At 56.7% G+C, this 230,686-nt stretch carries 189 protein-coding genes, 2 tRNA genes and 1 pseudogene (2 of these 192 only partly in view); 99 read left to right on the forward strand and 93 right to left on the reverse strand.

Annotated elements, in window-relative coordinates:
• On the forward strand, positions 1 to 314 hold the 3' portion of the coding sequence (locus AC5S26_RS09680; protein WP_494185398.1) for an SDR family NAD(P)-dependent oxidoreductase. Its footprint begins 124 nt before the window's first position; the window shows 314 of its 438 coding nt (coding positions 125-438); its start codon lies off the left edge, out of view; the stop codon is at positions 312 to 314.
• On the opposite strand, the gene AC5S26_RS09685 is transcribed toward AC5S26_RS09680, so the two are convergent.
• The 3 genes from AC5S26_RS09685 to AC5S26_RS09695 form a co-directional block, all read right to left on the reverse strand.
• Complete coding sequence (locus AC5S26_RS09685; RefSeq protein WP_494184690.1) at positions 311 to 760, reverse strand: MarR family winged helix-turn-helix transcriptional regulator; 450 nt, start codon at positions 758 to 760, stop codon at positions 311 to 313. The two genes, AC5S26_RS09680 and AC5S26_RS09685, sit on opposite strands and share 4 nt — an antisense overlap.
• Before the next feature lie 125 nt (positions 761 to 885).
• Positions 886 to 2,352 carry an amidase gene (locus AC5S26_RS09690; protein ID WP_494184691.1) on the reverse strand — a complete coding sequence of 489 codons (1,467 nt, stop codon included), beginning with the start codon at positions 2,350 to 2,352 and terminating at the stop codon, positions 886 to 888.
• A 504-nt stretch (positions 2,353 to 2,856) separates the two neighbouring features.
• Positions 2,857 to 3,774 (reverse strand): NAD(P)H-binding protein, encoded by a 918-nt coding sequence (locus AC5S26_RS09695; protein WP_494184692.1) that lies wholly within the window; start codon positions 3,772 to 3,774, stop codon positions 2,857 to 2,859.
• A gap of 537 nt (positions 3,775 to 4,311) precedes the next feature.
• Here AC5S26_RS09695 and AC5S26_RS09700 point away from each other — a divergent pair.
• Together AC5S26_RS09700 and AC5S26_RS09705 are read left to right on the forward strand one after the other, a co-directional pair.
• Entirely contained in the window at positions 4,312 to 5,523 is a 1,212-nt protein-coding gene (locus tag AC5S26_RS09700; protein WP_494184693.1) for a cytochrome P450, read from the forward strand.
• 502 nt (positions 5,524 to 6,025) lie between these two features.
• Positions 6,026 to 6,493, forward strand: a complete 468-nt coding sequence (locus AC5S26_RS09705; protein WP_494184694.1) for a hypothetical protein — start codon at positions 6,026 to 6,028, stop codon at positions 6,491 to 6,493.
• A gap of 382 nt (positions 6,494 to 6,875) precedes the next feature.
• Here AC5S26_RS09705 and AC5S26_RS09710 read toward each other — a convergent pair whose 3' ends face one another.
• The 8 genes from AC5S26_RS09710 to AC5S26_RS09745 form a co-directional block, all read right to left on the reverse strand.
• A complete protein-coding gene (locus AC5S26_RS09710) occupies positions 6,876 to 8,336 on the reverse strand; it encodes a flavin monoamine oxidase family protein (protein ID WP_494184695.1) in 1,461 nt (486 codons plus the stop codon).
• A gap of 486 nt (positions 8,337 to 8,822) precedes the next feature.
• Positions 8,823 to 9,335 carry a cysteine hydrolase family protein gene (locus AC5S26_RS09715; protein ID WP_494184696.1) on the reverse strand — a complete coding sequence of 171 codons (513 nt, stop codon included), beginning with the start codon at positions 9,333 to 9,335 and terminating at the stop codon, positions 8,823 to 8,825.
• Between the two features lie 44 nt (positions 9,336 to 9,379).
• Complete coding sequence (locus tag AC5S26_RS09720; RefSeq protein WP_494184697.1) at positions 9,380 to 9,706, reverse strand: DMT family transporter; 327 nt, start codon at positions 9,704 to 9,706, stop codon at positions 9,380 to 9,382.
• Positions 9,707 to 9,757: 51 nt separating this feature from the next.
• Positions 9,758 to 10,615, reverse strand: coding sequence for an NAD(P)H-binding protein (locus AC5S26_RS09725; RefSeq protein ID WP_494184698.1), 858 nt, complete (start codon positions 10,613 to 10,615; stop codon positions 9,758 to 9,760).
• Between the two features lie 184 nt (positions 10,616 to 10,799).
• Positions 10,800 to 11,705, reverse strand: coding sequence for an NAD-dependent epimerase/dehydratase family protein (locus AC5S26_RS09730; RefSeq protein WP_494184699.1), 906 nt, complete (start codon positions 11,703 to 11,705; stop codon positions 10,800 to 10,802).
• A gap of 147 nt (positions 11,706 to 11,852) precedes the next feature.
• Entirely contained in the window at positions 11,853 to 12,314 is a 462-nt protein-coding gene (locus tag AC5S26_RS09735; protein ID WP_494184700.1) for a carboxymuconolactone decarboxylase family protein, read from the reverse strand.
• 83 nt (positions 12,315 to 12,397) lie between these two features.
• Positions 12,398 to 12,883 carry a DoxX family protein gene (locus AC5S26_RS09740; RefSeq protein WP_494184701.1) on the reverse strand — a complete coding sequence of 162 codons (486 nt, stop codon included), beginning with the start codon at positions 12,881 to 12,883 and terminating at the stop codon, positions 12,398 to 12,400.
• Between the two features lie 53 nt (positions 12,884 to 12,936).
• Positions 12,937 to 13,395, reverse strand: coding sequence for a cupin domain-containing protein (locus tag AC5S26_RS09745; protein WP_494184702.1), 459 nt, complete (start codon positions 13,393 to 13,395; stop codon positions 12,937 to 12,939).
• Between the two features lie 112 nt (positions 13,396 to 13,507).
• Here AC5S26_RS09745 and pdxR point away from each other — a divergent pair, with 112 nt between their 5' ends.
• Positions 13,508 to 14,989, forward strand: coding sequence for a MocR-like pyridoxine biosynthesis transcription factor PdxR (gene pdxR / locus AC5S26_RS09750; RefSeq protein ID WP_494184703.1), 1,482 nt, complete (start codon positions 13,508 to 13,510; stop codon positions 14,987 to 14,989).
• Between the two features lie 726 nt (positions 14,990 to 15,715).
• On the opposite strand, the gene AC5S26_RS09755 is transcribed toward pdxR, so the two are convergent.
• Positions 15,716 to 17,407 (reverse strand): tetratricopeptide repeat protein, encoded by a 1,692-nt coding sequence (locus AC5S26_RS09755; protein ID WP_494184704.1) that lies wholly within the window; start codon positions 17,405 to 17,407, stop codon positions 15,716 to 15,718.
• Between the two features lie 1,331 nt (positions 17,408 to 18,738).
• Positions 18,739 to 18,972, reverse strand: a complete 234-nt coding sequence (locus tag AC5S26_RS09760) for a hypothetical protein (RefSeq protein WP_494184705.1) — start codon at positions 18,970 to 18,972, stop codon at positions 18,739 to 18,741.
• 308 nt (positions 18,973 to 19,280) lie between these two features.
• Between AC5S26_RS09760 and AC5S26_RS09765 the strand changes: the two genes are divergently transcribed.
• From AC5S26_RS09765 to AC5S26_RS09780, 4 genes are all read left to right on the forward strand, one after another.
• On the forward strand, positions 19,281 to 19,631 hold the full coding sequence (locus AC5S26_RS09765; RefSeq protein ID WP_494184706.1) for a helix-turn-helix domain-containing protein: 351 nt from the start codon (positions 19,281 to 19,283) through the stop codon (positions 19,629 to 19,631).
• Between the two features lie 156 nt (positions 19,632 to 19,787).
• Positions 19,788 to 21,545 (forward strand): site-specific integrase, encoded by a 1,758-nt coding sequence (locus tag AC5S26_RS09770; protein ID WP_494184707.1) that lies wholly within the window; start codon positions 19,788 to 19,790, stop codon positions 21,543 to 21,545.
• A gap of 751 nt (positions 21,546 to 22,296) precedes the next feature.
• The gene (locus AC5S26_RS09775; RefSeq protein WP_494184708.1) at positions 22,297 to 22,458 is read left to right on the forward strand and encodes a hypothetical protein; all 162 of its coding nucleotides are present in this window, start codon (positions 22,297 to 22,299) and stop codon (positions 22,456 to 22,458) included.
• Between the two features lie 67 nt (positions 22,459 to 22,525).
• Positions 22,526 to 22,669: a hypothetical protein gene (locus AC5S26_RS09780; RefSeq protein WP_494184709.1), complete on the forward strand. Its 144-nt coding sequence runs from the start codon at positions 22,526 to 22,528 to the stop codon at positions 22,667 to 22,669.
• 536 nt (positions 22,670 to 23,205) lie between these two features.
• Here AC5S26_RS09780 and AC5S26_RS09785 read toward each other — a convergent pair.
• The 4 genes from AC5S26_RS09785 to AC5S26_RS09800 form a co-directional block, all read right to left on the reverse strand.
• Entirely contained in the window at positions 23,206 to 24,267 is a 1,062-nt protein-coding gene (locus AC5S26_RS09785) for a hypothetical protein (protein ID WP_494184710.1), read from the reverse strand.
• A 154-nt stretch (positions 24,268 to 24,421) separates the two neighbouring features.
• Positions 24,422 to 25,033 (reverse strand): hypothetical protein, encoded by a 612-nt coding sequence (locus tag AC5S26_RS09790; protein ID WP_494184711.1) that lies wholly within the window; start codon positions 25,031 to 25,033, stop codon positions 24,422 to 24,424.
• Positions 25,034 to 26,031: 998 nt separating this feature from the next.
• Positions 26,032 to 26,571 carry a hypothetical protein gene (locus tag AC5S26_RS09795; RefSeq protein ID WP_494184712.1) on the reverse strand — a complete coding sequence of 180 codons (540 nt, stop codon included), beginning with the start codon at positions 26,569 to 26,571 and terminating at the stop codon, positions 26,032 to 26,034.
• Positions 26,559 to 26,954 carry a Rap1a/Tai family immunity protein gene (locus AC5S26_RS09800; RefSeq protein ID WP_494184713.1) on the reverse strand — a complete coding sequence of 132 codons (396 nt, stop codon included), beginning with the start codon at positions 26,952 to 26,954 and terminating at the stop codon, positions 26,559 to 26,561. The genes AC5S26_RS09795 and AC5S26_RS09800 overlap by 13 nt, the downstream gene beginning before the upstream one ends.
• 162 nt (positions 26,955 to 27,116) lie before the next feature.
• Between AC5S26_RS09800 and AC5S26_RS09805 the strand changes: the two genes are divergently transcribed.
• Complete coding sequence (locus AC5S26_RS09805; protein ID WP_494185399.1) at positions 27,117 to 27,287, forward strand: helix-turn-helix domain-containing protein; 171 nt, start codon at positions 27,117 to 27,119, stop codon at positions 27,285 to 27,287.
• Positions 27,288 to 27,339: 52 nt separating this feature from the next.
• On the opposite strand, the gene AC5S26_RS09810 is transcribed toward AC5S26_RS09805, so the two are convergent.
• Entirely contained in the window at positions 27,340 to 28,728 is a 1,389-nt protein-coding gene (locus AC5S26_RS09810; RefSeq protein WP_494184714.1) for a tyrosine-type recombinase/integrase, read from the reverse strand.
• 603 nt (positions 28,729 to 29,331) lie between these two features.
• Between AC5S26_RS09810 and AC5S26_RS09815 the strand changes: the two genes are divergently transcribed.
• The 6 genes and pseudogenes from AC5S26_RS09815 (at position 29,332) to AC5S26_RS09840 (ending at position 34,744) form a co-directional block, all read left to right on the forward strand.
• Positions 29,332 to 29,616, forward strand: coding sequence for a hypothetical protein (locus AC5S26_RS09815; protein WP_494184715.1), 285 nt, complete (start codon positions 29,332 to 29,334; stop codon positions 29,614 to 29,616).
• A gap of 90 nt (positions 29,617 to 29,706) precedes the next feature.
• On the forward strand, positions 29,707 to 30,171 hold the full coding sequence (locus AC5S26_RS09820; protein ID WP_494184716.1) for a cupin domain-containing protein: 465 nt from the start codon (positions 29,707 to 29,709) through the stop codon (positions 30,169 to 30,171).
• Between the two features lie 377 nt (positions 30,172 to 30,548).
• Positions 30,549 to 30,638 (forward strand): annotated as a pseudogene (locus AC5S26_RS09825) (hypothetical protein); the annotation flags it as partial.
• Positions 30,639 to 30,699: 61 nt separating this feature from the next.
• Entirely contained in the window at positions 30,700 to 30,930 is a 231-nt protein-coding gene (locus tag AC5S26_RS09830; protein ID WP_494184717.1) for an SOS response-associated peptidase family protein, read from the forward strand.
• A gap of 448 nt (positions 30,931 to 31,378) precedes the next feature.
• Positions 31,379 to 33,238, forward strand: a complete 1,860-nt coding sequence (locus tag AC5S26_RS09835; protein WP_494184718.1) for an FG-GAP repeat domain-containing protein — start codon at positions 31,379 to 31,381, stop codon at positions 33,236 to 33,238.
• 360 nt (positions 33,239 to 33,598) lie between these two features.
• On the forward strand, positions 33,599 to 34,744 hold the full coding sequence (locus tag AC5S26_RS09840) for an MBG domain-containing protein (RefSeq protein ID WP_494184719.1): 1,146 nt from the start codon (positions 33,599 to 33,601) through the stop codon (positions 34,742 to 34,744).
• Between the two features lie 154 nt (positions 34,745 to 34,898).
• Here AC5S26_RS09840 and AC5S26_RS09845 read toward each other — a convergent pair whose 3' ends face one another.
• Positions 34,899 to 35,714: a family 1 encapsulin nanocompartment shell protein gene (locus AC5S26_RS09845; RefSeq protein ID WP_494184720.1), complete on the reverse strand. Its 816-nt coding sequence runs from the start codon at positions 35,712 to 35,714 to the stop codon at positions 34,899 to 34,901.
• On the reverse strand, positions 35,707 to 36,780 hold the full coding sequence (locus AC5S26_RS09850; RefSeq protein WP_494184721.1) for a Dyp-type peroxidase: 1,074 nt from the start codon (positions 36,778 to 36,780) through the stop codon (positions 35,707 to 35,709). Before AC5S26_RS09850 ends, AC5S26_RS09845 begins: the two co-directional genes overlap by 8 nt.
• Before the next feature lie 850 nt (positions 36,781 to 37,630).
• Between AC5S26_RS09850 and AC5S26_RS09855 the strand changes: the two genes are divergently transcribed.
• The 3 genes from AC5S26_RS09855 to AC5S26_RS09865 all read left to right on the forward strand — a co-directional run bounded on the left by AC5S26_RS09855 (position 37,631) and on the right by AC5S26_RS09865 (position 44,448).
• A complete protein-coding gene (locus AC5S26_RS09855) occupies positions 37,631 to 41,158 on the forward strand; it encodes an outer membrane beta-barrel protein (protein WP_494184722.1) in 3,528 nt (1,175 codons plus the stop codon).
• Between the two features lie 134 nt (positions 41,159 to 41,292).
• Entirely contained in the window at positions 41,293 to 42,909 is a 1,617-nt protein-coding gene (locus tag AC5S26_RS09860) for a DUF5060 domain-containing protein (protein ID WP_494184723.1), read from the forward strand.
• 282 nt (positions 42,910 to 43,191) lie between these two features.
• Positions 43,192 to 44,448 (forward strand): MFS transporter, encoded by a 1,257-nt coding sequence (locus AC5S26_RS09865; RefSeq protein WP_494184724.1) that lies wholly within the window; start codon positions 43,192 to 43,194, stop codon positions 44,446 to 44,448.
• Here AC5S26_RS09865 and AC5S26_RS09870 read toward each other — a convergent pair.
• Both AC5S26_RS09870 and AC5S26_RS09875 read right to left on the reverse strand, forming a co-directional pair.
• Positions 44,426 to 45,277: an SDR family NAD(P)-dependent oxidoreductase gene (locus tag AC5S26_RS09870; RefSeq protein WP_494184725.1), complete on the reverse strand. Its 852-nt coding sequence runs from the start codon at positions 45,275 to 45,277 to the stop codon at positions 44,426 to 44,428. The genes AC5S26_RS09865 and AC5S26_RS09870 overlap by 23 nt on opposite strands.
• Before the next feature lie 11 nt (positions 45,278 to 45,288).
• Complete coding sequence (locus tag AC5S26_RS09875) at positions 45,289 to 46,338, reverse strand: zinc-dependent alcohol dehydrogenase (protein WP_494184726.1); 1,050 nt, start codon at positions 46,336 to 46,338, stop codon at positions 45,289 to 45,291.
• Between the two features lie 362 nt (positions 46,339 to 46,700).
• Between AC5S26_RS09875 and AC5S26_RS09880 the strand changes: the two genes are divergently transcribed.
• From AC5S26_RS09880 to AC5S26_RS09900, 5 genes are all read left to right on the forward strand, one after another.
• A complete protein-coding gene (locus AC5S26_RS09880; protein WP_494184727.1) occupies positions 46,701 to 47,717 on the forward strand; it encodes a hypothetical protein in 1,017 nt (338 codons plus the stop codon).
• A 337-nt stretch (positions 47,718 to 48,054) separates the two neighbouring features.
• A complete protein-coding gene (locus tag AC5S26_RS09885; protein ID WP_494184728.1) occupies positions 48,055 to 48,414 on the forward strand; it encodes a cupredoxin domain-containing protein in 360 nt (119 codons plus the stop codon).
• A gap of 85 nt (positions 48,415 to 48,499) precedes the next feature.
• On the forward strand, positions 48,500 to 48,907 hold the full coding sequence (locus AC5S26_RS09890) for a c-type cytochrome (protein ID WP_494184729.1): 408 nt from the start codon (positions 48,500 to 48,502) through the stop codon (positions 48,905 to 48,907).
• Positions 48,908 to 48,921: 14 nt separating this feature from the next.
• A complete protein-coding gene (locus AC5S26_RS09895; protein ID WP_494184730.1) occupies positions 48,922 to 49,929 on the forward strand; it encodes an HPr kinase/phosphorylase in 1,008 nt (335 codons plus the stop codon).
• A 2-nt stretch (positions 49,930 to 49,931) separates the two neighbouring features.
• Positions 49,932 to 51,260, forward strand: coding sequence for a nucleotidyltransferase family protein (locus AC5S26_RS09900; protein ID WP_494184731.1), 1,329 nt, complete (start codon positions 49,932 to 49,934; stop codon positions 51,258 to 51,260).
• A gap of 110 nt (positions 51,261 to 51,370) precedes the next feature.
• Here the strand turns inward: AC5S26_RS09900 and pnp are convergent, their stop codons facing one another.
• From pnp to AC5S26_RS09925, 5 genes are all read right to left on the reverse strand, one after another.
• Entirely contained in the window at positions 51,371 to 53,761 is a 2,391-nt protein-coding gene (gene pnp, locus AC5S26_RS09905; protein ID WP_494184732.1) for a polyribonucleotide nucleotidyltransferase, read from the reverse strand.
• A gap of 331 nt (positions 53,762 to 54,092) precedes the next feature.
• Positions 54,093 to 54,359, reverse strand: a complete 267-nt coding sequence (gene rpsO, locus AC5S26_RS09910) for a 30S ribosomal protein S15 (RefSeq protein ID WP_494184733.1) — start codon at positions 54,357 to 54,359, stop codon at positions 54,093 to 54,095.
• 139 nt (positions 54,360 to 54,498) lie between these two features.
• Positions 54,499 to 54,726, reverse strand: a complete 228-nt coding sequence (locus AC5S26_RS09915) for a hypothetical protein (protein WP_494184734.1) — start codon at positions 54,724 to 54,726, stop codon at positions 54,499 to 54,501.
• On the reverse strand, positions 54,720 to 54,896 hold the full coding sequence (locus AC5S26_RS09920) for a hypothetical protein (RefSeq protein WP_494184735.1): 177 nt from the start codon (positions 54,894 to 54,896) through the stop codon (positions 54,720 to 54,722). The genes AC5S26_RS09915 and AC5S26_RS09920 overlap by 7 nt, the downstream gene beginning before the upstream one ends.
• Positions 54,897 to 55,323: 427 nt before the next feature.
• Positions 55,324 to 55,740, reverse strand: a complete 417-nt coding sequence (locus AC5S26_RS09925; RefSeq protein WP_494184736.1) for a hypothetical protein — start codon at positions 55,738 to 55,740, stop codon at positions 55,324 to 55,326.
• A gap of 125 nt (positions 55,741 to 55,865) precedes the next feature.
• On the opposite strand from AC5S26_RS09925, the gene AC5S26_RS09930 reads away from it, so the two are divergent.
• The 8 genes from AC5S26_RS09930 to AC5S26_RS09965 all read left to right on the forward strand — a co-directional run bounded on the left by AC5S26_RS09930 (position 55,866) and on the right by AC5S26_RS09965 (position 63,770).
• The gene (locus tag AC5S26_RS09930) at positions 55,866 to 57,119 is read left to right on the forward strand and encodes a tetratricopeptide repeat protein (RefSeq protein ID WP_494184737.1); all 1,254 of its coding nucleotides are present in this window, start codon (positions 55,866 to 55,868) and stop codon (positions 57,117 to 57,119) included.
• Between the two features lie 155 nt (positions 57,120 to 57,274).
• Positions 57,275 to 57,592, forward strand: a complete 318-nt coding sequence (locus AC5S26_RS09935; RefSeq protein ID WP_494184738.1) for a PspC domain-containing protein — start codon at positions 57,275 to 57,277, stop codon at positions 57,590 to 57,592.
• A gap of 179 nt (positions 57,593 to 57,771) precedes the next feature.
• A complete protein-coding gene (gene lysA, locus AC5S26_RS09940) occupies positions 57,772 to 59,058 on the forward strand; it encodes a diaminopimelate decarboxylase (protein WP_494184739.1) in 1,287 nt (428 codons plus the stop codon).
• 43 nt (positions 59,059 to 59,101) lie between these two features.
• Positions 59,102 to 59,572, forward strand: a complete 471-nt coding sequence (locus AC5S26_RS09945) for a cupin domain-containing protein (RefSeq protein ID WP_494184740.1) — start codon at positions 59,102 to 59,104, stop codon at positions 59,570 to 59,572.
• Between the two features lie 245 nt (positions 59,573 to 59,817).
• Positions 59,818 to 60,171, forward strand: coding sequence for a YciI family protein (locus AC5S26_RS09950; RefSeq protein ID WP_494184741.1), 354 nt, complete (start codon positions 59,818 to 59,820; stop codon positions 60,169 to 60,171).
• Between the two features lie 45 nt (positions 60,172 to 60,216).
• Complete coding sequence (locus AC5S26_RS09955; RefSeq protein WP_494184742.1) at positions 60,217 to 61,488, forward strand: RNA polymerase sigma factor; 1,272 nt, start codon at positions 60,217 to 60,219, stop codon at positions 61,486 to 61,488.
• A 406-nt stretch (positions 61,489 to 61,894) separates the two neighbouring features.
• Entirely contained in the window at positions 61,895 to 62,560 is a 666-nt protein-coding gene (locus AC5S26_RS09960; RefSeq protein ID WP_494184743.1) for a hypothetical protein, read from the forward strand.
• Positions 62,561 to 63,011: 451 nt separating this feature from the next.
• The gene (locus tag AC5S26_RS09965) at positions 63,012 to 63,770 is read left to right on the forward strand and encodes a hypothetical protein (RefSeq protein ID WP_494184744.1); all 759 of its coding nucleotides are present in this window, start codon (positions 63,012 to 63,014) and stop codon (positions 63,768 to 63,770) included.
• 157 nt (positions 63,771 to 63,927) lie between these two features.
• Here the strand turns inward: AC5S26_RS09965 and AC5S26_RS09970 are convergent, their stop codons facing one another.
• A complete protein-coding gene (locus AC5S26_RS09970; protein ID WP_494184745.1) occupies positions 63,928 to 64,902 on the reverse strand; it encodes a gluzincin family metallopeptidase in 975 nt (324 codons plus the stop codon).
• Positions 64,903 to 65,285: 383 nt separating this feature from the next.
• Between AC5S26_RS09970 and AC5S26_RS09975 the strand changes: the two genes are divergently transcribed.
• The 3 genes from AC5S26_RS09975 (at position 65,286) to ftcD (ending at position 67,802) form a co-directional block, all read left to right on the forward strand.
• Positions 65,286 to 66,026, forward strand: coding sequence for a YebC/PmpR family DNA-binding transcriptional regulator (locus tag AC5S26_RS09975; RefSeq protein ID WP_494184746.1), 741 nt, complete (start codon positions 65,286 to 65,288; stop codon positions 66,024 to 66,026).
• Between the two features lie 88 nt (positions 66,027 to 66,114).
• Positions 66,115 to 66,846 (forward strand): acyloxyacyl hydrolase, encoded by a 732-nt coding sequence (locus AC5S26_RS09980; protein ID WP_494184747.1) that lies wholly within the window; start codon positions 66,115 to 66,117, stop codon positions 66,844 to 66,846.
• A gap of 35 nt (positions 66,847 to 66,881) precedes the next feature.
• Positions 66,882 to 67,802, forward strand: a complete 921-nt coding sequence (ftcD, locus tag AC5S26_RS09985) for a glutamate formimidoyltransferase (protein WP_494184748.1) — start codon at positions 66,882 to 66,884, stop codon at positions 67,800 to 67,802.
• Between the two features lie 33 nt (positions 67,803 to 67,835).
• Here the strand turns inward: ftcD and AC5S26_RS09990 are convergent, their stop codons facing one another.
• Positions 67,836 to 68,939, reverse strand: a complete 1,104-nt coding sequence (locus AC5S26_RS09990; protein WP_494184749.1) for an isoaspartyl peptidase/L-asparaginase family protein — start codon at positions 68,937 to 68,939, stop codon at positions 67,836 to 67,838.
• Between the two features lie 194 nt (positions 68,940 to 69,133).
• Here AC5S26_RS09990 and AC5S26_RS09995 point away from each other — a divergent pair.
• The 3 genes from AC5S26_RS09995 to AC5S26_RS10005 all read left to right on the forward strand — a co-directional run bounded on the left by AC5S26_RS09995 (position 69,134) and on the right by AC5S26_RS10005 (position 70,248).
• Positions 69,134 to 69,218, forward strand: a tRNA-Leu gene (locus AC5S26_RS09995).
• Between the two features lie 34 nt (positions 69,219 to 69,252).
• Entirely contained in the window at positions 69,253 to 69,552 is a 300-nt protein-coding gene (gene secG, locus AC5S26_RS10000) for a preprotein translocase subunit SecG (RefSeq protein WP_494184750.1), read from the forward strand.
• 72 nt (positions 69,553 to 69,624) lie between these two features.
• Positions 69,625 to 70,248 carry an MBL fold metallo-hydrolase gene (locus AC5S26_RS10005; RefSeq protein WP_494184751.1) on the forward strand — a complete coding sequence of 208 codons (624 nt, stop codon included), beginning with the start codon at positions 69,625 to 69,627 and terminating at the stop codon, positions 70,246 to 70,248.
• Positions 70,249 to 70,367: 119 nt separating this feature from the next.
• On the opposite strand, the gene AC5S26_RS10010 is transcribed toward AC5S26_RS10005, so the two are convergent.
• Both AC5S26_RS10010 and AC5S26_RS10015 read right to left on the reverse strand, forming a co-directional pair.
• Positions 70,368 to 71,954: a ribulokinase gene (locus tag AC5S26_RS10010; RefSeq protein ID WP_494184752.1), complete on the reverse strand. Its 1,587-nt coding sequence runs from the start codon at positions 71,952 to 71,954 to the stop codon at positions 70,368 to 70,370.
• A gap of 18 nt (positions 71,955 to 71,972) precedes the next feature.
• Positions 71,973 to 72,668, reverse strand: coding sequence for an L-ribulose-5-phosphate 4-epimerase (locus tag AC5S26_RS10015; protein WP_494184753.1), 696 nt, complete (start codon positions 72,666 to 72,668; stop codon positions 71,973 to 71,975).
• A gap of 201 nt (positions 72,669 to 72,869) precedes the next feature.
• On the opposite strand from AC5S26_RS10015, the gene AC5S26_RS10020 reads away from it, so the two are divergent.
• The 3 genes from AC5S26_RS10020 to AC5S26_RS10030 all read left to right on the forward strand — a co-directional run bounded on the left by AC5S26_RS10020 (position 72,870) and on the right by AC5S26_RS10030 (position 80,060).
• Positions 72,870 to 74,231, forward strand: coding sequence for an APC family permease (locus tag AC5S26_RS10020; RefSeq protein ID WP_494184754.1), 1,362 nt, complete (start codon positions 72,870 to 72,872; stop codon positions 74,229 to 74,231).
• A 253-nt stretch (positions 74,232 to 74,484) separates the two neighbouring features.
• Positions 74,485 to 76,035 (forward strand): FAD-binding oxidoreductase, encoded by a 1,551-nt coding sequence (locus AC5S26_RS10025; RefSeq protein WP_494184755.1) that lies wholly within the window; start codon positions 74,485 to 74,487, stop codon positions 76,033 to 76,035.
• A 545-nt stretch (positions 76,036 to 76,580) separates the two neighbouring features.
• Complete coding sequence (locus tag AC5S26_RS10030; RefSeq protein ID WP_494184756.1) at positions 76,581 to 80,060, forward strand: TonB-dependent receptor domain-containing protein; 3,480 nt, start codon at positions 76,581 to 76,583, stop codon at positions 80,058 to 80,060.
• Between the two features lie 561 nt (positions 80,061 to 80,621).
• Here AC5S26_RS10030 and AC5S26_RS10035 read toward each other — a convergent pair.
• Positions 80,622 to 82,643, reverse strand: coding sequence for an arginine--tRNA ligase (locus AC5S26_RS10035; protein ID WP_494184757.1), 2,022 nt, complete (start codon positions 82,641 to 82,643; stop codon positions 80,622 to 80,624).
• A gap of 156 nt (positions 82,644 to 82,799) precedes the next feature.
• Positions 82,800 to 83,804 (reverse strand): lysylphosphatidylglycerol synthase transmembrane domain-containing protein, encoded by a 1,005-nt coding sequence (locus tag AC5S26_RS10040; protein ID WP_494184758.1) that lies wholly within the window; start codon positions 83,802 to 83,804, stop codon positions 82,800 to 82,802.
• Positions 83,805 to 84,041: 237 nt separating this feature from the next.
• On the opposite strand from AC5S26_RS10040, the gene AC5S26_RS10045 reads away from it, so the two are divergent.
• A complete protein-coding gene (locus AC5S26_RS10045) occupies positions 84,042 to 85,679 on the forward strand; it encodes a hypothetical protein (protein WP_494184759.1) in 1,638 nt (545 codons plus the stop codon).
• Between the two features lie 61 nt (positions 85,680 to 85,740).
• Positions 85,741 to 85,816, forward strand: a tRNA-Lys gene (locus AC5S26_RS10050).
• A 37-nt stretch (positions 85,817 to 85,853) separates the two neighbouring features.
• Here AC5S26_RS10050 and rfaD read toward each other — a convergent pair.
• From rfaD to AC5S26_RS10065, 3 genes are all read right to left on the reverse strand, one after another.
• Positions 85,854 to 86,834: an ADP-glyceromanno-heptose 6-epimerase gene (gene rfaD / locus AC5S26_RS10055; protein ID WP_494184760.1), complete on the reverse strand. Its 981-nt coding sequence runs from the start codon at positions 86,832 to 86,834 to the stop codon at positions 85,854 to 85,856.
• On the reverse strand, positions 86,831 to 88,312 hold the full coding sequence (gene hldE / locus AC5S26_RS10060) for a bifunctional D-glycero-beta-D-manno-heptose-7-phosphate kinase/D-glycero-beta-D-manno-heptose 1-phosphate adenylyltransferase HldE (RefSeq protein WP_494184761.1): 1,482 nt from the start codon (positions 88,310 to 88,312) through the stop codon (positions 86,831 to 86,833). Before hldE ends, rfaD begins: the two co-directional genes overlap by 4 nt.
• Positions 88,313 to 88,396: 84 nt before the next feature.
• The gene (locus tag AC5S26_RS10065; RefSeq protein ID WP_494184762.1) at positions 88,397 to 89,404 is read right to left on the reverse strand and encodes a glycosyltransferase family 9 protein; all 1,008 of its coding nucleotides are present in this window, start codon (positions 89,402 to 89,404) and stop codon (positions 88,397 to 88,399) included.
• 178 nt (positions 89,405 to 89,582) lie between these two features.
• On the opposite strand from AC5S26_RS10065, the gene AC5S26_RS10070 reads away from it, so the two are divergent.
• The 4 genes from AC5S26_RS10070 (at position 89,583) to AC5S26_RS10085 (ending at position 92,691) form a co-directional block, all read left to right on the forward strand.
• Entirely contained in the window at positions 89,583 to 90,185 is a 603-nt protein-coding gene (locus AC5S26_RS10070; RefSeq protein WP_494184763.1) for a DUF4254 domain-containing protein, read from the forward strand.
• A gap of 169 nt (positions 90,186 to 90,354) precedes the next feature.
• Entirely contained in the window at positions 90,355 to 90,906 is a 552-nt protein-coding gene (locus AC5S26_RS10075; RefSeq protein WP_494184764.1) for a tetratricopeptide repeat protein, read from the forward strand.
• An 87-nt stretch (positions 90,907 to 90,993) separates the two neighbouring features.
• The gene (locus AC5S26_RS10080) at positions 90,994 to 92,076 is read left to right on the forward strand and encodes a gluconeogenesis factor YvcK family protein (RefSeq protein WP_494184765.1); all 1,083 of its coding nucleotides are present in this window, start codon (positions 90,994 to 90,996) and stop codon (positions 92,074 to 92,076) included.
• Positions 92,077 to 92,085: 9 nt separating this feature from the next.
• Positions 92,086 to 92,691, forward strand: coding sequence for a GNAT family N-acetyltransferase (locus AC5S26_RS10085; protein ID WP_494184766.1), 606 nt, complete (start codon positions 92,086 to 92,088; stop codon positions 92,689 to 92,691).
• On the opposite strand, the gene rlmN is transcribed toward AC5S26_RS10085, so the two are convergent.
• Positions 92,618 to 93,811, reverse strand: a complete 1,194-nt coding sequence (gene rlmN / locus AC5S26_RS10090) for a dual-specificity RNA methyltransferase RlmN (RefSeq protein ID WP_494185400.1) — start codon at positions 93,809 to 93,811, stop codon at positions 92,618 to 92,620. The genes AC5S26_RS10085 and rlmN overlap by 74 nt on opposite strands.
• Positions 93,812 to 93,978: 167 nt before the next feature.
• On the opposite strand from rlmN, the gene AC5S26_RS10095 reads away from it, so the two are divergent.
• From AC5S26_RS10095 to AC5S26_RS10115, 5 genes are all read left to right on the forward strand, one after another.
• The gene (locus AC5S26_RS10095; RefSeq protein WP_494184767.1) at positions 93,979 to 95,298 is read left to right on the forward strand and encodes a M16 family metallopeptidase; all 1,320 of its coding nucleotides are present in this window, start codon (positions 93,979 to 93,981) and stop codon (positions 95,296 to 95,298) included.
• Between the two features lie 51 nt (positions 95,299 to 95,349).
• Positions 95,350 to 95,889, forward strand: a complete 540-nt coding sequence (locus AC5S26_RS10100) for a type IV pilin protein (protein WP_494184768.1) — start codon at positions 95,350 to 95,352, stop codon at positions 95,887 to 95,889.
• Positions 95,889 to 96,527: a LolA family protein gene (locus tag AC5S26_RS10105; protein ID WP_494184769.1), complete on the forward strand. Its 639-nt coding sequence runs from the start codon at positions 95,889 to 95,891 to the stop codon at positions 96,525 to 96,527. The genes AC5S26_RS10100 and AC5S26_RS10105 overlap by 1 nt, the downstream gene beginning before the upstream one ends.
• Positions 96,528 to 96,671: 144 nt before the next feature.
• Complete coding sequence (locus AC5S26_RS10110; protein ID WP_494184770.1) at positions 96,672 to 97,391, forward strand: HAD family hydrolase; 720 nt, start codon at positions 96,672 to 96,674, stop codon at positions 97,389 to 97,391.
• 74 nt (positions 97,392 to 97,465) lie between these two features.
• Positions 97,466 to 97,909 carry a (deoxy)nucleoside triphosphate pyrophosphohydrolase gene (locus AC5S26_RS10115; protein WP_494184771.1) on the forward strand — a complete coding sequence of 148 codons (444 nt, stop codon included), beginning with the start codon at positions 97,466 to 97,468 and terminating at the stop codon, positions 97,907 to 97,909.
• On the opposite strand, the gene AC5S26_RS10120 is transcribed toward AC5S26_RS10115, so the two are convergent.
• From AC5S26_RS10120 to AC5S26_RS10130, 3 genes are all read right to left on the reverse strand, one after another.
• Positions 97,906 to 99,162, reverse strand: a complete 1,257-nt coding sequence (locus AC5S26_RS10120; protein ID WP_494184772.1) for an Nramp family divalent metal transporter — start codon at positions 99,160 to 99,162, stop codon at positions 97,906 to 97,908. The genes AC5S26_RS10115 and AC5S26_RS10120 overlap by 4 nt on opposite strands.
• A gap of 142 nt (positions 99,163 to 99,304) precedes the next feature.
• Positions 99,305 to 100,894 (reverse strand): UbiD family decarboxylase, encoded by a 1,590-nt coding sequence (locus AC5S26_RS10125; RefSeq protein ID WP_494184773.1) that lies wholly within the window; start codon positions 100,892 to 100,894, stop codon positions 99,305 to 99,307.
• 87 nt (positions 100,895 to 100,981) lie between these two features.
• Entirely contained in the window at positions 100,982 to 102,229 is a 1,248-nt protein-coding gene (locus AC5S26_RS10130) for an acyltransferase family protein (protein WP_494184774.1), read from the reverse strand.
• A gap of 140 nt (positions 102,230 to 102,369) precedes the next feature.
• Between AC5S26_RS10130 and AC5S26_RS10135 the strand changes: the two genes are divergently transcribed.
• Positions 102,370 to 103,098, forward strand: coding sequence for an energy transducer TonB (locus AC5S26_RS10135; RefSeq protein ID WP_494184775.1), 729 nt, complete (start codon positions 102,370 to 102,372; stop codon positions 103,096 to 103,098).
• Positions 103,099 to 103,103: 5 nt separating this feature from the next.
• Here AC5S26_RS10135 and AC5S26_RS10140 read toward each other — a convergent pair whose 3' ends face one another.
• From AC5S26_RS10140 to AC5S26_RS10155, 4 genes are all read right to left on the reverse strand, one after another.
• Positions 103,104 to 104,141, reverse strand: a complete 1,038-nt coding sequence (locus AC5S26_RS10140; RefSeq protein ID WP_494184776.1) for a VTT domain-containing protein — start codon at positions 104,139 to 104,141, stop codon at positions 103,104 to 103,106.
• 114 nt (positions 104,142 to 104,255) lie between these two features.
• Positions 104,256 to 104,855 carry a Dps family protein gene (locus AC5S26_RS10145; RefSeq protein ID WP_494184777.1) on the reverse strand — a complete coding sequence of 200 codons (600 nt, stop codon included), beginning with the start codon at positions 104,853 to 104,855 and terminating at the stop codon, positions 104,256 to 104,258.
• Between the two features lie 73 nt (positions 104,856 to 104,928).
• A complete protein-coding gene (locus AC5S26_RS10150) occupies positions 104,929 to 106,176 on the reverse strand; it encodes an HlyD family secretion protein (RefSeq protein WP_494184778.1) in 1,248 nt (415 codons plus the stop codon).
• A 2-nt stretch (positions 106,177 to 106,178) separates the two neighbouring features.
• A complete protein-coding gene (locus AC5S26_RS10155; protein ID WP_494184779.1) occupies positions 106,179 to 107,780 on the reverse strand; it encodes a TolC family protein in 1,602 nt (533 codons plus the stop codon).
• 198 nt (positions 107,781 to 107,978) lie between these two features.
• On the opposite strand from AC5S26_RS10155, the gene AC5S26_RS10160 reads away from it, so the two are divergent.
• On the forward strand, positions 107,979 to 109,052 hold the full coding sequence (locus tag AC5S26_RS10160; protein ID WP_494184780.1) for a Gfo/Idh/MocA family oxidoreductase: 1,074 nt from the start codon (positions 107,979 to 107,981) through the stop codon (positions 109,050 to 109,052).
• A 327-nt stretch (positions 109,053 to 109,379) separates the two neighbouring features.
• Complete coding sequence (gene argJ, locus AC5S26_RS10165) at positions 109,380 to 110,612, forward strand: bifunctional glutamate N-acetyltransferase/amino-acid acetyltransferase ArgJ (RefSeq protein ID WP_494184781.1); 1,233 nt, start codon at positions 109,380 to 109,382, stop codon at positions 110,610 to 110,612.
• Positions 110,613 to 110,742: 130 nt separating this feature from the next.
• Here the strand turns inward: argJ and AC5S26_RS10170 are convergent, their stop codons facing one another.
• Entirely contained in the window at positions 110,743 to 111,144 is a 402-nt protein-coding gene (locus AC5S26_RS10170; protein WP_494184782.1) for a hypothetical protein, read from the reverse strand.
• Positions 111,145 to 111,867: 723 nt separating this feature from the next.
• Between AC5S26_RS10170 and AC5S26_RS10175 the strand changes: the two genes are divergently transcribed.
• Positions 111,868 to 112,743 (forward strand): chemotaxis protein CheB, encoded by an 876-nt coding sequence (locus AC5S26_RS10175; protein WP_494184783.1) that lies wholly within the window; start codon positions 111,868 to 111,870, stop codon positions 112,741 to 112,743.
• Positions 112,643 to 116,029 (forward strand): CheR family methyltransferase, encoded by a 3,387-nt coding sequence (locus tag AC5S26_RS10180; protein WP_494184784.1) that lies wholly within the window; start codon positions 112,643 to 112,645, stop codon positions 116,027 to 116,029. The genes AC5S26_RS10175 and AC5S26_RS10180 overlap by 101 nt, the downstream gene beginning before the upstream one ends.
• Positions 116,030 to 116,141: 112 nt before the next feature.
• On the opposite strand, the gene AC5S26_RS10185 is transcribed toward AC5S26_RS10180, so the two are convergent.
• From AC5S26_RS10185 to AC5S26_RS10195, 3 genes are all read right to left on the reverse strand, one after another.
• On the reverse strand, positions 116,142 to 117,929 hold the full coding sequence (locus AC5S26_RS10185; protein WP_494184785.1) for an AMP-dependent synthetase/ligase: 1,788 nt from the start codon (positions 117,927 to 117,929) through the stop codon (positions 116,142 to 116,144).
• Between the two features lie 158 nt (positions 117,930 to 118,087).
• Complete coding sequence (locus AC5S26_RS10190) at positions 118,088 to 118,750, reverse strand: TetR/AcrR family transcriptional regulator (protein ID WP_494184786.1); 663 nt, start codon at positions 118,748 to 118,750, stop codon at positions 118,088 to 118,090.
• Positions 118,751 to 118,923: 173 nt separating this feature from the next.
• The gene (locus tag AC5S26_RS10195; RefSeq protein WP_494184787.1) at positions 118,924 to 123,468 is read right to left on the reverse strand and encodes a glutamate synthase-related protein; all 4,545 of its coding nucleotides are present in this window, start codon (positions 123,466 to 123,468) and stop codon (positions 118,924 to 118,926) included.
• Between the two features lie 172 nt (positions 123,469 to 123,640).
• Between AC5S26_RS10195 and AC5S26_RS10200 the strand changes: the two genes are divergently transcribed.
• The 7 genes from AC5S26_RS10200 to AC5S26_RS10230 all read left to right on the forward strand — a co-directional run bounded on the left by AC5S26_RS10200 (position 123,641) and on the right by AC5S26_RS10230 (position 130,509).
• Positions 123,641 to 124,081: an arginine repressor gene (locus AC5S26_RS10200; protein ID WP_494184788.1), complete on the forward strand. Its 441-nt coding sequence runs from the start codon at positions 123,641 to 123,643 to the stop codon at positions 124,079 to 124,081.
• A gap of 10 nt (positions 124,082 to 124,091) precedes the next feature.
• On the forward strand, positions 124,092 to 125,210 hold the full coding sequence (argC, locus tag AC5S26_RS10205) for an N-acetyl-gamma-glutamyl-phosphate reductase (protein WP_494185401.1): 1,119 nt from the start codon (positions 124,092 to 124,094) through the stop codon (positions 125,208 to 125,210).
• Positions 125,207 to 125,989 (forward strand): acetylglutamate kinase, encoded by a 783-nt coding sequence (gene argB / locus AC5S26_RS10210; protein WP_494184789.1) that lies wholly within the window; start codon positions 125,207 to 125,209, stop codon positions 125,987 to 125,989. The genes argC and argB overlap by 4 nt, the downstream gene beginning before the upstream one ends.
• Complete coding sequence (locus AC5S26_RS10215; protein ID WP_494184790.1) at positions 125,986 to 127,236, forward strand: aspartate aminotransferase family protein; 1,251 nt, start codon at positions 125,986 to 125,988, stop codon at positions 127,234 to 127,236. The genes argB and AC5S26_RS10215 overlap by 4 nt, the downstream gene beginning before the upstream one ends.
• A complete protein-coding gene (gene argF, locus AC5S26_RS10220) occupies positions 127,229 to 128,338 on the forward strand; it encodes an ornithine carbamoyltransferase (RefSeq protein ID WP_494184791.1) in 1,110 nt (369 codons plus the stop codon). The genes AC5S26_RS10215 and argF overlap by 8 nt, the downstream gene beginning before the upstream one ends.
• Positions 128,339 to 128,405: 67 nt before the next feature.
• Positions 128,406 to 129,896 (forward strand): argininosuccinate lyase, encoded by a 1,491-nt coding sequence (argH, locus tag AC5S26_RS10225; RefSeq protein WP_494185402.1) that lies wholly within the window; start codon positions 128,406 to 128,408, stop codon positions 129,894 to 129,896.
• Between the two features lie 7 nt (positions 129,897 to 129,903).
• Complete coding sequence (locus tag AC5S26_RS10230; protein WP_494185403.1) at positions 129,904 to 130,509, forward strand: GNAT family N-acetyltransferase; 606 nt, start codon at positions 129,904 to 129,906, stop codon at positions 130,507 to 130,509.
• A gap of 58 nt (positions 130,510 to 130,567) precedes the next feature.
• Here AC5S26_RS10230 and AC5S26_RS10235 read toward each other — a convergent pair whose 3' ends face one another.
• Positions 130,568 to 131,359, reverse strand: coding sequence for an ABC transporter ATP-binding protein (locus AC5S26_RS10235; RefSeq protein ID WP_494184792.1), 792 nt, complete (start codon positions 131,357 to 131,359; stop codon positions 130,568 to 130,570).
• 84 nt (positions 131,360 to 131,443) lie between these two features.
• Between AC5S26_RS10235 and AC5S26_RS10240 the strand changes: the two genes are divergently transcribed.
• Positions 131,444 to 131,866 carry a MauE/DoxX family redox-associated membrane protein gene (locus AC5S26_RS10240; protein WP_494184793.1) on the forward strand — a complete coding sequence of 141 codons (423 nt, stop codon included), beginning with the start codon at positions 131,444 to 131,446 and terminating at the stop codon, positions 131,864 to 131,866.
• A 202-nt stretch (positions 131,867 to 132,068) separates the two neighbouring features.
• Here the strand turns inward: AC5S26_RS10240 and AC5S26_RS10245 are convergent, their stop codons facing one another.
• A complete protein-coding gene (locus AC5S26_RS10245; RefSeq protein ID WP_494184794.1) occupies positions 132,069 to 132,824 on the reverse strand; it encodes a TIGR00266 family protein in 756 nt (251 codons plus the stop codon).
• A 560-nt stretch (positions 132,825 to 133,384) separates the two neighbouring features.
• On the opposite strand from AC5S26_RS10245, the gene AC5S26_RS10250 reads away from it, so the two are divergent.
• Both AC5S26_RS10250 and AC5S26_RS10255 read left to right on the forward strand, forming a co-directional pair.
• Positions 133,385 to 134,173 carry a protein-L-isoaspartate O-methyltransferase family protein gene (locus AC5S26_RS10250; RefSeq protein WP_494184795.1) on the forward strand — a complete coding sequence of 263 codons (789 nt, stop codon included), beginning with the start codon at positions 133,385 to 133,387 and terminating at the stop codon, positions 134,171 to 134,173.
• A 97-nt stretch (positions 134,174 to 134,270) separates the two neighbouring features.
• Positions 134,271 to 135,155 (forward strand): sugar phosphate isomerase/epimerase family protein, encoded by an 885-nt coding sequence (locus AC5S26_RS10255; RefSeq protein WP_494184796.1) that lies wholly within the window; start codon positions 134,271 to 134,273, stop codon positions 135,153 to 135,155.
• Between the two features lie 88 nt (positions 135,156 to 135,243).
• On the opposite strand, the gene tdh is transcribed toward AC5S26_RS10255, so the two are convergent.
• Positions 135,244 to 136,278: an L-threonine 3-dehydrogenase gene (gene tdh / locus AC5S26_RS10260; protein WP_494184797.1), complete on the reverse strand. Its 1,035-nt coding sequence runs from the start codon at positions 136,276 to 136,278 to the stop codon at positions 135,244 to 135,246.
• Between the two features lie 266 nt (positions 136,279 to 136,544).
• Here tdh and AC5S26_RS10265 point away from each other — a divergent pair, with 266 nt between their 5' ends.
• On the forward strand, positions 136,545 to 137,684 hold the full coding sequence (locus AC5S26_RS10265; protein ID WP_494184798.1) for a lactonase family protein: 1,140 nt from the start codon (positions 136,545 to 136,547) through the stop codon (positions 137,682 to 137,684).
• Between the two features lie 45 nt (positions 137,685 to 137,729).
• On the forward strand, positions 137,730 to 138,875 hold the full coding sequence (locus tag AC5S26_RS10270) for a lactonase family protein (protein ID WP_494184799.1): 1,146 nt from the start codon (positions 137,730 to 137,732) through the stop codon (positions 138,873 to 138,875).
• A 188-nt stretch (positions 138,876 to 139,063) separates the two neighbouring features.
• On the opposite strand, the gene AC5S26_RS10275 is transcribed toward AC5S26_RS10270, so the two are convergent.
• The 14 genes from AC5S26_RS10275 to AC5S26_RS10340 form a co-directional block, all read right to left on the reverse strand.
• Positions 139,064 to 140,443, reverse strand: a complete 1,380-nt coding sequence (locus AC5S26_RS10275) for an amidohydrolase/deacetylase family metallohydrolase (RefSeq protein WP_494184800.1) — start codon at positions 140,441 to 140,443, stop codon at positions 139,064 to 139,066.
• 112 nt (positions 140,444 to 140,555) lie between these two features.
• The gene (locus AC5S26_RS10280; protein WP_494184801.1) at positions 140,556 to 141,926 is read right to left on the reverse strand and encodes an aminotransferase class V-fold PLP-dependent enzyme; all 1,371 of its coding nucleotides are present in this window, start codon (positions 141,924 to 141,926) and stop codon (positions 140,556 to 140,558) included.
• 23 nt (positions 141,927 to 141,949) lie between these two features.
• On the reverse strand, positions 141,950 to 142,507 hold the full coding sequence (locus tag AC5S26_RS10285) for a RidA family protein (protein WP_494184802.1): 558 nt from the start codon (positions 142,505 to 142,507) through the stop codon (positions 141,950 to 141,952).
• A 268-nt stretch (positions 142,508 to 142,775) separates the two neighbouring features.
• A complete protein-coding gene (locus tag AC5S26_RS10290; protein WP_494184803.1) occupies positions 142,776 to 144,113 on the reverse strand; it encodes an MFS transporter in 1,338 nt (445 codons plus the stop codon).
• Positions 144,114 to 144,213: 100 nt separating this feature from the next.
• On the reverse strand, positions 144,214 to 145,533 hold the full coding sequence (locus AC5S26_RS10295; RefSeq protein ID WP_494184804.1) for an amidohydrolase/deacetylase family metallohydrolase: 1,320 nt from the start codon (positions 145,531 to 145,533) through the stop codon (positions 144,214 to 144,216).
• Between the two features lie 207 nt (positions 145,534 to 145,740).
• Entirely contained in the window at positions 145,741 to 147,360 is a 1,620-nt protein-coding gene (locus AC5S26_RS10300; protein ID WP_494184805.1) for a Cys/Met metabolism pyridoxal-phosphate-dependent protein, read from the reverse strand.
• Positions 147,361 to 147,470: 110 nt separating this feature from the next.
• A complete protein-coding gene (locus AC5S26_RS10305) occupies positions 147,471 to 147,956 on the reverse strand; it encodes a RidA family protein (protein ID WP_494184806.1) in 486 nt (161 codons plus the stop codon).
• Positions 147,957 to 148,006: 50 nt separating this feature from the next.
• Complete coding sequence (locus tag AC5S26_RS10310) at positions 148,007 to 149,293, reverse strand: selenocysteine synthase (RefSeq protein WP_494184807.1); 1,287 nt, start codon at positions 149,291 to 149,293, stop codon at positions 148,007 to 148,009.
• Between the two features lie 384 nt (positions 149,294 to 149,677).
• Positions 149,678 to 150,454: an RraA family protein gene (locus AC5S26_RS10315; protein ID WP_494184808.1), complete on the reverse strand. Its 777-nt coding sequence runs from the start codon at positions 150,452 to 150,454 to the stop codon at positions 149,678 to 149,680.
• Positions 150,455 to 150,557: 103 nt separating this feature from the next.
• Positions 150,558 to 153,863, reverse strand: a complete 3,306-nt coding sequence (locus tag AC5S26_RS10320; RefSeq protein ID WP_494184809.1) for a TonB-dependent receptor — start codon at positions 153,861 to 153,863, stop codon at positions 150,558 to 150,560.
• A gap of 242 nt (positions 153,864 to 154,105) precedes the next feature.
• On the reverse strand, positions 154,106 to 154,729 hold the full coding sequence (locus tag AC5S26_RS10325; protein ID WP_494184810.1) for a response regulator: 624 nt from the start codon (positions 154,727 to 154,729) through the stop codon (positions 154,106 to 154,108).
• Positions 154,726 to 155,799: an ATP-binding protein gene (locus tag AC5S26_RS10330; protein WP_494184811.1), complete on the reverse strand. Its 1,074-nt coding sequence runs from the start codon at positions 155,797 to 155,799 to the stop codon at positions 154,726 to 154,728. The genes AC5S26_RS10325 and AC5S26_RS10330 overlap by 4 nt, the downstream gene beginning before the upstream one ends.
• Positions 155,800 to 156,079: 280 nt before the next feature.
• Entirely contained in the window at positions 156,080 to 157,420 is a 1,341-nt protein-coding gene (locus AC5S26_RS10335; RefSeq protein WP_494184812.1) for an MFS transporter, read from the reverse strand.
• Positions 157,421 to 157,640: 220 nt separating this feature from the next.
• On the reverse strand, positions 157,641 to 158,801 hold the full coding sequence (locus AC5S26_RS10340) for a lactonase family protein (RefSeq protein WP_494184813.1): 1,161 nt from the start codon (positions 158,799 to 158,801) through the stop codon (positions 157,641 to 157,643).
• A gap of 510 nt (positions 158,802 to 159,311) precedes the next feature.
• Here AC5S26_RS10340 and AC5S26_RS10345 point away from each other — a divergent pair.
• From AC5S26_RS10345 to AC5S26_RS10355, 3 genes are all read left to right on the forward strand, one after another.
• A complete protein-coding gene (locus AC5S26_RS10345) occupies positions 159,312 to 163,301 on the forward strand; it encodes a carboxypeptidase-like regulatory domain-containing protein (RefSeq protein ID WP_494184814.1) in 3,990 nt (1,329 codons plus the stop codon).
• A 97-nt stretch (positions 163,302 to 163,398) separates the two neighbouring features.
• The gene (locus tag AC5S26_RS10350; RefSeq protein WP_494184815.1) at positions 163,399 to 164,697 is read left to right on the forward strand and encodes an oligogalacturonate lyase family protein; all 1,299 of its coding nucleotides are present in this window, start codon (positions 163,399 to 163,401) and stop codon (positions 164,695 to 164,697) included.
• Positions 164,698 to 164,940: 243 nt separating this feature from the next.
• On the forward strand, positions 164,941 to 165,270 hold the full coding sequence (locus AC5S26_RS10355) for an Hpt domain-containing protein (protein WP_494184816.1): 330 nt from the start codon (positions 164,941 to 164,943) through the stop codon (positions 165,268 to 165,270).
• Here the strand turns inward: AC5S26_RS10355 and AC5S26_RS10360 are convergent.
• Together AC5S26_RS10360 and AC5S26_RS10365 are read right to left on the reverse strand one after the other, a co-directional pair.
• Positions 165,267 to 167,210, reverse strand: a complete 1,944-nt coding sequence (locus tag AC5S26_RS10360; RefSeq protein ID WP_494184817.1) for a glycoside hydrolase family 88 protein — start codon at positions 167,208 to 167,210, stop codon at positions 165,267 to 165,269. The two genes, AC5S26_RS10355 and AC5S26_RS10360, sit on opposite strands and share 4 nt — an antisense overlap.
• 112 nt (positions 167,211 to 167,322) lie before the next feature.
• Positions 167,323 to 169,881 (reverse strand): DNRLRE domain-containing protein, encoded by a 2,559-nt coding sequence (locus tag AC5S26_RS10365; RefSeq protein ID WP_494184818.1) that lies wholly within the window; start codon positions 169,879 to 169,881, stop codon positions 167,323 to 167,325.
• A gap of 342 nt (positions 169,882 to 170,223) precedes the next feature.
• Between AC5S26_RS10365 and pgm the strand changes: the two genes are divergently transcribed.
• A complete protein-coding gene (gene pgm / locus AC5S26_RS10370) occupies positions 170,224 to 171,870 on the forward strand; it encodes a phosphoglucomutase (alpha-D-glucose-1,6-bisphosphate-dependent) (RefSeq protein WP_494184819.1) in 1,647 nt (548 codons plus the stop codon).
• A gap of 69 nt (positions 171,871 to 171,939) precedes the next feature.
• Here the strand turns inward: pgm and rpsD are convergent, their stop codons facing one another.
• The 4 genes from rpsD to AC5S26_RS10390 form a co-directional block, all read right to left on the reverse strand.
• The gene (rpsD, locus tag AC5S26_RS10375; RefSeq protein ID WP_494184820.1) at positions 171,940 to 172,563 is read right to left on the reverse strand and encodes a 30S ribosomal protein S4; all 624 of its coding nucleotides are present in this window, start codon (positions 172,561 to 172,563) and stop codon (positions 171,940 to 171,942) included.
• Positions 172,564 to 172,752: 189 nt separating this feature from the next.
• Positions 172,753 to 173,142: a DUF1634 domain-containing protein gene (locus AC5S26_RS10380; RefSeq protein ID WP_494184821.1), complete on the reverse strand. Its 390-nt coding sequence runs from the start codon at positions 173,140 to 173,142 to the stop codon at positions 172,753 to 172,755.
• Positions 173,143 to 173,144: 2 nt separating this feature from the next.
• Positions 173,145 to 173,981, reverse strand: coding sequence for a sulfite exporter TauE/SafE family protein (locus AC5S26_RS10385; RefSeq protein ID WP_494184822.1), 837 nt, complete (start codon positions 173,979 to 173,981; stop codon positions 173,145 to 173,147).
• Positions 173,982 to 174,022: 41 nt separating this feature from the next.
• On the reverse strand, positions 174,023 to 174,529 hold the full coding sequence (locus tag AC5S26_RS10390) for a cupin domain-containing protein (RefSeq protein ID WP_494184823.1): 507 nt from the start codon (positions 174,527 to 174,529) through the stop codon (positions 174,023 to 174,025).
• A gap of 68 nt (positions 174,530 to 174,597) precedes the next feature.
• Here AC5S26_RS10390 and AC5S26_RS10395 point away from each other — a divergent pair, with 68 nt between their 5' ends.
• From AC5S26_RS10395 to AC5S26_RS10410, 4 genes are all read left to right on the forward strand, one after another.
• Complete coding sequence (locus AC5S26_RS10395) at positions 174,598 to 175,905, forward strand: NCS2 family permease (protein WP_494184824.1); 1,308 nt, start codon at positions 174,598 to 174,600, stop codon at positions 175,903 to 175,905.
• 583 nt (positions 175,906 to 176,488) lie between these two features.
• Entirely contained in the window at positions 176,489 to 177,475 is a 987-nt protein-coding gene (locus AC5S26_RS10400) for a hypothetical protein (RefSeq protein WP_494184825.1), read from the forward strand.
• Positions 177,468 to 178,076, forward strand: a complete 609-nt coding sequence (locus tag AC5S26_RS10405) for a chromate transporter (protein ID WP_494184826.1) — start codon at positions 177,468 to 177,470, stop codon at positions 178,074 to 178,076. The genes AC5S26_RS10400 and AC5S26_RS10405 overlap by 8 nt, the downstream gene beginning before the upstream one ends.
• Complete coding sequence (locus AC5S26_RS10410) at positions 178,073 to 178,600, forward strand: chromate transporter (RefSeq protein ID WP_494184827.1); 528 nt, start codon at positions 178,073 to 178,075, stop codon at positions 178,598 to 178,600. Before AC5S26_RS10405 ends, AC5S26_RS10410 begins: the two co-directional genes overlap by 4 nt.
• Positions 178,601 to 178,686: 86 nt before the next feature.
• Here the strand turns inward: AC5S26_RS10410 and AC5S26_RS10415 are convergent, their stop codons facing one another.
• From AC5S26_RS10415 to AC5S26_RS10440, 6 genes are all read right to left on the reverse strand, one after another.
• Entirely contained in the window at positions 178,687 to 179,778 is a 1,092-nt protein-coding gene (locus AC5S26_RS10415) for a DsbA family protein (RefSeq protein WP_494184828.1), read from the reverse strand.
• A gap of 40 nt (positions 179,779 to 179,818) precedes the next feature.
• Positions 179,819 to 181,495, reverse strand: a complete 1,677-nt coding sequence (locus tag AC5S26_RS10420; protein ID WP_494184829.1) for an NAD+ synthase — start codon at positions 181,493 to 181,495, stop codon at positions 179,819 to 179,821.
• 56 nt (positions 181,496 to 181,551) lie between these two features.
• The gene (locus AC5S26_RS10425) at positions 181,552 to 183,066 is read right to left on the reverse strand and encodes a sugar transferase (protein WP_494184830.1); all 1,515 of its coding nucleotides are present in this window, start codon (positions 183,064 to 183,066) and stop codon (positions 181,552 to 181,554) included.
• Positions 183,067 to 183,412: 346 nt separating this feature from the next.
• The gene (locus AC5S26_RS10430) at positions 183,413 to 184,225 is read right to left on the reverse strand and encodes an ABC transporter ATP-binding protein (protein WP_494185404.1); all 813 of its coding nucleotides are present in this window, start codon (positions 184,223 to 184,225) and stop codon (positions 183,413 to 183,415) included.
• A gap of 223 nt (positions 184,226 to 184,448) precedes the next feature.
• Positions 184,449 to 185,201: a molybdenum cofactor guanylyltransferase gene (mobA, locus tag AC5S26_RS10435; protein WP_494184831.1), complete on the reverse strand. Its 753-nt coding sequence runs from the start codon at positions 185,199 to 185,201 to the stop codon at positions 184,449 to 184,451.
• Positions 185,201 to 186,619: a dipeptidase gene (locus tag AC5S26_RS10440; RefSeq protein ID WP_494184832.1), complete on the reverse strand. Its 1,419-nt coding sequence runs from the start codon at positions 186,617 to 186,619 to the stop codon at positions 185,201 to 185,203. The genes mobA and AC5S26_RS10440 overlap by 1 nt, the downstream gene beginning before the upstream one ends.
• Positions 186,620 to 186,773: 154 nt before the next feature.
• On the opposite strand from AC5S26_RS10440, the gene AC5S26_RS10445 reads away from it, so the two are divergent.
• Together AC5S26_RS10445 and AC5S26_RS10450 are read left to right on the forward strand one after the other, a co-directional pair.
• Positions 186,774 to 187,181 (forward strand): cupin domain-containing protein, encoded by a 408-nt coding sequence (locus AC5S26_RS10445; protein WP_494184833.1) that lies wholly within the window; start codon positions 186,774 to 186,776, stop codon positions 187,179 to 187,181.
• A gap of 75 nt (positions 187,182 to 187,256) precedes the next feature.
• A complete protein-coding gene (locus tag AC5S26_RS10450) occupies positions 187,257 to 188,015 on the forward strand; it encodes a class I SAM-dependent methyltransferase (RefSeq protein ID WP_494184834.1) in 759 nt (252 codons plus the stop codon).
• On the opposite strand, the gene AC5S26_RS10455 is transcribed toward AC5S26_RS10450, so the two are convergent.
• A complete protein-coding gene (locus AC5S26_RS10455; protein WP_494184835.1) occupies positions 188,012 to 188,509 on the reverse strand; it encodes a MarR family winged helix-turn-helix transcriptional regulator in 498 nt (165 codons plus the stop codon). The genes AC5S26_RS10450 and AC5S26_RS10455 overlap by 4 nt on opposite strands.
• A 38-nt stretch (positions 188,510 to 188,547) precedes the next feature.
• On the opposite strand from AC5S26_RS10455, the gene AC5S26_RS10460 reads away from it, so the two are divergent.
• Positions 188,548 to 190,155 carry a DHA2 family efflux MFS transporter permease subunit gene (locus AC5S26_RS10460; RefSeq protein ID WP_494184836.1) on the forward strand — a complete coding sequence of 536 codons (1,608 nt, stop codon included), beginning with the start codon at positions 188,548 to 188,550 and terminating at the stop codon, positions 190,153 to 190,155.
• On the opposite strand, the gene AC5S26_RS10465 is transcribed toward AC5S26_RS10460, so the two are convergent.
• The gene (locus AC5S26_RS10465; RefSeq protein ID WP_494184837.1) at positions 190,152 to 190,922 is read right to left on the reverse strand and encodes a bestrophin-like domain; all 771 of its coding nucleotides are present in this window, start codon (positions 190,920 to 190,922) and stop codon (positions 190,152 to 190,154) included. The genes AC5S26_RS10460 and AC5S26_RS10465 overlap by 4 nt on opposite strands.
• A 208-nt stretch (positions 190,923 to 191,130) precedes the next feature.
• Between AC5S26_RS10465 and secA the strand changes: the two genes are divergently transcribed.
• Positions 191,131 to 194,139: a preprotein translocase subunit SecA gene (gene secA / locus AC5S26_RS10470; RefSeq protein ID WP_494184838.1), complete on the forward strand. Its 3,009-nt coding sequence runs from the start codon at positions 191,131 to 191,133 to the stop codon at positions 194,137 to 194,139.
• A 59-nt stretch (positions 194,140 to 194,198) separates the two neighbouring features.
• Here the strand turns inward: secA and AC5S26_RS10475 are convergent, their stop codons facing one another.
• The 3 genes from AC5S26_RS10475 to AC5S26_RS10485 are packed head-to-tail and all read right to left on the reverse strand — an operon-like array spanning position 194,199 to position 198,196.
• A complete protein-coding gene (locus tag AC5S26_RS10475; RefSeq protein WP_494184839.1) occupies positions 194,199 to 194,765 on the reverse strand; it encodes a hypothetical protein in 567 nt (188 codons plus the stop codon).
• A gap of 26 nt (positions 194,766 to 194,791) precedes the next feature.
• Positions 194,792 to 196,726: a sensor histidine kinase gene (locus AC5S26_RS10480; RefSeq protein WP_494184840.1), complete on the reverse strand. Its 1,935-nt coding sequence runs from the start codon at positions 196,724 to 196,726 to the stop codon at positions 194,792 to 194,794.
• A gap of 3 nt (positions 196,727 to 196,729) precedes the next feature.
• A complete protein-coding gene (locus AC5S26_RS10485; RefSeq protein WP_494185405.1) occupies positions 196,730 to 198,196 on the reverse strand; it encodes a sigma-54-dependent transcriptional regulator in 1,467 nt (488 codons plus the stop codon).
• 216 nt (positions 198,197 to 198,412) lie between these two features.
• Here AC5S26_RS10485 and AC5S26_RS10490 point away from each other — a divergent pair, with 216 nt between their 5' ends.
• Entirely contained in the window at positions 198,413 to 198,739 is a 327-nt protein-coding gene (locus AC5S26_RS10490) for a rhodanese-like domain-containing protein (RefSeq protein ID WP_494184841.1), read from the forward strand.
• Between the two features lie 110 nt (positions 198,740 to 198,849).
• Positions 198,850 to 200,229: a two-component system sensor histidine kinase NtrB gene (locus AC5S26_RS10495; protein WP_494184842.1), complete on the forward strand. Its 1,380-nt coding sequence runs from the start codon at positions 198,850 to 198,852 to the stop codon at positions 200,227 to 200,229.
• Here AC5S26_RS10495 and AC5S26_RS10500 read toward each other — a convergent pair.
• Both AC5S26_RS10500 and AC5S26_RS10505 read right to left on the reverse strand, forming a co-directional pair.
• Positions 200,153 to 201,088, reverse strand: coding sequence for a tyrosine-type recombinase/integrase (locus AC5S26_RS10500; protein ID WP_494185406.1), 936 nt, complete (start codon positions 201,086 to 201,088; stop codon positions 200,153 to 200,155). The two genes, AC5S26_RS10495 and AC5S26_RS10500, sit on opposite strands and share 77 nt — an antisense overlap.
• 59 nt (positions 201,089 to 201,147) lie before the next feature.
• A complete protein-coding gene (locus AC5S26_RS10505) occupies positions 201,148 to 202,095 on the reverse strand; it encodes a site-specific tyrosine recombinase (protein WP_494184843.1) in 948 nt (315 codons plus the stop codon).
• 183 nt (positions 202,096 to 202,278) lie between these two features.
• Between AC5S26_RS10505 and AC5S26_RS10510 the strand changes: the two genes are divergently transcribed.
• The 4 genes from AC5S26_RS10510 (at position 202,279) to AC5S26_RS10525 (ending at position 206,701) form a co-directional block, all read left to right on the forward strand.
• On the forward strand, positions 202,279 to 202,560 hold the full coding sequence (locus tag AC5S26_RS10510) for a hypothetical protein (RefSeq protein ID WP_494184844.1): 282 nt from the start codon (positions 202,279 to 202,281) through the stop codon (positions 202,558 to 202,560).
• A gap of 70 nt (positions 202,561 to 202,630) precedes the next feature.
• Positions 202,631 to 203,950 carry a POTRA domain-containing protein gene (locus AC5S26_RS10515; protein ID WP_494184845.1) on the forward strand — a complete coding sequence of 440 codons (1,320 nt, stop codon included), beginning with the start codon at positions 202,631 to 202,633 and terminating at the stop codon, positions 203,948 to 203,950.
• A 32-nt stretch (positions 203,951 to 203,982) separates the two neighbouring features.
• On the forward strand, positions 203,983 to 205,368 hold the full coding sequence (gene ffh / locus AC5S26_RS10520; RefSeq protein ID WP_494184846.1) for a signal recognition particle protein: 1,386 nt from the start codon (positions 203,983 to 203,985) through the stop codon (positions 205,366 to 205,368).
• 61 nt (positions 205,369 to 205,429) lie between these two features.
• Positions 205,430 to 206,701: an NAD(P)/FAD-dependent oxidoreductase gene (locus AC5S26_RS10525; RefSeq protein WP_494184847.1), complete on the forward strand. Its 1,272-nt coding sequence runs from the start codon at positions 205,430 to 205,432 to the stop codon at positions 206,699 to 206,701.
• A 178-nt stretch (positions 206,702 to 206,879) separates the two neighbouring features.
• Here AC5S26_RS10525 and AC5S26_RS10530 read toward each other — a convergent pair whose 3' ends face one another.
• The 3 genes from AC5S26_RS10530 to AC5S26_RS10540 all read right to left on the reverse strand — a co-directional run bounded on the left by AC5S26_RS10530 (position 206,880) and on the right by AC5S26_RS10540 (position 209,866).
• Complete coding sequence (locus AC5S26_RS10530; protein ID WP_494184848.1) at positions 206,880 to 207,488, reverse strand: PEP-CTERM sorting domain-containing protein; 609 nt, start codon at positions 207,486 to 207,488, stop codon at positions 206,880 to 206,882.
• 147 nt (positions 207,489 to 207,635) lie between these two features.
• On the reverse strand, positions 207,636 to 208,397 hold the full coding sequence (locus AC5S26_RS10535; protein WP_494184849.1) for a DUF4386 domain-containing protein: 762 nt from the start codon (positions 208,395 to 208,397) through the stop codon (positions 207,636 to 207,638).
• A gap of 437 nt (positions 208,398 to 208,834) precedes the next feature.
• Positions 208,835 to 209,866, reverse strand: coding sequence for a hypothetical protein (locus AC5S26_RS10540; RefSeq protein ID WP_494184850.1), 1,032 nt, complete (start codon positions 209,864 to 209,866; stop codon positions 208,835 to 208,837).
• Positions 209,867 to 210,187: 321 nt separating this feature from the next.
• On the opposite strand from AC5S26_RS10540, the gene AC5S26_RS10545 reads away from it, so the two are divergent.
• The 3 genes from AC5S26_RS10545 to AC5S26_RS10555 all read left to right on the forward strand — a co-directional run bounded on the left by AC5S26_RS10545 (position 210,188) and on the right by AC5S26_RS10555 (position 212,304).
• The gene (locus AC5S26_RS10545) at positions 210,188 to 210,646 is read left to right on the forward strand and encodes a hypothetical protein (RefSeq protein WP_494184851.1); all 459 of its coding nucleotides are present in this window, start codon (positions 210,188 to 210,190) and stop codon (positions 210,644 to 210,646) included.
• Between the two features lie 146 nt (positions 210,647 to 210,792).
• Entirely contained in the window at positions 210,793 to 211,452 is a 660-nt protein-coding gene (locus AC5S26_RS10550; protein ID WP_494184852.1) for a uracil-DNA glycosylase, read from the forward strand.
• A 453-nt stretch (positions 211,453 to 211,905) separates the two neighbouring features.
• Positions 211,906 to 212,304, forward strand: coding sequence for a hypothetical protein (locus tag AC5S26_RS10555; protein WP_494184853.1), 399 nt, complete (start codon positions 211,906 to 211,908; stop codon positions 212,302 to 212,304).
• Between the two features lie 18 nt (positions 212,305 to 212,322).
• Here the strand turns inward: AC5S26_RS10555 and AC5S26_RS10560 are convergent, their stop codons facing one another.
• On the reverse strand, positions 212,323 to 212,859 hold the full coding sequence (locus AC5S26_RS10560; RefSeq protein WP_494184854.1) for a cytochrome P460 family protein: 537 nt from the start codon (positions 212,857 to 212,859) through the stop codon (positions 212,323 to 212,325).
• Positions 212,860 to 213,106: 247 nt separating this feature from the next.
• Between AC5S26_RS10560 and AC5S26_RS10565 the strand changes: the two genes are divergently transcribed.
• The 5 genes from AC5S26_RS10565 to AC5S26_RS10585 all read left to right on the forward strand — a co-directional run bounded on the left by AC5S26_RS10565 (position 213,107) and on the right by AC5S26_RS10585 (position 217,112).
• Complete coding sequence (locus AC5S26_RS10565) at positions 213,107 to 213,505, forward strand: hypothetical protein (protein WP_494184855.1); 399 nt, start codon at positions 213,107 to 213,109, stop codon at positions 213,503 to 213,505.
• Positions 213,506 to 213,594: 89 nt separating this feature from the next.
• On the forward strand, positions 213,595 to 213,975 hold the full coding sequence (locus AC5S26_RS10570; RefSeq protein WP_494184856.1) for a group III truncated hemoglobin: 381 nt from the start codon (positions 213,595 to 213,597) through the stop codon (positions 213,973 to 213,975).
• A 259-nt stretch (positions 213,976 to 214,234) separates the two neighbouring features.
• Positions 214,235 to 215,416, forward strand: a complete 1,182-nt coding sequence (locus tag AC5S26_RS10575; protein WP_494184857.1) for a GGDEF domain-containing protein — start codon at positions 214,235 to 214,237, stop codon at positions 215,414 to 215,416.
• A 56-nt stretch (positions 215,417 to 215,472) separates the two neighbouring features.
• Complete coding sequence (locus AC5S26_RS10580; protein ID WP_494184858.1) at positions 215,473 to 216,888, forward strand: alpha-L-fucosidase; 1,416 nt, start codon at positions 215,473 to 215,475, stop codon at positions 216,886 to 216,888.
• Positions 216,889 to 216,968: 80 nt separating this feature from the next.
• Entirely contained in the window at positions 216,969 to 217,112 is a 144-nt protein-coding gene (locus tag AC5S26_RS10585) for a DUF3309 family protein (protein ID WP_494184859.1), read from the forward strand.
• Positions 217,113 to 217,172: 60 nt separating this feature from the next.
• Here AC5S26_RS10585 and AC5S26_RS10590 read toward each other — a convergent pair whose 3' ends face one another.
• Positions 217,173 to 218,702 (reverse strand): helicase HerA-like C-terminal domain-containing protein, encoded by a 1,530-nt coding sequence (locus AC5S26_RS10590; protein ID WP_494184860.1) that lies wholly within the window; start codon positions 218,700 to 218,702, stop codon positions 217,173 to 217,175.
• A 119-nt stretch (positions 218,703 to 218,821) separates the two neighbouring features.
• On the opposite strand from AC5S26_RS10590, the gene AC5S26_RS10595 reads away from it, so the two are divergent.
• The gene (locus AC5S26_RS10595; RefSeq protein ID WP_494184861.1) at positions 218,822 to 220,393 is read left to right on the forward strand and encodes an alpha-L-fucosidase; all 1,572 of its coding nucleotides are present in this window, start codon (positions 218,822 to 218,824) and stop codon (positions 220,391 to 220,393) included.
• 9 nt (positions 220,394 to 220,402) lie between these two features.
• Here AC5S26_RS10595 and AC5S26_RS10600 read toward each other — a convergent pair whose 3' ends face one another.
• Entirely contained in the window at positions 220,403 to 221,044 is a 642-nt protein-coding gene (locus AC5S26_RS10600) for a GNAT family N-acetyltransferase (protein WP_494184862.1), read from the reverse strand.
• Positions 221,045 to 221,072: 28 nt separating this feature from the next.
• Here AC5S26_RS10600 and AC5S26_RS10605 point away from each other — a divergent pair, with 28 nt between their 5' ends.
• Genes AC5S26_RS10605 through AC5S26_RS10615 form a run of 3 tightly spaced genes read left to right on the forward strand, consistent with a single transcriptional unit; the run spans position 221,073 to position 224,326 of the window.
• The gene (locus AC5S26_RS10605) at positions 221,073 to 221,987 is read left to right on the forward strand and encodes a dienelactone hydrolase family protein (RefSeq protein WP_494184863.1); all 915 of its coding nucleotides are present in this window, start codon (positions 221,073 to 221,075) and stop codon (positions 221,985 to 221,987) included.
• A 59-nt stretch (positions 221,988 to 222,046) separates the two neighbouring features.
• The gene (locus AC5S26_RS10610; RefSeq protein ID WP_494184864.1) at positions 222,047 to 222,724 is read left to right on the forward strand and encodes a peroxiredoxin-like family protein; all 678 of its coding nucleotides are present in this window, start codon (positions 222,047 to 222,049) and stop codon (positions 222,722 to 222,724) included.
• A gap of 60 nt (positions 222,725 to 222,784) precedes the next feature.
• Positions 222,785 to 224,326, forward strand: coding sequence for a hypothetical protein (locus AC5S26_RS10615; RefSeq protein WP_494184865.1), 1,542 nt, complete (start codon positions 222,785 to 222,787; stop codon positions 224,324 to 224,326).
• Between the two features lie 38 nt (positions 224,327 to 224,364).
• Here AC5S26_RS10615 and AC5S26_RS10620 read toward each other — a convergent pair whose 3' ends face one another.
• The 3 genes from AC5S26_RS10620 to pgi form a co-directional block, all read right to left on the reverse strand.
• Entirely contained in the window at positions 224,365 to 227,061 is a 2,697-nt protein-coding gene (locus AC5S26_RS10620) for a protease pro-enzyme activation domain-containing protein (RefSeq protein ID WP_494184866.1), read from the reverse strand.
• Between the two features lie 669 nt (positions 227,062 to 227,730).
• Positions 227,731 to 228,462, reverse strand: coding sequence for a hypothetical protein (locus AC5S26_RS10625; RefSeq protein WP_494184867.1), 732 nt, complete (start codon positions 228,460 to 228,462; stop codon positions 227,731 to 227,733).
• 319 nt (positions 228,463 to 228,781) lie between these two features.
• Positions 228,782 to 230,419, reverse strand: a complete 1,638-nt coding sequence (pgi, locus tag AC5S26_RS10630) for a glucose-6-phosphate isomerase (RefSeq protein ID WP_494184868.1) — start codon at positions 230,417 to 230,419, stop codon at positions 228,782 to 228,784.
• A gap of 205 nt (positions 230,420 to 230,624) precedes the next feature.
• Between pgi and AC5S26_RS10635 the strand changes: the two genes are divergently transcribed.
• Positions 230,625 to 230,686, forward strand: the beginning of a protein-coding gene (locus tag AC5S26_RS10635; protein ID WP_494184869.1) for an IclR family transcriptional regulator domain-containing protein. The gene runs 805 nt beyond the window's last position; the window shows 62 of its 867 coding nt (coding positions 1-62); its start codon is at positions 230,625 to 230,627; its stop codon lies beyond the right edge, outside the window.

Below are 230,686 nucleotides of genomic sequence, written 5' to 3' on the forward strand. Positions count from 1 at the left end.
CGGTCATCCAAACGTTCCCGCCGCTTGTGCGGCGTGCCAAGGGACGGATCATTAAGATGGGCGCGGTCGGCGATCACATTACACCACCTTTAGCGGACGCTCTGCTGGTTCGAAAGCAGCATTCGTTTTCCATGACTGCTGCACTGCGTTTAGAGCTCCGTGCACAAGGTATCCACGTGTGTCTGGCTGAGGCCGACGCAATCATTACACCAATTCATGCTACCTCATCGTCTCGCATTTCGTTCTTCGAAAACAATGGCGTATACACTGCATCACGAAGCGTAAATGACTTATGTCTCGCGTTGTGCGCTTAAAGATCATCAGCTATGTTCGTGATCGCTGCAATGCCACCCTTCCCCAACACGGTCGCGGCCTGAGCTTGCGCCACTCTCCACGCAGGTGCAGCTTTATGCAACAGAGCCTTGCCGGACCTCGTGAGGACGATAGGTCTGCTTCGTCCATCTGCTTCTTGCTCCATTTCTTCAACCCAGCCTTCGGAGAGTAGGAGTTGGAGATTTCGACTTAGCGTCGATCGCTCCTGATAATTGTACCGCCCAATCTCCGCGCGGCTGGCGGATCTCAGTCTGCAGATAACTACAAGCAATGTGAACTGAGGGGAATTGATTCCAAAAGGTCGAAGCTCGTTATCGTAAATTCCAGTGATAACTCGAGAAATTCGGCGCGTTCGCGTAACTAGGCAGTTACTTGAAATCTCATGGATCACATCATCCTGGTGCTCCGAGCTCGTCTTTTTGGTCATACGGATTATGATGATGTAGATACAACATATTGTCAAACATCGCCTGCGCCAGATTCAAATCAAATAGCTTGTCGAAGATTCAACTACTTCTGATGCTCTGCAGGAGGCTTTCCCGTCGTGATCAATCAAGGAAGTAGAGGTGGTATGAATCCTCCAAATTCCCGTTCGATGATCTCGGCAAAACGGATTGGGGTAAGGTCCTCGTACATCGGGCCGAGAAACTGAGCACCAATCGGCAAACCTTCGTTAGAAAGACCGATGGGGGCCACTGTCGCCGGCAAGCCCGGAGTTGTCGCTAGGCCCGCCCAGACAAGTTGATCGGCATAGTTATAGCTCGCTCCATCGATTACGATTTGGCGGTTCCACAGATCCGGAGTCTGGTCATGAGGGAACGCGGGGGTGGGCATCACCGGACAAAGGACTATGTCGAACTCGGCGAATAGTTCTCGCCAGCGTTGACGGAGCTGCACGCGCTCATTATCCGCGACAAGCCAATCTCGGTGACTCAGCACGGAGCCGCGTGTGCGTTCGGCTGCAAGGCTCAGATCAGAGGCATCAAGCGCAGCGGCTTCTACACGCAGGCGCTCATATACCTCGGCCGGTAAACTTATTGACAGTGAGGACCTCAACAAGCGCATATAGAGCCGCGCCGCCTCAACCTGTTCAGGCAGTAGCGAACTCTTGCGTTGCACCTTGACGCCTGCCTTAGTCAGTATGTTGGCCAATCGGTCGATTGCAGTACGTACACTCGAAGCGGTTGGGATCAGTGGGTGCGTGTCCAAGACAAGAACACGATAGCTTGTCAGATTCTCATGCCGCGCCGGCAGTAGGGCAGTCCTGTAGGCAATCCCAAGGGTAGTCTCATCTGGATCGGTTAGCAGTTGAAGCATCAGGGAGAGGTCCATGGCGCTACGCGCCATAGGGCCGACAACGGCTAAATCGCGTTCATATGCCAGTGGCCGGGTTGACGGTGGCGTGTGGCCTCTTCCCGGCAAGAGTCCGAAGGTCGGCTTATGCGCGTAGATTCCACAATAGTGCGCCGGAGCCCGTAGCGAGCCTGCGATGTCGGAGCCAATGGACAAAGGTCCATAACCGGCGGCCAACGCCGCCGCCGATCCGCCAGAGGAACCGCCCGGCGTGCGGCTAAGATCCCATGGATTATTCGTCGATCCGTAGATGGAGTTGTAGCTTTGGAGGTCGCTCAATGCAAAGGGAACGTTAGTCTTACCAAGAACCACAGCACCGGCCGCCTTTACTCGGTCGACGACTACAGCATCTTCTGTGGCTGTGTGATCCTTGAACGGTGGAATACCCCATGTAGTGGGTAAGCCGGCGACATTGAACGATTCCTTAACTGTCATCGGGACGCCAAGAAGCGGCCGCAGGTCTCCGCGTCCACGTGCCACGTCTGCAGCACGCGCCGCAGCGAGCGCCCGCTCGAAATCAGGCACACAGATTGCATTGATATCTATGTCGTGACGTTCTATCCGCTCAATTGCGGTTTGTGTGAGTTCCACAGACGAAGCCTTTCGTGTTGCCATTGCCACTACCAGTTCGGTTGCTGTAGCGTACGACAAATCTGATGCGGTCACTGCGCGTCTCCTATCCATTGCCGTGCTGAACACACCCCCTTTTGTGCCCGGAAAAGCGACTCAGCGTTTTTTCGTTTTGCCTTTGGTCGACGCCTGGGTTAGATCAGCGTTTAGGTCAAATCGGCGACGACAATAGACTGAAAGCTGCCGCCTACTGTCGCTTGCGGCGGTCGTGCTCGCTATGGCGGTGTATTGGCACCTATTAGCGTAACGGCTCGAATCATTCGGAACACCCAGGCATAGCGTGGTTCATTTTCAAGCAAAACGGATGTCATGTTGGGCCTTTGTCAACAATCGACAATGCACATCGATAGTAAATACAAGTTGGACGCCGCCGAGTTGGTGCGTTGCGTTGGAGCGAAGACGCAGATACATATCCACTCCTACAATCGTCGCAATTCGGCGAAAAGGGATAACCGTCAAAATCCACGTGCGTAGCAAGCCGTTGGATGTGTTTTTGTGACGCTTCCCAACCGGAGCCCGTTGCGGATTCCTGGTGCGCCATCACCCGTTCTCACGTTCTAAGACTGATGCATGTTCATGGATGAAGTCCCGAAGACAGATCGGCCGTTTCCCAGTCAAACGGGCGAACTGGTCAGTCATTCGGTCATAGCGCCCTTCCCTATGCAGTTCTCCCATCGTGGATAGGTGATCGAGCACATGCTCGGACAAACCGCTTTTAACCATGTCTTCACGCCAAGGGCCCTGAGGCACATCAACATACTTAATTGTGCGCCCAAGCACATTACTAACTTCGTCTGCATAGAAGGTCATGTTTTCCGATTGTGGACCCGTCAACTCGATTGTGGTCCCTATATGGAGTTGGGGATCTTCCAAGATGACAGACAGCGCCAGCGCCACGTCTCGCGCTGCAATTGGAGATGTCTTTCCCAAACCAAATGGTACTCGAATCTCGTTAAAATTCTTTATGTTATGAGCTGAAAACTTTAGGAAGAATCCGTCCATAAACATCGTTGGTCTGACGTGAACAATCGGCAGCCCCGACCAATTCAACGTCTGTTCTGCCAACCAGTGAAGTTTGTGTTGAGGACTGCTTGTCGTTTCCGTGATACTCATCTGAGAAACAGTCAACTGCGACATATTCACGAATGCTTCAATGCCATGATGCTTGGCGACCGCTGCAACATTTACCGTTGCAGCCAGATATTCAGGCGACACAGTCATACTGAAATACAACGAGCCGCACCCCTCGATAGCGCGGTGCATGTCAGAGAGGCTAAGCAGATCGCCAACCACTATCTCTGCTCCCAGCAAACGGAGGGATTCAGATCGTTCATCTTCACGCCGAACCATCGCTCGTATTTGCTTTCCTCTCTTAAGCAACAATCGCGTTACGGTGTTACCAACTCCTCCGATATTCCCGCTTGCTCCTGTGATCAAGATGGGCTTCAAACCTGTCATACTAATATCCTTTCTTCCAAGCGATGTTGGACTCTATCTCCCGAAAGAGCAACCTCCTACACTCCGCCCTCACGGCCAAACTCTTATACGAACGTACAAACAACACAATGCTCTCTGGACACGATGTTGCATATACACCATAATACGCTTATGCTCATCAAACGCGGTACTTTCATTTCAGCGAAGTTCAGTTTTCCTTACTGCTTGCTTACTCTGACGCGACTAAAGGCTTTAGATACACCTATAAGTTCGTTACCGAGCTGAATGACTAGGACATCGATCATATCTTTGTCATTTATCGCCACCTAAGGAAGGCCGTTGATACACCTATTCGGGTGCTGGAGCTTCAACACTCACATCCGCGGCGCAAGCTTTTACCTTTGTTAACTCGTTGATGCTTCCTTGACCCATGGCCAAACTTAGATGTTGTGCCCACGACATAGTCGTGTAGGCAGGCAATCTCAAAAAACAGGGCGCATAAAGACGCTTTAACCTGTCACATAATCTCTTCGAATGTTCGAAGATGAGGAGCGAATTTTGACGATTGCAAAAACATTGTTTCATCCTGAGTTCATCCAGGATCCCTATCCCACCTACCGAGAGTTTCAGGCAGCAGGTAGTATTCATGAACTCGATTGGGGCAACCGGAAGCTATGGACGGTTTTCAACTATGAAGATTGTCTTTTGGCACTAAAGGATCAGAGGCTGTCTGCTAAACGTGTATCGGCCTTGCTCGCGGTCTTTTCGGAAGAAGATCGTGCACAGTTTTCCGAATTGACACGCATGTTGTCCCTTTGGCTCCTCTTCATGGATGCTCCAGAACATTCCCGCCTTCGTAAGCTGATGAACCAGGGTTTTTCTCCTGCGGCCATCGAGCTTTTACGTCCTCAGGTTAATGCTATTGTCGATCGCGTTATAGACTCCATCGGCAATGCTTCCGAAATTGATATCATGTCAGCGATTGCACACCCGTTGCCCGTAATCGTCATAGGGGAACTCTTGGGCGGGGCGGAGACAACCTACAGTCAACTTTGTGAGTGGTCGGATGCGATTGCCCAGTTTTTCGGAAACCCAAGACGCACGATAGGTCAGACTGCTGCCGCGCAAGATGCAGTTTTTAACCTTACCCAGCATTTTCGTCAGATTGTCGCGAAGAGGCGCCGGGACAAGGGAAGTGATCTGATCAGTTTTCTGCTCGACATCGAAGCGGATGGAGAGGTACTCAGTGAAGATGAACTTTACGCCCAGTGCATTATGCTTCTGTTCGCGGGACACGAAACCACTCGAAATCTAATAGGAAACGGAATCTATAGTCTGCTTCAGCATCCGTATCAGCGCGAAACACTCCGTCAGGATCTTGACCTGATCCGAAGCAGCGTGGAAGAACTGCTGCGCTATGAAAGCCCTGTGCAATATCTGGCTCGCACTGCCAAAGAGGAGATCGAGATTTGCGGTGTGCGTATAGAACCGGGAAACACGATTATGATCATGCTGGCAGCGGCGAATCGCGATCCAGATCGATTCGAAAATCCGGATCGTCTCGATTTGAAGCGCGTGAATAATCCGCATCTCGCGTTTGGCGGTGGACCGCACTTCTGTATCGGCAATCAGCTAGCTCGGCTTCAGGGCCAGACTTCTATTCTCAGAATGGTTCAGAAGTTTCCTGGAATGCAACTAACTAATCAGGCGCCTTCGCGGGTAGCAAATAACGCGTTTCGGGGGTTTAAGGCTCTTCCAATTTATCTCTGAATATTGCTTCTGATCGATGGCTTCCTCATCGACAATGCAATGTCACTCTTCTGGGCTTGCTGGGCGAACCCCGCACAGCAAGCCGTCTTGCCCAAACAGCTGATCCCCATTAAGACATCTTCGATCCGTATCGGATCACTGGCTGCGAAGGGATCATTCACGTGTGTTGACTTGTTAGTGCTCACACTACCTCTTGTAAGTATCTAGTACAAGATTGACGCGGGATACTGAGAAAGCCTTTCTCGAAGGACCGAATGGACTAGTCTTGATTTGGATTATGGACCTTTGTCGTCTTCTAAATACAGTTTAATGTCGTTCGTGGGGAGATGAGGGGCGAGATCAAATAGATACTATCAACTCAGAATTCGTTGGCGGTGCCGCCTCAGGGCGGCCAATACACAATGGCACCGATTCTTCCAACTCAGATTGAAGATAAGGCCTAACGTATATCGGAAGCCTGCGCTCATGCACGCTGCTTTCAGAGCTATCTTGGAGAAACACAATGCGTTTTTTTATTCCCATGCGTCGATCATTGGTCGTAGTGTCGCTTTTGAGCGCACTCATCTTCAACACGCCCGTAACAACTGCCCAGGCGGTAGGTCCTACTACTGATTCCTCATCAAAGGCGGAGACGATCGAATGGGTGTTCCGAGTTCGTTACGGTTTTCATGACGAGTGGTTTCGAATCTTCCGGAAATATCAGGTCGCTATACTCGAGCGACAGAAGCAGCTTGGCTACGTCAAGGATTACTCCATCTGGTCTCCTGGTTTGCACACAAGTGAAGACTCTCGGTGGGACTATCGTATCGTGGTCACACGCACATCACACGATGCTCCGTCCGGACAATCTGAATCTGATCTGGCCAAACAACTGTTTCCTGATCAACAAGCATTTCGTCGTGAGGAAGAACGCCGATGGAACCTAACCACTAATCACTGGGATCTACCAATCTACCAAGTTAGACCTTAATCGACTTTTATCGTGCTTCCGAGTCGAGTGGGCCTATCTCTTTGTATGCCTCACCGTCCCACTTGCGAACAGACAAGGTACCGCGTACCAGGTTTAGGATGGAGATGTTTGGTCACGGAGAACCCGACCCCTCCTCGTGCGAGAGGAGGGCGGCGGGACCTTGTCATTTCGCGAGGTGCATCTTGCACTTGGGCTCAACAACAAGCCGGACAGCCAGTACCGGCATGACAAATTGCAAGAAGCGATTGTCGGAAGAAAGTTACTGTCGTCGTGTTTGAGAGATTCATTGCGGACTGTCAGATGCCAATCCAATCTTTGAAGGAACTGGTACATTCTGTCGAAAGCTGGCGTTCCCTATCAGACGGAAACAGCCACAGCGCAATCACCTCAACCCGGCCGAAGCAAAATCCTGGTCCATGTCGTCCCAGATCTCCCCCACCACTCGCTGGGCTGATTCAAACGCGCCCTGCATCCAGCCATGCCAGCGTGACGTATGCTCTCCTGCAAATAGAATTCGACCCTCCCTGCGTGCTCCTGCAGCAATGAAGCTGAGCTGGCCAGGACCGAACAACGGTAGGGCGCCTTGCTGCCAAGGGTCGAGGCGCCAGCTCTTGGATCGCGCTGCCTCAAAGTGTTCTCGCGATCCGGGGAACAAAACTTCGGCCTCCGCAAGCGTCGTCTGCACCCGTGCCTCCTCGTCCATCTCGTCGAGCTTTACCGCATTGCGAAAGACCTCGCTCCGTATCAATCCACGTTCCTTGGCGGAGCCGAGTCCCAGCGCGGAGAAACGGTCCGACATCAAATCATCGGCCTGAGCGCTCCCACTCTGCCCTCGCGATCTCCAGAACTGCTCCCGCATCTGGAGAAAGACCTTATGCACGGGAGCATAATTCAGATTCCGGACCACATGTTGTTTTTCAGGTGAAAGGCGGGCCTCGACGAACAGGTTCCTCGAAACCGAAAACGGAAGAGCGGACACCACGTAGTCGCCTCGAACTGTCTCGCATTCGCCGCCACGCTCAATCACTGCCCAGGCACTCCGATCGTCCTGCCCGATGCTGAGAATGCGGCATCCAAAGCGAACGGTTCCTCCCAGCTTTTCAGCCAGCGCAGCCGGAAGCTGATCGTTGCCACCACGAATGTGGAAATAATTCTTCGATGCCTGGCCATTGAGCATAACCGTAAGCAGCAGAGCGTAACTGACGGATGTGTCCGTACTCGGCATCATGAGCTCAATGGCCTCGGAAGAGAGACCCTGTTTCGCCAAATACTCCTGAATTGTGAAGTGATCCAAAGCCAGAATTGATTCTGGAATCTGTCTTGCGTCTTCGCTCACCATCAACTGCGCCAGTGGGCCGGCCAGATATTGCTTCAACAAACCCGAGCGGCCGAGGCGGCGCTCCTCGGTGCGCAGTTTGAAGGGCCAATCCGGTTCCGAACCCTTCCCCACAACGTAGTTGTGCCCTCGCACGCGAACGACCTCCGCGAGGTCGCCGCCGGTGAGAACCTCCAGCTGCAGTCCGAACTCACGTACGTAGGATAGCGTCAACTCGTGAGTATCCGGAATGCGGGTCGCTCCGGTTTCAGCTGTGAGCCCCGAATATAGACCCTCGCGAAGAGTTTGAACTCTGCCTCCCACCCGTCCCTGGCCTTCAAGAACAACAACCTGAAAACCGCGCTTCTTCAACTCATAGGCGCAGGAGAGGCCTGCCAGCCCACCACCCGCGATAATCACCTTCTGCTGAGACGGCACAACTGGAGTGAGTGTGGCTGCAGAAAGAGAAGTAGCACGAGTTAGACCCGCGGCCGTTGCCGATGTTAAAAAACTCCGCCGATTCATCATCCCCTCACCCTCACTCTTTCGTCTAACATGCGAAACCGTGGCCCGACATCTCGTGAAGCAACACCGATGGATTGGAGGGATTTCGCTGACTGCGAGAATTTCGGGGTTCCGTGCCTTGTCGGGATCCACAAGATTTATCGATTTGAAGCGCTTTAGCAATCTCCCGCACCGTCGGCAGCGTGGCATCTTCCTGCGCCATCAATGAGCTTGCTGTGATCAGGGCGCTCACTATGAGAAATCTCAGTACCCTGATCGCTTTTGCGTTTTGTATGAGTTTGAATACCAGTTAGTTCTCATGTTTATTTCTCGTCACATCTCCAACTTTAGCCTGCTTTGAATTATCAAACTGGTCCATATTGCACAGGGTTAGTGGTCCACTCTTGGCAAAGAAAATAACAATCAAAAAATAGGGAGGCCACCTAGCTTACAATCCGGCTGCGTGAGACTACCATCGGAAGAAGAGCAGCATAGGGCGTTAGACTCAGCTCATTTACACCTAATACCCTCTCGGTGTGAATTACCAAACTCAGGAAGGCGGAGCTGATCGGAATGATCCAAAACGCTTCCAAAGTGGTGTTCCCACAAGCGTGCCCCGAGGTTACCAGAGCGATCCAAGGACGACCCGACCGTGAGCCATTTCAGAAGGGTCGGATGTAAACCAGCATCGAACAGTGCGAAGCCTGCGGCAAGAACGCAGGTGTCCGCTTGGACGCCGCAAACCAATATACGATCCATTCGCATACCTCGAAGATATTCGATAGCGGCCGGCGGCGGGAGATAGCCACGTTTTATGTAAACGCGGTTGGCGGGTATGAGAGTCTCGTCAGCTTTTCCGGGTTTCCATCGCAGCTGTCCTTCAAACGGCGTCACTGATTCATCATGCCTCTCGACGGTGGCCACGCTGGGGAGTAAGGCGCTTAATTCTCTGATCCCATGCAGAATTTCTATCGGTACAGGGAAGCTAGACTGAACATCGACGATGAGGAGGGCTTGTTTCATGATGCCTTCTGTGACTTTCACGTTTATCGCGGCAGGATGCCGCGCTAGTTGCCAATAAACTTCAGTCCGAGAATCCCCGTAACGATCAGCCCCAGGCAAGCTAGTCTGCTTAAAGCCGCCGACTCCCCAAACAGCACGATGCCCAGCCCTACTGTACCCACCGCGCCAATTCCGGTCCATACCGCGTACGCCGTACCCAGCGGCAGACTCCGCGTCGCAACCCCTACCAGGCCCAGGCTCAGCACAATCATGATCGCAGTCGCTACCGACGGCCACAGCCGAGTAAATCCTTCCGAGTATTTCAGCCCGACCGAAAATCCTGTCTCAAACACACCGGCAATCACAAGGATCGCCCACGCATACGGTTTCATTGCTTTCTCCTTGAACTTCGTCTTACAGACTTGCCTGTCTTCGGACTGCTTCTACTGCGTCCGCAAAACACTTCTTACTGCGTCGGAAAGCCTTGTCGTAGGCCTTCCTATGAGCCCGCTGAGATCACGAAACGTGCTGTCCAGGTCTCCCAGATTTGCCCTTGTATCCGCATCGATAATCACATCGACGGTCATCTGAGGCAGTCCGAAACCTAGCAGGATGGGCGCGTAATCCTCGGCGGATAGGTCTTGGTAGGGAATATCTCGACCAATTTGCTTCGATACCTCGGAAGCGAGCTCAGCCATCGAAAAGGATAGGTCTCCAGCTAACTCGTATGTCGTGCTTCTTGAAACGGGCTGCGTAAGGACGGCAACCGCAGCCGCGGCGTAGTCGGCGCGTGATGCCGATGCAAATCTTCCGTCGCCGGAGCTTCCGATGAGGGCACCGTGCTCTACAGCGTCTCCAAGTACCGATGTGTGATTCTCCAAATACCAGCCGTTTCGAAGAATCACGAACGGCAGACCGGAAATCCGGATATATTCCTCCGTCTGTTTATGTTCTCGAGCGAGAAAGAGCCCCGAAGTGTTAGCGCGAAGCAGACTGGTATAAACCAGCAACTCCGCTCCCGCTTCCTTCGCCGCGTCGATTACTACTCTGTGGAGCTTGAATCTCTGACTGACTTCGGCAACCGAAATGAGTAGGACTCTCTTAGCACCATGAAACGCGGTACCTATGGTTTCCGGGCGGGTGTAGTCAGCTTCACGCACCTGCACACCAAGTGTTGCAAAGTGGGAAGCTTTCTCGGGATTGCGCACGGCTGCAATGATCTGACTTGCAGGCACTCGCTCGATGAGTCCCTCAATTACGAGTTGACCTAAAAGTCCATTTGCTCCGGTGACTGCGATCATTGTGTCCTTTCAGACGATTAGGAAATTCCGTATCGTTTGGGATGCCGCATTTCGGTTAACAGTGCCGCGATCGACCGAATTATTCGAAAACGTTCTAAACGAACGAGCTGGACTAGCTCCGCGCCATGGATGTCGATTCAATGTCTACCTTGAGGAGGGGTGCGATGCTCGCACCCTTCTTGATTCACTTGATGAGCCATTCCAGTCTCCGGGGAGCAAAGTCAAGCTCTCGCCTCGCCTTCGCATTCGAAGCTGCGCTCAACCTCGTCTGGTAGTAAACCGCATCTTCTCCAGCAACCTCTTGCGCCAGCTCCGCAGTGATGAACGGCGGAGCCGGAGCACCAATGAAACTGGCAAACCTGGGCAGCCAAACACTCACGGTCGAGGGATCGTCGTCCACGACAACATATTTACCCGGATCCGCCGTGAGAGCCGCCACCGTTGCGTGCGCCGCATCTTCGATATGAACGAACGACCATTTCGCTTCGCCCCCTTCAATCAATGGAAACTGCTGCTGTCGAACCTGATCCGCCGTCCCGCCGTCCGGGGCATACCAGGTGTTCGGCCCATAAAAAAATCCGTATCGCAACGCGACGCCCTCAATCGACGATTCCAGCACTCTCTGCTCCAGATGTGCATACATTTGTGCATAGCCAGCGATGAGCGGGCTTGCATTCACAGCAAACGGCGAACTCTCATTTGCCAAGGCACCCTCGGCCTCAAGAAAGAATCCACTCGACTGCTGGATGTAACGGCGGACACCGCATGCGAGAGCAGCCCGGTGCAGAATGCCTCCGCCCTCTATGCGCAATTTTTTGTCACGTTCCGCATACGAAGGAAGCTCTGATGGAGCCTTCGGAATCAATGTCAGTTCATCGATTACCGCCTCCGCATTCGAGGCCCGCAGCGCCGCCTCCACAGCACCTTTATCAAACGCATTCGCTATCGCAACCTCCACGCCATACTCTCGAAGCCTCTTCGCCCCAGCCTCGGAGTGCGTCATTCCCGCCACCGTGTGGCCTTTGCGAATCAACTCCGCTATCAGCCGCTGACCGATCGCTCCACTCGCTCCTGCAACAAATACTTTCATCACTCTCTCCTCTTTATTTCGCCGGAACGTGAGACGGCACTCGTTGTTTTGCACAGTAATTTGTAGGCTTCGTTGGGCTCCCATTGCAACCCACGGCGTGCACATTTTCCGGACTCTTATAGAACCGTCCCATCTGGTCGAAGAGCGTTACTTCCTTCCAGGCCGATACTCACCCGGCACCATGCGGAATGTGATCGCAAGCCGGTTCCACCCATTGATCGTGATGATCGCCAGCGTAAGGTTCACCAACTCTTCCTCTGAAAAGTTCGATTTGGCTTTTTCATAGATAGCGTCGGGAACATGTCCTTCCCTGACTAAAGTGATGGCTTCTGTCAGCGCCAGCGCCACACGCTCGCGTTCGGTAAAGAACGGTGTCTCCTCCCATGCTGCGAGTGCATAGAGCCGCTGCTCTGTCTCACCGTCCGCACGCGCATCCTTCGAGTGCATGTCGAGGCAGTACGCGCATCCGTTGATCTGCGACGCCCGCATCTTCACCAGTTGAAGTAGAGCAGGCTCAAGTCTGGATTGCTTGCGAACAAACATCTCCAGCCCAAGCATGGCCTGATACGCGCTCGGGGATACCTTCTGTGCTTCTAATCGTGCTTGCATTGTTCTATCTCCTGAAATAAACACTCGGTGGCCCAACAGCTGCCAGATGGCGGATTCCGGCTGAGGCAGGTCATGACTTGCGATCAACGGTCGGTGAACGGAGGGATGGTTCGTCGAGACAGCAACTCATCCACACTGAATGGGAAGCTTTCGCGGCTTGCGAGAAGCAAGGCCCCTCCTATTCCCGTGAGGACCGCAAAATTCAGGGGTGCCTTGATCCCTAATGCAAGCGTCATTGACACTCCGAACGTAAATAAGAGAAGTCCACTTAGCAGAGCGGCAACGCGTGTGCGCCAGCCGACTAGGAGAAGAAGACCGAAAACAATTTCAGCGGCAGTGGCGATGATCCCCAACGGGAGGATCATTTTCGCCGGCAAATACCAGTTGAGGGTGTGGGTATAGTCCAAGAACCGTGAGAAATTTCCCCACTCGACATTGGGTTGCCCGACCGGCCCCCACAGACCCAATCGGTCCGCTACGGCTGATAAGAAACCAACGCCGAGCCCAATTCTTAGCAACAGGGTTGCGTAATCTGCGAATTTCGATTCGTTCGCTGTAATCGTGTTCATATGTTTCCTCCTGACTTGAATGTCTGTGGACAGAACCGCTCGCGATTGTAGGGTTACTTTGCGGGTATCACCAGCGGAGCGCCCTTCTTGTTGATTAGGAACACGAGGAATTTTGCTGGCTTCGTACTACTAGCGTTCCTGCTAACGATGTGAATGTCGCTGGGATCCTCATAAAAGCTCTGACCTGGCCCCAGAGTGAGCTCTTTTTGCCCTCTTACCTGCATCACGACGGAGCCCTCTAGCACGTAAACGGACACCTGGGCATCGTGGCGGTGGATGGGGCTCGAAAATCCAGGGGGAAAATCTACGGTGTACATGAGAACTTGCTCGCCAGGAAGTACTGCCAGATCTTTCGTTATGAGAGGTGTAATTGTCTCCTGCGCCGACGACGGCGTGGCTACCTTCTGCGCCATTAGCGTGCTCGTTGGGATCAGGGCGCCGGTTATGAGAGATGCCAGCAGTAATATTGGTTTTGAGCCTGTTTTGCGCCGCGTTTCCAGTGTTGTTCGCATCGGTTTATCTCCTTACAGCCAACACTAGACTTTATGTGGATTAGAGAGAAGGTCCATAATGAACAGAGGAACTGGTCCACTCCCCAATTTCAAGGATGTCCAGTGACAAGCGATGTCTAAAGAAGAAACATTTCAAGATCTCTCACTTGACCCGCCGTCTGGCGAGCAAGACCTCTGGCGTTGGCTCTACATAGAACTGCGCGGCGCCATTCTCGACGGACGTTTGAGGTCCGGCACTCGCATGCCTTCTACACGCAGCCTCGCGAAGCAGTACTCGCTCTCGCGAGGAACCGTCGTCGTGGCCTTCGACCAGCTACAGGCCGAGGGATATACGCGCACTGAAGTTGGGTCAGGAACCTATGTCGCCTCAGGCGTTCCTGATGTCTTGCTACCCACAGCTCGCAAACCTGCGGCTCTCGCTCTTCCAACATCGAGGGCTACACTCTCGAGAGGTGCGCAACAGTTTCTGAAGGATGTTGAAGTAATGCCGGTATCTCACTCCATCGGCAAGGCTTTTCGTTCCTACGAACCGGCTATAGATCTCTTCCCCGTAGACCTCTGGGCCCGCGTTGCCTCGCGTGTCTTACGCCGAGCTCCACGCTCCCTATATGGTCACGGCAATGCTGCAGGCTACCAACCACTCCGTCGCGCCATTGCAGAGTACGTCGGCGCGTCACGTGGAGTGCACTGCTCTCCTGAACAAATCATCATCACCTCAGGCGCGCAACAGGCCCTCGACTTCATAGGCCGTTTCCTCCTCTCCACCGGCGATCAGGTCTGGATGGAGGATCCTGGCTATTCCCGCGCTCTTCAAACACTCCGCGCTACAGGTGCGCGTATCGTGCCAGTACCGGTAGACGGAGATGGCCTCGTCGTAAAGGCAGGCCGCAAGCTTGCTCCCAATGCAAAGCTCGCATACGTCACGCCTGCAAATCAATTTCCGATGGGCGTCACAATGTCGGCCGACCGCCGCCTGGAACTTCTTCGCTGGGCCGCGAGCGCGAACGCGTGGATCATTGAAGACGAATACGACGCGGAGTATCGATACTCCGGCCGCCCTGTTGCTGCTTTGCAAACGCTCGACAGTTGCGGTTGCGTTATTTACGTTGGCACGTTTACGAAGATGCTCTTCAACGCCTTGCGTCTTGGCTTCATGATCTTGCCCGAACGCCTCGTAGATGCTTTCACATCAGCCCGCACTCTCGTCGACCTCCATCCTCCTACGCTCGATCAAGCCATCCTCGCGGAATTTATTACCGAAGGCCACTTCGGACATCATCTCCGACGTATGCGCCAGACCTACTCGGAACGAATCGACGTTCTCAAGATAGCCGCCGACAAGCATCTCGATGGCTTGCTCAACGTCGTGCACGCCGGCGCTGGCATACGCACACTCGGTTGGCTCAAAACATGGACGTCAGATCACGAAGCTGCCCAACAAGCGCAGAAGTTCAGTCTCGAAGTAACTCCGTTGTCGATGTTCACTACGAAATACGAACAGCCTCCGGCCCTCATGCTCGGATTCGCAAGCTGCAACCCAGCAGAGCTGCGACGTGGCGTCTCTGTCCTCGCGACTGCTTTACGTTCGCGCTAGACCATATAACTCAATTCGCATGTTGCGGTCCATTGGATGTCTCCTCAGTGTGCTTCTTTACCACTGCTTCTGGCTAGCCAAAGGCGACTGACTATCTCGTTAGTAGTGCGAGTGATTCTGACGAGTCCAATTCAGGGTCAACACCACGGCTGGGCACTTTAGACATCACTGGAGACTACACCCGATGCACCGATAAACGGGTAGCTAAGGGTGACTACGCGAGGGGAATCAGAGGCTCAGCGAAATGGGTGAGAAGCCCTCTCTCTAGTTCTAGCTTCGCAAAGGCACTGGATTTTTGAAGCCCGAGGACAGGTGGCATTTCTATGATGAGTTGGACGCTGAGCTCGCAACCTATCTGCACTCAGATTTTGTAAGCATCAGAGCTCGTCAGAGGCGACGATCGGTCGGATGTCAGAAAATCACAGTGAAGCACTCTAGCGCGTAGAAATAGAAGACAATGCCCGGTCCAGAGCGATCGCTAAAAGGCGTCTGCTCGCAACCGCAATGGGAAGATACGTAGTCACCAATCGCTTTGGCAAGGTGCTTGCGACAACTAGCGTCCGAAGAGCGCTAAGCCGTTCGAGCCAATTGTCCAATGAGCTGCTCCTGAATTTTGTCCAGCCTGGGACGGATGACAGAAGTCAGATTAATCGGTTAGCGTGGCGGTGCGCTCCTTGCACACTGCTTTTCTGCTAGAAGCGGGTATTGAATTCTTACTGAGTTGCATCAATTTCCCTTGCTAGCAACCAATGCAGAAGCAGGTGCAATCCACAAAGCGTTGGCGTGGCTCTTTTGAAGAAAGTTTAGGGCGTATGTTACCTGAAAACGTTGCGACTGGCGGCCACCGTTCGCGACCTTGATAAGTTGTTGGTAGTAGCCGATAGCCTCCCGAGATAGATCCGCTTGTTCTGCTGCTCGGCCTGCGTTATAAAGCGCATTTAATCGGTTCGGGCTGAGTTTCAGTGCCGTTTTATACTGCGCCAGAGCCTCCACGGGGCGATTGTCAGCAAGCAGCATGTCAGCGTACATCTCACGCGCTGGGATATCCACCTCGGCCTGACCGACACGGTCCTGCATATCCGCAGCAGCGCTTATCTCCTTGAGCGCCTCAGCGTCTTCATGCTGAGCAAAACTTTGCCACGCTTTGATACTGCCCTGTGTCACGGCGATCTCATTGCCAATCGGGCCGCCTTCTTTTGCCGTCGCATCGGCAAACTGTTGCGCAACGGCAAATGCTTGGTCTGCAGCTTGCGCATCCCGTAGATGTCCGGCGGCGATGGCCTGGATCCAGGCTCGCATGTATTTCGTGGAGACGATCGAGTTCTGCGGCTCGGGGATGGTGAGGGCAGCCCTCCAGTCGTTCGTTTCGAGATCGTAGATTCCGGGGACTTCAACTTCGATATATGTAATAAAAGGTGCCATACCATCGCTAACAACATCAGGAATGGAACGAAGGTGCGCAGCCATAGGCTCCATGTTGTCGACGATGCGCCTTGCATTTGCATCGTCAGCTTCCTGCAGGTATGCATAGAGCAAAAACTCGGCGGCATGGATCTCGTGGGTCACGCCGCTTTGATGATTCTTTTCAGCCAGCTCAGAAGCGCGCATCGAAGCTTCATTGGAGTCGATATCTTCCTGCCACATGCCGAGGCGAGCGAAGATGTGACCTGGCATATGAAGGGCGTGAGCAGACGAAGGCGCGATTGATGCATACTTCTCCGCAGCCGGTAAAGCTTCACGAGCGAGCTGTGGGGTATCGCAAGTATGAATGATGTAGTGGGCGAAACCAGGATGATCGGGATGTGCTTTAAAGGCGGGTTCCAGGACGACGAGAGCTTTGCGGGCATCGCCGACCGGGTCTTCTGTGCCGACACTAGCCGCAAGGGCTAAACCGTAAAACGCAGTGGCTTCGACATCCTCGGGATCAGCAGTATGCAAAGCGCTCATGGCTTCGTCGTAGGTGTGCAGTGCCTGTTGATTCTGTGCAGGTTCGGCATGGAGATAGCCACTGAGAGCTGCGATGTAACGCCGCTCGCGGCCGGTCTTTGCGTTGAGAGCAGTTGCTTTGTCGATCTCGACGATACCGGCTTTGCGGCGATCGTCGGGCATTCCATCCCAGAATGGACGCCACTCAGTCATCGCGAGAGCCCAATGAACCATGGCACATGTTGGATCATCGGCGGCGACTGTCTGAAACTGCTTCTGTGCCTCTTCGTACCAGAACGAGTGCATCAGGGCGATGCCCCTCTCGAAGGGAGCTTGTACTGCAGGGGCACACGATATTGGCATGTGTACCGCACCAAATTTCTCTATCGCGGCGTTGGCATCACCGCCTTCTGCGCCGTGGTGATGATGTTGTGCTCGAAGGGGCAATACAGACAGGGTGAGGACAAAAACTATCGCAGCTAGCTTCTTCATGGTTTCCAGATTCAAAACACAACTTAAGATGCGCGGAAACATCAAGCGCTTCTTTATTAAATTTATTGACTAAGTGGCTTTCTGGATGATGACGATTCTCTTCCAGATCATCGCGATAGCCGATGACCAGAGCGCATAATCGAAAACGATGAGCAAATTCGTGGGCGGAGGAAGAGGCCAGTTTTCGGCGAAAGTGAGTACAAGCTCGCCCTGACGGCATTCTTAAAAAATCGTCTGATCTCATAGAAAAGTAATGATTCGGGTTATCCGCTTCATCACTAATGCGCAACCTCTATACGAGACGCTAGGCTTTCAAAACCGCAATATAAGCGCAATCGATTAGCGAGGAATCGCCAATGCACTCTTCGAACAGTTGATGGCAAATTCTGGGATTCTGGACGGTCACTGAGCAAAACCGCAAATAATTCTCGACTGGTGCTAACAGGCCTTAGCAGGTAAACGCCTCAGTGAGGAACTTTCCTTGGAGAGTCTGCTGAAGAACCGCAGACTTCTTAGGATACTTATCCGCAGTACCGCTTAAAATCTTGGCCTTGTTTCACTGAAGCAGTGAACGTGCCGCCGCGTTCGATGGGGGCCGAGTGCGCCGCTTTTAGCTATGAGTTTCATGGCTTGCGGATGATTCTACGAGCATGCCTAAGCTTCCTGCTCCACTTTTGTTGGCACTCTACTGAGCAAAATACAGTCGGAGAACCAGTTCGTCTCGCCGCTTCGCGGCGGCTCTCATTGATCGGCTGCTTACAACGCGGACACGTCGTCGGAAGTGACGGTAGGTCTGGCAGCTCACGGATAATTTTTTGTGACTTGTCCGCATGGCCAATGTGAAACCATGAGCAGTCAAAACACTGATACGCAATAATCAGTTCGCCGGTCTTGTTGCTTTGCTTCTCCGCAATTTTTTCGGCTTGCCTCCATGTTCGATAGGCTTGCTTGCGATCGCACCGATCTGCAGCTGGGTTTTTCCACTTGCCGTTGATAAACATTAGTAGGTTTCTCCTTTGGGATCTCTGTCTCCCTCGGATACAACCTACAAAGCTGTCGGCCGAATGTTGAATTTCGCATTGATTTTTGCGTTTTGTCCTCTTTGGTGAGGCTGAGCGTGCTCGAACAGCTGGATCAAGATCAGTGGTCAGGACCTGTGTACGACGATGCACTTCAGTGCTGATCCCAACACCAGCGGAACGCCGCGACAGGAACGGTGGATTTTGCTGGGGTCACATACACGATCACAAACCCGATCCCATGAAGGATCAGTGGCCTGACCTATCCCCTTCTCTCGTTTTTTAGCCGAGCGATAAGCCAAACGACCGCGCCTAGGAAAGATCGCCATCCGAAACAGCCATGTCCTCAGTGACGGCAGCAGAGATTTGCTCTTCATGTTCCGCTTCCCGCTGCCCCTGGATTTCCCGGCATTTTATTTCCCACTTCGCCTGCTGGCGCTCCCAACGGGTAGGGTTCTTCGTTCCGGCGGCAAACAAAGATCCAACCTTGACAGAGGTAAAGTGGGTGGATGCCTGATTGGACTTGGCGGTCTTCTTGGCTAACATCCCAGGGGTAGGCTTACTGGCGGGGGCTGACTTCTACGGACATCTGTTACTCCAGTCCTCAATATATGTGCAAAGCGCGAACGCCCTCACGTCAAATACCGCTCCGTCCCTATAAATTCCCATTATGGCCAGCCAACTTTGACAGTTAAAGGATAGGACTCTGCGGTCCACATGATCCGGCGGGGTCATGTACAGCATCAGTCAAATTTTTTTCAAAAAAATGCAGCCATAATCACTCTCGGCTGCTTTGCCTGGGTATTGAGCTTATGTCGGGGGCGTTATAAGCCACCCGCAATAGGAGCAACACAATGTCCGAGGTTTCGTCCGCCAAAGCCCCGATCGCACATACATACCCTCAGCGGTTGCTCGACAACACCGCCAAAATCATAAGCACGCCTAATTACGAGACCGAGACCACCCAAAACCGCGACCACGCCCTCTATCCGCTTTTTGAAACCATGTTGCGGACGATGGGACTGGCGCTCAAGGCCTCCTACACATGCCAAGACGTCGCGACCCTGTTCGGAGTGACGGCCCGCACGGTCCAGAGCAGGGTGGCGGATGGCACGCTTCCCAGCAGGAAGCTTATTGGGCGCGGCCGGTTCCTCCCTAAGGATCTTGAAGATTATCTCCGCGACGCCGGACAGCCTTCCCAATAGCTTCGCTTGCCCGCGGAATTCTTCACTCTGCGACGAAGTATCACGCTGGCGAGCACCTCTTTACACAAATTTGCGCCGTCCTTCGGAAGGCATCAGATGGCTTCGCGTTAGTTCGCATTTTACCCACGTTTTCCAGCATTGGTATGTAGGTTATCAATGCCAAAGAAAGTAGACATTTTGAAGAAGATGCAAAAGATCGGTCTTTCAATTGCTCTCACTGAGATCGCGGTGAAGGGCTGCCTCAGCAGCTCGTCGACCGTTTTCGATCTGCTCGCTCTCATCGAAAAACCCACTTCTACAAAGGGACCGGCAGTGCGTTCGGCTGCCTCAGCCTTTCTTTCGTTCCTCAGTACTTCAGCGAGTGAAACTCCTGTGCATCGCTTGGAAACCGAGTTAGAAGGTTTCCGGACCTACCTTCACCAGACGCGCTATACGCGCAATACGGTTAAATCGTACATTCACTGCATCGGGATACTACTCAAGTTAGCGAGAGAGTATGGCTGGGACAATCCACCCGAAGTAATGCCACCTGACTGGACTCTTGTTTTATCAATGGAGAACGCGTCGGAAGTCAAGTCCATCGTTCGGTTTGCGGTGCGTCTTGGAGTGAAGCCGTCCACGTTCAGTGAAGAGCATCTCTCAACGTGGTGTCAGGAGTTCGTCCAAAAAGGGCGCACACTGGCTACTGCGAAGACCTATGCCTCTAAGTTTCGCAAGGTTATCTCCATGACTGAAGTTGCTCATCTGAAACCCTTAGTGAAGCTGCAGCCAAAGAATTATGGTGTGTCACTGTCGCAGATGCATCCGACTTTACGAGCAGAAGTTGAGAAACTCCTGGCATACCGGACCGACGAGTTCGAACTCGAGCGTCCTGGTCCGGCCATCCGGCATGTGACTGCTCAGAGGTTGTCGGGAAGCTTAGTCAGGTTGACTGGCTATGTGCAGAACATTCGAAGGGGGGCCGTAGTCGAAACATTGTCGAACCTCCTCACCCGCGATAACGTTGTCGGTTACGTCTCGTGGGCACACAAGGAGCGTAAAGTTCAGAGTGAGACCTTTATCGGTGCACTGTCCGAGATTCGAGCCTCCTTCAAGGATCACCCTGGCTATCCTGACCTCGACCTAAGTTGGATCGCAGGGATAATGGCCAGGCTTCCGAAGCAGGCACAATCCGAAGTTGATGGACGTAAAGAACGGAAGTACATTGCCTTCGAGGCGGCAGATGCCATCCCTGGGAAGATTCGGGATCATCAGAGTCGGGCCAAAAACTTGAATTGTTTGGATAACGCGATCGGCCTCCGCGACGAACTGTTGATGTCTTGGCTAGTAATTCTTCCTTGGCGCCAAAAAAACCTTCGTGAATGTAGGCTTACAGGTGGCACACATCCTAATCTTTTCTTGGCGCCGGTTCGCGGTCAATCTACTGCAACCCGCCCAGGCTGGCTTGTGAAACAAGAAGAGGTAGATCCCGGCAACCCGGTATGGCAAATTCGTTTTACTAAAGATGAAACCAAAGCCAAAAACGGGGTCACGGCATTCCTCCCAGCTGAGCTTGTAGCGAAGTTGGAGCAATATCTGGTCCACAGGCAAGATCTCATTCCTCCAGGCGAGCCAGACCCGGGAACGTTATTTCTGACTAGTAAAGGCAAACAGATGAACAAACATTATCTATATCTGCGGGTCCAGGAACTGACCTCACGCTTTAGCGGAAGAGCCGTCAACCCGCACCTCTTCCGCGACATCGTAGCTTTCGAGTGGCTCAAGAACCATCCCGAAGACTATCTAACTCTGTCGAAGCTGCTCTGGCATCGCAATATCGAGCATACGCTTAAGATTTACGGCAGCAGGTTTGATGAGTCCACCGGCATTGCTCGCATGGATGACTGGAGGGCGTCGCGTAAAAAGAAAAACTAAGCCGCGAAGCAAACCTATCGCCTCTGAATAAGATCATCCGATACGATCGACCTGTTCTCATCATGCGTCGAAGGAGTAAACCTCTCGCGCTAGGGATTGGCCAAGTCGGCAAAGGCGGAAAGCGAAGCGGTTTACGCTAGCACCAAGGTGGTTCCATACGCCCCTTCCCTTGCGAGATCGAAACGACGACCATCCAGATTGTTTATCTCCGAGCGAAATCAGCGTATGTCTGTTCGGATATTTGTGCGCAAAGACCGGAGTACCGCACACTCGCGTCCATAGACTGCTCTACATCGCGACCCGGTTGACTAGGCAGAAATCTGGATTGTGAATAATCCCATCCCGATAATTTCTTCGAGAAAATGTTTTTAATAATCGGGATACGGACCTTCGTTTGAGTATTGAGGAGTAAAGAGCGCCCGATAGGCGCCTTCTAACTCTGATAACTCAAAAAGGAAGACACATGCTCTACCACTACACGACATCCCTTATATACAAACAGATCAAAAACGAAGGACTGATCCGGCCGTCTATGGCTTTTGTCCCTGCCCATGAGAGGCCTATCGTCTGGTTTTCAGCCGATTGTCTTTGGGAGCCCACGGTTCAGATGTTCCTCTTGCGAAACATGGATCGCGCTGCCCGGCGCCACAAATTGCAATCGCTCCTCCAGATGATGATTCTGCCCGTGCGCTTCGGAGTAGATAATCAGGTTGCACCGCATAGCTGGAAAACTTTAAGGAAGCTGAGCGGAATGTCCAAGAAGACCGCACGTCGTTTGGAACAGAGCGGATTGACTGTGGACGCCTGTCCCGAAAACTGGCGTGGTACCTTCACGCCGGTGGGACGCGAAGAATGGGTCTCAGTCGAGTACTTTGATGGGGTTGACTGGATTCCGGTTGAGCCTATCTCTTAACGGAGAGCACCCCGCTGGTTATACCCTGGGCCATCCTTTTTCGACGATAGATAGTTCTGGAGAATTAATGAGTAGGACGAGACCTCATTTGAAAGGCTCGAAGCGCTGCCATTGCCGCAACGACAACGGCTCCCGCAATGGCGGCGGAACCTACCGCGATAGCGGCGATCTTGAACAACTCCAGACGATCTCCATGGGTATTCGATTATAGGCCTTCCGATTTGATGTCTGCCTCGGTCATGGCAGACGAGAGTCGACGGGTGATGCGCAGGTCCGCCGGTACCGCAAGCTTCAGACGATGTGGCTTGACGACTACGAGGCGGTCGGAGAGTACCTAGGCAGGCGGAGGCTCTTCTTATTGGCGAGGAAAGACAGTCGACCTGATGATGGCGGGGCTGAGGACGACGGGCGCTACAAGAGAATCCACCCGAGACAGGAAGACGAGTGCGACTTCCTCTGTGGTATTGACCCTGACGATGCATGGCCTAGCTGGCGGCCTCTTCCAACACCGGAAGAATCAGCGTACGACAACTGGATGTGTGGTGCCCCTGCCAAGCCTCAGGTTCCGTTGAAGCCTGCATCAGTGTCGGAAGACCTGTTCGACGAGATCCTTGGTGCGGCGCCTGCACTCGTAGACGCACACGGCCACTTGTAAAGAAGACAGCCCCGGAGATTCAGGGTCCGAGATGCCCGTTTTAGGGATAAGTGGATCACGGGATCACTTCCCACAAGCCGACTTATCGTTACCTACGCTACGCAGATCTCGAGAACTCCGGTTGCTAGCTCCCTGGAACGAAGTGACACTATGGAATGCTGGCCCTGGGTCCTGTCGATCGCCAAAATGAGCTGCGCAGTTGCCTTTGCGAGGCTCCGCAGTTGCGTAGGGCGAGCATCGAATCGATCTTCGATCTCGAGATTGAGATCATCAAAGACGTCAAGTAAACGTGTCAGAGATGCAGGCCACCTTTCACCGGTACCTAGAACGAGTTGCTCGAATTCACCAAATCCGATCACTTCAAACTTACGTTCCTGTCCTTCGCAGGGACGGATCATCAAATCACCGATAGCGCTTTGCCAGTCTCTGTAAATCCAGGCCTCTCGCATGCTCAGGATGGCGAAGGCGTCCGGCCATGATCGCTCCAGCGAATCCTCGGTAATCTCATTCGTTCGTAGATGTGAAGTTAGACGATTCGACACAGTTCTGCATAAAGTGCGACGTGCGGATTCTTCGAGCAGAGAGAGGTCTTCAAGGCGTTCTTTTTCAAGTTGATCCCATATCAAGTTGTCGAGTTGAATAGCAAGACCTTTCGTCGCCGGGGTCGCTTCGAGGGTCTCTAAGTCACACAAGCGCCACAAGTCACATAAACGGCGGACACGCTCCCATTCAACCCAGCTACCATCGGCAAGAGAATTTTCGAAATCATCGATTGCCTGCTGAATCTTGTCGGCCTGACCAATTTCAGCAACGCGAAGATAAGAGAACTCTCGGCGGCATGCTCGAATCCAACCCAACATCGCAGCTAGTCTATAAAGAACACTGATTTTCTTGTACGACCTATACGCACTGCCAGGGTTTGAGCCGGATGATATGCCCTTTCCCAAAAGGTATACGGGACGATGCTCCTGATAAAGAATTTCATGCAAGCGGTTCAGGAGCGAGATCGCGGAATTGACTAAGGGATGGGCATACCTCTCATAGATTGCGATCTGGCTCTTTTGCTCTGTCCGTTTTTCCTCAAGGATCTTGAGAACGTAATCCTTCAAAACAATTCCGCTGATAGTAAATATCGACGTTATGAATGCTGCCATTACGGCTGCACTCAACCAATTGGTGGTAGGCGGAAGTGTGGATGGTGGGGCGACTGCCTGAAATACTAAAGATAACGGCATACTTCCTCAGGTGCTGAAATGATTTTGGCCAGTGTAGGGCATATGTCGGACAAGTGGATTATCAGTCGAGCGGTCACATCCAAAAACCACGAAGCCTCTGGTCGGTGCGGTGTTCGATCAACACCCCCGCGAGTTTTTCCCCGACATATTCGAAATAGTTCTTATTACCACCGGAAAACTTCTCGTGAGCATACAAAAACTTCCGTGCCACGACGGCATGCAGTAGCGGCAGCACGTTCACCGCGTCCCCACGAACCGTAGATACCCTGTCGCTGAACTGTTCCGCCAACCTCTCAACCGTCCAATAGTCGAAATGATGCTCCTTTTCCTGCCGCGCCCGACGCGCAAACTCGAAAGCGAACTGGCCAAAGCACAGCACTAGAAGCGGTCGGTGCTCGTTCAGGAGACGGCGAAAAGCAGCGATCTCGTCGGCAAGCCGCTCCTTTTGTACTTTGTCGCAAGGGTTTTCTACCGCGTTTTGGATGTAAAACTGATCATCAAGTCGACTCCTAGATACTAAAAACAGATGGTGCTGAATCGCTTTTTCAATCGGCGTCCAGATGTTGTGGCGTGTCGGGAATCGTGGATCCAGCGGCCCGTCGAGGTCCTCTTGCCAATCTAAGGGATTCGAGTCCGCAAGTAGCCAAATGCCGGAATTGGGAGATCCGTTGGTGCGCTTCATCATTTTTGTTCTCCTATTATCCACCGACCATAAGGTCTTTAACACTTCGGGTTGCTGGTCCGCCCGAAGGACGGGAAGCTGGCGTCAACTCGGACCGGTAGGGCTTCGTCTAGGTCAACGTTGCAGCGGGTATGTTGGTCGGCGATGACAAGAATGACACCGCCATCATGATGACGGAGATGAAGAAGAAGGAGCCGGGCGTTTGGTTCCCGCACCTGAAGGCGAAGTAGCAAGAAATAAGGGAGCCACCGGTTGCACGGTGGCTCCCTCACGATGCGGTTAGTCCCGCGTCGCCCCAAAGATAGCCGCTCCGCCTCGAAGGCGACCCAGCCGTTGCCAGCTGACAGTGGCAGCGAACTACCGATCCCTGAACTAGTTTGCCATGCAATGACTAATGAGAGTTGGCGTTCTCATCCATGCCCCAGATCGCTAATGACTTTCCAAGTCGGTGCGTTTTTCACTCATCAGAACTGATTAGGTTGAACCCACCCTTTGCTGGGATTTTGAAGCTCTTCACGCATAAGACCCATCCACGCATTAGAGCGTACCGCCAAGTGCACCAGGGCGTACCGGGAAGTGCACAGGGAACGTCTACCAGCGATCTCAAGGGAACCAACCAGAAAAAGCGAAGACCACTTCAGACCACTAGACCACTTTATGGCAACTGGCAAGTTCAGCTGGCATTCGGTTGGTGCATAAGCGACATTTTACAGACAGATACGGAGGATTGTTTACGTCGCCGAAGGCCTTGGCCGATCCGGTGACGCTGATCTCCTGGAATCGTCGCGATACTCCTATGCATAATTGATGCACAAATATACATTCCCGACCCCAAAGATAATTAGGAGGGTAAACAACCTACTTACAATGAGATGCAGCGTGTTTTTCATCCACCCAACGCCGTCGCGCCGCCGACCGCACCGGCAGAAGTACTCCGACAACTCCGCTTCAAGGCTCTTCGATTCACAGCAGTCTCTTCGAGGGGTTGGTGCCCCCAAAAATCAACTGTCAGTCTGCCTTCTGCGCACAGAATCTGGGACCTGTTCACACCTTCCAAAGGTTGATGTTTCGTATTTCTTGATCGAGTGCGGACCCATCACCTCGACCGTCCGTTTATAGCGAAGAGTCTCAAAGGAGATCGACAGACGTAGACGTACCGGCGTCCCTCCTGCCAACCCCGTTTCAGTTAACCACGAGTCCCCGTCTTTGTCATACATCTCCTCATGCGAAAACGGTATGCCCTTCACATAGCCGCGAACGTTGATCCAACCCCTAGTCAAACTCGCCTTCGTGGCCGGTGACAACTTTGCGTAGCCACCGATGCTGATGAGAAATTGTTTGTACGTTTCGCTCCGACCAAAAATAAAGAAGTTATGACTGTTGGAATCTTCGTCGAAGCAGACATACTCGTCGGCCATCCGGTCCAGACCGCCCGCCTTGTAAAGCTCGTCATAATAATTTCTAGCTGTTTGGGCAGATGCGGCAACACTTACGACGAACAGCGTGGCCATGGAGACCCAGACTTTCATCATCCCCCGCATGGGAAGCTCCTCAGCATTGCCCCTTGCATACAGATCCAACCGTTCTCGCTGAGTTCCTTGGGATTAGCCTCTAGATACTTGACCAGAATTCTAATCACCTCCTCGAGGTTGGCGTTGTGCTCAATACAGTAATGCTTCATGGGGTTGTGATCTCGAATATCGATGGTATGCCAGAATTCGTTGGAGTCCATTACACCTTGGATGTACGAGATGCAGCGGTCACTTGCTCGATCTTCCTCAAGGGTGAGCTTGGGGGACACGTCGGTGCTTTTGATGGCAGCCCGGCAGTCGTGAAGGAGTCTTGTACCGGTGACTTTGGAGAGAGCGTGGGTGGGGGCGCAGCAAAGAAGGATAGCGACGGCCAGCAGCATACGAGATCGCATGTTCCGAACAATACTAAAATTTCGCCGCAACTATTTTTAAAGATATATGGGTCCGGGAGCCTTCTGTGGGTATTAGCGATCACCGGGTCGCTTATAGCCCACCAGGAGCAGGACGTGTACAGCATCATCGAAGATCTCGAAGGCCGGAAAAGTGTTCTCAAGGTGAAGGAGCTCGCTCAGATTCTCCGCGTGTCCGAAGACTGTGTTTATGACCTCGCCGCCCAAGGTGGAATCCCGTCCTTCACAATCGCCAAGCAGCGCAGATTCGACCCGAAAACCCTAGCATTCTGGCTTCGCAGGAAAGATCCGACCCTTGCCCAGGCCGTGAGATAAAGAAAAAGCCACCCAATCAGTGGGGTGTCTTCCCTACCCTACGTCATTAACTTCAGGAGGATGCCCGCTTACTTTCAGCGCTTCGCTTGCCTCCCTCGGACATCTTCCTTCGGGCCTCGTCGCTGATCACGTGCACCCTTTTATGCACCACCGGCTCGAACTTGTCGGGCAGGTACATTGTTCCGAGCCCGGTCTCGGCGATCTTCTCGTGAAGGTCGTCATTGATCAGCTCGTGCAGATAGATATGTGTTGTCGCAACATCCTTATGGCCAAGCTGCCGGGATATGTCGACGATATTTACGCCAGCTCTCAGATGGTTCGTCGCGAACGTGTGCCTGCAGATATGCAGACCCACCTTTCGGCACTGGGGTACATTGGCGCAGTTCGTGATCTTATCCTTCGTTTTAACTATGCAATCGCTACAGTTGAGTCCAGCGCGGAAGTAATCCAGCTTGAGGAGGTCGAGCATATTGGTCCTGTTCTTCCCACCTGGTTTCTTGAGACCTGCGATGCCTTTGGCGGGCTTCGTCGGAAACACGAGGGAGCTTCCTTTGGGGAGCGTCACGCGGTGTTCGCGCAACAACTCAAACAGCTCCGGTACTACGACCACGGTGCGCTCCTCGTGGGTCTTCGGTGTGAAGTCGAACCCGTGCTCCGCCATCGTCTTCTTCGTGACTGAGATTTCATTGCGCCGAAAATTCACGTCGGCCCAGGAGCAGAAAGCAACCTCCTGTTCTCGGAAACCGGTGTGCAGGAAGAAGGACCAGAGTATGAAGTGTTCACGGCTCACAGTGGAGAGCAGATGCTTCAAGGTGTCGATCGGGTAGGTGCGGCGGCTGGATTTCTTCGTAGCCTTCGGCCAGTCCCCTGCCTTCATCTCAATCTTGACTCCGAGCTGACGTAGAACCCCGTGAACGATCCGGGCTTTCACCCTAACCGTCTTACGCCCAAGTTTGTCAGACAGCTTCTTCATGAAGGCACGAAGGTCGTCGCGGTTGACATCGACAAGGAGCTTTTTGGGTATGAATTTATCGAAAGCCTCCAAGCACTCTTTGTACTTAGCGAAGCTCTTGGGCCGTAGACGTGCCCCCTCATCTGCCAGGTATCCTTTGATGGCTGTTTCCAGAAGCTCCCCCTCCACCTTGATCTGGGGCGCATCGTTTTCGACCTCTACACCATCTGCCCTTACAGAATGAATCTTCGACTGGATACGATGGGCGTCGATGGCCTCATGACCGTTCTCTCCCACCGGCCTCTGAATGCGCTTCCCGCCCTCACGCCACTCTATGTAGAAGGTGCCGCCGGACATCTTCGTTGCTACACCACCGATGATCACCTTGTCGGCGACGTAAACGCCGTTACGTTTAGCCACCGGTAGGAAGGTCCACCCATTTTCAAGTTTCACTCGTCGCTTCAGGTTCACCGACGTTGCTCTGCTCATCTAGACCCCTGTGTATCCATGGTTCGAATGAGCTTTTACCCTTCAAATGGATACACGATGGATACACGAGCATAGAGTTGGTGTCAATGTATTGAATACATTGAGGATCAAAGGGCACCTTACCTCGAATCCCTGTCTCTCCGCCATAAATCGAATCAATAAGTTAGGTCGAGCAACCAGTTCCCGACTAAATTCTAAAATATCCCAAAGCGTGCGCACTTGAGAACGTCGTTTTGTGTTCTCAACAGGTCAATAATTCACAGCTCTTATCTTCGCTTTTAATTCGCTATACTCTTCCATGTTCGACCCCGACGCAAACCTCGCAAGGCTCAACCGGAACATGGTCTACCTCGGTGCCTGCCTGATAGCCGGAATGCGTCTAGCGCGTCAGAAGCAGGTGAACGTTCGGGTGATTCCTACGATTCAAGCTATTGAGGAATTCCGTGGATCTCGCCCACGAGGTCTACAACCGCGTATCTCGGCGGGTACCCGAACGCTTCAATAAGACATGAGCACAAGGTGAATGGGAATAGATTGCGCCCCTGAAGGGTTATTCCTCAAGATGACAGTTGACCAATTGGAAATCTCCGGAGGAGATAACAGATGATGACAACCTACAAACTTGTTGCCGTGCCGTTCCTGCTTCCCGAGGGTGATTTCAAGGGTCACCTTGAGACCGTCACGTTTGTCGCCGCCAATGAAGAGCGGACCCACAAGTGGTGGGCAGTGAACGTGGGCACATTTGAGAGTGACTTCCGCAAGGTCGTGTCACCGGAGATGGCGCGGCACGTTGTGGAGAAGCTACGGGCAGGAAAAACGGTCGAGTTCCCCAACCGTTATGAACTGAGAGAAGTGCAAGGACGTTTCGGTGGTAATTGGAAGGACTGAGCGTACGACGTGCGCACCTTCTTCGCAGTTCCGCGTCAGTACTAACCACAAATTTATGCGCTGTGGTGCACTGTGAAAATGGAGTATACCGTGAACAATCAAACATCATCTTTGCTTGCTGACAACCAAAATGCGCTCGATAAGGTTCCCTGGTATGAAGGGACTACCGGGGAACGTATTGCTGTGCGGATTCCCAGCACAGAAACGAATGGGGCATATGCAATTGTGGAATCCGTTGCAACTCCTGATTGCAGCGTGCCATTGCACCTTCATCGCAACGAAGAGGAACATTTTGTGGTTGTCGATGGTCTCTATCGGATCCAGATCGAAGACAAAGTGTTCAACGCACCGGCCGGTACCAGCGTTACGGTTCCAAAAAACGCACGGCATAGTTGGCGGAATATATCCAATGAGCCTAGTCGTCTCCTGGTAGTTTTGACGCCTGGAGGCTTTGAGAAATGTATCCAGACCATACGCGACAGCCCCGCGGATAAGATCCTCGAGACAGCGGCAAGTTATGGCTGTTTCGTTGTGGGCCCACCGGTCAGCATGTAAATCTCTTTTGGCTAAGGAATTTCCAGGCAACACCCAAGAATCCCAAGGTGAGAGAGGTCCCCTTCGACCATTGCAGCTACATGGGCTGCGTAAACTGCCCTGAGGTCGTAAGCCAGGGCGTCGTGGTGTCGCACTGCACCTGCGCACACCATCGGCTCGTGCAGTAAATCTCTATCCAGGGTGTACGGGCCGTGACGAGGAAAAAGAAGCCCCAGGCAGGCCCACCCGAGGCTTTGCGAGGTACCGGAATGTGTGTTGCCTGATTAAATAACACGCGATGCGCGTATAAATTCCTCAATGGGTTTCCTGCGAGTGCGCCAATGTGTGGCCGCTACTACCGTAAATCAGACAAACATAAGATCGCCGATGCCTTCCACATGAAGCACGTCGGCGACTTTCCTTTGCCTTCGTGGGACTACAACGTAGCTCCCAGCACTATGCAGCCTGTCATCCGTGCCAACCGCGATACAGGTGAACGAGAACTAGTTAAGCTTCGTTGGGGTCTGGTTCCCTTCTCCCAAAAGAGCCTTGCTGACCTCAAGGGCAAAAAGCACCATCAATGCCAGGGCAGAAACCATCACCCGTGGTTGGTGGGCTCAACCGTTCAAGAAAGGTCGCTGTCTTGTTCCGGCATCAAGCTTCTACGAATGGACGCACGACAAAGACAACAAGCCTTTCGCGTTCGATCTCAGCAACGGTCACATGATGGCGTTCGCTGGCCTGTGGGACGCATGGAAAGACCCGGCCAATGGTCAGTGATCCCTGTCACTCCGCCATATCTTTGTCTAATTTCCCTCCCGCTAGACTGACTCAAACGTATCTCTTGACGAGCTTGCATTCCTCGGGCCGCGTCAGATCATATCGGGCCAGATTCTCAGACCAAACCACACGATTAAACGTATTCGATGAAGCCCCCCGGTTGGACGAGTCCACGTGATCCTCCGCGATGAGCATATCAGCACAAACTGCTGCTGTTTGTGCAGCCCCATCACCTTGTAAGCGCGCCGGTCTCTAAGCTCATCCCAGCAACCCGTACAGAACGGCACCAGAAGGCGCTTCCCGTTCAGTGAAGGAGCGTTGAGAAGCCTTATCGGCCCATCCACCGTCCAATCTCCTCTGGCTTCTTTCCTAAACACTCGATAAACTTAGGGCCGTTCCCCATACGTGCGTTCTTTGACGAACTCCCCCGAGTTTACTGAGAGGTTCTATGACTCGTTCGCCTCGCTTCTGCCTCGCGTTTGCAGTTTTTACTTTAATAACTGTCGCCTCTGTTCATGCGGTTCCTATCACAACAACGAATTTGGCAATCACAGCCAGCGGCAATACGGTAACGACTGTCAATCCATCCACGGTCATCACACTTACAGCAACTGTGACTACTGCGGGCGCTCCCGCAACCTCAGGTCAAGTCGCTTTTTGTGATGCCAACGCAGCCGCTTGTACTGACATTCACATTCTGGGAACTGCTCAGATACAACCGGATGGAACAGCGACTTTGAAATTGATTCCTTCTCGAGGATCTCACCTTTACAAGGCTGTAGCCACTCTTGACGGTGTAACGCATTCTTCCTCTTCTGTCCCTCTCGCGGTAGACCCTCCCTCTCCTCTTTATTCCGCGAGTCTAACTGTCACAGGATCCTCAGGCAGTCCGCTTCTTGCAACCGTCAGTGGCACCGGTCCGGCGGTTCCAACAGGCACGGTGACTCTCTCAAACTCGCTTAGCCCTTCTTTAGGTGGAAGCGTAACCTTGAACGGCGGCTCCCTGACTCAGCGAATAGACTCCTCTGAAAGAGACCTCTCCTCGTTGGATGTCCCAGTTCTCTTCAAAACGGCAGACTTTAATAACGACGGCGAAGCCGATCTGTTAGCTTCCTTTATTCCGAGCACCCTGAACACAGGAGCGTCTCCATCACGGGTGTATCTTAGTGGCTCTTCTTATTCATCTCTGACGGCAGGTATTCCAAATGGCTGTATCAGCGCTGCGACTGCCGATTTCAATAGCGATGGCAAGACCGATATTGCCGTTTTCGTCAACGGCGCTACCGGTCCCGGTTTACTCACCGGACACGGTGACGGGACCTTCTCCGGTCCAAGCTTTACTGCAGGGGCCGCCTGCAATCCTATCCTCACTAGCGACTTCAATATGGATGGCCAGCCAGACGTGGCTGTTTTGAATACGAACGAAGTCGATATCTGGTTTGGGGCCCCGAACGGTACCTTTGCCGCGGGTCCTGCACTATCCACTTCGGCAGCACAGTATATTCAAGTCGGCGACTTCGACGGAGATGGTATTCCTGACCTTGCCGTTGCGTCCGCTTCTACGGTGAATATCTTCTTGAATCAAGGAACTGGAACATTTGGCTCTCCCGGCGTGTCGACGCAGGGATCCTTTCAAACGATGCTCGCCGCGGATTTTAATAACGACGGCAAGTCCGATCTGGCTACGGGGACAAACATCGTTCTGCTCAGTAAAGGGGACGGGACTTTTAGCTCGCAGACAATAACGATTCCCAACGGCGGCACATCCACGTCCTATGTAGGGGACTTCAATGGAGACGGTAAAACGGATTTGGCATTCCTGTACGGAGGATTAAACACCAGCAATACTGTGTTATTCGGCACAGTGTGTCCCGGTCTTGGCGATGGAACGTTTGCATGTCCCGGATCGTACGACGTAGCGACTCTGGGTAATGCAATCCTTTTTCCGACTTATCAATATGGCGATTATGCTTTCAATTATGTGCCAAATGTAGCTACAACGATGGACATGAATGGAGATGGCATCGCGGACCTCTACATGGGCCTAAAGGTAAACGGCCTATCAAGATCGGGTGCGCCCGATCTCACCGCTGGATTGGAATATGAGTCTTTTGCAACTGTCACTAGCTCTTCCTCTTCAGCCATTCTCCCTGGAATCGTCTCAGTTCCGTCTTCTTCTGATCTATATGCAAAATATTCTGGCGATGCATTCTATGAACCAGGCAGCAATGTAAGCGTAGACTCATCAAGCTACCCCATTTCAACTCTCAATCTGACTGTCGATAATCCCAACCCCTTTCCCGGCTAGTCGATTACGCTTACAGCTACTCTGACACCCTACTCCGGCGCAGGGTTTTCAACCGATGGAGAGGCCGTCTCCTTCAATTGCGGTGAAGTTTTAACATCAACCGCTACTTTGCATTCAGGAGTTGCCGCCGTCACTACGTCTTCACTTCCTTCCGGAGGGATTAGTTGCCGAGCAAGTTTCGCTGGAGACACTCATTTCGCTTCAGCACTCTCCCCATCCACCGCCGTCACAGTACAATCAGGCCCTTCCCTGCTAGCGTTTTCCATCCCAAACCACAACTATGGAGATACATTTACTCTTTCAGCGACTTCGCCTTCGCCTGGTACGATCAGCTATTCCAATATCAGTGGTCCGGCTACATTGAACGGCACGACCGTTACTGCCACTGGTTTGGGGCAAGTCACGCTGCAGGCCTCGCTCGCAGCCTCAGGCCAATATCCTGCTGCTACGCAAGCGGCAACGTTTACGGTGGCCACGGCTAATCTCGCAATCACAGCGAACAACGCAGTGCGTGTCTATGGCGGAGCTAATCCTGTCTTTACCGGAACAATCAACGGTGCTCGCTTTAATGATGGCAGCATCTTGGCGGAAAGCTTCTCCACCACTGCAAACGCCGCGAGTCCCGTTGGTAGCTATTCCATTATTCCCTCGGTCACCGGCGCTGCGATTGGAAACTACTCTATAAATGCTGGAAACGGCACGCTCGTCGTCAGCCAGGCAGGGAGCGCAACTACCTTCTCGCTTTCCAACAACAACGCATCGCTCACCGCGAATGTCGTATCGCTCACCAGCGGTACTCCAACCGGCACGGTTACCTTCCTTGCAGGACAAACCACTCTTGGCAAGGCAGCCATCAGCAACGGAACCGCAACATTGAGCGGAGTCAACATTTTCTCACGGGATGCCGTCATCAGCGCGCAGTACAGCGGCGACGCTAACTTCACACAGTCCTCGGCCCCGCCTATCTTCCCATTTGCAGTGACACCCGCAAACGGGACGCTGACAACATCAACGTCGGGCACCGTCACCGATATGCTTGCTCTGGGAACCATTCCGGGATATAGCGGAGCTGTGCAACTCTCCTGTACCGGGCTTCCTGCAAATGCCACCTGCACCTTTAGCCCACCGAGTGTAACCTTCGGCTCAAGCGCACGAATGCAGTCGACTGTCACGATAACCACCGGTAGCACAGCAAATGCGGCCTTGGCCGGCAACCATGCACCGCAACTCGCCGCGGTGGTGGGTGCGCCCGCGTTGTTTTCGTTCTTGTACCTTCGTCGCCGTAGAACTCCGCTGCGTAACCTGATCCTGCCTGCGATGTTGCTGCTGGCCAGCGTTACCATGGTCAGTGCCTGTGGCGGAAGCAGCTCCACAACATCGACCTCGTCACCAACACCGCCCTCGTCACCAACAACAACACCTTCCGGTACCTACACCATCAATGTCGTGGCCACAGGAGCAGGCGGGCTCGCACTCACAACTCCCGTTGTTCTCACCGTCCATTGATACTTCCATGCTGGTGCAGAACATGCCCCAGCATCCCCAGGGAAGATTGAGTTCACGAGGTGACTAGCGAATTCGCTAATCACTCCCGCGATAGCTGTATAGGGCAGCGCCACCATCGCGGAGTGCGATTTTTCAGTCATCTCGAGAAAAGTGTTCAGGCGGACGTCTTCCCCGCCGCATTGAGAACAACGGATGCCTCGCTCGTCAGGGCTCGAAACGTAAACGTCTCCTGGAGATAAAGACGAACCACGGTGTCAGTATGGCTAAGATAGCCAAGGGAGACATCCTGCCCGATCGTGAGCTCGAAGTCACCGCCGCGCGTCGTGAGCACAAAGGCACCGTCGATTGCAGGGGCCCAAATGATATTGCCGTCAACTAGGCGTTTGACGTGTTCCAGCACAGGATACCCGTGGTCCCGCGTCTCCGCGAGTTCCGTATAGGCATTGGCTCCAAGCAGCACCGAATAGGGACCGTTCACACCAACCAGACGTAACTGGCTCAAAGCTTGAGCCACGGCATCAGGGTAGTCCTGCACGTTGGCAGGAAGAGCCATTGCGGGATTGCTGCTTGCTTCGCGGATGCCCTGGATGTTCGCTTCAGCGTAGCCATTGAAGATAGCTCGGTCTTCCGCGAACGCGATTTTCTTGGCAGCTTCCTTGGCGGGTTGCCAGTCCGAGTCGCCTGAGCCTCGTTCAACATCGTCGATTGCATCTCGCGTCAACTCGAAGGGCACTCTCAGTTCCACGAGAGCTTTTACCTCGCGTTGCCTCGAGATAATGTCCTCGGCTGGCGGGGCTATCGAGACTAGGTGACCGGTCCCCACTGCTGGCAAACCAACGCCTCCGGGAGTCGGCACATCAACAACACGCCGACCAGCCAGGTATCGCTTGAGCGTCCGAGTAGTCTCCTCTTCAATCTGATCCCATGCCGCCTCAGAGATGGGAGCTAGCTCACGGTGGAGGTTATTCATGTCGTTCTCCTCTTAGGGATCCTATCCCGAGTGATGTGTCGCGCGTGGACGACGACACGGAAGGTGCATCCGATGTAACGGCCGGAGTCGCGATTGCCGCGGCCGCAGGCTGCTCCTCACCTGCGCCTTCAAGGAATGTCAGCGATGGAGCGAAAAATAGACCCCCGGTAACCGCTCGACTAAAGTCCAGAAGGCGATCGTAGTTTCCAGGAGGACGGCCTATGAACATATTCTCCAGCATCAATTCGGTGACGCGCGGGGTCCGGCTGTAACCGATGAAATAGGTACCGAATTCGCCACGGCCCGGTTGCCCAAACGGCATATTATCGCGCAGGATCTTCAACTCCTTGCCGTCTTCCTCGATCACAGTGAGCGCGCTGTGAGCTGAGGTTGGCTTCGTTGTGTCGTCAAGCTCGATATCCGACAGCTTTTTGCGACCGATGATAAGCTCCTGCGCCTCGGTGGATAAGGCATTCCATCCTTTCATATCATGAAGGTACTTCTGAACCAGGACATAGCTGCCACCTGCGAAGTTCGCGTCTTCGTCGCCCACCAGCGCCGCCTGAAGCGCGAGGGAGCCCCGGGGATTCTCCGTGCCATCGACGAAACCGATGAGGTCGCGGTCCTCGAAGTAACGAAAGCCCTGGACCTCGTCAGCGATCGCAACCGCTCCTCGGATGCGATCCATGATCTGCGTAGCCAGCTCGAAACAGATGTCCATACGCCCGGCGCGAATATGGAACAACACGTCGCCCGGCGTGGCAACCGCATGTCTGTTGCCTGCATGGAACTCCCGGAATGGGTGGAGCTCTGCTGGTCGAGGATTGCCGAAGAGCTTGCCCCACGCATCCGAGCCGAAGCCCACTATGCAGGTGAGACCGGCGTCAATATCGCGGAACTCGACGGCGCGGATGAGCCCTGCCAGGTCGCCGCAAAAGGAGCGCATCGTCGCGTAGCTCTCTGCGTCGGGATTTACAGTGACAACCAGGAAGATCGCGGCACGCGTGAGCGGTCCGAGTACTGGCTGAGGTACTGGCAACGGGTCTGGCTCATTTGAAGTCGTCATCTGCGCTACTGCCACCAGTCTCTTCGAAGCTCCGTCATGCAATCATTCCTCGATCGTCTTTCTCGTGTGATAAGGCGACTATGAACCCGCTTAATCAAGGTTACCGCATCCCTTGGGGCATGACATAGGTCGGAGAGTTTGGACTTCCATATAAAGACCTCGGATCGACGCGCGGGGATCATTACTCGAGGCCCATATCGTTTCTCGAAGACGAATTCGACAACTCCAGCTTGCATGTGTCCACGGGCTGAGACATGCTTCGATCCCGAGCCCGTCTCTCCGCCCGCATTTTATTTCGGTCAACTCAACCACGCGAACGCGTATACAAGGCCCAGAAAAGAGAGTGCGATCCATAAAAGCCATCGCTCTGACTTGATTGTTATACGGTAACGTTCGGGAATTCCTCTAAACCATGCCACGATTTCTCGGCACATATCCCTGAAAGTATCGAGACCAAAGATATCGGTCATTGGCTACAGTCCCCTGCTCGCAAAATGGAGTTCTCTCGCGGTCCTCTCTTCCTGAGACCTGGATAGAACGACAACTGGGATCTGGCCAATGCGAGCAACAGTGCTGGTATAGCTCCCAATAAACGAAGATTACATGAACCTTCACTGACGGCACATCGAGATTTCTCGTCCTGTGAGGCGTCCACGCTTTCCGGCGCTTCATTACGGATGGCGACGATTGCATTCGACTATATATGGAAGTAAATCCAATATAACTTCCATAATTATTGACAACCATCATTTAGCTTCGATAGCTTTATCCGCGTTCCGTTTAAGGTTGCGTTCGCTTAATCACGCGAGGTTTGGAGATTGTCATGTCCGCTAGGAAGTTAATTTTCATTTTGCTTGTTTTTTGCCTTACAGGAGTACTCCAGGGACAGGAGGATCGTGGACGCATCAGTGGCCTTGTTACGGATCCCACGGATGCTATTGTGCCGAACGCAATCGTGATCTTGCGCAGCGAGGGGACTGGTGTCGCCCTGTCGACGAAGACAGGCGCCGCAGGAGGTTACCTGTTTGACCTCCTCAACCCCGGTTTGTACACCATTCAGGTGGAGTCGCCTGGGTTCAAGCAGTTTCGGGCGCAGCACGTTCGCGTAGAGGTTGCCAGCAGGGTCGGCGTAAATGCCAGGCTACAAGTGGGCGAGCAGACAGAGGTGGTAACGGTGACAGACTCCGGGGGCGCCCGGCTGCATACGGAAGATGCCACGCTGGGCTTTACCGTAGAAGCTCGTTCCGCCAATGATCTCCCGCTCCTCTATAGCAATCCCTTCGAGCTCCAGTTGCTTGCTCCAGGCGTCTCCAGTACCACTCTGAGCACAGGCGCTCACACCTACGAAGGCGGCCCCGAGAGTAGCACGGTGAACGGTTCGCAGAGTGGGCGCACGGAATTCACGCTCGACGGCGCGCCCGATACTCGGAATGGCGGCGCCGTCACAACCGCCTACGTCCCATCGCGAGATTTTATCGGCGAATTTCGCTTGATTACCTCGCCCTATGACGCTTCGCTCGCACATACCTCGGGTGGATCGATCGATACCAGCCTGAAGGCCGGTTCGAGCCAATACCACGGAGGCGCAGCAGTCTTCGCGCAAATACCGAACGTAAACGCTCCGCAGTTTTCTCAGACGCTTGCATCTCCCCCGGCTGCAAAGTTCAATCGCGAAAGCGCCGAAGTAGACGGACCGATTCTTCGAAAGAAACTGTTCTTCTTCGCCGGATATGAGAAGCAGTACAACAAGCAGGCGGCCAGCACGACTACACAGACGGTGCCTACGGTGGCGGAAAAAAATGGTGACTTCTCTGCCCTTCTTGGCCTAAGTAAACCGGTAACCTCTACCTACACTTGTCCAACCAACGGCGCGAAGCTAACCACCGCTCCCTACGATCCCTACCAGATATGGAATCCTTATTCGACGCACGTCGATCCAAACTGTCCGGCGCTCATGTTCCGTGACGCCGTGCCCGGCAACATCATTACAAGTGTGCGTCCGATCGATCCAGTCGCAAAGAACATCATGGCCTTTTATCCCGATCCGAATACTCCAGGCCAGGTTAACGGACAGAACAACTTCGCCTCTGCCGCAGCGAATGTAGATCATTATTGGAACGTAGCGACACGTATTGACTACAACCTCTCCGATCGCCAGAAGCTATTCGGCCACTACATCATCAGCGATCGCACGCAACCGGGTAAAAATCTCTTCTTCCCCGGCGCCAGCGGTAAGACAAACATCCTTCGTAACAAAGCCGGCGTGCTCGACTACACGAACACCCTCACCGACACTACGATTCTGAATGTTCGCTACTCGTTGACCCGCTTCACCACCTCCGCTGGGATCGACGCAAAGACGACGGCAACGGATCTCGGAATCAATCCGAATGCAATCGAAGGAACTCCTGCGACGGCACAGGGTTTCCCCTATGTCTCCCTTAATGGCTATGCCGAACTTGGCAATGCAGATCCAAGTTTTGAATATGACACGATCCATGATGCGCAGGTAAATCTGACCAAAGCGCTCAATCGGCACAGTCTGAAGTTTGGCGCGGAGTGGCGCATGTATCAGGCCAATCAGGCTGACCTTACCAATGAAAAGCTCTTCATCAACAGCAGTGGAACCTACACTGCCGGTCCTTCGAGCGCGCTATCGAACTCACCATTGGGACAGTCGCTCGCATCCCTACAATTCGGCATCGCAGAGGGCACGAACCAACGCCTGAATGCCGCCACCTCGAATAACACCACCTACTGGTCGAGCTACCTTCAGGACGACTGGAAGGTGCGTTCTAACCTCACGCTCAATCTTGGCCTGCGATATGAGTATGGCGGCCCGATCAGTGAACGAAACGGCAAGAGCATATCGTACTTCGACATGACCACACCGAATCCGATCGCTGGTCAGGCTCAGGCGAATTACGCAGCTCACTCCAATGCTGCGGAGCAGGCACTCGTTCCGGTAGGAAGCTTTAGCGTCAATGGCGGTGTGCGGTACGTCGAGAAGGGGAAGGATAACTGGGATGCGCAGACCACAAACTTCTCACCGCGTATCGGATTCTCCTACAGTCCTACTCCTAAACTCGTTGTGCGTGGCGGCTTTGGAATCTTCTACGAGCACTTTGCCGAGTATGTTCAATATGGAAATCCACTGGGGTTCACGCAGACGACGAATACGGTCGCGACAACGGACAATGGCATCACCTATTCCGCTAGCCTTCAAAATCCCTTTCCCAATGGCTTGGTTCAGCCATCCGGCAATGCAAATGGACTCCTGCAGAATGTCGGTCAAACCATCTCCCAGTTTTACATTCAGCATCCGAAGACACCCTATGGCGAGCGGTATTCGTTAGGCTTTCAATATGCACTTCCCGGCGACATTATCGTGGAGGCCAACTACGTTGGAAACCTTGGCCGCCATCTCATCGTTACCCGCGATTGGAATGCGATTCCGAACCGATATCTGAGCACATTGCCTACACGCGATAACGCCGCCAACGGTCGCCTGACCGCAAACTATCCAAACCCATTCCAGGGAATTGTGGTTCCCGGCACGACCCTGAACACCGCTAATATCAGCGGAAACCAGCTCGTTAAACCCTTTCCCCAGTTCACCGGTCTTACCAGCCGGGATACGGCAGGCTACAGCAACTACAACGGTCTGCAGATCTCGGCGCAGAAACGGTTCTCGCACGGATACAACATGAGCGTGTCCTACCAGCTGTCTCGTACTTTGGATGCACTCACGTTCCTCAATGGAGCAGATGCCAAGCCGTGGTATGGAGTCTCCAACACCGACTATCCGCAGATTCTCTCCGTCGCCGCAATCTACGAGCTGCCCTTTGGCCGGAACAAGGCTTTCCTGGCCGATACGCCAACCTGGGTAGATACAGTGATCAGAGGCTTTCAAGTTGAGGGCACCTACAGAATCAGCAGCGGTCAGCCTCTCACGTTCACCAGCCCAGGTACGATTCTCAAGCCGGGTGCCACTTACGCGGATATCGCAGGTCCATCACGCCACAACTATCTTCAGTGGTTCAATACGGATGCTTTCTATCATGCCAATAAGGATCTCGGCGGAGATCCGAGTTATGCCAGCACGGAAGCTTTAGCCTCCAACCTTCGTGTCTTTCCGCTGCGCTTCAATAACGTTCGTCAGGATTACCAGAATCTGCTGAACGTTGGCGCAATAAAGAAGTTCACCGTCTACAAAGATCGAGTCAACATGAACCTGAGAGCAGAAGCGATCAATGCGCTTAATCATCAGGTTTACACCAACCCCACAACAGATCCATCAAGCGGCAGCTTCGGCCGTATCAGCGGACCAGGAAATCAGGCCCGCATTCTGCAATTCGCGCTTGAAGCTCACTTCTAAATAAGGGGTAGCAAACTGCAGGCTCCTTCACCCTTATGTAGGGGTCTGCACCGCACTTCATAGAATGCACGCAATTTCCTTAAAATCGTCTTACTTCTATGGACTGATTTCGTTTGAAGAGAACCCTCACATAAATGACAGAGACCAATTGCTATACTCCATCGGTGAATAAAATAACTCGCCGTTCCATGCTGAAGCTGGCCTCCGCTGGAAGTCTTGCCAGCCTTATCGTCGATGGCCAGATGATCGCAGAGCCGCAGCACGAGGCAGTGGCTAAGTGGGAGATCTTCAAGATCTCGCTGGACGGCCCCTCGCAGGGAAATCCCTTTCGCGAGGTACAACTTTCCGCGATCTTTTCCTTGGGAAACCGGACGGTAGAAGTCGAAGGTTTTTACGATGGCGAGGGAAAATACAAGATCCACTTTATGCCCGACACTGAGGGTGAGTGGAGCTATCAGACAAAAGGCACCGCTGCCTCACTGAATGGAAAGCGCGGCCGTGTTCGCTGTACTGCTCCTCTCGAAAATTCGCATGGGCCGGTTTCCGTACGCAACACACTGCATTTCGCCCATGCCGATGGCACAGCCTTTTTCCCTTTTGGGACGACATGTTATGCATGGACGCACCAGCCAGAATCGTTGCAACAGCAGACGTTGGCGACACTAAAGACAGCGCCTTTCAATAAGCTCCGTATGTGCGTTTTTCCTAAGAGCTATGAGTACAACCACAACGAGCCGGAACTCTACCCCTTCGCGCGTGATAGTGCGGGAAAATCTGACTTCGATCGTCCGAATCCAGTGTTCTTCCGTCACCTGGAGGAGCGGATCGGCGATCTGCGTGCGCTCGGAATCGAAGCGGACCTTATTCTCTTCCATCCCTACGATCGATGGGGCTACGCGACGATGTCTGCCGAACAGGATGATCGCTATCTGCGCTACGTCCTTGCTCGACTCTCCGCACACCGAAACGTCTGGTGGTCGATGGCAAACGAGTTTGATTTGATGAAGGCGAAGACGGTTCAGGACTTCGACCGTCTGTTTCACATCATCGAGCAATATGATCCGGTCTCGCATCTTCGTTCTATTCACTACTCAAAGACGATGTACGACTACTCGCATCCATGGATCACCCATGCCAGTCTTCAGAGTTCTCAATTTGAAGCAGGAGCGGGGTATCTTCGATCATGGAAAAAACCGGTCCTCTTCGATGAGGTGATGTATGAAGGGAATCTGAATCGACGCTGGGGCAATATCTCCGGCGAAGAGATGGCACGGCGCTTTTGGCTGGGGATTATGGCAGGCGGATATGTCACTCATGGAGAGACATTATTGAAGCCTACCGAAGCAATGGACGAGAACACCACTCCTACGCTGTGGTGGGCGCATGGCGGCAAACTCAATGGAACCAGTCCGGAGAGAATCGGCTTTCTACGCCGGCTGGTCGAAGAATCGGTTCCAGCCTCTCACCCGACCTTCGCGCGCGCCGGGTTGGAGGCAACCGACTCACCCTACTACCTGAATGTCTCGGCGGTCGGTGATGACAGTAAATCTCCGGACTACATCCTCTATTACTTCGATTTCCATCAGCCCATCTGGTACGAATTCCCTTTGCCTGAGGCTGACTTCGATGCGGAGATCATCGATCCATGGGCGATGACGATCCATCCGGTTTCGGGTAAATTTCGAGGTAAGGCTAAACTTCGCCTTCCCGGAGTTCCCTACCAAGCTGTTCGATTTCGACGTTCAAGCTAGACGCGTTTTTGCAGTTAGCCATGCGATCGATAGAACAGACTTGTTCTCCGCCCAGAAAAGGTACTGGAGCTCGCAAAACGATTCTCCTTCACAACAGATCGGATGAGATCCTATCTACCAAACCCATCCCGTGAAACCAGGGATAAAACATTTGCATTTCGCTCTTCCGTCGCAGAAACTGCTTTGAATGGTTATAGCCTTCGATCGTCCGATCCATGCTACGTTCCCTATTGGAATGCAGTCAAAGTTTACCTCGCCTGCAGCAATTGAATCGAATTCCCAATGATGAACAAAAGCAAACGCGTAACGATCGCAGTGCTCCTCGGTCTTGGCATTCTTGTCAACTACTTCGATCGCGTTAATCTGTCCATCGCGCATGATGCTCTACAAAAAGCCTTCGGAATCTCCGATATCGTTTTTGGATATCTCTTGGGCGCGTATAGCTGGACCTACGCCGCGATGCAGCTGCCAAGTGGGACTCTACTCGATCGCTTCGGCGTACGCCGAGTCATGCTTGTGGCGATCCTTTTATGGGCGCTTGCCTCCGGTCTGGCGGCGGTAGCACCAACGATCCTTTTCCTGTTTGCGGCACGCTTCTTGTTAGGGATTGGCGAAGCGCCTACCTTCCCGGCCTGCGCCAAAGCCATCGGGCTGTGGTTTCCGCCAGCCGAGCGAGGAGTCCCGACGGCTACCTTTGATGCAGCCGCAAAGCTCGCGATAGGGCTTGGAACTCCCATTCTCGGGCTCATACTTCTGCATTTTGGAATGCGTGCCAACTTCGCTGCAACAGCCGTTCTCAGTGCCCTTTACGCATTGCTATTTGCGCTTATCTATCGAGATCCCGCAACCGGAGAAGTCTTTCATAGTGATTCTCCTCGCGCGGAGAAGGCCATCGGCCTTACTTTGTCCGACTTATTGCGGCAGCGCAAAGTTCTCGCTATTGCTATAGGGTCGGGTGCATACAACTATTGCTTTTATCTGCTCTTGACCTGGATGCCCTTCTATCTGCAGAAAGGTCTGAAGATGTCTAGTCGACAGGCTGTTCTTTGGTCTGCCGTTCCCTGGCTGGTTGCGGCGGTCGTTGGATTTGCCGTGGGGGGAATCCTGACGGATGCGCTCGTGAGTCGTGGCTACGATGCGAGCAAGGTGCGAAAGAGCATATTGGTCATCGGCACAGGAATGGGTTTATTTGTACTGGCGCCTGCATTCTTTCAACAGCCTCAAACCGTCCTGGTATGTCTCTCCCTGGCTCTCAGTGGTCTGGCAGCTGCATCGCCGGTTCTCTGGTCGCTTCCTTCCCTTTTGGCCCCGCCCGAAAGCACCGGGCGAGTGGGAGCCATCATGAACCAGTCGAATCAAATCGCAGCGATTGTCGCGCCCATCGCGACAGGCTATATCAGCACCTGGACTCATTCTTTTGCGGCGGCATTCCTTGTTGCAGGCGCCATCCTTTCGCTGGGAATTGCGAGTTACATATTTCTTCTTGGGAGAATCGAATCCATATCACCGGCACCCGTCAAAGACGGCCTGACGGCGTAGTCTTAGCGCCCCCAGCCGGAAGCGCCCGTGTTGCCCCGGTCGATATGCCACCGTCCACAAGCAGAGTTTGTCCGGTCACGTACCGGCTCTCTTCCGACGCAAGAAATACCACCGGACCATCGAGATCATCGGGGCTCCCCGGACGTTTCAAAGGAATACGGTCACAGAGATACTCAACCCATTCTTTGTTCTCATACATAATCTGATTCTGGGCTGTTTTGAACCAGCCTGGCGCAAGGCAGTTTACGGTAATGCCATGGGGTCCCCAGTCATCCGCAAGGCTCATCGTCAATTGGCGAATGCCTCCTCGACTGGCCCCATAAGGACCAAGACCCGCATAGCCAGCGACCGAAGTAACGGAACCAATATTGATAATGCGACCGTAACCGCGCTCGATCATTCCTCTTGCCACCGCTTGCGCAACGAAAAATGAACCGCGTAGATTCGTATCCAGAATACGGTTCCAATCATCCCAGGTCACATCTACGGCAGGCTTTCGGATATTCATGCCCGCATTGTTTACCAGAATGTCGATCGTGCCGAATGCCGAATAAGCCTCAGCGATCCCGGACTGTATGGACTGTTCGTCGCAGACGTCGAGCGATACGGAGGCACAACGACGGCCCAGCGCGGAGATCTCTTTTTCAAACTCCGCAAGCGACTCGCGGTTGCGACTAGTGAGAATCAGGTCTGCGCCAGCCCGTGCAAGAGCTCTGGCAAAATATTGGCCAAGTCCTCGGCTTGTACCGGTGACCAGAGCGACACGGCCAGTGAGATCAAAAAATGACGATTTTGCTGTGGGTGAGGAAGTGGGCAACGCTGAACTCATCGATCTCCCGTTTAAACCGTATTTGGCGCGAGAATAATTTTAATAATGTTGGGCTCTCTCTTGTAAAGGCGATCAAAGGCAGCCGCACCCTGCGACAGCGGTTCCACAGCCGAAATAAGAGAAGAGACATCAATCTGTTTCGTCGCCATTAGCTCGATCGCCTTCGGGTACTCTCCTGCCGATGCCGCTGAGCCTTGTAATCGGATCTGCCGCGTCACCACAGCCTGCAACGGCAGCTCAACCTTGGCATCGATGTTTCCCACCAGGGTCACTGTTCCTCCCTTGCGCACTGCATCGATTGCGGCCTGAACGGTCGCTCCAAAGCCCACGGCTTCGAAGACATGATCCACTCCGTCTGGGTAGCTCCGAAAGATAATTTCCTTGGAATCAGGCCCCTTACCCTTGGCAGGCAAATGGATTGCGGTATGTGCCCCAGAGCGTTTGGCCGCTTCCACCCTGCTTTCGTCCGGATCTGCGACGAAGATATGGGAGGCGCCTGCCACGCGGAGAGCCTGTACGATCAGCGTTCCAATCATCCCGGCGCCGAGCACGAGCGCAGTCTCTCCTGGCTGAAACTTCGAGACGGAAACTGCATGAAGCGCAACCGACACCGCCTCAATCATTGCGGCTTCGGTAAACGACAACTCGGCAGGGAGCCGATGGAGCACTCTGGTTGGAATCGCAAGATATTCGGCGAAAGCCCCATTTCTCCGATAATCCGTGCAGGAGACGCCAAAGACCTGTCGGTTGTCGCAGAGATTAATGTCTCCACGTATGCAATATTTGCATCTGCCGCAATAAAGGGTCGAATCGAAGGTAACTCGGTCGCCGACCTTCCAGTCTGTTACTCCTGAACCGACCTTGTCTATAACTCCTGCAGCCTCATGTCCCATAATTAGGGGCGGAATCCTTCGTCCCGACGAGCCATCATAGCCATGTACGTCGCTTCCGCAGATGCCGCACGCCTCCACTCGTAGCAGGATCTCGTCCGTTGCGAGATCGGGTAAAGGGGCATCCACCAATTCAAGTTGCCGGTACTCCGATAGCATGAGAGCTTTCATGGCATCAACTTTACACGAGGGAATGCTTCGGAGCCTAAACAGACGAATAGCCAGCCACTGGACTTCCTAAATGCTCCGTTGAATTCACTGAGTTGCCAAACGGGGATTCGTCTCTGAAATATCGCGGTTTGTCATCGAAATGTCAGCGCCATGCGCAATCTCTGTCTGCCAGAAGAGTTTGACATTACAAAGATACGAACATGACAATTGCCTTCCTTCAGCTTCCTATACTCGATTTTGTTCGAGGATGCGGCCGCTCACTCGCGCGCATTCAAGTCTGAAAAAATAGGAAGGGCCTTGTGCAACGGCGACATCGCAAACTATACCGATGGGCTATCGCAACCTGTGGAATTTTCTTCGCCTTGGAACATCGTGCACTCTCTCAGGACACACCTGCGATTCGTGCTATCGAGACGCACGCCGGACACATACCTACCATCTCTGGAGGCGCGGCTTATATTCACAATGTGAACGGCGGGGTCCCGTCACTCATACCTCAAATCAACCCTGTCCTTCTAGTGCCGTTTGGATCTCATGTTTTGCTGGAGTCCAGAACGGACTTTACCGGATTCTTTCAACGTGAAAATCAGACCGAGGGACCCTTCAAGGGAAAGGTCTTTAAGACCGTAGATTATGCGCAGATTGACTGGCTGGCGAACACGCATGTCATCGTTACCGCTGGAAAGTATCTGCTCCCCTTCGGTCTCTACAACGAGCGCCTCGTGCCCATATGGATTCGCAATCTCGCGGATTCACCGATTACTGCAGCAATAGGCACCCGAAACAGCGGAGCCGGCGACGGCATAATGCTTCGGGGAGTAGTCCTTCAGCGGCCGGCATACTCAGTGCAATACTCAAGCTACTTCTCTGCCCGCAGCGACATTAATCAACTTCAGGCGGCGAGAACTGCCGGGGGAGATACGAGCATCTATCTGACTCGCCTTCGCCTCGAAGCCGGGGTTTCTTATCAACGTTTTCTCCAACAGCAGAATATCAACAGCGTTGCCACTTACATATCCTGGCAGCCTCGTACCACACCGCTTGATTTAAAGGCGGAAGGAGATTTCAGTTATAACGGCCGAGGTTATTGGATTGAAGGCGCCTATCGCCTTCAGCAACTTGCAATACCCTCCTTCTTTCGCCGAGCCCAGGTCGTCACACGCATGCAACAGTTCTTCCCTTTGCATGGAGGCGGCAACAGTCTGCCTAGGGTCGATACCCATCGAATCGACTTCGGGATCAACTACTACCTTCGTGACGACATCCGCTTCGTTTCCAGCTATGCGCGCACCTTCTCCAGTCAGGGGAATGCCAACGTCTGGAACGTAGGTGCATCTTACAGATTTCTATTTCCGCTCTGGCCGGGGAGGAAAAAATGAACCGTCATCTGCTCAATGGAATCTTGCTCCTCTGGCTTGTGTCCTGCTCTGCAGGAGTTCTTGCAATACAGCAACAGAACACTGCGGCACCCAAAGTATCGTCTCAGCAAGCTAAGCCAGCCAGAACCGGTGAACAGGTCTTCAATGACAATTGTTCCCGTTGCCACACGCCTCCAATGGCGATCAGTCCGCGGATAACCGGCACAGTCATCATGCATATGCGAACACGCGCACGGCTATCCCAAAAGGATCAGGAACTGCTCCTCAAATACCTCGCACCTTGATCCAATCTCCCTTGAATGTTTTACATAACCCCTTATGAGAGGAATTCTACAAAGTGAAGCTGATTCCCTGCACATTATTTACTTTGCTGATGGTCGCGCCCGTCCAGCCGGGACCCACAATTCAAGCGCAGCAGACTGAGCACACGATCGAAATTCATGCGCACCGATTCAGTTTTGAACCCTCTGAGATAACCCTGAAGCGTAACGAAACTGTTCAGTTACGGCTCATCTCGGACGATGTCACACACGCCCTTCTTGTTCCCGATCTTGGAATCAATCAGGAGATTAAAAAAGGAAAACCGGTTGAGATTACAGTCACGCCCAGCACGGATGGTGACTTCCATGGTCAATGCGGACATTTTTGTGGGAGTGGTCATGGCTCGATGCTATTTGTCGTTCACGTAAAGGAGTAGCTATATGCGTGTATGGCTTTTCGTCCCAGCCTGTATGGCAATCGTAATAACACTAAGCGGGTGCAGAGCGGATCCCCCCGGTCACTTGGAAACTTCGACGATCAACTGGACGAAACACCATCTCACAGTGCAGGGACGGGATAACAGTAATCCCATCCCTGCGACGAAAGAAAATATAGAAGCTGGCAAACAGGCCTTCAGCTCTTATTGTGTCGTATGTCACGGTCGTGACGGCCAGAATACGGGCGTACCGTTTGCGGATAAGTTATCGCCTCCAGTACCCTCCCTTGCATCTTCCCATGTGCAGGACTATACCGATGGACAGCTCAAATGGATTATCGAAAACGGTATAGGGCCGTCAGGAATGCCGGGGTCGAAAGGAATCCTCAGCGATAGCGATATGTGGGCGATCGTCGTCTTCCTGCGTCATCTACCTCCTGCCGGCAGCCTCGGCGAGCCGCGGACCTACACCGGCGATGAATACGAAAAATGATGGGAACAAACGAGATGACATCCACATCCCACATGGAAACTGTTTACCTCACGCCTTCGCCCGACGATCAGCCTTTATTCGATGCGATCATGCCGTATCGTTCTATTTTTTTTCCGCTGGGTTTTCCCTTTGAAGTTGCGACCAATTCATCGGATGTCCTTGAAGCGGCGGCACAAAGTTGGGGCAAATTCCAACAACGATTCGATGCGGATCCCCTTCTTTTCAAACTTGGTGTTACTTCAAATCCGCAGGAGTCTCTATCTCTACCTCCAGCTCCCCTTTGCCGAATTCACGGACATCTGCTCTCACTCATCGCGAATCAATATAACTTCGTAAACTCTGATCTCAATACCGGTCTTACTTATGGATGGATAACGGACCAGACGGCCAAATCCACTTCATATCTGCGATATCACTTCCTCGAAGCAGGCGCTCTCACCATGCTGGCCACTGTCCGGGCGTCCGCGCTGCATGCAGCTTGTGTTAGCTCCCATGGATTCGGCATGCTGCTCTGCGGAGATTCCGGAGCAGGCAAATCTTCGCTTGCATTTGCAGGGGTTCGCTCTGGCTGGACCTACACCTGCGATGACGCAAGCTATCTTCTCCTCGATAGAGAGGAGCCGACAGTCGTAGGAAACTGTCATCAGTTCCGTTTGCGAGACTCCGGAGCGCAACTCTTCCCTGAACTCGAAGGTCGTCCCATTACTCCTCGCGCGGCGGGAAAACCTTCTCTTGAAATTCCTACCGCGGAATTGGCAGGCATTGCCATAGCGGAATCTACACGTGTACAAGCGATCATATTTCTCAACCGTCGCGAGATCACGGTCCCGGAATTAGTCCCTTTCTCAAAGGACCACGCCCGCCGTGGGTTTCAACAATCGCAATTTATCAAAACCACATCAGCAGCTAGACAGTCAGCCGCAATCGACAGACTGCTTCAGCTTCCTGTCTACGAACTGCGTTATACAGATCTCAATTGGGCCATCGAGCGACTAGATCGACTTGCCCAACAGGGGCTCTAAATATGGAGAAAGTTCGTAGGCTAAAGATTCCTTCGGAAATCGCGGCTCTGCTCTCTGCTCTCCAAGTGGGCAAGCGCAATATGGAGCCGCTGCGAGCACTCAAGGAGGATCAGTGGCGCAGCCTGCTCGAATTTTGCGACACCGCTCATCTCACGCTTGTCCTAGCACAGCTTCCCACGGAAAACTTCCCGGTATGGCTAGCGGATCGCCTTAAAAGGAATCTTGCCGACAATGCTCTGCGATACGAAAATATCCGATCCATCTACCAGGAAGCCGACACTGCTCTCGATCGCGCTGGAATTCCGCATATCATCATCAAGGGTTTCACCCAGGCTCCGGGATATGTTGCGCGCCCCGAACTCAGATCTCAGTCCGATCTAGATTTCGTCTGTCCGCCAAACCAGATCCCAGCAGCTCGAGCCGCCTTGGAAGAGATAGGTTATCGATCTCATAAAAGCACCAACACCGCATTGGCTGACCATGACGATGCGTTGACGCGCCTGGGAGACTGGCAGTGGAGAGGAAATCCCTACGATCCGGTCATGCCTCTCGGAATCGAGCTCCACTTTTGCCTCTGGAATTCGACCGTCTCCAGGTTTTCAATTCCTGAGATTGAATCTTTTTGGAATAGGAGAATTCGACGGAAGATCGATGAATTCTCCTTCTCCTGTCTCAGTCCGGTAGACCACCTGGGACATCTCGCGCTTCACATCCTTCGCAATCTACTTCTTTGTGACTGGATTATTCACCATGTCTATGAACTGGCAGTATTCCTTCACTCTCAGGCTGAAGAAGATGCGTTCTGGAGCGACTGGCTTGTCTCGCATTCGCCATCCCTCCGATCGCTCGAGGCACTTTCCTTTTACCATGCTCGCGCCTGGTTTGGCTGTCGCCTCCATTCCTACGTTGAACAAGAGATAGCACGTCTTCCCGCATCACAGCTCGGATGGCTTGAACGCTTCTCGGGTTCGTCCCTCGAAAATATGTTCCACCAGAATAAAGACGTTCTCTGGCTGCATCTCAGTCTTCTTTCATCAAGGGAAGACAAATGGAAGATATTTAGACGAATCCTGATTCCGCCCCGTATTGCATCTCTGGACTCCCCAATCGTTCGAGTTAGGAATAAAAGATCCCTGCAATCTAATGCGGGCCCCGTGCGCCAGTATCTTGCCTATCTCGTATCAAGATCCGGAACGCATAGCATTGCCACAATCGCTACGCTCTACCAAGGAGTCGTTTGGTGGATTTCACGATACCGTTTACCGCGCTCTAATCGCTCCGGCCTCCCGCCTTCTCTTCCTAGTAAAGAGCTCCAGAACGGACAGCCGTAATAATCAAATAACAGCCCATCGCACTCTGAACCGCCGTAAGTGTCGCGGACAAAAAACATCGGCTGCGCACACTTGCGCAGCCGATGTTTCATCTCTTTTATTTCATCTAGCTACTGATTGCCGCCTTGTGGCGATCCGCCGCCAGGACCGCCTCGACGTCCGCCTCGACGACGACGTCCACCCGGCCGACGTTGTCCAGCTGGAGCGCCGGGACCACTTGGACGGGATGCTCCTTGCGGTACCGCATCGGCGCGATTGAAGTTTGGTTCTTCCTCACCTTCCTCTTCGCCGCCGTCTTCGAAGTCGTCCTCATCTTCGAGTCCTTCGGGATCGGTGGCTGCCGCCTGCTGAGCGCGACCGCGTTCTTCACCGTCTCCACCCTGGGGAGCCGGATCCGGCAATCCCAGCTTGGCACGCTGTTCACGCAACACCGCCTTGCGGGAAAGCTTGATGCGATTTCCTTCAATTGCGAGAACCTTCACCAGGATCTGGTCGCCCTCGCGCAGTTCGTCCTTCACATCCTTTACGCGATGCTCCGCAATCTCCGAGACGTGCAGCAGGCCATCCGTTCCAGGGAAGATCTCGACAAACGCGCCGAACTCCGCAATTCGTACGACTTTGCCAAGATAGGTCTTCCCCACCTCAGGCACTGCCGTCAGATCGCTGATCATCTGGATCGCACGCTCCAGGCCATCCGCATCGCTCGAGGCTACGTTCACGCGGCCCGTGTCGTCGACATCGATCTTCACGCCGGTCGCGTCAATGATTCCGCGAATCACCTTGCCTCCCGGTCCAATCAGATCGCGAATCTTGTCTGTCGGAATCTGCATCGTGTGGATACGCGGTGCGAACTTCGACTTCTCCTGATTTGCGCCGGCAATCACTGCGTCCATCTTGTCTAGAAGGAAGAGTCTTCCATGACGAGCCTGCTCCAGGGCTTCACGCATAATCTGCGACGTGATTCCCATGATCTTGATATCCATCTGCAGTGCGGTAATACCATTGCGCGTTCCGGCTACCTTGAAGTCCATGTCGCCATAGTGGTCCTCGGCTCCGGCAATGTCGGTCAGGATGGCGTACTTATCGCCCTCCTTCACCAGGCCCATCGCCACACCGGCAACTGATCCCTTCAGCGAAATGCCAGCCTGCATCAGCGAAAGCGATGCGCCGCAGACCGTAGCCATGGACGACGAGCCGTTCGATTCCAGAATGTCCGACACCACGCGTAGCGTATAGGGCGATTCATCCTCGCCCGGCAACACGGCTTCAATCGCACGCGAAGCCAGGGCGCCGTGACCGATCTCTCGCCGGCCAACACCAGACATCCTCCCTACCTCTCCTACCGAGAACGGCGGGAAGTTGTAGTGCAGCATGAAGCGCCGCTTTTGCTCGCCTTCGTAGCTCTCCAGGCGCTGTGCATCGTCGGTCGTTCCCAATGTAGCCGAGACCAGTGCCTGCGTCTCACCGCGCGTAAACAGCGCCGAGCCGTGAACGCGGGGAAGAACGCCCACCTCAATCGTGATCTCCCGGATCTCATCGAAGGCCCGATGGTCTGGACGAATCCGGTCGTTCAGAACCTGCTCGCGGAAGATATTTTCGCGCAGCAGTTCATAGTACTTGCCAAGCTTCTTGGCGGCATCCGAATCTCCCTCGGGAAGCTCCTTCTTGAGCTCGTCCTTGATTGCTTTCACCAGAGCGTAGCTTTCGAACTTCGGGTGCTTCTTGGTGTCGAGCGCATCCGCCAGACGAGCGCCGATCTTTGCCTTCAGCGCATTCAGGTACTCGCTGTCGGTCTCCACAGCCGTCACCAGCCGCTTCTGCTTGCCCGCGCGCTTGACTAGATCTTCAATGGCCGCGCAGATCTTCTTGATCTCGCCGTGTGCAAACTCGATCGCGTCGACGACGCGCTCTTCCGGAATCTCCTTCGCGCCGGACTCGATCATCACGATGCCGTCCTTCGTGCCGACGACCATGATGTTCAGCTTGCTCTTCTCGCGCTCCGCATACGTCGGATTCACGATGAACTGATCCTCGACGATGCCGATGCGAACCGCGCCCACAGGACCGTGAAACGGAATATCGCTCAACGCCAGCGCGCAGCTGGCTCCGTTGATGCCAAGTACATCCGGATCATTCTCCTTATCCGCGGAGTAGACAAACGCGACCACCTGCGTCTCGTTGCGGAATGCCTCGGGAAACAGCGGGCGGATCGGACGGTCGATCTGGCGGCTGGTCAGAATCTCCTTCTCGCTCGGACGCCCCTCACGCTTGATGAATCCACCGGGAATGCGTCCACCGGCATAGGTAAACTCGCGATATTCCACCGTCAGCGGAAAGAAGTCGATGCCTTCCTTCGGGTCCGGCGAGGCGACCGCTGTCGCCAAGATCACATTGTCTCCGCTCGATGTCAGCGCGGCGCCTGAGGCCTGCTTGGCCATGCGGCCCGTCTCAAATTTGATCTGCTTGCCGCCGGCAAGCTCTACAATCACGTCCTGCTTCATATGTGTGCTCTCTTTTCTCTCGTCTCTATCGTTTATCTGGAACTTGGTCGCGTCTTCCGCCCGTGCGTTTGTGCAGACGCGAAAAAGCGCAGCGAGCCGCCGATCCTCTAGACCGTCAGCACGCTGCCCTGTGTCGAATGATTCATGGAATAGTTCCGCCCGGCCGGCTCAAAGCGTCCAGCGTTCATGGCAATCAGTGCGCTTGCCACGAGTGCCATCGTTATCGGCTCCCGCTGCAAGACCCTTTGCGGTCCTGCACAAGGTCTGCAGCCGGAATCGAACGGGCCGAGCATGCTTCCATGGTTTGAATGAAGGTGTCTCCGGGATGCGGTTACTTGCGGATGCCCAGTTTGCCAATCACATCGCGGTAACGGTCGGCGTCGCACTTCTTCAGGTAATCCAGCAGGCGACGGCGCTTGCTTACGAGCATCAATAGCCCGCGGCGCGATCCGTGATCCTTCTTGTGAGCCTTGAAGTGCTCGGTCAGATCTCCGATGCGCTCGCTCAGAATCGCGATCTGAACCTCGGGGCTTCCGGTATCGGAATCGTGGGTGCGAAACTTCGCAATAATATCTGTCTTCTTAGCAGGTGCTAGCACAGCTTTCGTATACTCCTGATTCTTCTAGTCCACTCTTAGTGTCCCCATAAGGATAGCATTGCCGTCCCGGAGGGGCAATTGAGGATCGCCTTCAGGCATCCGCAAGGTACATTTCCCGTTGCAATGGCTCCGGCTCGTTCTACTTCTCGCTTTCCTCTGCGTATCCGCGCATCTCGCCCAGCCAACGCGAAAATCGCAACACCTGGCTTCGCTCGTCCCACATCAGCGCCCAGAAGTCCTTTGCTTCCACCGCATCGGCCTTCTTCCCGGAATAGGTCTCCAGCCGCCACCGCAGGTAGGGACTACGCCACGGCCGCAGACGATACCCTCGAGTCGCATGCCATAAGAACCGTATCCCCTCTACCATGCCTCCAGTGTACCTTTGGGGGTGCCGTCAAAGAGTCCAACATGGATCCCGCCTTGCAACAACTCCAAAGCGAACTCTCCGGCTCCCTCCATGGCCTCAACGCTGTTCAGGCGCAACTCCACCCGAAACACGATCCGGATCGCTGGAATATCTGTCAGATCGCCCAGCACCTCTTGATGGCTTTCGCCTCCACGACTTCTTCCATCAAAGATCGCCTCGCAAAAGGAACTCCCACCCGCTCGCGTCCTACTCCATCCCAACTTCTCCCGCGGTTCTTTGTGATCCGGTTAGGCTTTATCCCTGTACGCCGCGAAGCTCCTGCCATCGTCACGCCGCCCGCCTGTTCGCCCGCTCCTCACCCCAGCGGAGACGACCTCACCTCTGCAATCATCGTCAGCCTTACCAGCATGGACTCCGTACTGACCCAGGCCGAGGGCCTCTTCAGCTCCACTCCCTGCCTCTCCCACTTCGTCCTCGGGCCGCTCAGCATCCCTCAATGGCGACGCTTTCATCTCGTGCATGGGCGACATCATATTCGTCAGATTGCCGCCATTCGCCGCGAATACAGGTTCTCAGCTCAGGCAAGAGCCACTACCTTCAGCTCGCCTCTTCTTCGTCCAGGTCATCCTCCACCCGCACAAAGCGCCGGATATACTTCAGCGGCTCCTCGGTCACAGCCATCTCGCGCAGATGATATCGCCACACATCTTCGCGCGCCGTGCGCCGCGTATATGCCTTCCGTGTGATCTCACGCACTGTGCCATCGGCCATGGCTCGTGAAAACGTCTGCGTCGGAACCTGAAACGTCATCAGTTCCCCTGCCTTCCAGAAGCTCGACGCGAACTCATGCGAGAACAACAACGCATAGTAGCGTCTCTCCTCCGCCAGCCTCTCGAGAGCTTCCTGCGTGCTCGTCCACGGCAAACCCATGCGCGATACATACCACTTCTTGAATGGGAATCCATTTACCCGCGCCTGGCCCACCAGCACTTGGAGCAGTTCAAACCGTGTCATATACGCCCTTCCATCTCAACGCAGACGTTTGGTCGCCACGGTCGTCCACGCGGCAGGGTTATAGTCTACGGTGATGTGCGTCTAATACCAGGATGCGTCTTTACAACGGCCCCAAAGAACCCGGAATGCACACTCGCCGCACCCCGCTTACGATGACCTCAAAACCATATCGCACTTCCCTGCTCGCCTGCATCTTCCTGTCGCTTGTGGCGCTCACGCTCTCTGCCGCCGCGCAACCCGCCAACCTGCATACCGATCCCATCAATCTTTCGCCCGAGGTCCGCGAAGCTCACGTCCACTTCTATAACCTCGACTACGACGGAGCCCTCTCCCGCTTCGAAGCCATTCAGCGCGCCAACCCGCAAAATCCCATGGCGACCAACTATATCCTGATGACTCTCATCTTCCGCGAGCTCTACCATCAGGACCTCCTCGACACCACCTACTACGCCCACGATTCTTTCCTCTCCTCCAAGCGCGACGTCCCCGTCCCCCAGGCCACCCGCGATCGCATCGAGCAGCTCACCAACTCCGTCATTGCAATCTGCGATCGACAGACCAAAGCCAATCCCAACGACGCCAATGCGTACTTCGCCCGCGGCTATGCCCGGGGCATGCACGCGGCCTTCATCACCCTCGTCGATCATAGCTACGTCGGCGCCGCTCGGCAGGGCCTCAACTCCCGCCAGGACAGCGAACAGGCCCTCCGCATCGATCCCAACTACGCCGACGCCAAGATGGCCGTCGGAATTCAGCAGTTCGCCGTCGCTTCTCTCCCCCGCATCCTCCGCATCATGATTGGAATCACCGGTGTCACCGGCAACAAGGAGAAAGGCCTCGATCTCCTCCGCCAGTGCGCTGCTCAGGGTGTCGTCAACCGCGTCGAGTGCCGCACCGCACTCTCTCTCTTTCTCCGCCACGACGCTCGATACCCTGAAGCTCTCGCCGTCCAGCGCGGCCTCGCCCAGGAGTTTCCTCGCGACTATCTCTTCCGCCTCGAAGAGGCCAACCTTACCAAGGACAAAGGGGACGGCCCCGGTGCTATCGCCGCCTACAAGCGCCTTCTCGAGGACGCCCGCAAGCCTGACTTCTTCATCGATCCCCGCCTGCAGATGACCTACTTTGGCCTCGCCGACACCCAGCGCGGACAGAACCAGATCGCCGCCGCCGCCCAGAACTACATCAATGCCGCCTCTCAGCCCAAATGCACCGATTGGCTCCGCCGCCGCGCCCAGCTCAATGCCGGCCAGATGTTCGACCTCCTCCATCAACGCGACAAAGCCATCGAGCAATATAAGGAAGCATCTGCCGGCGGAGGCGATCAGTCCCAGGCCGATACCGCCCGCAAGTATCTCAAGACTCCCTACATGGGAACCTGACCCCGAACTGCGGAGGATTCCGCTTTTCTGCCCCTAAACATCCCCCGGGAATCCCAAAAGGAACCATCTCACCCATCTCTCCGTATCCAAAGAGAAACCGGCTGCCAAAAACACCAGACCGGTTATGTAAAATTATCTTCTTCGGAGAATCTCCCATGTTCTGTACTCGCTGTGGATCGAAGCTGGAATCATCCTCTCGTTTCTGCCCCTCCTGCGGAGTCGCAACCGGCGTAGGCGCGCCGCCCCCTTACACCTCGCCCTTTACCATCGGCGATCATCTCTTCCGCCCCCGCAACAACCGCATGATCGCCGGCGTCTGTGCCGCCTTTGCCCAGCGCTACAACTGGGACGTCACCGTCGTCCGCATCATCACCGCCCTCATCTGCCTCAGCGGAGCCGGTGCCCTCGCCTACCTCATCGCCTGGATCATCATCCCCGAAGAGCCCTACGCCATGCCGACCAATATTGTTTAGCCGTAGGCACACCGCAAATATCGTCTCCAATTCACCCGCTGCGCGGTCCCCTCAAACTGTGTCATCCTGAGCGAAGCGCAGCGAAGTCGAAGAGCCTACCCTGAGCGAAGTCGAAGGGACCTGCGTTCATCCCGGACGCCACGAGTCAAACAGCCGCACCAAGGAGAGAGCCCCTCGTTTTGAAGAAGACCGCCGCACCGCCAGCCCCTGCCCGTCCCTTCGTCTACCGCAACCGCACCCTCTTCTGCGACGGCGTCAGCCTGGTCTCTCTCGCTGAAGATCACGGCACCCCTCTCTACGTCTACTCCGCTACTCAGATCTCCCAACGCTTCCAGCTCTTTCAGCAAGCCTTCAAGGATCGTGCCCACACCGTCTGCTACGCGGTCAAGGCCAACTCCTCGCTGGCCATCCTTCGCCTCCTCGCCCGCCAGGGGGCAGGCTTCGACATCGTCTCCGGTGGCGAACTCGAACGCGTCCGCAAGGCTCACAAACCCGCCCTCAAAAAAGTCGTCTTCTCTGGCGTAGGCAAGCAGGTCTGGGAGATTGACGCCGCCCTCAAAGCCAACATCCTCCAGTTCAACGTCGAGTCCGAGCAGGAGCTCGACCTCCTCGCCGCTCGAGCGCAGGCCCTCGGCATCCGCGCCCGCTTCGCCCTCCGCGTAAATCCCGACGTCTTCGCCGAGACACACCCCTACATCTCCACCGGGCTCAGCGAACATAAATTCGGCATCGACATCAAAGCCGCCCGTGCCATCTACCGCCGCGCTGCCAAATCCAAATGGCTAGAGCCCTACGGTGTCAGCGTCCACATCGGCTCGCAGATCCGCAAGGTCGACCCCTTCGCCGCCGCACTCGCACGCGTCACTTCGCTTGTCGCGCAGCTTCGCCACGACGGCCACGACATCCGCACCATCGACGCCGGAGGAGGTCTCGGCATCGACTACAGCGACGCGCCCTTCGACGCCGCTCATCAGGTCGACCGCTACGCCGCCGCCCTGAACAAGGGCCTCGCCGACGACCGCGCCCATCTCCTCCTCGAGCCTGGACGCTTCATCGTCGCTCAGGCCGGTGCCCTGCTCACCCGCGTCCTCGTAGTCAAGAAGAACGGCAGCAAGACCTTCGTCATCACCGACGCCGCCATGAACGATCTCATCCGCCCGGCGCTCTATCACGCCCATCACGAGATCGTCCCCGTCCGGCAGCCCAAGAACTCAACCACAGTCACAGCCGACATCGTCGGTCCCGTCTGCGAATCCGGTGACTTTTTCGCCCGCGACCGCGTACTCCCCCCCGTCGAGCCCGGCGACCTCGTAGCCCTCCTCGACGCAGGAGCCTACGGCATGACCCAGGCCTCGAACTACAACTCCCGCCCACGTCCAGCCGAAGTCCTCATCGAAGGCACCACAGTCACCCTTGCCCGTCGTCGCGAAACCATGCTCGACCTCCTCGCCCCCGAAGTCCTGTAACCGCAACTCACATGCCCTATACACTTGCTGCGGAGAGTGAACGATGAATCGAAGAAGATTTCTGACGTCCGTCACGAGCCTGTCAGGTGCGGCTCTGCTACCAGAAGCGCTCGCTCAATCGGGGCAGCAGGTTACGCATGTGGACACGAAAACCGATGGCGCTCAGCTTCAGAGCAGTGTCGTAAAGGCGGAGACCCTCAAGCCAGAAGGCGCCGCTCCTGGAGCAAAAGCCTACGTACACTTCAATGGGCCAACCCAGCAACTTGCTGCGCTTGCCTCTGGCTTTGTGACGCTGGAACCGGGAGCGAAGCCCCATCCGCCGCATCGTCATCCCGAAGAAGAAATCATGATCGTGGGAGAAGGAACTGGGGAGTTTTCCATCAACAATGTCGCAACTCCGGTAAAGGAAGGCGACATGGTGTTTGCCGAATCGAATGTGCTGCACGGAGTGCTGAACACCGGCAAGACGCGAATGACTTTCTACTTCATTAAGATGATGGGCAAGAACGCTTGATGACTGCGTTCGTTTAAGATCGCTCGTCATAAGTCGACTCATCATGACCGATTCGACTTCCGCGTAAGCCAAATTTAGGACCGGCATTGCGGCTGGTAATAGAGAGGTGAGGAGTGCAACTCCTCCCTCCGAACAAAGAAACCTAAAATTTTCTCGATGGCTTGTCGAAATCCGCTCCGGCCGTTCGTCGTTATAGTGAAGGGCGAGACAATCGGCCCGCCGACACACCATTACAGGAGAAGACAATGCCGCAATATTTGGTTGCAGGATACCTCCCCGACGACTTTGACCCGTCCCAAATGGACGAATCGATTGGCCAAGCCATCCACGCGCTTAACGAAGAGATGGATGCCGCCGGTGTCACGAAGTTCGCTTGCGGCCTCGGGGCCACGAAGTCGCTGCGGTCGCAGACCAATGGCGAAGTCCTCATCACTGACGGGCCGTACCTTGAGACCAAGGAACACATCGGCGGTTTTTGGATATTGGAATGCGCTGACATGGACGAGGCGGTGGCATGGGCACGCAAAAGCGTCGTCGCTACTCGAGGGCAGGGCGAGGTACGCGAGATCTTCTACAATCCGGCACCGGCCAGCAACTGATCATCGGACTTCAACGACCACTGGTGTAATCGCCATCAAAGGCTCATGAGTGATGTCCCCAACACGATTGAGACCGTGTGGAAGATCGAATCCACACGCCTCATCGCCGCGATTGCACGCGTCACCCGCGATATCGGCATTGCAGAAGAACTCGCCCAGGACGCACTCGTCTCGGCCCTTGAGCGATGGCCCGAAGAAGGTATCCCGGAAAATCCCGGGGCGTGGCTGATGACGGCGGCAAAGAACCGCGCGCTTGATTCGTTGCGTCGTGGGCAGATGCTCGTACAAAAGCACGAACAACTTGCTCGGGAACTTGAATGGCAACAGCAGCAACTCGCAGAGGCTATGGACCAGGCACTGGATCAGGTAATAGACGATGACGTCCTGCGGCTTATCTTTACCGCGTGCCATCCGGTCCTCGCGGTGGAAGGACGCATCGCGCTTACGTTGCGTCTCATCTGCGGCCTCACTACCGTGGAGATCGCACGCGCCTTCCTTGTGCCTGAAAAGACGCTGGGACAGCGAATCTTTCGCGCCAAGAAGACTCTCTCTGAGGCGCATATTCCCTTTGAGACGCCACGCGGAGATGAGTTGCGCCGCAGAATGGAATCCGTGCTTTCGGTCGTCTACCTGATCTTCAATGAGGGATATACCGCGACTTCGGGAGAGGAATGGATGCGGGCTGCGCTCTGCGACGAGGCACTCCGCCTTGGACGCATGCTGGTGCAGCTTCTTTCCGGCGAGTCTGAAGTTCAGGCCCTTCTGGCTCTGATGGAACTCAATGCATCGCGCACTGCGGCTCGCCGCGGAAACAACGGTGAGGCGGTTTTGCTGCCGGATCAGGATCGCACTTTGTGGGACGGCGCGCAGATCCAGCGAGGGATGTCCGCGCTCGAACAAGCGCAAAGACTCGGTGGTGGCGCAGGAAACTATGCCTTGCAGGCAGCGATTGCCGCCTGTCACATGCGGGCTCGAACAGCCAAAGAGACCGACTGGGAGCGAATCGTTCTTCTCTACGACGCTCTGCTGCAGATCAGCCCGTCTCCCATAGTGGCATTGAATCGAGCCGTCGCCGTTGGTATGGCGCAAGGTCCTGCCGCTGGACTCGATGAGGTCGATAAGCTCACCGCTGACCCAGCCCTGACTGGCTACCATCTACTCCCCAGCGTTCGCGGAGACCTGCTCATGAAGATGGGAAGGTTCACTGAGGCGCGTGAGGAAATCCAGCGCGCCATCACAATGACGCAGAATCTGCGGGAACAGGAATTGCTGACGGAAAGGCTGAAGCAGATTGAGAAGGCCGCCTCGTCATCGTAGCTCCGGTTCAGTCCTGTGAACGCGGTTCTCGTCAGTGAAGTCAATCAATTCCGAGTAGCCGACTTATCGACACGGATCAGTGCTCGACGAGTGCATCGGTCAACCTGGTTCGATGAACTGGATGAACCAACATAGCGCCGATGTCCGTATTCGGAGCAACCCTGTCCGTATCCGAACATCCGTGCGCATATCCCAGGCGGGTGTCTCGGCCGACTCGAGGCAGAGGTTTGTGCACGTTCAGCGTAACCTGCACCATAGCAATAGATTGGTGTTATCACATGGCTGGTACTGAAAATCTCAGAATTGGCTACCGGCATGCTGTCTATGAGACAGAGTATGGGCCACCTGCGCAGAACCCTGCGCCAAATGCTCCAGTTTGCTGGCCACCTGCTTAAGGAGTACTACGATGAACAAACACTTTTTTTCAGCGCCGACTTTGATCATTGTCTCTCTTTTCGTTTGTTTTGATCTGCCACTCAGGGGCCAAAGTACCAATCAGCTCGTAGGCAAAAATGTGTCGATTCGACAGACCGACTATAAAGGTCGCAGTGCCATTCAGGTAATAGCAACGCCCGGTGCCGTAGACGCGACCTCGTATGCGGTGATCAAGGACGCAACGTTTCGAGATGGAACAATTGAAGTAGATCTGGCTGGCAAGCCCGCCGCAGGGGCTACGGGTGACGCACGTGGATTCATTGGCATCGCCTTCCGTGTCCAGGCTGATGGAAGCTACGAGTACATCTATCTCCGACCCACGAATGGCCGAGCCGACGACCAGCGCAGACGCAATCACTCAACGCAATACGCATCCTACCCGGATTTTGACTGGGCGCGATTGCGGAAGGAGGCCCCTGGACAATACGAATCGTACGTCGACCTTGAGCCCGGTGTCTGGACAAAGTACAAGATTGAAGTGGAAGGTCACAAGGCGAGGCTTTACGTGAACGGAGCGGATCAACCTTCTCTCATCGTCAACGATCTTAAGCTCAAGCCGCAGCAAGGCGGAGTTGCATTATGGATAGAGCCTTCCTCTGAGGGTTATTTCGCTAACCTAAAGATCACAGCGAAGTAGGCTGGCTGAGCGTCTGTTCGGTCTGGCGGCGGAATAGTTTTGTGAGACCGATGAATTCACGGGAATACGCTCATTGAGTTGCAATTCAGGCGCAATTCCCGGGATTACTCCTGACAAAACGCGCTTATCGGATGCCAGACTCGAGCAACATGATCGATCCATCACTCCTACTGTCCCTTAAGAATTCCCTGCCGCACAGCTGCTAGTGGAGCCCCAGCCACCATCGCCGCCGATATCGTAGGTTCCGTCTTCGCCCTCTGCTGCGAGGCCATGTGCGACATCCTCGCTTCAGAATTTTCTCTAAAACGGAAAGATGGGTGGATTGCAGGAGTAGTATTAGGCGGCCAACGATTCGCGGCGGAACGGGTCTCAAACAAGACACGCGGTACTTCAGATGGATGGGCCTTGGGCCTAGATGTGAATACATCCCTATCGAACACCTGGAGGCCGCATGAATGTCACTGCGACACGGGCTACGGGACGTTGGACCGATACGTCCGTCGGGCGCTGGTTTTATGCGGCCATGGGAGCCGCCTGCATTCTCGTTGCAATCGCGTCGTTCACACCTTCCATCTTGAATCCTGCGAATCGCCTGGGGTCGTTCACTTGGATTGTAGCGGCACACGGCATCGTCTTCTTCGCGTGGCTTCTGGTGTTTTTAATGCAGACACTCCTGGTGCAAACAGGAAGAACAGCCACCCACCGAAGCCTTGGAACAGCATCCATGCTTCTTGCTGCCGGTATGGTCGTGTTGGGTTATGTGACCACCATCGAGATGACGCGTAGAGGATTTGATCTCAGTGGCGACCTCGGACTGAAGTCTGACCCGCTGGGTCCTGTCGCCCAGATGATCTTTCCGCTTCTGGATGTCTTCGAATTTGGAATTCTCGTGGCCGCGGGATACTGGTATCGGCGCCGCGCAGACATTCACAAGAGGCTGATGCTATTTGCCGTAGTTGTCATGTTGCCGGCACCCTTCGCCCACTTCATCGGCCATAGCCCCTTGCTCCGCACTCATGGCGTGATCGTCATCCTTCCAATCGCAATCTCACTTGCGGCGAGCGCTATCTACGATCGCATCCGGTTTCGCCGGATTCATCCTGTTTCTCTTTGGCTTGGGATCGTGCTCTTTGTAATCGACAATCTCTGTGCGGTTGTCATCGGCCCAAGCGCAGCATGGCGTCGCTTTGCAGGATGGCTCATCAGCTGAGAAAGTTCCTCCAGCTTCGCCACAGAGCTCGATGCTTCTATAGTGAAGCGGCTGTCTCGTGACTTGGGAGCGCCGGATGCCCCATTCATGCAGTCTGATCGCATGAGTCGGACATAGAGCGAAGCTCGGGCGTCTTCCTGGCCTCCACAAATCTCACCTACCTCACGGTTGTAATCGCTTCCCGAACCGAAACCAGCGGCGCCCGCGAATCCAGTTCAAACCCCGCAGCCCCTTGCCTGACCCCCAGCTCCTTCCACAACGCCGGCAGATCCACCTCCACCGGCGTACTCCCCCACTTCGCGTACATCTCCGTCAGCACACGGGTCCCGGTCGCCTTATCTCCAATCGAAAACGCTCGTTCAATCGGCCAGTTCTCATCGATATTCCCGCCTGCGGCGACGATCGCCCGCAGTGCATCCTGCAGTCCCTTGCGACTCTTCGTCTCCTTGCGAATCTCCACATCCGCCATCAGGCAGAACAAGGCCCCACCCCAATAGGTACGGCCCCAGGTATGCGTTCTGTTCAACCCCTGGTCGCCTTCGCCCGGCTCGCCCTTCGGCATTCCCTCCGCCATGTCCTGCCATATCCTCTTCGCCGCAAGCTGCCCCGCCTGTACCCGTGCGATGGGCTCGACGTAGGTTGCGAGACCCTCTTCCATCCAGTGCTGATCATCCGGAAGGCCCGGGAACGCCATGTGCGAAAGCTCATGCGTCATGGTCCAGTCGTCCGTCAACTCACTCTGGGTCGTATGCTCGCCCAGCCGCATTCGGGTGAATCCTGGATTCCCGCCCATATTCCCCCAGGTCGTCCCCTGCAACACCCCGTGACGTCCCGGTACTGGGACTACCCGCACCTTCGCTCTCGCCACCGGAAATCGGCCGTAGTAAACAGTCACAGCCCGTGCCGCATTCTCGACCCATCCCATTACGGCAGCCGTCTCAAGGTCCAGGCTTCCGGGAGCGAAGTCTACCTCGATCGTCGCTCCGCCCGTGGTGAAGCTCTCGGAATGGGCGACCTCCCCACCTCCCGGCCCCCTCGAAAATGACCCTCTCTCCTGGCAGCCCATGGCCACAGACTGACAGAACAACCCCGACACCAGAAACAGGAATCCACTCCATCGTCCGATTCGCAACTGTCACCGCCCGCGCCGTCAACTGTTTGTCGTTGGACGGCACATCATGGCAAACCGGTACAGATCTTTCTCTCTTTTTCGCAAGGCGCGGGACGCCCCAGGAACGTGTCAAGCCCGGGACCGTCTATCTCACTCTTGTTCCATCAGTTCTATCTGCCGATTCCCTTGCCCCGGACCGCTATAATGAAAGAGAGCAGGAAAGTGCCCTCCCTTCCGAAGCCCTCCTTTGGGGCTCCGAAAACGAGGTCCAGACCTAACTCTTTTATATCGAAGACTTTGCACAAAAACAGACGGGGGCGGGTCCCACCGTCAGTGTGCTAAAATCTCGAAGTCGTATCACCCCTGCCAACCCGCAGGCGAAACAAATCAAACTGAGGTTGTACATGTCCGGCCACTCAAAATGGGCGACAATCAAGCACAAGAAGGGCGCCCTCGACGCCAAGCGCGGAAAGATCTTCACCCGCCTGATCAAGGAAATCACCATCGCCGCCAAGCTCGGCGGAGGCGACGCTGACGGAAACCCCCGCCTGCGCGGAGCTATCGCTGCGGCCAAGGCTGAAAACATGCCGTCGGAAAATATCAAGCGCGCCATCCAGCGCGGAACCGGCGAGCTCGAAGGCGTCTCCTACGAGGAGATCACCTACGAGGGCTACGGCCCCGGTGGCGTCGCCGTCATCGTCGACGTTCTCACCGACAACAAGAATCGCGCTGTCAGCGAGATTCGCCATGCCTTCTCGAAGAATGGCGGCAATCTCGGAGCCGATGGCGCCGTCTCTTGGATGTTCACCACCAAGGGAGTCATCTCCATCGCCAAATCGGCAGCCGGCGAAGAGAAGCTTACCGAGATCGTTCTCGAGGCCGGAGCCGAAGACCTCTCCGATGAAGGCGAGAACTGGGAGATCCTCACCGACCCCAAGGACTTCGAGGCAGTCACCACTGCCCTCAAAGCCGCCGCGATCACTCCGGAGCATGCCGAGGTCACCAAGATCGCCTCGACCTATACCAAGCTCGAAGGCTCTCAGGCCAACGCCATGATCCGGCTCCTCGAAACTCTCGAAGACCTCGACGACACCCAAAACGTCTACTCGAACTTTGATATGGACGAGGCTCCCGTCGCCAGCTAACTCACGCGGTCTACCTGTTTCCAAGGCCGCCATCCGATGGCGGCCTTTCTTCTGTATTCGCAACATCAACTTGAACGGAGCCTCCGGAGTGACCAGGATCATTCGCCGCATTTCAGCCCTCTGCACACTGCCTCTCGCCGCCCTGCTCTCCACATCTCCGGCTCACGCGCAGGCAGCGCCTGCCTCGCCGACCCCGTTCACCGCGACACATCGCCCACTGGAACTCGGCGTAATCGCTCAGGGCGGCCTGGGCGTCACGGATGATCGCAGCGACTACAAGTTCTTCATGCTCGGCGGCCACGCAGGAAAGGTTCTCACTCCCAATATCGGCCCCGGCCTTGTTCACGGCAACTTCGAATACGCCATCGAGGTCTTCCCTTTCTGGCAGTCCTACACTCCGGAGTTTGAGCGCCGCACCTGCACCGCCCCGGGAGTCTGCTCCGCTCCGTATATGACCGGGGGAACCTATACGGGTATCTCCATCACGCCAATCCTTCTTCGCTGGAACTTCACCGGCTCCGGGCACCGCAAAATCACTCCTTGGGCTCAGGGTGGCGGAGGAATGATCTGGACCAACCACAAGTACCCCGGCGTCGGCGGCCCGCCCTACAACGAGTTCAATGACGGGTACGCCGCCAACACCAGCGTTTGGAACTTCACCCCCCAGTTTGGCGTAGGCATGCACTACTTCATCACGCCGCGCCGCTCCATCGACTTTGGAGCCAACGCCGTCCACATCTCCTCGGCCTCGCTTGGAGATAAAAACCCCGGCGTCAACGCGAGCATACAATTCTCCGCGGGCTATACCTGGTGGAAGTAACAACAGCGAGTCTTTAGGCTCCAGGTCTTCAAATCATGAACTCTGAAGCAATCATCGAATGCGTTCCAAACTTCTCCGAAGGGACCGACCTCTCCAAGGTCAGCCGCATCGTCCTGGCTATGCAGGTCCCGGGCGTCAGTCTCCTCGACTGGTCGCTCGACCTCGCTCACAATCGCTCCGTCGTTACCATCGCCGGGCCGGCGGAGGCCGTCGTTGAATCGGCCATTCGCGGCGCAGGCAAGGCCGCGGAGATCATCGACCTCACTCGGCAGAACGGTGTCCATCCGCGCATCGGCGCTGCCGATGTAATTCCATTTATTCCCGTCCGTGGAGCGTCGCTGGCAGAATGCGCCATGCTTGCCCGCCAGGCAGGCCTCAATCTGTGGCGCCGTCATGGTGTGCCGGTTTATTTCTACGGAGCCTCTGCCGCCCGGCCCGATCGCGTCCATCTGGAAGATGTTCGCCGCGGTCAGTTCGAAGGCCTTCGCGATGCGGTTCGGCGGGAAACCGCTCGCCGGCCCGACATAGGCGGACCGGATCTGCACCCGACCGCAGGAGCCTCAGTCGTCGGCGCCCGCAGCTTTTTGATCGCCTACAACGTTCATCTGCGTCAACCCGATGTCACCTCCGCTCGAGCCATCGCACGCGACATTCGCGCTTCCAACGGAGGTCTGCACGGCGTCAAGGCTCTGGGAGTGCTCGCCAATGACCGCGCCCAGGTCAGCATGAACATCACCGACCATATCGTGACCCCTATGCCCAAGCTCTATGCGCGTCTCAAGGAGCTTGCCATCCGCTACGGAGCCGAACTGGATGACAGCGAGCTCATCGGACTCATCCCCGAAGCCGCATTCGAAGACGGCGCCGAGTGGATCGCAAAGATCCCGGACTTCGATCCCGCGCTCAAGGTGGTCGAACGGCGTCTTGTAAATCCGCTTGAATGGCCCGCCGCCTGAATTGCTGCCAATCGTTATCGTCGCGCCGACGATCTATCTCTCGTCGGCGTAGATCTTCACCTCAATCGCTCCGCCCTGAACGACGCGTCCGCGATACATCCCGGGAGTATTGAAGCTCCATGCCAGCTGCCCATCGGGAGTAATCGCGATCACGCCTCCGTCTCCGTGGATCGCTCCGAGCTCCTTCTGGATCACCTCATCGGCAGCGTCCTGAAGCTTCATGCCCTTGTACTGAACCAGCGAGCAGATCGTGCGAGCCACCGTGAGCCGGATGAAGTACTCTCCCGTTCCCGTCGCCGATACGGCGCAGGACTGGTTCGACGCATAAGTCCCGGCTCCGATGATCGGCGAATCCCCTACTCTTCCCCAACGCTTGGCCTGGGTTCCACCTGTCGATGTCCCCGCGGCAATATTGCCGTTCTGGTCGAGCGCAACGACTCCCACCGTCCCGTACTTATGCGCGTCCGGCGGCTCAATCTCCGCAAGCCCTCCAGCTGGAGCCGCTGGCGCTCCCTTCGGCCTCGGCGGGATCGGAGCATTTTCTTTCTTCAATTGACGGACCAGACTCTGCCATCTCCGCTCGGTAAAAAAGTAGCTCGGGTCCACCTGCTCCAACCCCACACTGGCGGCAAACTGGTCCGCGCCCGTGCCAATCAACATCACGTGCGGAGACTTTTCCATCACAGCGCGCGCCAGCGAAATCGGATGTCGTGTTCTCGTGACCCCGGCGACTGCTCCCGCGTTCATCGTCGCCCCATCCATCACGGCTGAGTCCAGCTCATTCCTGCCCTCGGCAGTAAAGACGGCGCCCCTGCCGGCGTTGAACAGTGGATTGTCTTCCATTAGCTTGATCGCAGCTTCGACCGCATCCATGGAGGTGCCACCCTTCTCCAGAACATCGGCTGCTGCCTGTATCGCTGTCTTCAGTGCTGCGCGGTACGCGGCGTCCGTCTCCGCACTCATGGATCTCCGTTCGATCACGCCCGCCCCGCCGTGCAGAACGATCGCCCATCTATGCTTCGCCGCCGTTGCCTGCGCACCCACAGGAGCCGCTATTCCATCTTCACTTCGCAGGCCAGTTGAACCGCCTGCAACAATCAACGACGCGATGACACCCATTCGAAGCGCTGCAAGCATACGCATCCCTCTGTCGACCACAAGTTCTAAGAAATTTTGAGAAGTATGATTCTACCGTTACACATACATATAGGGTGGATTGTTGGTGAACCAACACCCATGGACACTTACCTACAAAAACTGCCCATGGGATGCTATACTACGTTTCGGATTGCTCACCGCTATATTTCTGGCACCTGCAGTGCAGAGCCAATGCGGAGGTGGCGAAATTGGCAGACGCACAAGCTTGAGGTGCTTGCGCCGCAAGGCATAGGGGTTCAAGTCCCCTCCTCCGCACCAATCCAAAACATTCTCTGGAAGGCAGTCTTCTCCGATGATTATTGCTCTCGTTGTTCTGCACGTCCTGGTCTCCCTCTTCATCGTTGGAGTCATTCTGGTTCAGCAGGGAAAATCCGCTGATCTCGCCGCAGCTTTCGGCGGCCAGGGTTCACAGACCGCCTTCGGTCCTCGCGGCGCGGCCAATCTCTTGACTCGCATGACCACCTACTCGGCGATTGTCTTCATGCTGACCTCGATCGGGCTTACGATCCTGCTCTCGCGTTCCTCCGATCACTCTGTGCTTTCAGGACACCCGACCACGCAGCAGCAACAGCAGAACACGCCGAAGAAGTAGCTCGGTTCCTATCTTTTAAAAGCGCAGGCCTCGTGCCTGCGTTTTTACTTTTGCGCCATGTACTCTTAATCCATGATCCACGAGATTCTCCCCGTCGGCCTTCTCCAATGCAACTGCTCCATCCTCGGCGATGAGGCCTCGCGTGAAGCCATCGTGATCGATCCGGGCGACGACATCCCCGCGATTCAGGCTCTTCTCGACCGACATGGCCTTACGGTGAAAACCATCGTCATCACGCACGCCCATATCGATCACATCGCCGGAGCCCAGAAACTCAAGCAGCTTACCGGAGCCCCGATCTTCTACAACGAGAACGACCTGCCTCTGGTGAAGATGATGGACGTCCAGGCATCGTGGCTGCGCATGCCCGTTCCCCAGGTAGCCCCTCCCGACGCTCCGCTCACCGATGGCCAGAACGTCTCCGTTGCCGGCATCTCAGGTACGGTCCTTCACACTCCAGGACACACCCAGGGAAGCATCTGCCTTTATCTTCCCGAACATTCCCTTCTCCTTGCCGGAGACACCCTGTTCGCCGGGTCGGTCGGGAGAACTGATCTCCCGGGGGGAGACTCTCGCCAGCTCATCCGCTCCATCCACGATCACCTGCTCACCCTGGCGGACGAGGTCAAGGTCGTACCCGGACATGGGCCGAACACGACTATTGGTGAAGAGCGCGAAGGAAACCCCTTCCTGTAACCATCGTAAAAACAATCGTTTATCTCAAAAATATAAAGCTTAGCTCTACTGGAACCAAAAGGATAACTGCGCGAAGATGAATCACTTTTAGCGAAATCCTCTTTGGTCCCCACGCAGGCTCATGCCTCTTCCCTTGCCTCCTGAGCAATCGCGCGCAGCTGCGGTAAGACGTCGCCCAAGGGCACGGCTTGCGCCTCCCGAGATCCCAGCGCGAAATAAAGCTTGCGATAGAGCTGGTAGAGTTCCTCGTACCGCTCGACCGCTTTCGGATCGGGGAGAAATGTCCGAAACGGCAGGCACAGTTTTTGCTGAGCGGCTTCGATCGAAGGGAAAGTTCCCGCAGCCACAAAGGCAACGATTGCAGAGCCCAGGCTCGTAGGCGTTCCGTCCGGCACGAGGACGGGCTTGTTCAGAACGTTGGCGTAGACCTGGTTCAGCACCGCATTATTCTGTGGAATGCCGCCACCATTGATCACGCGTTCGACGGGCACGGCATGTTCCGCCATGCGTTCCAGGATGATGCGCGTATGAAAAGCCGTCCCTTCAATGGCTGCAAACAACTCGTCCTGGGCCGTGTGCAACAGGTTCCATCCAAGGGTTACACCGCCGAGTTCGGGGTTCACCAAGACCGTGCGATCCCCGTTGTCCCAGCTCATGCGCAATAAACCGGTCTGGCCGGCCCGATAGGAGTCCAGGCCCCCGGCAAGCTCCTTTACGGTCGTGCCTGCCCGGCGGGCGATGCCTTCGAAGATATCTCCAACCGCCGACAGGCCTGCTTCAATGCCAGTCAGCTCTGGATTGACGCTGCCGGGAACAACGCCACACACACCTGGAACAAGTTCCGTCTTCTGCGCGATGGCGATGATGCAGGTCGACGTGCCCACTACATTGACGACATCTCCCTCCTTGCATCCGGCTCCAAGGGCATCCCAATGAGCATCGAACGCGCCGACCGGGATCGGAATTCCCGGTTTCAGTCCCATCTTTGCCGCCCACCCCTCGCTCAATCCGCCGTAGATGTGATCGGACGTGAGGTACTCCCCTCCGATCTTGTCTCGAACGCCTTGAAGTAAAGGATCGACCGCTACCAGAAACTCTTCGGAGGGCAGACCTCCCCACTTGGGGTTCCACATCCACTTGTGCCCCATGGCGCAGACGCTGCGCTTCAGGTCTGCCGGATGCCGCACGCCAGTGAGCGTCGCCGCCACCATATCGCAATGCTCCAGCGCCGTGGCGAATTTGGAACGCTTCGCATCGTCCGCATGACGCAGCCAGTGCAGCAGCTTGGCCCATCCCCACTCGTGGGAATACACTCCACCGCACCAGTCGATAGCCTCAAGCTTCTGCTCGTGAGCCTTCGTGGTGATCTCGTGCGCTTCGCGATGGGCACGATGATCGCACCACAGGTAATACTCATCCAGTGGCTGGAGAGCCTCATCCACCATCACCACGCTGGAACCGGTCGTATCCAGCGCCATGGCTAAAACATCTTCGCCGTGTACAACGGTCTGTTCGAGCACGCCCTTTGTCGCTTTCACCAGAGCATTCATCTGGTCGGTGTGCGATTGAGTCGCGAAGTCAGGATCTTCGCGACGGCGATGAAGGGGATACTCCGCGACGGCCGTTCCAAGGCGGCCACGTTCCGAGTCCAGCAGCGTCACACGAACGCTCAACGTTCCAAAGTCTGCACCAGCTACAACTGCCATTGTCTCCACCCACTGTCGTTAAACTAGACTGCTCTGTCCATACGTCGCCTTCGCGCCATGCTTGCGGAAGTAGTGACGGTCAAGCAACGTCTGCGATACCCCACATTGCGAGTTCAGCAGAACCGTCATAAACGCCATCTTCGCCACAGCCTCTAATACCACTGCGTTGTGTGCCGCATGGTGCGGATCCTTGCCCCAGGCAAACGGCGCATGTCCCGCGACCAGCACGGCCGGAACTGCGAGCGGATCGATCCCGGCAAATCGCTCGATGATCGCCTTGCCCGTATTCAGCACATAGTCTCCGTTGATCTCCTCGTCGGTAAGCTCGCGCGTGCACGGCACCGGACCATGAAAGTAGTCCGCATGCGTGGTGCCGAGGGCAGGAATCTCGCGTCCCGCCTGCGCCCAGGCGGTTGCGTTTTCGCTGTGTGTATGAACGACCGCACCGATAGCAGGAAAGGCTTTATAGAGTTCCAGGTGGGTCTTGAGATCGCTCGAGGGATTCAGTGTGCCCTCCACGATCTTTCCGGAGAGATCGGTTACCACCATATGCTTGGGCTTGAGCGCATCGTAATCCACGCCACTTGGCTTGATCACCACCAGCCCTTCGTCGCGGTTTATTCCACTGGCGTTGCCAAAGGTATATAGAACCAGGCCGCGGCGAACCAGCTCCAGGTTGGCCTCCAGTGTGGCTTCTTTCAATTGCTCGAGCATGCTTTGTCCTTTTGCAAATCTTACCGCGGAAACGTTTTCTCCAGGATGCTCCACTTATCCCTGTAAGCGGAGATGCCCCTTCAATTTTTCCACTGAAATCAACCGACGACAAATTATAGAGATCAAGATCGTCACTGCGAATCACTTGGGTGGACGAAATCTTCGGGAACAGACCCGTTTAGGATAGATTCCAAACTATCTATGCCCAGCACAAAGTCAGTGACAGGCGTATCGGGCGCCAGCGTACGAAAGCTTCGTCTGCTCCCCCTGCTCGCCGCGACCTACTTCATGGTCTCCGGCGGACCCTATGACATCGAAGACATCATCGGCTTTGGCGGATACGGGCACGCTCTGCTTCTGCTCTTCCTGCTTCCCTTCTTCTGGAGCTTTCCGACGGCACTGATGCTCGGCGAATTGGCCTCGGCTGTGCCAGACGAGGGAGGTTTCTATGCCTGGGTGCGGCGAGCAATGGGCCCCTTCTGGGGATTTCAAGAGGCATGGCTCTCCCTTGCGGCATCGGTCTTCGACATGGCCATCTACCCCACAACGTTTGTCTTGTATCTCGAGCACATCGCCCCCGCACTGACTCGCGGGCATCGAGCGATTGCTTTGGAACTCGCCGTCGTAACCGCAGCGGTTTTATGGAATCTGCGCGGAGCCGCCGCGGTAGGCGAAAGCTCTGTGCGGCTTTGGCTCTTGTCGATCTCTCCGTTTCTGATTCTTGTCGGAGCCGCAATCTTTGCCGGGTTTCAGATAGCAAACCACCCCTTTGGAGGACACGCTTCTCTTGCAGCTCCAGCCAACAAAGGCATCTCAACGGCGATTCTGGTGGCGATGTGGAACTATATGGGCTGGGACAATGCCACAACGATCGCGAACGAGGTAGAAAATCCCCAGCGCAATTATCCGCGTGTCATTCTGATGGCCGTGATTATGGTGATGCTGACCTATATCATCCCGATTGCGGCGGTGGCGTGGGCTGGAATTCCCGCGGAAAGATTCTCAACCGGAGCCTGGGTCGATGCAGCTCATATTCTCGGTGGCCCGGCATTGGCGATCGCTGTGGTGCTCGCTGGTTCGATGGATGACTTCGGCACCTTCAGCAATCTCACGCTTTCCTACACTCGGCTGCCGCATGCACTGGCGGAGGACGGCTTTCTTCCATCCGTATTTACCCGGAAACTGAAAAACGGATCTCCCTGGGTCTCGGTGATTGCCTGCGGCATCTGCTGGGCACTCGCGCTCGGCTTCTCCTTCGAACGCCTGATCACTATAGACCTGGTCCTCTGGGGCCTATCGATGATCCTCGAGTTTGTCGCTCTGATTCTGCTCCGAAGAAATGAGCCGCATCTGCCCCGCCCTTTTCGAATTCCGGGCCCCGACTGGGTTCCAATTGTCCTGGGGATCAGTCCCGCTGCGCTCATCTTCTACGCGCTGTATGTATCGCGCTCGGAGACCGTTGTCGGAATGCCTGCGCTGACATTCGCGCTGATCATTGCTGCTGCGGGCCTGCCTCTTTATGTCATCGCAAAGATCTCTCGAAAACGACGACTGTCTGCTTAGACAACCGGTTGTCCTTTTGGCATGGATTGCGTCTCTCAATCATAAGATAGGACATATGACCGATTGACATCTTTATGACACTGTAATGAAATCAATCCACTCAAGAACTTGTAACGTAGCTGGAACAATTGTTTTTCTTCGCTGCGATTCACTCTGGAACTCTGCATTCATTCACCTTTTCTTTCTTACAGGGACAGCGGCTCCGGTCTATGCCGGTATTGTTACGTAAACCCGAACCTATGCAAGGAGCAGTATGTTGGCCACCGTTTCACGACAGGATCCCCGTTTTCAGACTCTGAGGAAGAGCCACAATCTGCGTTGGCCAGCCTCCGAAGCGGATTCCGTCGGGCGCATCGAGATCTGTCAAACTCCAGATGATGTTGCCGAAGCGCTTCAGAAGACCGTGAGCGCCGGCCTTCGTCCCACAATTCGCTCTGGTGGTCACTGCTACGAAGACTTCGTCTGCAACAACCCTGGCGGAGTTCTCCTCGACGTAAGCCTGCTCAATGGCATGGATGCCTCCGGCAGCGGCCACACCTACAAAATTGGCCCCGGGACGCGTCTCGGCGACGCATACACCCGCCTCTACAAGGAATACGGCGTCACCCTGCCGGGAGGATCCTGTTATGGCGTCGGTGCCGGTGGACACATCTCCGGTGGTGGCTACGGCGTCCTTAGCCGTCTTCATGGTCTGACCATCGACTGGCTGTCCGCTGTCGATATCCTCACTGTCGATGCCTCCGGCAAAGTCGTTCCCCGGCGAGTCGATCGCGACCATGAGCCGGATCTCTTCCGTGCCTGTCGCGGAGCCGGCGGCAACAACTTCGGAGTCATCACCGCCTACTACTTCGACAAGATGCCGCAGGCCCCGAAGGAAGTCGCCAACGTCAGCATGTCCTTTCCCTGGGAGGACATGACGCCCGAGCGCTTCGAGGCCATCCTGACAACCTACAGCCACTATCATGAGACCCGCGGCAAAGATCCCGACACCTGGGGTCTATTTACCTTCCTCGGTCTGCCTCACCGTTCTTCCGGCCGTGTCGGTATCTCCGCCCAGTTCTGCAATCCCGACGGAACCTGCGACGACCTCACCGTTCTCAACGAGTTCATCGACCTCTTCCAGCCCTGCAAGCCCGTCGCTGCCGAACCCCAGACCATGGACTCTCGCCACACCGCCAAGGCAGGCAAGGCGGTCATCCTGACAAAGCCTGACGGCACACCGCTCCCCTGCTCCGGGCCGCACAATATCGAACGCGCCTCCTGGTACGACGTCACCGTGCACGGTGGCGTAGGCGGTGGCACGCGCGCAAAGTACAAATCCAGCTACATGAAGCGCACATTCACCTCGGCAGAAGCCCGCACTATTTACAAGCATCTTCATCGCGAGATTCCCGGCGTCAAGTTGAGCGGCATCCTTGCCGTCGACTCCTACGGCGGAGCCATCAACCGCCCCGAGCTCGCCAACGAGACCTCAATTCCGCAGCGTGCCTCCGTGATGAAGCTGCAGTTCCAGACCTACTGGGAGAATCCGGCAGACGACGCCGGACGGCTGCGCTGGATGCATGATTTCTTCACCGATCTCTACTCTGGTCCCGACGTCGAGGCACCGTACAAAGGGACTCCTTATCCCAACCAGCAATACGAAGGCTGCTACATCAACTACCCGGATGTAGACATGCTCGCCTATCCTTTCTGGCCCCAGCTCTACTACGGCGACCAGGGACTTTATCCGTTCCTCCAGAAGGTCAAGCACCAATACGATCCAAACAATATCTTTCACCATTCCATGTCGGTCCGCGCTTAGCGGATCGGCACGGGTTTGATTCAAGGAACTGGCAACACGGTCTTAGATTCAGACGTTCAGCGCGGAGGCTTCTTTGGTCACACCTTTGAATGCAGCGTTGTACAGACAACTACACGACCTGCCAGTCGCTGCGTTCATACCGCAGCATCGAATCCCTCCGGCCTCGGTGAAGTGGTCACCCAACTCCCCTCTTGCTTCTCCGACGCTGACAAACCCGGGTAACCGCCCCCGCTACCCCCTCTCGGAGGGCATACGTTTTCGATGGACATCCCATCGCCACAGGGCTCACAATTCGTCTTCGCTTAAATCAGCCGGAGATCCTCCTCGACAAACGCCGTCGAGGGTCCTTGGCACATCGCCACTTGTAAAGGAGGACCTTTCACCAAGTCAGACTGTCACTGGAGCGATACAGACTACGTCTCCAGAGCCGGTAATCAGGATCTCACGGTCGAAGACACACAAATAAAAAGTCAGGGAGCCAAAGCCCCGACGCGCAGCCGTAGAGCAAACACCACGAAGCACGAAAATTTTCCGAGGAGACACAGATGCAACGAAAACCCATCATCCTACATATCCTGTCCGTCATTCTCCTGGTTGTATGTTGCGTAGTATCCAGAGCCCAGACCATCACAGGAAGCGTCAACGGAACGGTCACCGATCCCTCAGGCGCCGTAATTCCCAATGCAAAGGTCACAGCAACCAACACCGAAACCGGCATTGCCACTGAAACCACGACTAACAGCGACGGCGTCTATAACATCCGATTCCTGCAGATCGGTACCTATAAGGTCACCATCGATACACCAGGATTCGCGACCTCGACCTATGGCCCTTTTGCCCTCGAAACCGGCCAGAACGCGAAAATCGATGCCAAACTCAGTCTCGCCGGGGAGCAGCAGAAGGTCTCGGTAAACGCCGAAATCGCTCCGTTGATCAATACAGAGAACGGAGAACTTGGCCTTACTCTTGACTCGACCGCTATCAATAATGTGCCGATGGTTGGAAGAAATTTTTCCAGTCTAACGGTCTTCACACCTGGTGCGGTAGTGACAAACCCTACAGCCTTCACGGATGCGAATGCTCTGGAGCGCAACATTAGTGGAGGCGGACAAGTTTCAGTCAACGGCAATCGCCAGCAGTCAAATAATTTCCTCCTCGATGGCATTGAAATCAATGAAACCATCAACAACACGGTCGGGTACAACCCCAGCCCGGACGCCCTTGCCCAGGTTCGTGTGATCTCAGCCAATGCGCAAGCTGAATATGGGAATGTCAATGGCGGTGATGTCATCGCGCTGACCAAAAGCGGCACAAACACTTTCCATGGCAGCGCCTTCTACTATGTCTCGAACTACAACCTCAATGCGAATACCTGGGCGAACAATCGCAACCGTGTGCCAAAGCAAAGTTCCACCAGCAACATCTTCGGGGGGTCGTTCGGGGGGCCGCTCCTCCACGACAAGCTGTTCTTCTTCGTCGACTACTCAGGCAACCGTTATCACCAGGGCGGCTCAGCGACTGCATCTGTACTGACGCAAAAGATGCGGGCCGGAGATTTCTCTGAGCTTCTTGATACCAACATCATGGCTGGCAAGCCGGTTCAACTTTACGATTCGCTCACCGCGGGTTCACCAGCGTATGCCGGGAACAGGCTTCCTGCAACCGCAGTCAACCCCGTGGCACGCTACCTCTTTCAACATCCTGAGTTATATCCTCTACCCACAAAATCACCCACTGCCGGCTCTCCCATCGCAAACAACTACCTCGGGGTTTCGAAGAAGCGCATCTTTAACGACCAGTTCGACGTCAAGGTCGACTACCACCTGGGTACGAAGGACATGATGTTCGTTCGCTACAGTCAGAGCACGGCGGGCGACACAAACACCAACCCTCTCGCAATTACCTTCCCCATTGCGTCAACCTATCCCACTAAGGGCGTGGCATACCAACTCGTTCACACCTTTTCGCCTAACATTCAGAATGAATTCCGTCTGGGCTTCTTCCGTACGGTCTGGCACCAGGGAAATCCCAGCGACACAACTGGCGTATTCGGAGCCAACGGTAACGATACGGTTGGGATCGGCGGCGGTACCATCACGCAAGGATTCACAACCCAGGCTTTCGCATTAGGAACCGGAGTAGACGGCGGTGCCACAGCCGCAAATGCGAACATCGGAACCCAGGCCCTCTACTCCGATAACATCATGAACAACTACACCTACGCTGACAACCTCACAATGCAGAAGGGCCGGCACGTTATCAAGATGGGTGCACAGTTTATCCGCTACCAGCAAAATAGCATCTACACCGGTAACGACGGCGCGCAAGGACAGTTGCAATACAACGGCAACTTTACCGCGGCAACCGCAGGTGCCATTAGCAGCGCTGCTGCAACCGGCTATAACCTGGCGGACTTCTATCTTGATCGTGTCTCCTATGCCGGTCGCGGTACTTTGGTTGGTCATACCGGACAACGCCAGTGGCGTGATGCGCTCTTTGTCCAGGACGACTGGAAGATTCTTCCGAACCTGACACTCAATCTCGGCCTGCGTTGGGAGTGGGATCAGCCGATCTATGAAGTCAACAACAAACAGGCAAACCTCAACCTCCAGACAGGAGCGACGCAGATCGCCGGACAAAACGGCAACAGCCGTGCGCTTTACAACAATGTGTGGACGAACCTTATGCCACGCATCGGCTTCGCATACAGCCCAACACCACGGTTGGTCGTTCGTGGCGGCTTTGGTATGACAACCTATCTGGAAGGTACCGGAGCGAATCTGCGACTGACGATCAACCCGCCATTCCAGACCTCGCTGAGCTACACGTCATCGGCGCCTTCAGCCGGAAATGCTGGAACGAGCGTGACTGCCGAAACAGCATTTCTTGGCAACAGTACGACTTGCGCCTACACAACGACTCCATCCTGTGGCCAGATCTATCGTGCATGGGTGCCTAATCTGAAGCCTTCTACGGTACAGGAAGAAAGCCTGACGCTCGAATATCAGGTGAGCAATACCGCCTCATTCCAGGTTGGATATGTTGGTGAGTATGCGTATCACCTGATCCAGGCACGCTGGGACAACCAACTCTTCGGTCCTTGCTTCAACGGCACAGGCGGAGTCTTTGCCTACAACAGCGCACAATGCTTTGCCATCAACAAGGCACCGTACTACCAGGTAGTGGGTCAAAGCGGATCGGTACGCACCACCGCTTCCAGTGGCATGATGAATTACAACGCGATGCAGGCTACCTTCCGGCAACGCCTCAACCACGGTCTGCAGTTCACCGCAAACTACACCCTTAGCAAGTCGATGACGAACAGCATTGGCTTCTTCGGTGTAAACACCGTCAGCAACAACAGTGCCTATGCGGCAAATCCACGGAACAACTCTCTGGAGTATGGCCCGGCTGGTACCGATGCTCGACACAACCTCAACTTCAATATGACTTACGAGCTGCCTTTCGGACGCGGAAAGCAGTTTGGCAATCAGATGAACCGTTTTGTGGATGAAATCGCGGGCGGCTGGAAAGTAGCTGTTACCGGCTTCGCCTACACTGGGTTCCCAACCACCATCGTCAGCAACAACAATAACTCCGGTGTTGGATCGCAGCAGCAACGCATGATCAAAGCACGTCCGCTCTCCCTCAAGGGACGTAACGTACAGCACTGGTTTGGAACCGATGCGTCCGCTACGCCCTGCTCAACCTTTATTCCAGGTACAGTCAACGTAGTGGACAACGGAAGCTGCGCTTACATTCAACCGGCAAATGGCACGATCAGCCCTCAGCATCCTGGAACGGAACGGGTACCCGGATTCCGTCAGTTCGACGCTTCCGCGTTCAAGGATTTCTCCATCACTGAGACGCAGAAGATCAGCTTCCATGTGGATGCTTCCAATGTATTCAACATCGCAAGCTACGGTAATCCGGACCGAACGGCACAGAACGCCACCTTCGGTCAAATTACCACCGCTCGCTCAGGACCGCGCCTGCTGCAGCTATCGGCTCAATACACGTTCTAGTCTCAACCGTAATCCGGCCCGGACTAAAATCCGGGCCGGATTTTTTTTGCACATCAATCTACAAAATTGCAGTATCGTGGCTTGCCGCTACGAGCGGATTCCATCCATTCCATTTGCAGTCTCGAAATCCGATACCTTGTATCGCGGCTCCCCAAATCGCCCCTTCGACCGAGACGGCGCGGGTGCCCCATTCATTGACCCAGCTCATCGCAGCATGTGTAAGCAATCGGGTATAGCGTTTCAGACTTGTCAAGACCGGAAACCCGTAAACTGAAGAAAACAAAACGCATCTAAGTGCCGACCAGTTTCATCCGTTTCGTTAAAATAGAAACAGGAAAACTCTCCTAAAAATATTAGGAACCTCAGTTTGAAAACTTGCCCCGCAGAGCGTGTCTTGAGCGCATTCGAACTGCTGCAAAACACGGCTTTGATAGACGGAGAGAGAAAACCTGTCTCGGGAACGGAAGAAACAGGAAGTCCACCCCTATCTCCTGCTTTTCCAAGATTTTGCACAAAATAGTACGGGGGGAGGGGCCGCGAGTCCACTCTCCTCCCCGGCTCTTACATCCGCTCCGGTGCCTCGATGCCGAGATATCCAAGCGCCCGAACCATCTCCCGTTGTGCCACCGCGGCGGTTGCCAGATACAAGCCGCGCTTGACCGGGTCCGTCTCGTTCAGGATGTGGTGACGGTGATAGAAGTTGTTGAACTGCTGGGCGAGCTGAAAGGCATATCGTGCGAGGTAAGCAGGCTCCGAGGTCGCGATGCACTGCTCGATCATCAGCGTGAGCTTCGAGGCCAGCAGCCACGTCTCCCAGACCGTCGTTCCCTCCTCGCTATCGAGCAGGCCACCCAGGTCGAGCGAGGCAAACTCCGCCAGCGCGGCCTCAGCCGTCGTCCCGGCCTTGCGAAAGATATTCGCTGCCCGAACGATGGCGTACTGAACGTAAGGCCCGGTCTCGCCTTCGAAGCTGAGCGCATCCTTGAAGTCGAACGCGATCACGGTATTGCGTGTGTACCGCAGCATGAAAAACCGCAGCGCTCCCACACCAATCTGGCGTGCGATCGTGTCGCGTTCTGTCTCCGGAAGATCAGGATGACGCGCATCGACCTCGGCACGAGCCGCTGTGATGAGCTGATCGAGAAGATCATCGGCCTTCACGCCGAAGCCCTTGCGTCCGCTGACCTCGATGTAAGCGCGCTTCTGATCTTCCTCGCTGACGGTATAGCCGAGGTCAAGAGCGCAGCGCGGTGTCAACGCTACCATTTCGTAAGAGAAGTGCGTGTACCGATCGGCCTCCTCGGTGAAGCCCATACCGCGCAACGCCTGCACCACCTGCGTCTGAGGATCGTTCTGCCGCGAATCGATGACGTTGTAGATGGCATCAGCGCGGCCGAAGGCCGGATGATCCCCCTCGCTCTCGCCGTCGGTCGAAATCCAGCAGGTATGCGTCGGATATTCGTGAAATCTTCTGTAGCCGAAGTCCTTGCCCGGCAAGAGACCAAATTTCCACAAATGATAAGCGATGTCCTTGCCGACGTAAGTGACCGTTCCATTGGAACGCACGATCACCTTGGCATCCTCATCCGGACCGTCGCTTCCCTCCTCCTGAGCGGTCTCAGCGGCTCCGTTGACAGGAGCGCGACGCATGACCCAGCAGCCCTTATTCTTTCCTCCGGTCTCGAAGTAAAGAACGCCCTTGTCAATCATGAGCTGTCGAGCAGCATCCCAGAAATGAAGATGGAGAATCTCGCTCTCTCGCGGGAGGAAGTCGTATTCGATAGACAGTCGCTCCATCGTCTCGAGATGACGGCGAAGGACGGCAGTTGCGATAAGGTCAGCCACCTCGGCAATCTCATTGCCGCCATGCTCGATCGCATGGAGCGTCTCGAGACGCAGCTGTTTGCGCGCAGCGGCCTGATCCGCATCGGCGGTGTACCACTGGGAGACGCGGGCATAGAGGTCCCAGCAATAAAAATCGATGCGCTCATTTCTTGTGGCGAGATCAGACAGCAGGTTGCGAGTAGCCGCAAGATCCAGACGCTCAAGGTGCATAAGACCGACCACTACGTCCGCAACCTGGACGCCCGTGTTATCGATATAGTTTTGAACGCCTACTTCGTATCCACTCTTATAGCTATCCGAACGGAGAAGGCGCTGAAACGTATCTCCAAGAATGGCATTGCGGAGGTGGCCGATGTGCGCTGCCTTGTTCGGATTGATGCTGGTGTGTTCGATCAGGCGGAAACCGGGGCCCCCGATGTCTGCATGTTGATCCCGGGCGATATCACGAGCAACACTGGCACGGCCAAGGCGAACATTGAGGTAACCTGCGCCTGCAACCTCAATCGAGCTGACGCCTTCAGGAAGCGAGGCTGAGAGTTCCGCAGCCAGTTCCGTGGCGATCGCACGCGGGGCCTTGCGGAGACGCTTGGCGAGTTCGAATGCCACCGGAAGCGCCAATTCGCCAAAGGCAATCGAGGGAGGCTGTTCAACCACCAGATTCGTAAGGGTAATATCGTACTTCTGAGCCAGGATGGCCTGAATGCGGGCCAACAGAGATTGTTGAACGATGCGATACATGCTTTTGGAACCGCCACTGTAGTTGACTTTGCTTCAGTTTACGTTACGCGATGGCCTGAAACCGATGTTGTCGCTGGATGCGCCAAAAGCCGAAGTACGAGAAAAGTTACAATTTACTGATTCTCAGCGCGACAAAGCGAAGATACCCGGGTTCTGCTAAGGAAGTTCCGTAGGAAGAGTTTCGATCTCTTCAAGCAGTGGCGTGTGTTTATGCATGCGGATGCGATGAAGAAGAAAGATCAATCCACCGGCCCCAGTCACGGAGACGAGCATCCAGACGTGAATAGCAAGTCCGAAGACGGCGGATAGAGCCTGCGGAGCTCTATGACTGACGAGGGAGGTTTTGACAGCCCACTCAAAGGGTCCGATCGCACCAGGAGAACTAGGCAGCATATAAGAGAGATTCGCAAAGGAAACTGCTTCCCATGGCGCCAGGCGATCTATTTTGAGGCCGACAAGATGGAGCGCGGAGACAAAAATCATACCCTCGCAGAACCAGATAGCAATACTCTGCAGGAGGAGAACGATATTTCCAGTGATGCCCATCTGCCGCAGTGTGCCGATGGCCAGAAGCAGCCAATGTTCGATCTTCTGGACAAGCTTATTTTGTGGAAGCCTTGAGAAGAGCTTGCGCACCGGAGCCTCAAGCTTGCCCGCTCCAAAGACGAGCACAAGAAGTCCGACTGTTGAAATGATGACTGCGGCGTCGGCGCCGTGGCGAATTTTAACTGGAAGATCAGCACCCATGGTTCGAACAAAGATCAGTCCCACGACGAAGACATCCAGCAATTTTTCCAGGATGACGGTACTGAAGATGGCCGAGGGTGCAGCGCGTAAATCGGGTGCGTAGGTGAAGATACGCATAATGTCGCCGATGCGTAATGGCATGATGTTGTTGGCAGCAAGCGAGGTCATGAGAACTCGCGCACAGGTACCAAAGCTGGCGCCCGTGGATTGCATCATGCGGGTCCAGCGGACACACCGCAAGGTGTAACCAGCCAAAGTAAACCCCAGAACGCCCAATATCCACATTGGGTAAGCAAAACTAAGAGCACGAAATTCAGACGGATGAATTCCGCGAAAGGTATACCAGAGGAAAAAAGCGCTGACGAGAAAGCCGGGGATTGTTTTGAAGAGGTTACGAGAGCGCGTCTGAGTCATCGAGGTTTGCAAAGTAAACGAATTGTCTCCTCGGCTCCTGCAGAATGAAAATAGAAACTTTCTTATTGTAACGTCACTATTCTTTCCAATCGAGTAGACCAGAACGATGATAAATACGTCTTATCAGCATTGCGCTTAACAACAGTGCTCTAAAGACGAAGTCAGATTTTTGTAGGCAGGCGAGAGTCCCTGCAATGGACCTCAGCAAAGAAGATCAAGGCCTGGAGTATTCAATACTTGGCAACTTCGGTGGTTTCGCTTCTCAATCCTGCTCGCACTGAGGCCCATGGTACTGGTCCACAGGTGCGGCGGCAGGAACGCAGATCTGCGTTTTATGGGGTGACGGCGCTAACACTGCTCGCACTTCTCGTGCACGGATATCATCCCTTTGCCGAAGACGGTGGGCTCTATCTAGCGGGCATTAAACGGGTGTTAGAGCCAGCGATGTATCCGCGCGAATCAGGATTTGTCCTGGGACATCTTCGCTTTTCTATCTTCGCTCCCGCTGTGGCATCCGTGATACGGATAACCGGCGTAAGGCTGGAAATCGTACTGTTGCTGATCTATGTTGCCAGCATCTGGATGACATTGTGGGCGGGGTGGTTACTGGCGGAGCGATGCTTTCAAGGCAAAGCACGCCTGGGCGCTGTTGCCCTGCTGGCGACCTGGTTCACCATGCCGATCGCCGGAACATCTCTGATGCTGATGGATCCTTATGTAACGGCACGAAGCATTTCGACGCCCTGCATTATGCTGGCTCTCGTTTTTGCACTCGATTTTCTTTTGCACTGGCAGCGGATGGGCGAGCCGGACCGATGGGCTCTGGTAAAGATGAGCCTCATATTATTTCTTGCGGGCTTAATGCACCCGTTGATGGCTGCGTATGGCTTCGGCTACATCGTGGCTATGGGGACTGCCATGACGAGCCGCCGAAGAAACTGGCTCATTGCAGCAATGGCGCTCTGCATCTCTGCAATTACAGTCGCTGCGATCCTACAGAAGGTGGGGCAGCCAGAGAGCAGCGACTATAGACAGGTCGCCATGTCGCGCTACTACTGGTTTCTTAGCCGGTGGCACTGGTATGAATGGATGGGTTTGGCAGGACCCCTGGGGATTCTAGTCTTCGCCGCCTTCACCCGTCAGAGATGGAAGAACGGGAGTGCGAAAGTTGTTTTAGCTCGAATGTGCATCGCAGCCGGTACCGCAGCGGTGTGTGTAGCGCTCATCTTTGCAAGGCCAGGAGCAACGAATCTGCTTGTAGCGCGCCTGCAGCCGTTGCGGGTCTTTCAGACAATCTACATCGTTATGATCCTGTTCGTCGGAGCACAACTCGCCACATGGCTGGGAAGCCGGAAGGTGTGGTGGGGCGCAACGTTTGCGGTACTGGCGACAATCATGTTCATGGCCGAACGCAAGACGTTTCCCGATTCTGCCCATATTGAATTGCCTTCAGAACGGCAGAGCAACTCATGGGTTCAGGCTTTCGAGTGGATACGCGCCAACACTCCCAAAGACGCCTTGTTTGCCCTTGATGCAGATTACATTACCAAGCCAGGCGAAGATGCGCAGTGCTTCCGTGCAATCGCTGAGCGCAGCGCCCTGCCAGATTATTCAAAAGATGGAGGCGAAGCAGCTATTACGCCCTCACTCACGGAAGACTGGAAGATTGGGCAGGCACTCCAAACAAAACTAAGCGAACGCAGCGACAGGGAAAGGATTGCTTCCCTACGACCGGCAGGGGTGAATTGGATGGTGCTCGCACGAGGCGCGGTTACATCGTTTCCATGTGACTACGCAAATAGCGCAGTGAAGGTATGCCATTTGCCGACGGGAAATTCTCACACTTCGTCGCCGTATCTTGAAGCAAGTCGGTAAATCCTGCCTCCGGCATCAAGCCATTTGCACGGATAAATGTGCTAACTTGAATATGTGGTTTGAGAGCGTAGCTCAGTTGGTAGAGCATCGCCCTTTTAAGGCGTTGGTCCTGGGTTCGAGCCCCAGCGCTCTCACCATTTCCTCCATCAAGCTGCTATTTAGAATTTCTCATCGTCACGATTGAGAAGACGCAAACGTCTGCTCAACTCCCTGCTCGAGCGTAGTGAAGGGATCGCTGTAGCCCGCCGCCCGGAGCCCCAGAACGTCGGCCTCGGTAAAGTGCTGGTACCGATTCTTCAGATCCCCTGGAAATGGGATGTATTCGATCTTGGCTGGTCCGTGGACGCGCATAAGAGCTTCTGCAACCGCCTTGAAGGTGCGGGCTTCGCCAGTACCGGCATTTACGACTGCCCGCACGTCTACAGGGGTACTCCCGTCTGGCAAAAGACCCGAAAAAAACATATTGATGCGCGCAAGGTCGGCTACAAAGACAAAGTCGCGACGCTGCTCTCCATCGACATACCCCCCAGAGCCTTCGAACATGCGAATGGTGCCGGTGTCTTTGAGCTGCTTCGTAAAGTGATGCATCACGCTTGCCATACGGCCCTTGTGCTGTTCGCGTTGGCCATAAACGTTGAAGTATCGAAGTCCAACCACGGTACTCTTGATCTCGGGCATAAGCCGGCGAACGTAATTGTCAAAGACCAGCTTGGAGTAACCGTACACATTCAGAGGTCTCTCATTCGCAGGAATCTCGGTAAAGCTGGTGCTGGCTCCATAGACGGCGGCAGTCGAAGCATAGACAAAGGGAATCTTGTGCTCGAGTGCAAAGTGAAGAAGCTCCTTCGAGTATGTGAAGTTGTTGTCCATCATGTAATGGCCATCGTCTTCAAGCGTATTCGAGCAGGCGCCCTGATGGAGAATCGCGCGAACCTTCGCACCGTCGATCGCCCCTGACTTTACGGCTTCACGAAACTCCCTCTTATCCATGAAATCGGCGAACTCTGCGCCTTCAAGGTTGAGGAATTTCGGGCCACTCAGATTTGGGGCAGGGGCTAGGTTGTCGACGACAAGAATGTCCTTATGGCCGGCCCGATTGAGCTCGTGGACAAGATTGCTTCCGATAAACCCTGCGCCGCCGGTGACGATAATCAATTTTCCTTCTCCTGTGTTGCGATCAATTTTCTGACAATGTTCGTAGTTGAGAACCCTTCGACCGTGGGGACGATCTCCACCCGCCCCCCGAAGGCAAGAACCTCTTCGTGGCCCACGACAGTTTCAATCGTATAATCGCCTCCCTTGACCAGCACATTGGGCTGAAGGGCACGAATGAGCTCGAGGGGAGTGTCCTCCTCAAAAAGGACTACAGCATCGACTGATGCGAGAGCTGCCATAACTCTCGCGCGCTCCCGTTCACCTACGATAGGACGTGTAGGGCCCTTGAGGCGGCAGACGGAGGCATCCGCATTGAGCCCGAGCACCAGCTTCGTGCCGAAACGGCGGCAGTCTTCAAGCAGGGTTATATGGCCGACGTGAAGCAGATCGAAACAGCCATTGGTGAAGACGATCGTCTCACCTGAGGCGCGCCATTCCGCAACACGCCTGGACACACGGTCGCGATCCAGAATCTTGTCGCCAGCGGTAAGATTCGTGCTCGGCGTCAGTGCCGCAATCAGTTCATGTTGCGCAATCGGAACCGTACCCATTTTGCCGACGACAATTCCCGCGGCCAGGTTGGCAAGGTCGATGGCGGTCTCGACCTTGAGGCCACCAGCAAGACTTGCAGCGATCGTGGCGATCACGGTGTCGCCTGCGCCTGAGACATCGAAGACCTCTCGCGCACGCGCCGGAGAGTGATACCGACGCTCCGGCCATAACACGCCGATTCCCTTCTCGCTCATCGTCACGGTGAGGAATTGAAGATCATGCTGGGCAACCTGCTGCTGTCCTGCATTCAGCAAAGCATCGGTCTGATGCCAGGGAATCCCCGTTGCCAGCGAGAGTTCGCCCAGGTTAGGACAGACCGACGTTGCCCCTGAATATTTGCTGAGATCGGGTGTCTTGGGATCCGCAAGCACGGGAACGCCTTTCTCGCGTGCGGCACGGATCACGGATTCACAGAGCTCGCGTGAAAGTGCTCCCTTGGCGTAGTCCGACAGCACCACAGCGTGGACCTTGTCGACCAGCGATGTTGCGCGCTCGATAAGGCGATCCATCTCCACCGCGGGCGGAGTATCACGGCTTTCTATGTCCAACCGCAGAAGCTGCTGAGTTCTTCCGACGATCCGAGTCTTCGAGATAGTTGGCAGCGAGCTTGAAACGACTCCTACCGTGTCCACACCTACACGTTCAAGTATGGTCTGCAATTCGCCCTGCTCGGTATCGGATCCCCAGAAGCCGGAAAGAACTGCCTGACAACCAAGACCTGCGAGATTCATGGCTACGTTGGCGGCACCTCCCGCGCGTTCGTAACGCTGGGCGTGGCGAAGCACCGGTACGGGAGCCTCGGGAGAGATACGCTCCACTTCTCCATGGATATACCGATCGAGCATAATATCGCCCACGACCAAGATTTTGAGCTGAGAAAACCCACCTTCGAGGAGGTTCAGAATGGAATGAAGTTCCGGCAACATGCTGTAAGTGTCGACTCCTTCTTGTCCATCATCGCATCTCTGTACGAGAGATGCGTGAATACAACGATTGAGGTAAACGTTCGTTCAACCTAGAATGGAGCGCACCTGCTCGACTACTTCGTCAACCGTAATCGACGTAAGGCAACGCTTCTTCTCGATAACGCACGTCTCCAAACCACACCCCCAACATTCGACCTTGTGATAAATCACACGATGCTGGCGGCCATAGGGAAACCATACATAGGGCTTATTGCGTGCCCCGAAGATTCCAACGCAGGGCGTCTGCACTGCAGCGGCGAGATGCATCGGGCCGCTGTCATGGCCGATAAAGACCCGGGCCCGTCGAAAAACCGCCCCACTTTCGCGAGGATTCAAGCGACCGCAGAGATTCACAACCGATCCGCCCCCTGCCTGACGCCATCCTTCCGCGATGAACTCGCTGGTCTCGCTCTCGACAGGGGCACCATTGAGAACGAGGGAATAATCGGGATAGAGCGTCGCCAACCTGCCAAGAAGTGCGCGCCAGTTCTCGCGGCCCCAATCATTGGCTTGTATCTTCGTCCCAACGCTTACCGCGACAAATGGTCTGGAAGCGAGCGGCCCAAGAGCCTCGTCAGCATGAGACTGCTCCTCGGCCGTGAGATGCAGGTCCCAGCTCGCGGGGTCTTCCAGATGGGCATCGCCCAATGAGGCGATATTGCGGGTCAAACGGGCTGCTTCAGCCTCAAAGGATTGAGTTGAATCATTCCATAGCTGCTGCTGCATCGCTTCGGTAACAGGGATGCCTACAATCTGGCGAATTCCACACAATCGAAAAAACTTCTGGTCTCGTTGCGCGGAGACCGCGCCGCGAGCTGAGCCGAGGTAGACAAGAACATCGGGGCGCCAGCGGAAGAGCGTCCACCACAGGCGAACGAGACTTCCCAGACTGCGTGTTCCCACTCCATAGCTGAAATAACCGTCGACTAGTCCTGTGTGCTCGAGAACGGCTGCGACAGGCGCAGCTTTGGCATTCACGGGCAGATTCGTCAACATACGCCGCTCAGCTTTAGGAAACTTCCGCGCAACCAGATGCAGCGCGGGGAGTGCCACCAAGGTGTCTCCAAGACTGCCAAGTCGGTAAATAAGCACGCGGCGGGCGGAACTCTGATTTTCGCTCGTCAAGTCTGGGGTCATGTTTCATTACTAGTCTGCGGGTTCTCGTCATTCCCTGCAAGAGCCAGGAGCTGCGAACTGGTAAAGTCTATCCGTGGAACTTCCGGATTATCAGATGCTTAATGCTTTCTTCATCCCTCAGATACACGACGAGACCACGCAATTCTGGCATGGGTCGGGCCCTGGACAGAATCCTGATCCTGACCTTAAGGACATCGATTCCCTAATCCGTGCGCAACACCGAGCCAACTTCGATCTCTGGCATCAGGAAGACAAAGCCCGCGATCCCCAGGCAACGGATCATGAAATCGCAGACGTAAAGCGCTCTATCGATCGCCTGAACCAACGCCGCAACGATCTCGTGGAGCAGATCGACGTAAAGCTTCTCGCAAGCTACGAAGGCGCTGTAAGGTCACATCCTGATGCCCCGCTTCACTCCGAAACGCCGGGAATGATGATCGACCGTCTTTCTATTCTTGCTCTCAAGATCTTTCATACCCGCGAAGAATCCATCCGAGAATCCGCGACAGAGGAGCATCGGGATCGTAATCGCGAACGACTCGCTTTTCTCGAGGAACAGCGGGACGACTTGTCCCGAGCCCTGGACGCTCTTTTCAAAGACTTGGCCGAAGGTCGCCGACGTTTTAAACTTTATCGGCAGATGAAGATGTATAACGACCCGGACCTGAATCCGGCAATTTATAAACGCAAGGTATGAGAGATTCTGCCAGTTGCAAGCAGTCCTTCTCACGGCATGGTAACCCGATCAGGTAGTTGACCTCGAGGCTGTGGCTGCGTATAAATCCGAGACTGGAATAAATAGAAATCAGTTAGCCGCTACAATAGCAGACTGAGGAGTGCGCCCCACAGGCAAGACGAACAAAACCATGGCAAAGACCGCAATTGCTTCCAAGCGCTCTACCCGCACCCTTGCTGGTGCGGTCTCTCCGGCAGACGATCCAGCGCAGGCGCAAGTTCTCGCAAACTACGAGGTTGCCGTCCGGCTGATGCAGGAAGGCAAATTCGAAAAAGCCCGCTCATCGTTTGAGAAACTCCTTGCAGCAGGAGCCGGAAATCTTTCCGACCGCATCCGGATGTACATCAGTGCATCGACGACACAGCTCTCCCGAGAAAAAGCCAGCTTCACGAACCATGAGGAGCATTACGATTACGCTGTCTCCCTGCTCAATGACGGTCACTATGAGGACGCGAAAGAACAGTTCCAGGAGATCCTGAAGCAGAAGGCGGATGCAGATTACGCCTTTTACGGACTCGCCGTGCTCGCTTCGATGACCGGCGATTCGCACACGTGTCTCGAACACCTGACGGAGGCGATTCGCCGGAATCCACGCAACCGCATTCAGGCGCGCGCAGACTCTGACTTTCAGGACATGGCTGACGATCCTCGATTTACAGAACTTCTCTATCCCGAGATCTAGCCGTCTCTGATCTGCCAACACCCCTGCGCTTGGCACGCTGCTTCCTCCGGTACCATGGAAGCAGCGCAATGCAGCGACGAGGTGTTCGTGAGTTTGCTTAAACCAAATAGTCCCATCGAACGACCGCTTCGCGTGGTCGCCATCGGTGGCGGGACGGGGCTGTCGACGCTCTTGCGTGGGCTGAAACAGTACGTTCCCGTCCAGGACAGGCGCAGACGCTCACGCATGGAGACAGCCGTTACTGCCCCACCTGGAACCTCTTCTCACCTGATTGGCGAATTGACCGCAGTGGTCACAGTTACAGATGATGGCGGTTCCTCCGGACGCCTCCGGGAAGATCTCAATATGCTACCCCCCGGTGATATTCGAAACTGCATGGTGGCGCTTTCCGAGGACGAGTACCTGCTTTCGCGCTTGTTCAAATATCGCTTCAACCAGGGGGAACTGGACGGCCACAACTTCGGCAACCTCTTCCTGGCGGCACTTAGTCATGTGACCGGAGACTTCGCCCAGGCTGTCCAAACCTCATCCCAGATTCTTGCCATACGCGGCCGCATATTCCCCGCCACCACTGAAAATGTAACTCTCGCTGCCCAGATGGACGACGGCTCTACAGTGAGCGGTGAGACGAACATCACGCGAAGCAAAAAAAATATCGTAGAGCTGAACCTCATTCCGGCCGAAGTCCATCCCTTGCCCGAGACCCTGGAGGCAATCGCAAACGCCGACCTCATCACCCTTGGTCCCGGTTCGCTCTATACCTCCCTGATCACGAACCTGTTGGTTCAAGGCATACCGGAAGCCATTGCCGCCTCCAAAGCAACGCGCGTTCTTCTCTGCAATCTCATGACACAGGCAAATGAATCCCTGGGACTTACGGCATCGCAACACATCGAAAAGATTCTGAGTCACGCAGGCAATGCCGAAAAACTCTTCGATTATGCGCTGATCAATACCGCCCCCATATCACCCAATACCCTGGAGAAATATGCGAGAGAGGGACAGGAGCCTATTGTGAGCGATCTGGATCGCATCCGGCAGCTTGGGGTCGAACCGGTGACCGGTAATTTTCTCCACGAAGGCGAGGTCCTACGCCACGATTATGACCTCGTAACGAAAACCCTGCTGGAGCTATGCCTCACCCGGTCTGCAGCAGCGCAGCATGCATGATCGGAGCGTATGCAGACCACGGTAGTGGATACTCCCATTCTCGACGGCAAGTGGGTCCGACTGGAACCGCTCTCGCGCAATCATTTCTCCGGCCTCGAAGAGATTGCCTTCGAGGAGAAAATCTGGCGGTACATGCTTACCCGAGTCAGCAATCGAAGCGAGCTTGAGGGGTGGATGGAATCCGCCCTTGCAGCAAATGGTAACGGCCACATTGTCTGGGCAACCATTTTGAAAGCTGAAAACGGCATCGTGGGATCGACCCGGTTGATCGAGCTTGACATGCGTCACCGCACGGCAGAGATCGGCCACACATGGATCTCGCCTCGCTGGCACGGCGCAAGCGTAAATCCTGAGGCCAAGCAACTGCAGCTTCGCTATGCCTTCGAAGAGCTGGGCTTAAATCGCGTCGCCTTCAAGACCCACCATGAAAACCTCCAATCGCAGGCAGCGATCCGCAAACTCGGCGCAGTCTACGAGGGAACATTCCGCAATCACAATGTCATGCCGGATGGGTCGTTACGTCACAGTGTCTGGTTTTCGATTACGCGGGAAGAATGGCCGCAGGTGCGATCTCGACTAGAGGAGCGTCTGCGGGTAGATCAACCGTCCTCTTAAGCTGGCCGCATGCGGCATAGATATCTCGTCCACGTGGGCGACGAATGTAAGCAGGCATTCCTGCATCGATCAGCATCTTCTGGAAGACCGCGACGTCCTCCGGCTTCGGCTGCGTATAAGCGATCCCGGGGCCGGGATTCCAGACGATCAGGTTCACCTTCGCCCTCATGCTCTTCAGTAGCTCTAATACCTCGCGGGCGTGTTCAGGCTGATCGTTAACGCCGCCCAGCAGAACGTACTCAAATGTGACCCACTCGCGCTTCCCCAGAGGAATCGTCTTCACCGCCTCAAGAAGCTGCCCAATATTCCATTTGCGCGTAATCGGCATCACCTGCTCCCTCACCTCGTCGTTGGAGGCATTGAGACTGAGAGCTAGCTTGGGTCTGAGCGGCTCTTGCGCAAATTTCCTTATAGCGGGCTCAATCCCACTGGTCGAAACCGTCATCCGCGATTCAGGGATGCCGATCTGCTTCACAAGCAGTTCGACGCTACGAATGAACTCGTCATAGTTCAGAAAGGGCTCCCCCATCCCCATGAAGACGAGGTTGATCCTATCCTTGCCCATCTTGATGCCATGTCGGTTCAGTACCGCCACAACCTGGCCAGCGATCTCTCCCGCAGTCAGGTTCCGCTTGATTCCCAGCTTTGCTGTCAGGCAGAACTGGCAGTTCACCGCGCATCCCACCTGGCTCGAGATGCAGATCGTTGCCCGCCTATAACCGCTCTCCGCCAGCGCACCCATGTTGCGGCGATCTTGTCTGTGCAACTGTTGACTGGACAGCGCAGAAAACTCCGAGAGGTTGCCCTCCAGGCCATCGGCGGCTTCTTCCTCAAGCGAGGCATCGCTTCCATCTCCGCGCTCTCCACCATCGCCATCCGGCATCCAGACTGTCTCTACGGTTTCTCCGTCCGCCAGGCGCATCAGGTAACGCTCCGTGCCGTCCACAGACCTCGCGGTCTGGACGATCTCAGGCAGGCCTACCGCGTAGCCCGCCTGCGTTAACCCATCTCTCAATTCGTGCGGCAGAACCGTAATCTCGTCGATAGAGCTAACTCGTTGACGATAAATAGCTTCCGAGATCTGCTTCGCGCGGTAGTTTTTATGGCCGAAGCCTTCCATCAGGACAGCGAGCTCCTCCGGGAGGTGGCCGAAAAGCGGTCCTCCCGTGGCCTTTACACCCAGCGGCAATGCCTTTGTTTTGTTCAATATAGGGGTCACAACTTCAAGCAATCTCCTTGCCTTTCTATAGTTTACGCCCAATCCTTCTGCTATGAAACAATAGAGACATGGCAGCAACCACTCTGATTGAAGATATCCGCCTTACTCCACGTGTCCCCCGCAGCATTCGCAAGACAGTCCTCTCCAATGGCCTCATCGTCCTGACAGAGAGCATGCCGCACCTCCGCAGTGTCTCCATGGGGGCATGGATCGGCTCAGGCTCACGTGACGAAGCTCCCGAGATCAACGGACTCTCCCATTTTCTGGAGCACATGGTCTTCAAGGGAACCACCACGCGCTCAGCTCGGCAAATCGCACGCGAGGTAGACACGATCGGCGGCAATCTTGACGCCTTTACCGGCAAGGAGACCGTCTGCTTCAACATCAAGGTACTCGACGAGCATGTAGGCCCGGCTCTCGACGTGCTCTCAGATCTGGTACTGCATCCTACCTTCACCCCAGAGGACCTGGACCGCGAAAAGGGCGTCATTCTCGAAGAGATCAAAATCGACGAGGACAATCCTGACTACCTCGTCAACGAGATGTTTACCCAGAACTTCTGGAAGGGAGATGCTCTTGGTCGGCCGATCCTCGGAACCAAGAAGACCGTCTCCAGCTTCGATCAGACGACCCTGTTTGACTTCTATCGCGATCGCTTCACTCCGCGAAACATCGTCTTTTCGGCAGCGGGAAATCTGGAGCATGAGAGCTTCGTCGCCGAGGTCGAGCGGCGTTTCGGCTCGCTGGCTCCAGGAGCAAGCCACACCTTTCCCCATCGCGAAACACCATCATCGAACCCGCACATCACCTTGAAGAACAAAAAGTCGCTTGAGCAGGTGCAATTGTGCCTCGGAGTCCCTGCTCCGGCCGTAAGCCACCCCGATCGCTACGGCATTTATCTTTTGAACAGCATCCTTGGAGGCGGGATGAGCTCTCGGCTCTTCCAGACCATTCGTGAGGACCGCGGCCTGGCTTACTCCATCTTCTCGGAGATGAGCCCTTTCCGTGATACCGGATCGCTTTGCATCTACGCCGGAGTTGCCGTCGATAAGACCATGCAAACCATTGAGCTCACAATGCGTGAATTGAGCCGTCTGAAGCAGGAGGCAGTGAGTGAAGCCGAGCTTGGTCGCGCCAGAGATCAATTGAAGAGCAACATGGTGATGGGATTAGAAAGTGGCTCCAGCCGGATGGCTAACCTTGCACGGCAGCAGATGTATTTCGGTCGCTTTTTTGGAGTGGAAGAGATCACTCGTGAGATCGAAGCTGTCACGCCAGACGACATTCAGCGGCTCGCCCGGGAGCTCTTCCGGCCCGAGGCTATGGCCATCGCCCTGCTTGGGAACCTTGGCGAGATGAAGGTTGAGCGCGGTGACCTCGTATGCTGATAGAGTTTTGAGGTTGGCATTACCATGGCATACGACGCAGCGAGGAACAGGATGAAGGCAGAGCACCGGCTACGCATTGAGCAGTACCAAGAGGAAGTCATTCAGGAGAAAGAAGAGGGTTTTACCCTGATCGAACTCCTCATCGTCATGTCGGTCATGCTGATCCTGATGACGCTGGCGGTTCCCCAGATGTTGAAACTGACCAAGCAGGCCCACGAGACCTCGGCCATTCAGTCGGTTCGAACCATCGTACAAGCGCAACTACAGTACAACTCGATGTATCCAGGCAATGGATTCTCATGCTCGCTGCCTCAGTTGGGTGGCGACCCGAAATCCGGTGCTCCATCGGCTCAAGCGGCACAACTGATTGATGTAGGTCTTGCCACTGGCAACAAAGCTGGTTACACGTTCTCTATCACCAACTGCAACAAGGTGACAGTGAATAATCAGGACATGTACACCTCCTACCAGGTAACGGCTGTCCCCAACTCAGTGGGCAAATCGGGCGATCGCGGTTTCTGCTCCGACGAGAACAACCGCATCACCTTCGATCCAGCGGGCGGAACGAACTGCACACAGCCCATCCAGTAATGCTGAAACAAATTCTGATCCTGGCCATGGTGTTTGCAGCGCCCGGAATCGCCGTTGCGGCGGATACGGATGCGCTGCTCAATCGCGTGGACCAGCACTATAACCGTCTCACCTCCCTGCGAGCGCGCTATACCGAGCATTACGCAGGCATGGGGCTCGACCGCACTGAGTCCGGGACCCTGTTGCTGAAGAAGCCTGGCCGCATGCGCTGGAGCTACGACCAGCCCGAGGGCAAGCTCTTTGTCCTCGACGGCAAATTCGCCTGGTTCTATAACCCGGGAGACGCTCAGGTACAGCGTCTCCCTGCAAAGCAGCTTGACGATCTTCGCAGTCCACTGCGTTTTCTCCTTGGCCATACCCAGCTAAAGAAAGAGCTTGTCAAGCTGACCGTAACCGGAGATACGCATGGCATTCATATCTCGGGAATTCCGAGAGGGATGGAGCAGCGTATCCAACGCCTTACGCTGGACGTTACTCCTGATGGGGAGATCCAGCACATGAAGCTTGAAGAGATCGACGGCGCAATCACCGAGTTTGCTTTCACTCAAGTGGAGGAGAATGTGCCAACGCGCGAAGCCGACTTCGTCTTCTCTCCTCCCGACGGTGTAACCGTCGTAGATGCTCTTCCTCCGGTCTAATTCCAGCAGTTTCATCTGATTGTCATGGGGAACCCTGACCATAAACTTATGCACTTTTTCCTGTGCATTTAGAGAGTAGACTTTAAGAACCGAAGAAGATAACGTCGCGCGTGACCGCAGGCCGCGCAGAAATGCAGATTTCCAATGTCGACAATCATTTCGAATACGCTTTCTACCGAAGATTTCTTCACCGCTGTTCACTCCCTCCATCCTAAAGTTGCAGTATTTGATTGCGATGGAACCCTCTGGTCCGGCGATGCCGGCTCCTCGTTCATGAAATGGTCTATCGAAACTGGACTGGTCTCACGTGAGGCCGCGGACTGGATCGATTCGCGATATCGCGCCTACTACCGCAATGAGGTCTCCGAGCTGGCGATGTGCGGCGAAATGGTTCAGCTCTATCAGGGCCTGCGTGAAGACGAGCTTCGTCGTGCAGCCCGCGAGTTTTTCGCGACTCGCATCGAACGCAACATCTTTCCCGAGATGCTCGACCTGGTAAACGAACTGCGTTCCAACGGGACCGAGATTTGGGCTGTAAGCTCCACGAATGACTGGGTCATTGAAGAAGGTGTACAGCGCTTCGCCATTCCTGCGGAACGTGTGCTGTCTGCGCGGGTAGAGGTAAGAAACGGAATCATCTCCGACACTCTGCTTGATATCCCCACAGATGCGGGCAAGGTCGCTTCCCTCAATCGGATGGGCATCACAGCACCGGATGCGGTCTTCGGAAACTCCGTCCACGATGCCGCCATGCTCGCAATCGCACGTCGGGCATTTCCCGTCAATCCAACCACAGGCCTCCTTGAGCGCAGCACCCAGGAGGGATGGCCTGTTTACTATCCCGCGTCTGTGGCGGCCAGCTAAGGATTATTCGGGCGCATTCATGCGCGAGTTGGCGTCTAATACTAAGAAGACAGGTGAGAGAGCCGATTCGCAAATTGAGAGAACAGATTGACAACGCCGCTGCACAAAGACCGGTACGGTTTGTGGTGGCTGCGCTGATTCTCCGCGATACCGACTCAGGGGTTGAAGTACTGATTTGCCAGCGCAAGCCCGATCAGCCGATGAGCCTCAAATGGGAGTTCCCCGGAGGCAAGATTGAGCTTGGCGAGACCGCTGAAGGCGCTCTGGAGCGCGAACTCAACGAAGAGCTAGGGATTACCGCCACAATCGGCAAACGCATTGCCGGTGTTCGCCACAAATACCGCAACGGTGGAACGATCGATCTTCAGTTCTTTGTCGTGCGCGAATTCACCGGAATCCTCGAAAACCGCATATTCAATGATATGCGCTGGTCTCCGCTTGAGCGACTACCCGAATTCGACTTCCTTGCCGCCGACCTTGGTCTGATCCGCGATCTCTCCGAAGGCAAGCTTCTCTAGCTTCCTCCACGAATTCCATTCCACATCAGCACCAGTGACAAGCACGTCACGATGATCGCCGTAAGCCAGGCCACGATGTTGAACCAGCGTGAGTTCGTGTACTTTCCCATCAGCTCATGCTTATTGATCAGTCGCAGCATGAAAATCAGTACCACTGGCAACAGGATGCCATTGAGCACCTGGGAGCCGATGATGACCTGGATCAAAGGAAAGTTTGGAATCAACACGACCGCTGCGCCAAGCGCCAGCAACAGCGTGTAGAACCAATAGAAAAATCGCGCTTCTTTGAATCCCTTATCGAGGCCGCTCTCCAACCCCAACCCTTCACATACGGTATAAGCCGTAGAGAGTGGCAGGATGCAGGCTGCGAAGAGTGAAGCATTGAAGAGCCCCGCCGCGAACAGAATGAAAGCATACTGCCCCGCCAGCGGTTTCATAGCATCGGCCGCGTCGGAAGCCTCGGTGATATTACGCATTCCGTGGGTATAGAGCGTGGCTGCACAGGCTACGATGATGAACCATGCCACAACATCCGTGAAAATAGAGCCCACAATGACGTCGAGACGCGAGTCTTTATACTGGCGAACCTCGATTCCCTTCTCCACGATCGAAGACTGTAGATAAAACTGCATCCAGGGAGTGATCGTCGTGCCGATAATGCCGATCGTCATATAGACGTAGTTTCGGTCGTGCCAGACATTCCGGCTCGGAAATTTCACCGTTTGCACCAGGGCTTCGTGCCAGTTCGGGCTGCTGAGCACACCAGTGAAGATATACGCGATATAGACCACACTGGCGACAAGAAAGACCTTCTCGACGCTTTTGTAATCGCCTTTGACGATCAGAATCCATACGATAAAGGCGCAGACAGGCACACTGACGTATTTGCTGACGTGGAAGAGCTGCATGCTTCCCGCAATGCCGGAAAACTCCGCCATAACATTGCCGAAATTCACGATCACCAGCAGGATCATGACAAAAAATGTGACCCGCAGGCCAAATTCCTCACGGATCAGGTCGCTCAACCCTTTTCCGGTAACAACCCCCATTCTGGCGCACATCTCCTGGACAACGATCAGAGCCAGCGTGATCGGGATCATTGTCCACAGCAGCTTATAGCCGTACTGTGCACCAGCTTGCGAATACGTCAGGATTCCGCCGGAATCGTTGTCTACATTGGCAGTGATGAAGCCGGGGCCGAGAACGGCGAACAGCAACATCAGCCGGTTTCTCCATCTACGCCACAGTGTCATCGAAGCCCCTTAAGTCACGAGAGAGGACAGTATTTGGATGACCTACTTTTTAGGCCAGCCTTGAATTGTGTAGTGAACCGGGTGAGCACCCGTCTACCTTTTAGAGTATCCCGTTAACCGTTGAAGAACGCGAACGCCTCAATTATTCAATGCCCAGGTGCCTCCAGATCGAATCGACCCGCGCCCTCACCTCCGGGTCCATCTCCAGCATCGGCGGCCAGGGGCGATCAAAGCCCTCCGCCTTCCACTTCCGCGTAGCATCGATCCCCATCTTGCTGCCATAGTTTGGCAGACGGCTGGCATGGTCCAGGGAATCAACCGGCCCCAGCGTGAATTGGATGTCTCTTTCAGGATCGATATTGTTGGTCGTCCGCAGCACAACCTCGGGGATATCGTGCACGTCGCAGTCTTCATCGACGACAATGATGCACTTGGTAAACATCGCCTGCCCCATCGCCCAGATGCCGTTCATCACCTTGCGCGCATGCCCGGCATAGGACTTGCGGATCGAAACGATCATCAGGTTGTGAAAGACACCCTCCGGAGGCAGATTCACGTCGCGGATCTCCGGCAGCGTAAGCTGCATCAGCGGCAGGAAGATTCTCTCCACCGCCTTCCCCATCCAGGCGTCTTCCATCGGGGGCTTGCCGACAATGGTCGCCGCGTAGACCGGATCTCGACGATGCGTAATGCAGGTGATGTGAAATACCGGGTAGTCATCCTGCATGGTGTAAAAACCTGTGTGGTCGCCGAAAGGGCCCTCTGTCCGGAGCTCGCCAAGTTCAACATAGCCCTCGAGGATGTACTCCGCATTCGCAGGCACCTCGAGATCGACGGTCTCAGCCTTGACCAGTTCAACAGGCTTCTGCCGCAAAAATCCCGAGATGATGTACTCCTCCACGTCGGGCGGCGCAGGAACGATTGCACTGAAAGTCGTCGCCGGGTCGGTTCCTATGGCGACCGCAACTTCCATGCGTTCGTTGCGAATCTTCCCCAAAGCGACATGAGGGATCGTTTCCAGGGACGACGCCATGGCCGTTCCCCCTGCGGTCAGAGCCATCAGGTCAACGCCGGTGGCAACATCTCCGGACGCCGCACGCAGACGCTCGCGCATGTGCTCTGCCGCTACCTTTTGACGCTGCCAGTGCATACCGGTGGTGCGGCTGTCATAAACCTGCATGCGGTACATCCCTACGTTGCGTTTCCCTGTTTTGGGATCACGTGTAATTACACAGGGCAAGGTAATGAAGCGGCCTCCATCGTGAGGCCACGTCTTTAGCACCGGGATCCGATTGAGATCGACATCGGCCCCACGCAGAATCACCTGCTTGCAAGCCGCGTCCTTGGCGGAGACAAGCTTCGGGAAAAAAGCGCCAACCTCGGCCAGCTTTGGCAGCATCTTCAGTTTGTCAACAAATCCAACCGGCGTCTCAGGCTTCAGCAGGATTCGGATGCGGTCGGCAATGGCGTCCAGCGACTCCGTCTCGAGCGCCAGCTTCATCCGGCGCTCACTTCCGAACTGGTTCATCAGCACGCGAGCGCCGGGATAGCCCTTAACATTCTCAAACAGCAGCGCTGGCCCTCCGGCCTTTGCAGTGCCGCGCCCCATCTTGGCGGCACGATCCGCGATTTCGGCCATCTCCAGAAGAGGATCAACTTCTACCGTAATTCGTTTCAGCTCTCCTGCTTTATGCAGCGTGTTGATCCATTCGCGCAGATCGTTGTAAGCCAATTCCCTCTCCTGCCGCATCCCGATGCGGTCCGCTGTCTATGGTAACGGGTCGTGAGTCGAGGGGAAAACCCTGCACCGGTATGGGAGTCAGAGCTTCACAAAGATCTTCTTTTGCCACAGAATCCAATTCGGAATAAAACACACCAGAACGAACGCAATGGCAAAGGCCACAGACGTATTGTTCGTGGAGCCGTGGCTCGCGAAGATATTCCAGTACACCCAGCCCCATCCCGTGAGTGGCTTGCCGTCGGGAGTCACCCCGGCCATGTGAATCAGGGAGAGCGTCTTCTCTACGATTGCCGCCACCACGTATGCAACGATCGCATTCGAGCCGAAGACCAGCCACGGCCATGTAAGCCGCTTGCCAGCCTTCGTCTCGTGGAACCGGCGGATATCTATCAGCCAATAACAAACGGCCAGGCCCACCAATGCACAGCCCGCGGCAAACAGGACATAGGAACTCGTCCAAAGTTTCTTGTTGATTGGAAACCAGATGTTCCACATCAGGCCCGAAGCAATTCCCACGAATCCCGCAAGCAGCAGACCCAAAGCACACTGGGCGCTGGTAATTGAGGGCGACTTCCCCCCTGCGCGGCGAAGCCACAAGGCGGAAACTGCGCCCAGCAGCGTCGTTCCAATCGCTGGGATCGTGCTTAGCAGCCCCTCCGGGTCCCGAGTTCCTTCATAAAGTCTGCCGGTGTGGAACGCGCTTTGCGTAAATGCCATGGTGCCACGGTCAATCCAGGCTGCCAGGTTGCGGTCCGGATCGAGCAAGGGAATCTCATGCGTCGGAACTCCGAATCCCGGAACCGGTACAAAGCGCATCAACAGCCAATAACTCACAAGCAACGCCGCCGTAATCGCCAGTAGATTCCGGGCCTTCTGTGTCATCAAACAGATGAGCGCAGCAATCAGATAGCACAGTGCGATTCTCGGAAGCACACCATAAATACGCAAATGCGAAAACCGGAAGTACGGCACCAGATTGATGAGCATGGCGACGACAAAGATCGTCGCTGCCCGCCGCAGCGTATGCAGCGCGAGCTCTCGCCGGCTGGCCCCCCGTTGTAGTCGCGCATGGATCGACAAGATGATGGCAATGCCGACGATGAAGAGGAATGTCGGGAAGACCAGATCCGTAAGAGTCCAGCCATTCCATGCGGCATGTTCCAACTGCGTGTAGACGTGTTTGCCGTCGCCTGCATCGTTGACGAGGATCATGAAGGCTATGGTGATGCCTCGCAGGACATCGACGGAGAGCACGCGCGAAGAAGGCGCAACGACGGTCTTGGACACTCTTGCCGGATCGGCTAGGGTTGCGGAAAGTTCAGCCATGGTGATCCATGATCGCTCACAAGCGGCCCTCTTGTGCAGTTTTTTTACCGGGAACAAATCCCACCCCACAGGGGTCTAACCTTTTACGGACTCATTCCTCGCAAGTGCGCCCCTGAATCCAAGGCGGTTCGGAGGTGTCCATGTTCGAGGAAAATATGATCGAGTCGCAGATTGCGCAACTCCCGGCAACAAAACAATGGACGATGGCGGGATCCATTGCGCTTCAAACTGCGCTGGCGGCAACTCTGGTTGTCCTTCCCCTGATCCATCCGGAAGGCCTAGCCTTTCATAGAGAAACAGCACTGGTTTTTACGCCTCCGCTACCACCCCACTCACCGATCCCGGTAGCGCAATCACAACGGGCATCCCCCCAGATGTCGACCGCATTCTCGCCCCCGGCTGCAATGCACCCCCTCATACACACTTTGATCCCCACCCCTGAACCAGACAATATGAGACCTTCGATGACAGGGCCATCAAGCTCCGCTTTCGGCATGGGAGAGGCGCTCTCCAACGCTCTGACAAACCCTAGCGGTCATGGAACCACGGTCACTGTAGCTTCGCCACCTGCTCAAACGAGGCCTCTGCGAATCTCAGGGGGAATCTCCGCCGGAATGTTGGTCGCGCCGATCCATCCCATATATCCTCCGATCGCGCTTGCGGCAGGAGTCTCCGGAACGGTTGTTGTAGAAGCCATCATCTCCAAGGCCGGAATGATCGAAAGTCTTCATGTCATCAGCGGACCTGAGATGTTGAGAACCTCAGCGATGAATGCAATTCGGGCGGCACGCTATCAACCCTTCCGGTTGAATGGCGAACCTACCGAGGTCCAGACCACGATTACAGTGAACTTCACCTTGGGAGGGTGATTGGCTTAAAGGGCTGGCTGGACTGTCTTCGATTCGGGTCCAGACGGCGCAGGCGCAATCTCTTCAGGGAGTACCGCGGAAGCGGGCTTATCTACGATGTAGTCGACAAGCGGATAGCCCGCTTCTTTCCATCCGTCAAAGCCGCCACGCAGGGGTCGCACCCGGTACACTCCCATCTTGTGAAGTTGCAGCGCAAGTTTGGCGCTGGTCTCCTCGCTGGGGCACGTGCAGTAAAGAACGACATCGCGATCGCGCGGGATGATCTCGCTGTGTTGCCGGATCTCGTTGGGGCCAATTCGCAGCGCTCCCGGAAGCACACGGGGATCCGGAAGATAGTCCAATGGGTGCCGCAGATCAACGATGAACGGCGGCGTATTTCCCTGCAGCGTTGCCTGATCGATCATGGCTTTCAGCTCTGCCGGCTCCAAGCGCAGTTCCCGAACCTGTTGCAGAAACTTCCTCTGCTTCAGGAAGCGATACGCCATTATGCCGATCACCATCAGGACAAAGATGGCAAAGGCAAAGTGGCCAAGCCAGTGGAAGAACCGCCCGCTCTTCTGCGCAAGGTCGCCGAAGAACCGCCCGGCCAGCAGAAAGGTCTCAGCCCACACGATAGAACCCGCGAGATCCCACAGAAAGAATCGTACGTACGGCATTCCGATCTGTCCCGCGATCGGAGGGGCTACTGTGCTCAGGCCAGGCACAAATTTGGAAAACAGCAGCGTCGCAGGCCCGCGCCGTGAAAAGTAGCCTTCCGTCTTGCTCACGCAGGTGGATGCCTCGAACGACAGCTGGCATAGCAGTTTCAGAACGCTGTTGCCGTATCTCCGTCCGAGCGCAAACCACATGGAGTCCGAGAGCATGCAGGCCGCCAGGACTGCCAGCAGTGCGTAAGAATGATGAATCTTATGCGTCGCCGAAAGAGTACCCGCCGTCAGCAACACCGGGATGCTGGGCACGGGAACGCCAATCTGTTCCACGAGCACCCAGAGGAACAGAATCAGGTAGGCGTAATGAATGAAAAAGGCGAGTGCAATCGGCATAACAAACGGTCCAATTATTTATACGTATGCGGATTGGATGTCCACACGTATCTTAAAGATACACAGCCCGGCGACCTGAAAGTTGCCGGGCTGTGAAGTTATTAAGGTCAGAGGTTATTTGTCAAGGATCAGCGGCATCTCCACCAGATGCTCACTCAGAAACCAAGACTGCAGCTCGTTCGGACGCAGGACATCGCTCACAACCAGGTCATTGGTCCCTTGATCGCCCGCTTTATCGGCGGCTTCGGAGATATCGAGGCAACTCTGAATAATGAGTTTATGCGCCTCGAGCAGACGCGAAATCTGCACCGGGACCTGCTCTTTGCCGCGCGGCGGTTTCGCAATCTTTGTCATCTCAGCCGCGTCGCCTCCCATGGCGACCGTCACGCCGCCCCGCAGCTGAACCCGCTCTGCAATCGTATCGACAATCTCGACCTGCTCGTTGAAGTGCTTATCGAACAGAAGATGCAGCTGATAGAACGTGGGTCCGGAGACCTGCCAGTGATGTTTCTTGTACATATCGCGGAGCGTGATCGAATCCGCCAGCAACTGGTTCAGCTGGGCTACCATCTCCGCTCTTACCTTCGCATCCAGAGCATGCGGCAGATCCTCGATGACCGTGCCGAACTTCTGTATCTCACGCGCATGCGCGTGCCAATGGGGCGCTGCCGAAGGATCGGCCACGCCAGCTTTCTTTATTGCAACAGCCATCATCCACCTCGTTTGAATACATCTTTTCTTATCAGATGCCGAGGTGGATGAGGTGGTTACTCGTTTGTGAATTGCGCTATTTTACCGATACAACCGGCGTGACCGAGTACCCCGGACGGAGTTTGTGGTCGTTGTTCTCCTGGTCCAAGTTGGTGAAATCGATTCGCACTGGAATGCGCTGAACTACTTTGACATAATTGCCGGTCGCATTTTCCGGTGGGAATAACGAGAGCCGTGAACCCGTCGCTCCACCAATCTGGCGGATCGTGCCGTGGAACTTCTTTCCGCCCAGCGCGTCGACCTTGATTACTACCTTTTGACCATCCCGCATATGCTCGAGCTGGGTTTCCTTGAAGTTGGCTGTTACCCACAGGTTCGTCAACGGGATGATGGTCAGAAGATCTTGCCCGACTGACAGGTTGGCGCCGACGTTGACGTTCTTCTTGTTCACGATTCCGGTGGTCGGGGCCGTGATCTTGGTGTAGCCCAGGTTAAGCTTTGCCTGATCGACCTTTGCCTGTGCCTGCTTGACATCGGCAACAGCAGCATTTGCCTTCGCCTGCTGCGCGCGAATCTGGCTGGGGCCATTCTTGGTGGCTTCCATCGCCGTCGAGCGGGACTGCGCCAGCTTCTGCTGCGCCTGCCGCACCGCCTCCTGCTGCCCGATCAGAGTGGACTCAGCCTCGAGTACCCCGGCGCGATTTGCGGCAGCCGCGGCAACCGCCCCGTCAAACTGCTGCTTGGAGATAACGTCCTTCTCAACCAGCGGCTTGTACCGCTCCACATCGAGATTGGTTTTGATCTCATTCGCCTTTGCCTGGTCGACCCGAGCCTGCGCCGCGGCAACCTGCTTTTGCGCCTGGGCCACTGCAGCAACACCTCCCTGCACGTCAAAGCCAGTGGTATTGATGCTGGTGTTCGACGTGATGGTGGTGATCGGAACGTTCACGTTCGCCTGAATTGCGGCAGCCTCAGCGCTGGCAAGGTTTGCCTGTGCCTGCTCGAGCGCGACCTGGAAGTCTTTCGGGTCGATCTCGGCCAGCAGATCTCCGGCTTTGACTTCCTGATTGTCCTCGACATAGACCTTGATGACCTGGCCCGCGATGCGTGAACTTACCTGGTACAGATCGCCATCGACCTGGGCATCGTCCGTGTCCTCTGTGAAGGTCGAGTGCCAATAGAAGAGGGCAGCGCCGATCACCAGCAGTGTCACCACCGCGATAACGATCAGCTTGCGGCGGGACTTCTTCTCTGGAGATTCGTCTTCCGGCTCCGGGGCGTGGTCCTTATTCGCTTCGTACTTCTTCTCTGCTTGCTCTGGCAAGGTTACTTTCCTCCGAGATAATCTTTGTAGTTTGTCTGCGCCGAGCCCAGGGCACGTGCCAGCGAAAGCTTGGCAATGTTGTGCTGGTAAAGCGCACTGATGTACTGATCGTTCGCCTGCTCGGTCTGCGATTGCGCCTGCGAGACCGGCAGATTGTCCGAAACGCCCGCTTTGAACCTCTGCTGTGCTTCGCTAAGAGCTTCATTTGCCAGCTCGACGTTGGAATGCGTTGCATCCACCAGCTTCGCCGCTGCCTGGATATCCAGGATGGCATCGCGGACATCCTGGTTGACCTGTTGCGCCTGGTCTCCCAGCCGTGCCCGGGCCTGCTCAAAACTTGCCGCGGCGACCTCGTTCTGTCCACGCGTCTTGGCAATCTGAAGAACCGGCACCGTGATCTGTCCTGTCGCCGTATAGCTGGAATGCGAATGACCCGGCGTCTGGCCAAGGTCACCGAAATCTCCGACGAAACTGGCAACCGGCAGCTGATAGGCCCACGCCGACTTCTTCTGCGCGGCGGCCGCCTTCACCTGTTCATCCGATGCTGCGAGATCCTTGCGGGTCTTGAGAGCCTGATCCACACTCGCCTGGGGATCGACATCGTTGAAGACCGCATACGGCACCAAGTCGGTCAGACGGTACTCCTGGTCAAGCGGAAGACCGATGACTCGAGCCAGGGCGAGCTTGTCTTTCGCGAGCTCATTTTTGGCCGAGATCAGCGTCTGCTGCTCGTTCTGATAATCAACTTGGGCCCTGAGAGCATCGAGCTTAGGGCTGGTGCCGGCCTCGTGCGCCGCTACCGCCTGATCCAGCGAAACCTTCGAAGTTGCCAGCTCCGCCGTAACTGCTTCCACGCGGGCGTTGTCCGCGATGCAGAGCAGGTAGGAATTTCCGACCGTCAGCACCACCAGGTCGCGGGCATCCGCGGCGGTAAGCTTTGCGGCGGCGAAGTTATGCTTGGCCGAAATGTAATTCTGCAGCGCGGAAAGGTTGAACAGGTTCTGCGTAAGGTAGGCGCGAAAGTCAACAACCTGAAAAGGCCCGATGATCGGATTCAAGCCTGGGAACTTCAAACCGTAGGCCGCCAGGTTGACCTGCTGGACGTTGATGCTGGCCGCACCCGTCACTGTAGGAAGAAGCGCCTGCAGCTCTTCAAGTCGCTGCCCGTTCGCGTTTCTCTGCGCCGCGCCCTGGAGGATGATTCCAAGGTTATTCCGCAGGCCGCGCTGAATCGCATCGTCCAGCGACAGATCCATTAGAGTACCGGTAGATTTTCCCTCGACAAGGCTGCCTTTGAAGGAGTCCTGTGAGACCTGGGCTCCATTCTGTCCAGAAGCGGTGTAGAGCTGCTGCTGGGCACCGGCGACCGGCGAGCTCTCATACCCGCTGCTGGGTCCCGTTTGCGTCGGTCTCGGCTGGTTGCCCGAGGGTGCTGTCTGCGTCTGCGCCAGCGCGGGCAAGCCGGCGAGCGTCAGTCCGGCGATGACGACGGCGCCGCGGAGAAGGCGCGCTACTTCGGTATCGATCGCCACGCTAGCTGCGACCTTCCTTTTGGATTGAACCATAGCTTCGATGTTAATCGTATCTCCGTCTTTTCCAGCCACACTCTTCTATCCAAGTATTCAAGAAGAAGGGTAGCGCCTGGGCCTAGGATTTCTATAGGAATTCTGATGCTTGGCATCGTTTTGGCGGCTCAAAAAAGTTTCGCAGGCGATTGAGCGGCATGGAGTTCGGCCCTTAACCGCATAGAATGGACTTCTTTCCGGAAAAGATTCCGTGAACAAGAGATTTCAGGAGGATCGATGGCAGAGATTGGAGTTGCAGTAATCGGTTTTGGGCTGGCTGGGCGTGTCTTTCACACCTCTTTCGTAAGCGCGGTACCTGGGTTGAAGCTCGAAGCGATCGTGCAACGGCGCGGCGATGAGGCCGCCAAGGCGTATCCGAAGGCGCGTATCCTGCGCTCCGTAGACGAGGCGTTCGGCGATCCGGCAGTCTCCCTGATCGTCGTGGGCACCCCTAACGAGACTCACTACGACTTGGCAAAGCGGGCGCTGCTGGCCGGGAAGCATGTCGTGATCGACAAACCCTTCGCGGCGACGAGCGGCCAGGCCAAGGAACTGGCAGAGATTGCTGAAGAGCGCAAGCTGGTGCTGGCTCCTTTCCACAATCGCCGTTGGGACGGCGATTTTCTGACGGTCCGCAAAGTGCTGGAGTCGGGGGAGTTGGGCCGCGTGGCCACGTTTGAATCTCACTTCGACCGCTTTCGTCCCCTGCCCCGTGAGGCGACCTGGAAAGAGGAGGGGAACGACGCCAACGGGATGCTGTTCGACCTGGGACCGCATCTGGTGGATCAGGTTCTGACGCTCTTCGGCGTTCCGCAGGCGATTACGGCGAGCGTTCGGCGCGACCGTGACACGACCGCCATCGAAGATGCCTTCGACATCATGCTGCACTATCCGAAGCTGCAGGCCTTCTGCCGGGCGACCATGCTGGCCGCCGAGCCGGCTCCGCGCTTCCTGATCCACGGAACCAATGGAAGTTTCCGCAAGTACGGCCTCGATCCGCAGGAGCCCGCGCTGGTAGGGGGCGCCACGGTTCCGCCCATGGGCGATGCCCGTGTCTGGCTGGCTGAGCCGGAATCGGCCTGGGGGACGCTCACTATCGCGCCTGACCCTGCCGAACCGGGCGAGCTGAATCGCACCACGGTGAAGACGGAGCTGGGAGACTATCGCGGCTACTATGCAAACGTTCGGGATGCGATTCTTGGCGTCTCGCCCCTCAAGGTCACGCCGGAGGACGCTTATCGTGTGATTCGCCTGCTCGAGATGGCGCGGCAGAGCAGCGCGGAAGGGCGCAGCTTGCCAGTTTCTTTCTGACGCCCCACTCCCTCTAAATTGTGCAAAGTATTCTTTTTATTGCATTTAGCTGTGGACTTAAAGTGCAAAGTCTTGATTCCAGATACCTTACTTGTAAGGTATCTGGAATCATTTACTTACAGCTTATACCTTGATTGTTTGAGGATAGCCGCGGATTGTTCGCGATCCGTTTTAAGCGTAGCAGAGAAGATCGAACTTATCGGCACTGTTCATCTTCTGATAATTCAGTAACTTGTGCCCTGTAGGGACTTGACACGGCTCTCTAGAGCAGAAGTGCCATGCCATGGGCGAGAACCGCCTGGAAATCTGCTTGATAGATTGGAATCTATGAACGATGTGGTTAAGGTAACGGAGGATCTTCCTGGAGGCTTTCTCTGGGGAGCGGTAAGGGCGGGTATCAAGGCGAGCGGAAACCCTGATCTTGCGGGTGCAGTGGTGGAGGGTGTGGGGCAGGCGACGGCGATGTATACCTCCAACCAGGTGGTTGCGGCTCCCGTCACGGTTGGCCGCGAACACCTGGCTACGACCAGAGGCCGGGTTGGGGTGGTTCTGGTGAACGCCGGGAACGCCAATTGCGCTACGGGACAGGTAGGGATCGATGCCTGCAAGAGCACCTGCGTGGCGGCAGCCGAGACCTTCGGATGCATCTTCGACGAGGTCTTCCCTTCTTCTACCGGCATCATCGGCGTTCCCTTTCCCGGCGACAAGGTGATCGCCGCCCTGCCTGCACTGAAGTCATCCTTTGGGAACATGCCGGAGCATGCGGAGAGCTTCGCGCGAGCCATCATGACCACCGACACCCGCATGAAGGTGGCCCAGGCCAAGATCGAGGTCGATGGCAAAGAGGTGCGGATCTTCGGCGCGGCGAAGGGTGCAGGAATGATTCATCCCCGGCTGGGAGCTCCGGTAGCTCCTCACGCGACGATGCTGGTGTACCTGTTCACCGACATCGTAGCGGATGGCTCGCAGCTGCGTGAACTTCTGCCGCATGCGGTGGAGCGAAGTTTCAACTCGATCTCCATCGATGGAGATACTTCGACGAACGATACGGTGCTTCTGCTGGCCAGCGGAGCGAGCGGCGTTCGCCTGAACGAAAAGACGGAGCAGAGTTTTGCCGAGGCGCTCGCCGAGGTGTGCGGCAGGTTGGCCTATGCCATCGTCGATGACGGCGAAGGCGTGACTCACGTGGTGACGCTGCATATTACCGGAGCCCGGAGCGAGTACGAGGCCAAGCAGGTGGCGAAGTCGATTGCCCACTCCCCGCTGTGCAAGACAGCGTGGTCGAGCGCGGACCCAAACTGGGGACGGTTGATGGCGGCGGCTGGTTACAGCGGAGTGGAGTTCGACCCGGCACGGGTGACAGTACGGATCGGCGAGGAACCGGTGTATGAAAACGGTATGCGTTCCTCGGCGTTCGACGAGGCTGCGGCGCATCGGGTGATGCTCCAGAGGGATTACACGATTGCGATGGATATGGGAGAGGGCGAGGCGGAGTGCAGGTTTGTGACTTGCGATCTGACGGAGCAGTACGTGCGGATCAATGCGGATTATTCGACGTAAAGCCATCATGGCGCATAACGCCAACGAATGCCGCATTTCAGTGAATGCAGTTCGTTCCCGGAAGCGGCATAGCTCCATCTCACGGGGTTAGGTTGCGGATGGCAGGATTGCAGGCCCTTTCGATGCAGGTTCAGTCAGTATCTGTGACCGCGAGGATGGAAAGTGCGCGAGCGCGCCGATCGAACAAAATCGCTGTCCAATCCCAAGCGATCCCCCCAAACCATCGTGTCCAGGCGTTGTGGGTTGAGTAGTAGCTCACTTCAGAGAGCCTGAGGCCGAAGAGTGCCTCACAGAATGCAAGTGAGGTTTCCTTTTCTGTTCTCCCGTCACCTCTGGCACTAGCACTGGTATAAGCACCGCCAGCGTAGAGCTTTCGCGCCAACTCCCCATCAAAGAGGAACGAACTTGTCAGTCGAAAGTTTCCATCATATTCAGCATCTCCAATTTCATACTCCTCATCGACTCCGTAACGTCGAAGTTCATTTCCAGGAATCTCCAAGTTCATGATCTCCGCGAGCTGCTCCGAGCTCACGACCTCTCCCAGTCTGCGAACTACAAACGCAGGATCGTCGGGCTTTGACGGTTCAATTTCCAAATCTGGCAGGGCGTGATTGACTTCGACCCGATCGAGAAGCTGCCTAAGAATGCCGAATTCGAGTAACCGGTCCCTCGATGCAAACCAGTCGAAAGCCCTGCTGGGGCCCACACGGAACGAAGCGAAGAGAGCTCCACCATTGACGTGGGTTGCACATATTTGGCTCAGCACGGAGTCCAACCGGGGATCAATAAGCGGTCTGATCTCTAAAGAAACCTGTTGACACATTGTGCGTGCCAGAGCAAAAGTCGGTCTCTCATGATTTGCATCCGGGGTCAGCAATTCCATAGACACAGATCTTAAATGTATCTCGCAGAGCAGATCGTTTTCGGGGGCCGGGACAACATAAGTACCAGTACGGGGAAACGCGCGCATAGCGGAGGTATTCGGGATTGCTCAACACAAGCCGACTTGCGAGGACTTATTGGCTTCTCAATGAGTGACCAGGCGACTTACCGTAAATCGACGTTCCAGACTATGTTTGGAGTGCAATATCGGCACGCCTGACGGCTAAGACATTCGATCGGAGGAACCAAACTCTGTAATTTGATGACGTTGCCTTTCTGTACGATAGTCTGTGAGTTCCTGGTTTCCTATGCCAGGGGATTCTGAGCTTCGCCTGGTGCGAGTCGCAGCGAGAGCAACAGGAGCAAAGCGAAGATGAAATCCCGGAGTTCCAAACCCGCAGCCGCTTCGAAAAAACCTCCTGAGCAGAGACATGCCGCTCTCGTGAACGATTCTTTTCCTGTGGTCGCCATTGGAGCCTCCGCTGGTGGCCTCGAAGCCTATAAGGAATTCTTTCTTGCGCTGCCGGTGGACACCGGAATGGCGTTCGTGCTGATCCAACATCTGGACCCAAGCCACGAAAGCATGTTGACGGAAATCATCGCCAAGACGACAAGGATGCCCGTCGAAGAAGTTAAATCTGACGTCACGATCCGGCCAAACCGCGTCTATGTAATTCCTCCAAATGCGCTGATGGCCCTGACCGGCGGCGTTTTTCAATTGTCACCTCGCGACAAAACGCCAGGCCAGCATCTGGTGGTGAATTTCTTCATGCACTCTCTTGCCCAAGAGCGTAAAAGCAGCGCAATTGCCATCGTCCTTTCCGGCACGGGAGCGGATGGCACGGCCGGCATGGAGGCCGTCAAGGCAGAAGGCGGAATTACTTTCGCCCAGGATCCCGCCACAGCCAAATACGACGGAATGCCGCGTAGCGTCATCGATTCGGGGTGCGCGGACTTCATCCTTGCGCCGAAGGATATGGCAAAGGAGTTGCAGCGCATCCAGCATCATCCCTATGTGCACCTGGAAAAATCAGAGGAAGAGGATTCGAGCGCGGAGAAGCCGGGCGCCGGAGGAGTCTGGTGCCGAGCCTCAAGACCTGGGACTGGCGAATGCCGAATCTGCCGCGTCCCATGCAAGAGATTTCAGCGTGGTCCTTGCTCAACTTCGCAAGGCCAGCGGCGTCGATTTCAGCCAATACAAACCGAACACCATTCATCGCCGAGCATTGCGGCGAATGTTGCTGCTTAGAGTAGATTCGTTGCGTGACTATGCGACCTACTTGAAGGAACACCCCGAAGAGGGAGAGAAGTTATTTGAGGATGTTCTCATTCCCGTGACCAGCTTCTTCCGAGACTTCGAAGCTTTCGAGGCGCTGAAAACCCAGGTTTATCCCGCCATCGTGAAGGAGAAGGACAACAAAGGCATCATCAGAATGTGGGCGCCAGGCTGCTCGACCGGTGAGGAGACCTACTCGCTGGCCATGACTTTACTGGAGTTCCTGGGCGACCGGGCTTCCAGTTTCCAGGTGCAGATCTTCGGAACCGACCTGAACGAGAAGGGCATCCAAAAGGCGCGTGCCGGGATCTACCGGGAAAGCATCGCGGAGGAGATCTCGGCGGAGCGCATGGCTCGCTTCTTCGTCAAGGTGGATGAAGGCTATCGGGTCAACAAGGCGGTGCGCGACATGTGCGTCTTTGCCCAGCAGGACCTGGCGAGCGATCCGCCTTTTTCGCAGATGAATGTCGTTGCCTGCCGCAACCTGCTCATCTACATCCAGCCCGTGCTGCAAAAGAAGATCATTCCCATCCTGCACTATGCGTTGAAGCCCACCGGCTTTATGGTTTTGGGCAGTTCAGAGAGCGTCTCCGCTTTTCCCGAACTGTTCTCAACGGTGGACAAGAAGCACAAGATTTATAGCAAGAAAGCCATCCTGTCACGCCTGCACTACGACTTTGCGCAGAGCTATTACCCCCCGCAGAGCACGCTCAGGGTCTCCGGCAACTCGCTGAGATCCCTCTCCGCGGACAAGGATGAGCTGGATGTGCAGGCTGAGGCTGACCGCGTGGTGCTGCGGGAACACGCTCCGGTCGGAGTGGTGATCAACAGTGAAATGGAGGTGGTTCAGTTCCGGGGACAGACGACGCCCTATCTCGCGCCTCCACCGGGCAAACCCAGCCTGAATGTGTTGAAACTCGCGCGAAACGGCCTGGCTATCGAACTGCGTTCGCTGATCACCGCCGCGACGAAAAAGGGCGCGACCGCCCGAAAAGACGGTATTCCGTTTGACGAGAACGGGTACAAGCGGATGCTGAACCTGTCCGTGGCGCCGCTGGGAGACAAGGAGCCTGCAGAGAAGGGGGAGCGGAACAGACAGTTTTTCTTGATCCTCTTCGATGAGATCACGCCGCCGGTAGCCCCTGCTGTCGAAGCTATTTCGGTACACAAATCAAAAGGTCGCAATCAAAACGATCAGGAAACCGGACGGCTGAAGCAGGAACTTACCAGTACGCGCGATGCCCTGCGTTCCGCTATCGAATCGGAAGACTCGCTCAAAGAAGAATTTCAGTCGGCCAACGAGGAAATACTTTCCGCGAATGAAGAGCTGCAGAGCACGAACGAAGAACTGGAGACTTCGAAGGAAGAGCTGCAATCGGCCAATGAGGAACTGAATACGCTGAATGCCGAGTTGCGCAACAAGAACAACGAACTCCATGACCTGAGCAACGATATTCTGAATTTGCTGAACAGTACGCGAATTCCTGTTGTCATGCTGGACCGACGGCTCTACATACGGCGCATCACACCAGCGGCAACCAAACTGTTCAAGGTAGTCCCCGCAGACGTTGGGCGACCATTTGCCGATATCAAGCTCAATATCGAAGAGTCGGACCTAACACCTCACGATCTCGAGTCGGAGATCGCAAAGGTCCTCGACAGCCTGCTGCCGGTCGAGTGCGAGGTGCGAGACCTGGAAGGCTGCTGGCATGAATTGAGCGTGTTGCCATACCGTACTCAGGACAACAAGATCGATGGCGTGGTACTGGCTCTGCAGGACATCGACACGGTGAAGCGCAGCCAACAGTATCTGCAGAGGATTATCGAAAACGTCCCGACTCCGCTGCTGGTGTTGGACGCCGACCTGAGAGTCCGGTTTGCGAACGAGACCTTTTGCGCCACATTTCAAGTCACCCGCGAGGAGACGGTCGGGCAGTTTCTGTACCTCCTCGGAAATGAGCAGTGGAAGGTTCCAGCGCTGACCGAATCGCTGAAAAAAGTGCTGCCGGAGCACAAGCTGGTGCAGAACTTCTCTGTCACGCATGAATTTCCGAGGATCGGACGGAAGACAATGCTGGTCAGCGCCCGGAAAATTGAAGACATCGTCGAGCAACGTGCTCCGCTGATGCTACTGACCATCGAAGACTTCACCGAGCGCAAGGACGCAGAGATTGCCCTCGCAAGGCTGGCCGCAATCGTCGAGTGCTCAGACGACGCTATCATCGCCAAGAACCTCGATGGAATTATCGAGAGCTGGAATCGCGGCGCACAGAAGCTTTTTGGGTATACGGCGGAGGAAACAGTCGGACAGTCCATAACAATGCTAATGCCTCCGGACCGGGTCGAAGAGGAAGCAGTCATTCTGGGCCGCCTCCGCCGTGGGGAGCATATCGATCATTACGAAGCCGTCCGTCGGCGCAAGGACGGGCGGTTGCTCAATATCGCCTTAACTATTTCACCCATTGTCGATGAACACGGTCAGATTGTGGGCGCATCGAAGATCGCACGTGATATCGGCGACCGAAAACTCACGGAAGCCGTATTGATCAAATCGGAAAAGATGGCAGCCTCGGGACGCCTGGCGGCGACACTGGCTCATGAAATCAATAATCCATTGCAAGCTGTAGCGAACCTGGTAACCATCTGGGCACGATCTCCTGGGCTGGATGAAGAAGGCCGGGCATATGCGGCGATGGCGGAAACCGAGCTACGCCGTTTAAGCCATCTCACGCAACAGTCCCTCAGCTTTTACAGGGAATCCATTGTCCCCATACCTGTCAACGTAGAAGAGACGATGGACGGCGTCCTGAGCATTTATGGGAAACGCATCGAAGCTAACGGGATTCGTGTAACAAGGCGGTATCGATCAGGTGGTGCGACGATCCAAACCTATCCCGGCGAGATTCGCCAGGTCTTCTCCACTCTGCTTCTGAATGCGATGGAGGCCATCAACGTGGGCGGGACTATCGAAGTCCGGGTTCGGAAGGCCTTTCGCTGGCACAATCCGGAGATCCAAGGCCTGCGGATAACCGTCTCTGACAACGGAATGGGCATTTCTGCGGCCAACATCCCTCGTATCGTTGAGCCATTCTTCACCACCAAGGGAGAGAAAGGAACCGGGCTAGGTCTCTGGGTTGCGAGCGGAATCGTAGACCGCTCCGGCGGTTCCATTCTGACTCGAAGCAACGCAAGTCCAAGCAGGCATGGAACCTGCTTTTCGATCTTTCTACCCGCCCAAATCTTAAACAAACCGTTGTAGCTTGTTACACCAACCCACCACAAAGACGGCATTGCCAAAATGCTGTTGCAAGTGCTGCCTGAATGGCGAAGCTGTCAGGTCGCTTGGAGAACATTTGTGAAGATCCAGGAAGCTAGCCCTTCGAGGTAGCCTCGTCCGTGTAGAAATCTGCGATCTGGCTGGCGTACTTCTTCTCAACGATGCGGCGCTTCAACTTCAAGCTCGGAGTCAGCTCTTCGGTCTCCACGCTCCACTCCTCGGGAACGACACAGATTCGCTTGATGCTCTCGAAGTTCGCCAATTGCTGGTTCACTCGATCCACGATCTCCTGATATGCCTTGATGACCTTGGCATGCTTCACAAGCAAGGCAGCGTCTTCGGTCTGCACGCCCTGCCCCTTGGCCCATCCCTTCAATGCAGCCAGATTCGGCGAGATGAGCACGCAGACGAACTTATGTTTGTCTCCCACCATCGCCGCGTGACCTACCAGGGTATTGGCTTTGAGCTTGTTTTCGATCGGCTGCGGTGCAATGAACTTTCCTCCGCTGGTCTTCAGAAGCTCTTTCTTGCGATCGGTGATGGAGAGAAAGCCATCGTCATCGAGATTCCCGATATCCCCCGTTTTGAACCAGCCATCCTCGGTGAACGTCTCCTCGGTCTCCTTGTTTTTCTTCCAGTAGCCTACGAAGATGGAGGGCCCCTTCACCTCCAGCTCGCCATCGGACGCGAAGCGGCACTCCACGTTCGGCATCGGTTGGCCCACGGTGCCAATTCTGTTTGCTCCCGGATAGTTCAGGGCGATTACAGGCGAGGTCTCGGTGAGACCATACCCTTCGAGGATCAGAATTCCAGCATCGGCAAACCATCCGGCCGTGTCCATTCCAAGCGGGGCTCCACCGGAGATAAAGATCCGTACATGTCCGCCGAAGGCCTCCGCAATCTTCCCGAAGACGAGCTTATTCGCCAGCTTCCAGCTCAGCCCAGCCGGCTTTCTGCTTGTGAGAATCTCTTCCCTATGGGATTTGCCGACGCTGAGCGCCCATTCCAGAATTCTGTGCTTCAACGGCGATGCGGCGGACTTGCCCTCCACAGCTTGTCGAATCTTCTCGTAGACCCTGGGCACGGCCACGACGATCGTGGGCTGAACTGTCTTCATCGCCACAGGCAGTTGATCGAACTTCCCGCAGTAGGCCAGCTTCGTTCCGTGACACAGCAAGGCATAGTCCAGGTGTCTCGCGGTGACATGGGAAAGAGGAAGAAATGAGATGCCGGTGTCCTGGTCGCCCAGGCCGAGCGGGCCGGTGGAGTAGTTCAGATTGCTGGCGAGATTGCCGTGCGTCAACATCACGCCCTTGGGCTCGCCGGTGGTGCCCGAGGTATAGATGATGGTTGCCAGATCCTCGGGCCGTGCTGTCTTCAGCATGACGTCGAATCCGGCGTCGCGCTGCTGCCTGGCCTCTGCACCCTTCATCAAGGCCGTGAAGCTTTCCGCTCCTTCGTGTTGGCCCTGCTCCATGACGACGACAGACTTCAGCTCCGGAAGCTCGCCTGCCTGACGGATCTTCTCGTACTGCTCCGCTGTCGAGACGACGGCTACCTTTGCTCCGGAGTCCCGGAGCATATAGCCGACCTGTTCGGAGGTCAGGGTTGGATAAAGCGGGACGTCGACACCCCCGATTGCGAGGACGGCAAAGTCGGTCACCGGCCATTCCCACCGGTTCTCCGACAGGAGCGCCACTCGATCCCCTTTGCCGACTCCCCATTCGCGCAACACGTCAGCGAGAGCTCGCACCCGGCCATACAGCTCTACCGACGAGATGGGGGACCATGACGTCGCAGTGTCCTGCGCCATCATCACAGTGCGATCGCCTCGCCCTGTCGCCCGCACCAGAACATCATTCACCGTTCTCAGATCAAACATGCCTGTCCCACCATCCTGTACCGTTTAGTGCTTCGAACCAACCTAAGCCAATAGGTTTCAAAACGCCAACCGGAATAAAGTTGCCGATTTCAATTGAAGACGACGAATCATCCTCACGGATATCTTCCCCGAGCCAGACTGCATTTTCGAACGTGGGTCTAGACCGCCGTCCCTGCTTTCCCTCTTGTTCCAATTCCGTTCAAAAGCACGTCCATCACCTGGCGGGCCGTCGTTTTGGCATCATACGCACGTCCGGTAAACACAGCCGAGCTCAACAGCTCGTCGATCGCGCCGAACATGCAGTGCGCCACTACGCCATCGGAGACATCCGCTCTAAAGATTCCTTGTTGTTGTCCACGTCTTACCACCTCGCGCACCATCTGGATGTATTTGACAAGATGATGGTGTGAGAACTCGGCAATAAATTTTGCGCTCTGGCGCATCTCCGTTTGCATTAGGATCGCCATGCTGCGATTCACCTGGTGGCTTTGAAGATGGACTTCGGCAATATACTCCAGCTGTTCCCGCGGGCCCTCCAGCGTATGGAATCTCTCCTCGACCTGCCGGTAGAACCTTCCGAAGGTCGTATCGATCGCCGTCCGCAGAACTTCATCCTTGTTTTTGAAGTAGAGATAAATCGTGCCATCCGCAACACCCGCTCGTTTGGCGATCGCGCTGACCGGCGAGTTGAAGTAGCCCCGCTCGGCGATCACCTCTACGGCGGCGTCCAGGATTCTCTGATACTTGTCGCTGCCCGGTCCAGAGGACGGTATCGTTCTTTCCACCTCGGTCACTCCAGCTCCCTCTTGAACGTGCTTCACGCGCTCCAATCCGGTCCTCGAACGAAGTATCCAGTCTTCGCCACTCTAAAGAAAGCCGTTCCTCTTGCCAAGAATGAATTTGGATTCATACCCCAAAAGAAAGCCCTCGGACGAGCCGAGGGCTGGAATCTTTACGAAGGGAATGCGTGGATTATGCGCTGGCCCTTGTGGTGTCAGGCTTGCGGTTTTGGGGTCAGCCGGACAAACGAGGTTGCTTTCGCCGCCCAATCCGCCAACAGGGCTTTGGCAAGGCCGCTGTCCGAGAGAGCGACGTGTTCCTCAATCAACGCTTTCAATTCTTCCTGCGAAGAGGCATCCGTTTCACTAAATGGCTGCGGATCAATGAATTCAGGATGAAACTTCGAGTTTGAGATGAAGCTTCTATCCTCATCGTAGATCCAGGCGAGGCCTCCGGTCATCCCAGCACCGAAGTTCATGCCGGTCTTGCCGAGAACAACGATGGTTCCGCCGGTCATGTACTCGCAGCCGTGATCGCCCACACCTTCGACGACGGCGATCGCACCCGAGTTTCGAACTGCGAAACGCTCGCCCGCCCGGCCTGCAGCGAAGAGCTTGCCTGATGTCGCACCGTAGAGGGCCACGTTGCCAAGGATGACGTGTTGTCCGCTGTCTTTGGCGGCAAGCCCGAGAGGACGGATGACGATCTCGCCACCGGAGAGACCCTTGCCAACGAAGTCGTTCGCTTGACCGTCGAGGATCAGCTTCATCCCTTCAACGGCAAAGGCGCCAAAGGACTGCCCCGCGGTTCCGTGCAGGTCGAAGGTCACGTCGGCATGCAGATCTCCCTGCGCGCGACGCAGAGCCAATTCTCCAGCCAGGCGCGAACCCACGGCACGATCGCTGTTGGTGATCTCAGTCCCGACCAGGTAGGACTTCCCTGCCTCAATCGCTTTGAGGGCGGGCGCCACCCACTGCTCGTCGATCGGAGGCTTCGGAAGCGGCTGATCGTTCCTTCCGCCCATCCAGCGGCGGGGACCGTCAGTTACCTGCGCCAGCATCGGCGCGAGGTCGAGATTGCCGTCGAAGCGGACCTGCTCCAGCAAGTCGGAGCGTCCGACCGCAGCTTCGAGCGAAGGCAGGCCATAACGCGCCAGCAGGTGCTGCAGGTCGGATGAAAGCTCTTCGAAGAACCGAACCACGTGCTCCGGCTTGCCGCGGAACTTGGCCCGCAGCTCCGGCTTCTGGGTTGCAATGCCGGTGGGACAGGTGTTGAGGTGACATTGCCGGGCCATGTCGCAGCCCAGGACTACGAGCACGGCGGTTCCGAAGGCGTACTCGTCCGCTCCAAGGAGCGCAGCGACGAGAACATCACGTGCGGTGGCAAGACCGCCATCGGTGCGCAGGCGAACCCGTCCGCGCATTCCGTTCTGCATCAGGACCTGCTGGGCCTCGGCGAGGCCGAGCTCCCATGGATTGCCGGCATACTTGATGCTGGACAGAGCCGCGGCTCCGGTTCCACCAGTGTTTCCGGCGATCACGACGTAGTCCGCATAGGCCTTGGCGACTCCGGCGGCGACGGTTCCGACGCCGCAGCCCGAGACCAGCTTGACTCCGACTGCCGCCTTCGGGTTTACGCGCTTCAGATCGTAGATCAGCTGCGCCAGGTCCTCGATCGAGTAAATATCGTGGTGGGGCGGCGGCGAGATCAATGAGACGCCGGGCTGTGCGTGCCGCAGCCGGGCGATCAGGCCGCTGACCTTGTGTCCGGGAAGCTGTCCGCCCTCGCCGGGCTTGGCTCCCTGCGCAACCTTGATCTCGATCTCCTCGGCGTGAGCGAGATACTCGGCCGTAACTCCGAAGCGTCCAGAGGCGATCTGCTTGATTTTGTTGTTAAGGGAGACATGAACCGCAGGAGCCTCAATCACAGGTTCAGCGACGGCAATTCCGCCTTGCGCGTGCATGGACGCGCTTGCTCCGCCTGAGCCAGGCTGCGACTCCGAGCCGACCGGATGCTGGCGATAGACGGTGGAATCTTCGCCGCCCTCACCGGTGTTCGATCGCGCACCGAGCATGTTCATGGCGGCAGTGATGGTCTGGTGCGCCTCGGGGCTCAAGGAGCCGAGCGACATGGCGCTAGCGACGAAACGCTTTGTGATGCTCGACGGGCTCTCGACTTCGGCGAGAGGAAGCTCCCCTCCGGCTGGCCGAATCTCCAGCAGATCACGCAGCACGGCTGGATCGCGGGCGATGACGTCTTTGGTAAATATGGCAAAGGCGGCGGTTGGATCGGTGGGCTGGGGCACATTGCGCGCACTTCCCACGACCGACTGAAGCGCCTTCACCGTAGGTGGCTGCCAGGCGTGAGGCTCTGCGACCTCGGCCTTGCGGAACCGGACCCAGCCGTAGTCGGGCAGATCCGCAGACGCCGCAGCGCCTTCAGCAGGCTGCCAGGTCTGGCGAAGCTGGCGGTCGACTTCCACGAATCCGATGCCGGAGAGAGGCGCCGGCGTGTTCGGGAAACATCGATCCACAACACTCGAATGAAGCCCGAGAATGTCGAACTGACGGGCGCTGCGATAGCTGTCGACGACGGAGATTCCCATCTTCGACATGACTTTCGCCAACCCGGCGTCGAGGGCCTTGAGCATCTTCTTCTCTGCCGCCTCAGGCTCCGTTCCGGCAGGAGCAAGGGCGCGGCCGCTCTCAAGCGCGAGCCAGGGACATACCGCTCCGGCGCCGTAGCCGATCAGGACGGCGGCGTGGTGAATGTCGCGACAGTCTCCCGCTTCCACCGCGATGCCTGTGAGGGTTCGGAGACCTGCGGCAACCAGGGCCTGGTGGACTGCGCCTGTGGCCATCGCCATTGGGACCGGGATGGAGTCAGAACTGGCAGCACGATCGCTCAGCAGAAGGATGCGCGCGCCGTTGCGAACCAGCTCAATCGCCTGGTTACTGAGGTCGTCGAGCGCCTGCACCAGCGTGACATCGGGGGCAAAGACGCAGGCCAACTCGGCGAAGCGAAGCTCGCCAGCGTGCGGGTAATTGCCTGCGCGAAGGGCGTTGACCTGTCCTAGCGAGAGAAACGGTGAAGTCAGCGATATGCCCGGGAGCGGAGCGTTCTTGTCGAGTAGGTGGGGCCAGGGGCCGAGACGGGTATGCAGCGAGACGACGCAGGCCTCGCGCAAGGGGTCGATCGCCGGATTCGTTACCTGGGCGAAGCGCTGGCGGAAGTAGGCATACACCGGCCGCGGCGTGCGGGCCAGGAAGGCCAGTGGCGTATCGTCGCCCATCGACCAGACTGCGTCCTTGCCGTCGGCAGCCATGGGCTGCAGGATCATCCGAACATCTTCGCGGGTGTAACCGAAGCCCTTCTGCAGTGCGGTCAACGTCGCTGTTTCGAACGGGGCGACCGGCGCAGGAATGAGAGGAGCATTCTCGAGCAGCTTTGCATAGATCGGGTCAGAGTCCAGGAGCGCGAGCAGTTCCTCGTCCTCGTAGACCTTGTGCCTCTCGAGATCGACAACCAGCATCTGGCCGGGGCCGAGGCGGCCGCTGTGGGTTACCTCGTTCGGGTCCAGATCGACCAGGCCGATCTCCGATCCGGCAACAACCAGCCCGGTCGTTGTGATGGCAAAGCGGCAGGGCCGGAGGCCGTTGCGGTCGAGCACAGCTCCCACCAGACGACCATTGGCAAAGGCGATGGCCGCAGGTCCATCCCACGGCTCGGTGCAGTCGGAGTGGTAGTCAAGAAAAGAAGAAGTGAAACCCGAGGCGGCAGCGGGAGGCATCAGCATCCGCATGGCCTCGGCCAGGGTGCGGCCATTCTGCGAGATCAGCTCAACGGCCTCGTCGAGACTGGTGGAGTCGGTGCCTCCCTGGGTCAGGACAGGCTTGCACTCAACCGGAAGCGTGGAATCGCGCGCGGCCATGCGGGCGCGGTTGCCCCACACGGTGTTGATCTCGCCATTGTGTCCGAGGGTGCGGCCGGGCTGGGCGCGGTGCCAGGTGGGAAGAGTGTTGGTGGCGTAACGCTGGTGGAAGATGGCGAAGGAGGTGACGAAGTCATGACAGGCCAGGTCGGGATAGAAGAGAGCCAGGTCCTGGCCAGTACACATGGCCTTGTAGACGATGGTCTGGGTGGACATCGAACAGATGTAGCCGTCGACTTCGCCCTGCTCATGGGAGCGCTCGAATTGCTTGCGGGCCAGGTAAAGGCGTCGCTCCATCGTGGACGACTCAGCATGGTCTGCATCGATTACGAGCACCTGCCGGATCTTCGGCATGGTGGCAAGAGCCATCTCGCCAAGGTATTCCGTACGAATCGGGACGTTGCGCCAACAAAGCACCTTAAAGTCGTGCGAGAGCAAAGCCCGCTCGATAAGGGCCTCCGCACGGGTCTCATCTTTGGGGATAAAGACCATGCCCACGCCAAGGGTCTTGTCCGGCGCAAACGAAAGGTTTTCGGATTTAATCAGAAAATCCCGCGGAATCGCGGCGAGTACGCCCACTCCGTCACTGCTTTTTCCATCGGCGGCAGTCGCACCACGGTGTGCAAGCCGTCCAAGAGCCGTAAGCGCCTGAGCAAGAATCTGATTCGATGCCTTGTCCTCGACCGAGGCCACAAAGCCGACCCCGCAGGAGTCATGGTCGAAACGTTCATCGATCAGGGAGGGAACCTGAGATGGCCTGGAGCTCACACGGTCGAACGAGGACACGGGTGCAACAACAGCAGGGGCGAGTGCGGGAAACCTTTCCATGATTCACTATACGTCCAATGAACGGCAAATTCACTGGAATAACCTTTCCGTCAAGGTATGGGCGACGCTCCACGGGGAACGCCATTGTATAAATATACACGATGAATGTATATTTATACACAGCCCGGAAGTTCTCGTTTGATACCGTGGCAGAAACGGCAATGAAACACAGATGAAACAACAACGTCATACCGTAATTCGTGAGGTGCTGGCCAAGGGACCAATTCCCAGCCAGGATGACTTACGGCGAAAACTTGCAGGGCGTGGTTTCCATGTTACACAAGCAACGCTCTCTCGTGACATTCATGAGCTGAGATTGTCAAAAGGACCGGACGGCTATTCGCTTTCCAATGGCGGTGATGCTGAGGAGGACTCTCTTCCCGGGATTCGTGAGGTGCTTGGAGGCTTTGGTCTGGAGGTACGGCAGGCGGCGAATTTGCTGGTTGTTATCACGACGACCGGCGGTGCGCAGCCGATCGCAGCAGGCATGGACTATGAGGACTGGCCCGAGGTGGTCGGGACGATCGCAGGCGACGACACGGTTTTGATCATCTGCCCCGACGTGGAGCAGGCAACACAACTGAAGAAGCGGATTGAAGGACACATTGGCTAACCTGGAGACGATCGAGAAGACGACAGAGACTGGTTCCGGCGGAGCGAAGACTCGCGCTCCCCGGATTGCGGTGGCAGGCGTGAGCGGATATGCGGGTGGAGAGCTTGCCCGCCTGCTGCTGCGTCATCCCGGGATGGAAGGAGCAGCTCCGCTGTTTCTTGGACGCGCAATCGAGGGTGGAGCCGCAGAGGCGGCAGCTACCGGCGCAACGACGATTGAAGCGATCCATCCTCAGCTGGCGATGATCGGCGCAAAGGCCTCGCACCCGGTTGAGCCGTTTCACTGGGATCGTCTTGCCGAGGCCGGGATCGAGATCATGTTTCTCGCACTTCCGCACGAGCAATCTCGCGAGTGGGCTCCGGAGGCCATCGAGCGCGGGATTCGCGTGATCGATCTGAGCGGTGCATGGAGACTGCAGGAAGGCAGCAACCGTGCCGTGTACAAGCTGCACGATAAGAATCCGGCGCTGGCCGCAGAGCTGCAAGCCGAGGCCGTTTATGGCTGCCCCGAGCTGCATCGCGATGCAATTCGCACGGCCCGGCTGGTTGCGAATCCGGGCTGTTACTCGACGTCGATCATTCTTGCGCTTTCTCCACTGGTAAGAGCCGGGGTTGTCGATCTCGACACCGGAATCATCTGCGATGCGAAGTCAGGCGTCAGCGGAGCGGGCAAGGCTCCCACCTCGAAGACGCACTTCATGTACGCGGCCGATAACCTCTCCGCCTACTCCGTCTTCGGGCATCGGCACACGGGGGAGATGCTGGAACAGCTCTGCCTGGGTGCGGACCAGATCCAGTTCACGCCTCACCTGTTGCCGATTCCCCGCGGGATTTTGTCGACGATCTATCTCCGGCTGAGGCAGCCGATGAAGCCGGATGAGATCGCGCATCTGTTCAACAGCTTCTATGAAGGGAGCCCGCTGGTTCGGCTACACGCGACGCCGCAGCTTCCGCAGATTCAGCATGTCGTCCGCACGAACTTCTGCGATGTGGGGTTCGCGCTTGCAGAGGATGGCAAACGGCTGATTGTCGTCTCGTGCCTGGACAACCTGCTAAAGGGTGCCGCGGGGCAGGCGGTACAGAACATGAACGTGATGTGTGGATGGAAGGAAGAGGAGGGCTTGCTGTGAGATTCGTCGTAAAACTTGGCGGTGCGGGCCTCGAAAACCCGGCGCTGTTGTTCGCCTGTGGCAAGGCAATCGCCGACCTGGTCAATGACGGGAACCAGGTGGCTGTGGTCCATGGCGGGGGCGTGCAGCTGACGCGCACGCTGGCGCTGATGGGCAAGAAGAGCGAATTTATCTCGGGCCTGCGCGTTACCGATGCCGAAACACGGGACGCTGCGCTGATGGTCCTGGCGGGCCGGGTTAATAAATCGCTGGTTGCATCGCTTGGAACCCACGGACAGTCAGCAGTTGGACTCTCCGGAGGCGACGGCCATGTCTTTCGCGCGCGCAAGAAGAAGACGACTCCCGATCTGGGCTTTGTCGGGGAGATTGCGTCCACCGACCCGCGCTGGCTCGAGGCCATCTGGACCATGGGAGCCGTTCCCGTGATCTCTTCGATCGCGCTTGGCTTCGATGGGGAGTACTACAATATTAATGCGGATGAGATGGCAGCTGCTTGCGCAGTTTCGACCAAGGCGGACGCTCTGGTCTTTCTGACCGATGTACCGGGAGTGAAGGGTGCCGATGGCAGCGTAATGCGCTGGCTGACGCTTGGAGAGATTCCCGCGCTTGAGAAGCAGCAGGTGATCTCCGGCGGCATGCTTCCCAAATTGAATGCCTGCCGCGAGGCGCTGTTGCACGGCGTCAAGCGCGTACGCATTCTGCCTGCGGAGTCCGCGGCGCTTCTGCCGGATCTCTGCTCAACTCGAGTCAACGACGGAACGGAGGTCATGGTCGCATGAACCTGGCATCGATTCAGGCTGCGGAGAGCAAGCTGCTGCTGAATACCTATGAGCGGAACCCCTATCTCTTTGTCAGCGGCAAAGGCGTGTTTCTACAGGACGATAACGGAACCCACTTCCTCGATCTGCTGAGTGGCATCGGCGTCTCTGCGCTTGGATACGGCCATCCGGCCATCGCGCAGGCGATCGCACACCAAAGCGCGCGTCTGCTGCACACCTCGAACCTCTTCTTCCATGAAGGCGCGGCAAACCTCGCTCTGCGCCTGACGGAGATCAGCGGAATGGATCGCGTCTTCTTCTGCAATAGCGGAACCGAGGCGTGGGAGGCTGCGCTGAAGCTGGCTCGCGCCTATGCGACGAAGGAACGCGAGAATGGCAAGAAGACCGGCACAAAATTTCTTGCTCTCGAACACAGTTTTCACGGCCGGACGATGGGATCGGTCGCCACGACGCATAAGGACAAATACCGTCTTCCCTTCGCACCCGTCATGGGCGATGTGGAGTTCGTGCGCTTTAACGATGTGGCCGATCTGCGCGCAAAGTTCTCTGACGAGGTCTGCGGCATCTGCATTGAACCTATCCAGGGTGAAGGCGGCATCCATCCGGTCTCGAAGGAGTTCTTCGCCGCTGCGCGCGAGCTTTGCGACTCGACCGGAGCGCTGCTGCTTGCTGACGAGATCCAGAGCGGCCTGGGACGCACTGGAAAGTGGTTTGCGTATCAGCACTACGGAATTCAGCCTGATATCACCACACTGGCCAAGCCGATCGCCGGAGGCATTCCTATGGGCGCGATGCTCTGCACGGAGCGCGCGGCCTCTGCGTTTACTCCCGGGATGCATGGAACGACTTTTGGTGGCGGTCCACTGGCCTGCGCGGTTGCGATTGCCGTAATCGACACGATGCGGAATGAAGATATGCTTGCGCACATCGAAGAGGTCGGTGGATATTTCAAATCCGAGCTCGAAGCGCTTAAGCAGCGCCATGACTGCATCACCGAGGTGCGTGGCATGGGACTGATGCTGGGAATCGAGCTGAACTCGGCTGAGCTTGCGAAACAGGTAGCCGCGCAAATGATGGAGCGGCACATCATCATCAACCGGACAAGCGAAACGGTGCTTCGCTTTCTTCCACCTTTCATCCTCGAAAAGAAGCACGTCGAGATGGCCATAGACGCGCTAAGCGAGATTTTGAAGGCGAACACGGAATTTGCCGGCGCAACGCCGGCTGGAGAAAAAGTTCATGGGTAGCAAAACAGTGATTATGAACACTAAGCCAGATATGCCAGGAGAAGAGATTACGCCGCGCAAGGCTACGGCGACGCTTGGCATCCAGTCCGATACCGCATTTAATGAAGCGGCCAAGCGCCTGTGCGGCCGCGACCTCTGTTCGATCGGCGACCTCACCGTCGAGGAGATGGCCGCCATCATGGAGCTGGCCCACGCGGTGAAGAATCACCCCGAGGATTTTCGCCACGCACTCGACGCCAAGCAGATGGTGATGTTCTTCGAGAAGGCATCCCTGCGTACGCGGCTTACCTTCGAGACGGCGATCAACACGCTCGGAGGCAACGCGATCTTCGTCGACCAGACTCAGTCTCCGCTGGGCGAGCGTGAATCCCTTGGGGATATGGCACGCAACCTGGAGCGCTGGATGAACGTGATCGTTCTGCGCACGTACTCGCACGAGACTATTACCGAGATGGCAGCCTTCTCGAAGGTTCCCGTGATCAATGCTCTGTCGGATCTCGAGCATCCCTGTCAGGCCATTGCCGACTTTCTCACGCTGGAAGAGCGCTTCGGGTCGGCGGAGGGACTTCGGTTTGCTTATGTCGGAGACGGCAACAATGTCTGCCATTCTTTAATGCTGACCGCGGCGCAGCTCGGAGCGCATTGCAGCATCGCGACGCCGAAGGGCTTTGCGCCGAAGCTGGAGATCATTCACAAGGCGATTGAGATCGCCGAGTCGACCGGCGGCAGCATCACGCTGCTGCACGATCCAGTGAAAGCCGCCACCGGCGCCGACGCTATCTACACCGATGTCTGCACCAGCATGGGCTTCGAACATGAGGCGACCAAGCGCGCTCCCATCTTCAAGCCCTACCAGGTAAACGAGAGCCTGATGGCAAATGCGCAACCGGACGCAGTCTTCATGCACTGCCTTCCTGCGCACAGAAACGCCGAGGTTACCGACGCCGTGCTCGACGGGCCACAGTCGATCGTCTTCGATCAGGCCGAAAATCGGAAGCACGCGCAGAAGGCGCTTCTGCTGATGTTGCTCGGCGGAGCGAAGCGTATCTCGAGCGCACGCGGCCGCGGAACCCAGGCCCGCAAACGGCCCTCGTTGGTCTAACCGCACAACGTCATTCGAGAAGTTCAAATTTACTGTAGAGAGAAGAAGGAGTCAGTCAGTGAGCAAGATGTGGTCAGGTCGATTCCGCGAACCGCTCGATCCCGGATTCGAGTCCTGGCAGCGTTCGTTTCCCTTCGATGTGCGGCTGCTTCCCCAGGAAGTAGCCGCCTCGAAGGCGCACGCACGCGCCGTCGCAGCCGCAGGCATTCTTACGGATGCAGAGCTTTCGAAGATGCTCGATGGACTGGATCGTGTGATTCCACTCTCCGTGGAGGAGGTCTCGAGCCATCGCGGCGCCCAGACTGCGAACGTCGCAGTGCAGGATCACTTCGCTGAGATCGTCGCGCTGAGCCCGCATGCGGAAGACATCCACCATTTTGTCGAGCTGCAATTGACTAAACTGATCGGCGATCTCGCGTTGAAGCTGCATACTGGGCGCAGCCGCAACGAGCAGATCGCGACCGATATGCGCCTCTTCGTCCGCGATGCCATCGATCAGGCGCTCGAGGGCTTGCTGACATGGCGCGAGGCCCTGGTCGAACAGGCAGTCTCCGCAGCCGATGCGGTCATGCCCTCCTACACGCATCTGCAGCGAGCTGAGCCCGTTCTGATCGCACACTGGCTGCTGGCTTACGTGGCGATGCTCGAGCGCGACTTTACCCGCCTGACGGACTGCCGCAACCGCCTCAATCTCTGTCCGCTGGGCTCGGGAGCAATCGCTGGCGCGACGCTGGCGCTGGACCGCAATATCGCTGCCGAAGCTCTTGGCTTCGACGGCCCAACGCCGAACAGCATGGACGCGACCAGCGACCGCGACTTTGCGCTCGAGTTCACGCAAGCGCTCTCGACGTTGGGACTGCACATCTCGCGGTTCGCCGAAGAGCTGACCCTGCACTCGACCGCCGAGTTCGGATTTCTCGATCTGCCGGAACGCTTCTCCACCGGATCAAGCGCGATGCCGCAGAAGAAGAACCCTGACCTGACTGAGCTGATCCGTGGCAAGGCAGGACGTCTACAGGGAGCGGCGCTGACGCTATCCACCATCATCAAAGGGCTGCCACTCGCCTACAACAAAGATCTGCAAGAAGGCCAGGAGCCGGTCTTCGACGCTGCCGATACCATCCAAGGAATCCTCGCCCTGCTGCCTGGCTTCACGCGCGCTCTGCGCTTCCGAACCCATGCCATGCAGACAGCCGCCGAGAAGGGTTATTTGAATGCGATGGCCGCGGCGACTTACCTCACGCACAAGGGAGTTCCCTTCCGCAAGGCGCACGAGAAGATCGGTCAGGCGGTTCGGCTTGGGCTCGAGACCGGACGCGAGCTCCAGGAGCTGACGCTGGAGGAGCTGCGCGGCTTCGGCGAGGAGTTCGGTACAGACTTCTTTGAAGCCGTCTCCCTGGAGGCTACGCTTGACTGCCACGATGTGGTCGGGGGGACCGCACGGAGCCGCGTAAGGGATGCCGTCGAAGATGCCTCCCACAGGATTGCGTCCGATATGGCCTCGCTTGCATCAAAAAAGTCTGCGAAACTTGGCTTGGAGTCCGCCACACTTGTCTAACTCGTCTCTGCTTTCGGTAAGCGAATCGACCTCCTCCTCGCGTCCGCGCGTGGGCGGTGCTGTGGTGCGCAAGGCAAAGCTTCCAGACGCGGTAAACATCTTTGAGCTGGTCAACTCGCTTTCGGGCGACGGAACCCTGCTGCGGCGAAGCTATGCGGAGATCTGCGAGAATGTGCGCGACTTCACCATAGCCGAGAGCGAGAGCGGCATTTTCCTGGGCTGCGGGGCGCTCCATCTCTATGGGCCGCATCTCGCCGAAGTACGCTCTATCGTGGTCAAACCTGAGGCCAAAGGACAGGGAGCGGGGGGCAAGCTTCTTCGCGCTCTCCTCGAAGAGGCTGAGGACCAGAGCGTCACCTGCGTGAGCCTGTTTACACGCATTCCCGACTTCTTCTTTCACTTCGGCTTCCGCATCGTCGATCGCACGGTTCTGCCGGACAAGATCTACAAAGACTGCCAGACCTGCCCACGTCTATATGCTTGCGATGAGGTTGCAATGGCGCGCGGACCGATCCCAAAGATCGCGGTCCTCGGACCCAGCAAGTTTCCTCAACCTGAGCTGGTCAAGCTGCAGGCAGGATCGCTGACGAATCCAGGAAACGACTCCCGCTGACCGGTGCTCGCTTCGTAAAGTTCCAGAATACGCCGGGGGATGCGGTCACTGAAGGAAATTACCAGGCGTGCTGGAAGCCATCCTTTTCGGTAAGGCGGACCTCGATATGGAAGAGATCGCTTAAGGATTGCTCTGTGAGCAGGGCCTTGCGGGAACCGTCAGCCAAAATACTGCCGTCCTTCATCATCAGGATGCGATCGATCTCGGGAATGATGTCGGAGACCTGGTGTGTGATAAGCAGGATTCCAGTTCCCTGCTGCGCGAGCCTGCGCATCAGGTTGCGGAGTTCCTGCTGGGCCGCGAGGTCGAGCGCGTTGGATGGCTCATCGAGCAGAAGCATCTGCGAGGAGGCGACTAACGCTCGACCGATCATGATGCGTCTCTGCTGTCCGGCGGACATGTGGCCGACGAGCTTGTCGCGGAGGGGTTCGGCGTCGATCAGGGCCAGGATTTCGTCGGCGCGCGCGCGCATCGCGTCGGTCACCGTGAGGTTAGGCCAGAGGGTCGAGCTCGAGAAGAAGCCGGTGAGGACGGCGTCGCGGCCCGTGGTCGTCAGGGTCTGCTTTCCGGGCAGCTCGGCGGAGACGACGCCGAGGCGCTTCTTGAGCTCGGTGAGATCCCAGCGCTCGCGGCCGAAGATGCTGACCTGCGTTTCGGGCCGAACGATGGGATAGCACTCGCAGGTAATGGTCTTGATGAGAGTCGATTTGCCGCAGCCGTTGGGGCCGAGGATGGCGATGTGTTCTCCAGCGTTGACGGAGAGATTGATATCGTGAAGGACGACGTTTTCACCGCGGGCTACGTTTACGTGCGACAGCTTCAGGAAGGGCTCGGATGCTTGCGACTCCATCTCCCAAGAATAGCGCGTTCGCGTAACCTGTCTGGTTGTTATACGTCGAATGAATGACGGTATCAGTTCGACTGCGGAGGACAAATGATCTTCGATCGATCGAACAGCGATGAGAAGATTGCCTACGCGCTGCTGCGTGCAGTTGCAGGAGTCAACCTGCTGATGCATGGCGTCAGCCGCCTGCTTGCGGGTCCGCAGGGATTCGCGATGCATCTCACGACGCAGTTCGCCCGCTCGCCTTTGCCTGAGTGGATGGTGCGCGGGTTTGGAACAGTGCTGCCTTCGATCGAAGGCGTGATCGGTTTGCTTCTGCTGATCGGCCTGAAGACTCGATGGGCTTTGATCGCGGCTTCTCTGCTAATGCTGGTGCTAACCGTCGGGACCGCGCTGGTGCAGGACTGGGCGGTTACGGGAACCCAGTTGATGTACGCGCTGGTGTTCTCGGTGCTGCTGTTTTTGCGTCGGTATAACTCGTGGTCGTTGGACGGATGCATGAACAAGGCTTGAGCGTTTATTTTGCCTCCGGCTCTGCTTACATGCATTGGAAAAGCGTTCGAGCTTCGCTCGAAGGATTCCACGTTAGCGACGATGAGACTGTTATTCTCTCCGTCCGAGGAAACTCTGCGGCGCACAGGGCGAAATACAGGGATTCCTCGGCTCGCTGCGCTCGCTCGGAATGACGGTTGAAGGCTAATGAGCTTTGCCTCAGCTACAGTCCTTTGAGGACGGAGCCGATGACGCCTCCTATGACGCCGGATTCGGTGTTCTGCTCGACGCGTTCGACCTTCATGTATTCCTGAAGCTGGTGGGCGAGGCGCTGGATGGGCAGGGTCTGGAGCCAGACGCGGCCGGGACCGGTGAGCGCGGCGAGGAAGATTCCATCGCCCCCGAAGATCAGGTTGCGGATGCCGGGAACGCGCTGGATCTGGAAAGAGACATTGGCGTGGAAGGCTCCGACGTGCCCGGGATGGACGCGCAGGACTTCGCCCGGAGCGAGGTCTTTCACAATGACTTCTCCGGAGAGTTCTAGCCAGACGAGCCCCTGCCCGGAGACCTTCTGGAGGAGGAAGCCATCGCCGCCGAAGATTCCGGCGCCGAGAGATTGCTGGAACCCGACCCCAAGGGCGATACCTGCGGTAGCGCAGAGGAAGCCGTGCCGGTGCACCATGTATTCGTGCCCGGGCGCCACCTCTACCGGCACGATGTGACCGGGGACGCGGGTGGCGAAGGCCACGGTTCCGGGAGCTCCATAGGCACGGTACTCGGTCATGAAGAGGGTGCCCCCGCCGGCGACGCGCTTGAGTACACCGAGGAGGCCACCGCCGCCGGCGTGCTGGGTGTGGGTGGTCATCTGGATGGATTGGCTCATCCAGGAGAGCTCGCCCGCCTCGGAGATGACGGCGTCGTTGTGGTCGAGCGCGAATTCCAGGACAGGCATGGTGGTGCCGACGATTCGATGCTGCATGATTTCTCCCGTGCTTTTCGGTGAGGGTTCCGGGGTACCCCTACCAAAAGCGTGCAAAATCTTCTATCAACACATCTTAGGTCCGGACCACCTTCAATGGATGGTCCCTTTCTTTCTCGCCTGTAGCTCAGAGATGGCGGCACGTCTGATGTTAAGCGAGAAAGCCCGGCTCATGGCCGGGCTTTATTCTTCTGATTTAAGGGTATCAGGGGTGTCAAGAAAATCTGTGGAAATCGCTGGTTACAGCCACGGAAGCGGCCGTTTTTGACCTGACTAGCTGATTTGCGCGCATGGGTAGCTATCGACACATTCTGTGGCGGGGCCCAGGTGCAAAACCGCAGGTCCTTCGACTTCGCCTCTCGCGATGAGGCTGCGAGAGGCTCCGCTCAGGATGGCAGTCTTTTTTCATCCATGATGACGGTTTTGTTTCATCCAGTAAGTTACTTACGCTCCATCCACATTACTTACACTCCACCCACATGGAGATACCGTAGAAAGCGTCTCAGTAAAGGGAGACCACGATGGATCTTGTGGAGTCCAGGACAAGATTTGGCAGGAAGATGGCTAACAGTGCCGGGCTTGCGGAAGACAGCGTGATTGCCAGGGTGTTTGCCACGACCCCACGCGAAGCGTATTTGGGAGCGCCACCGTGGCGGATCTTTGGCCGCGACGGCGAAGGCACGCTGATCGACGATCCGGCACTGTTGTACCAGGATGTGCTGGTTCAGATAAAGAGCGAGGCAGCGATCAACAATGGCCAGCCAAGCCTGCACGCGTTGTGCCTTGCCGCGTTGCGCGTGAAGCCCTGTGAGGTGGTGGTGCATGTTGGAGCCGGGATGGGCTACTACACCTCGATGCTGGCGCAGTTAACCGGAGATGAGGGCCGGGTGGAGGCCTACGAGATCGAGGACGATCTTGCCGCCAGCGCGACCACGAACCTGAGCGGGATGCCGTGGGTGGAGATGCATTCGGGTTCGGGAACGATAGGCCCACTGCCGATGTGCGATGCGCTCTATGTGAATGCAGGAGCCACGCACCCGCTGGATCTTTGGCTGGACGCGCTATGTCCTGGCGGCAGGCTGCTGTTTCCCCTGACTCCCGATGAAGGGTATGGAGGGATGCTTCTCGTTACACGGCTGCGCGAGGGATACGCCGCGAGATTTTTATGCGGAGCCAGGTTCGTAGGATGCGTTGGCGCGAGGGATGAAGCGATGGCGCAGAAGCTGGCTTTCTGCTTCGGCAGAGGCCATGCGGGAGAGGTACGGTCGCTGCGCCGGAATGATTCGCCGGATTCGAGCGCATGGTGTGCCGGGACGAGGTGGTGGTTATCGAGGAGGGACGCTCCATAAGCAGAAACGCTAAGACATTGCCACGGGTTTTGTGGCTGGAGGACATCGGGCGTTTTTTCGAAGATAATTCCCTTGCACGCAAAAAGGAGCTTTTTGGATGATCTCGCGAAGAAAATTTCTTGGCAGCGCTTCCGCCGCCGCAGCTTATGCAGCCTGGGGAGGTACCGCCTCGTATGCCACACCACTTAACCTTCCGCTGGGCATTCAGCTCTATTCGGTCCGGGAACAGCTGGCAAAGAACTATGAGGCAACGCTTGTGGAGGTAGCCAGCGCCGGTTTTACCGAGGTGGAGGCTGCAGGCTTCTATAAGAAGAGCGCGGCAGAGGTAAAGCAGGCGATGCAGAAGGCGAAGCTGCACTGCGTAAGCTCGCACCATCCGTTTGGCGACCTTCGCAAGAACTTTGACGAGATTCTTGCCTTCAACAAGGAGCTGGGCGTTAGCTACATGATCTGCTCAAGCCCTGGTCCTAAAGACCCTACGCCGGGACCGAACGGCAAGCAGAAGGCGATGACTCTGGACGACTGGAAGTGGATTTCGGGTCAGTTCAATGAACTGGGCGAAAAGACCAAGGCCGCGGGAATCATCTTTGGTTATCACAACCACGTTCACGAGTTCGACAAGCTGGACGGCGGGGTTCCCTATGCTGAGCTGCTGAAGCTTACCGACCCCGCGAAGGTGACACTGGAGCTGGATTGCGGCTGGGCGGTGGTCGCGGGCCATAACCCCGTCGATCTGATGCGCGATCATCCAAATCGTTTTTCGCTGCTGCATGTGAAGGACTTCAAGCTGAAGCAGGTGGAAGCAGGCGAGCCGAAGGTAACGGAGCTGGGGATGGGCGATATCGACTACCGTCCCATCTTTGCCCAGGCGGCGAAGACGCAGAAGATCCGGCACATCTTCGTCGAGCAGGAGGCCTTCGATATGCCTTACATGGAATCGTTGAAGACCGACGCGAATTACATCAAGAACCTGAAGGTGTAAGGCGGGTCCTTCGACCACTTTCTTTGACTCCGCTCAGGATGACACTTCCTGAGCGGAGCCCAAGGTTTTGCGGATAGAATATGGCCGCTTAGGCGACGTCGCGCCAGTCGAGGATGACCTTGCCGGAGTTTCCGGAACGCATGGCGTCGAAGCCCTGCTCGTAGTCGCGCCAGTTGAGGCGGTGGGTTATGACGCCGGAGATATCGAGGCCGCTCTGGAGCATGACGGTCATCTTGTACCAGGTCTCGTACATCTCGCGCCCGTAGATACCGCGGATGGTGAGTTGGTTGAAGACAACCTGATTCCAGTCGATGGAGATGTCTTCGGACGGGATGCCGAGCATGGCGATCTTCGCACCGTGGCTCATGTTGGTGAGCATCTCGCGGAAGGCGGCGGGGTTGCCAGACATCTCGAGGCCGACGTCGAAGCCTTCGTGCATGTGGAGCTTCTGCTGAATCTCTTTTAGCGGCGTGGCTCGGGGATCCACGGCTAATGTGACGCCGACTTTGGTGGCCAGGTCGCGGCGGTATTGGTTCGGATCGGAGATGACAACGTAGCGGGCTCCGGCGTGACGGGCTACAGCAGCGGCCATGATGCCGATAGGACCGGCTCCAGTAACAAGGACGTCTTCGCCCAGGACAGGAAAGGCGAGCGCGGTGTGGACGGCGTTGCCGAGAGGGTCGAAGATGGCGGCGATCTCATGCTTGATGCCGGGGGCGTGCTGCCAGATGTTGGACATGGGCACAACGACGTATTCGGCGAAGGCTCCGTCGCGATTGACGCCCACGCCGAGGGTGTGGGCGCAGAGATGGCGGCGACCGGCGAGGCAGTTGCGGCAACGGCCACAGACGACGTGTCCTTCGCCGCTGACGAGCTGGCCTATCGCAAGATCGGTGACGTTGGAGCCGAACGCGACGACTTCGCCGACGAACTCATGGCCGATGACGAGACCTTCGCGGATGGTTGAGCGAGCCCAGGCGTCCCAGTCGTAGATGTGGAGGTCGGTTCCGCAGATTCCGGTGTAGAGGACACGAATTTTGACATCGTTGATACCGATTTCGGGTTCAGGGACGTCTTCAAGCCAGAGGCCGCGTTCACTGCGGCTTTTTACGAGTGCCTTCACGAGAGAGTGCCTTTCCGGGTGCGCACACAGACGCGTGGACTCGCGGACAGCTTAGAGCTGCGGCGCAACCGATTGCGAGGCCACGGCTTTATTCTAAATGTCGTGTTGGTCTGACCGGGCCCTGGATCCGTATAGAGCATTTGACATAGGTGCGATTCGGGCGGGGCGGTATACGATTGTCGCAACGCTGCACAGCCTGGAACCATTGCTTGAGGAGTTGTCGACAGCGATGATCTGAGGGGCCTGGAACGAGGAGGACGACGACGATGAGTATGCGCTGGAGCCGAAGAGAGTTTGTGCAGTGGGTGGGATATTCTTCGTTGAGTTCAGCCGCGATGGGTTCTTCCCTGCTTTCGTCCGAGGGCGATCGCAGCGCAGCCGCGTTTGCGTATGTTGCCTCCAGGGACGGTGAGGACGAGGGAGTTCACGCCTATGCCATGCGAGGGCGCCGCTGGGAGAGGCTGCAAACAGTCAAGAGCAACAAGCCAGTCGCGCTGGCGCTGGCACCGAATCAGCGTTTTCTATACGCCGTAAATGAAGTGGATTCTCATAGGAGCCTGCCTGCAGGAACGATTGAAGCGTTTGCGGTTGGACACGATGGGAGGCTTACTTCCCTGAACCGGCGTGAGCTTGCGCTTTCGGCCACGATGCCCCGGCACGCGGCAGTGACTCCTGACGGGCGACACCTCGTGGTTGCGGTGCGCGGCGGCGGAGCTTACAACGTACTACCCATCGGCGAAGACGGAAGCCTGGGAAGGGTTTCGGGAATGCTGAAGGAGGTTGGTGTCGAGCATCGCGGCCCGACTGGAAGAGCGCAGCCCCAGATGATCGCCTTCGACAAGATGGGTCAGGTTGTAAGCGTGGACGGAGGAGCCGATCGATTGAATGTGCTCTCCGCTGGCGAGGACGGAATCTCTGCGCGCGCGAGAACAGGACTTCGTGCGGGGTGTAATCCCTCACAGGTGACGGTGCACCCTGCGGGAGGAAGGCTTTTCGTGATGCAGGACGAGGCCATCTCGTGTCACAGGTACGATGCGGCCTCGGGATCTGTGTCGGAGCCGCTGCAGCACATCCCCATCGCCAGAGTCGCCGAAGGACCGGCAACGATGGCGATCCATCCTGCTGGACGATTTCTTTATGCCTGCCAGCTTGGCAACGGAGTAGCGGCCTGGAATCTCTCTTCCGGGTTGGTTGAATCTTATCGTCCCTTAGGTACGCAGGTTGAAGAGATGGGTGAACTGCATATGATTGAGATAGCACCCGACGGCAGAAGCCTTATGGGAATGAACCCCAGCCGTGGGTTGATTCAAGTCGCAGAGCTTGATCCTGCTACCGGCAGACTGCGTGCGGGGAAGATTGTTGCGCGTCTGGATTCGCCAAGCGGCTTCGCCGTGCTCTACAGTTAGCCTGGTTCTTTTTGAGATGAGGAGACGGAAAAGAGAATGTTGAGGATGTCAAGACGTGGGTTCCTTCAGAGTTCTTCGGCAGCGGTTCTCGCAACACATCCATTGGCTTCGTTTTCGCAATCGGCGAAGGAAAACCATTTGTTTATAGGAACCCAGACAACAAACGGCAGCAAAGGAATCTACGCCTACAGCTTCAACTCCGCTACCGGTGAGCTGACCCAGACGGGACTTGCGGTCGAGGCGGACAGTCCTACCTACCTTGCACTGTCGCCGAATAAGAAGATCTTGTTCGCCGCGAATGAACTGGATGAGTATGAAGGGAAAAAGAGCGGTGCGGTTTCGAGCTTCGCGGTGGACCGCGGCGCCGCAAAGCTGACTAAGATTAGCGAAGTGTCCGCGGGTGGTCCAGGAACCTGCCATGTGAGCGTGGATCATACGGGACGGTGCGCGTTTGTGGCGAACTACGGAGGCGGCAGCGCAGCTTCCTTCGCCGTGAATGAGGCGGGCAAGCTGAGCAACGCTGTCTCCTTCTTCCAGTACAGCGGACACGGACCCAAGCCGCAACAGGTCGGGCCCAGGGGACATCGCGTCACCGTATCGCCAGACAATAAATTTCTATTCGTAAACGATCTTGGCTTGGATGAGATTCACGTCTACCATCTGGATGCTTCGACGGCAAAGCTGACGGCACAGGATCCTCCAGCTTGGAAGGCGCTGCCAGGATCGGGACCGCGTGCCTTGCAGTTTCACCCGAACGGCAAGTGGGCTTACTGCGTCAACGAGGTGGGCTCCTCTGTGAATGTACTGGACTGGAACGCGCAGAAGGGCGTATTCACGACCGCGCAACTCATCTCGACGTTGCCGGAGGGCCACACGGGGCCGTCGGCTCCTTCGGAGATTGCGATCGATAAAGCGGGGCGCTTTGTGTATGTCGCCAACCGGCTCGACGATTTCATGGTTTCATTTTCAATCTCTCCGAGCGACGGAAAGTTGACGCTGATGGAGAGAACGTCGTGCGGAGGCAAAACACCTCGGCATATCGCACTGGATCCTACCGAGAAGTGGCTGTTGGTAGCGAACCAGGAGACGGATAATATTTCGGTCTTCGCGCGGGATGTGAAGACGGGAAAGCTTGCCAATGAGGGCAAGAGCTTCCCAATATCGCGTCCGCAGTGCGTTTTGTTTGTCTGAGAGCTTGTCCGATCTAAGGTGATTTGTAGCGAGAACAGACAACGGCAAGAACAAAGTCTAATACAGGGATCTCTCCACTCCGCCACGCGATGAAACTGCGCGGCTCCGGTCGAGATGACGAGGGAATTGAAGGTAAGACAAAGGGCGCTCAGAATATCTGAGCGCCCTTTATTTATGAGTTATGCGAATTAGTGGCGATTGTTGTCGGCAGGAGTGGGCTTTGTGCCGTGCATGTCCGGTCCCCTGGGGGCAAAGGTCGTCCAGCGTGAATCATACTTTTCGTACTTGCCGGGAGCGTCACCGTATTTGCGGGCTTCGATGCCGTTGAGGTCATAGACGATTTTGCCGTCTTTGATGGTCAGCTCGTCAACGAGCTTTTTGGTTCCATCGACGCGGACGTTGTCCATGTCAGTGAAACCGAAGTGACCTTCCTCGAGACGAAGTACGGCGACATCGGCCACAGAGCCTACGGAGAGGTTCCCGAGCCCTTCGCGCTTGATTTCGTGAGCGGGGTGAGAGGTCATCTCAGCGACAACCTGCTGGAGAGAAAGGCCGATCGCCATCATCTTGCTGGCGACGTTGAGCTCATCCTTGGTGGCGCTGTTCATGCTGCCGATGTGGAGATCGGTCGAGAGAGAGTCAGGAATGAACCCGTCTTTGACCATGGGAACGGCAAGCGAGAACCTGAAGCTGCCGCCGCCGGTACCGGCGTCGAAGAAGATGCCGCGCCTACGGCCATCGATGAAGGCCTTGCTGGGGCCCTTGGTAGTGGCATCCTGCTCATGGCGCAGGCCGGAGTACATGTGGGTATAGATGTCGCCGGGACGCAGTTTCTTGTTGAGCAGGTCGTAGAGCGGGCGGCTCTCAGGATGATCGACACCGAAGTCAACCATGACGAAGATGTTGGCCTTCGTGCCTGCAATGACAGCCTGCTCGACCGGCTTCCACTCGGGACCGGCAAAGTGTGCTGTTTTGATTCCAACGATGGTGTCAGGATGTTTGAGGGCCATCTCTGCGGTGGCCTCGCCGTCCATGTCGTTGAGGTTCTGCTCGTACTTGTCACCGCGCATGCCTGAGCCGACGATATTGAGCATGGCGAGCACGCGGGTCTTCGAACGATCGATGATGCGCTGCTTGAAGTCCTCGAAGTTCTTATAGCCGGAGCAGCCTGCATCGACGACGGTGGTGACTCCATTACGGAAGGTAAAGCCATCGGGCGGGAGGCTGTTGTCACCAGCATAGGAACCACGCTCGCCGGTTCCGGCATAGACGTGAACGTGAATGTCGATGAGGCCAGGGGTTACATAGAGCCCATGGACATCGATTGCCTTGAGAGCATCGGAGGCCGCGATGTGGGGAGCGACTTTTGCGATCTTGCCGTCCTTGATGGCGACGTCCATCACCGAGTCGACGTGGTTCTTGTCGTCGATGACGTGGCCATTCTGAAGGATGAGATCGTAGGCGAGGCTTGGTGCCTGAGCGAATGCATGGACGGAGGCAGCTGCGAGCGACAGCCCCGCACAACAGGAGGCGATGGATCGCGTAACTCTGGAAAGCGAATGATTCATGAATCTCCTCGATTTTCGAACAGTGTTGCTTCGGGTTCGACGGGATCTTCCACTTCCAACAAGAAAGAGAAGGTCCCAATTATGCCGCATGTTTGTAACTCTCGGAAAGAAGTCAGGCCTTCGGCGCCGCACTGAAGATCTCTACCAGGCGGTCGGCGATGTACTTGTCTTCTCCGTCCTTGAGCTGCCATACCGCAAAGCCGAATGTCGTCGGGTCCTGTTGACGATGGTGGTGCTCCGGCGGATTCGCAGGTGCGTCAGGATTGCGTCCGCGCATACCGGCCGCGTCGGCGTTCAGGCTGCCGATACCGACGGGCTTGGTCTCCGCCAGCTGGTGCATGACTTCCTGCGAGGTGATGTTCACCTTGGACGGATCGATCTTCCAGCTGTAGTGCGGCGTCACGTTGCCCAGCGCCTGCGGGTTAAACTCACGCGGCTGGGCGGCTACGCCGAACTTCGCGATGGCCTTGGAGATTACGGCAGCGCGCTCGTCGTAGCTCTTGACCACGGCTTCGTAGTCCTGCTCGACGAACATCTCAAGGGCCTTCAGCGCGGCGAAGATCTGTTCTTTGCCTACCTTGCTGGAGCGGCCGATGCGATCTTCCTGTGGGCTCATATTCATTTGCGCCCAGCGAATCAGCTTCTCCTTCCCAATCAGGAAGCCGGTCGACTGCGGACCGCAGATGTCCTTGCCGCCGGAGAAGGCGACGAAGTCCCATCCCTGCGCGGGATACTCCCACAGGCGCTCCTTCGGAGGAACGTCGGCCGAGGCGTCGTTGAAGGTGTAGATGTTGGCCTTGGTAGCGATCTCAATCATCTCCGGTCCGCTCACCTTGCCCATGTCGGACTGGATGTTGATGTAGTGCATCGCCAGCGTCTTTGGGTTGATGGCGTTGATCATCTGATCCTTCGTTTCCACCTCGATGAGCTTAACGCCCGTCTGCCGAACCTGGTGGTCGAAGTTATTGCGATGCGCTTTCTGGATGATGACCTCGGTCTTAGGGAAGCCGGTGAGGTCGGGGCAGGCCTTCATACGCGGCTCGAGGTCCTCCGTGAGCATGCCTGCGTAGGCGACGACCGTGCCAGCAGCCACGCCGCCGGTCACCAGACCGGTGTAGCCGGGAGGCGTCTTGCAGAGCTTCTCGATGTATTTGCCCGCCGCTACTTCGAGGTCGTTGATCATCACGAAGTGCTGGTTGCCCTGGCGCATGAGTTCCATCACTTCGGGCTTCATGACAGAGCCGCCGATGACTGTGACGGTACCGACGATGTTGACCAGGGGCGTCACGCCAAGTTCCTTATAGACATCGCCCGTCGATCCCAGGCCGCTCTTAATCGGAACGATCGCGTGACCGTCGACGCCGTGTTTTTCGTCTTTTTCCTTCTTCTCGGCAACAGCCGCGCGCGGTGCAAACAGGCTGCCCGTTGCAGCACCAAGTACAGACAAGAAAGAGCGACGATTCCAACCGGACTTCAAGATCATGTGTAACTCCTATCCATTTACTACTAGTTCGACGAAGGTGATGGCGGATTGACAACCATGGCGCTGCCGACAACCTCGATCAGAGAGTCACCGGGGATCCATTCGAGAGCCATGCAGGAACGCGATGGCGCTTTTCCGGGACTGAAGTATGTTCCATATATTTTATTCAACGCCTGATAGCGGGCCTGATAGGCGTCGAACTTCGCCTTTCCGGTGGGCATGGGAACTCCATCTGCGAGAGGAAGGCAGAAGAAGACCTGCATATTCATAATGCTATCCATCGTGCAGCCGGCGCTCTCGACCGATTTTTTGAGCGCATCCATGGTGCGGGTGACGTGCTTTTCGAAGGGGTCCGTCACGGTGACGTGGTCGTCTTTGGGATAGCCGTCGTTGGATCCAGTGCCGGAGAAGTAGTAGATACCGTTGTGCGTGTGGTTTCCACGAGGGCGGGGCCCTGCTGGCGGTACGGCAGGGGCAGTCACAGCAGGAGTCTGCTGGGCCAGGAGTTTTGGCGCACCGGTAACGATTGCCGCCAGGGCTGTTATCTTTCCAAAGAAGGTGCGTCGAGAGCTGATCTCCATTACGTTTTCTCCTGAGCGTTCTTTGTAGAGCCTGTTACTACTGGCGCTTTACTTCAGCCTTCCGAGAACTGACCCGTCGGGAAGGCCGCCTTCCTCATTTAGAGAGTTATCGCATTGAGCGATCCTCTCCGCACCCAGGAGAATATGGGATTGCCAAATACGATGACAATCCGTGTAAGTCTTGTTCTGAGATGTGGTCGAATCATAAGTTCCGCCGAATAGGGTTGACTACAGGCAAATGACATATTTTCTTTCTAGGACTTATGACCTATTTGACGAGAAGCTGCTCCTCCAGGGAGGGTTCGGTGAGAAGCGGGCGTTCCGGGTGAACGGTCAACCAGCAGATCGCTCCAATGACGGCAAGAACGGAAGCGATTGCAAACGAGGTTGTCCAGCCATAGCGTTGCGCGACCCATGGAGTGAGCGACGCGGTGACTGCGCCGCCGAGCTGGCCCCCGGTGTTTACCATGCTCGAGAAGACACCTGAGCTTCCTCCTGCGATATCGACGGAGACCGACCAGAAGGAGCTCTGCGAAAGATAGAGGGCTCCGGCGCCACCTGCGAGAATCAGTCCGGCGAGCTGTGGGCTGTGGACCTGGGAACCAAGCACAAGAAAGACCGCAGTGAGAATGAGAGCTACTGAAGCCAGCCAGCATCGACCGACGCGGAGTCCATACCTGGCTGTGAGGCGATCGCTCAGAACGCCTCCAAGCAGACAGAAGATTGTCATGGAGAGGAATGGCAGCATGGCATAACGGGCACTCGATTTCAGGTCAAAGCCGCGAACCTGGGCCATGTAGAGAAAGAACCAGCTGAAGAAGATCCACGCCACATATCCGAAGCTGAAGTATCCGACCATCAGCGCGGGAAGATCTTTGCGATGGAAGATTGCTCGCCATGAGATCTTCGTTCCCGAGGATTTATCTGCTACCGGTGGTTGAGGAGGAGCCGCGGGGGATCCGAAAGACAGGCCATCGCGAATCTCAACCAGCTCCTGTGCCGTCATGCCCGGGTATTCTTCGGGAGTGTCACGCGAGAAGCGCCACCAAATTGCACCCACGATGAAGCCGACCACAGCACTGAACCAGAAAGCTGCACGCCATCCATGATGGGTGATGAGCCACGTGAGCATGGGAGGGGTAAGACCGCTTCCCGCTCCGACCCCGGCGAAGATCAGGCCATTGATGAAGCCTCTCTCCTGCAATGGCACCCAGCGCGCGACGAACTGGTTTGCCGCGGGATAGATTACCGACTCCCCAGCGCCGAGGATGAAGCGAATTCCGATCAGGAGGACAACCGCATAAGGAATTCCCGTGGGCAGAAGCGCGGTGAGTACCGTCGCTACTCCCCAGGACATGACTCCTAACGTGAGCACGCGGCGTGGTCCAAAGCGCGCCGACAACCAGCCAGCAGGAAGTTGAAAGCCTGCGTAGCCGATCAGAAATGCGCTGAAGATCCAGCCCAGGCGCTGATTTCCAAGACCATATTCCGTACTGATCTGGAGGCCTGCAATGGAGATGTTTGTGCGGTCAAGAAAAGCAACTCCGCTTAACACAAACAGCCAAAAAGCCAGAAAATACCGCACTCGCATCCAACGTTCCAACATCCTTTACCTCTCGCGACAGTTCAATTTGCCGCGTTCTGCTTCCTAAAATTGTTGTGCATGTGGTCACGCACATCCATCTTGTCTCGTCCTTTTCAGAGTTCTAATGGCCGGCCGCGACTAAGCCTGCAGGGCTGCGGAGGCGGAAGTTCGTCCAATGGGACGAGAGCTTTGGGTCACTTGAAGCGGGCTCATTCCACATATCCATGGAGATACCGTTCAGGTCATAGACAATCTTTCCCGACCGAACGGTGAGCTGGCAGACGAGCTTGGTATCTCCCATCAGCTTGGTGTTCACCATGTCGGTGAAGCCGAACTTGCCGTGATCTTCGCTCAACACCGCGACATCTGCAGGCGAACCTACGGAGAGGTTTCCAAGCTGCGGCTGCCGAATCTCCTGCGCCGGGTTCCAGGTGACTTCCTGAATGACGGTCTGAAGGCTCTGTCCCATCGCGAGAAACTTGTCGGCAACATTGAGAAGATCCTTTGTCGCTGAGTTCATGCTGTCGATGTGAAGGTCGGTCGAGAGAGAGTCTGGAGGGAATCCATCCTTCAACAAAGGAATCGCCACCGACCAGCCAAAGCTTGCGCCGCCTGTGCCAGCGTCGAAGTAGATTCCGCGCTTACGGCCGATCAGCATCGCTGCGCTGGCTTTGAGGGTTGTGGGATCCTGCTCTCCGCGATGGCCCGAAAAGGCATGGGTATAGATATCGCCCTTGCGAAGGTGAGTCGCCAAAAGGTCATAGAGAGGTCGTTCGGGGCGGCGGGAGCCGTAGTCGATCATGACCGGGATATTGGCGATATTGCCTGCCTTTACCGCCTGATCGTAGGGCTTCCATTCTGGTCCTGTGAAATGTGCGCTCTTTACTCCCACAACGATGCCTGGATACTTGAGGGCCATCTGACCGGTGGCCTCGCCATCCATGTCGTTAAGGTTCTGCTCGATTCCATTGGGACGCATGCCCCCGCCTACGATATTCAACATGGCGAGCACGCGGGTCTCGGAGCGGTCGATAACATGCTCTTTGAAGTCCGGGAAGTTTCTCCATCCGGAGCTTCCTGCATCTACGGCGGTGGTGACACCATTGCGAAACGTGAAGCCATCAGGCCAGATGGAGTTGTCGCCCGCGTAGGAGTTCTTCTCTCCTGTCGTAGCGTACATGTGCATGTGGATGTCGATGAGCCCAGGCGTTACATAGTACCCGGTAGCATCGATGGTCTTGGCGGCATCTTTCGGGTTGAGATTGTCACCAACCGCAGCGATCTTGCCGTCTTTGATCGCAACATCGGTGACCCTGTCGATGTGATTCTTCGCGTCGATCACGTGCCCTTTGGTCAGAAGGAGGTCATACGGCAGAGGATTTGGGGCATCCACGATGCCCCGGCGTGGAGCCGCCGGCTGCCCCTGTGAAGTTGAAGACATCTCGTGTTGCGCCTGAGAGATTCCTGTGAAAACTACGAAGTTGCACAGGACCGAATAGAGCAACAGAGAGCGCTTCCCAAACCTCATCATCTACCTCGCAATATTTCCCGGCTGGAAAATCGATTGATCTTCATTATTTTCGAACTAAAAGCCGGGGACGTCATCGGTCCTGTGGTTCAGCATCAAAGTAGGCCAAATAGCCTATGTTCACGCGCGGACAGCGTTCCACTTCGCCTCGCCGTACTCGCCCATGTTGACCGTGCCGGACATATTGCCTCCGCTCACCGTTCCCTTGAAGTTGCAATGCAGTGGGTTTCCGGCAACGGGCATAATGCTGTGGAGTTCGATCTGATCGCCTTGAACCGCGCCTGTGAAGGTCGCGTTGTAGATCTCGCCGTGATGCTCGCCGGTGACGTCAGTTCCCTTTTGCTCGAGAAGGAACTTCTGTTCGCCCGTACCGCGAAGGTACTGGATGGTTACAGCCCAGCTTCCCTGCACGGCGGCCGTAGATGCTGTGGATACAGGCGGGTTCTGATAAGTGCCGGGCTTGGTAAGCGCCTCATAGAGGGCGTCGGCGATGATTTTTTCCTCACCCGCTTCGAGCATGTAGGAGGTAACGCTGATGGAGCTCTGCATCATGTCAGGGCGTCGGCCCTGAGGTCCTGCAAGAACGATGCGAGGGGTTCCGGCATCGAGATGAGCCGCCAACTCCGTGCCGGTGATGCCTACCTTTTCAGCATCCCAATGAATACGAACGTTGGGGCATCGATTGGAGAGATCTTCAGGGGCGGGAATGATCTCGGCCGTCAGAGAAGGGATACCCTTGAGACGGTTTGCGATGTACTGCATCCAGCTGGTCCACTGTGCCTGCTCTGCTGCGTGATCGCGCTTATACCACTGACGAACCGCCGCCAGCAGTCCCATGGCCTCTTCCTTGCTGCACTTGAGCGCGCGACCGTAACAATGGTGTGGTGCCGCCTGATAGTAGGCCGTTTTGCAAAGATCCTTTTTACCGATCATCATGCCGGCAGATTGCGGTCCGCGCATGCACTTACCGCCGGAGTATCCTACAAGCGAAGCGCCCGCAGCGATATGGATATTGGGGTTATTGGGCTCTTCAGCGGCGGCATCCACGAAGATAGGGATGTTCTTTTCATTCGCCATGGCACAAAGAACGCTAATGCTCATTGGGCCGGAGGTGGATTCGGGGCCGGAGAGGATGTATACCATTGCGGTCCGATCGGAGAGCTTGGAACGAAACTCTTCCGGCGAGTCAACTTCAACGATCTCGGCTCCGCACATGCGGACTCCGATGTCGTATGGGTTGCGTGAGTGCTTGGGGATGATGACCTGATTTTTTCTTTTGGTGTAAGGAAGGGCCTGACAAAGCTCAACATCTGTTCCAGCGATACAGGCAATGGTGGCGAGACAGATCGCAGCGGCGCAGCCTGTGGTCGCAATGCCCCACTCCGCTCCCGTCAACTGACCGAGCTGGGCTCCGATTCCATTCATCATCTCGTCGAGATGCACAAAGTAGAAGGAGGCATCGTACATGGCCTGCTTTACTTCGGGCAGTGAACATGAGCCGCTGATGATGGTGAAGGTGCCGCGCCCGTTGATCATGGGCCGGACCCCGATACGGGTAAACAGGTTGTCGCGGAGGTCGCCGTCTTTTACAAGCGTCGGCTTCGAATGAGGATGATCCGCAAGCCCCGCAGCACCGGCGGCAAGAGGAGAGGCCGCAGAAGCGGCTCCGAGCGCGGAAAGGATTCCTGACTGCTTGAGAATCTCTCGGCGAGACCATTGACCGTTGCGAAGTGGCGACATGATTCAACTCTCCTTGAGCCTGGAGTTATAGAACGAGAATGATGATGAAGGGGGATTGCGATGGGCGACGCGGAAGAGGCATCGAACCCATCGCAATTGACAACGCTGGCCTAGATATAGGCGATCATGTCAATCTCGACCAGGGAATTGCCGGGAATTCCCGCTGCCGGCGACACGGTGGTTCTGACCGGAGGTATACTTCCCCACTTTGCGGTGGCGTAGACCTTGTTCATCGCGTCGTAGTCCTTGAGGTCATTGAGATAGACATTGACCTTCAGCACTTTTTCCATCGAAGAACCGGCGCTCTCCAGCTTCTTGGACAACTCATCCAAAACATGCTGAGTATGCTGCTCGATGGTGCCCTCGAAGTGGGCTCCAACCCCGGCAAGAAACAGCATGTTGCCGTAGGAGACTGCTCCTGAAAACAAGGGTGCCTTACCGTTTGCAGGCTTCGCTGGCTGGGCGGGGTACGACTTCTTCTCAAGCTTTCCGGTAACCTGCGCCGAGGCGTTCTTCGTTACCATCGCTCCGCCGGTGGCTACGACTGCGGCCTTTGCCGCGTTCTTCAGAAGACCCCTTCTTGACTGTTGCTCCATGATTGTTACTCCTCCTGTGCTTGAAACTCACTGTTTGGTTTATGGAAAGACTAAGCCTTGCCTTGCTTGAGAACTGCGCGGATCTGACGGCCGACGATCTCCGGCTCACCGGGCAGAAGCATCCAGGTTCCGACTACAAGTGCGTTAGGGCATGCGGGCATGCCGTTATTTGCCTTGGCGTTTCCGGTTGCGGGGTTGAGTTCGATGGTAGGGTCCAGCGAACGGAGACGCTGTTGCACCTCTGCCGGAGTAACGCCGACAACCGAGGGATCATACGTCAGAATCAGATGAGGAACATGATTGGCAACGTCCGGCGTAAAGAGACTTGTCTTCATCGTGGGGACATCTTTCACGATTTGTCTGATGATGTCGGCGCGGCGGGTGAACTCTTTTTCCATGTTCGCGTCTGACTGTTCAAGAAGCCAATCTACCGCGGCAACCATGCCTACGATCTGTTCCTTCGCGACCTTCATTCCGCGGCCGACGCCTTCGTTGGGATTGTTGTTCTCATGCGCGAGATCGGTGAGATGTTTCTTTCCTAAGAGCAAGCCAGCATTTTGAGGTCCGCGGATTCCTTTGCCTCCGGAGAAGCAGACCAGATCGAATCCCATGCCGGTGTACTTCCACAGATTGGAGATAGGCGGCATATCGGCTGCGGCATCGATGTGGCAGGGAACGTTATGCTCGTGCGCCACCTGCAGCCACTGCTCGTGACCGATCTCTCCTTTCTCGGCTGCGTTGAAGAAGTTGGTCATGATCGTCTTTTCATTGAAGGCACGCTTGTAATCTTCAAGCGTCTCTACCTCCACGATCTTTGCGCCGCAGAGGAAGATGGCATGATCGTAGCCATAACGATGCGCCTTCTGGACGATGACTTCGTTCTTCATGGAATCGACATTCTGGGGGATGTCTTCCGGCTTCGCGTTGCTATTCGCTGAAACGATGCAAGCGGCGGTAGCCAGGGTGAGGGCGGAGGACGCGCCACAGGTGACCACGGCTCCTTCGCAGCGCAGCTTCTGCGCCACGTACTCGCCTGCACGAACCTGCAGCTCCTTCAGATGTACAGGATGCTTTGCAGCTTCAGCGACGGCACTTTGCACCTGAGGAGGCATGACAGCGGCTGTATACATGGTGTAAGTACCTGCCGCGTTGATCATCTTTTTCACGCCCAGCTTGGAGTAGTAATCCGTCGAAGCAGGAGCGTGAGACGATGACGGTGAGGCCAATGCTTCGGCGGAGCCGACCAGCGGCGCTACGCCAAGCATCCCCAACATTGACTGTGACCATTGCAGAAAATTACGTCGCGTAAGAACGCCGGAATCAGGCCCGGTGGGCATCAAGAACCTTCCTTTCCTTTACGGCTCCAGATGGAGATTTAATGATAAATAGAAGCGATCACCATCTGACTCTAATAGAAGCCGGTTGTCATAGGGCAAGAGACGAAGAGGAAGCTATGGCAAATGCCATAGGAACCTCTTTCACTTCCCTTTTAGCGATAAACCTATTTGAACAAGTACTTTACTCCAAGTTGCAACTCGCAGCTGGTGTGCTTTTCGAAAGTACTGGATTCATGGCTGATGCAGCGATTCGCGAGCCTTCCTGCTTGCCGGTACAGAAATAAAACCAGCGATACAGAAACAATGATTCGATTGCCTCTGCATCGCTGCGCGTTTGGAAAGACCTACATGTTTGATTCTGGCTGAAACTTGGTAAATCACTGCTCAGATTCTTCCGAATTGCTTGACTGCTTCTACGATTGAGTGAAACTTCTCGATATAGGGATACATCGAGTGCTCACTGTTATCCAGCTTCTGAGCTAGAACAAGGATCTCTGCGGCGTGCTCGCGAGGAACTACGACGACGCCATCCTGATCCGCCACGATAATGTCTTTGGGATTGACCTTGACGCCATCGCAGTCAATTGGGATATTCACGCCGCCAAATTTGTAATGTCCTACTGAAGTGGAGGGGACCGGACCAAGAGCATAGACGGGGAAACCTATCTTCTTCAACTGCGGAAGATCGCGGACGCCTCCATCCACGACTGCGCCAACGAAGCCACGAGAAAACATCGCCGTTCCCATGAGTCCGCCCATGCCGGCGATATCGGCCCCGTCATCCACCTTCATCACGTAGACAGAGCCGGGACCACCGGAATCAATCGCGCTCAACATTCCCGAGAGCGCGTTGGGATCATGATTCTCTTCTTTGACGAGCTTGACTGTCAGAGCTGTACCCGCAAATTTTGCGGGAAAGATGGACTGCATGCGGTGTGACATATAGGTCTTCACGTGAAGGCTCTGCTCAATCGCATCCGAGACGGAGGCTGCTTCGACGTGCCGATAGGCTTCCAGCATTCCTGCAGGATCAGCCGCATAGTCCGCGGCGGTCTTGGCAGCGTCCGCGCGCACGATATGGGTAACGGTAAGGACGGCTGTGCAGACGACTACGACAGTGGCGGCAGTACGAAAGCGGCGAAACAAAGAAGATGAAGGCATGGAACTCATTTTCACTCCCCGGAGACCAAAGACATACTACTTGAAGTTTATAAGACGAGAAAAAGCCGCCGGATCGAGATCCGGCGGCTTTGGTTTTGAAGAGCTAGAAGTTGATCTTGCCAACGAGCTGCAGGACGCGTGGATCGGTCTGCGTACTGGTAATAGTGCCAAAGGCACTTGTTCCGAGTTGTGGGTTACCCGTGTTGTTCGGGTTGCTCGGATTCGCATGGTTGAAGAGGTTGAAGACTTCTGCACGTAACTGGAAAGTCAGGCGCTCGTAGATGGGGAAGTTCTTGAACATCGAGAAGTTCACCAACTCGCGTCCAGCCCCATACTGGTCGTTGCGATGAAGATTACCAAAAGTAAACTGAGCCGGAATTGCAAAAGCCGACGCATCGATACAACTTGCGCCAGTACCATTGCGAACAACAAAACCAGCTGAGCAGGTGTTCGTTCCGGTTTTGACAAAGTTCGGACGCTGCACACCTCTGGGACCGACGTTAGCGTTATCCCCTGCAAGGGCGACGTTGAAGGGCATGCCCGTCTGCAGGAACACGATGGCGTTAGCCTGCCATCCACCAGCAATAGCACGGAAGGCATAGCCACGATTCGCGAAAGTGGGCAGTTCATAGAGGATGGTTCCTACGAAACGGTGACGGATGTCCCAGTTTGAGTTTCCGTAATCTGCCCTCAGGTTGTTCTGAATCATGGGTGTACCGCCGCCATTTGCATCGTTGGAGGTATCCATGTTGTGCGACCAGGTGTACGACAGGTTCATGCTGAGGCCATGGCTCGTGCGTTGACGAAGGATCGCCGTCAGACCGTTATAGGTGGAGAAACCGCCGTTGGCTATTTGACGAATCTCGCCAAAGCGTTGGTTGGGACGCCGTGAATTTACGTCGCTTCCCGGTCCAGGCAAGGGCTGGTTGGGGTAGAGGGAGTAGTCGAGATGAACTGACTTCGAACCGAGGTACTGTAATTCGAAGGCTGCGTCTCTCCACAGCTCAACGCCGGTGCCAACATTCCACTGGTACATTCGAGGCGTTGGTAGCTTGACCGGATCTGTAAAGACGGATGTATAGCACCCGATCGTTCCTGGTATACAGGAAACAGGAGCACTGCTGCCACCGCTGGGATTGGTAAAGGTATTAGTGGAGAAAAATGGATCTGCACTATAGGCAGTAGAGTTTGCGAGCGGATAGTTTCCGCTTGCCAGAGTGAAGGCATTGAGGTGGTTCGGGTTGTAATAGATTCCGCCGCCTCCGCGAACGACGATCTTGTCCGTCGCGCGGTACGCAAAGCCAAGACGTGGCGCCCACAGATTATTGTTCGGGCCCGTGAACTTGAAGCCCGGTGTTGGTGTAAATGTGGCACCGTTTGTAGCATTGGTGGATGGAATCAGCGCCGTGAAATCGGAATTCAGAATACGGGCATATCCGTTGAGCGAGTAGGGGATGGTCGGCTGTTCGTAGCGGATTCCATAGAGAAGCGTCAGCTTCTGAGATACCTGCCAGTTATCTTGAACAAAGTAGCCATTACGCCAGCTTCCGACAGAACCTTTAACCTGGAAGGTTGGCGTTGCGACGCTTGAGGCACGACCAACAACGAAGTCGGCAAAGGCGTTCTGGGGTGTGGTATTGGTGCAGGGAGGAAGCGGTTTGCCCGGATTAGGATTCGTAGTAGGAACAACACATTGGCTCGTATACTCGCCGTTGAAGGTAAAGTTTCCGCGAGGATCGTTCTGCGCTGCGCGACCGATGGTCATGCGGCGGATGTCCGCTCCGGCCATGATGTTGTGCTTGCCTTTGGTCCAGGAGATCTGATCGTACCCGTGCAAGGTGCGGTCGTCCTGCTTCCAATTGGTACCGGCGGAACCAAGACCGGCATAACCCGGAATAACAACCGTCGGAATACCGGGATTGTTGTTGTCCACGTCTGCCGTAAATCCAGGAATTCCAAGCTGGGATCCTGCGTCTGTGAGACCGTTCTGGGCAAACTGGTTATTGACATCGCTTGTGAGGACGTTGAATCCGAAGCGGAAGTCATTGATGAAGTTCGGCGTGATGATGTGGGTGTAACCGACAACGCCATTGCGATCCATCGTTGGGGAATAGGTGCTGGAAGTCGGAACGGGGCTTCCGCTTTCGAATGTCAGCTTCTGCCAGAGGAAGCGGCCGAAGAGACGTACATTCTGGCCTATGTTGTGATCAACGCGGTCCAAAGTCTGGTTTTGTACTAAGTTCAATGGAAGGGCTTGATTGAAGTTATTTGTAATCCCTGGGCCAGTCGGCAATGGGTAATACTGCATCAACTTACCGGCGATCGAAGACACCGGCAGCTGGTTGTTCACATAGGGCGTGGTGCGGTTGGTCGGATCGTAGAGCTGGGTGGCTGGCAGCAGCTCCGAGAAATCTCCATTGCGCATCCGCAGTGTCGGAACCGTCGTGATGTTATTGGTGAGGGTAGTCGTATACGACCTGAGCCCCTCGTACGACCCCATGAAGAATGTCTTGTCGCGGCCATTGTAGAGAAACGGAATTACAACCGGGCCACTGAGAACACCGCCAAACTGGTTGAAGCGCATCTTGGGAGTACGGGAGCCTACAGTAGCAAGCCATGGCTTCGCATTGAAGAAGTCGTTCTGAATGTAGTCATAGGCGGTGCCGTGCAGCAGGTTTGTTCCAGACTTGGTATCTGAGTTGATGTGGATGCCCATATAAGCACCGTACTGAGCGGTGTAGTTACCGCTTTGCACCTGAACCGCCGAGATGGCGTCCGGGTTCGGCGTCACCGGGGAATTCGAGATCAACGAGTTCATGATCGTGATTCCGTCCAGTGTCAGCGAGTTAGTGACCTCACGGGTACCCGCGCCGATGTAGTTTGCCCCTGGCGGCACGCCACTGAAAGAGGTCTTCGGCCCCTGGATAACGTTCGACGAGGTTGTCGCCAGATCCATGACGCGGCGTGTGTTGATAGGAAGATTTGTTACCTGAGGTGTGCTGAGTGTATCGCCGATCAGCGCATCGTCAGTGGAGAGTGCCGGGGTTGCGGCCGAGACCGTAATCTCCGATGCTTCGGAGCCTACGCTGAGAGAAAAGTCGGTTCGGGCCGCCATGTTGAGCTGCACAACCACGCCTGAGGCAGTGGTCTTCCGAAAACCAGTCTTTTCAACGGTGATATCGTAAGTACCCGGCGCGACAAACGGGATGGAGTAATACCCCTCGCCGTTGGTATCGCCTGTATAGGAGACCTTTGTATCGCGGTTCAAGCCCACTACGTGAGCACCTGCGATGACTCCGGAGGTTGGGTCGGCAACTGTTCCCACCAACGTTGTATTATTTGCGACCTGGGCCATGAGGGCCAATGGAGCGGCCAATAGAGCGAAACAACAGAATAATGCTCTCTTCACAATGAACTCCTATTATCCGGATAACGGTTGTACCGTTGATATCTGCGAACAGTCCGGCATCGATGTTTGTGCCGGATCTTAATGATCGAGTGAAATCATTCCACTCTGGTTCCGGAAAGCTGTCATCAGGCAGTTGACGTGTCCGTCATTAAGGCGAATGACCTATGCATTAATAGATGCTGTTTCTTCGGAGCATGGAATTCCTACCGATCGCTGAACGGCTATCCTGTTGCAGATCAGAATTAATCCAGATGAATCAGGCCGCGCTGCAAGGCATAGATGGTCGCCTGCGTGCGGTCACGGGCTCCCATCTTGTCGAGTACGGAGCTGACGTGGATCCTTACCGTCTTCTCGGCGATACGAAGCTCTTCAGCGATCTCGCGATTGCTGCGGCCCTGGGTGATGCAGGCAAGCACCTCCGATTCTCTGGGGGTAAGCTCAACCGATGGCATGCGTTCCGCCAGGCGATCCAAGGCGACGTGCGGGAGATAGCGTAGTCCCCGATCCACATTCTGGATAGCGTTCAACAGTTCTTCCCCGCTGGCATCCTTGGTGAGATAGGCCATCGCTCCGCTTCGGACCGCGCGATAGATATCTTCGCTTCCCCTGTAGTTGGAGAGCACGACGATGCGAGCGGTGGGAAACTCCTTGCGCAATTGGATGATGACCTCAAAACCGCTGACGCGTGGCAGACGAAGATCGAGTACAACGACATCAGGCCGGTGTTGGCGGTACATCACGATTCCCGCTTCTCCATCGCTGGCTTCCCCGATGATTCGGATCTGCGAATGGCCAGAGAGGACAGAATGAAGGGCCATGCGAGCGAGGAAATGGTCCTCAATGAGAAGAACGCGTATCTGTTTCATATGCCGATCCACCGTATAACGTGATGTTCCTGATTGATAGGAAGCTGCATTGCGTTGAAAGGAACCCTGACACTTACCTCGGTGCCGCTGCCGACCATGGTCTGCAGGCGAAATGTACCTCCGAGTTTGCGAGTGCGTTCTTCCATGACAGGAATACCAAAGTGTCCGTGCCGCGAGGCAGATTGACCAGTGGACTGGAAACCGCGGCCATTGTCATGAATCGACAGGCTGAGAGCATCAGCCTCATACTTCAGATGAACGGTGATATCGGTCGGGTTGGCGTGGCGAATCGCGTTCGTTATCGCCTCCTGGCCGATGCAGACGAGATGATGCACGCATCCGGGTGGCAGCGGCAACTCGTCTCCTTCCACGTCGAGCACGGTCGCGATCGACTCGCGCAGATGGTTCGCTGAAAGCGTCCTCGCGAGCGCCTGGGAGAGGACGTTGGTCATCTCATCGCTGTCGCGCAGATCCCAGATGATGCGCCGTGCTTCTGCCTGGCAGTGAGAAACCATACTGCGAGCAAGCTCACAGGACTTTGCCGCAGGAGTGGAAGCAAGATCCCCATCGTGAAAGAGCTTTGCCGTCGCCTCAAGCTGCCATGAGATCGCAGCAAAGCCCGCCATCAGCGTGTCATGGCATTCCCTGGCGATCCGGTTACGCTCTTCAAGAACGATGCCAATGTGTCCCTTGATCATCTGCACGCGTCGGCGATAAAGATACGCAGGAAGCACAATAGCTAACAACAGCAATGCCAGATAGAAATACCAGGTCTGGTAGATCTCGGTGTGCTCGCCTACAGAGAGGGCTACAGTGTGGGAGAGCCACTCGTCGCTTCCGTCTTTACGCTCCTGCACTTCAAAGCGATACCGACCAGGGGTTAGCTGGCTGTAATGTGCTGCGCGAGATCGGGTATTTCTCCATTCTGAATCGTACCCGACTAAGCGGTATCGCACTTCGCTTTGTGTCGACTCATCCGTATTGTCCTGGCCGAAGAGGATGATGATGTCGCGCTGGCCTCCCTCAACCTTGATATGAGGAAGTTCAGAGGAGCCAGCGGAAGCTGACATCCATGAGGGAATGTCACTAAGCGGATCGGAGGAAGTTTTTGCTGCGAGATAGGTTGGGTGAGAGCTGGGGGACGCTTGTGGTTCTTTCTGAGCGATGGCACTACAACAAGAGAGCAGAAGAGATAGGCCCAGACAGCCCCTCAGAGCGCGCGAACATGAAAGCCGCGAGGAAGCAGGATGCTTCGCCGTTGACTTTATGCGTGCTTTTACGGGATGGAAGCGGTTTAACACAAGTCGTGTTATTACAGCATCACAGCACCATCATAACCGCAACAAAAGCTTATGCGGAGGTTAGATCTTCGTCGAGCGGATGCTCCGGATGGACCGTCATCCAGCAGATGGCCCCGATAACCGCCAGTACGGCAGAAAACGAGAACGAGGTCGTCCAGCCATAACGCTGCGCGATCCAGGGCGTGAGAGAGGCGGTCACGGCACCGCCGATCTGACCTCCCATGTTCACCATGCTCGAGAACACGCCCGAGCTGCGACCCGCAATATCCACGGAGACCGACCAGAAGGAACTCTGCGACAGGTACAGGGCACCGGCCCCTGCGGCCAGAACGACTCCGGCGAGCCGTGGATTATGAATCTGCGAGCCCAACACAAGGCATATCGCCGTAAGAATCAATGCCACAGCGGCCAGGCCGCAACGGCCAACCCGCAGTCCATACTTCCCTGTCAGTCGATCGCTCAGCGCTCCTCCGACCAGGCAACACACCGTCATCGACAGGAAGGGAAACATCGCAAACTGGGCGCTCGATTTCAGATCGAAGCCGCGAACCTGCGCCATGTATAAAAAAAACCAGCTGAAGAAGATCCAGGCGACATATCCAAAGCTGAAATACCCGAGCATCAAGGCAGGAAGGTCACGGCGGTGGAAGATTGCTCGCCAGGAGATGGGTGTTTCGGAAGATGAGGCTTCTGTTGAGGATGAGGCAGGCGCAGCTGTCACTCCGAACGATAGGCCGTCGCGAATCTCTTTCAACTCTTTTGGGGTCATCCCGGGATGCTCTTCCGGGGTATCCCGGGCCAGCAGCCACCAAACCGCTCCTACAGCAAATCCGACCAGTGCGCTGAACCAGAATGCTGCCCGCCAGCCATGATGGGTAATCAACCAGGTAAGCATTGGAGGCGTAAGCCCGCTGCCGGCCCCTACACCCGCGAAGATGAGGCCGTTGATAAACCCTCTCTCCTGCAGGGGAACCCAACGAGCCACAAATTGATTCGCCGCCGGATAGATCACGCTTTCGCCAGCGCCCAACGCAAAGCGAATCCCGATCAAAAGCGCTACCGCATAACGAACGTTGCTCGGAAGTATCGCAGTCATAACAGTCGCGACCCCCCAGGACATGACTCCAATGGTCAGAACGCGCCGCGGCCCGAAACGTGCCGATAACCACCCCGCCGGAAGCTGAAACCCTGCATATCCGATCAGAAACGCGCTAAAGATCCAGCCCAGACGCTGATTCCCCAGGCCATATTCCGTGCTGATTTGGAGACCCGCGATCGAGATGTTTGTCCGATCAAGGAAAGCGACCCCACTCAACACAAACAGCCAGAAGGCCAAAAAATACCGAACTCGCATCCGACGTCCCAACGTCCCCTCACTCCCCACGGCCATTCGGCTCCCCGTTCCAGCCAACCCGTTACAGGTGGAAACAAATACATGGCTGAACCACGAAGACCTTCAGCAAAAGGCACCCCTGGGACAAACCGAGACCAAACCTGTATGTCTGACTGGAGTTGCCATTACTATACAAAATTCCATAGAGAATCGGCCCTATTTAATTGAAAAGGGAGGGATAAAGCACTTACTTGCCAACACCGGGTGGCGGCGGAAGCTAAATAAAGATCAGACACATCGGTTTTGCTAGGGGAAAGTCTTTCCCGACGCCTGACAGTCGACCCGTGCTTTTGTCTCTTGCAAACACGGAGATATTGTTCGAATCCTGATTGGCGACCAGCAGCCAGCCATCCGTAGGATCAAGCGCAAGATGACGCGGCCTCTGCCCTCCGCAGGAGGACTTTTCCATGAATGTCAGCCTGCCGCTCTCCGGAGAGACGGTAAACGTAGCCATGAAATCATCCAGACGGCTGGTTACATAAGCAAAGCGGGCACGCTTATCAAAGACAATATCTCCGGGCGCCGCTTTGCCCTGATAACCGTCAGGCACAAGAGAGATGTCCTGCAGCGTTTTAAGTGTGCCCCTGCCGCTGTCCCATTCAAGAACATTGACCGTCGGCTTCAGCTCGTTGACGCAGTAGACCCATCTTCCGTTGGGATGAAAATGAAGCGCCCTCGGACCATATCCGGTCGTTGCCCTCCAGAGCGGCGGATCGTGCGGCGTGAGCTTTGCAGTCGCTGCATCCAGACGATAGACATGGATCACATCGAGGCCCAGATCGTTCACCAGCAGAAATCGGTTGTCTGGCGAGACCGTGACGCGATGAGCATGGGGCTTCCGTTCATGCTGTTCTGCATCGGCGGCGTATTGGAAAAAAGAGACAGGTTCGCTGAGCTGTCCGGCGCCATCCACTCGAAAAGATACGACGCTGCCGCCGCCATAGTTCGCAGCGAAGACACAGCGTCCGGTGTGGTCCACCGTGATATGGGTAGGACCGCCTCCCATCGTGGTCACTCGATTCACCAGCGCCAGCTGAGCGCTTTTTTTGTTCAGCGTAAAACTCGACACAAATCCCGTCGGCTTCCCTTCGAACTGCCGGGTCTCATTGACCGAATAGAGAAATTTTTCGCCGGGAGACAGCGCTAGAAAAGTGGGGCTCTCCGACTCGATGGCAAGGGCTATCTGCTTCAACTCACCCGTCGCAGGATTGAAGTCGTACGCATAGATGCCCTGACTGGTGCTCTGCTCCCCGGTCTGAGTACCTACCAGCAATAACCTGCCCCTGGCAGATCCCTTCGCAAATGCAGACCATGGGTGTGCCGCGAGGGCAAAGGCGGAAGAACTCTGTACAAAATTACGTCGGGAAATCTTTGGCATCTTTCTCTTTCTTCTCGCTGGACGTTGCCAGAAGTTACGTAGGTAAAGCGGTGAACTGATTGGGACATTCAGGTGAATCTTACCTTCGGGCAGATCGTTATTCGAGTCGACCAGAAATAGAGCCGTGACAGGGGAGCGTCTGATTGGACTTCCACAGGCAAAGGCCCACCCTTTTTGCAGGGCTTATGGCCTACGGACGGTTCCGCGTGTGAAGCGAGCAGCCTGGAAATTGGTTAGGCCAGAACACAGCGACACGATGCTTCGTCCGGCGGACATTTCCTTGCAAGCAATGGCCGTGTCATCCAAGTGAGATGAGGTCTGTTCCTTTCAAACATTCCATGGAATGGAGTTGCGGCCGGATCGCACACTGTCTCGCTCTATGGAATCAATCTTCAATTGATCCGTCCACTTTTTACTATTGGAGAATATTTTCCTATTGACACTCGTCTTTTACACCCCATAGAGTTCTTTCCGGAAACAATTCCTGCGATACCGGCTTTTGGAGGATCCATGCGACACCCGATGAGCGCTCTCAAGAAGCGCGAAACGATGCCTCAACATCTCAACGACAGAAGAATCCGAAGATTCTTTGTCTTTCTCCTCGCGCTTGTTGCTCTCACCTCATGGAATCTGCAAGCCCAGACCGGCGGTGAAGCTGGGATCCAGGGCACGGTAACCGACGCTGAAGGAGCTGCCATTCCCAATGCGACCGTGACCGTTACGAATGATGCGACGGGAGTTGCTCTCACGCGTCAGACCACGGGCGATGGCCTCTATACCGTGTCACCGATTCTTCCGGGCAGCTACACGGTGCGGGTCAAGATGTCAGGGTTCAGTGACTACGTTCAGAAGAATCTCACGGCAAACGCCCTGGTGATGACCGCTCTCAATATCTCGATGAAGGTTGGAGCCGCGGACACGACTGTGGAAGTAACGGATGCTCCGCCGCAGCTGGTAACCACCAATGCCACGATCGGACTCACGATCGAGAACACGACGTACGCGAACCTTCCTCTCGCGATGAACGGCTCGCAGCGTGACCCCACCTACGTCGCGCAGCTTTCACCCGGCGCGACCGCAGGCGCACGTCTTCCGATCATCGGCGGCACCGGCAACTATCTCGGCCAGCTTTATCTCGACGGCCTCCCGGCACAGACTGTCAGCCAGCAGGGCGACAACCGCCTCGTATCGCAGGCCGTCACTGTCGATGCCATCGACCAGATTCAGGTCGTCACCAGCACACCTCCCGTGGAGTACGCCGGCGCAGGCGCTTCGAACTTCACCATGAAGTCCGGTGGTCTCGGTTATCACGGCTCGGTGAAGGACTTCATCCGCAACACCTCACTTGACGCGTGGCCCTTCAGCGGCAAAACCCTCAACGCCGCTGGCCAGCTCGCCTCGGCCAAGCCTGTCGATCATCAGAACGAGCTCTCCGTGACGGCCGGCGGCCATGTTCCCGGAACCAAGCGAGTCTTCTTCTTCTTCGCCTACGACCGCTATCACAACCGAACGCAGAAGCCCCCGACTTCTTTCACGATTCCCAGTGTGCTTGAGAGAAACGGCGACTTCACCGAATTGAATGGCGGAGCAGGGAGCGGCGGCCAGACTGGAACGGATCCAAAAACGAATCCGGCATTTCTCTACGATCCCACTTCTACCACCTGCAGCAACGGCAACTGCACCCGCAGGCCCTTCCAGGCCATGAAAAATGGCGTGCTTACCAACAACGTTATCCCGGATAGCTACATCTCTCAGATCGCCAAGGCGCAGCAGCAGTTCCTGCCCGATCCGACGAATCCCGCCACGCTGACCAACAACTACACGGCGGCGTTGGCGCAAGGCTTCGACAACCAGGTCTTCAACTACCGCGTCGACTTCCAGATGACCCCGAACCATCGCATCTCCACAGTAGGCGCGTTGGGTTCCGTGAAATACCTCAACAACTACAGCCTGCCCTATCTGCCGCAGCCCTACACTGGCGGCGACCTGGCCAGCATCTTCCCCAAGGTGTTCGATGTTCAGGACGCCTACACCATCAGCAACACCATGGTGAACCAGCTGAAGTTTGGCTTTGTTCGTTTCTTCCAGAACATCGAGAGCTCGACCCAGAACGATCCCACCTACCAGATCGGCGGCCTCGGGATCACCAATCTTCCCGCAGGTCAGGCTGGCCAGAACTTCCCTGCCTCCACCTTCGCGGCCACCGGTCTATTCGGCAATGCGATCCAGACCTGGCAGGCAGCAGCAGGCACGAATCCTTCTAGTGCGACCGCGACCCAACAGACGACGCCGAACAACTATGCTCTCGTCGACAACCTGCAGTGGGTGAAGGGCTCCCACACTCTGACCTTTGGAATCTCCATCCAGTGGCAGCAGATCAATAACGCCAACCCTGCTACCTATACGGGACTTCTCTTGTTGCCCTATAACGCGAACTCTACGGCAAATTTTGAAGACAAGAACGGAAATCCGGGCGGAGCATCTCTGAGTCCCAACACGAGCGGTTATGCCTATGCGAGTTTCCTGCTCGGCGCAGTAGGCGGTGTCACCGTGAATGGCGCTCCTCCTTCGTTAGGGTTGCAGCCTGTAAGCGAGGTCGGAGGCCGTTATCGCCCGATCGCTCCTTACGTGGGTGACACCTGGAAGGTGAACTCTAAATTGACCGTCGATGCCGGCCTGCGCTGGGACTACCTTCCGCCGTATCACGAGGTGAAGGATCGCTGGAGCTTCCTGAACCCGAACCTCACCAATCCTGCCACCGGAACGCCGGGAGCGATTCAGTTCGCGGGCAACTATGGCGGTGTGGGTGCAAGCTGCAACTGCCGCACACCGGTACAGACCTACTGGAAGAACTGGGGTCCACGCGTCGGCGTGACCTTTGCTCCGGATGATAAGACCGTCTTCCGCGCCGGAATCGGCCGTGTCTTTTCCCAGGGTGGCGGCGTAGGTGGTCGCGGCGGCGCCTTTGGCGGCACCGGTCAACTCGGCTTCAATACCACAGCGACCGGGCCCGCAGAAGTAACCAGCGGCGCAGGAGCAGGCCCCTCGTTCTACCTGAACAACAGCCCCTACTTCCAGTCCATCGGCCTCGCGAACACCTCGCTCTTTGGCCCTGGCTATGCCTATCCTGCGCCGCCTACACCCGGGATCGCGACGCAGATGCTGAACGCGGGCAACTATGTCGGCAGCAACGGTAAGGCGGTGACAGCAGCCGGAGTCTCTTACGCCGATCCTTACTTCTCCAGCCGTGCTCCAGACTTCATGTTTTACAACGTGGGCATGCAACGCGCACTTACGAACAATATGACGCTGGGAATCAACTACGTCGGCAACCAGAGCCATCACCTGATCAACTCCACGAATACCGGCCAGGGATCGGCTCGCGGTTACTGGTCCAATCAGCTCAATCCCATCTACCTCGCCGGCCTGGGCAACCAGGTAGGCACCAGCCTCAGTGGCGGCTCTGTTCCGCTGCTGCAGGCTCCTGCAACTTCAGCAAACGTCAACAAAGCCCTGGCAGCAATGCCCGGCATCAAAATTCCTGACTACTTTCAGGCAGCGGCAGCGGCAGGCTCCGGATCCGCAACCATCGCACAAGGCCTCACCGCATTCCCTCAGTACAGCGGTGTAACCGATACCTGGGGCAACGTCGGCAACTTCAGCTATAACTCTCTCCAGGTCACCGTGGAGCAACGTCTGTCGCGCGGCCTGACTTTCCAGGTCAATTACACCTGGTCCCGCAACATTGGTGATGATGGAACCTTCCGCAGCGGTTTCGATATTCCCTCTGCAGCTATTTCAGGGGGAGGCCAGAGCTACAAGCAGAACCGCATCGATCGGTCGCAGACCGTCGTCAACAGTCCGCACATCATCAATGGATTCGGTGTGTGGAGTCTGCCGTTCGGTAAGGACCATATCGGCGGAAGCAACATGATCACCCGTGCGCTGGCAAGCGGTTGGCAGCTCTCCGGCATCTACACCTACCAGTCAGGCACCCCGGTCGCCATCACCTACGGTGGCTGCAACACTCCCGGACAGGGCCAGTGCATGCCTGATCTCAATCCAAACTTCGCCGGCAATGCGCGCATCAACGGCGGATACGGTACGGGCCCTGGCGGACGCTCCGCCTGCAACCTTGGCCAGGGCATCGGCTGCAAGGCTATCTCCTACTTCGACACCAACGGATTCAAGGCTCCGTCCACAATCTCGCCCTCCAACGTTACTGCCATCAACCTGATCGGCAATGCACCGCGCACCGGAGCCCTGCACCTTACAAACCCCGGCGCTCAGAATATCGATACTGCGCTCAAGCGGTCTTTTGCGCTACCACGCGAAGGAATGGCCTTCGCAGTTGAGGTTGACTGCTTCAACACCCTGAATCACACCATCTTTGGTAGCCCAAACGCCGTCTGGGGATCATCGGCGTTCGGCACCATCTCCTCCGTAAAGAGCAATACGAATCCGCGTGCATTCGAGCTTGCGGGACACTTCACCTTCTAAACTCTGCCCGATGGGAAGCTATCCCATCGGGCATCTTCTTTTCAGTTGCGTCGTACGCGAAAGGATTTTCATGTCGTTCTCGCTGTCGAGAAATGTCTTGTTCACAGCTTCACTTGCCACTCTGCTCTGCCCTGTTGCGATTGCACAGGCCCGTCCGGACACTCGCACCCCGGACAAGATGCCGACGCAGGATGAGATCAAGAATCCTCCCAAGACATGGATCGACAAGGACACCGGCCATCGCATCACCCGTCTGACCGATGAACCCGGCTCCGCGAGCTTCTACTTCAACGTCAACGGCTACACGCCTGACGGTACCGAAATGGTTTACACAACTCCTGACGGCATCAACGTGCTGAACCTCAAAACACACGCCACGCGAAATGTTGTGAAAGGCAAAGTCCGTACGATGGAGGTCGGGCATAAAACGCCGACCATCTTCTACATCAAGACGGACGAAGACGCGATCTACAAGACGAATCTGGACACGCGTGAGACGAAGATGCTGGCGAAGGTTCCTCCTCGTGGCCGCGTCATCACGGTGAACGCCGACGAGACCCTAGCAGCCGGAACCTACGACGAAGTTGACAAGCCCAACGAGCAGTTCGGAGCCAACGGCGGCAAGCAGGCCGCGCCCGGCAGCAACCAGACCAGCCCGCTCGAACAGGCGGCGAACAAGGGCGAGATGATGGAGAGAAGGCTTGCGGCACGAATTCCGCTGGTGCTCTTCACCATCGATCTGACCGGCAACGGAAAGATCACTCCCCTGCTCCACAGCACCGACTGGGTGAATCACCTACTCTTCTCACCCACCGATCCAACGTTGCTGATGTACTGCCACGAAGGCCCATGGCAGAAGGTCGATCGCATCTGGACGATCCGTACGGATGGCACGCAGAACCAGTTGATGCATCAGCGCACTATGCCGGGCGAGATTGCCGGCCACGAGTTCTGGGGCAAGGACGGCGAGACGCTCTGGTATGACCTGCAAACTCCCAAGGGCGAAGACTTCTGGCTCGCCTCACTCAACGTGAAGACAAAGGACCGGCTGTGGTATCACCTTCAGCGCGACGAGTGGTCGATTCACTTCAACGTGAACAAGGGCGCAACCCTTTTCACCGGGGACGGTGGAGACTCACGCCAGGTGGCGAAGGCGAAGAATGGGGAGTGGATTTACCTGTTCCACCCGGAGATCCTGAAGACCAATGGCCTTACGAACAAGGATTGGCCAACGCCAGGCGTGTTTCATGCTGAGCGACTGGTCAACATGTCGAAGCACAACTACACGCTCGAGCCGAACGTAAGCTTTACTCCCGATAGCAAGATGGTGATCTTCCGTTCGAATATGTTCGGACCAACCTACGTCTTCGGCGTAGACGTGGAAAAGGCGCAATAAGTACCTTTACGCAACACGAAGCCAGCGGCGACTCCATGGACGCAGTAACAGTACTCTGTCCCATGGAGTCGTCGCTGGCCTCGGCTGACTCTTCCCATTCTGCGCCACCGTTTGCCACTTTAGCGAAAAGGTTTACGGACGGTCCCGCTGTCACCAGTACACTACTGGTGGAGATGTGATATACGTCTGTGAGTTGAAGACTGCGCTGCAACCACGCACGATTCGCGTTCATGGCGAAACTTCATGAATCAAAGCACCCATTCCGATCCTGAGATTCACGCGCTTCTCGAAGACCTGTGGGAGCGACATCTTCCAGCGACTCGCGAACGTCTGGACCTTCTGGAGAACGCCGTTCGGATGGCATTTGCAGGTCAGCTCAACGCGACGAACCGAGCCGAGGCCCAGTCCGTCGCGCACAAGCTCTCCGGCAATCTCGGAATGTTTGGGCACAAAGAGGCAGGCCTGATCGCCAGCGAGATCGAATATATCCTCAAGACGCTGACGCCGGATGCGGTAGCCGAACTGGGCGAAAATATGCAGAGGCTTCGCCATTCGCTGAAAACATACCTCTAACGCATCTTCGCCTGTCGGACTGCCCATCCTGCAAGATCAACCGCTGCATCGTATCCGTCGAACTCCAGCGGAAGCTTATTTCGCCGGTCAACGTATTCGTTGTAAATCCATGGATCCACAACCGCGAAGACAGTTCCCTTCCCAACTTTCGAAACGGCCATCAGGACATCGCCCTTGTCCGTAAGGATGGACTTGGCAGGAGCTGAGATCGTAATGGTCGAGATCTCTTTCAGGTAGGCCTGGTGCGGATACTCGAAGACACCGGTTCCCTTCGGAACCATGATCGTTCCTTGCGGCCAGTTATTGTTGTCGACTGTATTGCGCAGCACGGCGTTGAAGTGAAGCCCAAAGCGCTCCGTCAATGTGTTGAAGTGGTCAAACTCGGAGTTCGTCTTATCGTTCTGCATCACGATCAGAATGCCGCCCGCTTTGACCCAGGCTTCGATCGCGTCTCCGCTGGCTTTATCCATGTAGTGCGGGTTCGGATTCTTTGCCGGGATATCGGGCGAGGCCATTACAAAGATCTGCGCCTTGCGCAGGTCTTCCAAGGTGGGGGCTGTTTTCAGGGTCGCGAGCTTGACGCCATATCGCTGAAACGCGCGGCCGAAGAAGGCAAAGCCGGGGTTGGCATCGTCGTCCCACTTGTAGTGGAACAGCTCCGTCTGGCCAGCGGCATTCTTTCTGGTCTGCGAGTTGAACCAGGCATCCACCATCACAGTTTTGCCCTGCCCGAGCGCCTCTGTCTCAGCCTGAGCCAGCTCCGAGCCCGCAAGCAGAAAAGCGCCTACTCCCTTGGCATCGTTCACTCGCGTCTTCTCGCCGATGTAATAGTCGAAGGTTCCCGAACGATAGGGAGAGCCTCCGAGTCCGCCAACTTTGACGGTACCTTTCAGCGAGGTCATGCCGTCGGGCCCGGCTTCGACAAATGTCGCCTGGATCGCCTTCCAGCCTCGGCGGGCCGCAGCCTCATCCGTCTGCGGGAGATAACCCATGCGTACACCCTTTGCCAGCGAATAGACAAACATGCAGCTCGCTGAGGCTTCGGTAAAGTTACCCTTCTGCGATCCCTTGTCGAGCACCTGCCACCACATGCCCGACTTCTTGTCCTGGTAAGCCACGATCGCCTTTGCCGTGCGATTTAGCGCGCGAACTAGCTCAGGCCGATCCGGATGATCCGCGGGAAACCAGTCCAGCACATCGACCAGGGCCATCGCATACCATCCCATCGCGCGGCCCCACGCCTCCGGGGAGAGGCCCGTCTTCGGATCTGCCCACTTCATCTGCTTCGACTCATCCCATCCATGCAGTAGCAACCCGGTTCGCGCATCGCGCATGTGCTGGTCCATCAACAGCAGCTGCTTGGCGATGTCGGTGAAGTCGTCAGGCTGCTGAAAGGTAGCAGCATACTCGGCGCGAAACGGCTCGGCCATGTAGGCTCCATCCAGCCACATCTGGTTGGGATAGATCTGCTTGTGCCAGTAGCCTCCACTGGCCGTCCTGGGCTGCAGGGCCAGCTGATCGTGAATATACTTTGCGGCCTTGTAGTACTTCGGCTGCTGGGTTACGCGATAAACCAGGAGAACGGACCTCCCCAGCTCGATCTCATCCAGGCTGTGCGCGCTGGCGTGATAACTGTCGATGCTTCCGTCGTCCTTTACATATTTGTCGACCGCAGCTTTGATATAGCGAAACTCGTCCCCATTGCCGGTCGTATGCCACTGCGCGGCGATGCCGTCCAGCAGAACTCCTTCTTCGTAGCCCCAGTTGTTCGGGCGATTTTCCGTTGCCACAGAACCCTTCGGCCATTGCTTCATGATCGACTCGGCCATCTTTGCGGATGCCTCATCGATCTTCAGTGCGCCTTCGGCCCTCGCGCCGACTCCCCACATTGCCTGAACCGCAACAACACCTCCGAGAGCCGCAGCACGAACCAACCTCATCCTTCTCTACCTCGCGATACACCAGAAATTTAGTAAGACAAACAGCATACCTGCTCAGAGCTTTGTTCTGCGACAAGGCCGATCCAGATCGAGCACACAATAGGTTCGCCTACTAATTGCAGGCAACCGCAGTCCACACTCCTGCCGCTTTTCCATTCGCGCTTGCAATCTGGAGATCGACGAAGCTTCCTGCCGGAACATTCACGCTTCCCGTCGATGTGCAACTTGAGCCGGTTGATACCGAACACGATAGTTCCGTATCTGCCATCGCTGTCGGCGAACCGAGCCGCATCGTTACCTTGATGGTATTGGCCTGTTGCGAATACACCGCCAGCGTCGTCGCCGTGCACCCAAGAGGGACCCATGTCAGAACAGTCTCGTTCTCCGCCACATTCGCGTTTGGGTTGCTGACTGAATAGAAGTTCGTGTTGAACGAGACAGAATGGTACATCGAGCCGAAGGAACTCCAGCCATTTCCCGAACCACCTCCACCGCCCGTCCCCGCAGCTCCTTGCGGGATGGAGAAGTTGAACACCGCTGCCGCGGCATTGCCGGAGTTCGTCACCGTGGCCGGGGTTCCCGGCGCCGTTGTCGTCACCGTGCCGATGCTCACCGTAGCAGCCATTCCCGCTGGGCCGGTAGCTCCGGCAGAACCTTCCTGGGCCAGCAACGCCCAGGCTGAAGGGACAGTATCGGGCCGCGCCCCCAGGCTCGTCTGCAAAGCAAGATAGGTGCTGCCGTCGAAAGACACCGCGTCATTGGCCAGATAACCGGTTTCACTCGACCAGGCGCCTTTGAAGCTCACACCCGTTGGCCCCTGCGGTCCCTGAGCTCCCGCAGGACCGGGAGCCCCGGTGATGCCCTGCAGGCCTTGCGGACCCACCGAACCAGTCGCTCCGGTTGCACCGGGAGCTCCGGCCGGCCCTGCAGGCCCCTGCAATCCGATAGGACCTTGCGGACCAACGGGACCAGTCGCGCCGGTAAGTCCGGGAGATCCCATCGCGCCTGGAGAGCCCGAAAGGCCTTGTGCCCCTTGCGGTCCAGCTGGACCCTGGGTTCCAGCCGCGAACTTTCCCCATACCGCTGGAGACTGATCGGGAACATTACCGAGATTGCTGCTCACGAGCGAGACATACCCGGCGCCGTCATAGCTCACGCCATCCCCCACAACATAGTTCGTCGAAGGAGAGAAGACCCCGCGAAAGCTCATCCCGACAGCGCCCGCTGGCCCTTGAAACCCTTGCGGTCCCGCAGGTCCGATAGCCCCCATTGCGCCAGAAGGCCCCGCGGGACCTTGCAACCCGATAGGCCCTTGTGTTCCTGTAGCACCAACAGGCCCCTGGCTTCCTGCCGCGAACTTCCCCCACATCGCAGGAGACTCATCGGGAGCATTCCCGAGATTGCCGCTTACAAGCGAGACATACCCGGCGCCGTCATAGCTCACGCCATCCCCTGCAGCATAGTTCGTCGATGCGGAGAATGTTCCGCGAAAGGTCATCCCCACAGGACCTGCCGCTCCTTGAGAACCTTGCGGTCCAGCAGGACCGGTCGCGCCTGTGGCTCCGGGAGGCCCCGCAAGGCCCTGTAGTCCGATAGGTCCCTGTGGACCTGTCGCACCGGTCATTCCAGTTGAGCCCTGAGGGCCAGTTGCTCCCTGAGCACCGGGCAATCCCTGCATTCCTGCTACTCCCGGAGGTCCAACCGGCCCCATAACTCCGGACGAACCCTGCACTCCAGCTGGCCCTTGTGGACCCGCCCCGCCCTCGGCAGCAAGCACCTGCCACCAGGGCGCGCCGGACTCGGGCGCGATTCCGTAATTCCCATCTGCCAGGGAGATAAAGCTGGTGCCTCCCGAAAGCACAACGTCACCCCGAGCATAGGCTGTCGTCGGCGTATATGGTCCCCGATAAACCAGGCCCGGCGATCCTGCAGGCCCCTGCGGTCCCGTCAATCCATCCGATCCCGGCTCTCCTTTAGGGCCTTGTAAACCCGTGGCACCAATCGGTCCTGCCGGACCTTGAACTCCCTGGACTCCCGCAGGACCCGCAATCCCCTGTGGGCCGATTGGCCCAGGTACGCCTTGCACTCCCACGGCGCCCGAATCGCCCTTCGGTCCCATCGGCCCTTGCGAGACCAGCACTACATCCAGCGCTGGTGCATGCCCGGTCAGATCGTTCTCCTTGCTGTCGAATTGCACCGCCGCGACATCCGAGGCCAAGGCAATCCCATTGTTGCTGGAAGGGGTCGTAATCCAACCCTGCACCAGCGCCGTAACATCAATGGAAAGAAAAACTCCTTCGCGGCTGACGGTGAAGTTCTGTGAAGCTGTGGCGATTGCCGGAAGGCTTGCAAAGGTGACGCTGTATTCCCCCCACGCGGAGTTGACTGCCTGTAAAGTTACTGGACCCGGTGTATCGGCGCGATTGCAGTACAAGCGAAGCACCGCACGCGAGATCTGCGCCGCCGTCGTTCCCGAAGGCAGGCTTCCGAGGTCGAACTGTACCAGCGTCGTGTAGCCTGCGCCGACATTCAGATTTGAGATGGCTCCGCTATTTGCGTCCGGCCTTGCTGAATTTACATGAGTATCGCTTACCAGGGTTGCCCCAACCGCCAGGGCCCGAGTTGCCGTCGCTACCAGAATTACTGCCAGCCCCACCCACCGAGGGAACATCCGCGTGCAATACTCCTTGAGATCCCAAAAGCCGGAGCCTCCCGTTGGTTGGCCCGCCGAACGGAAGACTCGACTTATCCTGCGCAACGAGAGAACTCTGCGATACACGTTGCCGCATGTTCATGGACGACCATGCGTCTCTCTATCTGAGAACAGAGACTGGGAGTAAGTTCAGTTTTAGGCAATGACTGTCCAAAATACAACTGGCAGAGCCTACAACTTCTGTAGCATCATCGATATCCGTGCACCATCTTCGTCACGAGAATGGTTTTCCTCAAGCTGCCTGCATCTCATAGAGAAGACGGATAAAAGTTAACGTAAGAAAGAGGATATCCATCACCTATGCGTTCCAATGAGACCAATCAGCCCGGCCATCTTCCCTCCCTCGACTCCCTGGTCGACACTCCACGTCTCATCACCGCTTACTATGCTCTTCACCCCGACCCTGCGATTCCCGCGCAGCGTGTCGCCTTTGGGACCTCCGGACATCGCGGATCGTCCTTTGCCGCTTCCTTCAACGACGATCACATCGCCGCGATCAGCCAGGCTATCGTGGAATATCGCACCGGCGAGCGTACATTGGGTCCGCTCTTCCTCGCCCGCGACACCCACGCTCTCTCCGAGCCTGCATTCACCACCGCTCTCGAGGTACTTGCAGCCAACGATGTCGAAGTGATGATCGATGAACATCTCGGCTACACGCCCACGCCGGTGCTCTCGCATGCCATCCTGACCCGCAACGCGAATCTGAAGCTGCATCGCGCCGACGGAATCGTGATTACGCCCTCGCACAATCCTCCTGAAGATGGAGGCTTCAAGTACAACCCTCCCAACGGAGGACCGGCAGACACCGCCGCCACCAAGTGGATTGAGAATCGCGCCAACGAGATCATCGCCGGCGGCCTGAAGGATGTAAAACGCATCTCCTACGCCCGCGCCCTCGCCGCCGACAAGACCTACCGGCACGACTACATCACCGCCTACGTCAACGATCTCTCCAATGTCATCGACTTCGACGTGCTTCGTGGAACCGCTCTGAAGCTTGCCGTCGATCCCCTGGGCGGGGCCGGGGTTCACTACTGGCCGCGGATCGCAGAGAAGTATGGCCTTCCGATCGAGATTCTCAACACACATGTCGATCCAACCTTCCGCTTCATGACGCTGGACTGGGACGGGCGCATCCGCATGGACTGCTCCAGCCCTTACGCGATGGCCAGCATGATCGCCAACAAGGACAAATACGACGTCGCCTGGGCCTGCGACACCGACCACGATCGTCATGGCGTCGTGACCCGTTCTGCCGGGCTGCTCAATCCCAATCACTATCTGGCCGTGATGATCCAGTACCTGTTCACCAACCGTCCTGAATGGGGCGAAACAACTGCCATCGGCAAGACACTGGTCTCCTCCAGCATCATCGATAGGGTTGCGAAGGGCCTTAGCCGTCCCCTGCTCGAGGTCCCTGTCGGCTTCAAATGGTTCGTCGACGGTCTTATCGACGGCTCGCTTGGCTTCGGTGGCGAAGAGTCGGCGGGAGCCAGCTTCCTCCGCCGCAACGGCAAGGTCTGGACCACCGATAAGGACGGATTCATCCCCGGCCTGCTCTCCGCCGAGATGACAGCGCGCATTGGACGCGATCCCGGCGAACTCTATCGCGAGCTGACTGCGAAGTATGGCGATCCTGTCTACCAGCGCATCGATGCCGCGGCGAGCAAGGAACAAAAGGCCAAGCTCGGGAAGCTCTCGCCCTCGCAGGTCAAGGCAAAGGAGCTTGCAGGAGAACCGATCACCGCGATCCTCACCGAAGCTCCGGGAAACCACGCCCCAATTGGAGGCTTGAAGGTCACCACGGAGAATGGCTGGTTCGCAGCTCGCCCCTCCGGCACCGAAGACGTCTATAAAATCTACGCGGAGAGCTTCAAAGGCGCCGATCATCTCAAGCAGATTCAGAGTGAGGCTCAGGCATTGGTCAACGCCGCAATCGCCTAGCAAATTACGATCCCTTAAGTAGCGATGGGCTGCCGATCTGGCAGCCCATTTTTCTTTTAATCTCTCGCGTCAGACGCCTCGTTTGGCGTAATACTCGGCGACCTGGGTCTTGTTGAACTCGAAGGGGATGTGCTCCGGACCGGGAACCGAGAGAACCTTGCCGAACTCCTTCGCCTCCTCGGCTTCGAATTGCAGATAGGACGGCAGCCCAAGCCGCGGACTCTGGCGGGATGCTTGAATCGCTGCGATCACAAGAGCCTTCTCTGCCAGGTGCACCCGCTCTCCGACGCGCAGGACCATCGAACCGATGGTCTGACGACGGCCATCGACCAGGATGTGTCCGTGGGAGACGAGCTGCCGCGCCGCCGCAATGCTGCGTGCGAATCCCAAACGAAAGACGATGTTGTCGAGCCGGCGCTCCAGCAACCCGATCAGGCTGTCGATCCAGTTCGACGGACTTGCGCTTCTGGCCTTGCGGACGAAGCGGCGTAGCTGCTCTTCGCGAATGCCGTAGTGGAAGAGGAGCTTCTGCTTCTCCTTCAGCTGCACGGCATACTCTGAAGGCTTCGACCGGCGCGATTTCCCGTGCTGCCCCGGCGGATAGTTGCGCTTCTCAAGGGCTCCCGGCTTTCCAAGGCCGGGCAACTCCACACCCAGCGAACGCTGGATCTTGAACTTTCTACGTTGACTCATTGCAGTCGTCTCCTAGGCCGCGGAGTATCCTGCACCCCCGCGTTCCCGATCTCCGATTACCGTGGCGCTTCGCCAAAAGACTCCACGGCAATCTGTCTCATTTTGATTACGGACCTATTTAGTCCTAAATCTAGATTCAACATTACATGGATTTGCGGCGGCAAATCAAGTGCAGAAAAGCTGCTTTCTTCAATGCAACAGGAGACTGCACGTCAGAGTCGCCAGGACGATCGCCGTAATCGCAACGTAGATTCCGTCGTGCTCCATCGCAAAGCCGACGATCGACAGCGCAACCCGAATGATCGGCGTCAGCAGAAGACAGATGATGCCAATCTGAGCGATCGCAAGACCTCGGTTCTCTTTGTCCTCAATCTGCGGAAGAAGTGCCTGCCGAGCCGTTCGCAGAGGAGAAGCATAAAGGGACTGGCTTCCGGCGAAGACCTGAAACGTCACAGGATCGTGGCGATGCGAATGAAGAAAGATGGTTCCGCCAAAGACTCCGATCAACACCGCGACGAGAACGCCGCTGCGAAGCGTCAGGCCGATCATGCGCTGGAGCTGCTTGTCCTGGATGTCCATGCTTACAGTCTCCCTCTCAGCCCTTCGATGATCATCTGAATTGCAATCACGGCGACGATTACAGCGAACATGCGTCTCAGAAACGGAACCGGCAGCCGTGGAAGCAGGCGCGCTCCGACCATCGATCCTCCGAGGACGCCGAGCATGACCGGCAGCGCGATAACTGGATGAATGTATCCGCGCTTAAGGTAAATGGCCGCGCTGGCAACTCCGGTCACGCCGATCATGAAGCTGCTGGTCGCGGTGGAGACCTTGAAGGGGATTCCCATGATGCGGTCCATTGCGATGACTTTCAGCGCTCCCGAGCCGATGCCGAGAAGGCCGGAGAGCAAGCCCGCCACGTACATCAGGCTGAATCCGGCTCCGGGATGCGAGACAGAGTATGGAATTGTCTCCGTGCGCGACCGGTAGATGCCATTCAGTTTCAATCGGTCCGCGAAAGGAGTTCCACCGGCGGCGACGACGACCTCGCGCCGCATCTGGCTGGTCTGCCAGGCGGAGTGGAGAAGGACGAGACCGAAGATGACGGCGAGCACCGTGGTTGGGATCTTGCTGGCGAGAAGAGCTCCGCAGATCGCGCCAACCGTCGTGGCGAGCTCAAGGAACATTCCGATTCGAATATTCGAGAGTCCGTCCCTGACGTAGGCCGCCGCCGCACCCGAGGAGGTAGCGATGACGGATACGAGGCTTGCGCCGATCGCATAGCGGATGTCCACGCCAAGGAGCAGCGTAAGAGCGGGGGTGACGATGACTCCGCCGCCGAGGCCGGTCAGAGAGCCCACCAGACCGGCGGTGATCGAGATGAAGAAGACGATGAGCGTGAACTCGTAAGCGGGCATCCGCCTCCATTTTTATCCCGATCAGTCTCTCATCCCTTGCATCAGGAATGCGTAAGCGCGACGATCTTCTCTTCGAAGGCAGGCCAATTCGCGGTGAGCTCTGCACGTTTCCCGGTGTCGTAATCTTCGTATTCGAAGCCCGGGCTGACAGTGCATCCAAGCAGAGCCCAGCTTCCGCCCTCGATGAGGCGCGCGCCTTGCCAGACTTCCCTTTTCACGACGACCTGAGGTGTATGACCTGCGGCCAGGTCATTGCCGATCACGATTGTCCGCCCGTCGCCATCGGGAGAGAGCTGCAGCATCTCGATCGGATCGCCGGCGTAGAAGTGGAAGACTTCATCGGAACGGAGACGGTGCATCTCGCTGAAGGTCTCGGGCTCAAGCAGGTAATAGATTGCGGTGGACGTTCGGCGCGTGCCTGGATAACGTGCGTCGGAGAAGGCAGACGGAGAGATGACTTCGTCGGCGGCATAGGTCTGGATGAACCAGCCACCTTCTCGAGGATGGGGCGTGAGCCCGAGGAGGCGTTTTACTTCATCTGCCGTCAAGATCTTTTTCCCTCACGTATTCTGAAACTGGGTCCGTCCCATTTTATTCACCGGCAGACGAGAGGTGCATGCGCTCACGACTTGAACATTACTTCGGCTTCGCGACGCGCGGCACCGACTGGCGCACGGAGATCCTGGCAGGGTTCACCACCTTCATTACGATGGCGTACATCATCTTCGTCAATCCCGCGATTCTTCACGAGACCGGGATGCCCATCGCGGCGGTGACCGCCGCCACCTGCCTATGCGCCGCCTTTGGCAGCCTGCTGATGGGAGCGCTTGCCAACTATCCGCTGGCCCTGGCCCCGGGGATGGGCTTGAATGCCTACTTCACCTATACGGTCGTCAAGGCGATGCACGTTCCGTGGCAGACGGCCCTGGGGGCGGTCTTTCTCTCGGGTGTGATCTTTCTTGTGCTCACCTTTACAGGAATCCGGCAGCTGCTGGTGAGCGCGATCCCGCATCAGCTTCATGCCGCGGTGGCGGGCGGAATCGGCCTGTTTATCGCCTTCATCGGATTTCGCAACGCTGGCATCATCGTTCCGAACGCGGCCACTACGGTTGCGCTTGGCAATCTGCACACCCCCTCGACGGCGCTGGCGCTCTTCGGTCTGGTGTTGATTGCAACGATGCAGGTGCTGCGGGTGCGAGCAGCGATGCTGATTGGTGTGCTGGGAACGATGGCAGCCGGGCTCGCCTTCGGGCAAGTCCACTGGACGCCGGTTCCCTACAGCCTCGCTTCGCTGGGCGAGACGGCCTTCCGGCTCGATGTTCCCGGAGCGCTCCGGATCGGCGCGGCGGAGATCGTCTTCGTCTTCCTCTTTGTCGACCTGTTCGACAACATCGGGACGCTGGTCGCGGTCTCGGACCGCGCCGGGCTGATGACTCCGGACCACCGGATTCCCAGGCTAAACCGGATCTTCTTCGCGGATGCGACCGCTACCATCGTCGGCTCACTGACCGGAACCAGCACGGTCACCAGCTATATCGAGTCCTCGGCGGGCGTAGCCGCGGGGGGACGAACGGGGGTGACCGCGATTGTGACCGGGCTTCTGTTTCTGGTCTCGCTGTTCATCGCTCCATTGGTGGGTGCGATTCCCAGCTTCGCCACCGCTCCGGCGCTGATCCTGGTGGGCGGCCTGATGGTCACGGGCCTCGGACAGATTGAGTGGACCGAGCCGGCAATTGCGATTCCGGCATTCCTGACGGTGACGACGATCCCACTGACCTGGTCGATCGCCGATGGGCTGAGCTTCGGACTCACCAGCTATGCGGCGCTTGAGATCCTGACCGGGCGGGCCAAGCGGTCAAGCTGGATGCTCTATGTCCTGGCCATCCTGTTCCTGATGCGGTTCTTCTTCCTGCATCGCGGGTGACCACCCCCTGCTACCAATTGCGTCAAAATCCTCAATCCATTGAACTTAGCCCCGGACTTGTGTCGCAAAGTATCCCTTATCAAGGAGCTTAAAGGCAAGCATTGATAAAGAAGGACTTGAAGATAAAGGCCTGAAGATTGGGAGTCCTTTGGGCTTGGAAGAACTACCGTGTCTTCCGTCCTTATTTTACCGGAGCAGCAGAAACTCATCGGCATCAATATCTTGCTTATTTTGTTTGCCTTATGAAGCTGCAAGCTTGACAGATTCGAGGGTTAGGCGCGCGCTAGCGCTAGAACGCGCGAGCCTACAGAAGTGCAGGTGACACCTGGATCGTAGGGGACGCTTTGAGGCCTGGACGTCACTGAGTGACAGGGCAATCCTAGTCAGTCGCCATCGAATCGCAGCCACCGTGCGCGGCTCCGATTTCGGGAGACCTCTACCCGCAAAATCCTAAATCGCTAACTTGCTCACTGCCCCACTGGCGGATCTGACAGTAGCCAAGTCGACAAAATGGGGATTAGTGTTACACGCACAATTAACCGCACTGCGTCTGCAAAAAGAAGAGAGCTTGGAGAAAACTTATATGGCGAAAGGCAAAGAAAACCAAAAGCAAAAGCCAAAGGGGAAGAACGGCAAGAAGGCGAAAGCCAGCAAAACTGCCGTCGGCGTCCAGCCAACTCAGTCCGCCGCCATCGAGATGGCGAGATATGCGGATGGAGCGCCCCTCGACCGGGTGCAATATCTCGAAGCCAAACTCATCTTGAAACCCGACCGCTTCAATTCGGTCCAGAGCTTCCGCGACTTCGGCAAGATCGTGCAGAGTACGGCGAAGAAGGTTGGTGTGGGCTTCATTGAAGACCGTGAGACTGGCTTAAGACCAGAAGTTCGCGAGATCATTTTTGGCGACACTCCCGACTTCCGCCTTTACAACAACGCGTTCATCCTGCGCAGGCGGATCTCCTATGTGGATGGCTTTCCCGTAGGCGATCCCGAAATCGTCTTCAAATTCCGTCACCCCGATGAGCAGCAAGCGACGGCTATGGATGTGCGGCCCAAGATCGCAGGAAAATACCGGATCAAGTTCAAAGCCGAGGCCCTCCCTCTAAAGGATCAGGTCGGCGGATATCGCATCCTCTATTCGCACAATTGCCAATTCGGATTGAGCCAGATGCACGACACAGACAAGACCGCGATGGCCACTCTCGTGAAAGTGTTTCCGGCGCTGGCCTCCCTCAAGAAATCCGACGGGGAAAAGATAAGCCTGGTGAACGAAGGCATTGTAGAAGAGGTGCTGCTTCCCCTTGGTCAACTCGACTTCGGCAAGGGCGTGGTCGCCAAGTGCGACATCGGGTTATGGCGCACCCGCGGCGAGCATAAGTCTCTGGTGGGAGAGTTCGCATTTCAGGTCAAGTTCGATCGCAAAGAGGATGTAGCCGAAAAGCAGAAGAAGCTGGTCGCGCAGTTCTACATCACGCTGCAACAGGACGTACAGGATTGGCTTGCGCTCGGCGTTACCAAAACCGGCATGGTTTATCCCCTCAAGGGGAACGAGCCCCAATGCCATGAGTGACGCCGCTCTCAATCCCTCTTTCGAATCCGTGCCCGCCGCTGCTCCGGTAGCTCAAGCCTCCATTGGCCAGATTTTCGTCGAGTTCCTGATCATCGGAGCCACCAGCTTCGGCGGTGTGGTGCCTTACCTTCGCGGCAGCCTCGTTACGAAACGCGGATGGATCGATGACAAGGAATTCGTCGAGATGCTCTCCATCAGCCAGAGTCTTCCCGGCTTGAACGCGACCAATATGGCCATTCTGGTAGGGGAAAAGTTGCGCGGCGCGCTCGGCGCCATAGCCGCGATCCTTGGCATCTGCCTGCCGGGTGCTGTGCTCATGTACATCGTGGGCATCTTCTACCATACCCACGGTGATCACGTCTGGGCCACGGCCGCGCTGAAAGGAGTGGCCGCTGCAGCAGTCGGCCTGATCCTGTCGACGGTTGTAAGCATGAGCAAGAAGTCGCTCTCCTGCAAATTTGACTTTGTCTTTATGGCGTTGACCGTGATTGCCGTCAACCGCCTGAACCTGGGAGTTCCACGTACGCTCGTAGTGGTCGGCCTCCTCGCAATCCTCTTCCATCGGCCAAGAAAACAGCAGAAGGAGAGTAGAACCCAATGAACCAGACTCCAGCTCTCATTCGCGTTTTTGCGTACCTTTCGATCCTCACGGTTGGCGGCGGAATGGCCGCGTTTCCTGAGTTGAAAAACCTGACTGTCGATGTCCACAAGTGGCTTAACTTCCCGCAGTTGATCCACCTCTACAGCGTGGGGCAGATGGCTCCCGGCCCCAACATGATGATGATCGTGGCCATCGGACAGTGGGCGGGTGGATTTCTCGGCGCTCTGATCGTTTTGCTCGCCTTCTTCGGGCCGACTGCGCTGCTTGCGTTCGTTGTCGCTCGTGGATGGAAGAAGCTGGAAAAGTGGTCGTGGCGGACTTCGATTCAAAAAGGCCTCGCGCCCGTCTCCATCGGTCTTTTGCTGGCTGGCTGTTTCACCATGGCAAAGGGCGCAATCTTCGGAGTCGAAACCGCTGCGATTGCCGTCGGCGTCCTTCTTATCCTGCTGCAGTACAAGATCAACCCTGCCCTACTAGTGCTTGCCGGAGCCGTGCTCGGAGTATTCTCGTTTATGCCCAAATGACGGCGGTTTTTGAGTAATTGGATAACTTCTTAAAGTGAAAGCCGTCCGAAATCCTATGCAGATTCCGGACGGCAGCTGGGATCAGATTATTTGTTCAGGCTGGGCGCAGTCAGGCGCGGTGGAGCAGAGAAAGCTGCCCCGGTGCTGACGCCGTCCTGTGACGCCTGATACGAGATGATGGTCTTCAGGGTCTCGTAGGGCAGGTTCGCGGTGAGAGGGATGAGGCGGCCATTGATGGCCAGCATCGGAGTCTGATCGATGCCGATGTCCTGAGCGAGCTTGGCGGAAGCCTCGACGGCTTTCTTGGTGTCGTCGGTGGCGGCGCAGGTGTCGATGGCTGCGGGATCGAGACCGGCCTTGGTGACGGCATCCTTCAGAGTCTGATCACCAGTGGCGGGAGTGAGGGCGGCCTGCTTCTCAAAGACATCGGCGGCGAAGGGAAAGAAGGCTTCGTTCTTCTGCTTCTGGATGCAGTAGCCGTAGGCAGCCGCCTTGAAGGCGAAGGGATGGATCTCGGAGAGGGGAAAGCTCTGAAAGACGACGCGCGCGTTCGGGAAGTCCTGGACGAGGCGGTCCATGGTGGGCTGGGCTTCTTTGCAGTGTGGGCATTGAAGGTCAGCGAATTCGACCAGCAGCAGGTCCTTCCCCGCGGCTCCGCGGTAGGCTCCGTCCGCATGATCCTGAAGGGTCTTGCGGGTGTCTGCGTACGGAGTGGCTCCGAAGGGGATGATGCCCGAGGCGTCCGCGAGGGCATGCTTGCCATCGGGCATGACGAAGAAGGCGGCGGAGGCGACCTTGGCGTTGGGCTTTTTATCGGTGACGAAGACGACGACTTTGCTGACGCCTGGAGCCTGGGTGGTCTGGATGGCCTCGACACGCCAGATGCGGTCGGGATCGTAGCCCCAGAGAGCCTTGAGGAAGGCATCCACGGTTGCGACCGTCGGGGTGTTCGCGGTAAAGAACTTGGGATTGATCGGCGGGAAGGGGTCGGGGCGGCTGGAGGGATCGAGCGACTGCAACTGCAGCGGCTGGCGAGGAGCTGGGCCAGCCTGCGAAGGACTGGCTGGCGTTGCCGGCTTGGGTTGCTGCTGCGCCGGAGCGGGCGCCTGGGCGAGAGTGACTACGCCGAGAAACGGCGCCAATGCGATCGACAGGATGTAAGCTCTCTTCAAAATCAAAACCCTTCCTTATTGCGGCCGTAGGCGACCGTAGCTGCTATTAAACCTGAACCTTGACGGCAATGGGAAACCTGCGCCCGGTACCGAACGATTTCTGCGTAACTTTGAGGACCGGAGCGGCCTGTTGCCGCTTGTATTCGCTCTGTTCGACGAGCTTGAGGACGGAGCGGACGAGAGCCGGATCGAGATTCTGCTCGCGGGCGATCTGCTCGGCGGAGAGGAAGTGCTCGACGTAGGCCATGAGGATGGGGTCGAGGACTTCGTAGGGCGGGAGCGAATCGGTATCGCGCTGATCGGGACGAAGCTCCGCTGATGGCGGCTTCTCGATGGTGTTCTGCGGGATTATTTCGCGGGAACGATTGGCATAGTGGGCGAGCTCGTAGACCCGGGTCTTGTAGACATCGCCGATGACGGCCAACGCGCCTACCATGTCTCCATAGAGGGTGCAGTAGCCGACCGCCATCTCGCTCTTGTTGCCGGTGGTGAGGACGAGGGGGCTGAACTTGTTCGATATGGCCATCAGCAGCGTGCCGCGAATGCGCGATTGCAGGTTCTCTTCCGCGAGGCCGAACTTCGTTCCGGTAAACAGAGGCTCGAGGACCTTCTGGAACTGCGCGAAGACATCGTGGATAGGAAGAAGCTCGAAGCGGATCCCGAGATTCTTCGCAAGCTTGCGGGCATCGTCGATGGAGCCAAGCGAGGAGTACTCGCTGGGCATTCCGATGCCGACGACGTTTTCTGCCCCCAGGGCTTCCACCGCAATCGCTGCGACGAGGGCGGAGTCGATGCCTCCACTGACGGCAATGACAGCTTTGCTGAAGCCGCATTTGCGCACGTAATCACGAGTGCCCAGAACAAGGGCCTGCCAGACTTCGCCGACCTCGTCGCAGGGCGCAGGGGCGGCCTCGGATGTGCTCACGAGGTCGAAGACGACGAGGTCTTCGACGAAACAACCAGCGCGCGCGACCACGGTTCCCGTGGGATCGAGCAGAATCGAAGAGCCATCGAAGACCAGACCGTCGTTGCCTCCCACCTGATTGACCAGAAGCACGAAGGCATTGTGACGCTCGGCGATGGCGGCCAGCATGCGCTGACGAACGGAGGGCTTGCCCTGGCAGAACGGTGAGGCGGAGATGTTGACGATCAGGCGCGGGTACTTGTCGAGGGAGGCGGCTTCGGCCTGCCATTGCTGCATGAGCGCGTTGACGGGATCGACAGGATAGAGCTGCCGCGGCCAGAAGTCCTTGTCGTTCCAGGCGTCCTCGCAGATGGTGATGGCGACGGGTTGATCGCCGACGAAGGTCAGGGACTGTGAAACAGCGGGCTCGAAGTAGCGCTGCTCGTCGAAGACATCGTAGAAGGGCAGAAGCATCTTCTGCTGCACAAAGGCTCGTTTGCCTTCGGCGAGAAGGATCGCGGCGTTGGAGACACGCTTACCGACCTGCGAGGCGGCGGCCATGACCGAACCGACAAGAAGAGCAGGACGGCCGGGAGTGCCTGTCCACGCGGCGATCTCATCGACGGCCTGAACGGAGCGTTCGACGAAGGCGGACTTTTCGAGAAAGTCGGCGGGAGGATAACCGCAGACGCAAAGCTCGGGAAAGACGACGAGCCCTACTCCCTGCTCTGCGGCGCGAGCAGCAAATTCGAGAATCTTTTTCGTGTTTCCGGTGAAGTCTCCCACCGTTGGATTGATCTGAGCCAGAGCTATCTTCACAGCTCCAGTCTAACGCCTCCTTCGCCCATGCGGAGCGAAGGAGGGCTGGATCGCGACTAGCTTCCAGTACCGGCGAAGACGACGCCGAGGGTGCGGGCGAGGATCTTCATATCGAGCCAGAGGCTCCAGTTCTCGACGTAGGCAGTATCGAGCGAGATGTAGCTGTCGAAGGAGGGATCCTGGCGAGCCTCGACCTGCCAGAGGCCGGTGATGCCGGGCAGAACGTCGAGACGACGGAGATGCTCGATGTCGTACTGCTCAACCTCGCGGGCGATAGGAGGACGCGGACCGACGAGACTCATATCTCCGCGGAGGACGTTGTAGAACTGCGGAAGCTCGTCGAGGGAGTATTTGCGAAGATGACGCCCGACGCGGGTGATGCGAGGATCGTTGGCGATCTTGAAGAGCACGCTGTCGCGCTCGTTCATGTGGGCCAGCTTCTCCTTCAGCTTGTCGGCGTCGTTCACCATGGTGCGGAATTTATAGCAGGCGAAGGTGCGACCCTTGCGGCCGATGCGATGAGCCTGATAGAAGATGGAGCCCTTCGAATCCATGCGAACCGCAATGGCGATTGCCAGCATGATGGGAGAGAACACGGCCAATGCAATCGAGGAGAGCGTGATGTCGAGAACGCGCTTGAGCAGGAAAGCCCCGATGGGAAAGTCGCGGCGGTGAAGCGGGATGGTCGGGAACTGGCCGACGTATTCCACCGGCGCGTTCCAGGCGAGGCCATCGTAGAGATCGGGTACGACGCGAACGTCGATTCCCGCCAGGCGTGCCTCTTCGACGGTATTGATGACCAGCTTCTTGTCTCCAGGCACGGAGAAGAAGATCTCATCGACAAAGAGAGAGCGAGCGAGGGAGAGGCAGTTGCGAACGTCGCCGACGACATCTGTATCGCTCATCTCGGCCTCGCGCTCGGTGAGAGCGACGAAACCTTTGAAGCGATATCCGAGGTGCTGCAGGGAGTCGAGATGATTGCGCAGGGCGTAGCCGACGCGTCCTGCTCCCACGATGAGAACGTTGCGGACCTCAATGCCCGCGAGGCTGCGCCGGTAAAAGCTGCGGCGCTGTACCGCGCGACGAGCGCAGAGCAGCATCGTCGAGAAGACGACAGTCAGCATGACGACCATGCGGGAGATCGCATTGCCGTTAGAGAGATACAAGGTTCCGCAGAGGACGAGGCCAGCGGTAAGCGAAGCCTGAATTGTCATGCGCTGTTCATGCAAACCGCTACGGCTTTGAATCGGTCCGTAGAGCCCGTATGAACGGGAGAATAAAATGATGCACACCGCATACCAGACGACATACAGCAGCAATGTGTGAGGCGAAGAGTGGAGCAGGCTTGGAACAACATCGTAGGTCGGGACCTGCGATGGGATTGCGATGTGAACCCGCAACGCGACGACACCCGCCAACAGCACCGTTACAAGATCGAGAGTGGCCCAGATGAGACTTGTTACCGAAGGTCGGCGAAAGACGCCGATGGAGGCCGATTGATCTCGGTTGCCCTGAGCTGCGGACTTTCGTCCCGAGACAATTACTTGCTGCAAATAGTCTGGAGTCGCCATAAAATCTCACGCCCTTAGCAACCAGATTTCAAGGCTTTTTTTAGGTTGGCGAGACAATCCAGGCATACAAGGATGACCGTACCAACAAGAAAATTTCAATTAGTCAGTTTGACACAAGGCTGAAACAGAAAGTTGCCCTACAAAAAAATCCACCTACCATCGTTGGGCAGCTAAATCCCCATCTAACATAGGATACTGGTTACGATGGGCCCACGCAACTAAGGTCCACCTATGTTTTAGAACAACAACTTAACTCATGCGATTCCCCGAAGGTGGGATAGCACCGCGAGTGATTTCGATGTCAAATTTGATTTGATGCACGATATGGCCAAAGGTAAATTTTTTATTAATTTGGCATGACAAGTTCATCGAGTTGAAGAAACTCGCGCAGGATGGGATCGTCACTCTTTTCCATCTCTTCCATCGTCCCAAAAAAAAGAGCTTTCCCTGCGTGCAGGAAGACGACGCGATCCGCAAGCTTCTTTGCGAAGCGCATGTCGTGGGTCACCACGATGCTCGTGAGATGAAGTTGCTGCTTGAGTCTTTCGATGAGATCGCCGAGGAGATGCGCCATCAGTGGATCGACCATCGTAGTCGGTTCGTCGTAGAGGACGGCCTCAGGCTGCGAGGCCAGGGCGCGCGCGATCGCGACAGAACGCTTCATGCCGGTCGAGAGATCAGACGGCAGAAGATCTTCCATGCCGGCGACACCGACCATTTCAAGCAAGCCCTTGACGATCTGCAGAATCTGTTCCTCAGAAAGCTCACCACGCTCGCGCAGCGGAAAGGCAACGTTTTCGCCTACCGTAATGGAGTCGAAGAGAGCGCCGTTCTGAAAGACCATGGTGACCTTGCGCCGTATGAGCTGCATCTGACGCTCGTTGAGGCGGGTGATATCGTCTCCGGCCACGTAGATGGTTCCGCTGTCAGGCTTGAGGAAGCCCATCAGCATCTGGAGTGAGACGGATTTCCCGACACCGCTGCGGCCGAGGATGCAGAGCGTCTCTCCGGGAAGGACGCAGAAGCTGACATCTTCAAGCACCACCAGACTGCCAAAAGATTTCGAGACGTGCTCGAAGGAGATATAGGAGCCGGGCTTGTTGCGCGTATCGGGAACTGCGTCGGCGGCAGCCTCATTCTGCTGGGCTGCCTGGTCCATAAACTCTTCCACAGCAGGAGCAACGTCGGCGGAGACATCTGCGATCAGTGGAGCTTCAGCTTCTGAGCGCGGCTCCAGACGATCGTCTGAGATGTGAGAAGAACCGTCGGAGTCATCTTTTTCAACAGCGTTACGCTTGTCGCGCCCGTTGGTCTGGTTGGGCTCCGGGGAATGACGCCACAGATCGTCCGATGGTTCACCAGCCATTCGATTCTCCTCTTCCCTATTGTTGCACTGGACGGCTGCTCGATGGAGACGATTCGGCCCATGCGTCCAAAGCGTCAAGATGCAGTTGGGCTTCTCGAAATTCTTCCGGAGTATTCAGATTTGCGAACCACAAATGCTTTGCCGACTGTTGCGCCTGCGTCAGCTCCTCAAGATGCTTCCCTTCTTCTCTGTCCATAAAAGAGGACGATGGCGCTGACTCGCTCCATGGATGGAGCAAAAGGACTTCGGAGGGAGAAGCGCTGTGTTGATGCGCGAGTGCCCTCGCGGCCTCCTCGATCACTGGATAAAGCTTGAATCTTCCCTGCAGAACGGCAGCAGCGATGAACGGCAACATCTCCCGATGCAGAAGGCAGAGCGCCGGTTGAGGAACCTCGTCGATCACAAACAAAGCCGCCCTCACCTTGCGTCTATCCAGAACAGAGTGGACCCAGCTTTGAAGCAGAGCTGCCGGCACAAAGGGCATGTCCACAGGAAGGATAAGCACCCATTCGCGCCGAGTGTGGCTCAGAGCAGTCTCAAAGCCTCCGAGAGGGCCGCAGCCCTGGCGAAGATCGGGCACGATCGGAGCAAAGGCCGCGAGCTCCCGCCGGTCAGCGAGGATATAAACCTCGTCGGTCAGTTGCCTGAGTTTCGAGACCGCATGCTCAACGAGAGGCCTTCCCGCCAACGGAAGCAGCGCCTTGTCCTGCCCCATGCGCGTACTGCGGCCTCCCGCTAAAACATAGGCTCCAAGTGGAAGCGAATGCATCAGCCACCAACCCTCGAGGGAATTGTGGAGAGGAAGCGCACAATCGATTCGATGCCGCGATGGAAGTTCGCGAGGTGGAATTTCTCATTGGGCGCATGGAGATTGTCGTCGGGCAGACCAAAGCCCATCAGCAGTGTAGGCAGCTTTAGCTCGCGCACAAAATCTCCGACTACGGGGATAGAGCCTCCGCCGCGAACGAAGACCGTGTCCGTCGCGAAGACTTCGCGCATGGCAGAGGTCGCTGCCTGCACATAGGGATTGTCGGTAGAGACGACGATGGGGTCGGCGGCGTGAATGATGCGGACCACGACCTCGGCCCCACGAGGCACAATGGATTCGACATAGGCTTTGTACTGGCCAAACACTTCTGCCGGTGATTGGTCAGGAACCAGACGCATGCTGATCTTGGCGACAGCCTTGGCAGGGATTACGGTCTTGGCTCCGGCTCCGGTAAAGCCTCCGGGCATTCCATGCACGTCCAGTGTAGGGCGGGACCATGTGCGTTCCAACACGCTATAGCCGGGCTCGCCGGTCAGCTCCGAAGAGCCAACCTTTGTGTGCCGGTAGTGCTCCTCGTCGAAAGGAAGATCCTTCCAGGTTTTGAGCTCGTCAGGAGTCGGCGCTGCGACTCTATCGTAGAACCCGGGAATGAGGATACGGCCGTCCTCGTCTTTAAGCTTCGCAATGATGTGGGCGAGCGCGATGAAGGGGTTGGGTGCTGCCCCACCGAACATGCCCGAGTGCAGGTCGGAGCGGGAACCTCGAACTTCAAGCTCGGTATAGATCATGCCCCGCAGGCCGACGCAGAGCGTGGGGAGATCGGGAGCGAACATCTCAGTATCGCTGACGAGTGCTACATCGGCGCGAAGCTGATCGCCGTGTTCGCGCACAAACCATGCGATGCCCTCGCCGCCGACCTCTTCTTCGCCCTCAACAATGATCCGGATGTTAACGGGCAGCTTGCCCTGGTTTGCGGCAAACAGCGATTCGAGAGCCTTGACGTGCATCCACATCTGGCCTTTGTCATCGACTGCGCCGCGAGCATAGAGGTTGCCGTTGCGTTCGGCCGGCTCAAAAGGAGGCGTCGTCCACTCGTCCAGCGGCTCGGCGGGCTGAACGTCGTAGTGGCCATAGCAGAGGACCGTGGGAGCTCCATCTCCGGCCTGGAGCCAGTCAGCATAGACGAGCGGATGGCCGCTGGGATGATCGGCGGTCACGGTCTCGATGAGTTTGACGTTTTCCATCCCGATGCGGCGGAGTTCCGCGGCGACGAACTCGGCGGCCTTGCGAACATCCGGGGCATGCTCCGGAAGCGTGGAGATGGATGGAATGCGCAGGAGCGCCTTCAGCTCGTCGACAAAACGCTGCTGGTTTCCGCGCGCAAACTCGATTGCCGCCGTGATTGTGTTCTCTGCCATGAATACTCCTCGTGAATCTTTTTTCCAGGTACGCCCTGAAGACGTACAAATGACAAGTATGCAACGGAGCGCATGACGAAGCCAGCCTGAGGCAGCTTCCCTGCATCCAATGAAGAAAAGGCCCGAGTATGAAGTCCCTGTTGGAGGGAGATTCATGACAACTTCAAAAGCTGATGGAAACATGGTGGACGATCTCGCCCACTTCGACCTGACACAGGAGATCGCCGATTCCGAGAGCAAAAAGCCATGGCAAGCCGGCCATTATGCAAAGACGCTCTTCAAGAAGGATGATTTCAGGAGCGTGCTGATCACGATGGAGGCCGGCTCGCGGATGAATGAGCATCATGCCGACGGCACGATCTCGGTGCAGGTTCTGCGAGGAGATATTCACCTTACCGCACGAGGAAAGGTTCACGATCTGCCGGAGGGAAGCCTGCTGACCCTGGGCGCCTCTATCCCGCACGAGATCGAATCGACGAAGGACTCGGCCCTTCTGTTGACGATCTCCTGGCCAAGCAATCAGGAGCTGCTGGCGATGAAGCATCGCGGCTACGGCACCTAGCGACCGAGCTTATGCCACGCCAAGAAGTTCTAATGTTGCTCGCACGAAAGACCGGGAGCAGCAAGAATATCTCTCATGGAGACCATCGGACAGAGTTGGAATACAGAGGCCTACGCGGCCAACGGACGCTTCGTAGCAACCCTTGCTTCAGGAGTGGTGGATCTGCTGGCTCAGCAGCCGGGAGAACGCATCCTTGACGTCGGTTGCGGGGATGGAGCCCTGACGGAGCAGATCGCCGCCAGTGGCGCGACGGTAAAGGGCATCGATTTCTCACTCAGCATGCTTGAGGCTGCAACGAAGCGCGGGCTCGACGTGGAGCATCACAGCGCCGATGCGCTTCCCTACCGCGAAGAGTTCGATGCGGTCTTCTCGAACGCGGCGCTGCATTGGCTCTCCAGAGACCGGCACCCTGCCCTGCTGGCTTCGATTCGCCGTTGCCTGAAGCCGGGTGGAAGGTTTGTGGCCGAGATGGGGGGCCAGGGAAATATTGCGGCCATCCGGACTGCCTTGTCTTCCGTGCTCGGGCCCTACGGCATCGACACCGAAGAAGCTGCAGCATCTTTTTACCCGGCTCCGGCGGTCTATCGCCGCCTGATGGAGTCGGCCGGGTTCACGGTGGATTCGATCGAGCTGATTCCGCGGCCGACTCCGCTGCCCGGGGGCATGGAGGCATGGCTGGAGACCTTTCGCAATGGCGTGCTGGACAGACTTTCGCCTGTAGACCGGGCGACTGCCCTCGGCAAAACGGTGCAGTTGCTGGATCCGGTTCTTCGGGACGACGATGGGAACTGGGTTGCGGATTACGTACGGCTAAGGTTCCGTGCCCACGTCTAACGGCAGTTGATCGTGGGATCGTCCGCGATATCCAGATTGCTGATGCAACGCTCCAGAAGGATGTTGAGCTTCACGAGCTCGCGGTCGGAGATGCCACTCCACAATTGCTCCTGCAGGACCTGGCTGGTCTTCTCGACGGACTGGGCCAGCCGCTCTCCTGCGGCGGTGATGCTGGCGGTGACGATGCGGTTGTTGACGGGGTCTTTGCCGCGAACGATGAAGCCGCCGTCTTCCAGGTGCTTCAGCAGCATCTGCGTGGTCTGCGGAGTGATATAGCAGGAGCGGGCCAGCTGCGCGCCTGAACTGCCGGGCGTTCCGCGGACGGCGAAGAGTACCTGCATCTGCGCCGTCGTGACACCCTGAGGCCGGAGCTGCTCGTCCATCTGGCCGCGAAACTGTACGAGGATGCGCTTGATGGTTCGCAGCGCCTGCCTACTCTGCTGGTAACGCTCGTCCTTCGCGAGCGGCTTCGAAATGTTCTCTCGTTTGGCCACTTAATCTCAGTTCCCTGATATTATATCAGCAACCTGATATGTCAACCGCTGTCGCCCCCCTGAGTCCAGCCATCTGGAAGCCGCGCCATAACCCCTGGGCCGTGGCCCTGACGGTGACGCTTGCGACCTTTATGGAGGTTCTCGACACCTCGATCGCGAACGTCGCGCTTCCGCATATGGCCGGAACGCTGGGCGCGAGCCAGGAAGAGGCGACCTGGGTGCTGACCAGCTATCTGGTTTCGAGCGCGATCGTGCTCCCCATCTCGGGCTGGCTTTCCAATCGCTTCGGACGCAAGCGCTTTTACATGACGTGCGTGGCGCTGTTCACGATCTGCTCGCTGCTGTGCGGACTGGCACAGACGCTCCCGATGCTGATCATTGCCCGCATCCTTCAGGGCGCGGGCGGCGGCGGCCTCGCCCCGAGCGAGCAGGCGATTCTTGCCGATACCTTCTCCATCGAAAAACGCGGGCAAGCCTTTGCAGTCTACGGCATGGCGGTGGTGGTCGCACCCGCGATCGGACCCACGCTGGGCGGCTGGATCACGGACAACTTCAGCTGGCACTGGATCTTCTTCATCAACCTTCCTGTCGGTTTGCTCTCTCTCTATCTCAGCAACCGCATGGTGGAAGACCCGCCGGAGATGAAGGTCCGCCAAAAACAGGCACACAAAGAAAAAGTGGACTTCTTCGGCCTCGGCCTGGTGGCCCTGGGAGTGGGTTTCCTCGAGTTCGCGCTGGACAAGGGGCAGGAGAAGGACTGGTTCGGCTCGCAGATGATCGTCACCTGCGCGATCCTCGCAGCCGTCACCCTCATCACCTTCGTGATCTGGGAGTGGAACCATTCGCACCCCATCGTCGACCTGAAGCTGCTGAAGAACAGAAACTTCGGCACGGCTGTCTTTTTGCAGCTCATCCTGGGCATGGTGCTGTTTGGGAGCACGGTTCTGATTCCGCAATACCTGCAGGTTCTGCTGGGATATACCGCAGAGCGTGCAGGCATGGTGCTCTCGCCCGCGGGTTTCGTGATGATGCTGATGATGGCGGTCGCAGGCCGGACCCTGGGCAAGTTCGATCCGCGCCTGATGGTGGCGATGGGCTATGCCGCGACAGCGGCTGGCATCTACAACCTGACGCGACTGGATTTGAATACGGCCTTCAGTACGGTGACGCTCTGGCGCATGATCCAGGTCATAGGCCTGCCGTTTGTCTTCATCCCGATCAGCACACTGAACTATGTCGGGGTTCCGGCGGATAAGACCAACCAGATTGCGAGCCTCTCGAACTTTGCCCGCAACCTTGGGGGAAGCATGGGGACTGCCCTGCTGACGACGTTCATCTCCCGCAGCGCGCAGGTACACCAGGTAGCGCTGGCGGCCCATGTGATTCCCGGAAGCGTTCCTTATCGGCAGTACATGAGCCGTATGACCTCTATGCTGATCGCGCAAGGCGTTTCGGCGGGCACGGCGACACAGATGGCGATCGGGCAGGCTTACCAGGACATGCTGCGGCAGTCCTCGATGCTGAGCTACAAGAATGCCTTCTTCATTCTGTCGGTCGTAATCTGCTCCCTGATTCCGCTGCCTTTCGTGATGCGGCTGCCCGATAAGAGGGTCAAGCCCGACCCCGAGGCGATGGGCGGGCACTAATGGTGTTGGAGCGACTTCATCGCCTCAAGGGCCTGCACAAACGCCGAAGGCTGCACTTCGACTGAGCCTTCATACGGCCTTGCCAGATCGGCAATGGCAGTCAGCGTGGTCACCACGACAAAGGTAAGCGCACCCACCTGGCAGTAATGAAGCCATTTTTTGTCGTTTCCCAGCAGGCAGGACGAAACGATGGTCGCTCCTCCTCCAAGAACGAGCAACACCCATAGCAGGGAAGGCATCTGGTTGCTGCGCTGATGATCCCGCATATTCCGCCGTTCCGCCAGGTTGCTCATGGCGTACTGGATGTGATCGATACTATTGGTTGCACTAGGGGTCTCGGGCTTTGCCGTCTCCAGGACCAGCCACATCTCGTTCAGGACGACCGCCGCCGCGCGATCTTCCTTCTGACGCTGCATGGCGGGCCACTCCTCGTTGACGACGACGAACTCGTAGCGCCGCGCCAGCTCACGGATCTCCTCCTTCTGGGGAGAGGGCAGTCCTCCGGCAATGCGGTAGACGTTCAGCATGGAGGTGGCTTCCAGATCGGCGTCGATCTGGGCTGCGCGAAAGCCCTGCCACACGCTGTAGAGCATGAATCCGAGGATGACCCCGTAGGTTGTTCCAAGAACTCCCAGCTGCCATCCGGTCACGTCGTTGAGCAGCTTTCGGTTCTGGATGGGCCAGAAGCGGTTGAGCAGCTTGACCAGCAGAAGGGAGCATAGGACGGAGAGGCTAATCAGAAGAGAGCTCTGCGTATAATTGAGCATCACGACATCACCCCTATTGGTTCAAATGGTTCGTGAGCCAGAGTACGCCATCCACGCATACACGCCCCAGCGATCGGCGCAGGGTAAAGGTTTCGGATCCTCCTTTGTTGCCAGAAGGTTACGAAACGCGCTCCACTCCGCCCACTGGCCCCGGAACCATTTACACTGGTAGTGGGTTGCATTCCGCCCCGACGAAGGACACCAGGTTTTGTTCAACTCAGTCATAGCAAAAGTCTTTGGAACCAGTAACGAGCGCGCCGTTAAGCGCCTGATGCCGACGATTGCCCAGATCAATTCTCTCGAGCCGTCGATCCAGGCACTCAGCGACGAGGAGCTGCGCAACAAGACGGTTGAGTTCCGCCAGCGGATCGCCGACGCTCTCTCGGGAATCGAAGACGCCGAAGAGCGCCGCACCGCCGAAAAAGCAGCCCTTGATGCCATTCTCCCCGAAGCCTTTGCCGTCGTCCGCGAGGCCGGCCGCCGCGTGGTGCATATGCGGCACTTCGACGTACAGCTGATCGGCGGCATGGTGCTGCACTTGGGCCAGATCTCCGAGATGAAGACCGGCGAAGGCAAGACGCTGGTCGCTACCCTTCCCTGCTACCTGAATGCTCTCGCCGGACACGGCGTCCATGTGGTCACGGTCAACGACTACCTGGCCAAGCGCGATGCCGAGTGGATGGGCAAGATCTATGGCTTCCTCGGGCTTTCGGTCGGCGTCATCGTGCACGACCTGGACGACGCGCAGCGGCGCGCGGCCTACGGATCCGATATCACCTACGGGACCAACAACGAGTTCGGCTTCGACTACTTGCGCGACAACATGAAGTTCGAGATCGCCGACCAGGTCCAGCGCGGCCAGTACTACTGCATCGTCGACGAGGTGGACTCGATCCTCATCGACGAGGCCCGCACCCCGCTGATCATCTCCGGCCCGACCGATCAGACGACCGACAAGTACGCTCGCGTCAACATCATCATTCCGCAGCTGGAGCTGGGCGAGCTGATCGAGACCCTCGAGACCAAGACCTGGAGCGGCGACTACGTAGTCGATGAGAAGACCCGCGCCATCACGGTGACCGACGAGGGCTGGGAGAAGATTGAAAAGTTGCTTGGCATCGGCAACATCGCCGATCCGGAGAACTGGGACTTGAAGCATCACGTCGAGGTCGCCATCAAGGCGCACTCCCTCTACAAGAGGGACGTGGAGTACGTGGTGAAGGAAGGCGAGGTCATCATCGTCGACGAGTTTACCGGGCGTCTGATGCCGGGTCGCCGATGGTCCGACGGCCTGCACCAGGCTGTGGAAGCCAAGGAAGGCGTAGCCATCCGGAAGGAAGACCAGACGCTGGCGACGATCACATTCCAGAACTACTTCCGCATGTACAAGAAGCTCTCGGGCATGACCGGTACCGCCGAGACGGAAGCCGCCGAGTTCGACAAGATTTACAAGCTCGACATCGTTGTCATCCCGACGAACCGGCCCATGCTCCGCATCGAGAATGCCGACGTGGTCTACCGTACCGCCAAGGAAAAGTACTTTGCCGTGGCCGACGAGATCGCCCGTCTGCATGAGCTGCGCCAGCCTGTCCTGGTGGGCACGACCAGCATCGAGAAGTCCGAGCTGCTGTCGGAGATCCTGAAGCGCAAGGGCGTCCGGCACGTCGTGTTGAACGCGAAGTTTCACGAAAAAGAAGCCGAGATCGTGGCGCAGGCCGGACGTCTGGGTATGGTTACCATCGCCACCAACATGGCCGGCCGCGGAACCGACATTCTTCTTGGCGGCAACTCGGATTTCATGGCTCGCCAGGATCTGGTGCGCAAGTCTCAGGCCCGCGCCGTATCCGCCGCTGAGGGAGCGATCTCGCCCGTGGCAGGTCCGGGAATGTTCCGCTTCTATTACCAGTCGCAGGAGTTCGAGACGACCCAGGAGGCTTGGGAGGCCGCGGTCGCAGCTCACTCCAGCGCCGCCCAGAAGGAACACGACGCCGTGATCGCCGCCGGCGGCCTGCACATTATCGGCACCGAGCGCCATGAGAGCCGGCGCGTCGACAACCAGCTTCGCGGACGCGCCGGACGCCAGGGTGATCCGGGCGCCAGCCGTTTCTACCTCTCGCTCGAAGACGACCTGATGCGCATCTTCGCACGCGAGTGGGTTTCGACGCTGCTGCAACGGCTCGGCATGGAAGAGGGTATGCCGATCGAAAGCGGTATGATCTCCCGCCGCATCGAGGCCGCGCAAAAGGCGGTCGAGACGCAGAACTTCGAATCGCGCAAGCACATCCTCGAATATGACGATGTGATGAACAAGCAACGCGAGGCGGTCTATGGCCTGCGCAAGCAGCTGATGGAGGGCGTCGACCAGAAGCAGCTCATCACGGACGACTACCTTTCGACGATCCTCTCGAGCTTCCTCGACGAGAGTGCTCCGGAGAAGGCGCACCCCGAGGAATGGAAGAGCGAGGCACTGTTCTCCGCGCTTTACGACCAGTTTGGCGTGCATCTTGAGAACGTAGTGGACATTACCAGCCTGAGCCGCCACGAGCTTGGAGAGGCCATCTTTGAAAAGCTCGGCGCACACTATGAGGTGAAGGAGCGCATTCTGGGCGCACAGGCGATGCGCTACCACGAGCGCGTCGTCATGCTTAGCGTACTCGATGGCCTGTGGAAGGATCATCTGCTTCAGATGGACCACCTGAAGGAAGGCATTGGCCTGCGCGGCTATGCCCAGCAGGATCCACTGGTCGCCTATAAGAAGGAATCCTTCGAGATGTTCGAGGCCATGATGCTGCGCTTCCAGGAGGACACCCTTCGACACCTGTTCCGAATGCAGATCATCGGCCCGGACGGAACTCCGATCGAAAGCCTCGATCAGCTTCCCCCAGGATTTGGCGGCTTCGCTCCGCCAGCCTCCGAGCCTGCAAATGTGATCGAGGCGTCCGCGCAGGGTTCCATTGCGACGGCACCCGCGGCAACGGCGGCGGAGCATACGCCGGTTCCCATCCAGACGCGCGCCCCCTCGACCACCATCGACGCGCTGGAACGCGAGTTCCAGAAGAAAAAGCAACGCGAGCTGGACCAGGCGCGGGCTGTAGGAACTGCTACCGCGACCAATGGCAACGCTCCGCGAGTAACCGGGGACAAGGTGGGACGCAACGATCCCTGCCCGTGCGGATCCGGTAAGAAGTTCAAGAAGTGCCACGGCACGGAGGCCTAGCACTCCGTTCACCTATGGAAAACACGGCGGACCTTCTGGTCCGCCGAATTGTTTTGCTGCTATTTTTCCAGATCGTCGAGCAGAAGCTTCGCTTTGGTCGCGAGCGTCTTTGCGCCTTCTGCGTCTCCGGAGTCCAGCGCCGCCTGGGCCTGCCGCTGAAAGTTTATGATCCGGCTGACTTGCGACTTCTCAGCCTTGGCTTTGGAGGTCGGCAGACCGCTCAACCGTCGTTCGACCGAGGAAAGCAGCTCGGCGGCTTCCTGTTGGGAGCGGGGATTCGCTTCACCTCCCAGGGAGAGCGCTCCAATCGCAGTTTCTTCCGGCGACATCGTGGCAGCCGGAGCTTCTCCAGATGCTGGTTGCGTCGAAGCGGGAGTATTGGGCTGGGTGCTGGGCCTGCGCCGCCGCTCCCGGCGTGGAGATGCTCCGCTGGCTACGGGAACCGGCGGAAGCTCGATCTGAGGCGCCTCAATCATGGGAGGATGATCCAGAGGAGGAGAGCTGATCAGCGCCATGGGCTGCGTAATGGCCGGGAGAGGAGGAAGCACGGCCTTATGCCTGCATCCGCTTAGCCCACAGCTCAAGGCCCAGGCAATGCCCACCTGCAGCACCGCTGTCCTTTTCATCGCCACGATCTTGCTGTGGTACCACATCAAACGTGCTCTCCCAATGCCTTGCGGGCGGCTCCAGCCGCCGTGGCCTTTCTTGTCTCTGCTCCCGAACCTGTCGTCGGCAGCCGCAGCGTAAACGTCGTTCCGCGGTCGAGCGCGCGCGGATTGGCATTTGACCGCACATCCAATGCTCCACCATGCATCTGCAGGATGCGATAGGTCATCGCCAGGCCGATTCCGCTTCCCCTCGGTTTTGTGGTGAAGTACAGCTCAAAGATACGCGGAAGAACCTCAGGCGCGATACCTTCTCCTTCATCGATCACTTCCACCACGGCAAACTGATGATCGCGATGAAGTATAAGACGCAACTTTCCTCCGTGCGGCATTGCCTGCATGCTGTTCAGCAGCAAATTCAGGAGCGCCTGTCGGACCAATTCTGCATCGACGCGCACCATGAGGGGTTCTTTCGGAGAAGAGACAGAGACAAGCACGCCATTTTCGCGCATCTCGGCCGCGGTCAACTCTACAACGGCGTCGACTACCTGGCGCAGATCATGTTCACGCAGCTTGAGGTCCATGGGTCGCGAGAAATCGGCCAGCGTTTGCACAACACGATCCAGCCGCTGCATCTCGCCGGTAAGGATGTCTACGTGGCGCTGTGCATTTCCAAAGGCCTCCGGACCCGCTCCCGCCAGCTTGCTTCGCAAGAGCTCCAGGTGGACAACCATGGCATTGATCGGGTTCTTGACCTCGTGTCCCACTCCGGCGGTAAGGCGTCCGATCGCTGCCAGGCGGCGCGAGATTTCGAGCTCCTGTCCGAGCTGCATCATCGATTCCAGGTCGCGCAGGGTCACCAGCGTTCCCATGCTCTCTCCCAGCCCATCACCGAAGCGATCGAGTGCGATCTGCACCTGGCGGCCATCTTCGAGGGTCACGCTCTCTGCGCTGACAGATTCGCCATCGGCAAAGGCGGCAAGCACCGCGGCGCCCAAGGCCGTCTCCGGCTCAAAGATCTCCTCCAGCTGCCTTCCGACCAGATCGCCCTGAAGGTGATTCAAAAAATTGGCCACGGCATCGGAGACCATAACGGCGCGACGATCCGCGGTGAACAGCAGCACGCCGTCGCGCAGAGTATCAAGCATCTGGTTCAGATTGGCCTGCAGCGCCGTATAGCCTGCTTCCTTGGATCGCATCTGTTCGCCGAGGCGATTGATGGTCTGCGAGACTCGCAGCACTGCATCGCTATCGGATTTGTCCGTCGAGATACGATCCGGTGGCTCCCCTGCCTGCTGCGTCAGCTTCTCGAGCTGACGGCTGATCTGCTCGATCGGCTGGAGCGCCGCGTTGGCAAGAACGGCAGCGGCAAGCATAGCAGCCAGGGCGGAGAGCAGGGCAAACAGACCCGCAGCCCGCAACCAGGGCTCGTAGGAGTTTCGCAGGAAGGTTGAGCGCACGCCGACGTGCACGGCAAGAAATGGCTGGCCGTTTCGGTCGAGCGGCTGCACCGTGTCGAAGACCTGAGGCAAGCCGAAGACCTGCTTGCGCTGATAGGCGATACTGCCGTTCTGGACGCTCTCCAGACTGTTGCGGTGGGCAGCGGGCTGGTTCACCGCATCCGGGTCCGTACTCACGATAGCGATACCGCGGGCATCGGTGACACTGACATCCTGCACCGTCGGCGAGTACCGGATGATGGAGTTCATCACATCGGCCAGCGGCTGGTAGTTGCGCAGAGCGTCTGCGACGGAGGCGGAAAGAGCCTCGTCACTCAGGTCGGAGGGCGGATTTGCGCGCAGGCCGGTCTCGACCGCCTGCCGGGTCATCAGGGTGACCTCGTTGGCGAGAACATTGTTCGCCGCCGCCGTCTGCTCAATTCTTTGCCGCAGAAGCTCGCCGACGAACAGGACCGACAACACCACAACAATCGCAAACGTCAGTCCGGTAGCCGATACGACCAGCTTCGTCTTCAGCCGCATTGCCTAATCCACCAGGGCAGGGTTATTTGAATATTCCTTCAGCTTGTTCTGGAGCGTCTTTGAACTGATGCCTAAAATCTCTGCGGCTTTCGTTTTGTTGTTGTGGGTCGACATCAGTGTCTTCAGAATAAGCTGACGCTCGGCCTCATCGACGGTGGTGCCCACTTCCACCCGGACCGTGTTCTGGTCTTCCAGGTAACGTTCTACCTCGCTAGAGCGCGAATTTTCCTGACCGTTCTCCACAGTGGCCAAGGTAGCGAAACGGCCGCTCTTGATGGTCGAGGGTGCAAAGCCCGGCTCGCCAAAGTTCTGAGGCAAATGTTCTACGCCCAGCATTCCGGCACCTGCCATAATCGTGGCTCGCTCAATGGTGTTCCTCAGTTCGCGCACGTTTCCAGGCCATGAATAGGCCATCAGGCGCTTCAGAAAGCCCTCTTTGAGGCCCGTTACCGCGCAGCTGTGCCGCTCATTCATGTCCGCGATCATCTTCTCCGCAATCGGGGCAATATCCTCCATGTGCTCGCGCAGAGGAGGCATCTGGATATTAAAGACATTCAGCCGGTAGTAGAGATCTCCACGCAACTCGCCTGCGGCCACGGCCTCCTCGGGATCCTTATTGGTCGCGGCCACAACCCGGACATCCACCGGAGTCTCCGCCTTGCTCCCCAGTCGTCGCAGCTTTCGGTCTTCGAGTACCCGAAGCAGCTTGGCCTGGGTGGCCGCGGGCATCTCCCCAATCTCATCCAGCAGCAGGGTTCCCTCTTCCGCCAGCTCGAAACACCCGGCCCTTCGCTCGAGCGCCCCTGTGAAGGCCCCTTTCTCGTGGCCGAAGATCTCGCTTTCAATCAGGGTTTCGGGGATGGCTGCGCAGTTGACCGCGACGAATGGCTTGTTGCGCCTTGAGCTAAATTCGTGCAGCGCACGAGCCACAAGCTCCTTGCCGGTGCCGCTCTCGCCCGTGACCAGGACGCTGACGTTCGAAGGAGCCACACGCTCGATCAGCGAAAAGATCGTCTTCATCCGGTGCGAGCTGCCAACCAGAGGGCCCAGCATGCCGGTATCGCGCTGGCGGCGGAGAGTGTCTTCAAGTTCCCCGTCGAGGTCCAGGTGCTGGCGGCTGGCGTTCTGCAGGATCGTGCGCAGCCGCAGGGGATCAACCGGCTTGGGAACGTAGTCGTAGGCTCCCTTCCGCATGGCCTCCACGGCCGACTCAATCGAGCCCTGAGCGGTCATCATCACCACGGCTACGTGATTGGGCAGATCCGCGAGACGATTCAACAGCTCCATACCATCCATCCGCGGCATCTTCAGATCGGTCACCACGATCGCGGGATTCCACGAAATCGTCTTTTCCAGGCCCTCCACGCCGTCGGCGGCGCCTTCGGTCATATAGCCCCAGCTTTCGATCAGCTCGGTCAAACCGGTACGCGCGTGGACTTCATCTTCGACGATTAAAACTCGTTCCAAAATCTTCCCTGCTTTCCTAACCAGAGTTTATGGGCAGATGCTCTGCTTAGATGCCTCTAAACCCTTAAGTGTACCGTCTGGAGGACATTGTTGGGCACCCCATCGATCCGTAGTCCACCAGATTATCTAACCTCTTGCGATTGCATTGCTTAGTCAAGCTAATTTCCTGCTTCCGGCCCTGTTGGCCCGGTACGACCAGGCGCGATATGCTTGAGTTCTATGCTTCCCCCTGAGATCACCGTCGAAGACTTTGCCCGGCAACGCGACCAGGCCAGTGCGCCTCTCCTATTGGACGTCCGCGAGCCATGGGAGTTTAACACTGCAAACCTTCCGGGATCGACCCTGATGCCCATGGGAGAGGTTCCCTCCCGCGCGCACCAGGAGCTCGATCCTGACCAGTCGATCGTCGTTCTCTGCCACCATGGAGCGCGATCGCTCTCCGTGACGATGTGGCTCCGCGAACAGGGCTTCGAGCAGGCCCAGTCCCTCGCGGGCGGTATCGATCGCTGGTCGCAAGTCATCGATCCCCACGTACCCCGTTACTAAAGTCCGGCAGGTCCTACAGCCTCTGGCAGCCCTTTGGGTGGTATTTCGCATCTTATCGGACGGCAGAGAGGAAAAAAGACGATGGGCTTGCCTTCTCTGCGGGGAGCAGCATGGGACTGTATAAGCCGGATTTTTTGACGAGCACAGACGGCAAGAAAAAGAACCTGAAAGATACCTCGCCTTCAAAAGGGGCTTTTATACATCGCCAGCTACCCCGGCAGGCGGAAGCCGCTGCCACCACTCCCGAAATGGAGTTCAGGCAACAGGCGGAGCGAAGCCTTGCGCTCCTTGCCGCAATCGTAGAATCCTCCGACGACGCCATCCTCAGCAGCGATCTGAACGGCATCATCACCAGCTGGAACAGAGGAGCGGAGCGGATCTTTGGCTACACGGCGGCCGAAATGGTGGGCACCCCAACCTCAGTGCTCTCCTCCCCAAACCGCGAAGAAGATACCGAGCACGTTCTTGAGCGGATCCGTTGCGGCGAGACCGTCGATCATTATGAGACGTTGCGCCGGCACAAGGACGGCACCGACATCATCGTGTCGATGACGGTCTCCCCTATCCACGACTCCTCGGGAAACCTTATGGGCGCCTCCAAGGTCTCGCGCGACATTACCGCAACCCGTCGCGCCGAACAGTCCCTGCGCAACACCGACAAGCTGGCTCTCGCCGGACGCATGGCGGCAAGTATCGCTCACGAGATCAACAATCCTCTCGAATCCATCACCAATCTGCTCTATCTCCTCGAGCACGAAACCCTCTCTGCCGACGCCCGCAGTTACCTGACAATGGCCCAGCATGAGCTGTCGCGGGTCTCACACATCGCTTCGCAGACTCTTGGGTTCCTCCGCAGTCACCCTGGATCGGCTTCCACATCACTGCCGGAGATTGTGGACAGCGCGCTCTCGCTTCATCTTGGCCGCCTGTCCACTTCCAACGTTACCGTCCACAAAGAATACGCGTCGATTTCCCCCCTGTTCGTCCACCAGGGCGAGTTGCGTCAGGTCCTTGTGAACCTGATCGGAAACGCACTCGACGCCATGTCCTCCGGAGGGCGTCTACGGGTCCGCATTCGCCACGCCTTCGACACCCTGACCGATACCTATGGAGTTCGTATCGTCATCGCCGATACGGGGAGCGGAATGAGCAAAGCGACTCAGCGCCAGATCTTCGAGCCTTTCTACACCACCAAAGGCTCCAGCGGAACCGGCCTGGGACTCTGGGTCAGCAGTCAGATCATCGACCGCCATAAGGGCCGCATCTCGGTAAGGAGCAGCGAGTGCCCCAAACGCAGCGGCACCGTCTTCTCTATCTTTCTTCCTCGCATCAGCGAAGCGCCCTCAAGCGAGCTTGAAGACGATCCTACCTATACGCAACGACGATCGCGATTCGCCATCCTGGAAGACGGCGCTACTTCGCGCGAGGATGAGTCTCATCGTACACACGTTGAACCTGACCCACGGTCAACTGCGTATAACGCTGCGTAGTCGACAGCCGCTCATGTCCCAGCATCTCCTGGATGGCTCGCAGGTCGGCGCCTTCCTCCAGCATGTGCGTACCGAAAGCATGGCGCAGGGTATGTGGATGTACGTCCGCCGCCAATCCCCGGCTTAGAGCGATGGCCTTAACAATCCTGCCCACGCTCCGCGTCGTGAGCCTGCAATCGCCGCGAGTCCGCAGATTGATCAGTAGTGGCCCCTGATGCGCAAGCGCGCCCTTCCCCGCTGCCATCAGCTTTTCGGAACGAACTGGAAGATATTCACGCAATGCGACGGCGGCCTCGTCTCCCAGGGGAACCAGCCTCTCCTTCCGCCCCTTGCCGCGCACCAGGATCGCTTCGTCGCCCCACTTCACACTTTCCAGGTTCAAACCAACCAGCTCGGAGTTCCGGATTCCACAGCCATAAAGCAGCTCGAAGATCACCCGTTCGCGCTCCGGCCACGCAATCGGCTCGGCGGCCTCTGTCTCCGTTTCCTTCCTGCCCTCTTTGAGCGAGGACTCCAGGGAATTGAGCACACGGTTCACCTCTTCCACAGTAGGTACTCGCGGAAGATGCTTCGGCAGCTTGGGAGTGCTGACCAGCAAGGCCGGGTTCTGCTCGACCAGTCTTTCTTTCGCAAGCCAACGAAACCAGCTGCGCACCGCGGCCAGCGCTCGCGCCGCACTTGCCTTCGTCAACCCACGTTCATACAGCACTCCAAGATACGAGCGGATATGGAGGTGCTCGACGGAACCAATCTTTCCAGTAGCGCCAAGGGTCTCGGTGAGATGGTTCGCAAAACTCCGGATCTCGCGCGCATAAGCACGCACGGTGTGTTCGGAAGCTCCGCGCTGATTGGTCAGCATTGCCAAAAACTGCTCAGCCAATTTGTGGAACTCACTCGTCCTGGTTTCCTCGTCCACGTTCAGGCTCCTGCCTCCGGATCCAATCTCTTCCCACGCGGATGATGCATCCGGTGCACCTGCTTCAGCCGTCCCAGCGCGACATGAGTATAGATCTGCGTCGTCGCAATATCGGCATGCCCCAGCAGGGTCTGCACGCTTCTCAAATCGGCGCCATGTTCCACCATGTGAGTTGCGCAGCTGTGTCTCAGCTTATGCGGACTCGCCTTGTTGCCCACAGGCGAGACAGAGCGCACCATCTCCCACACCCACTGCCGGGTAAGGGGCCTTCCGCGCACGCTCAGAAAAAGTGTTCGTTCTCTCGTTGTGCCTTCGAGCTCCGGCCTGCCCAGCGCGAGATACCGTTCCAAAGCCTCTATGGCCGATCGCCCCAGCGGGACGATCCTCTCCTTGTCTCCCTTGCCTCGAACCTGGGCCCGCCCTACGTCGAGATGCAGATCCTCTACGTGCAGCGAACAGATCTCTCCCACACGCAACCCACCGCCATAAAGCAGCTCCAGAATGGCATGATCCCGTAAGGCCAGGCCATCGGCGTCAGGGACTCGCGCAGCCGCGCCCGTCTGTTCTAGCATCCCCACAACTTCGCTTTCGGCGAGGCTTTTCGGCAGAATCTTCCAGCTCGACGGTGTCTCTACGTTCACCGTCGGATCATGCGCGATCTTTTTGTCCATCAGCAGCCAGCGATAGAACCCGCGCAACGCACTCAGCTTCCGCGCAATGGACCGCGAATCGACGCCATGGCCGCGCAGTCCTTCCATAAAGTCGCCGATATCTTCCTGTCGCGCCGTAGCCAGCACGCCATCGCGGCCTTCTACCTGCTCGGCAAACTGTTCCAGGTCGCGCCGATAGGCATCGCAGGTCGCCGGCCTCATCCCCTTTTCCACCCGCAGATACACGATGTACTCGCGGACGATCTGGACGTTTCCGGGCAACGGGGAAGATGCTGGCATAGACCGATTATCTCCGCACCCGACCCCAAAAACAGCCCCGCCCTTTTCAGCGTATCTGCCTTGGTACGAACCCTTTGTCGCACTCCCCTCAAGAATCGTTTGTATCCCCGGGCTAAGATCGTCGTTGACTTTCCAGCTTCCCAAATCCCATTCCTGAAACCTCATTCGAGAAGGAGCATCCTCGTGCCGCATCTCAATCCTCTGCTTGCCCTCGGCGTACTGGTCTCCACGGCTGCCACCGACGCCGTCTACGTCCTGTTCAACGCCGCCGTCTCCTCGCGCCGCCGCATTCCCGCCGCTACCTGGAGCAGCATCTGGTATCTGCTCTCCGCCTTCGCCGTCATCAGCTACACCAAGGATTGGGTCTATGTTTGCTTTGCCGCCGTGGGATCATGGGTCGGCGCCTACGTCTCCATGACCGTCCTGGCGCGGGACAAAGAAATCGGGCGGCCCAGGATCGGCTGATCCGGTTACAGCCCATTTCGATCTTTCGGTACTCTCTATCTCTCAAAAAACTCTTTCTCCGAGGTCTGGCATGCGATATCGTCACCCTCGCATGCGTACGATCATGAATCTCTCTGCTCTCTTTGCCTTGTGCTTTTCTGCCTCCACGCAACTAACCGCCCAAGCCATCGTCCTTCCGAAAAACATCACCTTCACGGGTGCCGCCTCCTATTCGCAGGCGGAGTTGCTCACCTTCACCGGCCTGAAACCCGGCGCGACATCGTCCACTGCGGAGGTGCAGGCAGCCGCCCAAAAACTGAGCGACACCGGACTTTTCATCGATATCCGCTTCGCGTCCGGCCCCCAGGGACTGACATACATTCTCAAGCCCATGCCCGCGGCTAACCTCCTCACGGCCCGCTTCCCCAATCTCGTCTGGTGGTCCGACAGCGAGCTCACCGACGCCTTGAAAGCTCGTGTCCCTCTCTATCGCGGCTCCATCCCCACCTCGGGAAACCTGCAGAATCAGGTCTCGACCGCGCTCACGGCCATGCTTGCCGAAAAAGGTGTCACCGCAAAAATCGACTCCGTCCCCAGCGGGGAAGCGTCAGGAGCAACTCCCTCCGCCATCTTGTTCGAGGTGACCTCTCCTGAAATTCGGGTTCACGCGATCACCTTTACTTCGGCCTCTCCCGCCATGCAGGCAAAGCTGGACCCCGTCGGTAAGGATTTTTCCGGGCGGGATTTCGATCAGTACACCACCAGCGCCTCCATCCGGTCCCAGGTACTCGCGCTCTACGGCGACGCTGGATATCTGGATGCTGCGGTTCAAAACATCACCCACTCCGCCCCTCAAGTCTCCGCCGGGACCATCGACCTGGACCTAGTTGCGGCCATTCAGGAGGGAGACCCGTACCGCGTCTCCGCCATTACCTGGACCGGCTCCGATGTCCTCAGCACCGCCGACTTCGACAAACAGCTCAAGCTCCACCCGGAAGACATCGCCTCGCGTGCGGCTCTCCGAGAGAGCCTCACCGTCCTGGCCCGCGCCTATTACGCGAAGGGCTTCCAGGACGCCAAAATTCAGGCCCCAGCTAGCCGCGATCCAGCCACCCACCATGTCTCTTACGTCATCCGGGTCATCCCCGGCGAGCAGTACCGCATCAAGACCATCAACGCGCTCGGCCTCAACGACCAGCAACGGAAAGACTTCGCCGCCGCCTGGCATATGAATCCGGGCGACTTCTACGACATCACCTACCTCAACAACTTTCTCCTCCGTAACTCCGCCGTTCAGTCCCTTCGAGGCTATTCAGCCAACTATAAGGCGGCCTCCGATCCCAACACCCACCTCGTCGATCTCACCCTTACCTTCGTCAAAGGAGGTACGCTCGTCCACGCCACCGAGTAATCCCTCCGCCCGCTGCTAAACTTGAAAGAGTCATGTTCGAAAACCTCTCAGATAAGCTCCAGCGATCCTTTAAGAACCTTCGCGGCGAAGGCACCATCACCGAAGAGAACATCTCCGATGCCGTGCGCGAGATCCGCCTCGCCCTGCTCGAATCCGACGTGAACCTCGCCGTCGTCAACGAGCTGGTCGAGCACATCCGCACCCGCGCCCTAGGCTCGCAGGTCGCCACCGCCCTCTCCCCCACCGAGCAGATCGTCAAGATCGTCCATGACGAGCTGGTCAACGTCCTCGGCAAGGACACTGCACGCTTCCAGAAGTCCTCGCAGCCCCCCTCGGTCATCCTGATGGCCGGACTGCAGGGCTCCGGCAAGACCACCACCTCCGGCAAGCTCGCCCAATGGCTCAAAAAAGCCGGGCACCGTCCCATGCTGGTCTCGGTCGACATCTATCGCCCCGCCGCGCGCGAGCAGCTCGCCATCGTGGCGCGCTCCATTAACTCCAATCTCTACGAGGGCGACACCAAGGGCGAACCCGCCGACTCGCGCCTCGTCGAGCGCCTTGCCCGCGAAGCCAAGCGAGAAGCCGCAAACTTCGGCTGCGACATGCTCATCGTCGATACCGCCGGCCGCAACCACATCGACTCCGAGCTGATGGACGAGATGGCCGGCCTTAAGAAACTCCTCAACCCCTCCGAGATCCTCTTCATCGCCGACGCCATGACCGGCCAGGATGCCGTCAACTCCGCGAAGGCCTTCAACGACCGCCTCACCATTACCGGAGCCATCCTCACCAAGATGGACGGCGACGCTCGCGGCGGCGCGGCCCTCTCCATCCGCCACGTCACCGGCGCCCCCATCAAGTTCCTCGGCACCGGCGAAAAACCCGACGCCTTCGAGCCCTTCCACCCCGACCGCATCGTCTCCCGCATCATGGGCCACGGCGACATCGCCACCCTCCTAGAGCGCGCCGAAGAGCGCCTCGACAAGGGCAAGGCCGAAGCCTTCGCGAAAAAGGCTCTCTCCGGAGACGGCTTCACCCTGGAAGACTTCCGCGACCAGCTCCGTCAGATCAAAAAGATGGGCTCCATGAAGTCCATCCTCAAGATGCTGCCCTCCGTCGGACCCTTCGCCGGAATGTCGCAGGCCATCGACAACGTCGACGAAGGCCAGTTCACCCGCGTCGAGAGCATCATCAACTCGATGACCGCCAAAGAACGCCTCGACCACGAGATCATTAACGGCAACCGCCGCAAGCGCATCGCACGCGGCTCCGGTACCACCGTGCAGGACGTCAACAACCTGCTGCGCCAGTACGCCCAGATGCGCAAGGTCTTCAAGACCATGGGCTCCGGCGGCGGCATGAAAGCCCAGCAAAGAATGATGAGCCAGATGCAGGGACGGCAAAGGTTCGGAAGATAGCTTCTTTCCAATTTTGTCTTACCGGGTTCTAGCAGGAAACAACTGTTGATCGGAGAACTGCATGGTTTCCGAAAGCGTCGAGCAACAATCGTCCTGGCACGTCGTCATTGTCGGCGGCGGCTTCGCTGGTCTGAAGTGCGCTATGGAGCTTGCCCCGCACGACAACGTCCGCATCACTCTGATCGACAAGCACAACTACCAGCAGTTCCACCCCCTGCTCTATCAGGTAGCCACCAGCATCCTGTCGCCGAGCAACGCTGCCTTCGCACTGCGTGACATTCTCCGCAACTACCCCAACGTCGACGTTCAGATGGATGAAGTCGTCTCCGTCGACGTCGAGCAACGCGCCGTCACCACAGCCTCCGGCAACACGTTCTCAGGAGACTTCCTCGTCCTCGCGACCGGCTCTCACGCCAACTTCTTTGGAACTCCCGGCGCCGAGCAATACTCGCTTCCCCTCTACTCCCTCACCGACGCCGAGAAGCTCCGCACCACCATCCTCAAGACACTCGAAGCAGCCGATCGCGATCCGCAGGACACGACTCCCGGCTCACTGAGCTTCGTCGTTGTCGGCGGCGGCCCCACCGGGGTCGAGATGGCCGGAACCCTCGCCGACACCTTGCAACAGCTTCTCCAAAACGAGTTTCGCCACATTCCCCCTGCCAACGCGCAGGTCTTTCTCGTCGAACGAAGCTCTGTGGTCCTCGCCGACTTCTCAACCGCCTCGCAGGCCTATGCAAAATCCGCGCTCGAGCAGCACCTCGTGCAACTCCGTCTCGGTATCGCCGTCAAAGAGGTCACCGCCAACGCGGTCCTGCTCTCCGACGGTTCCCAGATTCCCGCAAAAACCGTGATCTGGGCAGCCGGCGTCAAAGCCAACGACATCCCCTCCAAGACTCCCCTTGCGCAGCCTCCCAACGGACGCCTCGACGTGCAGCCAGACCTGACCCTTCGTGGCTTCGACGATGTCTACGTACTCGGCGACCTTGCCAACGCCACAGGTCCGGATGGAAAACCCCTTCCTCAACTCGCAGCCGTCGCCCAGCAGGCAGGCAAACACTGCGCAAGCAACATTCTCGCCTCCATCCAGGGAGAACCAACCACTCCCTTCGTTTACTCCGACCGCGGCATCCTCGCCATGATCGGCCGCAACGCCGCCATCGCGGAACTAGGCAAATCGCATCGCGAGATCACCGGCCCCCTCGCCTTCGTCGCATGGCTCGGCGTCCACGCAACCCTGCTCACAACCCTGCGCGCAGAACTGGAAGCCATCTTCGAATGGGCCTGGGGATACTATGCAGGCGAACACCCAGGCCAGCTCATCGACCGCTGAACATGACGCGGGCGGCAGCCACAAAACGCATGGCCAATGGCTCGTCAACCAGCGTGCAAGACGCCAACAACGTGCTGCGCCAGTACGCCTAGATGTGAAAGGTCTTCAAGACCATGGGCTCAGGCAGTGGCATGAAGGCCCAGCAAATTAGCCGAATCCGGGTGCCCCCTTCAGGTCTTCAGGCAAATCGCCTGCGAGCAACACCAAGCGCACCCACCAGCCCCGTTCCCAACAGAAGAATGCTCGAAGGCTCCGGCACCGGTGATGCCGACGTACCGTTCTGCGTGATCACAAGCGTGTCGCCGGATCCATAGGTGGTGTTCGACCCATTCGCGGGATATTGAAAATCCACAGTCTCGGATTGCGGAAAGATATACGTTCCCGGGGTGAACGTGGGCGCACCATCAACCTTGGTGTAAACCTGGATTCCCCGCTCAGCCAACAACCGATATTGCGAAACTCCATTCACAACACCAGTTCGGTATTCAATAACGAACTCAGCGCCAATGCCAAGGGGTTGAAGCTGTTCGAAAGCCTCGAATGCGAGATCACCGGGAGATAGGTTGTAGGTATGGATTGTGCCATTCACCGTCAAGTTTTCTTTGTAGTCGAACTCGTCACCCGTAGTCGTTAAGCGGTAATCGAATGCCGTCGAATCCATCAACGAAAACTGAATCGTGTCCGATCCATGAGTGAGAGTGAATGTTGTAATCGTCTCCGCCTGACCAGACATGACCGAAACGGCAGAAAATAAAACAAGAGCAAACAGCCAAGAACCTAGGCGCACGAAAATCTCCTCAGTCGATAGAACATCAGCAGTATAGGAAATCGTAGTATGCAAAATCGACGTCGCTATTCGGAAAGTATTTTCCAAAAACAACAACAGGGCGGGTGGCCCATACATCAACCCAACCACCTACATCGGGTGCCCCATTCATGGAGTCTCATCGCATGAGTGGGATCTTTCGAGCGAAAGCTCTAACTCTTCACCCATGGGCAACCTCACTCCTTTTATTGCCAGCCACAGCGCAGCCGCCAATTCCGCAAAGAAGTCCGGCACCACAAATCCCGGATCAAGCACCGCCCTAATGTTGGGGAAAACCATAAAAGCAAAACAACACAGCAGCATCTCCACGCACGCAAACAGGTACAAGCCCGAGATGATCCGCGGTATGTATCCTGACCGAAACAATAACCAGCTATGGACGCCCGCGCCAAGACAGAAAAACATCAGCCCCATCAGCGACACCTGCGTATGCAGGTTGAAAAACATCATCATCGCCGTCCCATCCAGCTGCCCCAGATTCAGCAGCGACACAGAGTGCGAATCCCCTAAAAAATTCAGACTTACGAGACTGGCAGCAACCCCAATGGCCAGCACAAACGCATCTGCGACACGCCAGAAGGAACCAAGCAACGCCAGCGCAGAATTCACCGGCCTGAGCAGCACAAACAGAGCCAGCGCCACGACCACGTCGCAGTTCAACATCACAAACTCGCAGACAAGTCCCACGCGGAACCGTCGCTCGTGCGCCAGCATGTTCCGCGCAGTCGCCATCGCATTGCCACTGACGACAAGATGACCTCCCCGAGCAAACATCCCGATGAAACCACTTACCATCAGCAACAGCAGAGTGACTCCAGCGACCCGCGCTGCAATCCTTTGCGAGGCTTCCGTCGTGCGATCTCTCTGCATGCCTTTGAATTCCCTCCTGCGATACGTACATGGAAAAGGAAAGTTCCAGAGGAGAGTAAAGGGCGGTAGGTCAGGTGGCCCACATCTGCCCGGACTCGCACATGTCGAAGGCATGAGTGGGATCATTCGAGCGAAAGCTCGAACCTAAGATGAACATCAGTATTCAAGACCAAGACAATCCGACGGGACAATAATCCCTTCACAAATCATCGAAAGGACAATTTCGTGCCTTATGATGGAACTCCGGCACGCCTGGGCCAAGGTTGCTGATCAACTTCCAATTCACCAGAACCTTATCTCAGAGGGCACTTCATGCGCCGTTTCAAGGCTGTGCCACTATACCCAGATGCGAAAGGTCTTCACGACCATGGGCTCAGGCGGAGACATGAAGGCCCAGCAAAGAATGATGAGGCGGATGAACGGCAACGGTTCGGGCGTTAACTTGTTTCCAAATCTGAAGCTAATGACTTGTGGCGTTCGAACATCTCTCGTTCATGCTCTAGGCGTTCATACGCAAACATCCAGCGCTGAAGCCCCTCGGCCAGACTATCAAGTAGTCTCGATTGAGCTCTGACTTGTTCAATCACTAAGAATCTTTCAAGTTCACTGTCTCTTGTGATGCGTATGAACGCCTCATTCATAAATGAGGCCAGTTCTTCAACCCGATGCTTGAGCTCTTCTGTAGTCTTCGATGGCAAGAGACGTGATTTTTTGTCCGTAAAGATTTCGCGCTCCGCATGTAGGACCATGGCCAGCTTTTTCTCGGCTTCTCGTAAATGTTTCATAGAAGCTCTTCGACGTTCTTGTAATGTTTTCTCAGGATGAGGGTTCTGCAGCTTAGCAAACCAATGTGCCGATGCTCCAAGAAACTCCTGAGTATGCAGTAGAAGGGTTCGAATCTCGAGCTCATCAGGAGTAAATTCCGAAGCTAGCTCATGACACAAAATATGGCGGGTTTTGAAAACAGCATTGAGAAGCTTCCATGTTTTTTCAGGATCGCTTATGGTAAGTGTTCCCTTTTGTTGAGATGTCAAATCCTGAGCTACCAGTTTCGATATCAGGGATAGCCAGTTTTTCTGGCCCGTTATGTTCGTTACAGCTGCCACAAGATTTTCAAAGCTGCTTAGAGAGATAGGGTGCGTAATGATCTCGCCCAAAGTGATTGAACCCATAACGATCGCTTTTGCAAGAGCACCATCTAGTTTAACGTCTGGGTACGACGCGACTGCATTCGATCTAAATGGATCTCCGTGATCAATAAGTTCAGCGAGTCTAGCCCGAAAATATCCTTCGATCGTCGCGACAACAGCGATGGGATAGTAACGACCCAGCTCCTCACTATGTTTCAAAGGATTATTGAACGTCTGAAGTAAGCTCGAAGCGCGCCAAGAGGCCGCCCTATCTGGCTCTGAACTCCGACTCTTCTTGTCGGTAATCTCTCTAATGGTCTCTGGGGTTATTCGCGCCATATACCCTTAATTTGTAGTAGTTTCTCACAGAATATTTCTATCCAGTGTGAGGCACATTATCTGCGGGTGGCGCATACGGCTATCTAGTCTCAACTCGTGTGCCCCATATCTCGATTCTGAGATGTGGGCATTCGTGCAGCGCGCGCGAACCAATTTCACAAGCTGTCCGATACGAGGCTCGCGCCGAACGGGGGTTGCAGCTTGCGTCACGGTAGGATTCCAGATTGTCCCACTCATTGAAAGTATGCTCTTCGCCCGCTCACGTGCCTAGCGAGCTTGGTAGAATTTCAGCCCTGCATATAAACAGCCTGAGGAGGAATAGTGCCCCCACTGTCGTTGCCGAAAATTCCTTACGAGAATCTCAACTCGAAACAAAAAGAGGCCTATAACTTTCAGAAGGTCTCAGCCATTCTGGCAGATTTTGGCGTGATCACCATTCCATTGAACAACGATTGGAATGGAGCTGATTTCATCGCACAGATGTATGACGGCAAAGATTTCCACAAAGTCCAACTTAAGAGCCGGTTGACTTTCGCTTCGAAATATCGCGGACAGAAACTATACATCTGTTTCAGGGATGGGAATGACGATGATGCCTGCTGGTATATATACGATCATGACGAACTGTTGAACAAGCTACCCGGCACGGACAAAATGCAAGTTTCGAAGACTTGGGAATCGAAGCCATATCATTTTCCGTACCTCTCGGAATCCTTGAAGAAATTGCTTGAACCGTATCGCATTCACCCATCCGACCGTGTCATCCTCAGCGAAGCCTGAACGGCGGACGGGTGGCCCACATCTGACTGTCCAGCTCACGAATCGAGCGCCCGTATCTCAATTCTGAGATGTGGGCATCGCGCAAAGCGCGAACCTGCTCCAGGCTTCCATTGCCCTCCCCCTTCGAAATACATTTGGTATAGATCATGAAGACAACCGATCGAGACCAGGACGATCTCCCTCGCTCCATGCGAGACGAATCAATACGCCAACGTCGACGAGCGATGCTCTATGAACCACACATCGCTCCCCTGACCGACTTTGCAGCCAGACTGCGCGAACGCGGTTCGATCGAGGTCCCCGACTTCGACCCCTTGGATGGCGGCATTCATGCACAAGTGCTTTTCCTGTTCGAAAAACCCGGCCCCATGACGGCCTCCAACAACGGCTCAGGTTTCATCAGCCGCAACAACGACGATCGCAGCGCAGAAGCAACATTCGCCTTCATGCAACGCGCGGGCATTCCTCGCAAACTTACCGTCACATGGAATGTCATCCCTGGGTGGAACGGGACACGTAAGGTGACCGGGAAGGAGCTGCGCGATGGAGTCGACTCTGTGCGGGAACTCATAGCCCTGTTGCCCTCCCTTCGTGCCGCAGTGCTCGTTGGCCTAAACGCAGCGAGGGCCATGCCATATCTTCGCAGCGAAACGGCTCTCACTTTGTTTATCTCCGCACACCCATCACCGCTCGTCAGAGCAAAACACCCCGAAAAATGGAATGCCATATCTTCACAATGGGCAGAAGTTCGGAAGGTCTTGGTCATTCCCGCATCGGATGCCCCATCTTCGCCGCGTAGCGGTTAAGGTGGGATCATTCGAGCAAACCTCGAACCGCCTTGCTAAAGCACACGGCTTCAGCCGTGTGAAAATCAGCCGAGCCAATGGCGCTACCGCTCTGCCGAAGGCTGGAGTGAAGCCCGCAGGGCGAAACGACTGATCTATTCATAACCGCGATCCGGCCCACAACCTCAACCGGAAACCGGCAAATTTACTGTCAAGCCCCGCGCCCTGTATAAAACCCGCACTCAGTTTCCGCATCGAAAACAAATCAAACCACTTCCCCACCGAAAATAAACCTCTAAACGCCGATCAGTTCCACTCCATTTTCTAAAATAGAAAGAGAGAGAACCAAGCCCCGGCACCCGCCGGGGCTTCCGCGTTTAACCGCTCCACCGCATTTGGCAATCCGATTGCGCCCGGAGTCCAGACTTAACTTATCTGCATTGAAGACTTTGCACCAAAACAAGGGGGGTACCCATGTACAACGAAGCCACCGACAACAACGACCAGCCCAACAACGACTTCCAGTGCCACCACATCTTCCCCGACAACGCCCGTTGCGGAAGCCCGCGCATGCGAGACGAGCAGTTCTGCTACTACCACCACGACTCCCGCCGCGCTGTCGTTCGCCCCCAAGACCGCATCCGCCGTCGTAGCACCTTCTCCCTCTTCACCCCCACCGATCACGACGCCATCCAGGAATCCCTCGGCGAGCTCCTCATCCGAATCGCCGCCAACGACATCGACCCGCGCCGCGCCGGACTCCTCCTCTACTGCCTCCAGATCTCCTCCGCCAACCTGCGCACGAAGCAGCGGGCCCAGCAGACTCAAAACCCTGCAGGTGAAGCGCCGGCAGAGTCTCCGCGCAATACTTAAGGCCCGGGCAGGTGCCCTTCAACGCTTCTGGTACGGGTGGAAGATGTAGTCCTTCGCCTTCACGGCCACATGGCACTTGTGCCCGCAGTCTGCGAGGCTGGTGGGATCCGCTGCGAACTTGTTCGATGCAGCGTCGTAGTTGAACACCGCGTATCCCCATCCGCCGCTCTTCGGAAATTTCTTGCTGTCCTTTTCCATCACGAAGGCCTGGCTAAAGATGTCCGGCACCTCCACAACGAAGGGGGCCTCTGTGCTCTTCTTCGGCTTCCACTGGAGCTTCGCGATCTTGGAGCCCTCCGGAAAAGGCTTGCCGTTGCCCGGAATCCCAGACTTGTACGCCTTGATCATGGTCGGATTGGCAACGATCACCTTGAGCACTTCGTCGGTCCGGGCGGAGGAGACCACCGCCCAGTCCTCGTATCCTTTGAAGTCGGAGAACGCGATTCCGCCCGGCGATTTCAACGAGTACTTTTCCTGCGAATAAACGGCCGCTGCGCCAAGAACGGCGAGCACTGCAGTGGCTCTCGCAATCGAGAGCTTGCTTTTGCGCTTCATGGGCTGATCCCTTCTTTACAAGGAGTTCTATTTGGCCGGTGGATGCGGCACAGCTTACCACACATGAGCGGATCATTCGTGCGAAAGCTCGAACCCTAAGATTCGCGCGAACTCAATCGTTACCGGCAGTAAGCTCTCTATCTCCCGTCACCGTCCCGATCTTTCCAATCACATCAGCGCCTCCGGGACTACAATTGCGCACCCCGGGAATCCATCATTCAAATCTGCTGAAAGTGAGGGATCCATCATGCTCGGAGAACAGATTGGCGAAACCAAAGGAAGAAGACTTGTCCAAAGGGTCGTCTCTATCGACCCCCCAACCGCAGAAGTGTCCTTCGAAGACACGGGCCAGATACTCGGCTTCCCCACCACCGGCATGGGAACCTACACCTCGGTCATCCGTCCCGATGGCTCCATCTTCGGCCAGGGACAAGGCCTCAGCATGACCCAGGATGGCGAAGCCATCACCTGGACCGGAACTGGCATAGGCAAGTTCGGCCCCGGTGGCGCAGTCAGCTACCGCGGCATGCTCTTCATACGCACAGCCTCGCAGAAACTAACACGCATCAACAACGCCTGCGGAGCCTTCGAATACGAAGTGACCGCCGACGGCAAAACAACCTCTAAAATCTGGGAGTGGAAGTAGGGTTGAATCTGTGTCCCATTCATGCGGCGTCATCGCATGAATGGGACATTCGCCCGCGGGCGAACTCCGCAGAAGCCTAAACTAGCTCCATGTCCACCCCGATCACCGAAGCCGAGATCAGCACCCTCGTGGATTCCTTCTACGCCAAGGTCCGTCTCGATCCCGATATCGGCCCCATCTTCAATGCCATCGTCGGCGACTGGCCCCATCACCTCGCCACTCTCAAGGACTTCTGGTCCACCGTCCTGCTCACCACTGGCCGCTATAAAGGCGACCCTATGATGCGTCACCTGCAGCTCCCGCTTGACTCGGAGCATTTCGATCGGTGGCTCTCCCTCTTCGCTGAGACCGCAAATGAGATTCTTTCTCCCGACCATGCCACCAACGTTATCGCCAAGTCCCAGCGCCTGGCCCGGAACTTCCAGGCAGGCATCGCCTATCAGGCAACTCAACGCCCAGCAGGTAATTGACCCGGATCGCGATAAGGGGCACTGATCTTTGAACTGAATCGTCTACTTGAATAAAAACACATAAATCCTTATGAAAAAGGCTTTACCAGGCTCATAAAGGGGTGGATTTTTGTCATACGGTTCACGACTGTCATTTTCATCGCACCTCTTAGAGTGCAGAAGATTTCTCTACCGGTAACGAACGAACACGAAATCTGCGCTGGAAAAATTGCCCTATTGACATAAGATAGTCGCCAAAGAAGCATATCGGGGCCGCAGTTTGAACATTCATACTCTGCACGTTGAGCATGCCGTGTTTCTTGCTTTATATACCATCCTCACCATTGCCAATTCATGGCTTTATAAGGGGATGAAGGGAGTCCACTGGTTCTCGCTCTATAGCGGTCTGGTCTTCCTGGGAGCGACCGCCGTAGCGCTTCGAGGCCAGATCCCCATTGCTGTCTCGATCGTTCTCGGAAACGTCTTTGTGGTTGCCGGCTACGCTGCGCTCTTTCTCTCCTTGGCGGATTTTCTGGGACGCAAGACCTCGCAGTTTTATTTTCAGATCGCCCTGTTGCTGCTGGCGATTATCACCATGCTCGAGTACGGCTGGATTCAGCCCGATACGGGCAAGCGGCTTATTGCCTATAGTGTGGTGCTCGGCTGTCAACACGCCCAGGTCGCCCTCTTTCTTTATCGCAATCGTACCCATGCCCTGCGTATTCCCATCGCGTCCATGATCCTGATGATGGTGGGGCTTTGCATCTCCAATCTCGTCCGCATCGTGGGAGTCGCCATGCATGGCGCGCCCCACAACTACCTCAACGCCGGCCCTTTTCTGCAGTGGATCCTCATCGCCAACTCGTGCCTGCAATGGGGAGCCATGGTCTCCTTCGTCTGGATGACAGCCGCCATTCTGCGAGGGAAACTCGAGGTCCAGGCTGCGACCGACCCCCTTACCGGCACGCTGAATCGGCGTGGCATGGAGTTGGCTGCCGAACAGTGCATCCTAGCCAGCAGAAAAGACTCTTCCCTGCTCTCGGCCCTGGTCATCGATCTCGACGATTTCAAGCGCATCAACGACACCTTCGGACATCACTGTGGCGACGCCACGCTCATCGCTGTTGCCTCCTGTCTGCAGCGTGGCATGCGTCCCGGCGACCTTCTGGCCCGTATCGGCGGAGACGAGTTTGCGGTATTGTTGCCGCACACCCCTTACAGCGAAGCGATCACCATTACCGAGAGGCTGCGAGCCTCCATCGCTCAGACTGAAATCGTTTATGGCCTGGTTCAGACCAGCGTAACTGCAAGCTTCGGGCTCGCAGAGCTGTCGCCGCACGCCGGCAACTGGGAGCAACTCTTCATGAGATGCGACAAAGCGCTCTATGAAGACAAGCACTCGGATGAAATCGCATTTCCTCCGACCGATCTCCCAAGCACGAATCTAGGCCTCTTCGCCTGATCCTCGTCGCCCGATGATTGCCTCGGACTGCCGCCAGGAAGCGGTACCATGCATCCATGACCTCACGACTCTTCCGCATCTCCCGAGCCAGCCTTATCCTGGCTCGAGCGAGGCAGGCCAGCCTGATTCTCTTCGCCTCTCTGCTCTCCTCCACTCTCTCCGCCCAGAGCTTCCCCGACATCAAGCCCAACCCCGCCCAGATCGCATGGCAGGATCTCGAGATCGGCGTCATCATCCACTTCTCCACCAACACCTTCCTCAATCGCGAATGGGGAGACGGCACCGCTTCCCCCTCCGTCTTCAATCCCAGCCATGTCGATACGGATCAGTGGATGCAGGCTGCCAGATCCGGAGGTGCGAAGTACGCCGTGCTCGTCGCCAAGCATCATGACGGCTTCGCCCTCTTTCCCAGCACTCATACCGACTACTCGGTGAAATCGAGCCCCTGGCTCAACAGCAAAGGCGACCTCGTCCGCCTCGCCTCCGACTCCGCCCACAAAGCCGGACTTGGCTTTGGCGTCTACCTCTCTCCCTGGGACCGCCACGACTCCCGTTACCCGGATCCCAAGGCCTACGACACGTACTATCTTTCGCAACTCACCGAGCTCGCCAGCCACTACGGCCCCCTGACTGAATTCTGGCTCGACGGCGCGGGCTCCGGCGGACGAACCTATGACTTCGACAAGATCGTCCAGGCGCTGCGTACCTACCAGCCCAATACCCTCGTCTTCGCCGATACGGCTCTCTACAAGAATGCCGATCTACGCTGGGTCGGCTCCGAAGACGGCACCGTTCCCTATGAGAACTGGAACGTCGTCGATCGCACCGGATATCTGCGCTGGCGCCCCATCGAGGCCGACACACCGCTTCGCAAGCTGCATTGGTTCTGGCATCCTGATGACGAAAAGTCATTGCACACGGTGGATGAGCTCCTCGACATCTACAACAAGACCGTGGGCCACGGCGCCCAGTTGATGCTTGGTCTGGCTCCCGATGACACGGGGCGCCTGCCTGCCTCCGATGCTGCCCGGTTGCGTGAGTTCGGCGAGGCCGTCGAGCGCATCTATGGAAGCACCCATAATCTGACCGTGCAGGCCGTCCACACCTCTAACGACCCAACCAACGCCGCCATCGACAATGACCCTGCGACCTTCTGGTCAGCGCCCGAGCGTCACGCCACGCTTGAGGTTCACTTCAGCAAGCCCGTCACCTTCGACCGCGCGGTCACGATGGAATGGCTCAACGAAGGCCAGCGTATCCAGGATTACAGCATCGAGGCGTGGCAAAACGGGTCCTGGAAGCCAGTGGCTCATGCACAGGCGATCGGCCACAAGAAGATCGACCTCTTCCCCGCCGTCACCACCCAACGTGTCCGCCTGAACCTGCTCTCTACCGTGGGATCGGCGGCGATTCGGGAGTTCCAGCTCTATGACGGAAGCCAGTTCCAGCGAAGTTCAGCCAGCACGAAATAATTGCTCCCGCTCTGTTCGCGCGCGCCAAATTCGGCATCGTAACTTCCGTAATGCAAATTCCTATAGGAGAACGACAATAAATGATCCTCCTTCTTATTATTCTGATCCTGGTGTTTGGCTTTGGCGGATATCGCATGGGCCCCGGCCTGGGCTACTACGGCGGCGGAGGACTTAGCCTGATCCTCACGATCGTCCTCCTGCTCCTCCTGCTGAAGGTGATCTAGCCGCAGGACACAGGTTGTGAAGATGGCCCATTTCCCTGCCAGAAGTGGGCCATCCCTTCCTCAACGCCGGCTGGACGATCCGCCAAGGAGCGACCCCAGAACACCGCGCACAATCTGCCGCCCCACCGTGCTTCCCATCGTTCTCGCAGCGCTCTTCACCATTGCCTGAACGACTGTATCGCCGCGTCGCGAACCACCGCCGCCTCTAAGCACGCCGCCTAGCGCCGTTCCCGCCGCCTCAAGCCATCCGCCACCCTGCCCGGCGTTGCCCGCGGGTGTACCAGTAGTTGGAGTGCCTGCTGCTCCAGTGGTCGACGCCTCCACTTTGCCCTTCAGCTTCTCGTAGGCGGACTCGCGGTCGACCGCGGTCTCATACACTCCCGCCACGATCGAGCCTTTGATAATCGCCGCTCGCTGGTCCGGCGTAATCGGCCCGATCTGGCTATGCGGCGGACATACCATCGCTCGTTCCACGATGCCCGGAATCCCCTTCTCATCGAGGAATGAGATCAGTGCCTCCCCCACGCCCATCTGCGTGATGACCTCCTCCACATCCAGCTTCGGGTTTGCGCGAAAGGTCTGCGCTGCCGCCTTCACTGCTTTTTGATCCTTCGGAGAAAACGCACGCAGAGCATGTTGCACTCGATTTCCTAGCTGACCCAGGACCGTATCCGGAACATCGATCGGATTCTGCGTGACGAAGAAGACGCCAATTCCTTTCGAACGAATCAGCCGGACAACCTGTTCGATCCTCGACTGCAACACAGGAGGAAGATCATTGAACAGGAGATGCGCCTCGTCGAAGAAGAAGACCAGCTTCGGCTTCTCGGGATCGCCTACCTCGGGCAGCTTCTCGAACAGCTCGCTCATCAGCCACAGCAGAAACGTCGCGTACAACTGTGGCGACTGCAGCAGCTTGTCCGCCGCAAGAATGTTGACTACGCCTTTGCCGCTGGCATCGGTCTGCAGAAGATCTTCGATATTCAGCGCGGGCTCTCCGAAGAACTGATCGCCTCCCTGCTGTCCCAGCGTCACCAGTCCGCGTTGAATCGCCCCGATGCTGGCCGCCGAAATGTTGCCGTAGTTCGTCTGGTACTCCTTGGCGTGCTCCGACACGTGCTGCAGCATTGCCTGCAGATCTTTCATGTCGAGCAGCATCAAGCCGTTGTCGTCGGCGATCTTGAAGACCAGCGTCAACACACCGGTCTGCGTATCGTTCAGGTTCAGGATTCGGCTCATCAGCAGCGGCCCCATCTCGCTGACCGTGGCTCGGACCGGATGCCCCTCCTTCCCGAAGACATCCCAGAAAACCACCGGCGTACCGACAAAGGTCCACTCTCCCAGCCCCAGGGTCTTGACGCGCTCATCGAACTTCGGCGAGCTCTTGCCCGGCTGGCTGATTCCCGAGAGATCGCCCTTCACATCCGCCGCGAAGACGGGAACGCCGATCGAGCTCAGGGCCTCAGCCATCACCTGCAAAGTCACCGTCTTTCCTGTACCCGTCGCGCCAGCCACCAGTCCATGCCGGTTCGACATCCCGGCCAGCAGATACAACTCCTCGGCGCCCTTGGCGATCTCCATCTGCGTCATCTCATTCCTCCATCGCGTGCGGCTTCAATCACTCTCACGATATCGCATCCTTGCACATCTTCCCGGCCACCGCTAGAGTGGTGCTGTCCGAAACGAACCCTGAAAGAGCCCTTCCGAGAATGAATCTAACGCGACGCCAGACCCTCAAACTCCTCTCCGCAGCCGGCTCCGCCCTTGCCATACGCCCCTCCCTTGCGCTGGGCAAAACGCTTCCCATCGCCCCCGGGCCCTTCAAAGGGACGCGAGACTCTCTCGCTGCCTACAACATCCCGGAGTGGTTCGGCGAGGCCAAGTTCGGAATCTGGTCTCACTGGGGCCCGCAATCCGCCGTCGAGGACGGTGACTGGTACGCACGCAATATGTACATCCAGGGCTCCCCACAGTACGACTACCACGTGAAGACCTACGGCCATCCCTCGAAGGTCGGTTACAAAGATCTCATCCCTCAGTTCAAGGCCGAGCGCTGGGATCCGGATCACCTGATGGACCTCTATGTCAAAGCGGGAGCCAAATACTTCTTCTCCATGGGCGTTCACCACGACAACTTCGACCTGTGGGACTCCAAATACCAACCGCGCTGGAATGCTGTTGCCACAGGGCCGAAGCGGGACATCGTCGGCATGTGGAAGACCGCCGCACGCAAGCGAGGGCTGCGATTCGGTGTCTCCGAGCATCTCTCCAACTCCTACGACTGGCTTGCGCCTGCGCACACCAGCGATTCCACGGGGCCACTTGCCGGCGTTCCCTACGACGGTGTCCTTCACGCCTATGCCGACCTGTACCACAACTACTCCGGCGAGCCCGCGGACTTTGCAAAGACCGCCCAGGCCATGGGCCGTGTCGCTCCCGACCGCTGGAAGCTTCGGTACTTCAATCGGATCAAAGACCTCATTCATCAGCACCAGCCCGACCTGCTCTACACCGACGGCGGCATCCCCTTCGACGAATACGGCCTGTCTCTCGTTGCCGAGCTCTACAACGTCAGCGCGGCCGCGCACGGCGGCAAGGTCGAGGCGGTCTATAACAGCAAGACTGCTAGCGACTGCACCACCGGAACCTGCGCTCTCGATCGCGAACGGGGCGTCCTCGACGATATCGCTGCCCATCCCTGGCAGACCGACACCTGCGTCGGTCAGTGGCATTACAAGCGAGGCGTCAAGTACAAGTCCGCAAAGAAGGTCATCGATCTGCTCGTCGATATTGTCAGCAAGAACGGCAACCTCCTGCTGAACTTCCCGCTGCCGAACTCCGGCGAGCTGGATGCTGACGAACTCGTCACCCTCGCCGGCATCACCTCATGGATGGCCATCAACAGCGAAGGCATCTATGCCACTCGCCCATGGAAGGTTTACGGAGAAGGCCCATCCACCAAAGTTGTCATCGCCAAAAATGGCAAGGAGTTCGATCCCAACGAAGGGAAAAAGCCCGACCTCACCGCCACCGACATCCGCTTCACCGCCAAAGGTTCCACGCTTTACGCCTTTGTGCAGGGCTGGCCCGCGAAAGAAGCCGTCGTCACCTCGCTGGGCACCAGAAGTCCGCATGCAACAAAGATCACCAGCGCCCGCATCCTGGGCGGCAACCAGAACCTGAAGTTCACGCAGCAATCCGACGGCTTGCATGTCACGCTGCCCTCTGTGCAGCCTGCCACCGCCAATATCGGCTTCACCTTGAAACTCACGACTGCCTGACCGGATCCATCAACGCAGAGAATCCTGCTCCTTGACCATCCGTACCACCTGGATCTCTTCGCCATCACCTACCGGAACCATGACCCGCTCTGTCTCCCGGTAGCCCTTCAGCGAGTAGAGCGCCACGCCGGTCAAGGTGCTTCCCATCTCGAAGCGCCGGAACCCTGCTCGCACCGCAGCCACTTCCGCCGCCTCCAGAATCATGCTTCCCAGGCCCAAGCGAGCGAATCGCGGATGCACAAAGATCGCCCGCACCTTCGCCGCATCGACGGCAGGATCCAGCAGCTCCGGTTCGATCTTTCCTACCTGATGGTCCCCGCCGTACAGCGTCTTCCGCCTGCTCCACCCGCCGCAGCCAGCCATCTCCTCCTCTTCAGTAAAAGCGACAAAGTAAGTTCCATCCACGATCAACTGTGTGTCGATCGTAAAGACAGTCTGGAGTGAAGCATCGATCTGCGCTGCTGAATAGTCTTTCGCCTGCAGCCCACGCACTGAAGCATCGATCAGTTCACGAATCCCGGCAACGTCTGCCATCGTCGCCACTCGTAGGTGAAAGCCCGCCATTGGCGAAGTATAAGTCTTCGTATGCCGTAAGGCGCGCGCCTGCACTCTCCCACCCGACAAGACTTTTACATATTCCTGATTGTCCATTCGATTCTTCTCGGCATACACTCCTCCCATGCGCCGTTCTCTGCTCGTGCTGCCCGCCCTCCTTCTGCTGCTTGCCTCTCTCTCAGCATCCGCCCAGGACTGGGCGAAGGCGAAGCTCGAGACCTCGCCTCGCCACCGCGAGTACGTAACCCTCAAGCACGGCGATCGCTCGCTGCAGGCATTTGTCGTCTACCCCGAGGTCAGCGGCAAAGTTCCCGTCGTCGTTTTGATTCACGAGATCTTCGGTCTCTCCGACTGGGTCAAGGAGATGGCCGACGAGCTCGCCGCTGCCGGCTACATCGTCGTCGCCCCCGACCTGCTCTCCGGCTCCGGCCCCAATGGTGGAGGCACCGACTCCTACTCCGGCATGGACGCCATTACCAAGGCGGTCTCCGGCCTCAATCCCGATACCGTCAACGCCGACCTCGACGCGGCAGCCGACTACGGCAAAAAACTTCCAGCCTCTAATGGCATCGTGGCCTCCGCTGGCTTCTGCTGGGGTGGGGGCAAGTCTTTCGCCTTCGCCGCGCATCGCAAGGACCTCGCTGCCGCCTTCGTCTTCTATGGGCCACCGCCGTCCGACTTCTCCACCATCACCGCGCCAGTCTATGGCTTCTATGCAGGCAACGACGCCCGCATCGGCGCCACCCTTCCGGCAACCATCAAAGATATGAAGGCCGCAGGCAAGAAGTTCGAGCCCGTCACTTACGATGGAGCCGGACACGGTTTTATGAGAGCCGGCGAGGACCCAGCCAACAACAACCCAGCCAACAAGGCCGCCCGCGACCAGGCCTTCAGCCGGCTCACCTCTCTGCTGAAGTCTCTGCCCTCTACGCACAGTTCTGTCGCCACGCCCCGGTCGACGATCCGGTCTGCTAAAGCCTCGAAATCGAAGATTCCCGCAACTTCATGCCACTCCGGAGCCGCAACTGCAGCCATGTAAAACACAGCTTCCGCGCAGTCAAATCGGCTCGCCGCTGCGATAATAGGAATGTGGCCGCTTTGCTAAACACCTCCCTCCAGGATCAGCTGGACCGCATCACCCAGAACACCCGTGCGCTCGTCCAGCCTGAGAGGCTTGCGTTCTCCGAGAAGATTGTTGCCGACCTCTTCGCCACTGGGATCGAAGATCGCATCCTCAAGCCCGGCACGCCTGCTCCTTCCTTCACGCTGCCCGACGCTCGCACCCGCAAGTCGGTTCATTCCGCCGATCTCGTCGCGCTCGGCCCGATAGTCATCAAGTTCTTCCGCGGCCGCTGGTGCCCGTACTGTGTCACCGAGCTTGAGAACTGGCGCGATCTTCAGGCCGAGGTACGGAATCTGGGAGGCATCTTCGTCGCTGTTTCTCCGCAAGCACCACGTCAGAATGTCTTCATGCTCGACCAGCACGGCCTGCACTTTCCTCTCCTCAGCGACGCAGGCTGCAACGTTGCCGACCAGTTCGGCCTCGCTTACACACTCTCACCGGAACAGCGGCGTTATTTCCAGTCCATCCTCGTCAATATTCCCTTCAACAACGCAGGCCTCAACTACCACAACGCTACGGATGAAAGCTGGCGGCTTCCTCTGCCCGGAACCTTCGTCATCAACCGCGACAACATCATCACCTTCGCCGAGGCCCACGCCGATTTCCGCGTCCGCCCTGAGCCTGCAGACGTTCTCGCAGCGCTTCGCTCATAAGCAGAACGAATCCCTCAGCGCTTAAAACGCCATCGAGCCCTGCTGATATATTCGTCTTCGATGAACCAAGCTTTCCTTGCACGCCGCCGCTTTCTTCGCAACTCCTCTCTCGCTCTGGCCGCTGTCGCCATCCGCCCAGACACACTTTTTGCGCAGACCCCCACTGCAACGCTCAGGCTGGGCACAGGCGACCTTCCGATCAGCGTCCCAAAAGATTTCATTGGCCTCTCTTACGAGGCCATGCAGCTCGAAGATCCCAGCTTCTTCTCTCCAGCGAACAAGAGCCTGATCGCCCAGTTTCGTGCAATCTCCGCACACGGCGTTCTTCGCCTCGGCGGCAATACCAGCGAGTTCGGCTGGTGGAAGGCTACGCCGCAGAGCCAACCGCCGCAGCGCGCTCGTGGCAAGGCCGACAACGGAGAGCCTCCACCGACCACTATCTTCGCCATCACGCCCTCAGCTATTCATAACCTCGATGGCTTTCTCAAAGCCACCGGCTGGACCTGCATCTACGGCCTCAACCTCGGCTTCGCCGTCGAAGAGGCGGATGTAGCCGAAGCCCGTTTAGTCGCCCAGACCCTTGGCTCGCGCCTCCTCTACTTTCAACTCGGCAATGAAGTCGACATGTTCAACCGTCATCTCCGCGACCCTAAAACCTGGGGCGTAGATCAGTACCTCAAGGAATGGGTTCCCCTCGCATTGGCCGTCCAGAAGGCCGTTCCGGGCGCGAAGTTCGGCATGCCTGACGTCGCCTCCGATGTCTCCTGGCTTCCGAAGATCGCGGACCGCTGGCCCTCGCTGGCGGAAAGACCGAACGTCACCACGCTCTCGCATCATTACTATTGGGGCGGCCCGCCCAGCAGTCCCAACGCCAATATTGAGCGCCTCCTTAAACCCAGCCCAGCCGTCGCCCAGAAGGCTGCTCTCGCGCGCGAGGCCGCCACAAAGATGGGCCTTCCCTTCCGCATGACCGAGGGCAACACCGTCTACCAGGGCGGCAAGCCCGGTCTCAGCGACGTCTACGCCGCCGCACTCTGGGGAGCAGATTACCTGTTCGAGCTCATGTCACTCGGCTACAGCGGAGTCAACCTTCATGGAGGCAGCGGTCACGCCCAGGCCGTCTCCGTCGGCGGCTCCCTTCGCGGCGAGCAGCTGATGAAAGACCCCAACGCTCCTCACCCCAAGCCCTTCTACACACCGATTGCAAACGAAGGCACCCTCGCAGGCAGCGGCGTCGACGGCAAGCTTAACGGCAAATACCTCATCGAGCCCGTAGGCTACGGAATGAAGTTCGCCTCACGCTTTGCCGGAACCACTCTGCTTCCCGTCGACTTCAATCCCGGCAGTGTCAATGCCGTCGCCTATGCTGGCCGACGAGCCGACAGCAAGATCATCGTCGCCATCCTCAACAAGGACGCAACACAGAGCCTCACCGTGACAACCCCTCCCGGTACGATTCTCGAAGTCCTCAGCGGTCCCGCGCTCGATCAGAACGAAACGCACCTCACCCCTGGTGGCAAGGGCATCAAAACCAGCAAAAACGCAGACGGAGAAACGATCGCCATTCCTGCCCACACCGGCGTCATGCTTCAGCTTCGATGAGTCGTCTTTACCCCATTCCTCTGCAACAGCAATGAGCGCTATTTCACTGTGAGTGTAAAGGTCGTAGAGGCCTTAATCGCGGTGTTCACGGAATCGGTGCCTGTCAAAGTTAAGGTGTAGTTCGTCGTGTTATTCGGCGATGTTGGGGGTGTCCCATTGCTATTTCCGGCACTGCTGCTTCCTCCTCCTCCGCAACCATTCAAACCAACTCCGACCACCATCAGAAGAGTGATCACAAATAGGCGCGGTAGGCGAGTCCCTCGCTTCCGTGCCACGAAGGAGCTGAAAAGTAACAGGCCTGCATAAACTTCCATCCTTGGTGCGCTATGCCAGGGTGAAGGGCTTTTTTCCTTATGGGAAGCGCGTAGGCCAGACGGTTCGATAGCCTTGCGTTCAGCAGGCGATGGAGCATTACATATCGAACCAACGCCGATGGTCAGCGTTGCCGTGCTCGTTCCGTTCACAATCGGTGAACCAATCCCATAACAGGCACTTAAACCGCTGGCGTTACCCGATGCGCTCAGCGACCATTGAACTCTACCCGTGTAGCCCCCCGTCGGCGTCAATGTGATCTGTGTGCTTCCCGCATTCCCATTGGCTATTGTCAAATTTCCGGCCGCAAGGCTGAAGCCTCCGACGGCCTTCACTACTCCGACCAGGACGGAGTAGGTTCCAACGGAGGGCGCGTGCGTCGCATCACCAGGATAGGTGACGGTGAGCAGATGGGAGCCTACGGTTGCGGGCGCGACAAAGCTATAGTTTGCCGATGCGCTGGCCTGCAACGCATTGGTTGATGAGAATGCGAGAGACGGTTGCACGATGGTGCCGTCCAAAGATACCGAGACAGTACCCGTAGGCGCGGGCGTGCCGCCGCCTGCATAGAAAGTTCCCACCACAATTTGGACGGGAACGGTCGCCCCCGGCACCGCAGCCGTATCAGACGCAATGATCAGGACATTCGTGCCCGAAAGCTTCATGGCATCATTCGAAGGCCAAGCCGTTACCAGGCGCCCAAAATCGACGCTCCCTAGACCCGTTGCTTCGTCATAGCCCGGCGTAGCCGCATATCCAGACTGGCCGGGACTGGCGCAGGTTCCTGCGCCGGCAACGCACGCAATCGTGCCGCTGGTGATGTCGTGAAACACGGCAGCGTAGGATGTGGGATCCGACGCCAAACCGTAAAGGAACGGGTTGATATTTCCTTGCCCGGTTGCGTGCTGGACCTGATTCAGAATAGCCACCATACCCGCGAAGATGGGAGCCGCAAAGCTGGTTCCGCCGGCAACGGTGTATTGATTGTTGCTGCCTTTAAGTCCGCTGGTGCAGCTTGACGTCTGCCCCTGCGGATGGATTAGGGCAGCATCATCGGAACACACAAGAAACCCGGGACTGCCAATGGACGACTGGAGGGCTATATCAGGCAGGAGACGATAGGCTCCGGATAGTATCCCCGGAGCGCTGCTCTGCCACGTAGGCCGGGGGTAGTAAGTGCTCGCGCCACCGCCCCCTGCCACAATACCGTGTGAGACTGAACCCTCGTTCCAGACCACCTCCGGAACATAGGACAGCAGCGAACTAACTGCATCGACGCTGCTGGCACTCGACCAATAGGCATTCGATCCTGACCCAAAGGTTCCCGCTGCCATCTGAGTTCCACCAACCGCGGTGACATAGGGACTATCAGCTGGATAAGACACCGACAGGGCTTGCTGCTGGGCAAGCGTAACTCCACTTGAAGAACTAAAGGGCGCACAAGCTGTAGATCCGCTGTCACCTGAAGCGGCAATCAAGGTCTGCCCCTGTGCCGCAGCCTCCTCGAATAGTGCATTACCCGCGTCCAGTTGCGTTGCGCTCAGGAACGACTCGCATGTGCCATAGCTGATGCTGATCACCGGAGCAATGTTTTCCGCAATGGCAAACTCTAAGGCATCAAACACATCGTAGTTTCGGTTGGCGCCGACATAAACCAGAAAGATGCTGGCATTTTGTGCGATGCCCGAGGCGTATTCGAGATCGATCTCCGACTCCCCCTCATCCCCCGGCGATATGGCCTGTACACCGGAACCTGGAACCAGAACCGCGCTAATGGTATTGACTTGCGTGAGATTTCCCTGAAATTGCACGACCTTCGAGGAAATCGAAGTATCTACGAAAGACTGTCCGACGATAGCTAGTCTTTGACCTGCTCCCAAAGTTCCGCTCTGGTACAGCGCGGAAAGGTTATACATCGTAAAGATATCTTTAGGGGCCAGATAGTGCGCCTGCGTTGAAAGGGCCGTGAAATTGGGATGCACTGGACCATAGCTCGGCTTCGGTCGAAAATTCGAAAGGTGAAGCACAGCCGTCGTTACCGAGGCGAGCTCCGTGGGCAAGCTCAAATCTGCCTCTGGAGCAAAGTGCAGCTCGCCATCGGTCTGGTAATAGTGCAATCCCGTACCGAAAGCAGCTTGGACCTGCGCAGCGTCGCCGGAGAAGGTAATGCGATCGCGGCCTCGGCCTTCGTTCTCTATATGGAATCCGCGCGATCGTAACCAGGTTTCAGCCGTGGCAATGTCCTTGTCGGCCATGCCAAAGCGGGCGGCAAAATCATCCGGAGTCAGCCAATGATGATAGAGCTGGGAGGCGGTGTTTTGCTGCGCCGTCAGCAGTTCCTGTAGCGCGTTCTCCTGTGCAGCGGAGCGCTTGAAGACCAGCGTGATACCGGGAACGGCCATCTCGGCTGGAACGGCGCCCAAATCTTCTCCGCGCTCCGCCTGTGGAGCACGAGATCCCACAAGTGCAGTGCGGGCTGTCTCTGTAATCCTTTCGGTGATTCGCGGCGTGGGCCTTTGGGCTAAAGCAGGCAGAGAGTACAACAGGACCATCAAAAAATACGGCAGAACAACTCGACAACTCCGGTTCATGCGGAACGATTACTCTTTCTCGAGAGAGATGAATCAGGTAGATGATTTGGGGTCTCGAGAAAAGACCTTATCACAGGCGGCTGAACATATCGGGGGGAATGGTAAGAGATCGTCCTCTTTTCCCATATTGGGAACTCAAAGGTCCATCTACAAGCAGCACCCTTCGCTGGATCTTCGGGCTCTCCGCGGAAGTTAGAAATTCTCGCGCTTCTGCCATTGACGAACAACGTGGGTAAGTGCCTCCCAGGATTTGATCTGAAAGCCGTAAATCTCCCGCTTCACCCTCCATGGTTTGAGCTTCATTCCAGCACAATGGCAATCGATAGGAAATGGACACTACGCCTGGTGCAAGCTTCCTAAGGCAGGAGACCTTGCACCAGCCGAACCTTCATCCTTATTTGCTCTTCCGATACCGCTTTATCAGGTTGGTCGTCGCAACTCCGTTAACGGAAAAATGGCAAAGTGTCAGCGACTGGATGACGACGACACCCGGTTTAGTTGCTATTCACAAGCCGCACCGCCAGGTATCTGCTCGGTCCTCTTTGCAATCACTGCGCTGGGAGGAAACCAAAACTCTACGCCTCCGCCGTTCTGAGCAAAAGCAGGAGCGACAACGCCCATGTAGGCCCGCACTCCAGTTCGTACTGCGTCAGCGTAAGCGATGCATGCCGGCGAATCGGGCAACGCCAGTTTTCTTTGAATGGCGTCTGCATCGAGCAACCGCCCTCCTTCGCTGACAGTATCGAGCGTAGTCCACCAGCTCCCGTTGAGCGCCGAAATGGATTTTGTAGAGACGCGTACCAATCCAGTTGGACCGGTGAATGAACCGCTGAATTTGTCGGTCGTAACGAACGCAACCACCTCAGTGCCAGGCACGAACGCGGGATAGAGAAGGCCATCCATCTCTGCATTGACCCGACGAGCGGACCTGAGTTCTATATTGATCTCGCCGCTCGCCAGCAGCCGATCATACAGAGGACAAACGGGTGAATTGTAATCAGTCGATCCCTTGGTTTGAATCTCCGGATCTGCAAGGCATCCAGGAATCGCTGGCCAGGCCCAGGCGTTCCGCGATCCTGAAGCCTGTACTGGCGTTGCGTTCGTTTGAGCATAGACGAGTCCGCCTGCCCAATGGATCCCGGATACAGGAAAGCCAAAGAGTAGTACAGACGCCATAACAATTTTGAATGGTCTGTTGAGAGAACGGAGAAGACGAGCATACGTGATAGGCATTAAAGCTCCTTATATACAACTCAGCTTTGGAAGCTTGGATTTAAACTGCGAGGACAGTTCGAGGCGATGCTAAAGGTGGAGCGTCAACACGTCAATGGGTTTTTGCGAATCGCAAATGTGCCCAACCATCTGACAACAAAATCCATGGAACGGCTCAAATTCGAATGTGGTGTCACATTCACATGGACCTGATCGATGCAGGATGAGTACCGCAAAACGCTCTTGCAATACCAAAAATAGAAATCGAGAGGAGATGGAACACTACGCCCAGCGCAAGGTCCCTAAATCAGAGACCTTGCACCCGGCGAATCTTCATCCTCTACTTGTTATTCCGATACCGCTCGATCAGGCTGGTCGTCGAGCTGTCATGCTCCAGCTTCGGCGCATCCTTGCTCTCCAGCTCTCCAAGGATCTTCGTAGCCAGCACCTTGCCCAGCTCAACGCCCCACTGGTCGAACGAATCGATGTTCCAGATCACGCCCTGCGTAAACACCGAATGCTCATAGAGAGCCACCAGCTTGCCCAGCAGCGCCGGCGTCAGCTGGTCAGCAAGAATCGTATTCGAAGGACGATTGCCTTCGAATACACGATGCGGAACCAGCCAGTCCGGCGTTCCCTCGGCCTTTACCTGGTCGGCAGTCTTGCCAAAGGCCAGAGCCTCGGCTTGCGCAAACACATTCGCCATCAGCATGTCGTGATGCCGGCCCAGCGGATTCAGCGTCTTGTAAAAGCCGATGAAGTCGCACGGAATCAGACGAGTCCCCTGGTGGATCAGCTGATAGAACGAATGCTGCCCATTCGTTCCCGGCTCGCCCCAGTAGATCGGTCCGGTCTCGTAATTCACCTTCGTCCCATCCAGCGTCACATGCTTTCCATTCGACTCCATCGTCAGCTGCTGCAGGTACGCCGGAAAGCGCTTCAGATACTGTTCATACGGCAGAATCGCCACCGTCTGTGCATCGAAGAACTCCGTGTACCAAACCGTCAGCAATCCCAGCAGAACAGGAAGGTTCTTCTCCAGTGGTGCCGTGCGGAAGTGCACATCCATCGCATGAAATCCCGCAAGCATATCGCGGAAGTTCTCAGGCCCGATCGCAATCATCGTCGAAAGTCCGATCGCCGAGTCCATCGAGTAGCGTCCGCCCACCCAGTCCCAGAATCCGAACATGTTCTCCGTATCGATGCCGAACTTTGCGACCTCCTTCGCATTGGTCGAGATCGCCACAAAGTGCTTGGCCACCGCCTTCTCATCGCCCAGTTTCTTCAGCGACCAGTCTCGAGCCGTGTGCGCATTCGTCATCGTCTCCAGCGTCGTGAAAGTCTTCGATGCGACCAGAAACAGCGTCTCCTCCGCATCCAGATCCTGCACTGCCTCCGCGAAGTCCGTTCCGTCCACGTTAGACACGAACCGGAAGACCATATCGCGTTGCGAGTAGTGCTTCAGCGCCTCATACGCCATCACAGGGCCAAGATCCGATCCGCCGATGCCAATGTTCACAACATTCTTGATCCGCTTGCCCGTGTGCCCTTTCCATTCGCCGCTGCGAACGCGATCGGCAAACTGCGACATCTTATCCAGAACCTTGTGCACTTCAGGAACTACATCTTCGCCGTCAACCTTGATCGACTCCGTCTTCGGCGCCCGCAGCGCCACATGCAGCACAGCGCGGTCTTCGGTAATGTTGATCTTCTCGCCGGTAAACATCGCCTCGGTACGCTCACGCAGACCCGCCTCTTCCGCGAGTTGCACCAACAGCTTCAGCGTCTCATCGGTCACGCGATTCTTTGAGTAGTCGAGAAAGATTCCCTCCGCCGCGGCCGTCAAACGCTCGCCACGAGAGGCATCTTCCGCAAAAAGCTCGCGCAGATGCGTTCCGCGAATCTGCTTCGAATGAGCTTCAAGGGCCTTCCAGGCCGGTCTATCAACAAGAGCTGTGGACTTCGTTGCTGTCTGCATGCGTTCTGTATCTCCTCTGCGTTCTAGATCGTTGTGTCTTAAGGTGTGATGTCTGGCCCAATCGAAAAGGAACATTTCCGGCTGTATCTTCTCACAGCATTCATGACCCGCGCAGCGCCGGGACTTGCAGCGAAGGGGAGTGTGCGTTTATCGTAAGAATAGACCGGCTATCGCCCTGACGCGGTCACGGTCTGAAGGGGATCCCATGAGCCTTACGCCACGCCGTCCGCTTTCACCTGAACCTCCTCCTCCTCTCCCTCCCGTTCC

Source organism: Edaphobacter sp. FHG110511_03, assembly GCF_059115365.1.

Coding starts and splice junctions, on each gene's coding strand:
- secG (WP_494184750.1), top strand. CDS start 69,253: ATGATTATTGCTCTCGTTGTTCTGCACGTCCTGGTCTCCCTCTTCATC.
- AC5S26_RS09760 (WP_494184705.1), bottom strand. CDS start 18,972: ATGTTAGCCAAGAAGACCGCCAAGTCCAATCAGGCATCCACCCACTTT.
- ffh (WP_494184846.1), top strand. CDS start 203,983: ATGTTCGAAAACCTCTCAGATAAGCTCCAGCGATCCTTTAAGAACCTT.
- AC5S26_RS10095 (WP_494184767.1), top strand. CDS start 93,979: ATGGCAGCAACCACTCTGATTGAAGATATCCGCCTTACTCCACGTGTC.
- AC5S26_RS09925 (WP_494184736.1), bottom strand. CDS start 55,740: ATGACACGGTTTGAACTGCTCCAAGTGCTGGTGGGCCAGGCGCGGGTA.
- AC5S26_RS09875 (WP_494184726.1), bottom strand. CDS start 46,338: ATGAAAGCTCTCATGCTATCGGAGTACCGGCAACTTGAATTGGTGGAT.
- AC5S26_RS09845 (WP_494184720.1), bottom strand. CDS start 35,714: ATGAATAACCTCCACCGTGAGCTAGCTCCCATCTCTGAGGCGGCATGG.
- AC5S26_RS10025 (WP_494184755.1), top strand. CDS start 74,485: ATGTTGGCCACCGTTTCACGACAGGATCCCCGTTTTCAGACTCTGAGG.
- AC5S26_RS09770 (WP_494184707.1), top strand. CDS start 19,788: ATGCCAAAGAAAGTAGACATTTTGAAGAAGATGCAAAAGATCGGTCTT.
- AC5S26_RS09695 (WP_494184692.1), bottom strand. CDS start 3,774: ATGACAGGTTTGAAGCCCATCTTGATCACAGGAGCAAGCGGGAATATC.
- AC5S26_RS10040 (WP_494184758.1), bottom strand. CDS start 83,804: ATGACTCAGACGCGCTCTCGTAACCTCTTCAAAACAATCCCCGGCTTT.
- AC5S26_RS09895 (WP_494184730.1), top strand. CDS start 48,922: ATGACATCCACATCCCACATGGAAACTGTTTACCTCACGCCTTCGCCC.
- AC5S26_RS10285 (WP_494184802.1), bottom strand. CDS start 142,507: ATGGAGATCAGCTCTCGACGCACCTTCTTTGGAAAGATAACAGCCCTG.
- AC5S26_RS09955 (WP_494184742.1), top strand. CDS start 60,217: ATGAGTGATGTCCCCAACACGATTGAGACCGTGTGGAAGATCGAATCC.
- AC5S26_RS10395 (WP_494184824.1), top strand. CDS start 174,598: ATGCGCTCACGACTTGAACATTACTTCGGCTTCGCGACGCGCGGCACC.
- AC5S26_RS10500 (WP_494185406.1), bottom strand. CDS start 201,088: ATGCTGACCAATCAGCGCGGAGCTTCCGAACACACCGTGCGTGCTTAT.
- ftcD (WP_494184748.1), top strand. CDS start 66,882: ATGAACTCTGAAGCAATCATCGAATGCGTTCCAAACTTCTCCGAAGGG.
- AC5S26_RS10380 (WP_494184821.1), bottom strand. CDS start 173,142: ATGGACATCCAGGACAAGCAGCTCCAGCGCATGATCGGCCTGACGCTT.
- AC5S26_RS10460 (WP_494184836.1), top strand. CDS start 188,548: ATGTCAACCGCTGTCGCCCCCCTGAGTCCAGCCATCTGGAAGCCGCGC.
- AC5S26_RS10400 (WP_494184825.1), top strand. CDS start 176,489: ATGGCGAAAGGCAAAGAAAACCAAAAGCAAAAGCCAAAGGGGAAGAAC.
- AC5S26_RS10310 (WP_494184807.1), bottom strand. CDS start 149,293: ATGCCCACCGGGCCTGATTCCGGCGTTCTTACGCGACGTAATTTTCTG.
- AC5S26_RS09835 (WP_494184718.1), top strand. CDS start 31,379: ATGACTCGTTCGCCTCGCTTCTGCCTCGCGTTTGCAGTTTTTACTTTA.
- AC5S26_RS09740 (WP_494184701.1), bottom strand. CDS start 12,883: ATGAACACGATTACAGCGAACGAATCGAAATTCGCAGATTACGCAACC.
- AC5S26_RS10445 (WP_494184833.1), top strand. CDS start 186,774: ATGACAACTTCAAAAGCTGATGGAAACATGGTGGACGATCTCGCCCAC.
- AC5S26_RS10585 (WP_494184859.1), top strand. CDS start 216,969: ATGATCCTCCTTCTTATTATTCTGATCCTGGTGTTTGGCTTTGGCGGA.
- AC5S26_RS09765 (WP_494184706.1), top strand. CDS start 19,281: ATGTCCGAGGTTTCGTCCGCCAAAGCCCCGATCGCACATACATACCCT.
- AC5S26_RS10240 (WP_494184793.1), top strand. CDS start 131,444: ATGATCTTCGATCGATCGAACAGCGATGAGAAGATTGCCTACGCGCTG.
- AC5S26_RS10555 (WP_494184853.1), top strand. CDS start 211,906: ATGTACAACGAAGCCACCGACAACAACGACCAGCCCAACAACGACTTC.
- AC5S26_RS09930 (WP_494184737.1), top strand. CDS start 55,866: ATGCACACTCGCCGCACCCCGCTTACGATGACCTCAAAACCATATCGC.
- AC5S26_RS10430 (WP_494185404.1), bottom strand. CDS start 184,225: ATGGACCAGGCAGCCCAGCAGAATGAGGCTGCCGCCGACGCAGTTCCC.
- AC5S26_RS10295 (WP_494184804.1), bottom strand. CDS start 145,533: ATGTCTTCAACTTCACAGGGGCAGCCGGCGGCTCCACGCCGGGGCATC.
- AC5S26_RS10255 (WP_494184796.1), top strand. CDS start 134,271: ATGATCTCGCGAAGAAAATTTCTTGGCAGCGCTTCCGCCGCCGCAGCT.
- AC5S26_RS10270 (WP_494184799.1), top strand. CDS start 137,730: ATGTCAAGACGTGGGTTCCTTCAGAGTTCTTCGGCAGCGGTTCTCGCA.
- AC5S26_RS10480 (WP_494184840.1), bottom strand. CDS start 196,726: ATGCGGCTGAAGACGAAGCTGGTCGTATCGGCTACCGGACTGACGTTT.
- AC5S26_RS09795 (WP_494184712.1), bottom strand. CDS start 26,571: ATGCGGGGGATGATGAAAGTCTGGGTCTCCATGGCCACGCTGTTCGTC.
- AC5S26_RS09975 (WP_494184746.1), top strand. CDS start 65,286: ATGTCCGGCCACTCAAAATGGGCGACAATCAAGCACAAGAAGGGCGCC.
- AC5S26_RS10405 (WP_494184826.1), top strand. CDS start 177,468: ATGAGTGACGCCGCTCTCAATCCCTCTTTCGAATCCGTGCCCGCCGCT.
- AC5S26_RS10325 (WP_494184810.1), bottom strand. CDS start 154,729: ATGAAACAGATACGCGTTCTTCTCATTGAGGACCATTTCCTCGCTCGC.
- AC5S26_RS10075 (WP_494184764.1), top strand. CDS start 90,355: ATGGCAAAGACCGCAATTGCTTCCAAGCGCTCTACCCGCACCCTTGCT.
- AC5S26_RS10175 (WP_494184783.1), top strand. CDS start 111,868: ATGAAATCCCGGAGTTCCAAACCCGCAGCCGCTTCGAAAAAACCTCCT.
- AC5S26_RS09810 (WP_494184714.1), bottom strand. CDS start 28,728: ATGAGCAGAGCAACGTCGGTGAACCTGAAGCGACGAGTGAAACTTGAA.
- mobA (WP_494184831.1), bottom strand. CDS start 185,201: ATGCATTCGCTTCCACTTGGAGCCTATGTTTTAGCGGGAGGCCGCAGT.
- AC5S26_RS10425 (WP_494184830.1), bottom strand. CDS start 183,066: ATGGCGACTCCAGACTATTTGCAGCAAGTAATTGTCTCGGGACGAAAG.
- AC5S26_RS10235 (WP_494184792.1), bottom strand. CDS start 131,359: ATGGAGTCGCAAGCATCCGAGCCCTTCCTGAAGCTGTCGCACGTAAAC.
- AC5S26_RS10020 (WP_494184754.1), top strand. CDS start 72,870: ATGCCCAGCACAAAGTCAGTGACAGGCGTATCGGGCGCCAGCGTACGA.
- AC5S26_RS09915 (WP_494184734.1), bottom strand. CDS start 54,726: ATGGTAGAGGGGATACGGTTCTTATGGCATGCGACTCGAGGGTATCGT.
- AC5S26_RS10600 (WP_494184862.1), bottom strand. CDS start 221,044: ATGGACAATCAGGAATATGTAAAAGTCTTGTCGGGTGGGAGAGTGCAG.
- AC5S26_RS10100 (WP_494184768.1), top strand. CDS start 95,350: ATGAAGGCAGAGCACCGGCTACGCATTGAGCAGTACCAAGAGGAAGTC.
- AC5S26_RS10015 (WP_494184753.1), bottom strand. CDS start 72,668: ATGCTCGAGCAATTGAAAGAAGCCACACTGGAGGCCAACCTGGAGCTG.
- argJ (WP_494184781.1), top strand. CDS start 109,380: ATGAACGATGTGGTTAAGGTAACGGAGGATCTTCCTGGAGGCTTTCTC.
- AC5S26_RS09950 (WP_494184741.1), top strand. CDS start 59,818: ATGCCGCAATATTTGGTTGCAGGATACCTCCCCGACGACTTTGACCCG.
- AC5S26_RS10440 (WP_494184832.1), bottom strand. CDS start 186,619: ATGGCAGAGAACACAATCACGGCGGCAATCGAGTTTGCGCGCGGAAAC.
- AC5S26_RS10130 (WP_494184774.1), bottom strand. CDS start 102,229: ATGGCTGAACTTTCCGCAACCCTAGCCGATCCGGCAAGAGTGTCCAAG.
- AC5S26_RS10560 (WP_494184854.1), bottom strand. CDS start 212,859: ATGAAGCGCAAAAGCAAGCTCTCGATTGCGAGAGCCACTGCAGTGCTC.
- AC5S26_RS09865 (WP_494184724.1), top strand. CDS start 43,192: ATGATGAACAAAAGCAAACGCGTAACGATCGCAGTGCTCCTCGGTCTT.
- AC5S26_RS10005 (WP_494184751.1), top strand. CDS start 69,625: ATGATCCACGAGATTCTCCCCGTCGGCCTTCTCCAATGCAACTGCTCC.
- pgm (WP_494184819.1), top strand. CDS start 170,224: ATGCGTTCCAATGAGACCAATCAGCCCGGCCATCTTCCCTCCCTCGAC.
- argH (WP_494185402.1), top strand. CDS start 128,406: ATGTGGTCAGGTCGATTCCGCGAACCGCTCGATCCCGGATTCGAGTCC.
- AC5S26_RS10385 (WP_494184822.1), bottom strand. CDS start 173,981: ATGCCCGCTTACGAGTTCACGCTCATCGTCTTCTTCATCTCGATCACC.
- AC5S26_RS09755 (WP_494184704.1), bottom strand. CDS start 17,407: ATGAAGAAGCTAGCTGCGATAGTTTTTGTCCTCACCCTGTCTGTATTG.
- AC5S26_RS10535 (WP_494184849.1), bottom strand. CDS start 208,397: ATGCAGAGAGATCGCACGACGGAAGCCTCGCAAAGGATTGCAGCGCGG.
- AC5S26_RS09735 (WP_494184700.1), bottom strand. CDS start 12,314: ATGCAAGCACGATTAGAAGCACAGAAGGTATCCCCGAGCGCGTATCAG.
- AC5S26_RS10625 (WP_494184867.1), bottom strand. CDS start 228,462: ATGCCTATCACGTATGCTCGTCTTCTCCGTTCTCTCAACAGACCATTC.
- AC5S26_RS10245 (WP_494184794.1), bottom strand. CDS start 132,824: ATGCAGCATCGAATCGTCGGCACCACCATGCCTGTCCTGGAATTCGCG.
- AC5S26_RS09780 (WP_494184709.1), top strand. CDS start 22,526: ATGAGTAGGACGAGACCTCATTTGAAAGGCTCGAAGCGCTGCCATTGC.
- AC5S26_RS10615 (WP_494184865.1), top strand. CDS start 222,785: ATGAACCAAGCTTTCCTTGCACGCCGCCGCTTTCTTCGCAACTCCTCT.
- AC5S26_RS10085 (WP_494184766.1), top strand. CDS start 92,086: ATGCAGACCACGGTAGTGGATACTCCCATTCTCGACGGCAAGTGGGTC.
- AC5S26_RS10365 (WP_494184818.1), bottom strand. CDS start 169,881: ATGTTCCCTCGGTGGGTGGGGCTGGCAGTAATTCTGGTAGCGACGGCA.
- AC5S26_RS09965 (WP_494184744.1), top strand. CDS start 63,012: ATGAATGTCACTGCGACACGGGCTACGGGACGTTGGACCGATACGTCC.
- rlmN (WP_494185400.1), bottom strand. CDS start 93,811: ATGGAAGGCTTCGGCCATAAAAACTACCGCGCGAAGCAGATCTCGGAA.
- AC5S26_RS09870 (WP_494184725.1), bottom strand. CDS start 45,277: ATGAGTTCAGCGTTGCCCACTTCCTCACCCACAGCAAAATCGTCATTT.
- AC5S26_RS10315 (WP_494184808.1), bottom strand. CDS start 150,454: ATGCCTTCATCTTCTTTGTTTCGCCGCTTTCGTACTGCCGCCACTGTC.
- AC5S26_RS10590 (WP_494184860.1), bottom strand. CDS start 218,702: ATGACGCAGATGGAGATCGCCAAGGGCGCCGAGGAGTTGTATCTGCTG.
- AC5S26_RS09775 (WP_494184708.1), top strand. CDS start 22,297: ATGTCCAAGAAGACCGCACGTCGTTTGGAACAGAGCGGATTGACTGTG.
- AC5S26_RS09850 (WP_494184721.1), bottom strand. CDS start 36,780: ATGACGACTTCAAATGAGCCAGACCCGTTGCCAGTACCTCAGCCAGTA.
- AC5S26_RS09705 (WP_494184694.1), top strand. CDS start 6,026: ATGCGTTTTTTTATTCCCATGCGTCGATCATTGGTCGTAGTGTCGCTT.
- AC5S26_RS10570 (WP_494184856.1), top strand. CDS start 213,595: ATGTCCACCCCGATCACCGAAGCCGAGATCAGCACCCTCGTGGATTCC.
- AC5S26_RS10145 (WP_494184777.1), bottom strand. CDS start 104,855: ATGATGGCTGTTGCAATAAAGAAAGCTGGCGTGGCCGATCCTTCGGCA.
- AC5S26_RS10505 (WP_494184843.1), bottom strand. CDS start 202,095: ATGCCAGCATCTTCCCCGTTGCCCGGAAACGTCCAGATCGTCCGCGAG.
- AC5S26_RS09685 (WP_494184690.1), bottom strand. CDS start 760: ATGACCAAAAAGACGAGCTCGGAGCACCAGGATGATGTGATCCATGAG.
- AC5S26_RS10410 (WP_494184827.1), top strand. CDS start 178,073: ATGAACCAGACTCCAGCTCTCATTCGCGTTTTTGCGTACCTTTCGATC.
- AC5S26_RS10290 (WP_494184803.1), bottom strand. CDS start 144,113: ATGTTGGAACGTTGGATGCGAGTGCGGTATTTTCTGGCTTTTTGGCTG.
- AC5S26_RS09860 (WP_494184723.1), top strand. CDS start 41,293: ATGACAGAGACCAATTGCTATACTCCATCGGTGAATAAAATAACTCGC.
- AC5S26_RS10580 (WP_494184858.1), top strand. CDS start 215,473: ATGACCTCACGACTCTTCCGCATCTCCCGAGCCAGCCTTATCCTGGCT.
- AC5S26_RS10120 (WP_494184772.1), bottom strand. CDS start 99,162: ATGACACTGTGGCGTAGATGGAGAAACCGGCTGATGTTGCTGTTCGCC.
- AC5S26_RS09715 (WP_494184696.1), bottom strand. CDS start 9,335: ATGAAACAAGCCCTCCTCATCGTCGATGTTCAGTCTAGCTTCCCTGTA.
- AC5S26_RS10275 (WP_494184800.1), bottom strand. CDS start 140,443: ATGAATCATTCGCTTTCCAGAGTTACGCGATCCATCGCCTCCTGTTGT.
- AC5S26_RS10525 (WP_494184847.1), top strand. CDS start 205,430: ATGGTTTCCGAAAGCGTCGAGCAACAATCGTCCTGGCACGTCGTCATT.
- pgi (WP_494184868.1), bottom strand. CDS start 230,419: ATGCAGACAGCAACGAAGTCCACAGCTCTTGTTGATAGACCGGCCTGG.
- AC5S26_RS10475 (WP_494184839.1), bottom strand. CDS start 194,765: ATGAAAAGGACAGCGGTGCTGCAGGTGGGCATTGCCTGGGCCTTGAGC.
- AC5S26_RS10490 (WP_494184841.1), top strand. CDS start 198,413: ATGCTTCCCCCTGAGATCACCGTCGAAGACTTTGCCCGGCAACGCGAC.
- AC5S26_RS09710 (WP_494184695.1), bottom strand. CDS start 8,336: ATGATGAATCGGCGGAGTTTTTTAACATCGGCAACGGCCGCGGGTCTA.
- AC5S26_RS10200 (WP_494184788.1), top strand. CDS start 123,641: ATGAAACAACAACGTCATACCGTAATTCGTGAGGTGCTGGCCAAGGGA.
- AC5S26_RS10195 (WP_494184787.1), bottom strand. CDS start 123,468: ATGGAAAGGTTTCCCGCACTCGCCCCTGCTGTTGTTGCACCCGTGTCC.
- AC5S26_RS10450 (WP_494184834.1), top strand. CDS start 187,257: ATGGAGACCATCGGACAGAGTTGGAATACAGAGGCCTACGCGGCCAAC.
- AC5S26_RS10135 (WP_494184775.1), top strand. CDS start 102,370: ATGTTCGAGGAAAATATGATCGAGTCGCAGATTGCGCAACTCCCGGCA.
- AC5S26_RS10215 (WP_494184790.1), top strand. CDS start 125,986: ATGAACCTGGCATCGATTCAGGCTGCGGAGAGCAAGCTGCTGCTGAAT.
- AC5S26_RS10305 (WP_494184806.1), bottom strand. CDS start 147,956: ATGGAGCAACAGTCAAGAAGGGGTCTTCTGAAGAACGCGGCAAAGGCC.
- AC5S26_RS10345 (WP_494184814.1), top strand. CDS start 159,312: ATGCGACACCCGATGAGCGCTCTCAAGAAGCGCGAAACGATGCCTCAA.
- AC5S26_RS09725 (WP_494184698.1), bottom strand. CDS start 10,615: ATGATCGCAGTCACCGGAGCAAATGGACTTTTAGGTCAACTCGTAATT.
- AC5S26_RS09785 (WP_494184710.1), bottom strand. CDS start 24,267: ATGGCAGCATTCATAACGTCGATATTTACTATCAGCGGAATTGTTTTG.
- AC5S26_RS10335 (WP_494184812.1), bottom strand. CDS start 157,420: ATGGCCGTGGGGAGTGAGGGGACGTTGGGACGTCGGATGCGAGTTCGG.
- AC5S26_RS10250 (WP_494184795.1), top strand. CDS start 133,385: ATGGCTAACAGTGCCGGGCTTGCGGAAGACAGCGTGATTGCCAGGGTG.
- AC5S26_RS10110 (WP_494184770.1), top strand. CDS start 96,672: ATGTCGACAATCATTTCGAATACGCTTTCTACCGAAGATTTCTTCACC.
- AC5S26_RS09730 (WP_494184699.1), bottom strand. CDS start 11,705: ATGAAAGTATTTGTTGCAGGAGCGAGTGGAGCGATCGGTCAGCGGCTG.
- AC5S26_RS10605 (WP_494184863.1), top strand. CDS start 221,073: ATGCGCCGTTCTCTGCTCGTGCTGCCCGCCCTCCTTCTGCTGCTTGCC.
- AC5S26_RS10565 (WP_494184855.1), top strand. CDS start 213,107: ATGCTCGGAGAACAGATTGGCGAAACCAAAGGAAGAAGACTTGTCCAA.
- AC5S26_RS10185 (WP_494184785.1), bottom strand. CDS start 117,929: ATGTTTGATCTGAGAACGGTGAATGATGTTCTGGTGCGGGCGACAGGG.
- AC5S26_RS09960 (WP_494184743.1), top strand. CDS start 61,895: ATGAACAAACACTTTTTTTCAGCGCCGACTTTGATCATTGTCTCTCTT.
- AC5S26_RS10515 (WP_494184845.1), top strand. CDS start 202,631: ATGCGATATCGTCACCCTCGCATGCGTACGATCATGAATCTCTCTGCT.
- AC5S26_RS09720 (WP_494184697.1), bottom strand. CDS start 9,706: ATGAAACCGTATGCGTGGGCGATCCTTGTGATTGCCGGTGTGTTTGAG.
- AC5S26_RS10330 (WP_494184811.1), bottom strand. CDS start 155,799: ATGTCAGCTTCCGCTGGCTCCTCTGAACTTCCTCATATCAAGGTTGAG.
- AC5S26_RS10550 (WP_494184852.1), top strand. CDS start 210,793: ATGAAGACAACCGATCGAGACCAGGACGATCTCCCTCGCTCCATGCGA.
- AC5S26_RS09990 (WP_494184749.1), bottom strand. CDS start 68,939: ATGCTTGCAGCGCTTCGAATGGGTGTCATCGCGTCGTTGATTGTTGCA.
- AC5S26_RS10300 (WP_494184805.1), bottom strand. CDS start 147,360: ATGTCGCCACTTCGCAACGGTCAATGGTCTCGCCGAGAGATTCTCAAG.
- AC5S26_RS10595 (WP_494184861.1), top strand. CDS start 218,822: ATGAATCTAACGCGACGCCAGACCCTCAAACTCCTCTCCGCAGCCGGC.
- pdxR (WP_494184703.1), top strand. CDS start 13,508: ATGTCTAAAGAAGAAACATTTCAAGATCTCTCACTTGACCCGCCGTCT.
- rpsD (WP_494184820.1), bottom strand. CDS start 172,563: ATGAGTCAACGTAGAAAGTTCAAGATCCAGCGTTCGCTGGGTGTGGAG.
- AC5S26_RS10360 (WP_494184817.1), bottom strand. CDS start 167,210: ATGAGGTTGGTTCGTGCTGCGGCTCTCGGAGGTGTTGTTGCGGTTCAG.
- AC5S26_RS09900 (WP_494184731.1), top strand. CDS start 49,932: ATGGAGAAAGTTCGTAGGCTAAAGATTCCTTCGGAAATCGCGGCTCTG.
- AC5S26_RS10030 (WP_494184756.1), top strand. CDS start 76,581: ATGCAACGAAAACCCATCATCCTACATATCCTGTCCGTCATTCTCCTG.
- AC5S26_RS09745 (WP_494184702.1), bottom strand. CDS start 13,395: ATGCGAACAACACTGGAAACGCGGCGCAAAACAGGCTCAAAACCAATA.
- AC5S26_RS10280 (WP_494184801.1), bottom strand. CDS start 141,926: ATGATCTTGAAGTCCGGTTGGAATCGTCGCTCTTTCTTGTCTGTACTT.
- AC5S26_RS10340 (WP_494184813.1), bottom strand. CDS start 158,801: ATGCCAAAGATTTCCCGACGTAATTTTGTACAGAGTTCTTCCGCCTTT.
- AC5S26_RS10495 (WP_494184842.1), top strand. CDS start 198,850: ATGGGACTGTATAAGCCGGATTTTTTGACGAGCACAGACGGCAAGAAA.
- AC5S26_RS10105 (WP_494184769.1), top strand. CDS start 95,889: ATGCTGAAACAAATTCTGATCCTGGCCATGGTGTTTGCAGCGCCCGGA.
- AC5S26_RS10265 (WP_494184798.1), top strand. CDS start 136,545: ATGAGTATGCGCTGGAGCCGAAGAGAGTTTGTGCAGTGGGTGGGATAT.
- AC5S26_RS09790 (WP_494184711.1), bottom strand. CDS start 25,033: ATGATGAAGCGCACCAACGGATCTCCCAATTCCGGCATTTGGCTACTT.
- AC5S26_RS10540 (WP_494184850.1), bottom strand. CDS start 209,866: ATGGCGCGAATAACCCCAGAGACCATTAGAGAGATTACCGACAAGAAG.
- AC5S26_RS09800 (WP_494184713.1), bottom strand. CDS start 26,954: ATGCGATCTCGTATGCTGCTGGCCGTCGCTATCCTTCTTTGCTGCGCC.
- AC5S26_RS10160 (WP_494184780.1), top strand. CDS start 107,979: ATGGCAGAGATTGGAGTTGCAGTAATCGGTTTTGGGCTGGCTGGGCGT.
- AC5S26_RS09945 (WP_494184740.1), top strand. CDS start 59,102: ATGAATCGAAGAAGATTTCTGACGTCCGTCACGAGCCTGTCAGGTGCG.
- AC5S26_RS09935 (WP_494184738.1), top strand. CDS start 57,275: ATGTTCTGTACTCGCTGTGGATCGAAGCTGGAATCATCCTCTCGTTTC.
- pnp (WP_494184732.1), bottom strand. CDS start 53,761: ATGAAGCAGGACGTGATTGTAGAGCTTGCCGGCGGCAAGCAGATCAAA.
- AC5S26_RS10465 (WP_494184837.1), bottom strand. CDS start 190,922: ATGCTCAATTATACGCAGAGCTCTCTTCTGATTAGCCTCTCCGTCCTA.
- hldE (WP_494184761.1), bottom strand. CDS start 88,312: ATGTTGCCGGAACTTCATTCCATTCTGAACCTCCTCGAAGGTGGGTTT.
- AC5S26_RS10355 (WP_494184816.1), top strand. CDS start 164,941: ATGAATCAAAGCACCCATTCCGATCCTGAGATTCACGCGCTTCTCGAA.
- AC5S26_RS10070 (WP_494184763.1), top strand. CDS start 89,583: ATGCTTAATGCTTTCTTCATCCCTCAGATACACGACGAGACCACGCAA.
- AC5S26_RS10010 (WP_494184752.1), bottom strand. CDS start 71,954: ATGGCAGTTGTAGCTGGTGCAGACTTTGGAACGTTGAGCGTTCGTGTG.
- AC5S26_RS10035 (WP_494184757.1), bottom strand. CDS start 82,643: ATGTATCGCATCGTTCAACAATCTCTGTTGGCCCGCATTCAGGCCATC.
- AC5S26_RS09815 (WP_494184715.1), top strand. CDS start 29,332: ATGATGACAACCTACAAACTTGTTGCCGTGCCGTTCCTGCTTCCCGAG.
- AC5S26_RS10140 (WP_494184776.1), bottom strand. CDS start 104,141: ATGCCGATTGCACTCGCCTTTTTCATTCATTACGCCTACCTGATTCTG.
- argF (WP_494184791.1), top strand. CDS start 127,229: ATGGGTAGCAAAACAGTGATTATGAACACTAAGCCAGATATGCCAGGA.